Source organism: Rhodococcus sp. MS13 (genome assembly GCF_013277835.1).
Classification (GTDB): Bacteria; Actinomycetota; Actinomycetes; order Mycobacteriales; family Mycobacteriaceae; genus Rhodococcus_F; species Rhodococcus_F erythropolis.
This window is the reverse complement of record NZ_VBTL01000013.1, coordinates 342,004-503,827: the sequence shown is the minus strand read 5'-3', so window position 1 is coordinate 503,827 and position 161,824 is coordinate 342,004. Positions and strand designations below refer to the sequence as shown.

General features: G+C 63.2%; 145 protein-coding genes, 4 tRNA genes, 1 other RNA gene and 2 pseudogenes (1 of these 152 cut by a window edge). 53 read left to right on the top strand and 99 right to left on the bottom strand.

All coding sequences use genetic code 11. From position 1 onward, the window contains the following. From FEZ59_RS28085 to leuC, 3 genes and pseudogenes are all read right to left on the bottom strand, one after another. Window positions 1-373 (bottom strand): annotated as a pseudogene (locus FEZ59_RS28085) (HU family DNA-binding protein); the annotation flags it as partial. A gap of 196 nt (window positions 374-569) precedes the next feature. Next, window positions 570-1,178 carry a 3-isopropylmalate dehydratase small subunit gene (gene leuD, locus FEZ59_RS28080; RefSeq protein WP_019747937.1) on the bottom strand — a complete coding sequence of 203 codons (609 nt, stop codon included), beginning with the start codon at window positions 1,176-1,178 and terminating at the stop codon, window positions 570-572. A 28-nt stretch (window positions 1,179-1,206) separates the two neighbouring features. Next, window positions 1,207-2,628 (bottom strand): 3-isopropylmalate dehydratase large subunit, encoded by a 1,422-nt coding sequence (gene leuC, locus FEZ59_RS28075; RefSeq protein ID WP_019747936.1) that lies wholly within the window; start codon window positions 2,626-2,628, stop codon window positions 1,207-1,209. Between the two features lie 178 nt (window positions 2,629-2,806). Between leuC and FEZ59_RS28070 the strand changes: the two genes are divergently transcribed. The 3 genes from FEZ59_RS28070 (at window position 2,807) to FEZ59_RS28060 (ending at window position 4,348) form a co-directional block, all read left to right on the top strand. Then, the gene (locus tag FEZ59_RS28070; RefSeq protein WP_007729342.1) at window positions 2,807-3,508 is read left to right on the top strand and encodes an IclR family transcriptional regulator; all 702 of its coding nucleotides are present in this window, start codon (window positions 2,807-2,809) and stop codon (window positions 3,506-3,508) included. Between the two features lie 55 nt (window positions 3,509-3,563). Further along, a complete protein-coding gene (locus tag FEZ59_RS28065; protein ID WP_021333071.1) occupies window positions 3,564-4,061 on the top strand; it encodes a PPOX class F420-dependent oxidoreductase in 498 nt (165 codons plus the stop codon). Window positions 4,062-4,150: 89 nt separating this feature from the next. Then, on the top strand, window positions 4,151-4,348 hold the full coding sequence (locus FEZ59_RS28060; RefSeq protein WP_007729345.1) for a DUF5302 domain-containing protein: 198 nt from the start codon (window positions 4,151-4,153) through the stop codon (window positions 4,346-4,348). A gap of 139 nt (window positions 4,349-4,487) precedes the next feature. Here the strand turns inward: FEZ59_RS28060 and FEZ59_RS28055 are convergent. From FEZ59_RS28055 to FEZ59_RS28010, 10 genes are all read right to left on the bottom strand, one after another. Further along, window positions 4,488-4,560, bottom strand: a tRNA-Glu gene (locus tag FEZ59_RS28055). 95 nt (window positions 4,561-4,655) lie between these two features. After that, window positions 4,656-4,727, bottom strand: a tRNA-Gln gene (locus tag FEZ59_RS28050). 156 nt (window positions 4,728-4,883) lie between these two features. Beyond that, window positions 4,884-6,359, bottom strand: coding sequence for a glutamate--tRNA ligase (gene gltX / locus FEZ59_RS28045; RefSeq protein ID WP_172933482.1), 1,476 nt, complete (start codon window positions 6,357-6,359; stop codon window positions 4,884-4,886). Window positions 6,360-6,432: 73 nt separating this feature from the next. Continuing rightward, the gene (locus FEZ59_RS28040; protein WP_020969312.1) at window positions 6,433-7,593 is read right to left on the bottom strand and encodes an alkane 1-monooxygenase; all 1,161 of its coding nucleotides are present in this window, start codon (window positions 7,591-7,593) and stop codon (window positions 6,433-6,435) included. Between the two features lie 390 nt (window positions 7,594-7,983). Further along, a complete protein-coding gene (locus FEZ59_RS28035; RefSeq protein WP_134998813.1) occupies window positions 7,984-8,757 on the bottom strand; it encodes a fumarylacetoacetate hydrolase family protein in 774 nt (257 codons plus the stop codon). An 84-nt stretch (window positions 8,758-8,841) separates the two neighbouring features. Then, a complete protein-coding gene (locus FEZ59_RS28030; RefSeq protein WP_020907259.1) occupies window positions 8,842-9,855 on the bottom strand; it encodes a 3-isopropylmalate dehydrogenase in 1,014 nt (337 codons plus the stop codon). A gap of 74 nt (window positions 9,856-9,929) precedes the next feature. After that, window positions 9,930-11,522: a phosphoglycerate dehydrogenase gene (gene serA, locus FEZ59_RS28025; protein WP_003944758.1), complete on the bottom strand. Its 1,593-nt coding sequence runs from the start codon at window positions 11,520-11,522 to the stop codon at window positions 9,930-9,932. 250 nt (window positions 11,523-11,772) lie between these two features. Continuing rightward, on the bottom strand, window positions 11,773-12,774 hold the full coding sequence (gene ilvC, locus FEZ59_RS28020; protein ID WP_029255107.1) for a ketol-acid reductoisomerase: 1,002 nt from the start codon (window positions 12,772-12,774) through the stop codon (window positions 11,773-11,775). Window positions 12,775-12,827: 53 nt separating this feature from the next. Continuing rightward, window positions 12,828-13,331, bottom strand: a complete 504-nt coding sequence (ilvN, locus tag FEZ59_RS28015; protein ID WP_003944718.1) for an acetolactate synthase small subunit — start codon at window positions 13,329-13,331, stop codon at window positions 12,828-12,830. Next, window positions 13,328-15,268 carry an acetolactate synthase large subunit gene (locus tag FEZ59_RS28010; protein WP_019747929.1) on the bottom strand — a complete coding sequence of 647 codons (1,941 nt, stop codon included), beginning with the start codon at window positions 15,266-15,268 and terminating at the stop codon, window positions 13,328-13,330. The genes ilvN and FEZ59_RS28010 overlap by 4 nt, the downstream gene beginning before the upstream one ends. Window positions 15,269-15,534: 266 nt before the next feature. Between FEZ59_RS28010 and FEZ59_RS28005 the strand changes: the two genes are divergently transcribed. From FEZ59_RS28005 to FEZ59_RS27995, 3 genes are all read left to right on the top strand, one after another. Further along, window positions 15,535-16,056 (top strand): PH domain-containing protein, encoded by a 522-nt coding sequence (locus FEZ59_RS28005; RefSeq protein ID WP_021333074.1) that lies wholly within the window; start codon window positions 15,535-15,537, stop codon window positions 16,054-16,056. Between the two features lie 72 nt (window positions 16,057-16,128). Further along, window positions 16,129-17,970 carry a dihydroxy-acid dehydratase gene (gene ilvD / locus FEZ59_RS28000; RefSeq protein ID WP_019747927.1) on the top strand — a complete coding sequence of 614 codons (1,842 nt, stop codon included), beginning with the start codon at window positions 16,129-16,131 and terminating at the stop codon, window positions 17,968-17,970. 806 nt (window positions 17,971-18,776) lie between these two features. Further along, window positions 18,777-20,312 carry an amino acid permease gene (locus FEZ59_RS27995; protein WP_019747924.1) on the top strand — a complete coding sequence of 512 codons (1,536 nt, stop codon included), beginning with the start codon at window positions 18,777-18,779 and terminating at the stop codon, window positions 20,310-20,312. A 68-nt stretch (window positions 20,313-20,380) separates the two neighbouring features. Here the strand turns inward: FEZ59_RS27995 and FEZ59_RS27990 are convergent, their stop codons facing one another. After that, entirely contained in the window at window positions 20,381-21,208 is an 828-nt protein-coding gene (locus FEZ59_RS27990) for a DoxX family protein (protein ID WP_019747923.1), read from the bottom strand. A 90-nt stretch (window positions 21,209-21,298) separates the two neighbouring features. On the opposite strand from FEZ59_RS27990, the gene FEZ59_RS27985 reads away from it, so the two are divergent. Together FEZ59_RS27985 and FEZ59_RS27980 are read left to right on the top strand one after the other, a co-directional pair. Further along, window positions 21,299-22,429 carry a PQQ-dependent sugar dehydrogenase gene (locus FEZ59_RS27985; protein ID WP_020907254.1) on the top strand — a complete coding sequence of 377 codons (1,131 nt, stop codon included), beginning with the start codon at window positions 21,299-21,301 and terminating at the stop codon, window positions 22,427-22,429. A 140-nt stretch (window positions 22,430-22,569) separates the two neighbouring features. Then, window positions 22,570-23,616 (top strand): NAD(P)-dependent alcohol dehydrogenase, encoded by a 1,047-nt coding sequence (locus FEZ59_RS27980; RefSeq protein WP_020969304.1) that lies wholly within the window; start codon window positions 22,570-22,572, stop codon window positions 23,614-23,616. Window positions 23,617-23,705: 89 nt separating this feature from the next. Here FEZ59_RS27980 and gatB read toward each other — a convergent pair whose 3' ends face one another. From gatB to FEZ59_RS27960, 4 genes are all read right to left on the bottom strand, one after another. After that, window positions 23,706-25,217, bottom strand: coding sequence for an Asp-tRNA(Asn)/Glu-tRNA(Gln) amidotransferase subunit GatB (gatB, locus tag FEZ59_RS27975; protein ID WP_019747920.1), 1,512 nt, complete (start codon window positions 25,215-25,217; stop codon window positions 23,706-23,708). Window positions 25,218-25,242: 25 nt separating this feature from the next. Then, window positions 25,243-26,274, bottom strand: a complete 1,032-nt coding sequence (locus FEZ59_RS27970) for an ATP-dependent 6-phosphofructokinase (RefSeq protein ID WP_019747919.1) — start codon at window positions 26,272-26,274, stop codon at window positions 25,243-25,245. Window positions 26,275-26,389: 115 nt separating this feature from the next. After that, window positions 26,390-27,052 carry a response regulator transcription factor gene (locus FEZ59_RS27965; RefSeq protein WP_007729374.1) on the bottom strand — a complete coding sequence of 221 codons (663 nt, stop codon included), beginning with the start codon at window positions 27,050-27,052 and terminating at the stop codon, window positions 26,390-26,392. A gap of 9 nt (window positions 27,053-27,061) precedes the next feature. Further along, window positions 27,062-28,336, bottom strand: coding sequence for a histidine kinase (locus tag FEZ59_RS27960; RefSeq protein WP_172933481.1), 1,275 nt, complete (start codon window positions 28,334-28,336; stop codon window positions 27,062-27,064). A gap of 164 nt (window positions 28,337-28,500) precedes the next feature. Between FEZ59_RS27960 and FEZ59_RS27955 the strand changes: the two genes are divergently transcribed. Beyond that, entirely contained in the window at window positions 28,501-29,175 is a 675-nt protein-coding gene (locus FEZ59_RS27955) for a hypothetical protein (protein ID WP_172933480.1), read from the top strand. Beyond that, window positions 29,172-30,572: an alpha/beta-hydrolase family protein gene (locus FEZ59_RS27950; RefSeq protein WP_172933479.1), complete on the top strand. Its 1,401-nt coding sequence runs from the start codon at window positions 29,172-29,174 to the stop codon at window positions 30,570-30,572. Before FEZ59_RS27955 ends, FEZ59_RS27950 begins: the two co-directional genes overlap by 4 nt. Before the next feature lie 57 nt (window positions 30,573-30,629). Here the strand turns inward: FEZ59_RS27950 and gatA are convergent, their stop codons facing one another. Continuing rightward, window positions 30,630-32,108 carry an Asp-tRNA(Asn)/Glu-tRNA(Gln) amidotransferase subunit GatA gene (gatA, locus tag FEZ59_RS27945; RefSeq protein ID WP_021333078.1) on the bottom strand — a complete coding sequence of 493 codons (1,479 nt, stop codon included), beginning with the start codon at window positions 32,106-32,108 and terminating at the stop codon, window positions 30,630-30,632. Then, complete coding sequence (gene gatC, locus FEZ59_RS27940; RefSeq protein WP_003944747.1) at window positions 32,105-32,404, bottom strand: Asp-tRNA(Asn)/Glu-tRNA(Gln) amidotransferase subunit GatC; 300 nt, start codon at window positions 32,402-32,404, stop codon at window positions 32,105-32,107. Before gatC ends, gatA begins: the two co-directional genes overlap by 4 nt. A gap of 278 nt (window positions 32,405-32,682) precedes the next feature. On the opposite strand from gatC, the gene FEZ59_RS27935 reads away from it, so the two are divergent. Beyond that, entirely contained in the window at window positions 32,683-33,333 is a 651-nt protein-coding gene (locus FEZ59_RS27935; protein ID WP_020969299.1) for a hypothetical protein, read from the top strand. Between the two features lie 13 nt (window positions 33,334-33,346). Here the strand turns inward: FEZ59_RS27935 and FEZ59_RS27930 are convergent, their stop codons facing one another. The 9 genes from FEZ59_RS27930 to FEZ59_RS27890 all read right to left on the bottom strand — a co-directional run bounded on the left by FEZ59_RS27930 (window position 33,347) and on the right by FEZ59_RS27890 (window position 43,136). Beyond that, a complete protein-coding gene (locus tag FEZ59_RS27930) occupies window positions 33,347-33,835 on the bottom strand; it encodes a GNAT family N-acetyltransferase (RefSeq protein WP_019747912.1) in 489 nt (162 codons plus the stop codon). Window positions 33,836-33,882: 47 nt separating this feature from the next. Next, entirely contained in the window at window positions 33,883-35,985 is a 2,103-nt protein-coding gene (gene ligA, locus FEZ59_RS27925; RefSeq protein WP_172933478.1) for an NAD-dependent DNA ligase LigA, read from the bottom strand. Between the two features lie 61 nt (window positions 35,986-36,046). After that, window positions 36,047-37,069: a methionine synthase gene (locus tag FEZ59_RS27920; protein WP_113682972.1), complete on the bottom strand. Its 1,023-nt coding sequence runs from the start codon at window positions 37,067-37,069 to the stop codon at window positions 36,047-36,049. Next, window positions 37,066-38,178, bottom strand: a complete 1,113-nt coding sequence (mnmA, locus tag FEZ59_RS27915; RefSeq protein ID WP_003944736.1) for a tRNA 2-thiouridine(34) synthase MnmA — start codon at window positions 38,176-38,178, stop codon at window positions 37,066-37,068. The genes FEZ59_RS27920 and mnmA overlap by 4 nt, the downstream gene beginning before the upstream one ends. Then, window positions 38,178-39,407, bottom strand: a complete 1,230-nt coding sequence (locus FEZ59_RS27910) for a cysteine desulfurase family protein (RefSeq protein ID WP_020969296.1) — start codon at window positions 39,405-39,407, stop codon at window positions 38,178-38,180. Before FEZ59_RS27910 ends, mnmA begins: the two co-directional genes overlap by 1 nt. Before the next feature lie 52 nt (window positions 39,408-39,459). Next, complete coding sequence (locus FEZ59_RS27905) at window positions 39,460-40,359, bottom strand: lysophospholipid acyltransferase family protein (protein WP_133728493.1); 900 nt, start codon at window positions 40,357-40,359, stop codon at window positions 39,460-39,462. Continuing rightward, on the bottom strand, window positions 40,359-41,195 hold the full coding sequence (locus FEZ59_RS27900) for a GNAT family N-acyltransferase (protein ID WP_133728492.1): 837 nt from the start codon (window positions 41,193-41,195) through the stop codon (window positions 40,359-40,361). The genes FEZ59_RS27905 and FEZ59_RS27900 overlap by 1 nt, the downstream gene beginning before the upstream one ends. Before the next feature lie 135 nt (window positions 41,196-41,330). Next, a complete protein-coding gene (locus FEZ59_RS27895) occupies window positions 41,331-42,287 on the bottom strand; it encodes an electron transfer flavoprotein subunit alpha/FixB family protein (RefSeq protein ID WP_003944698.1) in 957 nt (318 codons plus the stop codon). Between the two features lie 48 nt (window positions 42,288-42,335). Continuing rightward, window positions 42,336-43,136 (bottom strand): electron transfer flavoprotein subunit beta/FixA family protein, encoded by an 801-nt coding sequence (locus FEZ59_RS27890; protein WP_019747906.1) that lies wholly within the window; start codon window positions 43,134-43,136, stop codon window positions 42,336-42,338. A gap of 271 nt (window positions 43,137-43,407) precedes the next feature. Here FEZ59_RS27890 and FEZ59_RS27885 point away from each other — a divergent pair, with 271 nt between their 5' ends. The 3 genes from FEZ59_RS27885 to FEZ59_RS27875 are packed head-to-tail and all read left to right on the top strand — an operon-like array spanning window position 43,408 to window position 47,008. Then, the gene (locus FEZ59_RS27885; RefSeq protein ID WP_051119132.1) at window positions 43,408-44,202 is read left to right on the top strand and encodes a class I SAM-dependent methyltransferase; all 795 of its coding nucleotides are present in this window, start codon (window positions 43,408-43,410) and stop codon (window positions 44,200-44,202) included. A gap of 29 nt (window positions 44,203-44,231) precedes the next feature. After that, on the top strand, window positions 44,232-45,767 hold the full coding sequence (locus FEZ59_RS27880) for a glycoside hydrolase family 57 protein (RefSeq protein ID WP_113682975.1): 1,536 nt from the start codon (window positions 44,232-44,234) through the stop codon (window positions 45,765-45,767). Further along, window positions 45,764-47,008, top strand: coding sequence for a glycosyltransferase family 4 protein (locus FEZ59_RS27875; RefSeq protein WP_020907242.1), 1,245 nt, complete (start codon window positions 45,764-45,766; stop codon window positions 47,006-47,008). Before FEZ59_RS27880 ends, FEZ59_RS27875 begins: the two co-directional genes overlap by 4 nt. Before the next feature lie 10 nt (window positions 47,009-47,018). On the opposite strand, the gene FEZ59_RS27870 is transcribed toward FEZ59_RS27875, so the two are convergent. Both FEZ59_RS27870 and FEZ59_RS27865 read right to left on the bottom strand, forming a co-directional pair. Then, window positions 47,019-47,654, bottom strand: coding sequence for a maleylpyruvate isomerase family mycothiol-dependent enzyme (locus FEZ59_RS27870; protein WP_113682976.1), 636 nt, complete (start codon window positions 47,652-47,654; stop codon window positions 47,019-47,021). A 97-nt stretch (window positions 47,655-47,751) separates the two neighbouring features. Beyond that, window positions 47,752-48,507: an acyltransferase gene (locus tag FEZ59_RS27865; protein WP_113682977.1), complete on the bottom strand. Its 756-nt coding sequence runs from the start codon at window positions 48,505-48,507 to the stop codon at window positions 47,752-47,754. A 137-nt stretch (window positions 48,508-48,644) separates the two neighbouring features. Here FEZ59_RS27865 and FEZ59_RS27860 point away from each other — a divergent pair, with 137 nt between their 5' ends. After that, the gene (locus tag FEZ59_RS27860) at window positions 48,645-49,952 is read left to right on the top strand and encodes a PQQ-binding-like beta-propeller repeat protein (protein ID WP_007729417.1); all 1,308 of its coding nucleotides are present in this window, start codon (window positions 48,645-48,647) and stop codon (window positions 49,950-49,952) included. A gap of 1 nt (window position 49,953) precedes the next feature. Here FEZ59_RS27860 and FEZ59_RS27855 read toward each other — a convergent pair whose 3' ends face one another. The 5 genes from FEZ59_RS27855 to FEZ59_RS27835 are packed head-to-tail and all read right to left on the bottom strand — an operon-like array spanning window position 49,954 to window position 54,669. Further along, on the bottom strand, window positions 49,954-51,111 hold the full coding sequence (locus tag FEZ59_RS27855; protein WP_021333084.1) for a hypothetical protein: 1,158 nt from the start codon (window positions 51,109-51,111) through the stop codon (window positions 49,954-49,956). A gap of 1 nt (window position 51,112) precedes the next feature. Continuing rightward, the gene (locus FEZ59_RS27850) at window positions 51,113-52,129 is read right to left on the bottom strand and encodes a class I SAM-dependent methyltransferase (RefSeq protein ID WP_003944733.1); all 1,017 of its coding nucleotides are present in this window, start codon (window positions 52,127-52,129) and stop codon (window positions 51,113-51,115) included. A gap of 53 nt (window positions 52,130-52,182) precedes the next feature. Beyond that, window positions 52,183-52,962 carry an enoyl-CoA hydratase-related protein gene (locus FEZ59_RS27845; protein WP_003944701.1) on the bottom strand — a complete coding sequence of 260 codons (780 nt, stop codon included), beginning with the start codon at window positions 52,960-52,962 and terminating at the stop codon, window positions 52,183-52,185. 10 nt (window positions 52,963-52,972) lie between these two features. Next, entirely contained in the window at window positions 52,973-53,791 is an 819-nt protein-coding gene (locus FEZ59_RS27840) for an NUDIX domain-containing protein (protein WP_003944751.1), read from the bottom strand. Window positions 53,792-53,847: 56 nt separating this feature from the next. Then, window positions 53,848-54,669 carry an ABC transporter ATP-binding protein gene (locus FEZ59_RS27835; RefSeq protein WP_003944728.1) on the bottom strand — a complete coding sequence of 274 codons (822 nt, stop codon included), beginning with the start codon at window positions 54,667-54,669 and terminating at the stop codon, window positions 53,848-53,850. A 51-nt stretch (window positions 54,670-54,720) separates the two neighbouring features. On the opposite strand from FEZ59_RS27835, the pseudogene glgX reads away from it, so the two are divergent. Next, a pseudogene (glgX, locus tag FEZ59_RS27830) lies at window positions 54,721-56,763 on the top strand (glycogen debranching protein GlgX); the annotation flags it as partial. Here the strand turns inward: glgX and FEZ59_RS27825 are convergent. The 4 genes from FEZ59_RS27825 to ctaD all read right to left on the bottom strand — a co-directional run bounded on the left by FEZ59_RS27825 (window position 56,676) and on the right by ctaD (window position 61,399). Continuing rightward, window positions 56,676-57,470 (bottom strand): membrane protein, encoded by a 795-nt coding sequence (locus tag FEZ59_RS27825; protein ID WP_242459944.1) that lies wholly within the window; start codon window positions 57,468-57,470, stop codon window positions 56,676-56,678. The pseudogene glgX and the gene FEZ59_RS27825 sit on opposite strands and share 88 nt — an antisense overlap. Window positions 57,471-57,507: 37 nt before the next feature. Beyond that, on the bottom strand, window positions 57,508-58,275 hold the full coding sequence (locus tag FEZ59_RS27820; RefSeq protein ID WP_021333089.1) for a peptidyl-tRNA hydrolase: 768 nt from the start codon (window positions 58,273-58,275) through the stop codon (window positions 57,508-57,510). Continuing rightward, entirely contained in the window at window positions 58,272-59,492 is a 1,221-nt protein-coding gene (gene serB / locus FEZ59_RS27815; protein ID WP_020969288.1) for a phosphoserine phosphatase SerB, read from the bottom strand. The genes FEZ59_RS27820 and serB overlap by 4 nt, the downstream gene beginning before the upstream one ends. A 116-nt stretch (window positions 59,493-59,608) precedes the next feature. Next, complete coding sequence (gene ctaD / locus FEZ59_RS27810; protein ID WP_020907234.1) at window positions 59,609-61,399, bottom strand: cytochrome c oxidase subunit I; 1,791 nt, start codon at window positions 61,397-61,399, stop codon at window positions 59,609-59,611. A gap of 349 nt (window positions 61,400-61,748) precedes the next feature. Between ctaD and FEZ59_RS27805 the strand changes: the two genes are divergently transcribed. From FEZ59_RS27805 to FEZ59_RS27795, 3 genes are all read left to right on the top strand, one after another. Continuing rightward, window positions 61,749-62,744, top strand: coding sequence for an iron-siderophore ABC transporter substrate-binding protein (locus tag FEZ59_RS27805; protein WP_134998805.1), 996 nt, complete (start codon window positions 61,749-61,751; stop codon window positions 62,742-62,744). Window positions 62,745-62,793: 49 nt separating this feature from the next. Next, a complete protein-coding gene (locus tag FEZ59_RS27800; protein ID WP_020907233.1) occupies window positions 62,794-63,888 on the top strand; it encodes an iron-siderophore ABC transporter substrate-binding protein in 1,095 nt (364 codons plus the stop codon). 66 nt (window positions 63,889-63,954) lie between these two features. Further along, window positions 63,955-64,428, top strand: coding sequence for an NUDIX domain-containing protein (locus tag FEZ59_RS27795; RefSeq protein ID WP_134998803.1), 474 nt, complete (start codon window positions 63,955-63,957; stop codon window positions 64,426-64,428). Window positions 64,429-64,500: 72 nt separating this feature from the next. Here FEZ59_RS27795 and nrdF read toward each other — a convergent pair whose 3' ends face one another. The 4 genes from nrdF to nrdH form a co-directional block, all read right to left on the bottom strand. Next, a complete protein-coding gene (gene nrdF / locus FEZ59_RS27790; RefSeq protein ID WP_134998802.1) occupies window positions 64,501-65,502 on the bottom strand; it encodes a class 1b ribonucleoside-diphosphate reductase subunit beta in 1,002 nt (333 codons plus the stop codon). A 584-nt stretch (window positions 65,503-66,086) separates the two neighbouring features. Beyond that, window positions 66,087-68,168 (bottom strand): class 1b ribonucleoside-diphosphate reductase subunit alpha, encoded by a 2,082-nt coding sequence (gene nrdE / locus FEZ59_RS27785; RefSeq protein WP_228118113.1) that lies wholly within the window; start codon window positions 68,166-68,168, stop codon window positions 66,087-66,089. A gap of 59 nt (window positions 68,169-68,227) precedes the next feature. Beyond that, window positions 68,228-68,707, bottom strand: coding sequence for a class Ib ribonucleoside-diphosphate reductase assembly flavoprotein NrdI (gene nrdI, locus FEZ59_RS27780; protein ID WP_003944767.1), 480 nt, complete (start codon window positions 68,705-68,707; stop codon window positions 68,228-68,230). Between the two features lie 82 nt (window positions 68,708-68,789). Continuing rightward, window positions 68,790-69,020 carry a glutaredoxin-like protein NrdH gene (nrdH, locus tag FEZ59_RS27775; RefSeq protein WP_019747886.1) on the bottom strand — a complete coding sequence of 77 codons (231 nt, stop codon included), beginning with the start codon at window positions 69,018-69,020 and terminating at the stop codon, window positions 68,790-68,792. Window positions 69,021-69,311: 291 nt separating this feature from the next. On the opposite strand from nrdH, the gene FEZ59_RS27770 reads away from it, so the two are divergent. Further along, on the top strand, window positions 69,312-70,139 hold the full coding sequence (locus FEZ59_RS27770) for a siderophore-interacting protein (RefSeq protein ID WP_134998801.1): 828 nt from the start codon (window positions 69,312-69,314) through the stop codon (window positions 70,137-70,139). A gap of 72 nt (window positions 70,140-70,211) precedes the next feature. On the opposite strand, the gene FEZ59_RS27765 is transcribed toward FEZ59_RS27770, so the two are convergent. Further along, window positions 70,212-70,778 carry an NAD(P)H-dependent oxidoreductase gene (locus FEZ59_RS27765; RefSeq protein WP_019747884.1) on the bottom strand — a complete coding sequence of 189 codons (567 nt, stop codon included), beginning with the start codon at window positions 70,776-70,778 and terminating at the stop codon, window positions 70,212-70,214. A gap of 106 nt (window positions 70,779-70,884) precedes the next feature. On the opposite strand from FEZ59_RS27765, the gene FEZ59_RS27760 reads away from it, so the two are divergent. Further along, window positions 70,885-71,484, top strand: coding sequence for a TetR/AcrR family transcriptional regulator (locus FEZ59_RS27760; protein WP_019747883.1), 600 nt, complete (start codon window positions 70,885-70,887; stop codon window positions 71,482-71,484). A gap of 35 nt (window positions 71,485-71,519) precedes the next feature. Then, window positions 71,520-72,299, top strand: a complete 780-nt coding sequence (locus FEZ59_RS27755; protein WP_060938651.1) for an META domain-containing protein — start codon at window positions 71,520-71,522, stop codon at window positions 72,297-72,299. A 19-nt stretch (window positions 72,300-72,318) separates the two neighbouring features. Here FEZ59_RS27755 and FEZ59_RS27750 read toward each other — a convergent pair whose 3' ends face one another. Continuing rightward, window positions 72,319-72,873 carry a nucleosidase gene (locus FEZ59_RS27750; protein WP_019747881.1) on the bottom strand — a complete coding sequence of 185 codons (555 nt, stop codon included), beginning with the start codon at window positions 72,871-72,873 and terminating at the stop codon, window positions 72,319-72,321. 68 nt (window positions 72,874-72,941) lie between these two features. Here FEZ59_RS27750 and nadE point away from each other — a divergent pair, with 68 nt between their 5' ends. Continuing rightward, a complete protein-coding gene (gene nadE, locus FEZ59_RS27745; RefSeq protein WP_042951470.1) occupies window positions 72,942-73,766 on the top strand; it encodes an ammonia-dependent NAD(+) synthetase in 825 nt (274 codons plus the stop codon). Window positions 73,767-73,779: 13 nt separating this feature from the next. Here nadE and FEZ59_RS27740 read toward each other — a convergent pair whose 3' ends face one another. The 3 genes from FEZ59_RS27740 to moaA all read right to left on the bottom strand — a co-directional run bounded on the left by FEZ59_RS27740 (window position 73,780) and on the right by moaA (window position 76,158). Beyond that, window positions 73,780-74,535: a hypothetical protein gene (locus FEZ59_RS27740; protein ID WP_020969281.1), complete on the bottom strand. Its 756-nt coding sequence runs from the start codon at window positions 74,533-74,535 to the stop codon at window positions 73,780-73,782. A 314-nt stretch (window positions 74,536-74,849) separates the two neighbouring features. Next, window positions 74,850-75,107, bottom strand: coding sequence for a MoaD/ThiS family protein (locus tag FEZ59_RS27735; protein ID WP_003944706.1), 258 nt, complete (start codon window positions 75,105-75,107; stop codon window positions 74,850-74,852). Beyond that, on the bottom strand, window positions 75,100-76,158 hold the full coding sequence (gene moaA, locus FEZ59_RS27730) for a GTP 3',8-cyclase MoaA (protein WP_134998797.1): 1,059 nt from the start codon (window positions 76,156-76,158) through the stop codon (window positions 75,100-75,102). Before moaA ends, FEZ59_RS27735 begins: the two co-directional genes overlap by 8 nt. A gap of 111 nt (window positions 76,159-76,269) precedes the next feature. Between moaA and glp the strand changes: the two genes are divergently transcribed. The 4 genes from glp (at window position 76,270) to FEZ59_RS27710 (ending at window position 80,561) form a co-directional block, all read left to right on the top strand. Next, entirely contained in the window at window positions 76,270-77,472 is a 1,203-nt protein-coding gene (gene glp / locus FEZ59_RS27725) for a gephyrin-like molybdotransferase Glp (RefSeq protein ID WP_172933476.1), read from the top strand. Between the two features lie 28 nt (window positions 77,473-77,500). Then, window positions 77,501-78,487, top strand: a complete 987-nt coding sequence (moaCB, locus tag FEZ59_RS27720) for a bifunctional molybdenum cofactor biosynthesis protein MoaC/MoaB (protein WP_172933475.1) — start codon at window positions 77,501-77,503, stop codon at window positions 78,485-78,487. After that, entirely contained in the window at window positions 78,480-78,893 is a 414-nt protein-coding gene (locus tag FEZ59_RS27715; protein ID WP_003944730.1) for a molybdenum cofactor biosynthesis protein MoaE, read from the top strand. Before moaCB ends, FEZ59_RS27715 begins: the two co-directional genes overlap by 8 nt. Window positions 78,894-79,121: 228 nt before the next feature. Next, window positions 79,122-80,561 carry a DEAD/DEAH box helicase gene (locus tag FEZ59_RS27710; protein WP_019747875.1) on the top strand — a complete coding sequence of 480 codons (1,440 nt, stop codon included), beginning with the start codon at window positions 79,122-79,124 and terminating at the stop codon, window positions 80,559-80,561. Window positions 80,562-80,576: 15 nt separating this feature from the next. Here FEZ59_RS27710 and bluB read toward each other — a convergent pair whose 3' ends face one another. From bluB to FEZ59_RS27695, 3 genes are all read right to left on the bottom strand, one after another. Further along, window positions 80,577-81,206, bottom strand: a complete 630-nt coding sequence (gene bluB / locus FEZ59_RS27705; protein ID WP_019747874.1) for a 5,6-dimethylbenzimidazole synthase — start codon at window positions 81,204-81,206, stop codon at window positions 80,577-80,579. Beyond that, the gene (locus FEZ59_RS27700; protein WP_172933474.1) at window positions 81,203-82,255 is read right to left on the bottom strand and encodes a GTP-binding protein; all 1,053 of its coding nucleotides are present in this window, start codon (window positions 82,253-82,255) and stop codon (window positions 81,203-81,205) included. Before FEZ59_RS27700 ends, bluB begins: the two co-directional genes overlap by 4 nt. Window positions 82,256-82,336: 81 nt before the next feature. Further along, window positions 82,337-82,939, bottom strand: coding sequence for a lipocalin family protein (locus FEZ59_RS27695; protein ID WP_021334361.1), 603 nt, complete (start codon window positions 82,937-82,939; stop codon window positions 82,337-82,339). Window positions 82,940-83,117: 178 nt separating this feature from the next. Here FEZ59_RS27695 and FEZ59_RS27690 point away from each other — a divergent pair, with 178 nt between their 5' ends. Further along, on the top strand, window positions 83,118-85,652 hold the full coding sequence (locus FEZ59_RS27690) for an AMP-binding protein (RefSeq protein WP_172933473.1): 2,535 nt from the start codon (window positions 83,118-83,120) through the stop codon (window positions 85,650-85,652). Window positions 85,653-85,663: 11 nt separating this feature from the next. Here the strand turns inward: FEZ59_RS27690 and FEZ59_RS27685 are convergent, their stop codons facing one another. The 14 genes from FEZ59_RS27685 to FEZ59_RS27620 all read right to left on the bottom strand — a co-directional run bounded on the left by FEZ59_RS27685 (window position 85,664) and on the right by FEZ59_RS27620 (window position 98,338). Continuing rightward, window positions 85,664-86,779, bottom strand: coding sequence for an FAD-dependent oxidoreductase (locus tag FEZ59_RS27685; protein WP_080656765.1), 1,116 nt, complete (start codon window positions 86,777-86,779; stop codon window positions 85,664-85,666). Between the two features lie 225 nt (window positions 86,780-87,004). Further along, window positions 87,005-87,077, bottom strand: a tRNA-Ala gene (locus FEZ59_RS27680). A 145-nt stretch (window positions 87,078-87,222) separates the two neighbouring features. Then, a complete protein-coding gene (locus FEZ59_RS27675; RefSeq protein WP_172933472.1) occupies window positions 87,223-87,966 on the bottom strand; it encodes a thioredoxin domain-containing protein in 744 nt (247 codons plus the stop codon). 42 nt (window positions 87,967-88,008) lie between these two features. After that, the gene (locus FEZ59_RS27670) at window positions 88,009-88,497 is read right to left on the bottom strand and encodes a MauE/DoxX family redox-associated membrane protein (protein WP_019747868.1); all 489 of its coding nucleotides are present in this window, start codon (window positions 88,495-88,497) and stop codon (window positions 88,009-88,011) included. Window positions 88,498-88,522: 25 nt separating this feature from the next. Further along, window positions 88,523-89,776 (bottom strand): MFS transporter, encoded by a 1,254-nt coding sequence (locus FEZ59_RS27665; RefSeq protein ID WP_069145922.1) that lies wholly within the window; start codon window positions 89,774-89,776, stop codon window positions 88,523-88,525. 42 nt (window positions 89,777-89,818) lie between these two features. After that, the gene (gene pgm / locus FEZ59_RS27660; RefSeq protein WP_172933471.1) at window positions 89,819-91,456 is read right to left on the bottom strand and encodes a phosphoglucomutase (alpha-D-glucose-1,6-bisphosphate-dependent); all 1,638 of its coding nucleotides are present in this window, start codon (window positions 91,454-91,456) and stop codon (window positions 89,819-89,821) included. 97 nt (window positions 91,457-91,553) lie between these two features. Further along, complete coding sequence (gene crcB / locus FEZ59_RS27655; protein ID WP_019747865.1) at window positions 91,554-91,898, bottom strand: fluoride efflux transporter CrcB; 345 nt, start codon at window positions 91,896-91,898, stop codon at window positions 91,554-91,556. After that, complete coding sequence (locus tag FEZ59_RS27650; protein WP_172933470.1) at window positions 91,895-92,272, bottom strand: CrcB family protein; 378 nt, start codon at window positions 92,270-92,272, stop codon at window positions 91,895-91,897. Before FEZ59_RS27650 ends, crcB begins: the two co-directional genes overlap by 4 nt. A 23-nt stretch (window positions 92,273-92,295) precedes the next feature. Continuing rightward, window positions 92,296-93,099, bottom strand: a complete 804-nt coding sequence (locus FEZ59_RS27645) for a DUF1295 domain-containing protein (protein ID WP_042951461.1) — start codon at window positions 93,097-93,099, stop codon at window positions 92,296-92,298. After that, a complete protein-coding gene (locus FEZ59_RS27640; protein ID WP_172933469.1) occupies window positions 93,096-94,412 on the bottom strand; it encodes a cyclopropane-fatty-acyl-phospholipid synthase family protein in 1,317 nt (438 codons plus the stop codon). The genes FEZ59_RS27645 and FEZ59_RS27640 overlap by 4 nt, the downstream gene beginning before the upstream one ends. Next, window positions 94,409-95,698 (bottom strand): cyclopropane-fatty-acyl-phospholipid synthase family protein, encoded by a 1,290-nt coding sequence (locus FEZ59_RS27635; protein WP_172933468.1) that lies wholly within the window; start codon window positions 95,696-95,698, stop codon window positions 94,409-94,411. The genes FEZ59_RS27640 and FEZ59_RS27635 overlap by 4 nt, the downstream gene beginning before the upstream one ends. Next, window positions 95,695-96,438, bottom strand: a complete 744-nt coding sequence (locus FEZ59_RS27630; protein WP_047889485.1) for a DUF1365 domain-containing protein — start codon at window positions 96,436-96,438, stop codon at window positions 95,695-95,697. Before FEZ59_RS27630 ends, FEZ59_RS27635 begins: the two co-directional genes overlap by 4 nt. After that, entirely contained in the window at window positions 96,429-97,709 is a 1,281-nt protein-coding gene (locus FEZ59_RS27625; protein ID WP_047889484.1) for an FAD-dependent oxidoreductase, read from the bottom strand. The genes FEZ59_RS27630 and FEZ59_RS27625 overlap by 10 nt, the downstream gene beginning before the upstream one ends. Beyond that, on the bottom strand, window positions 97,706-98,338 hold the full coding sequence (locus FEZ59_RS27620; RefSeq protein ID WP_069145918.1) for an alpha/beta fold hydrolase: 633 nt from the start codon (window positions 98,336-98,338) through the stop codon (window positions 97,706-97,708). Before FEZ59_RS27620 ends, FEZ59_RS27625 begins: the two co-directional genes overlap by 4 nt. A gap of 53 nt (window positions 98,339-98,391) precedes the next feature. Between FEZ59_RS27620 and FEZ59_RS27615 the strand changes: the two genes are divergently transcribed. The 3 genes from FEZ59_RS27615 (at window position 98,392) to FEZ59_RS30475 (ending at window position 101,681) form a co-directional block, all read left to right on the top strand. Beyond that, window positions 98,392-99,207 carry a GNAT family N-acetyltransferase gene (locus tag FEZ59_RS27615; RefSeq protein ID WP_346343253.1) on the top strand — a complete coding sequence of 272 codons (816 nt, stop codon included), beginning with the start codon at window positions 98,392-98,394 and terminating at the stop codon, window positions 99,205-99,207. Window positions 99,208-99,315: 108 nt separating this feature from the next. Beyond that, complete coding sequence (locus FEZ59_RS27610) at window positions 99,316-100,599, top strand: HNH endonuclease signature motif containing protein (protein WP_172933467.1); 1,284 nt, start codon at window positions 99,316-99,318, stop codon at window positions 100,597-100,599. A gap of 101 nt (window positions 100,600-100,700) precedes the next feature. Further along, window positions 100,701-101,681, top strand: a complete 981-nt coding sequence (locus FEZ59_RS30475) for an alkaline phosphatase family protein (RefSeq protein WP_046378361.1) — start codon at window positions 100,701-100,703, stop codon at window positions 101,679-101,681. A gap of 89 nt (window positions 101,682-101,770) precedes the next feature. On the opposite strand, the gene ssrA is transcribed toward FEZ59_RS30475, so the two are convergent. The 3 genes from ssrA to FEZ59_RS27590 all read right to left on the bottom strand — a co-directional run bounded on the left by ssrA (window position 101,771) and on the right by FEZ59_RS27590 (window position 104,714). Further along, window positions 101,771-102,141, bottom strand: a transfer-messenger RNA (tmRNA) gene (gene ssrA / locus FEZ59_RS27600). 66 nt (window positions 102,142-102,207) lie between these two features. Continuing rightward, entirely contained in the window at window positions 102,208-103,746 is a 1,539-nt protein-coding gene (locus FEZ59_RS27595; protein WP_070386905.1) for an SDR family oxidoreductase, read from the bottom strand. 20 nt (window positions 103,747-103,766) lie between these two features. Next, the gene (locus tag FEZ59_RS27590; RefSeq protein WP_172933466.1) at window positions 103,767-104,714 is read right to left on the bottom strand and encodes an NAD(P)/FAD-dependent oxidoreductase; all 948 of its coding nucleotides are present in this window, start codon (window positions 104,712-104,714) and stop codon (window positions 103,767-103,769) included. Window positions 104,715-104,779: 65 nt separating this feature from the next. Between FEZ59_RS27590 and FEZ59_RS27585 the strand changes: the two genes are divergently transcribed. Beyond that, complete coding sequence (locus tag FEZ59_RS27585; protein ID WP_007731290.1) at window positions 104,780-105,364, top strand: XRE family transcriptional regulator; 585 nt, start codon at window positions 104,780-104,782, stop codon at window positions 105,362-105,364. A gap of 37 nt (window positions 105,365-105,401) precedes the next feature. Here the strand turns inward: FEZ59_RS27585 and FEZ59_RS27580 are convergent, their stop codons facing one another. The 7 genes from FEZ59_RS27580 to prfB form a co-directional block, all read right to left on the bottom strand. Further along, entirely contained in the window at window positions 105,402-106,259 is an 858-nt protein-coding gene (locus FEZ59_RS27580; RefSeq protein WP_075832889.1) for a DMT family transporter, read from the bottom strand. A gap of 8 nt (window positions 106,260-106,267) precedes the next feature. After that, complete coding sequence (gene smpB / locus FEZ59_RS27575) at window positions 106,268-106,741, bottom strand: SsrA-binding protein SmpB (RefSeq protein WP_003942330.1); 474 nt, start codon at window positions 106,739-106,741, stop codon at window positions 106,268-106,270. A gap of 76 nt (window positions 106,742-106,817) precedes the next feature. Further along, window positions 106,818-107,723, bottom strand: coding sequence for a permease-like cell division protein FtsX (ftsX, locus tag FEZ59_RS27570; protein ID WP_003942367.1), 906 nt, complete (start codon window positions 107,721-107,723; stop codon window positions 106,818-106,820). Window positions 107,724-107,804: 81 nt separating this feature from the next. After that, window positions 107,805-108,494: a cell division ATP-binding protein FtsE gene (gene ftsE / locus FEZ59_RS27565; protein ID WP_003942294.1), complete on the bottom strand. Its 690-nt coding sequence runs from the start codon at window positions 108,492-108,494 to the stop codon at window positions 107,805-107,807. A gap of 62 nt (window positions 108,495-108,556) precedes the next feature. Beyond that, window positions 108,557-109,039, bottom strand: coding sequence for a hypothetical protein (locus tag FEZ59_RS27560; RefSeq protein ID WP_046378360.1), 483 nt, complete (start codon window positions 109,037-109,039; stop codon window positions 108,557-108,559). Further along, window positions 109,036-109,920, bottom strand: coding sequence for a mechanosensitive ion channel family protein (locus tag FEZ59_RS27555; RefSeq protein ID WP_019747849.1), 885 nt, complete (start codon window positions 109,918-109,920; stop codon window positions 109,036-109,038). Before FEZ59_RS27555 ends, FEZ59_RS27560 begins: the two co-directional genes overlap by 4 nt. A 22-nt stretch (window positions 109,921-109,942) precedes the next feature. Beyond that, window positions 109,943-111,049 (bottom strand): peptide chain release factor 2, encoded by a 1,107-nt coding sequence (gene prfB, locus FEZ59_RS27550; RefSeq protein WP_003942364.1) that lies wholly within the window; start codon window positions 111,047-111,049, stop codon window positions 109,943-109,945. 133 nt (window positions 111,050-111,182) lie between these two features. On the opposite strand from prfB, the gene FEZ59_RS27545 reads away from it, so the two are divergent. The 3 genes from FEZ59_RS27545 to FEZ59_RS27535 all read left to right on the top strand — a co-directional run bounded on the left by FEZ59_RS27545 (window position 111,183) and on the right by FEZ59_RS27535 (window position 114,137). Further along, the gene (locus tag FEZ59_RS27545; RefSeq protein ID WP_097387522.1) at window positions 111,183-111,677 is read left to right on the top strand and encodes a carbonic anhydrase; all 495 of its coding nucleotides are present in this window, start codon (window positions 111,183-111,185) and stop codon (window positions 111,675-111,677) included. Between the two features lie 19 nt (window positions 111,678-111,696). Further along, window positions 111,697-112,479: a histidinol-phosphatase gene (gene hisN, locus FEZ59_RS27540; RefSeq protein ID WP_020969256.1), complete on the top strand. Its 783-nt coding sequence runs from the start codon at window positions 111,697-111,699 to the stop codon at window positions 112,477-112,479. 137 nt (window positions 112,480-112,616) lie between these two features. Next, a complete protein-coding gene (locus FEZ59_RS27535; RefSeq protein ID WP_172933465.1) occupies window positions 112,617-114,137 on the top strand; it encodes a multicopper oxidase domain-containing protein in 1,521 nt (506 codons plus the stop codon). On the opposite strand, the gene FEZ59_RS27530 is transcribed toward FEZ59_RS27535, so the two are convergent. Both FEZ59_RS27530 and FEZ59_RS27525 read right to left on the bottom strand, forming a co-directional pair. After that, a complete protein-coding gene (locus FEZ59_RS27530) occupies window positions 114,131-114,769 on the bottom strand; it encodes a response regulator transcription factor (protein ID WP_020969254.1) in 639 nt (212 codons plus the stop codon). The genes FEZ59_RS27535 and FEZ59_RS27530 overlap by 7 nt on opposite strands. Further along, on the bottom strand, window positions 114,766-115,872 hold the full coding sequence (locus FEZ59_RS27525) for a histidine kinase (RefSeq protein WP_020969253.1): 1,107 nt from the start codon (window positions 115,870-115,872) through the stop codon (window positions 114,766-114,768). Before FEZ59_RS27525 ends, FEZ59_RS27530 begins: the two co-directional genes overlap by 4 nt. 142 nt (window positions 115,873-116,014) lie before the next feature. On the opposite strand from FEZ59_RS27525, the gene FEZ59_RS27520 reads away from it, so the two are divergent. The 3 genes from FEZ59_RS27520 to FEZ59_RS27510 all read left to right on the top strand — a co-directional run bounded on the left by FEZ59_RS27520 (window position 116,015) and on the right by FEZ59_RS27510 (window position 120,504). Further along, window positions 116,015-117,463: an acyl-CoA dehydrogenase family protein gene (locus FEZ59_RS27520; RefSeq protein WP_029255064.1), complete on the top strand. Its 1,449-nt coding sequence runs from the start codon at window positions 116,015-116,017 to the stop codon at window positions 117,461-117,463. A 27-nt stretch (window positions 117,464-117,490) separates the two neighbouring features. Next, the gene (locus FEZ59_RS27515; protein WP_003942363.1) at window positions 117,491-118,696 is read left to right on the top strand and encodes an acyl-CoA dehydrogenase family protein; all 1,206 of its coding nucleotides are present in this window, start codon (window positions 117,491-117,493) and stop codon (window positions 118,694-118,696) included. A gap of 173 nt (window positions 118,697-118,869) precedes the next feature. Further along, the gene (locus FEZ59_RS27510) at window positions 118,870-120,504 is read left to right on the top strand and encodes an acyl-CoA synthetase (RefSeq protein ID WP_003942348.1); all 1,635 of its coding nucleotides are present in this window, start codon (window positions 118,870-118,872) and stop codon (window positions 120,502-120,504) included. A gap of 6 nt (window positions 120,505-120,510) precedes the next feature. Here FEZ59_RS27510 and FEZ59_RS27505 read toward each other — a convergent pair whose 3' ends face one another. Genes FEZ59_RS27505 through FEZ59_RS27495 form a run of 3 tightly spaced genes read right to left on the bottom strand, consistent with a single transcriptional unit; the run spans window position 120,511 to window position 124,063 of the window. Next, on the bottom strand, window positions 120,511-121,839 hold the full coding sequence (locus FEZ59_RS27505; RefSeq protein ID WP_172933464.1) for an amidohydrolase family protein: 1,329 nt from the start codon (window positions 121,837-121,839) through the stop codon (window positions 120,511-120,513). Window positions 121,840-121,879: 40 nt separating this feature from the next. Further along, window positions 121,880-122,857, bottom strand: a complete 978-nt coding sequence (locus FEZ59_RS27500) for a 2-oxoglutarate and iron-dependent oxygenase domain-containing protein (protein WP_020907141.1) — start codon at window positions 122,855-122,857, stop codon at window positions 121,880-121,882. A 15-nt stretch (window positions 122,858-122,872) separates the two neighbouring features. Next, a complete protein-coding gene (locus tag FEZ59_RS27495) occupies window positions 122,873-124,063 on the bottom strand; it encodes a nitrate ABC transporter substrate-binding protein (RefSeq protein WP_264614218.1) in 1,191 nt (396 codons plus the stop codon). Between the two features lie 250 nt (window positions 124,064-124,313). Here FEZ59_RS27495 and FEZ59_RS27490 point away from each other — a divergent pair, with 250 nt between their 5' ends. The 4 genes from FEZ59_RS27490 to FEZ59_RS27475 are packed head-to-tail and all read left to right on the top strand — an operon-like array spanning window position 124,314 to window position 127,754. Beyond that, on the top strand, window positions 124,314-125,096 hold the full coding sequence (locus FEZ59_RS27490; protein ID WP_019747838.1) for an ABC transporter ATP-binding protein: 783 nt from the start codon (window positions 124,314-124,316) through the stop codon (window positions 125,094-125,096). Continuing rightward, window positions 125,093-125,998: an ABC transporter permease gene (locus FEZ59_RS27485; protein ID WP_172933463.1), complete on the top strand. Its 906-nt coding sequence runs from the start codon at window positions 125,093-125,095 to the stop codon at window positions 125,996-125,998. Before FEZ59_RS27490 ends, FEZ59_RS27485 begins: the two co-directional genes overlap by 4 nt. Then, the gene (locus FEZ59_RS27480) at window positions 125,995-127,062 is read left to right on the top strand and encodes an isopenicillin N synthase family oxygenase (RefSeq protein WP_172933462.1); all 1,068 of its coding nucleotides are present in this window, start codon (window positions 125,995-125,997) and stop codon (window positions 127,060-127,062) included. The genes FEZ59_RS27485 and FEZ59_RS27480 overlap by 4 nt, the downstream gene beginning before the upstream one ends. A 47-nt stretch (window positions 127,063-127,109) precedes the next feature. Further along, window positions 127,110-127,754 (top strand): GntR family transcriptional regulator, encoded by a 645-nt coding sequence (locus tag FEZ59_RS27475; protein WP_020907137.1) that lies wholly within the window; start codon window positions 127,110-127,112, stop codon window positions 127,752-127,754. Between the two features lie 4 nt (window positions 127,755-127,758). On the opposite strand, the gene FEZ59_RS27470 is transcribed toward FEZ59_RS27475, so the two are convergent. Then, complete coding sequence (locus FEZ59_RS27470) at window positions 127,759-128,535, bottom strand: lipase (protein WP_172933461.1); 777 nt, start codon at window positions 128,533-128,535, stop codon at window positions 127,759-127,761. Window positions 128,536-128,606: 71 nt separating this feature from the next. Next, window positions 128,607-128,680, bottom strand: a tRNA-Met gene (locus FEZ59_RS27465). Between the two features lie 449 nt (window positions 128,681-129,129). Between FEZ59_RS27465 and FEZ59_RS27460 the strand changes: the two genes are divergently transcribed. Further along, window positions 129,130-129,684 (top strand): transglycosylase family protein, encoded by a 555-nt coding sequence (locus FEZ59_RS27460; protein ID WP_019747833.1) that lies wholly within the window; start codon window positions 129,130-129,132, stop codon window positions 129,682-129,684. 89 nt (window positions 129,685-129,773) lie between these two features. On the opposite strand, the gene FEZ59_RS27455 is transcribed toward FEZ59_RS27460, so the two are convergent. Next, window positions 129,774-132,695, bottom strand: a complete 2,922-nt coding sequence (locus FEZ59_RS27455; protein WP_020969246.1) for a UPF0182 family protein — start codon at window positions 132,693-132,695, stop codon at window positions 129,774-129,776. 183 nt (window positions 132,696-132,878) lie between these two features. On the opposite strand from FEZ59_RS27455, the gene FEZ59_RS27450 reads away from it, so the two are divergent. Beyond that, a complete protein-coding gene (locus tag FEZ59_RS27450; protein WP_007731266.1) occupies window positions 132,879-133,466 on the top strand; it encodes a PPA1309 family protein in 588 nt (195 codons plus the stop codon). A 41-nt stretch (window positions 133,467-133,507) separates the two neighbouring features. On the opposite strand, the gene FEZ59_RS27445 is transcribed toward FEZ59_RS27450, so the two are convergent. After that, a complete protein-coding gene (locus FEZ59_RS27445) occupies window positions 133,508-134,530 on the bottom strand; it encodes a PDZ domain-containing protein (RefSeq protein ID WP_020907134.1) in 1,023 nt (340 codons plus the stop codon). 123 nt (window positions 134,531-134,653) lie between these two features. Here FEZ59_RS27445 and FEZ59_RS27440 point away from each other — a divergent pair, with 123 nt between their 5' ends. The 3 genes from FEZ59_RS27440 to FEZ59_RS27430 all read left to right on the top strand — a co-directional run bounded on the left by FEZ59_RS27440 (window position 134,654) and on the right by FEZ59_RS27430 (window position 138,415). Continuing rightward, a complete protein-coding gene (locus FEZ59_RS27440) occupies window positions 134,654-136,054 on the top strand; it encodes a zinc-dependent metalloprotease (protein WP_019747829.1) in 1,401 nt (466 codons plus the stop codon). A 101-nt stretch (window positions 136,055-136,155) separates the two neighbouring features. Then, entirely contained in the window at window positions 136,156-137,067 is a 912-nt protein-coding gene (locus FEZ59_RS27435; RefSeq protein ID WP_172933460.1) for a hypothetical protein, read from the top strand. Window positions 137,068-137,071: 4 nt separating this feature from the next. After that, window positions 137,072-138,415, top strand: coding sequence for an AarF/UbiB family protein (locus FEZ59_RS27430; RefSeq protein WP_020969242.1), 1,344 nt, complete (start codon window positions 137,072-137,074; stop codon window positions 138,413-138,415). A 47-nt stretch (window positions 138,416-138,462) separates the two neighbouring features. On the opposite strand, the gene FEZ59_RS27425 is transcribed toward FEZ59_RS27430, so the two are convergent. Beyond that, the gene (locus FEZ59_RS27425) at window positions 138,463-138,786 is read right to left on the bottom strand and encodes a WhiB family transcriptional regulator (RefSeq protein ID WP_003942321.1); all 324 of its coding nucleotides are present in this window, start codon (window positions 138,784-138,786) and stop codon (window positions 138,463-138,465) included. 512 nt (window positions 138,787-139,298) lie between these two features. Continuing rightward, window positions 139,299-141,437, bottom strand: a complete 2,139-nt coding sequence (locus tag FEZ59_RS27420) for an ATP-dependent DNA helicase UvrD2 (protein ID WP_029537946.1) — start codon at window positions 141,435-141,437, stop codon at window positions 139,299-139,301. A gap of 103 nt (window positions 141,438-141,540) precedes the next feature. Here FEZ59_RS27420 and FEZ59_RS27415 point away from each other — a divergent pair, with 103 nt between their 5' ends. Further along, a complete protein-coding gene (locus tag FEZ59_RS27415) occupies window positions 141,541-141,798 on the top strand; it encodes a mycoredoxin (protein WP_003942350.1) in 258 nt (85 codons plus the stop codon). A 30-nt stretch (window positions 141,799-141,828) separates the two neighbouring features. On the opposite strand, the gene nudC is transcribed toward FEZ59_RS27415, so the two are convergent. Both nudC and FEZ59_RS27405 read right to left on the bottom strand, forming a co-directional pair. Next, complete coding sequence (gene nudC, locus FEZ59_RS27410; protein ID WP_007731249.1) at window positions 141,829-142,728, bottom strand: NAD(+) diphosphatase; 900 nt, start codon at window positions 142,726-142,728, stop codon at window positions 141,829-141,831. Window positions 142,729-142,766: 38 nt separating this feature from the next. After that, complete coding sequence (locus tag FEZ59_RS27405; protein WP_003942296.1) at window positions 142,767-143,834, bottom strand: potassium channel family protein; 1,068 nt, start codon at window positions 143,832-143,834, stop codon at window positions 142,767-142,769. Between the two features lie 156 nt (window positions 143,835-143,990). Between FEZ59_RS27405 and FEZ59_RS27400 the strand changes: the two genes are divergently transcribed. Continuing rightward, window positions 143,991-144,392 carry a membrane protein gene (locus FEZ59_RS27400; RefSeq protein WP_019747824.1) on the top strand — a complete coding sequence of 134 codons (402 nt, stop codon included), beginning with the start codon at window positions 143,991-143,993 and terminating at the stop codon, window positions 144,390-144,392. Here the strand turns inward: FEZ59_RS27400 and FEZ59_RS27395 are convergent. After that, window positions 144,389-147,781 carry a UvrD-helicase domain-containing protein gene (locus FEZ59_RS27395; protein WP_172933459.1) on the bottom strand — a complete coding sequence of 1,131 codons (3,393 nt, stop codon included), beginning with the start codon at window positions 147,779-147,781 and terminating at the stop codon, window positions 144,389-144,391. The two genes, FEZ59_RS27400 and FEZ59_RS27395, sit on opposite strands and share 4 nt — an antisense overlap. Next, the gene (locus FEZ59_RS27390; protein WP_020969239.1) at window positions 147,782-151,144 is read right to left on the bottom strand and encodes an ATP-dependent DNA helicase; all 3,363 of its coding nucleotides are present in this window, start codon (window positions 151,142-151,144) and stop codon (window positions 147,782-147,784) included. A gap of 55 nt (window positions 151,145-151,199) precedes the next feature. On the opposite strand from FEZ59_RS27390, the gene FEZ59_RS27385 reads away from it, so the two are divergent. The 3 genes from FEZ59_RS27385 to FEZ59_RS27375 are packed head-to-tail and all read left to right on the top strand — an operon-like array spanning window position 151,200 to window position 154,093. Next, window positions 151,200-151,985 (top strand): alpha/beta hydrolase, encoded by a 786-nt coding sequence (locus FEZ59_RS27385; protein ID WP_085989608.1) that lies wholly within the window; start codon window positions 151,200-151,202, stop codon window positions 151,983-151,985. A 10-nt stretch (window positions 151,986-151,995) separates the two neighbouring features. Next, the gene (locus FEZ59_RS27380) at window positions 151,996-152,292 is read left to right on the top strand and encodes an MGMT family protein (protein WP_019747820.1); all 297 of its coding nucleotides are present in this window, start codon (window positions 151,996-151,998) and stop codon (window positions 152,290-152,292) included. Window positions 152,293-152,341: 49 nt separating this feature from the next. Next, entirely contained in the window at window positions 152,342-154,093 is a 1,752-nt protein-coding gene (locus tag FEZ59_RS27375; RefSeq protein WP_134998778.1) for an NTP transferase domain-containing protein, read from the top strand. 5 nt (window positions 154,094-154,098) lie between these two features. On the opposite strand, the gene FEZ59_RS27370 is transcribed toward FEZ59_RS27375, so the two are convergent. Further along, window positions 154,099-154,452, bottom strand: coding sequence for a hypothetical protein (locus FEZ59_RS27370; RefSeq protein ID WP_020907125.1), 354 nt, complete (start codon window positions 154,450-154,452; stop codon window positions 154,099-154,101). Further along, window positions 154,449-155,027 (bottom strand): hypothetical protein, encoded by a 579-nt coding sequence (locus FEZ59_RS27365; protein WP_134998777.1) that lies wholly within the window; start codon window positions 155,025-155,027, stop codon window positions 154,449-154,451. Before FEZ59_RS27365 ends, FEZ59_RS27370 begins: the two co-directional genes overlap by 4 nt. 89 nt (window positions 155,028-155,116) lie before the next feature. On the opposite strand from FEZ59_RS27365, the gene FEZ59_RS27360 reads away from it, so the two are divergent. Then, the gene (locus FEZ59_RS27360) at window positions 155,117-155,884 is read left to right on the top strand and encodes a hypothetical protein (RefSeq protein ID WP_003942311.1); all 768 of its coding nucleotides are present in this window, start codon (window positions 155,117-155,119) and stop codon (window positions 155,882-155,884) included. A gap of 35 nt (window positions 155,885-155,919) precedes the next feature. Here FEZ59_RS27360 and FEZ59_RS27355 read toward each other — a convergent pair whose 3' ends face one another. From FEZ59_RS27355 to FEZ59_RS27330, 6 genes are all read right to left on the bottom strand, one after another. Continuing rightward, on the bottom strand, window positions 155,920-156,567 hold the full coding sequence (locus FEZ59_RS27355) for a maleylpyruvate isomerase family mycothiol-dependent enzyme (RefSeq protein ID WP_020907123.1): 648 nt from the start codon (window positions 156,565-156,567) through the stop codon (window positions 155,920-155,922). Then, complete coding sequence (locus FEZ59_RS27350) at window positions 156,512-157,261, bottom strand: sirohydrochlorin chelatase (protein WP_021343733.1); 750 nt, start codon at window positions 157,259-157,261, stop codon at window positions 156,512-156,514. Before FEZ59_RS27350 ends, FEZ59_RS27355 begins: the two co-directional genes overlap by 56 nt. Next, window positions 157,248-158,408, bottom strand: a complete 1,161-nt coding sequence (locus FEZ59_RS27345; RefSeq protein WP_019747814.1) for a uroporphyrinogen-III synthase — start codon at window positions 158,406-158,408, stop codon at window positions 157,248-157,250. Before FEZ59_RS27345 ends, FEZ59_RS27350 begins: the two co-directional genes overlap by 14 nt. Further along, window positions 158,405-158,818, bottom strand: coding sequence for a nitrite reductase small subunit NirD (gene nirD, locus FEZ59_RS27340; RefSeq protein WP_019747813.1), 414 nt, complete (start codon window positions 158,816-158,818; stop codon window positions 158,405-158,407). The genes FEZ59_RS27345 and nirD overlap by 4 nt, the downstream gene beginning before the upstream one ends. 90 nt (window positions 158,819-158,908) lie before the next feature. After that, window positions 158,909-161,410 (bottom strand): nitrite reductase large subunit NirB, encoded by a 2,502-nt coding sequence (nirB, locus tag FEZ59_RS27335; RefSeq protein WP_134998776.1) that lies wholly within the window; start codon window positions 161,408-161,410, stop codon window positions 158,909-158,911. A gap of 49 nt (window positions 161,411-161,459) precedes the next feature. Continuing rightward, window positions 161,460-161,824, bottom strand: partial view of a nitrate/nitrite transporter gene (locus tag FEZ59_RS27330; protein ID WP_085989607.1) — the final stretch only. It continues 1,036 nt past the right edge of the window; the window shows 365 of its 1,401 coding nt (coding positions 1,037-1,401); its start codon lies off the right edge, out of view — the gene reads right to left on this strand; it ends in the stop codon at window positions 161,460-161,462.

The window sequence follows — 161,824 nt, the reverse complement described above, 5'->3', positions numbered from 1 at the left end:
CGGTCTTGGCCGGAGCCTTCTTTGCCGGAGCCTTCTTGGCTGCGGTCTTCTTGGCAGCAGCCTTCTTGGCTGCAGCCTTCGTGGCCGGTGCTGCTACGCCACGCTTGACTGCCGGGCCGGTGGCCGGAAGCTTCTGTCCACCAGCGATAACAGCCTTGAACTGCGCACCCGGACGGAAAGCCGGAACCGACGTCGGCTTGACCTTGACGGTCTCGCCCGTACGCGGGTTGCGTGCAACACGTGCTGCACGACGACGCTGCTCGAAGACTCCGAAGCCGGTGATGGTCACGCTCTCGCCACGGTGGACGGCGCGGACGATGGTGTCCACGACGTGCTCCACTGCGTCGGTCGCTGTGCGCCTGTCCGAACCCAGCTTTTCAGTCAGAACATCGATGAGCTCTGCCTTGTTCATTGAAATTCCTCCGCTAATTGTGGTCCACCGTCGGACCGACTGAGAACCACGGTAAACCTGATAACGGCAAGAGTCTATGTGCCACGCCAATTCTCATTCAACGTGACTGCGAAATGGTGACCTATTTCTCTTCCCGCGCGGAGTTGCGGATTTCGGTTCAGCCCTGCGAAATTCGGGCTGGAAGGGTAGTCGGTTTCCATGAAGGCCTTGACTTTTCGAACTCGGAAATCGCCTCTACCTGCCGCAATGTCAGTCCGATGTCGTCGAGACCCTCCAGCAGACGCCACCGTGTGTAGTCGTCAATATTGAACGGCACCACCGTAGTTCCGGCGCTCACGGTCCGATTCTCGAGATCTACTGTCAATTCCAGTCCGGGCTGCTCTTCGAGCAACTTCCAGAGCAATTCGACGTCGCTCTGCTCGACTTGTGCCGCTACGAGACCGGCTTTTCCGGCGTTCCCGCGGAAGATGTCGGCGAACCGGGAAGCGATGACGACCCGAAATCCGAAGTCGGAGAGAGCCCACACGGCATGCTCACGCGAAGAGCCCGTGCCGAAATCGGGACCGGCTACGAGGACACTTCCCTTGTCGTACGGAGCCAGATTGAGAATGAAGTTGGGGTCGGTGCGCCAGCCTGCAAACAGCCCGTCCTCGAATCCCGTGCGCGTCACCCGTTTCAGGTACACGGCAGGGATGATCTGATCGGTATCGACATTCGAGCGTCGCAGCGGGACGCCGATACCCTTGTGCGTGGTAAAGGATTCCATCGAAATTCTCCTCGAGATGGTAAGTGGGTCAGACCAGATCGGCCGGTGCCGAGAGCGTTCCGCGGACCGCAGTGGCAGCCGCGACGAGCGGGGAAACCAGATGGGTCCGACCGCCTTTACCCTGTCGGCCTTCGAAATTCCGGTTGGACGTCGATGCCGAACGCTCGCCGGGAGCAAGCTGGTCAGGGTTCATTCCCAAGCACATCGAGCAACCGGCCTGGCGCCATTCGGCCCCTGCCGCCGTGAAGATTTCACCGAGACCTTCACTTTCGGCTTGAGCACGCACCCGCATCGAGCCGGGAACGATGAGCATCCGAACGCCCTCTGCCACATGGCGACCCTCGAGCACCTCGGCCACCGCGCGCAGATCTTCGATGCGTCCGTTGGTGCACGAACCAACGAAGACGGTGTCGACAGCAACATCCCGAAGCGCCATGCCGGCGTCGAGACCCATGTAGGTGAGCGCCTTCTCGGCAGCCTGACGCTCGCTCTCGTCGACGATCAGTTCCGGATCGGGCACTCGGTCACCGAGCGGTGCACCCTGTCCCGGATTGGTTCCCCACGTGACAAAGGGCGTCAATGCGCTTGCGTCGATGTGGACCTCGTTGTCGAATTCGGCGCCCTCGTCGGTCTTGAGCAACTCCCACGCGGCGACGGCTTCGTCCCACTCTGCGCCCGACGGTGCATGCGGACGGCCCTTGATGAACTCGTAAGTGGTCTCGTCCGGTGCGATCATGCCAGCACGGGCTCCGGCCTCGATCGACATGTTGCAGATGGTCATACGAGCTTCCATCGACAGTTTGCGAATGGCCTCGCCGCGGTACTCCAGGACGTAGCCCTGGCCGCCGCCGGTGCCGATCTTGGCGATGACTGCCAGGATCAAGTCCTTGCTCGTGACGCCAGGAGGCAGCTCGCCGTCGACCGTGATCGCCATGGTCTTGAAGGGGCGCAACGACAATGTCTGCGTCGCCATCACGTGCTCGACCTCGCTGGTGCCGATTCCCATTGCGAGCGCACCGAATGCGCCGTGCGTCGACGTATGACTGTCGCCGCACACCACGGTGGTTCCCGGCTGAGTCAGGCCGAGCTGCGGTCCGACCACATGCACGATGCCCTGATCGAGATCGCCCATGCGGTGCAAGCGAACTCCGAATTCTTCGCAATTTCGGCGCAAGGTGTCGACCTGAGTCTTGGACACGGGATCGGCGATCGGCTTGTCGATGTCGATCGTCGGAACGTTGTGGTCCTCGGTGGCGATCGTCAGGTCGGGACGGCGCAACGGGCGTCCGGCCAAGCGAAGTCCGTCGAATGCCTGCGGGCTCGTCACTTCGTGAACGAGGTGGAGATCGATGTAGATGAGGTCGGGATCCTGCCCCTCCCCTTTCACGACAACGTGGTCGTCCCACACCTTCTCGGCGAGAGTGCGTGCTTTCTGTGCCATGTCTTCCACCTCTGTACGTAGCCTCGCGTCGGCGGACTACGGGCTGGCCCGCCGCGCGTGAAGTAGGTCCCCAGCCCTCGCAGCAGATGCAGGCTGCCCCTAGGAAATGCACTAGCCCTTCTGTAAATGCGCTAGTCCACCAGGAAATGCGCTATCATCCCACTATGCGAGAAACTGGTATCGACCTATGAGACAGCATAGCGGCATCGGCGTCCTGGACAAAGCAATGGGCGTTCTTCATGCAGTAGCTGAGGAACCGTGCAGCCTCACCGAACTCTGTGCACGAACCGGTTTGCCGCGCGCGACCGCCCATAGACTCGCCGTCGGTCTCGAAGTCCATCGACTCCTCACACGCGACTCGGATGGTCAGTGGTGCCCAGGGCCCGGACTCGCCGAACTCGCTGCCACCGCTAATGATCCACTCATTGCTGCGGCCGGACTCATCCTCCCCCGCCTTCGCGAAATCACCGGCGAAAGCGTCCAGCTGTACCGCCGGGAAGGCACCCAACGCATCTGCGTTGCGTCGATGGAACCGCCCACGGGCCTTCGCGACACAGTTCTCGTCGGGGCCAGGCTGCCGATGAATGCCGGTTCCGGCGCCAAGGTCCTTCTCGCATGGGCAGATCCACAAACCCAACGGACCGTTCTCGCCGATGCGTCGTTCGGCGAACGAGTGCTCCTCGAGGTTCGCCGGCGCGGCTGGGCACAGAGTGCAGCCGAACGTGAGCCGGGTGTCGCCAGCGTCGCGGCTCCTGTCCGAGACTCGGCAGGCGCTGTCATTGCCGCGATTTCGGTCTCCGGCCCCATCGATCGGATGGGTAGACGACCGGGAGCCCGCTGGGCGGCGGACCTTCTCGCAGCTGCCGAAGCGCTCCACAAGCGTCTGTAATTCGTGACACAGTAAGGCCTTCAGATCCTCGAGCACGTAGGAGTACGACGCGACCATGGCAGGAAAGCAGCGTAGTCAGATCACGATGACCGAGGCCGAAATTTCGAGCTTCGTCGAAAAGAGCCGTACGGCAACGATGGCGACGTTGAGCGCCGACGGAATGCCTCACCTGATCGCGATGTGGTTCGCGATAGTCGACGGCGAAATCTGGTTCGAAACCAAAGCCAAGTCGCAGAAGGCGGTCAATCTTCGCCGGGACACCCGTATGTCCGTCCTGATCGAAGACGGTCTGACGTACGACACGCTGCGAGGAGTCTCGATGGAGGGCACCGGAGTGATCGTCGAGGATCCGGAAGCTCTCTTTGCCGTGGGAATCAGTGTCTGGGAGCGATACACGGGCCCGTACACAGAGGATCTCCGCCCGGCCGTCGACGCGATGCTCCACAAGCGCGTCGCGGTACGGTTCGTTCCCGATCGAACTCGTTCGTGGGATCACCGCAAGCTCGGGATGCCGGCGATGCCTCTTTCCGGTTCTACTGCACCATCGCCGTAGACCCCGAGATTCGTGAAGCGAAATTCACGAGCTTTCGAATTCGGGCCGGCGTAGTTTCACCAACAGGCCCAACAACAAGGAGTGAGCATATGAGCGATCTCGACAGCAACACCCCGTCGGAACCCGAATCCCAATCGGAGGAAACCAAACGAAAGTTCCGTGAAGCCCTCGAACGGAAGAATCATCAGAACGCCAAATCGACCGACCATCGCGACGGACAGTCCAAGGTCCACAACACGCATGGCCCGGCCGATCACAAGCGAGAGTTCCGCCGTAAGAGCGGATAGCCGATCGCGGACAACAGAGTGAGATGACGATCACCCCCAGTCGAATTCGACTGGGGGTGATCGTTTTTCGCATCGCCGGAGACATTTCCGGCACATACGACAAGACCCTCCGATCAATGATCGGAGGGTCTTTCCTTTGTAGCCCCGACGGGATTCGAACCCGCGCTACCGCCTTGAGAGGGCGGCGTCCTAGGCCGCTAGACGACGGGGCCAGGACACGCTTTTAAACGTGGTATTCAGTCTTGCTCTTGGATGCTCAGCAAGCTTAGCTTGTCTGAGTCCGGCCACAAAATCGACCGGATTTCCGCTGGGGTACCAGGACTCGAACCTAGAATGGCGGTACCAGAAACCGCTGTGTTGCCAATTACACCATACCCCAAGGTCTTGCTCACCAGCCTTGCCCGATCCGCTTCGCTGTTGTGCTCGGCGGCTCGTCTCCGGCCGAAAAGAAGATTACCAGTACCCCTGCCCCAAATACCAAATCGTATGGTCACGGGAGGTTTTTGCTTCATTTTCGGCCGGAAGACCGTCCGATCTAGGCGGTTACCGCTGCCCTACCGGCGCGCAACCGAGCAATCGAGACCTCACGACCGAGCAATTCCATCGACTCGTACAGCGGAGGGCTGATGTGAGAGCCGGTGATCGCGACCCGAACCGGAGCGAAGGCCTTACGCGGTTTGAGCTCCAGATCCTCGATGAGGGCCTTCTTGAGTGCTTCCTCGATACTGGCCGCAGTCCACTCCGAGGTTGCCTCGAGTGCCGCAAGAGACGCGTCCAGAACCGGACCAGCGTCTTCCTTCAGGTTCTTTGCCGCCGCGGCCGGATCGAGAGCAAACGACGCCTCGTCGACGAACAGGAACTTCAGCAGATCCCACGCGTCGGACAGGACGACGATGCGAGTCTGCACGAGGTCCGCCGCAACAGTGAACGTGGCTTCATCGACGTCGGCGCTGATGTGGCCGTGCTCCACCAGGAACGACTTCAGGCGGGCCGCGAAGTCGGCCGGCTGGAGCAAGCGAATGTGCTCGGCATTGATCGCGTCGGCCTTTTTCTGGTCGAAGCGGGCAGGGTTGGAGTTGACCTTCGAAACGTCGAAGGCCGCAACCATCTCTTCGAGTGAGAAGACATCGTGATCGTCGGCAATGCTCCACCCGAGCAGAGCCAAGTAGTTCAGCAGTCCCTCGGGAATGAAGCCCCGATCGCGGTGAATGAAGAGGTTGGACTCGGGATCGCGCTTGGAAAGCTTCTTGTTGCCCTGACCCATCACGAAAGGCAGGTGCCCGAACGACGGTGTGAAATCGGCGACACCGATGCGGATCAAAGCCTCGTACAACGCGAGCTGACGCGGGGTCGAGGACAGCAGGTCCTCACCTCGCAGTACGTGAGTGATCTTCATCAACGCGTCGTCGACGGGGTTGACCAGCGTGTACAGCGGAATACCGTTCCCGCGAGTCAACGCGAAGTCCGGAACGGTGCCTGCCTTGAACGTGGTCTCGCCGCGAACCAGGTCGTTCCACGTCAGGTCGTGGTCGGGCATCCGGAGGCGGACGACCGGCTTGCGACCCTCGGCGACGTAGGCAGCGCGCTGCTCGTCGCTGAGGTCGCGATCGAAGTTGTCGTATCCGAGCTTCGGGTCGCGTCCGGCCGCCTTGTGTCGCGCTTCGACCTCTTCATTGGTCGAGTAGGACTCGTAGGCCTCGCCCGCGGCCAGCAACTTGGCAACGACGTCGAGATGCAGGTCGCGACGCTCGGACTGGCGATACGGTGCGTGCGGCCCACCGACCTCCGGGCCCTCGTCCCAATTGAGCCCCAACCAGCGGAGGGCGTCGAGGATGGCCTGGTAGGACTCTTCACTGTCGCGCTGCGCATCGGTGTCTTCGATACGGAACACGAACGTGCCGCCGTGGTGTCGTGCGAATGCCCAGTTGAACAAGGCGGTGCGCACCAAACCTACGTGCGGGGTTCCGGTGGGTGACGGACAGAAACGGACGCGTACTTCGCTGTTGGTCATGGCTCACTTGGCTCGGCGATGATGGATGGTCGTACTACAGGTTAGTCCCGCAGCGCTTCCTCCACCCCGCCGATCACTTACCCGGCAAGACGTTGATACGTGTCATGTCACCGTCGTAGTAGGCGAGTAGTCGCTTGTCCATGACCTTTCGCCACAGCGGCGGCACCCACGCGCACACGATCATGACCGCGTAACCCGCTGGAAGTTGCGGCGCTTCGGCCGCACTGCGCAGGCTCTGGTACCGCAGACGCGGATTCGCGTGATGGTCACTGTGACGCTGAAGTTGATAGAGGAACAGATTGCTGACGACGTGGTCGCTGTTCCAGCTGTCCTCGGGCGAGCAGCGAACGTACGAGCCGTCAGGCCGCTTCGCACGTAGCAAGCCGTAGTGCTCGAGATAGTTGGCGGTCTCGAGGAACGTGAATCCGGCAATCGCCTGAACGGCCAGCCACGGTGCGATTTCCCACCCGAACACCGCGATCAGGCTGCCGAACAGGACAACACTCATCGCCCACGCGTTCAGGATGTTGTTCCGATAGCTCCACGTCCGTCTGCCTTGACGCTGCAGGCGAGCGCTTTCGATCCGCCATCCCGAGCGCAGGCCGCCGATGACACTGCGCGGCAAGAAGAACCAGAAGTTTTCCTTGTATCGCGAACTGGCCGGATCCTCCGGCGTCGCGACACGGACGTGGTGACCATGGTTGTGCTCGACGTAGAAATGGCCGTAGAAGGACTGCGCCAGAGCTACTTTCGCGAGCCACTTCTCGAGCTTCTCGCTCTTGTGCCCCAATTCATGCGCCGCGTTGATCCCCACACCGGCAACCACGCCGGCAGTCATCGCGAGCGCGAACTTCTCCCCCGCCGCCATCGGCGCGTTCACCCAGCACCAGGCGACGAACACGAGACCGACGTATTGGAGGGGCAGGAACAGATACGTGCACCAGCGGTAGAAACGATCCTCTTGCAATTCAGGGATCGCTTCGTCCGGTGGGCTGTTACCGTCCTCGCCCGCCAGTAGATCGATCAGGGGAATGACGATCACGATGAGCCAGGCCCCGATGGCCCAGAAGAGCCCGAGACTGAATTTGTCGACCAGGAACCACGCAGCGAACGGACTGAGGGGCACCAGCAAACCCAGTGGCCACAGGTAGCGCTTCTTGTCTCGCCACACCGGCCGCTGACCGTTCTGCGCTTGCCCTGCCGCTGTCCGGGAGCCTTCCGCGAAGGTCGTCATGTATCACCACGTTTCTGCGCAATCCACTCGATTGCCCCATCGGCTTCTATCCAGTTATCGGCCACCCTACTGCTCCGCGTTACATTTTAGGGAATTTGGTCTGTTACGAGCCGCGGCAGCAAACCGCGGGGCGAACCCTCCCAACCTCACCAAATCAGACATAACGCCAGGAGGATCATGGGTGAAGCTTCGCCTGGCTCATGAAACCCGCAGGTCAGTCCCAGGGCCTGATTACCTCGAACCGGAAGGTAATCCCAATCGACCATCCGGCGTTAGTTACCATCTTGCAACTTTTTTTTGACAGACACCTCTCGACTCACACCACGACGGAGGCCCCATCCGGTGGGGATGGGGCCTCCGTAGTCACATGACGGAACGAACCGGGTCAGATCAATTCTTGGCGGTCACCGGGTTCGTGAGCGTGCCGATCCCCGAGACCGTGACCGACACGGAATCTCCTTCGACGATCGGGCCGACTCCGGCGGGGGTTCCGGTGAGGATGACGTCGCCGGGCAGGAGGGTCATCACCGCCGAGATCCACTCGATGATCTTCGGAATGTCGTGAAGCAGGAAGGCGGTGCTGCTGTCCTGCTTGACCTGACCGTTCACCTCGGTCTTGATGTCGACGTCGGACGCATCGAGGCTGGTTTCGATCCACGGACCGAGCGGGCAGAAGGTGTCGTGGCCCTTCGCGCGCGTCCATTGCCCGTCGTGACGCTGATGATCTCGCGCCGATACGTCGTTGGCGATCGTGTAGCCCAGGACCACGCTCAACGCCTTCGCCGCGGGTACGTCTTTGCAAGGCTGACCGATGACCACCGCGAGTTCACCCTCGAAATGCACCTCGTTGGACGTCGGAGGCAAGACGATCGGGGCGCCCGGGCCGACGATGGACGTATTGGGCTTGAGGAAGATCACGGGATCCGCGGGAGCTTCTCCGCCCATCTCCGCGATGTGATCTGCATAATTCTTGCCGATACAGATCACCTTGCTGGCGAGAATCGGAGCCAGCAGACGAACATCGGCGAGCGGCCAACTTCGGCCGGTAAAGGTGGGGTTCCCGAACGGGTGCTCCGCAATTTCCTTGGCGACGAGGGCATCCTCTTCACCTTCGATACTGACGAACGCAACACCATCGGGACTGGCAATTCGACCAAGACGCATACTGGCCAGTCTATCGGGGTGCCGGAAACGACTGACGCGCGCAAGCCGAAAGGCTTACGCGCGTCAGTCTCGTGAAAGAAATCCTTACAGCGCTGCAGTGATCCGGTCGCCGATCTCCGTCGTGGAGATGGGGCCTTCACCGCGGGTAGCCAGGTCGGCAGCGACCACAGCCTCGACGCGAGCGGCGTCGTCCTCGCGTCCGAGATGGCGAAGAAGTAGTGCGGCCGAGAGGATCGCGGCGGTGGGATCTGCGATTCCCTTGCCGGCGATGTCCGGAGCACTGCCGTGCACGGGCTCGAACATCGACGGGTTGGTACCAGACGCGTCGATGTTTCCACTTGCGGCCAAACCGATTCCACCGGTCACCGCACCGGCCAGGTCGGTGATGATGTCACCGAAGAGGTTGTCCGTCACTATGACGTCGAACCGCGACGGGTCGGTCACCATGTAGATGGTGGCAGCGTCGATGTGGCAGTACGCGGTCTCGACGTCCGGGTACTCGGCCCCGACGGTCTCGATCGCACGCGTCCAGATTGCTCCCGCATTGGAGAGCACGTTGGTCTTGTGGATCAGTGTGAGGTGCTTGGACCGTGTCTGCGCCAACGCGAATGCATAACGAACAACACGCTCGGCGCCGAACCAGGTGTTGATCGACACCTCGGTCGCGATCTCGTGATCAGTGCCGACGCGAATGGCGCCACCGTTTCCGGTGTACGGGCCCTCGGTGCCTTCACGAACCACGACGAAGTCGATCTCCGGCTGGGCCGCCAACGGCGACAGCGCACCCGGGTACAGCTGTGCGGGGCGAAGATTCACGTGATGATCGAGCTGGAAACGCATGTTCAGCAGCAGACCACGCTCGAGGATGCCGGGTGCGACGATCCGCGGGTCACCGATGGCGCCCAACAGGATTGCGTCGTGCTGACGGATCTGGTCCAGCTCGTCCGCCGGGAGCAACTCGCCGGTGGCGTTGTAGCGACGGGCACCGAGATCGTATTCGGTGGTTTCCAGATCCGGAACCAACTTGCCGAGCACCTTGAGTGCTTCGGCTGTGACCTCGACACCGATTCCGTCGCCCGGAATGACCGCAAGCTTCATGGAGTCCTCATCTCAGTAGAACTGTGCGCCTTTATCAACCGCGGGCGGTTAATAAAGGCGCACAGCAAAAACAATCAGGAAAGGTCGACCTGGGCGACGCGAGCGTCGAGCTGCGAGACGATTGCCTCGACCTCGGCGTCTCCGACGACGCGATCGACGCGCAAGATGACCGTTGCGCCTTCGCCTTCGGCATCCTGGCTCAGTGCTGCGGCGAGGATGTCCACGCCCGCGTTACCGAGAACGGTGCCGAGGACACCGAGAACGCCCGGGCGATCGCTGTAGTGAACGACGATGTTGTGACCCTCGGCGCGCAGGTCGAAGCTGCGTCCGTTGATGTTGACGATCTTCTCGACCTGCTGCAGACCGGTGAGTGCGCCCGTGACCGACGTGACCGTGCCGTCCGCGGCAACTGCGCGAACCTCGACCGCGCTGCGGTGAGCAAGAGCCTCGGAGTGCTTCTCGACCGATACGGTCACGCCGCGCTGCTCGGCCAGTGCCGGAGCGTTCACGAATGTGACGGCCTCGTCGCTGCTGGCGGAGAACACGCCGCGCAGTGCAGCCAGGCCGAGGATGTCGACGGTTTCGGCAGACAGCTCGCCGGTGGCGACAACCTGCACGGTCTGCACGGCTTCGGGCGACAACGTCGCAGCGAGGAGACCGAGCTTGCGGACCAGCTCGAGCCACGGAGCAACTTCTTCTCCGACGGGGCCGCCGGAGACGTTGACAGCCTCGGGAACGAATTCGCCCGCCAGAGCGAGGAGAACACTCTTCGCCACGTCGATGCCTGCCCGGTCCTGAGCCTCGGACGTCGATGCTCCGAGGTGCGGGGTGACGACGACGTTGTCGAGCTCGAAGAGCTTGGAATCGGTGCACGGCTCGGTGCTGAACACGTCGAGACCGGCGCCGCGGACCTTGCCGGAGACCAGTGCGTCGTAGAGCGCGTCTTCGTCGATCAGACCACCGCGGGCGGCGTTGACGATGATGACGCCGTCCTTGGCCTTGGCGAGACGCTCGGCGTTGATCAGGCCGGCCGTTTCCTTGGTCTTGGGCAGGTGCACGGAGATGAAGTCGGCGCGCTCGACGAGCTCGTCGATGGTGACCAGTTCGATGCCGAGCTGCGCGGCGCGAGCTGCGGGCAAGTAGGGGTCGTACGCGATGATGGTGGTTTCGAACGCGGCGAGACGCTGCGCGAACAGCTGGCCGATGCGGCCGAGTCCGACAACGCCGACGGTCTTGCCGAGGATCTCGACGCCGTTGAACTTGCTTCGCTTCCAGGTGTTCTCACGCAGGGTCTTGTCTGCTGCGGGAATCTGGCGAGCGGTCGACATGAGCAGAGCAACTGCGTGCTCGGCTGCCGAGTGGATGTTGGAGGTCGGTGCATTGACGACCATCACGCCGCGCTCGGTGGCTGCGGGGATCTCGACGTTGTCCAGGCCGACACCGGCGCGGCCGATGATCTTCAGCTTGGTGCCTGCGGCCAGAACCTCGGCGTCGACGGTGGTGGCGGAACGGACGAGAATCGCGTCGGCCTCGGGTACCGCGGCGAGCAGCGCCGGGCGGTCGGGTCCGTCGACCCAACGCACCTCCACACCGTCACCGAGCGCCTCGACTGTGGACGGCGCGAGCTTGTCGGCGATCAGAACAACGGGACGGCCAGGCTGGCTCACGTGCAAACTCCCTGATTAGGTGGGTGTGAAGGTGGTTTAACCACCGATAGTTTAGTGCGCGCTCACTTCGAATCCACAACGCGGTAGGCGATACCACATAGTGGACACTTTCGCGGGCGAATTCTCGATGGAATATGAATCCGGACTCAGCCGGCCCGGAAAACGACTCCGGCCCAATGCCGCGCTGGTTCAACGTAATTGAACCGGCGCGACATCAGGCCAGTGGAGACGTGGAGCGTGAAACTGCGAATTACGCGGTTTCGGTGATCGGACGATCGACCCAGCTCATCAGGTCGCGCAGCTTCTTGCCGGTGACCTCGATGGGGTGCTCGGCGTTGGCCTTGCGCAGGCCTTCGAGCTCGGTGTTGCCGTTCTCGACGTTGGCAACCAGACGACGGGTGAACTCGCCGGACTGGATGTCGGCCAGGATCGCCTTCATGCGCTCCTTGGTGTCGGCGTCGATGACGCGCGGACCGGAGAGGTATCCACCGAACTCAGCGGTGTCGGACACCGAGTAGTTCATGCGGGCGATGCCACCCTCGTACATGAGGTCGACGATGAGCTTGAGCTCGTGCAGAACCTCGAAGTACGCCATCTCGGGTGCGTAGCCGGCCTCGACCATGACCTCGAAACCGGTCTTGACCAGTTCCTCGGTGCCGCCGCAGAGCACAGCCTGCTCGCCGAAGAGGTCCGTCTCGGTCTCTTCCTTGAACGTGGTCTTGATGACGCCTGCGCGGGTTCCGCCGATGCCCTTGGCGTAGGACAGAGCGAGAGCCTGGCCTTCACCCTTGGGATCCTGGTCGATGGCGATGAGCGCGGGAACGCCCTTGCCGTCGACGAACTGACGACGCACCAGGTGGCCCGGCCCCTTGGGGGCAACCATGCCGACGGTGACGAACTCCGGAGCCTTGATCAGGTCGAAGTGAATGTTCAGGCCGTGACCGAAGAACAGCGCGTCGCCGTCCTTGAGGTTCGGCTCGATGTCGCCCTTGAAAATGCTGGCCTGAGCGGTGTCAGGTGCGAGCACCATGATGACGTCGGCCCACTCGGAAACCTCGGCAGGCGTACCGACTGTCAGGCCCTGCTCCTGCGCCTTTTCGCGGGACTTGGAGCCCTCCTTGAGGCCGATGCGCACATCGACGCCCGAGTCACGCAGGCTCAGCGAATGGGCGTGGCCCTGGCTTCCGTAGCCGATCACAGCAACCTTGCGGCCCTGAATGATCGACAGATCGGCATCGTCGTCGTAGAACATCTCGACTGCCACAGTTCTCAACCTCTCCTTGGATTTTTACGTGTCTAAAAGTACTAGCGGGTGGCCGTGATCGACTTCGGCCCTCGACCGACTGCCACGACCCCGGACTGAACGATCTCCCGGATACCGTACGGATCAAGCATCCGCAGCAGTGCATCCAGCTTGGACCGAGTACCGGTCGCCTCGATGGTGACGGACTCCGGGGAGACGTCGATCACCTTGGCGCGGAACAGGTTCACCGTTTCGATGACCTGCGTGCGCACGCTTGCATCTGCGCGCACCTTGATGAGCACGAGCTCGCGAGCGACGGATGCTTCACCGTCCTGCTCGACGATCTTGATGACGTTGATCAGCTTGTTGAGCTGCTTCGTCACCTGCTCGAGAGGGAACTCGTCGACCGTGACGACGATGGTCATACGTGAGATCTCGGGGATCTCGGTTCCGCCCACCGCAAGGGATTCGATGTTGAATCCGCGGCGGGAGAAAAGTGCGGAGACGCGGGCCAGCACGCCTGGCTTGTCCTCGACGAGAACACTGAGGGTGTGACTGGTGCTCACTTCTGATCCTCCCCTGTGCCCGCGGCGGGTCCGGCTTGCTCGCGTGACATGGCTTCGTGGATGACGGCGGGCTCGGCAACTGCCTCGTCGTCGTCGAACAGCGGCCGGATGCCCCGGGCCGCCATGATTTCGTCGTTGCTCGTTCCGGCAGCGACCATCGGCCACACCTGTGCGTCAGCGGTGACGATGAAGTCGATCACGACAGGCTTGTCGTTGATGGACTGCGCCTCACGGATCGCAGCTTCGACATCTTCTTCGCGCTCGACACGAATTCCGTGGCAGCCCAATGCTTCTGCGAGCTTGACGAAGTCCGGGATGCGGATGGCGCCGTGCGTTCCGAGGTTGGTGTTGGAGTAGCGCTCTTCGTAGAAGAGTGTCTGCCACTGACGCACCATGCCGAGGTTGCCGTTGTTGATGAGGGCAACCTTGATCGGGATACCTTCGAGTGCGCAGGTTGCGAGTTCCTGATTGGTCATCTGGAAGCAGCCGTCGCCGTCGATCGCCCACACCTCGGTGTCGGGCATGCCCATCTTGGCACCCATGGCTGCGGGAACCGCGTACCCCATGGTGCCGAGCCCGCCCGAGTTGAGCCACGTGCGCGGCTTCTCGTAACCGACGAACTGCGCGGCCCACATCTGGTGCTGGCCGACGCCGGCGCAGTAGATGGCATCCGGTCCGGCGAGCTTGCCGACGGTCTGGATGACGTACTCCGGGCTCAGCTGACCGTCGGTGGGACGGTCGTAGCTCAGCGGGTAGGTACGACGGATGTCGTTCAGGTACGCCCACCATTCCGAGAGTTCGAACGTGGTGCCCGTGGCCATGTCGGCACGGATAGCCTCGATGAGTTCGGTGATGACCTCTTTGCAGTCGCCCACGATCGGGACGTCGGCGTAACGGTTCTTGCCGATCTCGGCCGGATCGATGTCGGCGTGGATGACCTTGGCGTCGGGCGCGAAGGAATTCAGCTGACCGGTGACGCGGTCGTCGAAACGCGCGCCGAGGGTGATCAGAAGATCGCTGCGCTGCAGAGCGGCGACTGCGGCAACGGTGCCGTGCATTCCCGGCATACCGCAGTTGAGGTCGTGGCTGTCCGGGAACGCGCCGCGGGCCATCAGCGTGGTGACGACGGGGATACCGGTCAGCTCTGCCAATTCGAGCAGCTCCGGCGAGGAGTCCGACTTGATGACGCCGCCACCGACGTACAGAACCGGCGACTTGGCGTCGGCGATCAGACGTGCAGCTTCACGAACCTGCTTGCCGTGCGGCTTGGTGACCGGGCGGTAGCCCGGCAGACGCATCTCCGGCGGCCACGAGAACGTGGTCTGCGACTGCAGGATGTCCTTGGGGATATCGACCAGGACGGCGCCGGGGCGACCGCTGGCCGCGAGGTAGAAGGCTTCGGCCATGATGCGCGGGATGTCGATCGCGTCGGTGATCAGGAAGTTGTGCTTGGTGACCGGCATCGTGATGCCTGAGATGTCGGCTTCCTGGAAGCCGTCGGTACCGATCAGCGAGCGCGCCACCTGTCCGGTGATCGCGACGATCGGAACGGAGTCCATCTGCGCGTCGGCCAGTGGCGTGACCAGGTTGGTCGCACCGGGACCCGAGGTAGCCATGCAGACGCCGACCTTGCCGGTCGCCTGGGCGTAACCGGTGGCAGCGTGGCCTGCACCCTGCTCGTGGCGCACGAGCACGTGGCGGACCTTGACCGAATCGAAGAGTGGGTCGTAAACCGGGAGCACGGCACCGCCGGGAATGCCGAATACCGTGTCGACCTCGAGCTCTTCGAGGGCTCGAACCACAGACTGCGCGCCGGTTACCCGCTCAGGCGGGAGCTGGCGACGGTTGGCCGTCTGGGTTGCGGCAGCCGCGGTTGTCGGGCTCGGTGTCCCTGACTTGCGCGGCGTGGGTTGAGGCCGTGCTGTTGGTGCGCTCACTGGGAAATCCTCTGATTCTGGCTCCGGGCAACAAAAAACCCCCGTCAGCATCTGCTGAGCGAGGGTGGCGCGTCGTTATCTGGTGAGTTGAAAAATCGACTCAGGCGACGACGCGCCGGCCGATTACGAGCAACTCATTCTGTTTCACGCACTCGACAGTAGAGGCGCTAGTCGCGAACGGCAAACTTGGTGAGTCGACCGTCCCAGAATCTGAGATACATCGGCTGCAATGCGAAGATGTAGAGGTGTCAACTTCGCAGCAGCCCGTGCCACCGGCTCAATCATCCCACACGCCGAAACCACTTCGGCACGTCATCCGCATTTCGCAGCTCGCTTACATGGCGTGCGCGTTCCTCCTGTTCGCGGTCAGCTTCCCGATCTTCGGGTGGCCCGTCGCCTTCAGCTGGTTGCTGATCCTTCCGATCATCGCCGTGTATCTCGTCGCGCGACTGCGCACCACCGTCAGCCCTGACGGCCTCGAGGTCCGCTCGACGTTCTCCAAGCGCACCCTCGCCTGGGACGATGTCAAGGGTTTCCGCTTCCCGAAGCGCAGCTGGGCGCGCGCGGAACTCACCGACGGAACCGAGGTGACCCTGCCTGCGGTCAGCTTCGTCAGGCTTCCCGAGATCGCGATCGCCAGCGGCGGCCGCATCACTGATCCCTATGCATCGGCGGCAGAAGCCTTCGCCGCCAAGGAAGCCGAAGAGGAAGAAGCAGCTGCAGAAGCAGAAGCAGAATCCGAGGTCGCCGAGAACTCACAGGACCAGCCCGAAGAGAAGCGCCCGTAGCACGCGAGTAGCGTTGAAAGGCCCTCGCTTCTATTTGAGTGGACCAGCAACGATCACATAAGGAACACGCCCATGCCCCCGTTGAGGTCACGCACCACCACCATCGGACGTAATGCTGCCGGAGCCCGATCCCTGTGGCGCGCCACAGGAATGACGGATTCCGACTTCGGAAAGCCGATCGTCGCCGTAGCGAACTCGTACACCCAGTTCGTACCCGGCCACGTGCATCTCAAGAACGTGGGCGAGATCGTTGCCGAGGCCATCAGTGCGGCCGGCGGCGTCGCTCGTGAGTTCCACACCATCGCAGTCGACGACGGCATCGCAATGGGCCACGGCGGCATGCTCTACTCGCTCCCGAGCCGCGAGATCATCGCCGATTCGGTCGAGTACATGGCAAACGCCCACACGGCCGACGCACTGGTGTGTATCTCCAACTGCGACAAGATCACTCCCGGCATGCTCAACGCCGCGATGCGTCTGAACATCCCGACCGTGTTCGTCTCCGGCGGTCCGATGGAAGCAGGCAAGGCAGTGGTCGTCGGCGGCGTGGCCCAAGCCCCCACCGATCTCATCACGGCGATCTCGGCCTCTGCCAACGATGCCGTGTCCGACGAAGGCCTCGACGAGGTCGAGCGCAGCGCGTGCCCGACGTGCGGCTCGTGCTCGGGCATGTTCACCGCCAACTCCATGAACTGCCTGACCGAAGCCCTCGGCCTCGCATTGCCGGGCAACGGCTCCACGCTGGCAACTCACAAGGCTCGTCACGCACTCTTCTCTCGTGCGGGCACCACCGTGGTCGAGGCTGCCCTCAAGTACTACCGCGACGGCGACGAGTCGGTGCTGCCGCGCAACATCGCGACCCCGGCAGCGTTCCGCAACGCGATGGCTCTCGACGTCGCCATGGGCGGTTCCACCAACACCGTCCTGCACACGCTGGCTGCGGCTCAGGAAGGCGAGGTCGACTTCGACCTCGACACCATCGACGCGATCAGCCGCAAGGTGCCGTGCCTGTCCAAGGTCTCCCCCAACTCGGACTACCACATGGAGGACGTCCACCGCGCCGGCGGAATCCCCGCGCTGCTCGGTGAGCTTCGCCGCGGCGGACTCCTCGAAACCGACGTGTCCACCGTGCACACCAAGAGCTTCGACCAGTGGCTCGACGACTGGGACATCCGCTCCGGCAAGGCAACCGACGAGGCAATCGAGCTTTTCCACGCGGCTCCCGGCGGCGTGCGCACCATCGAACCGTTCTCCACGGACAACCGTTGGTCTGCTCTCGACACCGATGCGGCCGGCGGCTGCATCCGCGACGTCGAGAACGCCTACACCGTCGAAGGCGGCTTGGTTGTCCTGCGCGGCAACATCGCACTCGACGGCGCAATCCTCAAGACTGCCGGCATCGACGAGGAACTGTTCTCCTTCCAGGGCCCGGCGCTGGTCGTCGAATCTCAGGAAGAAGCCGTCTCGGTCATCTTGCAGAAGAAGATCAAGGCCGGCGACGTTCTCGTCGTGCGTTACGAAGGCCCCAAGGGTGGCCCCGGTATGCAGGAAATGCTGCACCCCACTGCCTTCCTCAAGGGCGCAGGCCTCGGCAAGGAATGCGCACTGATCACCGACGGTCGTTTCTCGGGCGGAACCTCCGGACTGTCCATCGGTCACATCTCCCCCGAGGCTGCCGCAGGCGGAGTCATCGGACTCGTCCAGAACGGCGATCAGGTCCGCATCGACGTCGCCTCGCGCACGCTCGAGATCCTGGTCGACGACGACGTCCTCGCCGAGCGACGCGCGAAGATGGAGGCCTCCGAGCGCCCGTGGCAGCCGGTGGATCGTCAGCGCACCGTGACGACAGCCCTACGCGCCTACGCCGCTCTGGCAACGTCCGCCGACAAGGGAGCGGTTCGCTACGTTCCGTAAGTTCTGCCACGAACGGACAAAAGATCCCCGGCCGCTTTTCGGCCGGGGATCTTTTCTGTCAGCGTGCGAGATGAATCGGGATCAGATTCGCGCCAGTTCCTCCGGAAAATCTTCCTCCGGTGTTGTACGAGCATGCACCACAAACCAATCCGATCATCCCGTCGGTTTGGTACGCATCGTCGGCAGCACCTTCGACAACCACGCCGACACGTAGGACATGCGCATGGCGACCTGAGCCGGCGCAGCGTCCAGGGACTTCTTTCACACGAGAACGGATGAAAGGTCAGCGCCCATACGGAATTCCGCGACATCGCACATCCGGTCGAGTTCGGAAGCGTCGAGAGACGTCGGAGTACCACCACCGAACGCCACTGCGTCGTAGTGGGTTCAGTGGCCTGTCAGCCGTCTTGCGCGGATACACATATACATAATTCTGGTACGGACGTACCGCAACTGTGAGACTCATCGACCACAAGACCGACCGAAAGGTACCGAATAGTCGGCCGACACGCGGAACACGAACGGAACGATATGAGCTATCAGACATTTCAGACTGAATCGCGCGTCCGGCTCGTGAGCGAATTCACTTGGACGTAGGGTTCCAGACACCAGCTGATCAATTCAGATACATGAGGGGGGATGACTTCCAGTCAGGTGATCATTTCGGTCAGTTCGAGCGAGCTGACTTGCACACGGCGCTCACCAGTGGTTCCCTCATCAGGTCGCTGAGACGCACATCACAACGACGACAGTCAGCCACCGCCCGCCACCCACAAGGTCGACGGGAAACAACCAAGGAGCAATACATGCCCGGAGTCGGCATATGGCGCACCAAATCCGTCGAGCAATCGATCGCGGACACCGACGAGCCTGAGACAAAGCTCAAGAAGGAACTGACCGCGAAGGACCTCACGGTATTCGGAGTCGCCGTCGTCATCGGCGCAGGCATCTTCACGCTGACTGCTCGAACCGCAGGCAATGTCGCAGGACCCTCGATTTCACTGGCATTCGTTCTCGCTGCGATCGCCTGTGGCCTTGCCGCGCTGTGTTACGCGGAGTTCGCCTCCACCGTTCCAGTCGCAGGCAGCGCATACACGTTCTCCTACGCGACGTTCGGTGAGTTCGCAGCCTGGATCATCGGCTGGGACCTCATCCTCGAGTTTGCTCTCGCCTCCGCCGTCGTCGGCAAGGGTTGGTCGCTGTACCTCGGCAACGTCATCGGGGCGAGCGGCAGCACCACCGCCCACATCGGGTCGATCAGCTTCGACTGGGGCGCACTGCTCATCATCGGCGCGATCACCCTGATTCTCGCGATCGGCACCAAGGTTTCCTCGCGAGTCTCCGCGATCATTACCGCGATCAAGATCGCAGTAGTCCTGCTCGTCATCGTCGTGGGCGCGTTCTACATCAAGAAGGAGAACTACTCTCCCTTCATCCCGCCGTCCGAAGGATCCGAGAGCTCTGCAAGCGGAATCCATCAGACCTTGTTCTCCTGGCTGACCGGTGCAGGCGGAAGTAGCTACGGCGCCTACGGATTGCTCGCCGCAGCCAGCCTCGTGTTCTTTGCCTTCATCGGCTTCGATGTCGTCGCCACCACGGCCGAGGAAACCAAGAACCCGCAGAAGTCGTTGCCACGCGGAATCTTCGGCTCGCTCGCCATCGTCACCGTTCTCTATGTTGCCGTCACACTCGTCCTGACCGGCATGGTCAAGTACACCGAACTCAAGGACGGCAGTCCTCTGGTCGGCGATTCCAGCGCCACCCTCGCAACCGCATTCGAGGCCAACGGAATCGGTTGGGCACAAACCGCCATCAACTTCGGTGGCCTGGCCGGCCTCACGACAGTTGTCATGGTCATGATGCTCGGCCAGACCCGCGTCCTCTTCGCAATGTCCCGTGACGGCCTCATGCCGCGCAGCCTGGCCAAGACCAACGCCAAGGGCATCCCGATGCGCATCACGTTGATCGTCGGTGGCATCGTCGCCGTCCTGGCAGCCTTCTTCCCGATGGGCACGCTCGAAGAGATGGTCAACATCGGAACGCTGTTCGCATTCGTCCTGGTTTGTGTCGGTGTCATCGTCCTACGCCGCACCCGCCCCGACCTGCCGCGCGGATTCCGCGTCCCACTGGTGCCCTTCGTGCCGATCGTCGCCGTGCTCGCCTGCGGTTGGCTGATGCTCAACCTCTCGGTCGAGACCTGGATCCGGTTCCTCGTCTGGATGGCCATCGGTGTGCTCGTGTACTTCGCCTACGGTCACCGCAAGTCGGTCCTCGGTCGCAAGCTCAAGGACGGAACAGCCATCCCGTCCGCGAACGCCGACCCGGTACTCGTCAAGGACTGATCCTTCACAGACGAACCGCCGCTCTCCGATTCGGAGAGCGGCGGTTCGTTTGTTCGACGACGCGAGTTTCAGATGAGCGGATTGGCACCGTTCAGGAAGATCCAAGTGCAGACGCCGGCAGCGATGCCGAGGATCAAGACCACGAGCGATCCGACGAACGGGCGGGTTGCCCAGCCACGACGACCGTCGAGCGAAATACGGCCAGGACCCGTCAAAATGATGACGCCCGCACAGATTCCGAGCAGCATCTCGTACTCGGTACCGGCCGGGGCGAAGTACTCCAGTCCAGGTGCGCTCGCCTGACGCAGCGCCCACGCATTGATCATCACGGCCAGAACCGATGCTGCCGCAACGGGAGTCAGCAACCCCAGGATCAGGAGGGCGCCACCTGCGACCTCACCGACGGCGCCGAGGATCGCCATCCACTTCGCCTGCTGGAACCCGGCATCCGCCAGCATCGTCTCGAAACCGCCCAGACCCGGCCCGTTCCAGATACCGGTCAACTTCTGCAGACCGTGCACCAGTGCCGTTCCGCCGACGGCCAAACGCAGTGCAAGCAAACCGAGGTCGAGAGTGCCTCGGCCCCGCGGAGTCTCGGTGGTCCCTGCCACGGCTTCGGCGGTGGGGACGGCGGTGATCGGAGCGTCGTACGCCGTCTCTCGCTCGAGAGCCACTGTCGGCTGATCCGCGCCCGGCGCTCGGTATGTCGGTATCTGTTCGGTCAGCGAGTTGGCGTTCGTGGAACCGAAATCGAGATCGTCGTCGGTCCGCGGCAACGGATTCTTGGCGCTCACCGTCGGAAATTGTTCGGTGGGCGAGTCATACGGACTGGACACGTTGCCCGTCGGCTTGTCCGCATCCGACAACTCGCTGGGATCTTTTCGCTCGTCAGTCACGTAGGTGAGCCTATGACCGATTCACGAACTCGACGGGGAACCTTGGTCCGGCGTGGCGGCATCTGCCGTGGGTTACGTAACGTCTTGGGCATGACTACGGGTAGGCATGCAGCGCTGGGCGCACTGGCTCTGGTGCTCGGGACATCGTTGCTCGCAGGTTGCGCGGACTTCGACGAATCGACTGCCTCGCCGTTCACACCCGAACCGACCAACCAGGCAAGCGCCGAAGTGCAGCCGGAGAACCCGCCGCCGTCGACCACGCCGCCGGCGCCGCGGACCGGCCCCCTCGGGCCGTGTCAGGACGCCGACACCGCCGTGATCGCAACCTGTCTCGACACCACCGGCGGCCTCGTCACACTCCCGGACGGAAACTCCGGACTGGTGGCCGAACGGCGAACCGGCCGAATCATGCAGGTAGCCCCCAACACGACACCGGTCGAGGTGGCCAAGATCGACGTCGACGGCAGCGGCGACGGCGGACTGCTCGACATCGCCCTCTCCCCCACATTTGTCGAAGACAACCTGATCTATGCCTACGTCACCACCGGAACCGACAACCGGGTGGTCCGCATTGCTCCCGGTGACACCGCCAAGGAGGTCCTCGGCGGAATCCCGCGCGGTGCAAGCGGCAACGGCGGATCACTCGAGTTCGCGGCCCCGGACCAGCTCATGGTCCTGACCGGCGATACCGGCAACCCTGCGGTTGCTCAGGATCCCGGCTCGTTGGCGGGGAAACTGTTGCGAGTCCGATCGTTGACGCCAAACGCTTCGCCGCCTCGCCCGGAAGTTGTTCTGTCCGGAATCGGTAACGGCGGCGGCGTGTGTGTCGATCCCGGCATCGCGACCTGGGTCACCGACCGAACCACTCTCGAAGATCGCCTCCAACGCGTCGGCTCCGACGGCACAGTGACGTCGCCCGCTTGGACCTGGCCCGACCGGCCCGGCGTCGGGGGGTGCATTGCGGCGCAGGGAGTGGTAGCTGTCGCGTTGGGGGCCGGCAAAGCGATCTCCGCATTGGCCGCTGACCCCGGAACGGGAGCGATCACCACCGCGCCGTCGGCAGTGGCGAAAGACACGTACGGCCAACTGGGCGGTTTGGCGCTCGGATCCGACGGCTTGATGTGGGCGAGCACGATCAACAAGACCGCGGGCGAGCCGGGGCCGAACGACGACAAGGTGGTCAAGATCCCGATGCCGAGTGGCAGCGGCGGGATCGACTGAACCGCGATCGCCGAAGCGCCATGTCTGTTCGGTCACGGATCCCGTGACCGAACATGCACAGATGCGTACTCTTTTATTAGCGGGGCTAAACACCCCGCACTTGCCAGGAGCGGTTGGCCAACCACGACAAAGGAGTCGGTATGAAGGCAATCCAGTACACGAGAATCGGCGCGGAACCCGAACTCACGGAGATTCCCAAACCCGAGCCCGGTCCAGGTGAAGTGCTCCTGGAAGTCACCGCTGCTGGCGTCTGCCACTCGGACGACTTCATCATGAGCCTGCCCGAAGAGCAGTACACCTACGGCCTTCCGCTCACGCTCGGCCACGAAGGCGCAGGCAAGGTCGCCGCCGTCGGCGAGGGTGTCGAAGGTCTCGACATCGGAACCAATGTCGTCGTCTACGGGCCTTGGGGTTGCGGCAACTGTTGGCACTGCTCACAAGGACTCGAGAACTATTGCTCTCGCGCCCAAGAACTCGGAATCAATCCTCCCGGTCTCGGTGCACCCGGCGCGTTGGCCGAGTTCATGATCGTCGATTCTCCTCGCCACCTTGTCCCGATCGGTGACCTCGACCCGGTCAAGACGGTGCCGCTGACCGACGCCGGTCTGACGCCGTATCACGCGATCAAGCGTTCTCTGCCGAAACTTCGCGGAGGCTCGTACGCGGTTGTCATTGGTACCGGCGGTCTCGGCCACGTCGCTATTCAGCTCCTCCGCCACCTCTCGGCGGCAACGGTCATCGCTTTGGACGTGAGCGCGGACAAGCTCGAACTGGCAACCAAGGTAGGCGCTCACGAAGTGGTTCTGTCCGACAAGGACGCGGCCGAGAACGTCCGCAAGATCACTGGAAGTCAAGGCGCCGCATTGGTTCTCGACTTCGTCGGCTACCAGCCCACCATCGACACCGCGATGGCTGTCGCCGGCGTCGGATCAGACGTCACGATCGTCGGGATCGGGGACGGCCAGGCCCACGCCAAAGTCGGGTTCTTCCAAAGTCCTTACGAGGCTTCGGTGACAGTTCCGTATTGGGGTGCCCGCAACGAGTTGATCGAATTGATCGACCTCGCCCACGCCGGCATCTTCGACATCGCGGTGGAGACCTTCAGTCTCGACAACGGTGCCGAAGCGTATCGACGACTGGCTGCCGGAACGCTCAGCGGCCGTGCGGTTGTGGTCCCTGGTCTGTAGACCGACAGCGGTAGAACGACAGCGGAAAAACACTGATGCCCGGCCGAATTCGATTCGGCCGGGCATCAGTGTCAGAAATTCAGTGTGCGCTAGCTGCACGCCTCGATGACAAGTTCCTTCACACGAGCCGCGTCTGCCTGTCCTCGGGTGGCCTTCATGACGTCGCCGACGATCTTTCCGGCGGCCTGGACCTTGCCGCTGCGGATCTTGTCCGCGATGTCGGGGTTGGCCGCGAGTGCTTCGTCGACGGCTGCCTTGAGCTTGGTTTCGTCACGTTCGACGACCAGCTCCGGGTGGGCCGCGACAACCTGCTCCGGGTCACCCTCGCCGTCGAGGACGTGATCGACGACCTGGCGAGCGACCTTGTTGTTGAGCTTGCCGCTGTCGATGAGAGCTACGACCTGCGCAACCTGCGCCGGGGTGATCGGCAGAGCGCCGAGTTCGACGCCGCGGGTGTTGGCCTGCTGCGACAGGTAGGACAGCCACCAGGAGCGCGCTGCCTCGGGCGAAGCACCGGCCTCGGTGGTCGCAATCACCAGATCGATGGCGCCGGCGTTGACGAGGTCACGCATGACCTCGTCGGAGATTCCCCAGTCCTTCTGGATCCGCGCGCGGCGAATCCAGGGAAGCTCCGGCAAGGTGCCGCGCAGTTCTTCGACCCACTCGGCGCTCGGAGCAACAGGCTCGAGATCCGGTTCCGGGAAGTAGCGGTAGTCCTCGGCCGTTTCCTTGCGGCGTCCGGCGGCCGTGGTGCCGTCGGCTTCCTGGAAGTGGCGGGTCTCCTGGATGACCTCGCCGCCGGCGTCGAGAACTGCTGCCTGACGGCGCATTTCGTAGCGAACTGCGACCTCGACGCTCTTGAGGGAGTTGACGTTCTTGGTCTCGGTACGCGTTCCGAGTTCCTTGGCGCCGATCGGCATCAGCGAGATGTTGGCGTCGCAGCGCATCGATCCCTGATCCATCCGCACGTCCGAGACGTCGAGAGACTTGAGCAGATCACGAAGCGCCGTCACGTAGGCGCGGGCAACCTCGGGAGCGCGCTCACCGGCACCGTGGATGGTCTTGGTGACGATCTCCACCAGCGGCACACCCGCACGGTTGTAGTCGAGCAGTGAGTGGCTCGCACCGTGGATACGGCCCGTAGCGCCACCGACGTGGAGGGACTTACCGGTGTCCTCCTCCATGTGTGCGCGCTCGATGTCGACACGCCACGTCGTCCCGTCGTCGAGGATCACGTCGAGGTAGCCCTCGGTTGCGATCGGCTCGTCGTACTGGGAAATCTGGTAGTTCTTCGGCTGATCCGGGTAGAAGTAGTTCTTGCGTGCGAATCGGCCCCAAGGCGTGATGGAGCAGTTGAGCGCAAGGCCGATCCGGATCGCGGACTCGACAGCGGCTGCGTTCACCACCGGCAACGAACCGGGCATGCCCAGACAGACCGGGCACACCTGGGTATTGGGTTCGGCACCGAACTCGGTGGGGCACGGGCAGAACATCTTGGTCGCGGTGCCGAGTTCTACGTGCACCTCCATACCCATCACAGGCTCGTACTTGGTCAGTACTTCGTCGTAATCGAGGATGTCGGGCGCATCGACAGCAGTCATGGTGATCAGTTTATGCGTCTGCGGCTCAGCCGAAGAATGCGGCTGCCTCCTCGTAGCGCTCCTTGGGCACCGTCTTGAGTTTGCGGGTCGCCTCGGCGAGCGGAACGAGGTCGATGGACGTTCCGTGCAACGCGACCATCTGACCGAAATCTCCGCGGTGAGCTGCGTCGGTGGCATGAACGCCGAAGCGAGTGGCGAGGATGCGGTCGTGCGGCGTCGGGGTGCCACCGCGCTGAATGTGCCCGAGGACGGTGGTGCGAACTTCCTTGCCGATCCGGCGCTCGATCTCGTTTCCGAGCTGCTGCGCGACACCGGTGAAGATCTTGTGGCCGAACTCGTCTATGCCACCTTCGCGCAGAGTCATCGACGCGGGATCGGGCATCGCACCTTCAGCCACGACGCAGATGAAGTGGGAGTCGCCGCGCTGGAAGCGCTTCTTGACCATCGCGCACACCTCGTCGACGTCGAACGGCTGTTCCGGAACCAGAGTCAGGTGTGCCCCCGACGCCAGTCCGGCCTGCAGCGCGATCCAGCCCGCATGCCGGCCCATCACCTCGACGAGCATGACGCGCTGATGCGATTCAGCCGTGGTGTGGAGTCTGTCGATGGCGTCGGTGGCGACAGCCAAGGCGGTGTCGAAACCGAAAGTCACGTCAGTGCAATCGATGTCGTTGTCGATCGTCTTGGGCACACCGATCACGGGTACGCCGCTCTCGGAAAGCCAACTGGCCGCGGTGAGTGTGCCTTCGCCGCCGATCGGGATCAGGACGTCGATCCCGTTGTCGTCGAGGGTCTGCTTGATCTGATCGAGGCCCGCACGGAGTTTGTCGGGGTTCACGCGAGCGGTGCCGAGGATCGTGCCGCCGCGGGTGAGGATGCGGTTGATGCGGTCATCGGAGTCGAGCGGGACCTTGCGGTCCTCGAGCAATCCCCGCCAGCCGTCCCGGAATCCGACCACGGTACTGCCGTAACGACCGGCCGACGTACGTACGACGGCGCGGATGACCGCGTTCAAGCCCGGGCAGTCGCCGCCGCCCGTGAGGATTCCGATTCGCATAGTGCAGCACCTCTCGTGACCGGATTGTGGATCTTGGTGTCCATCTTCCCCCAGTCACCGTATTGCCGCAGGATAGCGGCGTTGCCGAGCCGCAACGCCGCGCCGCACTGGGCCACTAACCCGGCGTGACGAGCCCGCTTTCGTACGCCAACACGACTGCCTGGGCGCGATCGCGCAGATCGAGCTTGGACAGCACCTTCCCGACATGGGTCTTGACGGTCTGCTCGGCGACGAACAGCCGCTCGGCGATCTCGACGTTGGACAATCCGCGGGCGATCAGTTCGAGGACCTCGCGCTCACGCGGGGTCAGCGCATCGAGCGCTGCGGGCCGTGCGCGCGGTGCGGCCCGCCGGCTGGTCACATCGGCAATCAGGCGACGCGTCACCGTCGGCGCCAGCAAGGCCTGCCCTTCGGCGACGACGCGCACCGCCCGAATCAGTTCCTCAGCCGGTGCGTCCTTGAGCATGAACCCGCTCGCTCCGACGCTCAATGCCTCGTAGACGTAATCGTCGATGTCGAAAGTGGTGAGCATGAGGACTCGCACCGGCGGTTCCCATCCGGCGGACAGAATCTGGCGGGCAGCGTCGAGTCCGTTCATCTCGGGCATACGAACATCCATCAACACCACGTCCGGACGCAGTCGCGCGACCTCGGCGACGGCGATCTTGCCGTCCGGCGCATCGCCGATCACGCTGATGTCTGGCTGGGCGGAGAGTAGGGCTCCGAACCCTTGTCGAACCATCGCCTGGTCGTCTGCGATGAATACTGTGATGGGCACTCGGACAGCCTAGGCGGGCATCGACGGCAACTCGGCCCGGACCTCGAACCCTCCGTCCTCGCGCCGGTTTGCCAACAGCATGCCGCCCACCGCCGAAGCCCGCTCACGCATTCCGCGTATTCCATTGCCACCAGTGGTTTCCGACGCCGAGTGCTGATTGCCACCCAATGGCGAAGGCCCGTTGTTCACGAGCGCGCTCACCGATTGCGGGCCGAACGCCACGGCGACCTCGATGGGTCCGCCTGGTGAATGCCTGGCCGCATTGGTAATCGACTCCTGAATGATCCGGTAGAGCGCAAGGCCCGTGGATTCCGAGACCGACGCTCGATCTCCGTCGACTCGCCACGACACCGGAAGTCCCGCACGGGTACTGCCGAGCAGCAGTTCGTCCAACTGATCGACGCCCGGTTGCGGGGCCGTCACCACGGAGTCACCGTCGCTGCGCAGCACTCCGAGGAGACCACGAATCTCGTTGAGCGCTGCTCGCCCTGTCTCACTTATCGATTCGAATTCGGTCCGGATCTCGGGAGTGACCGCATCGAGTCGGTACGGCGCACTCTGCGCTTGCACGACCACCATCGACATGTGGTGGGCCACGATGTCGTGCAAGTCCCGGGCGATCCGCGCCTTCTCCTCGAGGATCGTGCGCCGTGTGCGTTCGAGTTCACTGACTTCCTCCTGCTTGGCCAACTGACGGCGCGAGAGAACCAACCAGCGGATCAGCAGGCAGAAGACCACCAGGGCGCTCAATCCGACAGCCCAACCGGCTCCGTCGCTTCCCGGAGCGTTGCCGAAAAAAAGCAGCACCGTGGCGATCCAGGCGACACCGACAACCTGAATGGGTGCTCGCAGACTCACCGCGGCCAGCAACGACATCAGCACGATGATGTGGACGACCTGCCACGGGTAGTCGTAACCAGTTGTGTTGTCGAACACCAACGGGATGATCAGTGCCGACACCGCCGACACCGCCCACCCCAACGGAGCGTTGATCCGGATCAGGACAAACGGAAAGGCGGCCAACGCGGCGACGAAGGGCATGATCGGCGGCGAAACATGATGCGTCAGTTGCAGTGTCGGCCAGGCAATCGAATAGAGGATCAGAGTGATCACTACGATGACGATGTTCCAGAACTGACCGCGGGCCACGAAACTGGTTGCCCGGCGCACCTTCTCCGAATGTACGACCGCCCCGTCGAGGCCGGACAGCACCGACCCGGCAGTGGTGTATGTCGGCGCGGGCACATCCGGTGCGCCTCTGTTCTTCCTTCGGACCTTGATCACCCGTCAAGCCTATGAAGGCGAACCCGGAAAGTCCTCATACTGCAGAGTGAGATCCCCCTACCTCCGAGGTATCACAGGGGAGGGAATTCTCACCCGATCGCACGTCGGAGAACCCCTCTCCAGAGCGATGACCGCCAGGATTGTCCGTTCATAGCGTGAACGGCATGCGGATCACACGAGTGAAAGACCTCTCTCGAAGCGCCGGCACCTGGGCTGCCCTGGCGCTTGCGGCAACGGCAGCGATCACCGTCACTGCCGGAGCGAGCGGAGCCGAGCCGCCGCGCACCGAGAATTCGAACGCATCCAGGGCGATCGCCACTGTGACTACCGCGGATGCCTCTGATGCTGCGACCACCATCCCGTCGGATTTCGCCGCATTTGCCGGCTACACGCCTACCGTCGTCGACGGATACCTCGCCAATCCCCACGGCGACTGCTCGTCACCGATTCCGCTTCCCGACGAATTCGACTCGGCATGCAAAGCACACGATCTCGGATACGACCTACTCCGCTACGCGCATTCGCACGGAACGGAACTGGGGCCGTGGGCCCGCCAGGTCCTCGACGGTCAACTCGACGAGCGAATGCACGCGGCCTGTGAAGACCGCACGTCCTTTCTCTCACGTGGGTATTGCTTCGCGATGGCCGATGTGGCAGTCACTGCTGTGAACGGAAACTCTTGGCGCCAAAGCTATCTGACACCGGTCGCGGAATCGGGGTTCGGTTACGGCACGGCCGGAGTTCTGGCAGTTTCCACCCTCGGCTTCACCCTGATGCGATCGCGGCGCCTCGATCCGTCGAACGAGTTCTCCTTCTCCCCGAAAGCGATTGCAGCATGAGCGTTCTGAATGCGTCACGGACCCCCGTCCTCGCCCGAGTCGGGGCGCTCGCACTCCCCCGGGTGTCCACGAGCGTCGCCGTGGCAGCGATGTCCGCCGTCTCACTTGCCCCTGGACTGCTGCCGAGATCAGCCGCACTCCAAGGGGTATTCAGCGGTCTGCTCGTCGCGGTCGGGCTACTGGCGATGTGGGCGTTCTCCGCGGTAGCCCGTCGGCTCGTCCCCGACCGGGTCAAGGCCCGATTCGACGAACGTCATTGGCGCATCACCGCGTTCGGGTTGTCGACGGCCGCCACCTCAGTTGCGATGTTCGCCGCCGCCGGTTGGCAGAACTCGCTGCGAGCAGCGATGGGCGCACCGCCTGCCGGGCTGATCCACTGGGTGGAGGCGGGGTGCATTGCCTCGCTGACCGCCCTTGCACTCTGGGGCCTCGGGGTCGGACTTTCGAAGGCGCTGCGGTGGATGGGTTTCGCGCGGAGCGTGGGCGCACTGGTCATGGGAGTCCTCGGAGTGCAGTTGGTCGTCGGTCCCGCCGTCTGGAACGGTCTCGCCGATTCGTTCGACAAGTCCAACGCGTACATCGACACCGCTCTGACACAGCCGCTTTCGGCCTCCGCGACAGGCAACTCCGAATCGCTCATCTCGTGGACCTCGATGGGCGCGGAGGGACGCAAGTTCGTTGCTGCAGGCGAAGACTCGGTGCGCGTCTACGCCGGTGCGGATTCCGCACCCGATGCCGCATCGCGTGCCGCTCTCGCCGTGAGTGAGCTCGATCGCGTCGGCGGCTTCGCCCGCAACAGCGTCGTGGTGGCCGTTCCGACCGGCTCGGGCTGGATCGACACCCACGCAGTCGACGGTATCGAGCAACGGTTCGGCGGAGACGTCGCGATAGTCGGGCAGCAATACTCCGACGCACCCAGTTGGGCGACATTCCTGTTCAGCCGCGACGACGCCGAAGAATCAGCCACCGCCCTGTTCACGGCTGTCGGTAGCCACATTGCCGCGATGCCGGCCGAGGATCGACCGGACCTGTTCCTCTACGGACAGAGCCTCGGCGCCGTCGGCGGCAGCGCCGCACTGACCGAGGCTCTGTCCGAGGGCAGTCCCATCGTCCCGTGCGACGTGTTGTGGGCCGGTCCCCCGGCCGGCGCCACACGAACGGACGGCGCAACCGTCCTCGCGAACACGTCCGACCCGGTGGTGTGGTGGTCCCCCGCCCTCGCGACGCAGAAGCCGGATCTGAGCCGTGCCGTGCAGGACGGCCCGATCCCGCAGTGGATCCCAGGCGTCACGTTCTTGCAGACCACCGTCGACATGCTCGGTTCGCTCGGTGTACCCGCCGGTCACGGCCACCGCTACGGAACCGATCAGGGAACAGCTTTGGGGACTTGCTCCTGAAACTGCTGTGCGCCTTTATTAACCGCGGGGGGTTAATAAAGGCGCACAGCAAACAGGTCAGACTGCAGTTGCAATCGGGCCGCGAGCAGCTTCGTAGGCGGCACCGACACGGTAGAGGCGCTCGTCAGCCATGGCGGGCGCCATGATCTGCAAGCCCACCGGCAGGTTGTCGTCCGCGGACAGACCCGATGGCACCGACATCGCGCAGTGTCCGGCCAGGTTGGTCGGCAGCGTGCACAGGTCGGAGAGGTACATGGCCAACGGATCGCCGACCTTCTCCCCCAACTTCCACGGCGTGAACGGGCTGGTCGGCGAGACCAGTACGTCTACCTTCTCGTAGGCCTTGTCGAAATCGCGTGCGATGAGGGTACGAACCTTGAGCGCCGAACCGTAGTAGGCGTCGTAGTAGCCCGAGGACAGTGCGTAGGTACCGATCATGATGCGGCGCTTGACCTCCGGGCCGAAACCGGCGGCGCGGGTTGCCGCCATGACCTGGTCGGCACTCATGTTGCCTTCGTCGACGCGCAGTCCGTAGCGCATGGCGTCGAAGCGGGCCAGGTTGGACGAGACCTCACTGGGCAGCACCAGGTAGTACGACGCGAGCGCGTGCTCGAAGCTCGGGCACGAAACCTCGACAACTTCGGCGCCCAAAGCCTTGAGTTGCTCGACAGCAGCGTCGAAGGAAGCGATGACGCCGGGCTGGTAGCTGTCGGAGTGAAGTTCCTTGACCACACCGACCTTGACGCCGCGCAGGTCCCCGGCTGCACCCTCACGTGCCGCAGCGACCACCGGACGCACGGGGGCGTCGATGGACGTGGAGTCACGCGGATCGTGCCCGGCGATGACCTCGTGCAGCAGAGCGGTGTCGAGCACGGTGCGACCACAGGGGCCACCCTGATCGAGCGAGGAGGCGCACGCGACGAGCCCGAAGCGCGAGACAGTTCCGTACGTCGGCTTGGTTCCGACCGTCGCGGTGACCGCAGCGGGCTGACGGATCGACCCACCGGTGTCGGTGCCGATGGCCAACGGGGCCTGACGCGACGCGAGCGCTGCAGCGCTACCGCCACCGGATCCGCCGGGGATGCGGGTGACATCCCACGGGTTACGCGTCGGACCGAATGCGGAGTTCTCCGTGGAGGAGCCCATCGCAAATTCGTCGAGGTTCGTCTTGCCGAGGATCGGGATGCCCGCAGCGCGAAGCTTGCTCGTCAGGGTCGCGTCGTACGGCGCAACCCAGCCTTCGAGAATCTTCGACGCACAGGTGGTCGGCATGTCCGTCGTGGTGAAGATGTCCTTCAACGCAATCGGAACTCCGGCGAGTGCCGAAGCGGGTTCGTTTCCGCCTGCGAGCGAGTTGTCCACTGCTGCGGCGGCTTCGAGAGCCTTTTCACCGGCAACGTGCAGGAAGGCGTGGTACTCGGTGTCGACGGCAGCGATGCGGTCGAGATGCGCCTGCGTGACCTCTACCGAGGACACCTCACGCGAGTGGATCTTGCCGGCCAGCTCAGCGGCGTCCAGCGTGGTCAGATCGGTCATTCGCCCTCTCCAAGGATCTGCGGAACCGCAAAGCGATCCTGTTCGACTGCGGGTGCTCCGGACAATGCCTGCTCGGGGGTCAACCCGGGCACGATCACGTCGGGGCGCGTCACGTTGGTGACGGCATTGGGGTTCGCCATGGGCGGGACGTCGTCGGCCGCAACCTCGGTGACCACCTTGACGTGGTTGAGAATCGAATCCAACTGACCGGCGAACTCGTCGAGTTCGGCATCGGACAGGGCGAGTCTGGACAGCCGCGCGAGGTGCGCGACCTCGTCACGGGAGATGGCAGGCACCGCGGGGCCCCTTTCGGAAGAGGACGTGAACATTGCCGCTCCAGCCTAGTTCCTCGCCGCGACAGACCTGTAAGCACGCCTGCTGTGTCGACCGGTACGCACGCCTACTGTGTCCACCGCCACGTCGAATCCACCTCGTGTTTCGCTCGTGTGACAAGCATGTGCACCCGGTGTGACCCCGCCGCGGCGCCCACCAACGCGTGCTGAGCAAGTGCAAAGATGGGTGTGGCCCGGGTCGACGTGATCCGGGCGAGAACCGATCAGCGAAAGGCACGCACGTGTCGTACCTGCTTCGCGTCCAACTGCCCGACCGACCCGGCAGCCTCGGCGCGCTCGCCGTAGCTCTCGGATCCGTGGGCGCAGACATCCTCTCCCTCGACGTCGTGGAGCGAGGCGACGGTTTTGCCATCGACGACCTCGTGGTCGACGTCGAACCGGGCGCACTGCCCGACACCTTGATCACCGCTGCCGAGCATCTGCCCGACGTGCTGGTCGATTCGATCCGCCCCTACGCCGGGATTCTCGACACCCATCGTGAGCTCGAACTCATCGATTCCGTTGCGACAGCCCGAAACGATCGACTACAGGTCCTCGTCGACGGCGCGCCGCGTGTACTGCGAGTCGGCTGGTGCGTCGTCGCGGACATCGGCAAGCACGGTGCGTACCGCGTCGTCGGTAGCGCCGGCGCGCCGGAAACCCATGCCACCGACATTCCGTGGATGCCACTGGACAAGCCCACCGCCCTCGACGGCGAGGCCGACTGGGTTCCGGACGTCTGGCGAGAGATGAACACCAGCCTCGCTGCCGCACCGCTCGGCTCCGGCAATCGCGTCCTCATGCTCGGTCGTCCCGGAGGACCCGAATTTCGCCCTTCGGAGATAGCCCGCCTCGGCTATCTCGCCGGAATCGTCGCGACAGTGCTGGGCTGACCAGGCCGGGTAATCAGGCCAGACCGCGAACCATGACCGTCAGCTCCATACCGCGAATCGGCTCCCACGCGCGCTCGGGATCGGGGACGAACCCGTTGCGGTCGTAGATGCGACGAGCATCGACCATCTCGGGCTGCGTCGAGATGACCACCGAGTGATCGCCTCGGTCGTAGGCTTCGGCGATCACTGCGCGAACCAATGCGGTTCCGGCGCCCGATCCCCGAGCCTGCGGCGAGACCGCGAGCATGCGGAACTCGAGTTCGCCCTTCTGCGCAACATCCGCGAAGGGCGTGCCGGGTTCGGCGATCGTCAAAGAACCCACGACCTCTTCGCCGAGAACGGCAACCAGCACCCGCCCCTGCTCCACCCGAGTTGCGGTGTCTCGCAGGCGCTCCGCGTACGGCGATCCGCCGGCGACAAATCCGCCACCCACGTACGACTGCACAGTCAGTTCCCCGACGGTCTCGAACTCAGCCGGTAGAACTTCACGAATCTCGATCATGGCGTCACTATCGCACCCAGCACACCAATCTCAGAAATCGGACAAAGTCACTCTGATTCGTCCAAATCGGTGGGAGCGACCGCATCCGGGCCATCTTCGAGCAACCGCCGGAAGCCGTCTTCGTCGAGCACCGGCACACCCAATTCGACTGCCTTGTCATGCTTGGAACCGGGCGCTTCACCGACGACGACAAACGCAGTCTTCTTCGAGACCGACCCAGCCGCCTTACCGCCGCGCACCAGAATCGCTTCCTTCGCCTGATCTCGCGAGTACGTCTCGAGCGAACCGGTGACGACGATCGAGAGACCCTCGAGATTGCGCGGAATCGAGTCGTCTCGCTCGTCCTCCATGCGCACCCCGGCCGAAGCCCACTTGTCGACGATCTGCTGATGCCAGTCGACGGAGAACCACTCCACGACAGCGGCGGCGATTGTGGATCCGACACCGTCGACTGCAGCCAACTCGTCGACCGACGCTTCCCGAATACGTTGCAGCGAACCGAATTCGCCGGCCAACGCCCTCGCAGCAGTGGGGCCGACGTGCCGAATCGACAGTGCCACAAGCACTCTCCACAACGGCTTGTCCTTGGCCGAATCCAGGTTGGCCAGCAAGCGTTTTCCGTTGGCAGACAGTGCTCCCGCATTGGTGCGGAAGATGGGAACCTCGATCAGTTTCTCGGCATCGAGTGAAAAGAGATCGCCCTCGTCACCGATGACCTTCGCCTCCAGCAGCCCGGCCGCGGCCTCGTAACCGAGCACCTCGATGTCGAATGCTCCGCGCCCCGAGACGTGGAACACGCGCTCGCGCAACTGCGCCGGGCAGTACTGCTGATTAGGGCATCGCACGTCGATGTCGCCCTCTTTCGCGGGTGCCAACAACGTGCCGCACTCGGGGCAATGCGTCGGCATCACGAACTCGCGCTCGGTACCGTCGCGCACGTCTGCCACGGGTCCGAGGACCTCGGGAATCACATCTCCGGCCTTACGCAACACCACGGTGTCGCCGATCAGCACACCCTTGCGTTTGACCTCGGATCCGTTGTGCAGCGTGGCCAAGGACACAGTGGAACCCGCTACCGTGACGGGTTCCATGTACGCGAACGGCGTCACGCGACCCGTACGGCCGACACTGACCCGGATGTCGAGGAGCTTGGTCGTGACCTCTTCCGGCGGGTACTTGTACGCGATCGCCCACCGCGGTGCGCGAGACGTGGTGCCCAGACGTCGATGCAACGACATCTCGTCGACCTTGACCACCAACCCGTCGATCTCGTGCTCGACGTCGTGGCGATGTTCTCCCCAGTACTTCATCTTCTCGACCACGGCGTCGGCGCCGACCACCCGCGAGGTGTGCGTGGACACCGGCAGCCCCCAGGCGGCGAGGGCCACGTAGGCGTCGTACTGCGAAGCCGGCTCGAACCCTTCCATGCGCCCGAACCCGTGGCAGATCATGCCGAGGCGACGACGCGCGGTGACGGCAGGATTCTTCTGACGCAGGGAGCCCGCCGCAGAGTTGCGCGGATTGGCGAACGGCGCCTTACCCTCCTCCACGAGGGAGGCATTGAGTGCCGCGAAGTCCTCGAGGCGGAAGAACACCTCTCCTCGCACCTCGAGCAAGGTTGGAATCGGGTATTCGTCCGTGGCGGTGAGCCGCTCCGGGATGTCGTTGATCGTCAGGGCATTGAGAGTGACCAGCTCGCCCGTACGACCGTCACCGCGGGTTGCGGCACGCACGAGTTTGCCGTTCTCGTAGACGAGATTGAGCGCGACACCGTCGATTTTCACTTCGCAGAGATAGTGCAGTTCCGGCCCGGTTTCCTGCTCTACCTTGGCGATCCATCCGCGGAGTTCGGACTCGTCGAAGACGTTGTCGAGGCTGAGCATCCGCTCGAGGTGATCGACGGACGTGAAGTCTGTCGCGAACCCGCCGCCGACGAGTTGCGTCGGAGAGTCGGGAGTTCGCAGATCCGGGTACTGCTCTTCGAGAGCATTGAGCTGCCCGAGCAATGTGTCGAATGCACCGTCCGAAATGACGGGCGCGTCACGAACGTAGTAGCGGAACTGATGCTGGCGTACCTCTTCGGCCAGCTCCATCCACTGCTCGCGCGCCTCGTTGGGCGCTGGCTGCATTGCATCCGCGGTTTCAGTCACAGCTAGAAGATTATCGGTTCACACCGACACACCACACGACTCCACGTCAGAACGCAACACATCAGAACGCCGACGGATCGTCCACCAATGCCTTGCCGACGTCTGTGCACAGCCGAAGGGCGGCTCGACTCCACTCGAGGCTCGCACTCGCAAGACCACAGCTTGGGGTTACCGCGACCTGGTTCTGCAGGAGTTCACGCGAGAAGCCGAGACGATCGATCAGGGTGACGGCCGGCATCGCGCACTCTTTCCACGTCACCGGCTTTTCCGGCGGGGCGGAAGGAACCAGACCGAGCGCCAATTCCTTGCCGGCGTCGAACAACTGGCCGATGCCGTCCAGATCACGTGAGCCGATGAGCGACATGTCGAAGCTCACGCCGAACGCCTGGCTTCGCCTCAGCAGATCCCACGGCATGTCGGCGCCGCAACTGTGGACGATTGTGGGCAGTCCGCAACCGCTGATCGTCGAGTCGAGAACGGCGAGCGCCTCGGGTTCCGGCAGAGCCGGAACGCTCTCCATCTTGGTGCGCCCGGGTAGTGAACCGGCCAGCACTGCCGCGAGCTGCGGCTCGTCCAATTGGATCACCACTCGGGCACCGGTACGACGAGTGACCTCGGCGGCGTGGCGCGCGAGCCCCTCACCAAGTGATTCGGCGATGTCCCGGAGTGCCCCACGGTCGACGAGAACTCGCGAACCGTTTGCAACCTCGATCTCGGCGCCGAGTGTCAGCGGGCCGGCAGCTTGGAGCTTGATCACGTGGTCTCCGCCGACCAGACGGGCCGATTCCCAGGCTTCCTCGAGTGCGTCGAGATCCTGATTCAGGAAGTCCTCGGCTCGCTTTGCGACGTTGCCCCGCCGAGGCACGACGCGATAGGCGCGGGTTGAGGCATCGAGGTTGATGTCGACCAGAATGGCGCCTGCTCGGCCGACCATGTCAGCGCCGAGACCGCGGCTCGGCAACTCCACCAGGTGTGGGAAACCGCCTAGTTCGCCAAGGATGGTTGCGGCGCTTTCGCGGGCGTCCGTGCCCGGCCAGGATCCGATTCCGGTGACGAGGCCACCGATGGAAACCTGCTGTGTCACAGTGTGTTCGGCTCGGATTCGGTGCCGGAGATGGTGCCACTGCCGAGAACCTGGTCGCCCAGTTCGCTGTCGGGGCGATACAGCACGACGGCCTGGCCCTTCGCGACGCCGGTCAGTGGTTCGCGCAACGAAATGGAGATGCCGCCGCCCGAAGTACCGTCGTCGACGGCCTCGGCGACGGCCTGCGCCAGTCCGCCGTGCGCACGGACCTGCACCATGCACTCGACGGGGCCTTCCGGCGCCTGGCCCGAGGTCCAGATCGCGCGCTGGGCCGAGATGGCCCAGACGTCGAGATTCTTGGCCGAACCGACTCGCACCGTTCCGGTTTCGGGCTCGATCGCGGTCACGTACCGCGGACGGCCGTCACCTGCGGGACCTTCGACGCCGAGGCCCTTGCGCTGTCCGATCGTGAAGCCGTGTACGCCGTCGTGTGCAGCGAGGACCTCACCCGAATCGGCGTCGACGACGCTTCCGGGACGAACGCCGATGCGTGCACCCAGGAATGCTCGGGTATCGCCGGTCGGGATGAAGCAGATGTCATGGCTGTCAGGCTTGTTCGCCACAGCCAGACCGCGCTCGGCGGCTTCCTCGCGGATCTGTTCTTTCGGTGTGTCACCGATCGGGAACATCGCTCGCGAAAGCTGATCGGCCGTCAGCACACCGAGGACATACGACTGGTCCTTGTCCGCGTCGACCGCCCGGCGCAGGACGCCGTCTTCGAGGCGCGCGTAGTGACCGGTCGCCACGGCATCGAAGCCGAGAGCGACCGCACGGTCGGCCAGTGCGGTGAACTTGATCTTCTCGTTGCACCGCAGGCACGGATTGGGGGTCTCACCCGCTGCGTACGACGCCACGAAGTCGTCGATCACGTCTTCCTTGAAGCGATCGGCGAAATCCCAGACGTAGAAGGGTATTCCGAGGACGTCGGCAGCGCGCCTGGCGTCGCCGGCATCTTCCTTCGAACAGCATCCACGCGAACCCGTCCGCAATGCACCCGGCGCCGTGGACAGCGCAAGATGAACGCCGACGACGTCATGTCCGGCGGCAACAGCGCGGGCGGCGGCGACAGCGGAGTCGACACCTCCGCTCATGGCTGCGAGTACTCGCATCAGCGATCCCCTCCACGCGAACCGGCACCGGCAAGACCGGCGGCCCGAGCGCGCTCTACTACTTGTGGAAGCGCAGCAATCAGCGCGTCCACATCGGTGACACTCGACGTATGTCCGAGCGAAAATCTCAGTGAGCCACGCGCGACGGGCGATTCGACGCCCATCGCGATCAAGACATGGCTGGCTCTGGCCACACCGGCGGTGCACGCCGAACCAGTGGAACATTCGATACCGGCGGCGTCGAGCAGCATCAGCAACGAATCGCCCTCGCAGCCGGGGAAGGTGAAGTGCGCGTTACCGGGAAGCCGATCGGATCCGGTCGGGCCGTTGAGCACCGACTCGGGAAGAATCTCCAGGACTCCGTCGATCAAACGGTCACGCAACTGCGCCAATTCCCTTGTGCTGGAATCGAAGTTCTCGACGTTTGCGCGCAGCGCCGCAGCCATCCCGACAACGCCCGCAGTATCCGGAGTGCCCGAACGCAGATCACGTTCGTGTCCGCCGCCGTGAAGGAGCGGCACACACGGAACCTGGCGTCCGAGCAGCAGTGCGCCGACGCCGTGCGGACCACCGAACTTGTGCGCCGCGATGCTCAGCGCGGACAACTTGCTCGCCGCGAAATCGACAGGCAATTGCGCAACGGCCTGGACCGCGTCGCTGTGCATCGGAATCTCGAACTCAGCCGAAATCTCCGCCAACTCCACGATCGGCATGATGGAGCCGACCTCGTTGTTGGCCCACATCACCGTAACGAGTGCTACCTCGTCGGCGTGGACGGAAAGCTCGTCGCGCAGGGTCCGCGGGTCGACGACACCGTTCTCGTCGACCGGCAACCACGTCACGCGCGCACCCTCGTGCTGCTCGAGCCACTCGACGGCGTCGAGCACCGCATGATGCTCGACGGAGCTCGCCAGGATGCGAGTGCGTCGCGGATCAGCGTCACGGCGAGCCCAGTAGATGCCCTTGACCGCGAGATTGTCGCTCTCGGTTCCGCCGGAGGTGAAGATGACCTCCGACGGCCGCGCACCCAGGCTGGCGGCGATCGATTCGCGCGATTCCTCGACGCGGCGCCGGGCCGCACGGCCGGAACCGTGCAGCGAGGACGCGTTGCCCACGGTTTTGAAGGTATCGGTCATCGCCTCGATAGCGGCTGCCGACATCGGAGTCGTGGCGGCATGATCGAGGTACACCGGAAATCCGGCGTGGGCACTGGGTGCAGGCAGAGTCATGGCTTGACAAGGATAGCCCAGCACGAGAGTTCGCCCAGCCTCGCTCAGCAGGCTAAGCGGTCATTGCCGGGGAGGTATCGATTTGTCCCACGGCTTGTGTCACGAGTTCCGGTGCGGGGTCGAAGATGTCGTGAGCTGCCAAATCGATGGTTTCGACGCCACGTACGGCTCTCTCGCATCGCTGCGCGAGGTCGACTCGACACTCCCCTGCCTCCTCGAGCGGAGCCAGCCTGACCTTCACCTCGACGTTCTTCTGACGCAGGATCCGACGGATGGACTGACCGATAGTTTCGGTGCCGACAAAGCACGGTCCGGTGCACAGGGAACCGTCGGCGTTCTCGTAGCGGATCGCCATCGGCTGAACCGGGCATTCGGCGTTGACGGCAGCTTGGAACATCGCCGGGCGAAAACCTCCGTACGCCCGCCCGCACCAGGTCGTTCCCTCGGGAAACACCATTACGCGGACACCACGCTGAAGTCGTTCGCGAACGACGTCGACGGTTCCGGGAAGTTCACGCAGTCGGGCGCGATCGATGGGCACTACGCGCATCCGGCGCGCGAGACCACCGAGCACTGCCCAGTCGAGCAGGTCGGCACGGGCGACGAAGTTGGCCGGGGCAACGGCACTCGCGACGAGGACGTCGGTCCACGACACGTGACCGGCGACAACCATCACGCCCGCCGGTTCGGCGCGCCCCAACCGCTGATCGTCGACCGTGAGCTTCATTCCCAGACAACGCAGCAACGCGCGCGAGTATCCGCGTTGCATCTCCGTACGCCAGGTGCGCGGGAGCAGCCAGCCGGCCGAGAGCACCGGCGCAGTCACCAGTGCGGCGCCGACCATGACCCCGCGGGCCATCACGGTGATACTCGACACACCGGGTGCGTCCGTAGGTAGGCACCCGTCGCCGCAGGGGCTCGTCGGCACCCAGTACGGCACCGTCGCGGTCATCAGCCGATCCCCGATTCGTGTGCGGCGGCCGCCGATCGCAGCCGTTCCAGATAGCGCTTGTTGGCGGAGTGAAGGCCTTGCAGCGCAACAAAATCGGCTACACCGAACTCGGGATCGTGAGCAGGTTCCCCGCAGATCATCGCGCCCATCCGCAAGTAGCCACGTAGCAACGGCGGCATCGTCACGCGTTCCGGTGCGGCAATCTCGTCGAGCGTCAGACCGCCGAGGACCACCGGGTTTCGTGGCGTCACCCGCCGCGACCCCGGACTGGCGTGTTTGTTCATCACGAAGTCACGGACGCCGCGGACATCGGCGCCGGCAATTGAATCGGGGCTCGGGAGGATGGGCACGGAGACGCAGCCCATCACCCACTCGTATCCGGTCAGTTCGAGGTAGTGCAGAATGCCCGACCACATCAGGCTGAGGACGGATCCGGTGCGGTGCGCGGGATCGACGCACGCGCGACCCATTTCGACGATCCTGTTCGCCACCGGATCGAGCGCGGAGATGTCGAATTCGGTTGCGGTGTAATACCCACCCGCCGCCGCAGCGGAATCCGGCGGCAGCATTCGGTAGCAGCCGACGTACTCCTCGGTGATGTTGTCGCGAACGAGTAGATGATCACAGAATTCGTCGAAGCCGTCGGCGTCGAGTTCGAAGACCCCGGCCGAGGCCGGGAGGGAGAAGCCTGGCTCGGAGGCGAACACTCGGTATCGAAGGCGCTGCGCTGCGACACGATGCTCGCGGTCGGAGGAGACGATCAGGGAATATCTCGGCTGGGCGACCTCACGGCCGAGATTGTCACTCGCGGAGCGAAGGACTGACGTAGTTGTCATGCGCAAGGTTTATCGAGCGCGAACGGCGTCTCGGTATCGACGAAGTGACATGCCGATGCAGGCCGGGTGAATAAAGCACTGTGCGCCTTTATCAACCGCGGGGGGTTGATAAAGGCGCACAGCAGTTTGTGCTTTTTAGCCCTTGTGGGACTTCACAGCTTCGGTGAGCTGCGGTGCGACGTTGAACAGGTCGCCCACGATGCCGAAGTCGGCGATCTCGAAGATGGGTGCCTCTTCGTCCTTGTTGACCGCGACGATGGTCTTGGACGTCTGCATGCCGGCGCGGTGCTGGATGGCACCGGAAATGCCGAGCGCGATGTACAGCTGCGGGGAGACCGTCTTACCGGTCTGACCGACCTGGAACTGTCCGGGGTAGTAACCCGAGTCCACAGCGGCACGCGAAGCACCGACTGCAGCACCGAGGGAATCGGCCAGCTCTTCGACGACGGAGAACTTGTCCGCGCTGCCGACGCCACGTCCACCGGAGACGACAACCGACGCCTCGGTGAGCTCGGGGCGGTCGCCGCCGACAATGGGCTCACGCGAGGTGACCTTGACGGCACTCTCGTCCTGAGCCGGAACCTCGACGGTGATCTGCTCGCCTGCGCCGGCCTGCGGAGCAGCCTCGACTGCACCCGGACGAACCGAGTAGACGGGAACGTCGCCGTTGGCCTTGGCTTCGACGGTGAACGCGCCACCGAAGATGGAGTGGACGCCGGTGCCGTCAGCCTTGATCTCGATGACGTCGGTCAGCAGTCCGGAGCCCAGACGTGCGGCCAGACGACCGGCAACCTCTTTGCCCTCGGTGCCGGCTGCGGTGATGACTGCTGCCGGGCTGGTGGACTCGACCAGAGCGGCGAGAACGTCGACCTTGGGGGTGACGAGGTAGCCGTCGATGTCGTCGGACTCGGCGACGTAGATCTTCTCGGCTCCGGCTGCTGCCAGAGCGTCGGCGAGCTTTGCTGCGGTGCCCGCGGGGCCGGCGACAACTGCCGACGGCTCACCGAGTGCGCGTGCAGCGGTGATGAGTTCGGTGCTGACCTTCTTCAGCGCACCCTCTGCGTGCTCTACGAGCACAAGTACTTCTGCCATGACTTAACTCTCCCTGAGTTCTTCTGCTGGATGTCTAGAAGGGCGCGATCAGATGACCTTGTTGCTGACGAGGTAAGCGGCAATCTTGGTGCCACCGTCTCCCTCGTCGGCGATGCGCTCACCAGCGGTACGGGGGGGCTTCGGGGTGGAGGACGTCACGGTGGTGCCGGCGTTGGCAACTCCGACGGTCTCCGGGTCGACTCCGAGGTCGGCCAGCGTGTAAACGAGAACTTCCTTCTTCTTCGCGGCCATGATGCCCTTGAAGGACGGGAAGCGCGGCTCGTTGATCTTCTCGGTGACCGAGACGATCGCGGGCAGCGAAGCCTCGAGGCCGAAGACGCCCTCGTCGGTCTCGCGCTCACCGGTGATCTTGCCGTCGGCGACGACGACCTTGCGCAGCTGCGTGAGCTGCGGGATGCCCAGGTACTCGGCGATGATGGCCGGAACAGCGCCGACGCGGCCGTCGGTGGCCTCGTTGCCGGCGATGATCAGGTCGGCAGGCTCGTCGTTCTCGAAGGTGATCTGTCCGAGAGCAGCAGCGAGCGTCCATGCGGTCTGGATCGCGTCGGAGCCGTGCAGTGCCGGGTCGTTGATGTGGACGGCCTTGTCGGCGCCCATCGACAGAGCCTTGCGGATAGCGTCGGTGGCGCGGTCGGGACCTGCGGACAGCACCGTTACCTCACCGCCCTGAGCTTCCTTGATGAGGAGTGCTTCTTCGACGGAGCGCTCGTTGATCTCGTCGAGGACTGCGTCGGCGGCTTCACGGTCAAGCGTGTAGTCGCCGTCGGTCAGCTTGCGCTCGGACCATGTGTCGGGGACCTGCTTGATCAAAACAACGATATTCGTCATGGGTCTTCGTCGACCTCCTGTGTGTAATTCACCTGATAAATCGTCTGTGGTGCTCGCGCAGTCCGAGCGTCCGAAAAGAGAGTCCGACAGGTCTCCCCACGGGCGAATTTCTCGGTTCACGTCGGCTGTGCGTTAGATTACCCCACGTTAAGTTACCGGTGGGTAACTTAACGTGGAACCTCGTCCACCATAACGGCACGAACAGGAATTGACAGCAGTGATCTGGACCACGGCGAACACGTTCTACTCGGATGGCACTAATCTCGCACGGGTGAGTGAAACGAGTGTCAGCAACCACGAGGACGCACCCCTACCCTTGACGGGCGAACGAACCGTGCCAGGAATCCCCGAGGAGAACTACTGGTTCCGACGCCACGAAGTGGTGTACCGCGCACTTCTTGAGCGCTGCACGGACCGCCGAGTCCTCGAGGCCGGATCCGGAGAAGGCTACGGCGCCAACATGATTGCGGACGTCGCAACGAAGGTTACCGGCCTCGACTACGACATCTCCGCGGTCGAACACGTCCGCGCGCGCTACCCCCGCGTCGAGATGCTCCACGGCAACCTCGCCGAGCTTCCACTGGCCGACAACTCGGTTGACGTCGTCGTCAATTTCCAGGTTATCGAGCACCTGTGGGATCAGGGGCAGTTCCTGCGCGAGTGCTTCCGAGTTCTCGCTCCCGGCGGTGAACTTCTGATCAGTACCCCCAACCGGATCACGTTCTCCCCCGGCCGCGACACGCCGCTCAACCCTTTCCACACTCGTGAGCTCAACGCCGCCGAAATGACCGAATTGCTCGAAGACGCCGGATTCCGCGTTCAGTTGATGACCGGCGTCCACCACGGTTCACGCCTGAAGGAACTCGACGCCAAGCACGGCGGATCGTTCATCAACGCGCAGATCGACCGCGCGTTGGCCGGTGAGCCCTGGCCCGAAGATCTCACCCGCGACGTCGAGGGCATCACCGTCGACGACTTCAGCATCAGCGAACCCGACATCGACGACAGCCTCGACCTCGTCGCTATCGCCGTGAAAGAAACTGCCGTGAAGGAATCCGGCGAGTGAGTAACGCAACACCCGTCACCGAACCGGGGATGTTCGCCCTGGTTCTGCACTCCCATCTGCCGTGGCTCGCCAACCACGGCAGATGGCCCGTCGGCGAGGAATGGATCTACCAGTCCTGGGCTGCGTCGTACATTCCGCTCGCCGCCGCGCTACGACGCCTGGCCGACGAGGGCCGATCGCACCTGCTGACGCTGGGAATCACGCCGGTGCTCGCGGCCCAGTTGGACGATCCCCACTGCCTCGCCGGTATGCATCACTGGCTCGGCAACTGGCAGATCCGTGCACACGAGGCCGCCGGCATGCCGGACGCAGCGCACCGCGAACTCGGAGCGCGCGAACACCGAGCGTCCGCAGCGGCTCTCGAAGATTTCGAGACTCATTGGCAGCACGGCGCCTCACCCGTGTTCCGCGACCTCATCGACCGCGAGGCCTTCGAGCTTCTCGGCGGGCCGCTGGCCCACCCGTTCCAACCGCTGCTCGACCCTCGCTTGCGTGCGTTCTCCCTCCGCGAAGGCCTCGCCGACGCGCATGCCCGGTGGAACCACACTCCGACCGGGATCTGGGGGCCCGAGTGCGGGTACACCCCGGGCATGGAGCGCGGGTACGCCGAAGCGGGCGTCACCCACTTCATGGTCGACGGTCCCGCCTTGCGCGGCGACACGTCCCTCGGTCGCCCGGTTCGAGAATCCGACGTGGTTGCCTTCGGCCGCGACCTGCAGGTCAGCTACCGCGTCTGGTCCCCGAAATCCGGATATCCGGGTCACGCTGCTTACCGCGACTTCCACACCTACGACCACGAGACGGGCCTCAAGCCGTCGCGGGTCACCGGACGGACCGTCGACTCCGCCGACAAGTTGCCGTACGACCCCGAACTCGCCGCCGCCGCCGTCGACAAGCATGTCGCCGACTTCGTCGAAACCGTTCGGGCGCGTCTGCGCAGTGAATCCACCCGCATCGGCCGCGACGCCCTCGTGGTCGCAGCATTCGACACCGAACTGTTCGGGCACTGGTGGCACGAAGGCCCGCAGTGGCTCGAGAAGCTCCTGCGCGCGCTTCCGGAAGCCGGAATTCGCGTCGGCACCCTCGCCGACGCCAAGGCATCGGGATACGTGGGCGAACCCGTTCAGCTCGAGGATTCGTCCTGGGGATCGGGCAAGGACTGGCGCGTATGGGCCGGCGATCAGGTGTCCGACCTCGTGCAACTGAACTCCGAGGTGGTCGATACCGCCCTCACCACCGTGGACAAGTCTCGCGGCCGCGACAACGCACCCGGCCGACCGGAACTGCGAAACCGGGTCAACGATCAGGTCCTTCGCGAGACACTGATGACAGTTTCGAGCGATTGGGCATTCATGGTGAGCAAGGATTCGGCCGCGGGGTACGCCCGCGAACGCGCACACAAGCACGCCCACGCGACCAGGGAAATCTCCGAAGCGCTCGTTTCCGGCCGCGATGCCGTGGCCGAGCGGCTGGCCGAAGGCTGGAATCACGCCGACGGATTGTTCCCGGGGCTGGATGCTCGCCGTCTGCCTGACACAGAACTGGTGAACGGGAGCGCGTCGTGAAGATTCTCATCGTCTCGTGGGAGTACCCACCGGTCGTTGTCGGCGGCCTCGGCCGACACGTCCACCATCTCGCCACCGAGCTTGCGGCTGCAGGCCACGAGGTCGTGGTTCTCTCGCGCCGCCCCTCCGGCACCGATGCGTCGACGCACCCGACGGTCACGCACATCTCCGAAGGCGTCCTTGTCGTCGCAGTGGCCGAGGACCCGGCACACTTCGTCTTCGGCGAGGACATGCTCGCGTGGACCCTCGCGATGGGTCACGCGATGGTCCGTGCCGGGATGGCGCTGCACAAGCCAGGAGTGGGCGAGGGCTGGCAACCGGACGTCGTGCACGCACACGACTGGCTGGTCGCACATCCTGCGATCGCCTTGGCTGAATTCTATGACGTCCCACTGGTTTCCACGCTTCACGCCACCGAGGCGGGTCGCCACAGCGGTTGGATCTCCGGACGCATCAACCGCCAGGTCCACTCGGTCGAGTGGTGGCTGGCAAACGAATCCGACTCTCTCATAACCTGTTCGGCGTCCATGCAGGAAGAAGTGACCGAACTCTACGGTCCGACGCTGCCGCCGATCACTGTCATCCGCAACGGAATCGACGTGACCACGTGGAACTTTCGCGAACGTGGACCGCGGTCAGGGCCGCCGAAACTCCTCTTCGTCGGCCGCCTGGAATACGAGAAGGGTGTGCAGGACGCTATCGCGGCACTCCCCCGAATTCGTCGTAGCCACCCCGGCACGACCCTCGCGATCGCGGGCGAAGGCACCCAGTTCACCTGGCTCTACCAACAGGCGCGCACACATCGCGTGGCGCGGGCAGTGGACTTTCTCGGCAACCTCGATCACACGGAACTGCTCAGCTGGCTGCACGGAGCGGACGCCATCGTCCTGCCGTCGCGCTACGAGCCGTTCGGGATCATCGCCCTCGAAGCGGCGGCAGCCGGCACTCCGCTGATCACGTCCACCGCAGGCGGACTGGGCGAAGCGGTAGTCGACGGGGTGACCGGGATGTCGTTCCAACCGGGTGACATCGCCGGGCTCACCTCGGCGGTCCGCGAAGTTCTCGACGATCCCGCCGGGGCGCAGGAACGGGCAGTGGCCGCCCGGGCACGCCTGACGTCGGACTTCGACTGGCATCAGGTCGCCGAGGAGACTGCTCACGTCTACGCGGGCGCAAAGCGTCGGGTACGGCAGCCGTTGGCGCGGCCGCAGATTCCCGAGCGGCCGCTCCCTGGTCGCTGAAGCGCTGACCTCAGCGGGTCGGGAGGGGCGCGGTGAAGCGAGAACTCGCATCCCCGAGCAGATGGCCTGGTGGCAACATCCGGCCACACAACACCAGCAACAAGTCCTGCGCCGCTCCGTGAACCTCGGCGCCGGCGCCGTACGTCCAGTCTCGGTCGTCGGCGCGCAACCGAGCGCCGTCGAGGTCAGTGCCGAAATACTTCACGGTTTTGGGCGAGAGTCCGCTGAGCACACGAGTGAGCCGGTCTTCGGGCACCACGTAGTCGTCGCCGAGTGCCACGCGAATGTCCTGACCGTGAATCACGTCGTGTGAGAGTGCGCCCTCGAAGCCACCGCCCGGCGGCTTCCACGGGTGTGCGACGTTGTCGCGAAGCGAGGCAAGCAGTTGTTGCTCACCGACTTCCGACGCGTCGGCGAGCGCTCGCCGATTCGACATCTTGTTGAAGTTTCCGCGTGACTTGACCATTTCCACGACGAATCGCGGCGCCGAGTATCGGTAGGGCATGGTGATGTGCGCGATCACTTCGCGGACCCGCCACCCGTCGCACAGGGTCGGCGCGTTCCACTGCTCCGCGCTCAGGCCTTCGAGAAACCCCGCCAGTTCGCGGCGCTGCGCCACGACCCATTCGGGTGTCTGTTCGCTCATGTCGGCACTCCTTTCACCGGCGCAGACTTTCGGCGCCGATACCGATACAGACCGGTGGCGGCGTCGAAAGTAATCGCTGGTTCTGCCAAAAAGTGAGCTACGACGCGTCGGCAGCGTCCGCAGCAGCCTTCTTGCGTGCGATGTCCTCGAGCGCCGCGATGTACTTCGCACGATCGGCAGCGCCGGCTTCCCAATCGGACTTGCGGTTCTTGACCGCCTTCGCAGGCGAGCCGACCGCGATGCTGAAATCCGGGATGTCTCCCTTGACGACGGCGTGCGCACCGAGCACACAACCGCGTCCGACGCGGGTATTTCGCAGCACGGTGACCTTCGCTGCCACCCAGGTGTCCGGGCCGATACGGACGGGGCCCTTGACGATGCCCTGGTCCTTGATCGGTGTGTTGATGTCGTCCATGCGGTGGTCGAAGTCGCAGATGTAGCACCAGTCGGCTACGAGCGTCGACGCACCGATTTCGATGTCGAGGTAGGTGTTGACGACGTTGTCCTTGCCGAAGACGACCTTGTCGCCGATGCGCAGCGAACCTTCGTGGCAACGGATCGCGTTGCCGTCGCCGATGTGTACCCAGCGCCCGATCTCGAGGCGGGACAGGTCGGGGGTCGAATGGATTTCGACGTTCTTGCCGAGGAACACCATGCCACGCAGGATCACGTGCGGGTTGGCCATCTTGAACTTGGCGAGACGGTAGTACCGCACCAGATACCAGGGTGTGTACGCCTTGTTCGCCAGAACCCATTTGAGGGAATCGACCGTCAAGAACTTGGCCTGATCGCTGTCGCCTCGGCGTGATCCCCGCCATCGAGTGCGCAACGGTGCGCCCCACATGCTCGTCATGAGTGTTCAGCCTACGTGGGGCCGACTCACCGACCCTCGGGGTGTGCCCCGTCACGTTGCCCCGGTCGGGATAGTCTCTGGTCCGGGCTTGTGCAGTTACCGAGGGCTCTTGATCAAGTGAAGGCAGGGAGATTGTGATGCGGCGGGTCCTACGGTCGTCCGTGATGGTGTCGACGGCGATCGCTGCGGCCCTGATCGCCGGTTGCGGCAGCGACGACGGACGGGTGGACCGGTACGCGTCGGCGGGTTGGCCGGCCATGCATGCCGACGCCCGCAACAGCGACACGAGCCCGGTCACCGGATCACGCGATGTCGAGTTCGCATGGTCACGCCCTCTCGGCGGTCCGGTTGCCGCGTACGCCTCGGTGGCCGCGAACGGCCAGAGCTTCGTCACCGCCCGCACCGAGAACGGCTGCAATCTCTTCTCGTTCCAGATGGATACGGGTCGCAAGAAGTGGTGCGCTCGACTCAACGACGGAGTCGTCGCCTCGACGCCCATCGTCGACACGGCCACCAATGTCTACGTCGGCGAGAGCGGCGCGATGATGTCCTTCACCGAGACGGGTCAATTGCGTTGGCGCACGCTCGTTGTGGGCACTCCTCTCTCGTCGCAGTTCACCGGCGACGGAAACCTGTTGTTCATCACCCAATTGGGTCAGATCAACGTGCTCGACCCGCAGACCGGTGCCAAAGTGGTTCCGTCGTTCGACCTGATCCCGCCGCCGTCGATCGACCAAGGCGCAAATGCAGAACTCATTCCCGACAACAAGGGTTTGAACGAGTGCTTCCTCGGCACGTCCGGCTGCCCGGTGGCCAATACCCCGGCAGTGGACCTGGGCACCGGCAAGTTCTACTTCACCTTCTACGGACCCAGTTCTCAGGCAGCCGATCTGGTCGCCATGAAGTACACGGGCGGCGACAATCCGTCCATCACCCGCGAGTGGTCCACCGACGCGCTTCCCGGTGGAACGGCGTCGAGCCCGGACCTGTCGAAGGACGGCAAGACCGTCTACGCCACCGACAACAACGGATCTCTCTGGGCAGTGAACGCCGAAACCGGTGACACCAGGTGGAGTTACGACATCGGCTTCAACTCGGCCGGTAGTGCCTCGACGTCCGACGACGGTTTGATCATTCCCGCCGGCGGCGACAAGGGCCACCTCCTTGCCGTGCGCGACGAGGGAGATCACGCCGAACTGGCCTGGGAACGTAAAGACCTTCTGCAACTGGGTGTTCCGGCGCAGACCGCCGGCAACACCGGATACACCGTCGTCCGTGAGGGTGAGAACGGACTGAGCCTGATCACCTTCGACACCGAAACCGGTGAGACGGTGGATCAGGACACGTTGCCGGGAGCAGTCGGCTTCACCGTCGGCACCTCGATCGGCCCCAAGGGCGAAGTGTTGACGCCCAGCGCAATCGGTGAGCTGTTCGTCTTCAAGTGAGCTAGCGGGACGCCTCACAGATGAAGGCCGACGCCGATCGTCCGATCCGCACGATCACGACGCTCAGTGCACGCGAGCCCTTGAGCTTGAGCCGTGGACGCAGCACTGCCGGGTCCACGTCGACTCCTCGCACCAAAATTTCGGCCACACCGCAGTCCCGCTTGGACAGTGTCTGTTTGAGCAGTTTCTCCGAGTACTTGATCTGCTCGAGGATCCGGAATCCGCGAACTCCCTCAGGGACGCTGTCACCGGTCAGATAAGCGATGCGTGGATCGAGCTGCCAGAGGCCGTGTCTGGCCGCGTAGTGGCGCACGAGGCCTGCGCGCACTACCGCTCCGTCCGGGTCGATGATCCACTCCCCCGGAGCTTGCTCCGGAATCACGTCGTCCTCGGCGTCGGTGATCGCCCACCCGCTCCCGTCGGAGCGAAGCACCGAAGCTCGACGCGTGACGCCGGACTCGGCCAGTCCCGTCGACCACAGGCATGCTTCCTTGACGCCGCCGTCGAGCGAGACGACCTCGACTTCCCCGTCCCAGCCCAGATTGTCGAAATCGAGTCCGGGAGCACACTTCACCGCGAGATCACGGCCGGAGTACGCCTCGATGAGGTCCGGTAGAGGTGGCATCAACGCTGCCGGATCGTGAGTGCGGCGACCGCCCGATCGCCGGGCGGGGTCCGCCAGTACGACGGTGTCGCGTGTCGTCGGGCGGAGCGCGTCGGCCCGCAACAACGCTGCGCTCGGCACATTGCGCTGTGCCATCGCCAGGCGAACGGAATCGATGTCGCTGCCGATCACGCGATGCGCAACTCCGGTCAAGGCATGCAGTTCGGCGCCGATTGAGCACGTCACGTCGTGGACGTCGCGCCCGATCAGACGCTGCGCGCGGTGCGCCGCCACAACACCGGGAGTGGCCTGCTGCATCGCGTCGTCCGTGAACAACCACTGATCACTGCCGGGCAGTTTCGTAACGGCCTTGCGTCGAAGCAGGACGGTGTCCACGAGCGCAGGCATGTGATCACCGAAACGCGTACGCGCCCGGCCGATGTCGGCCAGACGCGTACGCGTGGACAGTTCGAGCTGATCCACCTCGGCCAAGGCAGCTACGCCGGAATCACTTCCGAGATAGTCGACGTCGCCGAGGGTGAAGTCATAACCCAATTCAGTTGCCGGGCTTCACGCCGGTGATCATGACGTTGTAGAAGAATCCGCGAGGAACGACGTGGCGGAGCACCTTCTCGTCGACCCAGCTGAGCGTCTTCCAACCACCGAAAGCGAAACGTCCCCAGCCCCAACCGAGCTTCTCCGGCGGAACAGCTGCTTCGAAGGTACGGACCGGCCATCCGAGAAGCGCCGCGGCGAATTCCTCGGTGGCAGCGTGGACCTGATCGGCTCCCGCGGACTTCGCCATGTTCTCGAGGTCGGTGGGGTCGAACGTGTGGATGTCGACGACTGCTTCGAGCGCTGCTGCGCGAGAGGACTCGTCGAGCTCTTCCTGCGGGCGACGCCAATCTGCCAGGAACGGCAGCTTGGTCACGCGTGTGGTTGCTTCCCACGTCGCGCGGCCAAGCCAGCGGGCGTAGAAGTTACCGACAGTCGTGGGCTCACCGGCGAAGACGAAACGGCCGCCGGGCTTGAGGACACGAAGGACCTCGCGCAGCGACTTCTCGACGTCGGGAATGTGGTGCAGCACGGCGTGGCCGACGACCAGGTCGAAGGTGTTGTCCTCGTACGGAATGGTCTCGGCATCGGCAACACGGCCGTCGACCGGAAGGCCGAGGCTTTCTGCATTGCGCAGTGCGACCTTGACCATGCCGGGCGAGAGGTCGGTGACCGAACCGGTCTTGGCGACTCCACCCTGCATCAGGTTCAGGAGGAAGAATCCGGTGCCGCAACCCAGTTCGAGGGCGCGCTCGTACGGGAGCGGCTGATCGCCCGCGACGGCGTCGAAACGACCACGTGCGTAGTCGATGCAGCGCTCGTCGTACGAGATGGACCACTTGTCGTCGTAGGTTTCGGCTTCCCAGTCGTGGTAGAGCACCTGGGCGAGCTTGGTGTCCTTACGAGCGGCCTCGACCTCTTCGGCCGTGGCGTGCGGCCGCGGCGCGGGGTCGACTACCGAGGTGTCGGTAGCGGCGGGCGGCGTGACGGTTGCGTCGTCATTCGGGCTGGCTGTCATGGCGGCTATCCTACTCGCTGGTAAGAGATGAACAAGTTCTAGTTTAGGGGAGCCTACTCGCCCGTGAACTCGGCCTTGCCCGGACCGTTGGCGATGAACGACTCCATGCCGATCGCCTGATCCTTGGTCGCGAACAATCCGGCGAACAGATGCTGCTCGATCTTGAGCCCGGATTCCAGGTCGGTGTTCAGACCCTCGTCGATGGCTGCCTTGGCAGCAGCCAACGCACGTGACGCTCCCCCGACGAACTGCGAGGCCCACGTGCGAGCGGCGGTGTACACGTCGTCGGGAGCGACGACCTCGTCGACCAAACCGATGGCCAACGCCTCGTCAGCCCCGACGAAACGGCCGGTGAAGACCAGATCCTTGGCCTTGGCCGGTCCGATCAGACGAGCCAGGCGCTGCGTTCCGCCGCCACCGGGAATGATTCCGAGCAGAATCTCCGGAACTCCGAGCTTGGCGTTGTCTCCAACGATCCGGCGATCGGCCGAGAGTGCAACTTCGAGTCCGCCACCGAGTGCGTATCCGGTGATCGCGGCAACGGTCGGCTTCGGGATGGACGCCACGGCGCCGAGCCCGGCCTGCATGCCACCGATGGCGTCACGGATCTGGCCGTAATCCATCTCGGCCATTTCCTTGACGTCGGCACCTGCTGCGAAGACTTTCTCGCCGCCGTAGACGATGACGGCCTTGACTGCCTTGTCGACGGTCGCAGCGTGTGCGGCAGCAGCCAACTCGTCCTGGACCTGACGGTTCAGAGCGTTCATGGGCGGGCGCGCCAGACGGATGGTGCCGATGCCTTCGGAAACCTCGAGAGTCACAAATTCAGCCATGATCGAGAGGTTACTTTGCCGCCTTGACCGACCACGGATGCGGCCCGGCGACGTAGTAACCGTCCTGATTCGGGAACTCGACGCGCAGAGTCTCCTCGTCGGTGATCAACGTAGGCAGGATGACGGGAATCTCCGGCTCGGCTGCGAGTATCTCCGCCACCGAACTGAACTTGGCCAATTCGGTCAGCTGACTCCACGTCGGCGGCAACAGGATGCTGCCACCCTCCCGCCAATGCGCCAGCGCGTCCTGCGGGCTCTGCCAACGCACCTCGGCGGCCTCGGAGGTGACCCCGTCCGCGATCTGTCCGGTCGGTGACGCTGCGACGAAGAAGCGCGTGTCGTAGCGGCGGGTCTCGCCCACCGGCGTGATCCAGTTCGCCCACGGCCGCAGCAGATCCGTTCGCAGGACCAGGTTCTCCTTCTTCAGGAAATCGCTGAACGACAGCTCGTGCTTTTCGAGAGCTACTCGGTCCTGTGCGTAGCCGGCCGTGTCCGCGACGACGGTGTCCGCGGTCGGTCCGGCGAGTAGGACGCCGCACTCCTCGAACGTTTCCCGCACCGCAGCCAAGACGAGAGCCTTCGCCCGAGCCACGTCCGTGCTGAACCGCTCGGCCCACCACTCGACAGACGGTCCGGCCCACTCGACCTCTGCCGTCGCATCGGACTTGTCGACGCCGCCGCCGGGGAAGACTGTCATGCCCCCGGCAAACGCCATCCCCTGTACTCGTTGAAGCAGGAAGATCTCGATCCCGGATTCGGCATCGCGCACCAAGATGACGGTCGACGCATCCTTGGGCTCGGGGACAGCGTTTGCATTCTCGTTAGCCATGCTTCGCGAACCTACGCGATCTGTGATCTGGAACGCATTTCAGGTCCCACTGAAGCTCACGCGCGATGAGCTCCGGACGGCCTCGCGCGGCGCGCGAAGTATCGGCCGTCCGCCTTGTCGAGGCTGATGGACTGGCTGAATGCCGCGCTCAGATTTTCGGCGGTGATGACGTCGTCCAGAAGGCCCTGAGAGACGACCTCACCTTCCTTGAGAAGGAGTGCGTGAGTGAATCCCGGCGGGATCTCCTCGACGTGATGGGTGATCAGAACGGTAGCCGGGGCGTCCGGATCGGCAGCCAGTTCGGCGAGTCTGGCCACAAGTTCCTCACGTCCACCGAGATCGAGCCCGGCGGCGGGCTCGTCCAGGAGAAGAAGTTCGGGATCGGTCATCAAGGCTCGCGCAATGAGGACGCGCTTGCGCTCGCCTTCGGAAAGCGTCCCGTACGTGCGATCCGCCAGGTGCTCGGCGCCGAGGCTTTCGAGCATCTCCACAGCGCGCGAGGTGTCCATGGATTCGTACTCCTCGCGCCACCGACCGAGAACGGCGTAGCCCGCCGACACGACTAGGTCGCTGACCTTCTCGTCGCCGGGCACGCGGTTCGCCAACGACGACGAGGACAAACCGATTCGCGGGCGCAACTCGTTGACGTCGACCTTGCCGAGAACTTCGCCAAGGAGGTGGGCAGAACCACTGGTCGGGAAAGTCTCACCGGCCGCGATGCGCAGCAGCGAGGTCTTGCCGGCACCGTTGGGTCCGAGCACCACCCATCGCTCGTCCAGCTCCACTTTCCAGGTGACGGGCCCCACCAGAGTGGACCCTCCCCGACGGATGAGTACGTTGTCGAAATCGATGAGCAGATCTGGATCAGGTAGCGGCACCCGAACATCTTCCCGCACATTCTCCGGCCGTTCACGGCAGGATCATCTTGCGTGTCGCCTCTCATCGAAACTCGCACCCCGACGCCCGGGTCTCCGTTCCCACTCGGCGCCAACATCGTGGACTCCGGAACCCAGTTCGCGGTCCACGCACCAGCTGCGTCGAGCGTCCAGATCTGCCTGATCGACCAGGACGGAAACGAAGATCGCGTCGAACTCCGGCAACACACGTACGGAATCTGGCACGGGATCATCGCCGGGATCGGTGCGGGGCAGCGATACGGAATTCGGGCAAGCGGCCCGTGGAATCCGCGCGCCGGACTGAGACTGAACCCACACAAGCTGCTCATCGATCCGTGGGCGTGCCGCATCGAGGGGGAACTCGGTGACCACCGTGCCCTCCTGTCGTACGCCGACGATCCTTTCGGCGACCCGTCTACCCTCGACTCGCTCGGCCACGTGCCGCTGTCCGTGGTGACTCCCGGCCTCGTGCCCGCCGGAGCCCGCCTCGAGACGCCGTGGGAGGAAAGCGTGATCTACGAACTGCATGTGGGCGCGTACACCGCCAGTCATCCAGGAGTACCCGCCGCCCACCGCGGAACGTACCTCGGCCTGACGGCACCGGCCGTGATCGATCACCTCGTCTCACTCGGCGTCACCGCCGTGGAACTGCTTCCCGTACAGGCGTTTCTGACCGAACAGAGCGTCCGCGAGCGAGGGATGCGCAACCACTGGGGATACTCGACGGCGTCGTACTTCGCCCCGCATCCCGGATACGCGGCAACTCCGGGCGGCGAAGTCACCGAGTTCCGGATCATGGTCGACGCACTACACGCGGCAGGCATCGAGGTCATCCTCGACGTCGTCTACAACCACACCTGCGAGCAGAGTGTCGATGGAATCAGCGTCAGCTGGCGAGGTTTGGACGGCCCCGGCTACTACCTTCTCGACGGCGACGGCCGCGACATCGACCTGACCGGGTGCGGCAACACGGTCGACGCCTGCTCCCCCATCGCCGTCCGCATGATCACCGACAGCCTCCGCTACTGGGCCACCGAAATGGGTGTCGACGGCTTCCGATTCGATCTCGCGAGCGCGTTGGGTAGACCGCGCGGCGGCGGCTTCGACCAGCGGGCGTCCATCCTGTCGGCCATCTCCTCCGATCCCGTACTGACCCGGTGCAAGCTCATCGCCGAACCGTGGGATGCCACTGCCGACGGTTACCAGGTCGGAAACTTCGGACTCCAATGGTCGGAATGGAACGACAAGTACCGCAGCACCATTCGCCAGTTCTGGAACGGCGGCTCCAGCGTCCGGAAGGTCGCGTCGCGCCTCGCCGGTTCCGAGGACATCTTTGCCGGCAGCGGCCGTCGCCCATGGGCGTCGATCAACTTCGTCACAGCGCACGACGGGTTCACCGCCGCCGATCTGGTCGCGTACAACCACAAGCACAACGAAGCCAACGGTGAAGACAATCGTGACGGCGCCGATCACAACGATTCGTTCAACCACGGAATCGAAGGCCCCAGCACCGATCCCGAGATTCAGGACGCCAGGGCACGTCATGTACGGGCGCTACTGGCCACGCTCGTGCTGTCGACAGGCACACCGATGCTCACCGCCGGAGACGAGTTCGGCCACAGTCTCGGCGGAAACAACAACGCGTATTGTGTTCCCACACTTGCCTCCCCAGCCGATTCGTGGGCCCTGGACTGGACGGCGGCCGATCAGTCATTGGTGCAGTTCGTCTCCCGAGCGTTCGGATTACGCCGAGCGGCACCGGCGTTGCGTCAGCCCGAATTCTTCGAAGGCAGAAGAAGACTGGAGCACCCGGACCTCGTCTGGTTCGACGCTGCCGGCGTCGAGTTCGACGACACCGCATGGTACGACGAGAGTCACCGAACGCTGCAGGCCTGGATCGACGGAGCCGACGTTCGGTCTCACACTCGGACCGGGCGCCCACTCGGTGACGACAGTTGGCTCCTGATCCTGCATTCCGGTGGACCGGTTCAGGTCACCGTCGGCACTCCGGAATGGTTCGACGGCACATTGACTGCATCGTTCGATTCGGCGTCACCGACCGGAGAACCTGCCTCCACGGCCGAAGTTCCCGTCGGCACGGAGATCTCATTGACCGGACCCACGGTCTTGGCCTTACGTTCCGTGACACGTCCGCCGGTAACCGCTGCTGTCATGGAATCCGGCAGCACCTTGATCAGTAATTGAATGGTCGGCCCGATCCCGAAGGCGTACAACACTGTTCCGACGCCAACCGTTCCACCGAGGAGCCATCCGGTAGCGAGGACCGCGATTTCGATGCTGGTACGCACGAGCCTGACCGACAAGCCGGTGCGCGCCACCAGTCCTGTCATCAACCCGTCGCGGGGACCCGGCCCCATGCCTGCCCCGATGTAGAGAACGCTGGCCAGTCCGTTGAGGAGGATTCCCGCGACCATGATCGCGGCGCGAACTGGCATGGAATCAAAGACCGGCAAGAAGGCCAGTGAAGTATCCACCGAGATTGCAATGACCACGACATTGGCGACCGTGCCGAACCCTGGCCGCTGACGGATCGGAATCCAGAGCAGCAGTACCACCGCACCGGTAATCGCAGTGATCACGCCGAAACTCAGCGAAACATGCTCGGCCACGCCCTGATGGAACACATCCCAGGGGTCCAGTCCGAGGCCGGCTGTGATCATCATGGCCATCGAGAAGCCGTACAACCACAGACCAACGAACAGCGAGGCGAATCTCCGTATCAACACTCGACTATCTTGAAGGCCACTGGACTGTTCATCCATAGCCAAGTTGTCGATACTGGACTGGTCGGTTAGGTCTCTACGGAACCGCGATGACTGTCATGGAGCCTGGTGCCACTTCCGTGAACCCTGCGTCGCGAACCGCGACAGCCTCCGACCGCTTCAATCGATCTACTGCCTCGGCCCACTGTTTCGAACTTGCGTCGCGTACCGAGCAACGAAAGTCGTTCTGCGCCCATGCCCAGCACTGTTTCTCGGACATGGCCGCTGCCAACAACATCGAGGCATGCCCTACCTGTGCCGACGCCTTGCCTACCGTCATCTCGAGCTCCGAGTCGATCCACAGCACCGGAAGACCGGGCTCGGGCTGGCCAGGCTCGTCGTGCTCCAGGTCGGTGCCACCGATCTGCAACTTCTTGATTCGCGGGTCCAGTTCTCCGACCGGCCCGGGAACCAGAGCCCGCGCCTGGGCACCATCCACGTCGACGGTGATTCCCGGTACCTCTTGCGCGGCGAGCCACTGGGCTCCACGCGCTCGGCGAGACACTTTCCGGATCCGGGCACCCACCCACGCCGAATAGTCCTCGTGCCACGGGCCGGGCTCCCCGTCTTCGGTGAACCCGACGCGTTCGTCCAGGCACAGCGCCACTGCCGCCGTTGCGGCAGCCTCGAGCAGTGCAGTGCGCTTCGGCGGGTCTGCCTTCGGGATGTGGAGAATGATCGGCATCGCCAACACCAGTGCCGGATCCGCGGGATCGTCTCGCCCACCGTACCCAGCGGCCAACACCGCGTGGCGCTCGCGCCAGCGAGAATCGGGATCGGAACTGACTGCTGGATCGGAACTCATGGAATCGGTACGCGTCGTACGCCACCGTCGACGGCGTCCGCAGCCTCGACCTCGTCGCGGGTCACACCGAGAATGAACAGCACAGCATCGAGGAAGGGATGCGACAAAGCCGCGTCCGCGACCTCCCGCAACGCGGGCTTGGCGTTGAACGCCACACCCAGTCCCGCGGCGTTGAGCATGTCGATGTCGTTGGCACCGTCACCGACGGCGACAGTCTGTTCCATCGGCACACCGACCTGATCGGCGAACTTGCGCAGCGCAACGGCCTTCGCGGCGCGGTCGACGATTTCACCGATCACACGTCCGGTCAGCTTGCCGTCGACGATCTCGAGGGTGTTGGCGTGCACGAAGTCCAGTTCGAGTTCGTGTGCGAGGCCTTCGATGACCTGGCGGAAACCGCCGGACACCACGCCGCAGTGGAATCCGAGGCGGCGCAGGGTGCGAATCGTGGTGCGCGCCCCCGGCGTCAGTTCGATGCTCTCTGCCACCTCGTCGATGACGGACGCGTCGAGACCGGCGAGTGTCGCCACACGCTGGTGCAGTGATTCGGTGAAGTCGATCTCGCCGCGCATCGCAGCTTCGGTGACGGCGCGGACCTCGTCCTCGACGCCGGCCTTCGCGGCGAGCATCTCGATGACCTCGCCCTGTACGAGCGTCGAGTCCACGTCGAACACGATCAGACGCTTGGCCCGGCGAGCCAGTCCTGCGCGCTCGACTGCGATGTCGACGTTTTCGAGAGCGGCGACCTCGGCGAGTCCGGTACGCAGCTTCGCGTCGCCGTCGACAGTATCGGCTGCGCTGACGCTGAGTTCGAGGCCGGTGACCGGATAGTCGGCGACACCACGGATGGAGTCGATGTTGGCGCCCTGCTTCGCGAGTTCGCGTGCTACCGAGCGCATTGCGCGGGCATTGACGGGGCTGCCGAGAACAACGACCGCGTGAGTGGACACTGCAGGTCGACCTGGATCGGCACCGATTTCGATGTCGACGTTCATTCCGACCGTCGCCATCGCCTGTTCGAGCTCTTCCTGAAGGGCTTCGGGATCGTTCGGGCAGGCCACCATGACGCCGAGTGTCAGTCGACCTCGAATCACCACCTGCTCCACGTCGAGCAGACGCACATCGTGCCGCGACAGCGCCGCGAACAGTACCGAGGTGACGCCAGGGCGGTCCGGCCCGGTCACAGTCACCAGAACAGTGGTGTCAGAGGCACCCACCGAAAACTCCGATCGTTTCTTCGTTCGCGTCTTGATCGTCACTATTGTGCCAAGCGAAAGGCCCCACCCGTTACTCGGGCGGGGCCTTCGCTGATTACTTCAGTGTGTTACTTCGCTCAGGAGCGGCTGTCGGTGCCGGGGTCGCCTTCGTCCCCGACTGTGAGCGGCTCGTGACGAGCATCTTCGAGCACGGTGCTGGCGTTCTTCCCACCGTGACCGGGGCCGACGTGCGCTTCTGCGCGCATTCGCTCCACCATGTGCGGGTAGTGCAGCTCGAAGGCCGGACGCTCGCTGCGGATGCGCGGCAACTCGGTGAAGTTGTGACGCGGCGGCGGGCAGGTTGTCGCCCACTCGAGCGAGTTTCCGTAGCCCCACGGATCGTCGACGGTGACCACTTCGCCGTAGCGGTAACTCTTGAAGACGTTCCAGATGAACGGGAGCGTCGAGGCACCGAGTACGAACGCGAAGATCGTGGACACCGAGTTCAGCACCGTGAACCCGTCCGAGGGCAGGTAGTCGGCGTAACGACGCGGCATACCTTCGGCACCGAGCCAGTGCTGGACGAGGAACGTGCCGTGGAAGCCGACGAACGTGGTCCAGAAGTGCCACTTGCCGAGGCGCTCGTCCATCATGCGGCCGGTCATCTTCGGGAACCAGAAGTAGATACCGGCGTACGTGGCGAACACGACCGTACCGAAGACCACGTAGTGGAAGTGGGCGACGACGAAGTAGCTGTCCGTGACGTGGAAGTCGAGCGGCGGGCTCGCGAGGATGACGCCCGACAGACCACCGAAGAGGAAGGTGATCAGGAAGCCGATCGAGAACAGCATCGGCGATTCGAAGGTCAATTGCCCCTTCCACATCGTGCCGATCCAGTTGAAGATCTTCACACCTGTCGGCACGGCGATCAGGAACGTCATGAACGAGAAGTAGGGCAGGAGAACAGCGCCGGTCGCGTACATGTGGTGAGCCCACACTGCGATCGACAGAGCGGCGATGGCCAACGTTGCGTACACCAGGCCGCTGTAGCCGAAGATCGGCTTACGGCTGAAGACCGGGAAGATCTCCGAGACGATGCCGAAGAACGGCAGCGCGATGATGTACACCTCGGGGTGACCGAAGAACCAGAACAGGTGCTGCCACAGCAGCACACCGCCCGTTGCCGGGTCGAAGATGTGTCCACCGAGATGGCGGTCGACGAACAGGCCCATGAATGCAGCGGTCAGCAGCGGGAACGCCAGCAGGATCAGGATGCTGGTGATGAAGATGTTCCAGGTGAAGATCGGCATGCGGAACATGGTCATACCGGGTGCGCGCAGGCAAATCACGGTGGTGACCATGTTGACGCCACCGAGGATGGTGCCGAGGCCGGCGACAGCCAGACCCAAGACCCACAGGTCGGCGCCGACGCCGGGGCTGTGCAGCGCGCTGGTCAGCGGCGTGTATGCCGTCCAACCGAAGTCTGCTGCGCCACCGGGCGTGACGAATCCGGCCGTCGTGATGATCGCGCCGAACAGGTACAGCCAGTAGCTGAACGCGTTCAGACGCGGGAACGCGACGTCGGGTGCACCGATCTGGAGCGGAAGAATGTAGTTCGCGAAGCCGAAGACGATCGGGGTCGCGTACAGCAGCAGCATGATCGTGCCGTGCATGGTGAACAGCTGGTTGAACTGTTCGTTGGAAAGGAACTGCATGCCGGGTACAGCAAGTTCGGCACGCATCATCAGTGCCATGAGGCCACCGATGAGGAAGAAGGCGATGGAAGTCGCCAAGTACATGATTCCGAGCACCTTGGGATCGGTGGTCGTGATCATCTTGAAAATGAATGAGCCCTTGGGTCCCTGCCGCGGCGGGTAAGGCCTGGCCGGCGCTATCGTGGGGACTGGCTGGGGCGCTACGGCAGTCACTGATCCTCCTGAATGTGCCTTTGGTCGCTCCGCAGACTCCGTCAAAGAGCCCTTGGTTGCGCCCGCAGGGTCCGTCGCCCGGGCTGCGGACAACGGCTTCTGGCTTGCGCTCATCGAATCGTAGACCGTGACTCCGAGGCACCGCGACCCGGTCCTACTCTGCGTCGTACTCGAGCATCCGTTTTTGGGGGCACCAAACGAACGACCTGCGGTTTATGTTCCCTCGGGAGTCCGAACCCACATCCGAATCGGCGTGTCGTACCCGTCGAAGAATTCGGCCGGTGTCCGTTTTCGGCCATCTCCTCCACTGATAAGGTCACCCTCGCCTAACTCACCTCAGGAGTATTCAGTGAAATTCTTTCCCCGCCGCGCCGCGCTGGTAGCCGTCGCAGCCTCGATCGCCTTGGTCGTTCCAGCCTGCTCGAGTAACGACGAGCCCGCTGCAACCACCACCTCGACCGAGTCGGGCGCATTCCCCCGCACGATCGAACACTTCCGTGGAAGCACCGAAATCCCGGCAGCACCCCAGCGGATCGTCGCGCTCGACAACAGCTTCACCGACGCCGTCCTTCTCCTCGAATCCCCGCTCGTCGGCTACGTCGACTACCGCGAGCCCGGTCTTCCCGACTACCTCGGATCCTCGCGGGAGGAATTCGCCGCGGACGCCGTCTCGGTCGGCACGGTCAGCAGTGCAAGCCTCGAGAAGATCGCCGCACTGCAGCCAGACCTCATCATCTCCGCCGAGGTCCGCGACGGGAAGAACTACGAACAACTGTCCGCGATCGCACCCACCGTCTTCACTCAGACGACCGGCCCGACGTGGAAGGACAACATCCGCCTGGTCGGTCAAGCGCTGGGCAAGGAGTCACTGGCCGAGGCGAAGATCACCGAGTACGAAACCCGCGCAGCCATCGTCGGCAAGGAAATCAACGAGAAGGCGAACAACCCGGTCATCTCGGTAGTCCGATTCGCCGGTGAACCGACGGCACGCCTCTACCGCACCACCTCGTTCAGCGGCATCGTCCTCCAGGACGCCGGATTGAAGCGCCCGGACAACCAGGGACCTGACCCCGCCGATGCCGGAAACATCATGATGAAGATCAGCCCCGAGCTGATCAACGAAGCCGACGCGGACGTCATCTTCATCAGCACCTGGCAGGACGCCGAGGGCAAGAGCGCCGAAGCTGCGAAGCCGTTCCTCGAGAGCCCGCTGTGGCAGACCCTTCGAGGACGCAAGGTCGACGTGGACGATTCACGTTGGATGTCGCCGGTCAGCATCCAGGGCGCCCACATGATCCTCGACGACCTCTCGGACACGTTCGAGGTGGACAAGCAGAACAGCTGAGTCGAACAGCTAACCTGAACGGCGCCCGCTCACACAGGAAGCCGTCGACTTGTCTGTTCTCTCACGCACGTCTGTTCTCTCACGCACGACCGCCCGCACGTCCATTCGTCGTGTCTCGATCCTGGGGATCGCCGCCACGATGCTCGTCCTCGGTGGTTGCTCGTCCGACTCGTCGGACGATCCCGCGAGCACCATCGTCCGGACCACTACGTCGATCGCCGGTGCCGGCGTGATGGGTATCGAACGCGACACCGCCACCGCGTGCCCGACGCCGACGCAAGCCGACCCGGGAGCGGGCCCCGGGGTGAAGCGTCGAGTCGTACACACTGCGGGTGAAACCGAGGTTCCTTCCGATCCCCAACGGATCGTGGTCCTCGACAGCGTCTCGATGGACGCCGTGTGCGCCCTCGGTCTGTGGGAGCGGGTAGTGGGCGCCGCGACCGGTGTCGACTCGCCTCAACCGTCGTACCTCGGTTTCGGCATCTCGGAGATTCCGAGCGTCGGCCCCGTGAGCGCACCCGACGTCAACGCCGTGAAGGCCGCCGCGCCGGACTTGATCCTCGGGTCCAGTCCGGCGTCCGACGGTTTGTACGGGCAACTCGACGCCATTGCCCCCACCGTGTTCGCCGGCGCGGATCCCGTGTACTGGAAAGCGCAGTTCGCCCTCGCCGGCCAGGCACTTGGCCGTTCGTCCGCGGCTGCGACGGAGCTGGACCGCTACCAGCAGGACGTCGTGCAGCTCGGCGACGCATTGAATGCATCACAGACGCAGGCATCAGTGGTTCGGTTCGGTTCGAAGGACCTGCAGATCGAGGGTCCCGCATCCTTCGCCGGACAGATCCTCAGCGACGTCGGCGTCCGGCGCCCACCGGCGCAGCGATTGACCGATGCGACCACAGCACCGATTCCGGCCGACGATCTCAGCGCCGCCGAAGGTGACTTGATCTACGTACTCTTCGACGGGCCGAACGGTCGTACCTACGGCACCGAGATCATGAAGAGCGACCAGTGGCAGGACCTCGCCGCCGCCACCGACCGGCGTGTGTTCGTCGCTGAAGACGAAATCTGGAACGGAAACGGGATGACTGCCGCCCGTGCCGTATTGGCGGACTTGAAGGGAACCTTGAACGGATATGCGAGCTGACCGGAACGAACCACTACTCCCACATTCGAGGCGGCTCGCCACAACTGTGACGGTCGGGTTCTGATCATGCCGATCCCGGAATTCATTGTCGCTTTGCGCGAGAAGGTCGGTCATGCGCCGCTCTGGCTGTCCGGCGTGAGCGTCGTGATCCGCGACGACGACGGCCGGGTCCTGCTCACCCGCCGCGCCGACAACGGTCAGTGGGCCGTCGTGTCCGGCGTTCTCGAGCCCGGAGAGGAACCGTCGGCGGCGGCGGTGCGGGAGGCGAAGGAAGAAACCGGCGTCGACGCCGAATTGATTCGGATCACGAGTGTCGATGTCACAGAACCCATTACGTACCCCAATGGTGACGTGACCCAGTACCTCGACGTCTGCTTCCTGGCCAGGTGGACCGGCGGAGATGCACACGTGGCGGACGACGAAAACCTCGAGGTCGCGTGGTTCGCGCCGAGCGAATTGCCGTCGGACATGACGGAAACCTCGCGTCTGCGCCTCGTAAAAGCATTGCTGGACAAGCCGGAAGCGTGGTTTCTGCGCTGACCCACTCCCCCATCGACGACCGAAGCCCGATTCCCGCGTGTGCAGGAGTCGGGCTTCGGTATATAGGTCGCTCTAGAAATCCCAGTCGTCGTCTTCGGTGTTGACTGCCTTGCCGATGACGTAGGAGCTTCCCGAGCCGGAGAAGAAGTCGTGATTCTCGTCCGCATTCGGTGAAAGTGCCGACAGGATAGCCGGATTGACGTCCGTCTCGTCCTTCGGGAAGAGGCCTTCGTAGCCGAGATTGTTGAGCGCCTTGTTGGCGTTGTAGCGCAGGAACTTCTTGACATCCTCGGTCAGGCCGACGCCGTCGTAGAGGTCCTGCGTGTAGTCGACCTCGTTCTCGTAGAGCTCGAAGAGCAGCTCGAACGTGTAGTTCTTGAGCTCTTCACGCTCGGCCTCGGTGAGCTGTTCGAGGCCCTTCTGGTACTTGTAGCCGATGTAGTACCCGTGCACGGCCTCGTCGCGGATGATGAGGCGGATGAGGTCTGCGGTGTTGGTGAGCTTGGCTCGCGAGGACCAGTACATCGGCAGGTAGAAGCCGGAGTAGAAGAGGAAGCTCTCGAGGAGCGTCGATGCGACCTTGCGCTTGAGCGGCGACTCGCCGTTGTAGTAGTCGAGAACGATCTGCGCCTTGCGCTGCAGGTTGGGGTTCTCCTCCGACCAGCGGAACGCGTCGTCGATGTCCGGGGTGGAGCACAGCGTCGAGAAGATCGAGCTGTAACTCTTCGCGTGCACCGATTCCATGAAGGCGATGTTGGTGTACACCGCTTCTTCGTGGGGAGTGATCGCGTCCGGGATGAGGCTGACGGCGCCGACCGTTCCCTGGATGGTGTCGAGCAGCGTCAGGCCCGTGAAGACGCGCATGGTGAGCTGCTGCTCCTGCGCGGTCAGCGTTCCCCAGGACGGGATGTCGTTGGAGACCGGCACCTTTTCGGGCAGCCAGAAGTTGCTGACGAGGCGATCCCACACCTCGGCGTCCTTCTCGTCCTGGACGCGATTCCAGTTGATGGCGGAAACGCGACTGACCAGCTTAGTGTGGCTGGCACCGGCTGGGGTGTGAGGTGAGGAAGTCATTCCATCCCTTGCCTTATTGGATCGTGGATCTGAAATTAGTGGTCTTCAGTCGAGTATCGATCTGAATCTTCGCGGATGCGCATCGTTTGCACACCGTAAGACGAGAAACTCGAACGAGAATGGGGTGAGGCAGGTTTTGCCTCACCCCATTCTCACTCAGAACATAGTTGGAGCGTACCGCTTCACGGACTCGTACTAAATTCGTCCTAGCACTAACCGCGTGGCGCGGTGGCCGACATCGCCGAAGCCTTGCGCGACGTCTCGATTTCCACCTACTTCCGACGTTTAACCGTTTCGGTCACGGTTGTATTCGGCGATTTTTTCGCTGCCGACGCCGGCAAGAACCGACCGGTCTTCGCGCTTCGTACTCGCTTTGCCATGTTCGTTCACCTCCTCAGGGTCCAACTGCACCCCGCAGAGCCTTGTGTGGGCACAAGGACAAACTCGTATAGGCTAAGAGCTTCCCGATCCTAGGGAGCCCCGCCTCGCGGGGTTGAAGAGCTCGGCTTGTTAGCGCAAGCCGGGCTCTTTCTCGTTCCAGTAGGCGCGTGCCCGCGCCCACTGGTACGAAACTCAGAGTTGATCTACAGCATGCAGGAAACGCAGCCCTCGACCTCGGTGCCTTCGAGTGCCATCTGACGCAGACGGATGTAGTACAGCGTCTTGATGCCCTTACGCCACGCGTAGATCTGCGCCTTGTTGATGTCGCGTGTGGTGGCGGTGTCCTTGAAGAACAGCGTCAGCGACAGGCCCTGGTCGACGTGTTGCGTTGCGGCAGCATAGGTGTCGACGATCTTCTCGTACCCGATTTCGTAGGCATCCTGGTAGTACTCCAGGTTGTCGTTGGTCAGGTAGGGCGCCGGGTAGTAGACGCGACCGATCTTGCCTTCCTTGCGGATCTCGATCTTCGACGCCACCGGGTGGATAGAGCTGGTGGAGTAGTTGATGTACGAGATCGAGCCGGTCGGCGGGACGGCCTGAAGGTTCTGGTTGTAGATACCGTGCTTCTGAACCGAAGCCTTCAGCTCACGCCAGTCGTCCTGGGTGGGGATGTGCAGCTTCGCATCGGCGAAGAGTCCGCGAACCTTGTCGGTTGCAGGCTCCCAGACCTGGTCGGTGTACTTGTCGAAGAATTCACCCGAGGCGTACTTCGACTCCGGGAAACCCTTGAAGTACGAGCCGCGCTCGATGGCGATCTTGTTCGACGCACGCAGTGCGTGGAACAGCACGGTGTAGAAGTAGATGTTCGTGAAGTCGATGCCTTCTTCGCTGCCGTAGAAGATCCGCTCACGAGCGAGGTATCCGTGCAGGTTCATCTGACCGAGGCCGATGGCGTGAGAGTCGTTGTTGCCCTGCTCGATCGACGGCACCGAGTAGATGTGTGTCTGGTCGGACACTGCCGTCAATCCGCGGATCGACACTTCGATGGTCTTCGCGAAGTCGGGCGAGTCCATGGTCTTCGCGATGTTCAGCGAACCCAGGTTGCAGGAGATGTCCTTGCCGACCTTCGAGTAGGACAGGTCGTCGTTGAACAGCGAAGGCGTCGAAACCTGCAGGATCTCCGAGCACAGGTTCGAGTGAGTGATCTTGCCTTCGATCGGGTTTGCCCGGTTCACCGTGTCCTCGAACATGATGTAGGGGTAGCCCGATTCGAACTGCAATTCGGCGACGGTCTGGAAGAACTCGCGAGCCTTGATCTTGGACTTGCGAATTCGCTTGTCGTCGACCATCTCGTAGTACTTCTCGGAGACGTTGATGTCGGAGAACGGAACTCCGTAGATGCGCTCGACGTCGTACGGCGAGAACAGGTACATGTCCTCGTTCTTCTTCGCCAGTTCGAAAGTGATGTCCGGGATCACGACGCCGAGAGAGAGCGTCTTGATGCGGATCTTCTCGTCGGCGTTCTCACGCTTGGTGTCGAGGAAGCGGTAGATGTCGGGGTGGTGCGCATGCAGGTACACGGCGCCGGCGCCCTGACGCGCGCCCAACTGGTTGGCGTAGGAGAACGAGTCCTCGAGAAGCTTCATGATCGGGATGACACCCGAACTCTGGTTCTCGATCTTCTTGATCGGTGCGCCGTGCTCACGAACATTGGTGAGCAGCAAGGCAACTCCGCCACCACGCTTGGACAGCTGCAGTGCCGAGTTGATGGAGCGACCGATGGACTCCATGTTGTCTTCGATACGAAGCAGGAAGCAGGACACGGGCTCGCCGCGCTGCTTCTTGCCCGAGTTCAGGAACGTCGGGGTGGCGGGCTGGAAGCGTCCGGCGATGATCTCGTCGACGAGTTCGACGGCCAGGTCTTCGTTGCCTGCGGCCAGGGTGAGCGCAACCATGCAGACACGATCTTCGAAACGCTCGAGGTAGCGCTTACCGTCGAAGGTCTTGAGCGTGTAGGAGGTGTAGTACTTGAATGCACCCAGGAACGTCGGGAAGCGGAACTTCTTGGCGTACGCGTGATCGATCAGGAACTTCACGAAAGTACGTGAGTACTGATCGAGAACCTCGGGCTCGTAATAGTTTTCCTCGACGAGGTAGTCCAGCTTCTCGTCGAGGTTGTGGAAGAACACGGTGTTCTGGTTGACGTGCTGCAAGAAGTACTGACGGGCTGCAGCGACATCCATCTCGAACTGGATCTCACCGTTGGCGCCGTACAGGTTGAGCATGGCATTGAGTGCGTGGTAGTCGAGACCGTTGGTGGAATCGCCGCCGCGTGCATCACGCTCTACGCTTCCTGCCGCGATCGTGTCAGTGATGGTTGGCGCCACTGCCCGTGCTCCTTCTCTGTTTCGAGATGATTCCAGAACTCCCCCAAGCCTTCTCGTACTCGGTCGACATCTTCGGCAGTGCCCATGAGTTCGAACCGGTACAGAAAAGGAACGTGGCATTTCTGGGAAATGATGTTTCCTGCATAGCAAAAGGACTCACCGAAATTGGTGTTTCCTGCCGCGATCACTGCTCTGATCAACGACCTGTTGTGTGGATTGTTCAAAAAACGAATGACCGGCTTCGGCACATAACTGGTGTCGCGCCCTGTCACGGTGACCCCGCCACCATAGGTGGGCAGAATCAGCACATAGGGCTCGTCTACACGAAATGAGCCGTCACGGTCATGGATAGGTATACGTGTCGCAGGCAGGCCGAGACGTTGAACGAATCGGTGGGTGTTCTCCGACACGCTGGAAAAATAGACCAGCGAAGTCATCGGTTGTCACCATTTTCTTGTACGGTGCCCGGAACTACTCAGATGTGTCGGCGGAGGTGTCCACCGCCGACACTGCGGCGCTTCAAGCAGCGACGGTCAGGGTCTTGATGCGATCGGGACGGAAACCCGACCAGTGATCTTCACCGGCAACCACGATGGGCGCCTGGAGGTACCCGAGAGCCATGACGTAGTCGCGGGCTTCGGCATCCTCGGTGATGTCGATGATGTTGTATTCGAGACCGGCCTTGTCGAGGGCGCGGTAGGTGGCATTGCACTGAACGCAAGCGGGCTTGGTGTAGACGGTGATGCTCATGAGAGTCCCTCTTTCGCTTAGCCAACAAAGGCCGATGTAGTGATGTTCAGCACCGATTCGACCGATTGCCGGAGTCTCGCTCGAGGCGTTCCGCGTTGTGGTCTCTCAGTGCTCAAGACACTACACCTAGTGGCCGACAGAAACACATAACGCGAGATGTTGTGAGTCACATCGTTGAAATTCCCAGGTAGCCCCAGTTCAGCCCACACATCTTCCGGCGCGTCGGCGTGTCGCCCGTCACATTTCGGTCGCAGGCCTGACAGCATCTGAAAACCACTACTCGGACCTACCATGAGCGTCGTGGAAACACCCCCGAAGGACGAAGCTCCGCGCCACCAGGCAACCGTGACGAGAACGCAGCAGGTGACACCTAAGATGCGCAGAATCACCTTCGGCGGTGCGGGCCTGAGCGACTTCGAGACGAGCGGGAGCCCCGACGAACGGGTGCTCGTCAGATTCCCCGTCGACCCCCCTCACGCCCGTAGTTACACGGTCCGGCACTGGCAGCCCTCGAAGAACGAACTGGAGATCGACTTCGTTCTCCACGGCCACGGCGGAGCTGCGCTCTGGGCCGAGAATGCGCAACCGGGCGAGACCGTACATCTTTCGACTGCGAGCGGGTGGTTCAAGCCGCCGACAGAGTGCGACTGGCTGCTACTCGTCGCCGATCACGCCGCACTGCCAGCGATCGGGCGGATCTTGGAAGAAGCACCCGACGGTCTACCGATCCACGTCATTGCACAGGTGCCCGCGCCGAGCGAACAGCAGACGTTCACGACGCGCGCCGACGCTCACTACCGATGGATCGACGAAGCAGACTCACTGCTCGCCGAATTGGCCGCCATTCCCCTGCCTCCCGGCGAGGGCTACATCTGGTGCGCAGTCGAGGCCGCGACCGCCAGACGCATCCGCACCCATCTGCGTCGAACATGGGAAATCCCGGCACCCCGCATGCACGTGATGGGTTACTGGCGGGAGGACAAGGAGAACTGGGAGCGTCGGTACGCCGTCGTCGCCGACCGTATCGACGCCGCGATGGGCGAAGCGATGATGGCCGGCAAGGATTTCGAAGCGGTTCGCGACGCCGTCGACGACGCGATGGAACGCGAAGGGCTCTAGCGCACAGATGGGCGTGACTCGCATACGAGTGAGGGCCATACCTTCCGGCATGGCCCTCACTCGTGAAACGGATTACGCGTTGACGAGCTGCTTGCTGGCGTCGACGAGGTCGGAGACGACCTTGGAGACCTGAGCGAGCACCTCTGCGTTCTCGCGCGGGTGCAGCTCACCGAACAGTGCGCCGGTTCCACCGATGCTCAGTGCGGTGTCCTCGACGACCTTGCCGCCGGCGATGCGGACCGCCTTGGTGGTGTCTTCGTGTGCCCACTTGGCGCCGTTGCCGCTGGGCGACGCGCTGATGACTGCGACAGCCTTGTCCTTGACTGCACCGACACCGTACGGACGCGAGATCCAGTCGATGGCGTTCTTCAGAACTGCGGGGATGGTGCCGTTGTATTCGGGGGTTACGAGCAGGAACGCGTCAGCGTCGCTCGCAGCGGCGCGCAGTGCGTCGACAGCGGGAATGGAAGCACCCTCGACGTCGATGTCTTCGTTGTAGAAGGGGACGTCGGCGAGGCCTTCGAAGACCGTCAGCGTTGCACCCTCGGGTGCGGCGGACACAGCCGTCTCGGCAAGCTGGCGATTGACGGATCCGGCGCGCAGGCTGCCGACGAGAACGAGAACATTGGTCTGTGACATAACGAGATTCCTTCGAGAGTGGTGCGGTTGGTGGCTCCGGTTGAAAGTTATATCAACTAAACGGACCGCGGTCCACTTACATTCCCCGGACCTGTAACCTGATCCCGTGAGCGCAATCCCCCTCCCCCAGATCGGCGCCGTACCCGTCGAGCGCGGTGACGCAGCACGTAACCGCGTACTTCTGCTCGACGCCGCAGCCCTCCTCGTCGCCGAGCGAGGTGTCGACGCGGTCACGATGGATGCCGTCGCGTGCCGGGCCGGTGTGGGCAAGGGCACAGTTTTTCGGCGCTTCGGCAATCGATCGGGACTGATGCAGGCACTGCTCGATCACACCGAGCGAGAACTGCAGCAGGCATTCATGTTCGGCCCCCCACCGTTGGGTCCTGGCGCGCCGCCGATCGAGCGCCTCATCGCGTTCGGACGAGCCCGGATCGCCATGGTGGAAGTACAGGGCGAAGTCCTCCGAGCGGCGGAAAACGCTCCTGAATACCGCTTCGGCGGTCCGGCACGAGCACTCGGCATCGCTCACGTCATCGGACTTCTTCGAGGAGCCGGCGTCGAGGGCGACCTCGATCTGCTCGCTTCAGCGCTGTTGGCACCACTCGAAGCGTCGCTTGTCCTTCATCAGGTGCGCGATCTCGGGATGACCACCGAGCGCCTGGCCGCCGGCTGGGAAGACCTTGCCCGGCGCGTTACTCGATGTTGACTCCCCAGATCCGTCCCACCACTTAATGTGAGCCCATGCGCATCGCAGCTGCCGTCATCGGCCTCCTGACCATCGCCGCGGTAAGCGGTTGCTCCGCTTCGTCCGACTCCCCCGAGGACAAGACGGACCCCTCCGGCCGCGTCTTCATCTCGACCTCCGTCGACGGAACACAAATTCCCGGCGGTGGCCCGCTGACTCTCGATTTCAGCCAAGCGGATCGAGTGTCCGCGAGTGCCGGATGCAACACGGCAAACGGCTCGGTCGAGTTCACCGACGGCAAGCTGACCACCGGCACCATGGCGTCGACCATGATGGGCTGCCCTCCCGGCATCGCCGAATCCGACGCCTGGACAACAACATTGCTGACCTCCGCGCCGACGTGGAGCCTCGACGGCGACACCCTCACCCTGACATCGGACGACGCCACAGTGACTCTGCAGGACAAGAAGATCGTCACGCCGGATCGACCTCTGCAGGGCACGACGTGGACCGTCACGTCACTCATCGGTCCCGATGCGATCAGTACGAGCCTGGCTCTGGAGACGTCAGCTCCCGAACTCACGATTGCCGCAGACGGTTCGGTCAGCGGAACCACCGGATGCAATCGCATGACCGGAAGCGCCCAGGTATCCGACACCACAGTCACGTTCACGCCGATGGCAACCACGCGAATGGCCTGCCCCGAGGAGAACATGGACATCGAGCGTCAGATCCTGGCGGTACTCGACGGTGAAGTGAGCTACACCGTCGACGCCGACACACTGACCCTGCGCAAGCCCGACAACACCGGATTGATACTGACTGCGCAGGCTTGACCAGACGCTGCAGGCTCGATCAGACGTTGTCGAGCAGCCAGCGCCCCAATTCGCGGGCGCTGGCATCGATCATCGCGGGCCAGTCCAAGGCCGAGTCGTCCGCGTGATCGCTGACATGTTTGACGAGTCGGCAGGTAGCACCCGCAGCCTGCGCGGCGAATGCGATGGCAAACCCCTCCATGTCGACCAGATCGGCTCGCTGAGCGAGAGCGTCCCGGGTCGCAGTGTCGGCGATGAATGCGTCGCCGGTCGCCAACACCGAGTCGTCACCGCCGGCGAGCACCAAACGGTCCGCGACGTCGTGCCCCAGCGCTCGGATCGCGGTGCTGCTGATGTCGTGATTGATGACGACCCCGGGAACATAGAGGCCACCGTGGTGCGCGTGCAGCGCACCGGCGGTCCCGATGTTGACGACCAGCGGCAGATTCTCCCGCTCGTACCGCGCGAGAGCAGAGGCGACTGCTGTTGCAGCACTGACCTTTCCAATCCCCGTGATCAGCAGTTCGTATCCTTGCGGCACGTATGCCGCTTCCGACTTCGTCGCACTGACCACCAGAACGTTGTTCGCACTCATGTGCGCGACCGTACCGCCCCGGATACGGTGGCACTGCACGCGCCTGCTCACATCGCTAGAGTCCATTCATGGCCACACTGCGTGAAAGCATCATCGAAGAACTCGGCACAAAGCCGACAATCGACGCCGCAGCGGAGGTTCGCGCGCGAGTCCAGTTCCTGAAGGACTACGTGCGCTCGACCCCCGCCAAAGGGTTCGTTCTGGGAATCAGCGGCGGTCAGGACAGCACGCTCGCCGGAGCCCTCGCCCAACGCGCGGTCACTGAACTTCGTGAAGAAGGCCACGAGGCCGAGTTCGTCGCCGTTCGACTCCCCTATGGCGCGCAGGCCGACGAATCCGATGCTCAGATCGCACTCGGCTTCATCAAGCCGGACCGCTCTCTCACGGTCAACGTCAAGCCTGGCGCCGACGCCACAGCCCGTGAGGCCTCCGAGGCGTTGGGGAACGGCGAACTACGCGACTTCGTCCGCGGCAACATCAAGGCGCGCGAACGAATGGTCATTCAGTATGCAATTGCCGGTCAGCTCGGCTACTTGGTAATCGGTACCGACCACGCCGCAGAAGCGATTACCGGCTTCTTCACGAAATTCGGTGACGGCGGCGTCGACATCACGCCGCTCACCGGCCTGAGCAAACGTCAGGGCGCTGCGCTACTGCAGGAATTGGGCGCACCCGAGAGCACGTGGCGCAAGGTGCCGACCGCCGACCTCGAGGACGACCGACCCGCGCTGCCCGACGAAGTTGCCCTCGGCGTCACGTACTCACAGATAGACGACTACCTCGAAGGAAAGGACGTTTCCTCCGAGGTAGCCGAAAAGCTCGAGAAGATGTTCGCCAACACTCGTCACAAGCGCACGGTGCCGGTCACACCCCTGGATGACTGGTGGAAGTAACTCTTACCAGCGACTAGCTACCGAACAGGCTGCCGAAGACGTCGCCCAGCGAACCCGTTCCCGAAGCCGGATCCTTCTTCGCGAAGTTGGTGGTGCATCCGTTGAACTGCACCGCATCGACCAGCGTCGAGGTGGCAGCGGAGCCGGTCCCGACACTGACGCCGTAGTGGTCGACTACCGCTTTCGGGTTCGCGGCGACGATGTCAGCCAAAGGCACTGACACGCGGTCCTTGGCGCCGTCGATGTTCTGAGTGCTCCACCACACGCCCTTCTGGAGATCCGCGTGAACGCCGCCGTCAGCCGTCGGCGTCGCGTCCGGTCCCGGGACCCACACCAGGGTGGTGAATCCGTTCTCGAACTTTCCGCCGGTGGTTCCGGTGAGGCGGAGCTGGAACGCCGCAGTCGGCGTGGCGGCGCGCTCGGCAAAGCCGATCGCCTTGCTGACTGCGTCGGACAGCTTGATACCGCCGGCCGAATGGTAGGAAACCGAACGATCGCCGGTACCGTCGACGGCCAGCTTCAGTGAACCGTCCTTGTCGAGAACGTTGTCGGCCGAGTACGACGCGGTCTGATCCTTCTCGTCGGTGAACGGGATGCCCCACCCGTTCGGCGTCGCTTCGGTGGACAGCGTCGAGCACGAGGCTTCCGGCGCAGAAGAGCCGAGAGAACCGGTGGACGGAAGCGCAGTAGCAATTGCTGGAGCGGTGAGTGCAGCTGCCCCGAGGAGCGCTACGACGACGCCGACACGGCGCGTGGAATTAATCGACATTGAAATACCTTTCACATATCCCGACTGGAATTGCGCCAAAATTAACACATGTCGACAATTACCAACAGCGAAGGTATTTCTTTTGTCATCCAAACAGATGACAATTCACCTGGGCAATTAAAAGTGCATTTACTCCCCCAAAAGTAGGAGAAACTAAACAATACGACCAATGCTGGACAATTGACCAACAATGGAGAAAACGGAGATAGATGCCACTTGAGCTGGAGTGATCAAGATATAAATATTTAGACCGGGGAACCGAAATAGGACAAAACGTCGGCAGCCCACAGATAGCTACGCCGACGATCCTCGAACTATCCTCCCGCGAAAGGGGGAAGAATATCCACAGCGCTACCGGAGGCTCGAGAGACGTCGCGGGTCAACTCGTCACCGACGAGGAAAGCCGAGACCGACAGCACTCGCTCCATCTCCGGTCCGTATCGCCCGACCAAGACCGCCACCAACTCGGCAAGTGTGTTGTCGGGCGAAATGGCGACTACCTCGCTACGGCAACCGGATACATCCGCTGCAGCAGCAAAGTAACGAACCGAGATCGAATGCGGATCAGCCACCGATCGCTCCCATACTTCTTTCGGGCGGAACGAAGTCCGCGGCGTCGATGCCGTGCCCTGCCCATTTGTTCCACATCGCACCGCGCCACAAATCCGCAAGTTCGTCGTCACTTGCTCCGGCCCTGAGCGCGGCACGCAGATCAACTTCACGGTCACTGAACAAACATGACCGAATTGTCCCCTCTGCAGTCATTCGCGTCCGATCGCAATCACTGCAGAACGAGCGCGTCACCGAAGCGATGATCCCCACCGTCATTTCAGTTCCGTTGACACGCCATTCTTCAGCAGGAGCCGACGGGTCTTCGCGACCGATTGCGGCCAATTCGAAACGGTCACTCAATTCCGACAGCAATTCAGCCGCAGTCACCATGTTCTCGCGCGCCCAAGCATGGTCTGCATCGAGAGGCATTTGTTCGATGAACCGCAATTCGACTCCGGCGTCGAGGCACCACTGTAAAAGGTCCGCCGCGCCGTGGAGCGTTTCGCGCATGAGAACGGCATTTACCTTGAGCGGCGCCAGTCCAGCCACCGCGGCCGCTCGGATTCCCGCGAGAACCGAAGGCAACCTGTCTCGACGCGTCAATTCCGCGAAGTGCGCGCGATCAACCGAATCCAGGGAAACATTGACGCGGGTCAAACCAGCTGCAGCCAGCTTTGCGGCACGATGTTCGAGCCCAACGGCGTTGGTGGTCATGGCAAGTGGAATTCCTGGCACGCGCGCGGCGCACCCCGCGATGATCTTTTCGAGGTCACTACGCATCAGCGGTTCGCCGCCGGTGAACCTCACCTCGCGAATACCGACTCGTTCGACACCGATTCCGACTACTCGAACGATCTCGTCGGCACTCAGAAGGTCTTCCGCAGCGATGGCCGGCAAGCCTTCCTCCGGCATGCAATACGTGCAACGAAGTGAACACTTCTCGGTGATCGAGACTCGCAGATCTCTGGCAACACGCCCGAACCTGTCGACCAGGAGATCCGTCTCGGGACGACCGGCGAGGGAGGCAGCGTCAAACCGCACGGTGGGAATTCCCATCGAGACCACTGTCATCACTTCACCAACTTCCGTATTGCTCCAGTATGACCGAAAGCCGTACTCCGTGTGTCGGACGGACCACACCGCCTAGGATCAAAACATGTCGAGGTTGTCGAGGTTACTGTCATGAGCGCGCGTTCGGTCGAGGAACACGCTGCGCACATCTCCGGATTGCTCACCGGCCTGCACACCCTCTCTCCGTCGGCGGTTCCGACGGCAGAAGCGTTGGGGCGCATAACTTGCTCGGATATCGCATCGCCGGTGGACCTGCCCCTCTTCCGCAACTCACAGATGGACGGATATGCGGTCGATGCTGCTTCTGTGGCCTCGGTTCCGACCACACTGACGGTTCGAGGCGTGATCGCCGCTGGAAGCGGAAAACCACCGAAACACCTTCCAGGATCGGCATTTCGCATCATGACCGGTGCGCCGCTCCCCGAGGGTGCCGACGCCGTCGTTCCCGTCGAGGACACCACGGGCGTCACCGAGCACGTGGTCACCATCGAACGGGGCAGGTCTGTAGGCGAATTCGTTCGCGAACGTGGCAGTGACATCACTGCCGGAATGCTACTGGTCACGGCCGGAACACACTTGGAACCTCGCCATATCGCCGCGCTGAGTGCTGTGGGCCTGGCCTCGCTCGACACGTACACGAAGCCACGGGTCGCGATAATTACGACGGGCGCCGAACTGAAAAGTGCCGGAACAACTCTCGAACCCGGCGAGATCTACGATTCCAACGGACCAGCTTTGGCAACATTGGCCGAAGCCAACGGCGCCGATGTCGTATCCGTCGCCCGAAGCAGCGACGACCCGGCCGAATTCCGCGAATTACTCTCGTACGCAACCTCGGTCGCCGATCTGGTTTTCACCTCCGGTGGGGTGTCCATGGGCGATTTCGAGGTGGTGAAGGAAACTCTCACCCCTCTGGGTGCACACTTCGGCCACGTCGCAATGCAACCTGGTGGCCCGCAAGGCACTGCAGTGGTGAACGAAGTGCCGGTCCTGAGTTTCCCGGGCAACCCGGTCAGCACGATGGTCTCGTTCGAGGTCTTCGCCCGCAGCGAACTGCGCCGGGCCGCGGGTCTGCCCGAGATCCCGCGCGAACGGCTGCCACTGACTGCACCGCTGCACTCGATTGATGGCAAGCGCCAGTTCCTGCGCGCGCGTAGAACTGCGGACGGTATCGAACTCGTGGCCGGACCCGGCTCGCACCTCGTTGCAGCAATGGCGTGGGCCGACGTCCTGATCGACGTCCCCGCTGCCGTGACCGAACTCGGCGCGGGCGATCTCGTCGACGTCCTCCCGCTCTCGACTTCCTCGATTTGATTCACTCGATCTGATTCAAAGGACACTCATGACCGAATTGACACACGTCGACAGCGAAGGCCGAGCGCGCATGGTCGACGTCAGCGCCAAGGCCGAGACGACGCGCATCGCCGTCGCTGCCGGTGAACTCGTCACGACCGCCGAGGTAGTTCGCCTCGTCCGCGCCGACGGCATGCCCAAGGCCGATGTCCTCACCACCGCGCGCATTGCCGGAATCGCCGGTGCAAAAAGGACGTCCGAGCTGATCCCGTTGTGTCATCAGCTCGCGCTTTCGTCGGTCAAGGTGGAATTCGGGTTCACCGAAACCTCGATCACCGTCGAAGCGACGGCAAAGACTCGCGGACAGACCGGCGTCGAGATGGAAGCACTCACCGCCGTCGCGGTAGCCGGCCTGACCTTGCACGACATGGTCAAAGCGGTCGATCCCGGAGCCACCATGAACGGTGTTCGCCTGCTCACCAAAGACGGTGGTAAACACGGACATTGGACCCGCGACACTCAGAACGCACAGACATCTCCAGCGCACGCCTTCACCTCGCCACGGTCCGCAACCGTCCTCGTCGCTTCCACCGGCGGTGCCAACGGAACCAGACCCGACACCACCGGACCGACGATCGCAGCCTGGCTACGCGAGCGGGACTTCGAGGTGCGTGGACCGCTTGTGTACGCCGACGCAGACATCGCGGCAGGCATCGCTGACGCCAAGGAGGGCTCCCCGTCGCTTGTCATCAGCACCGGCGGCACCGGTGCTTCCCCCACGGATGCAACCCCGGAAGCTACCCGGGCAGTCTTGACCCGTGAGTTGCCCGGGGTCGCAGAAGCGATCCGAACCAAGGGCCTCGAGAAGACCCCACACGCGTCACTGAGCCGTGGTGTGGCAGGTCTCACAGGTACGACGGTCATCGTCAATCTTCCGGGTTCTCCCGGTGGAGTGAAGGACGGTCTCGCCGTCCTCGAACCCATCATCGATCACCTGCTCGCGCAGGTCGCAGGCGGAGGAGCACACGATGAGTGAGCTACTGGCTCGGATCTCCGAGCAACCGATTCACGCAGACACCGTCGACGCCGCCGTTGCCGGTCCGAAGAACGGCGCTGTTGTGGTGTTCACGGGAACGGTGCGCAATCACGATGGAGGTCAAGCAGTTTCAGCGTTGGAGTACCAGGCACACCCGGACGCGGAACGCTTTCTCGAGACGTGCTGCCAAGAGGTTGCAGCCTCGACCGGCCTGCCGGTTGCCGCGATCCATCGCGTCGGCCACCTCGAGATCGGTGACCTCGCACTGGTCGCCGCCGTCGCCGCCCCGCATCGAGCGGAGGCGTTCGCCGCGTGCGCCGAACTGGTGGAGCGCATCAAGCACGAGGTACCGATCTGGAAGCGGCAACACTTCGCAAACGGCGTCTCCGAATGGGTCGGGTTGTAGGTCGAACGCTCCGAGAAGGTAGAGTTGCGATCACTAGGTGCCTGAAATCGGGCATCCAGCGTCGTAGAACGCAAATTTTCTTGCTGAGTGCTCAATGCACCCGCTCTTCTTACGGCGAAGAAGCCTGCCGACCGGCAGCGCCGCCACCACTGTGCTTGATTGTTCGACCGGTTAATTCCCGTGTCGGCATCCGGGCACGAACACGTGCCCGAAAGGCTCTGAACACACTTGTCTGACATCTCTACGCCCGCTACCACCTTCGCAGCCCTCGGTGTGCGCGCACCGCTGGTGAAAGCTCTCGAAGACGGCGGAATCACTTCTCCGTTCCCGATCCAGATCGACACCCTCCCCGACACTCTTTCGGGGCGCGACGTACTGGGCCGCGGAAAGACCGGAAGCGGCAAGACCCTCGCGTTCTCCATCCCCATGGTCTCCCGCCTCGCCGGCGAACTGTCCGGAGGAAAGCGTCGTCCGGGTCGACCGCTCGGCCTGGTGCTCGCACCGACGCGTGAGCTCGCCACCCAGATCACCGCAACCCTCGAACCGTTGGCCGCCGCATACGACTTGCGCGTGACCACCATCTTCGGTGGCGTCTCGCAGCACCGCCAGGTTCAGGCTCTCAAGGCCGGAGTCGACATCGTCGTCGCCTGCCCCGGTCGCCTCGAAGACCTCATGAAGCAGAAATTCGTCAGCCTCGACGCCGTCGAGATCACCGTGCTCGACGAGGCCGACCACATGGCCGACCTCGGCTTCCTGCCCGTCGTCACCCGCATCCTCTCGTCCACCCCGCAGGACGGGCAGCGCCTTCTGTTCTCGGCAACGCTGGACAACGGCGTCGACAAGCTCGTCAAGCGTTTCCTCAAGAACGAGGTCATGCATTCGGTCGACGAGGCCAACTCCCCCGTCGCAGCGATGACGCACCACGTGTTCGACGTCGACGGCGTCGAAGCCAAGAAGGCTCTGGTCGAGAAGCTCGCTTCCGGTACCGGTCGTCGCATCCTGTTCATGCGCACCAAGCACCAGGCACGCAAGTTGGCTCGCCAGCTCACCGAGTCGGGCATCCCGTCAGTGGACCTGCACGGCAACCTCTCTCAGGCTGCTCGCGACCGTAACCTGGCGGCATTCTCCGCCGGTGAAGCGCGCGTCCTCGTCGCCACCGACGTCGCAGCGCGCGGCGTCCACGTCGACGACGTCGAGTTGGTCGTCCACGTCGATCCGCCGGCCGAGCACAAGGCGTACCTGCACCGCAGTGGTCGCACCGCTCGAGCAGGCAGCGCCGGCGACGTGGTCACCGTGGTTCTGCCCGAGCAGCGTAAGGATCTCGCGATCCTCATGCGTAAGGCAGCCATCAAGGTGACCCCGGTTCGTTCGACTGCCAACTCCGAGCACGTCGTCAAGTTGGTCGGCGACATCGCACCGCACGTCACGCCGGCTCCGAAGGCTCCGGCCCAGCCGAACGGTGGACGCGGACAGCGTCCCGCCGGCCAGGGTGGACGCGGCGGCGCAGCACGTTCGGGTCAGGCGCGCTCCGGACAGGGCGGTCAGTCACGCGGTGCTCGCACCGGCGGAGTTGCTCGTCAGGAACATGCAGGCGGCGGCGCTCGCCGTCCCCGCACCGGCGGCGGCGCTCGCACCGCAGGCTCCACCGGGGGCCGTCCCGCGCGCTAGGCCACCCGGTACAACTCAATAGGTTTCGTAGTGGACAGCGTCGGCCAATGGCCGGCGCTGTCGCCATCCGAAGCGCTCGAGATCCGGAACCTGTTGAAACTCAGTCACCTTCCCGACGCACAGCCACGCAATGGGGCGTACGGGCGACGGAATGCCCATGAGTTCGGTGAGGTACTTCTCGTCGTAGAACGAAACCCAGCCGATGCCGATCTCCTCGGCCACTGCGGCGAGCCACAAATTCTGAATTGCGAGTACCGCCGAGAACAGTCCGGTGTCGTCGACGGTATGACGGCCGAGGATGTTCGGGCCACCGCGTGACGGGTCGTAAGTGACGACGATGCCGGTACCGCTCTCGGCGATTCCCTCGATCTTGATAGGGTCGAACGTCGATCGGCGATCCTCGGGCAAAGACTGCGCGAACTTCAGCCGGGCATCGGCGACATGTGCCGCGAAGGTATTGAGCGTCTCCGGATTACGAACGACGACAAAATCCCACGGTTGCGTGTTTCCCACGCTCGGCGCGCGATGGGCGGCGTCGAGAATGCGCATCAGAGTTTCGTCGGGGATGACCTCTCCCGAGAACTCGGCGCGAACGTCTCGCCGTCGCCGAATCGCTTCGTACACGGATACATCTGATTCACTCACGCCCCGACGGTATAGCGGTGCAATCCCAGCATGGCGTCGGGGTGCGGTTCGACCGTTTCCTCGCGCACGCAGGCGCGGAGTGCGCTGCCGACCACTCCCGAATCCATCCCGGTACCGATCACAACCAGTTGCGTGGTTCGAGGTTCGCCCGACTTCCACCGCAGCGGCGTGATCCGAACATGATCACCCACCGATTGGATCTCGAATTTTCCTGTGTAACCCGGAATCTCGAAGTTCACGAATCCTTTGATGCGGTACACCCCAGGCGGTTGATTCTCGAGGAAATGCGTCAGAGCCCTGGCATCGAGTGGCATCTCCGACGTGAAATCAACCGATTCGTAGCGGTGGTGCAGGTGATCGTGGTGACACGAGCCGTCCTCGTGATCGTCGTCGTGCCCCTCGCGCAGGAGCTCGTCGAGGCTCAGTTGATCGCCCGGAGCGGGAGGGGTCACCTCACCGGAATCGAACAGCAGAGCAGGGTCTATCCGTGAATGCGCCGTCTCCACTATCGGCGCTCGCGGATTCAACTCGCGAATTCCGGCCGTGAATCTCTCGCGCTCGGAGACCGGAACGCTGTCGATCTTGTTGACTACCACCAGGTCTGCCAGGCGGACATGTTGATCGAGCTCGGGATGTTCGCGGCGAACGGTGGAGAAATTGGCTCCGTCGACCAGGACCACCAGGCCGCCGTAGACGACAGACGGGTTCCCACTTCCGAGGACGAGTCGAATCATGTTCCGCGGCTCAGCAAGCCCGCTCGCCTCGATGACGATGACGTCGATCCCGGATTGCCGGTGCGCCAACTTGTTCAGCATCTCGTCCATGTCCGAGACGTCGACAGCGCAGCACAAACAGCCGTTACTGAGAGACACCATCGAATCGACCTGACCGGCGACCATCATCGAGTCGATGTTGACGGAGCCGAAGTCGTTGACGATCACGCCGATGCGTACACCGTCGTTGTTGCGCAGAAGATGGTTGAGCAGCGTCGTCTTTCCCGAGCCGAGAAAGCCTGCGACGACTATTACGGGAATCTGCTTCTTCGCCACCACGCAACCTTCCGAAACCACACGTACCGATCAGTGATCGTAGTGGAGTGTGGCTCCGGAAGGTTCACGCTGACAGCAGACTCACACCGTGCAGAGCGGACGGATGTCCGACGTGCCCTCGGTGGTTGGTGACGTCAAGATCGTGCACGCGTTGTATCCACGGGATTCGGCGACCCGACGGATCTCACTCCAGCCGGCCGCGTCGACAATCGGGGACCGTGAGAGCACGAACCCGGAAAGCCTGAGTGGATCGCCCACCAGTGCCCACGAATAGTCGTCGGCGATATACGTGACGATGTAGTTGGGCGGACCGTCCAAACTCTCCTGCGAGGGCACCCCGGGGAAGCTCACATGCAACTGGGCACCCGTTGCTGGATCGGTAACTCGGGCATTCCCGACGATCTCGTTGGCTTGGCCGGTCCACGTCGTACACGTGTTCTTCACGCTCACGTTCGACGAATCGACGATCCCGTAACTCGCCCGGGTGTCCTTCGCGCACGCGAGGTTGAAGGGCTGAGGAATCGCCGCCACCTGGTTCCATTCCCCTACGTAGCGCGCGGCGTCCAGGTTCGCCACCGGCTGCAGAGGTTCCCAGAGTGGGCTCGCCTGCGCGGTTCCCGAAAACAGCGTCGCTGCGGCGCACACTCCCGCAATCGCAATCGCACTTCGCCCCGACCACTTCATGTCATTGCTCCTCGTCTGTACAACGCTCGATCGGCATTGGTTCCTCAAGGTATTCGGAGCTGACGGACTGGAGGATGGGGAGGTATGTAAAACTACTTTCGGTTTGTTATGGACCTACTTCACAAACCTTATGTAGTCTTTGCTCAAAGATAGCTGAAAGTCGGACGGAGCTACTGTGATGAAGGTTGTCGACTTAGGTCTCGAGCGCACTCGCTATGCAGTCATCGACGAGACGATCGAGTCGAGGTGGCGCCGAGTCACCTCGATGCAGCATGACAGCGTTGCCGTCGTGACTCCGCGCGACCGGATCACTTTCGCCGAACTCGAACTCCGGACCGATGCATTGGTCCGCGAACTTCGCCTGCGTGGGTCACACGGGGCTCGCCCGGTTGCGGTTGATCTCGAACCAACCGCCGAGTCGGTGCCCGCCATCCTCGCTACTCTGATTTCCGGTCGGCCCTTGGTCATGATCGACCCACAACTCCCCGAGGCCCGGCGAGCGCACATCATGAGCGCCTCGGGCGCCGTCGCGCTGCAGTCGATCCTCGACGAATCGGCCGCAACCGGCTTCCGTTTCGACAACGCGCTGGAACCATCGAGTTCCGACCCTGCCATGATCGCGTTCACATCAGGGACCAGTGGAGCGCCCAAGGGAGTCGTGTTGAGCCACTCCATGTGCCTGAACAAAGCCGACGAACTCGCCGCAGCAATCGACCTGCGCCCCGACGATCACATCGGAAACCTCTTGCCCGTCAGTTTCGGAGCCGGAATCACGGCCCTGATCATGGGACTGATGAACGGCGTCACGGTCTTCTGCTGGGATCCACGCATAGACGGAGTTTCGGGAATCGACGACTGGCTGATCGAGAATTCGATCACGACCGCGCACTGCGCGCCGTCATTCCTGCGGGCGTGGTCAGGCCTCGAATCCGATGAAACACCGGATAATTCGCTCGGATTGCTGCGGGTCGTCGTGACGTACGGGGAAGCAGTTCACGGCGAGGACTACGCGCGCCATCGCAGTCACGGCTTCGCTCGCGTCACGTACGTCAACTGGCTGGCCACCACCGAGACCGGTGTCGTCGCGTACAACGCGTTCCCACCACATTCCGAACTACCCGTCGGAGTGGTTCCGGCCGGACGTGCTCGCGACGGCAAGGACGTACAGATCGTCGATGTGAACGGCGTGCCTCTCCCCGACGGAGAGATCGGCGAGATACAGGTTGTCTCGAGCGATCTTGCCGATGGATACCACGGTGACCCGGATCGCACTGCGGCACGATTCACGCGCCTCGGCGACGGAGTGAGCATCTACCGGACCGGTGACCGGGGCCGTATCGACGAACGCGGCGAGCTACAACTGCGGGGACGCGTCGACGACGCCGTCAAGATTCGGGGCTATTTGGTAGAGCCGATGGAAGTCGAGGCGCATATTCGTCGAATTCCCGGCGTCGCCGATGTTTGCGTGGCTGTCGTCCTCGAGAACGATCGACCGGAGATTGTCGCCTACGTGGTCCTGACCAAAGCCGTGATGGCACGGTCGGGCGCCGAAATGCGCCGCGAATTGGCCAAATTTCTACCGGCCTGGATGCTCCCCCGACATTTTGTTCTGATGCCAGCGTTGCCGCGCAACGAAAGAGGAAAGGTCGATCGCCCGACGCTGCCGACTGTCGCGGTGCGGTCCACTCCACCGACTCTCGCCGGGCCCGCCGAATTGTGGTTGTCCTCGATCTGGGAGTCGATTCTCGGTATCGACTCCATCGACCGTGATGACGACTTCTTCGAACTCGGTGGCGATTCGCTTGCTTCAACCGAAGTGGTGGCAAAGATTCACGACATGTTCCGGATCCGGATCACGGCGGCGGAGTTCGCGGCCGCCAGCACCGTCAAAGACCTTGCAGCGCTGGTGGATCGGTGCAGAATCGATCCCGATGATCGTGTCTGTCACAACACGATGGTTCCGCTGAAGCTCGAAGGGTCCGGGCGACCGCTGTTCATCATGAACGGAGCGGGGTGCCCATCGACGACGCTGTCCACCTTGTCGAAAGCGCTTCACACCGATCGGCCGGTTTACGCACTTCAGCCACATGGCTTCGAATCTCGCGGACTACCCGACCGGTCAGTGAAAGCAAGCGCCCGCCGTTTCATATTCGAAATCAAGAAGATTCAGCCCACCGGGCCATACCTCCTCGCCGGTTACTCGTACGGCGGCTACGTGGCGCTGGAGATGGCGTCACAGCTGTCCGAGTCCGGTGACACTGTCGAGCACGTCACCGTTCTCGACACCAGAATCTCCACCGAGACTGCCGCACGACTGGCCGGTCGAGCGGGCATCAGCTTGGATCCGTCGATCGTCGATCTCGCACCACAACCATCCACCAATATTCGATGGAAGCCGACCAGGCGCACCGTCGCGGCGATGTGGATCCGCACGCTCTTCGCCGGCATTCTGCAGTACCCACCGGCCACCCAGTGGACGGTGTTCCTCTACATCGGCGGCCAGGCGCTCCGGAAGCATCGGATGCGAACGTGCGCCGCGCCTGTCACGGTGATCCGTGGAGCCACCAACAACCGTGGACGTGAGATCTGGTCACTCATCGCCACAGGCTCCCTCGATTTCGACGACGTCGACGCGTGTCACGAAGACGTCGTCCGTCAACCGTACGTCCGCAAGACTGCGGCGATCATCGACCGAATCTGCGATCGAGCGTGACCAACTGCGGCTCACGTCCAGCTGTAGAAGAGAGAGCGGCGCGGAGTGACAGCCCATTCGGTCGTCGACGAACAGACCCTTTCCTTGACGAATCCACCCGCCCTGCCCGCAATGACCACTCCCGTTGACTCGTCGACACGAGTGGTCCGCTGGAACACACCTCGCCGCCTCCCGAGACTGATGCACCGGCCTGCGAACTTCGGAGCCACCGGGCGCGGCGCGGAACCTTCGAGTCGATGCAGGATCGTTTCGGCCGCATGGACTCCCAAGGGGATCGCGGCCTGACAACTCATCCTCAGTGAAAGATCACCGACTGCGACCGCATCACCCGCACCAAAGATGTTGGGGTGGGACGAGCATTCCAGTCGATCGTCGACCTTCAGACGACCGAGATCGTCGACCGGGAGGCCACTTCGGCGCGCCAGCTCGGGGACACCGAATTCTGTCGCGAGAATCGTGCAATCGGCCTCAACCCGTACACCTCCCGCTAGCTCGCAGGACGAACCGTCGATCCGAGTCACCCGGGATTCGGTGACAATATCAACCCCAAGGTCGGTCAATGTTCTGAGAATTGCCGATCGAGCACGATCTGACAGATCCGGGGCCAAGATTCCTCCGGTCACCAAAGTGATTCGGCTGCTTCGCTGCTCAGCCAATTCTGCGGCAGTCTCGATCCCGGTGAGACCGCCGCCGACAACGCAGACCGCAGCCTTCTCATCGAGAGTCGCCAGCCTGGACGAGAGGCGATCCGCGTCCTCGAATTCGGCGACGCCGAACCCGTGCTCGTCCGCCCCGGCGATCGTGCTGGGTAACTGCCTACTTCCGACTGCGTAGACCAAGTAGTCGTAGTCGAGCACGCTTCCGTCGTCGAGGGTGAGCCTGCCGCGCGCCGCCTCGATCGTCGTCACCTCTCCGAAGACTCGGTGTGCCGCACGCGGTAGCGCCCTGTCGAACGAGACCGTCGCGTCGTAGCCAGCCGCGATCATCTGATGGAGCCTGATTCTTTGCACGAAGTGTGGGCGCGGATTCACGACGCTCACCGTGATGTCCGACCGAGTTCGCAGCAGTCGCTTCGCTGCCATGACGCCCGCATATCCTGCCCCGATTATCGCCACGTGTGCACTCATGGTTCTCCGTTCCGCCGACGGTCCCCATGCCGAGAATGCACGGGATGATCAGGCCTCATCGCGGACGTTATTGAACATTGACGCCCTGGCGTTATGGCGGTCGACACATCTAGGCAGAACTGTGCTGCATGCAATAGAGACTCGAAAAACACAGGGTCGACAACACAACACTGGCTCGAAAACAACAAATGCTCTGCACCGGTTGGTGCAGAGCATTTGTTCGGGTGGAGCTAAGGGGACTCGAACCCCTGACCCCCACACTGCCAGTGTGGTGCGCTACCAGCTGCGCCATAGCCCCGTATTCAATTCACTCTAACAGTCGAACTCGCAGCGGCTTTTCTGCTTTCCGCTTGCTGGAAGAAAGTTACACCACTTGACTCCTGGGCAACAAATCGCCTGGTCAGAGCGAAGCGGCCGCTCCTCGTCCGAGCGGCCGCTTCAACTCAGGAGGAGAGCTTGGAAACCCAGTCGCTACTGCCCGTGTCAACGATCTTGCCGTTCGCCACTACCGTGGGCGTCCCGTTCGACCCGACATCCTTGAGCGCCTGGCTGGCGGCTGCAGCATTGGCCGCGGCTGCTTCGACGTTGGTACCGGAAGAGATGCAGGTTGCCACGTCCTCGGATGCGCCCGCATCACGAGCGATCTGGGCGAGGTCGTCGTTGGTGTGATCGCTGCTGCCGCCCTCGGCAGGCTGCGTGTCGGTCGCGAAAAGCTTGTTGTGGAATGCGGAGTACGCGATCGCGTCACCACCCTGAGCGACGCAGAGCAGAGCGGCGCCGGCCCGTGTGGAGTAGTCACCGCTGCCCGACGCCGGGTTGAGGAAGTTCAGCATGTGGTACCGCACGGCGACTTCACCGTTGTCGACGGCGGCCGCGAGAGCCTGGCCACTGAGGTGCTCGAGAGCAGCGCAGGCCGGGCACAGCGGATCCTCGAAGAGATCAATGGTCGTCGCGGCGGAGGGCTTGCCGAGCAGCACCACTCCGTTGTCCTGCACCGTGACGGCAACTTCGGAACTCTGCACGGAGCCGTAGCCGTCGTTCTGGGGCTTGTTCTTGCTGTTCGTCCACAAGACACCGCCGATGACGAGGGCCGCGATCACGAGCACCGCGAGGCCACCGATGATGTAGGTGGAGCGGCTCGAGACCGGTTCCGGCGAGTATTTGTTCTTGCTGCTCTTGGTGCTCACGCTGATGCAGTCCTTCGTGCGTCGAAACGATTTACCGATTGCTTACCTTGCCACTGAAGACTGAGTATCCACTGAGAACGCCGCGCGTGATCCGGGCCCCAATGCGAGCGGCGAACGCGGGAACACGAGCAGCCAGACGGCAAGTGCCAAGAAGCCCAGGTCCCGGAGAATCTCCTTCAGATAGTCCCAAGCGCCGACGTCGGCTGCACCTCCGCCGCCGAAACATCCGCAGTCGATGGACAATCCCCTGGCCCACACCGAAATGATCACCGCAATGAGAACCGTGAGGATGACCACCGAGACCGCAGCGGATACGCGCACCGCCAGCCCGACGAGGATCAGCAGGCCCAGCACTATTTCGACCAGGGGAAGAGCCGTCGCCACCGGACCTACCAGCGACTCGGGCAACAGTTGATAGGCGCGCACCGCGATCTTCGTCTGCACGGGATCAAAAAACTTGAGTCCCCCGGAAATCAGCCAAACGGCCGCCAAACCCAATCGGGCCACAAGACTCACGATGCGAATTGCCACCCGATCGAGAGTACAGAATGCCCGGTCAGTCCAGGTTTGTCCGCGCAGGAGTATCCGTTAGCACCGTCACACCAGTCAGATCTTCGACGACGGATTCGACGGGCTTCGTTCGCGACGGAACGAACAACCAACCCGTCGCCGACACGACTACTACGGCTCCCATCACCGCGAAGGCCGCCGAGTACGACACATGCTGGGCGATCAGCCCGGCACAAATCGGCGCCACTACCCCACCGATGTCGGACATCATCTGGAATACCGCCAGAACGGGTCCGCCTCGGGCCGTCGATCCGACAACATCGGCAACCGCGGCCTGCTGGGCCGGACTCATGAGCCCGGAGCCGACACCAGTCACTGCGGCGATGGCGAAGAACACCACAAGGTTGTCGGTGAATCCCATTGCGATGGTTCCCAGACCGCAGATGAGCAGACCGCTCACGACAAAGGGCTTGCGTCCGAAGCGGTCCGAGAGTCGTCCGGACACGATCAATACCAACGCGTTTCCGACGGCAAAGATCGTGAGAGCGTAGGCCGCTATCGACGGGTCTCGGTCGAGGAACTCCACGACGAACAGAGGGACCATGGCAACGCGAACTCCGAAGATCACCCCGCCGAAGGCGAGGTTCGATCCGAGCGCTGCCCGGTACACCGGCGACTGGAGCCCTTCTGTGAGAGTCATCGACTTCACGTCGACAGCCTTGTCCGGTGACGCCAGGTGAGATCCACGCAGGCTCACGAAGACAACGAGCGCGGCGATCACCAGCGCAACTGCGTAGATGATGAACGGCATCCGCAGACCGAACTGCAACAGCGCACCGCCGACCAGCGGGCCGCCGATCGATCCCATGAGAAAGCTTGTCGCGTACAGCCCCGAGACGCGGCCGCGACTGTCCGGCGGTGACATGCGAATGATCAGCCCGAGGGCCGACACGGTGAACATCGTCGACCCGATACCGCCCAACGACCGGAACAGCAGAAGCTGCCAGTACTCCCCGGCGAAAGCGCACGCACCGGTCGAGACCGCGACGATCAAAAGGCCGACGATGTAGACCGGACGCTCACCGAGTTTCTGTACCAAAGAGCCGCTCATCGGCGCGAACACCAATCGCATAAAAGCGAAAGACGAGATCACGATCGTGGCGGCGGTGACCGATACGTCGAAGCTGCGCGCGAACTGCGGTAGAGCCGGAGCGACCAACCCGAATCCGAGGGCGATGACGAAGCTGGCGGCGACCAGTACCCAAATTTCCTGTGGCAGCTTGGCTGCACGAGTTTTCATGTCGCCCGGAATTCTAGCCGGGCGACACGAGCGGTCCGCGAGCTAGTTCGCCTTCAAGACGCCGGACACCAAGTCCTTGGCCGCTGCCTGAACCTGAGCCAGATGATCGGCGCCCTTCATCGACTCGGCATAAATCTTGTACACGTCCTCCGTGCCGGACGGCCTCGCTGCAAACCACGCGTTCTCTGTCGTCACCTTGAGACCACCGATCGCCGCGCCGTTTCCGGGCGCCGCGGTCAGTGTCGCCGTGATCGGTTCACCCGCCAGTTCGGTCGCACTCACCTGATCGGGAGACAGTTTCGCCAAGACTGCCTTCTGTGCGCGTGTCGCGGGCGCATCGATCCGCGCGTACGCCGGGCTCCCGAACTTCTCGGCCAACGCGTCGTAATGCGCTGACGGAGACTTTCCCGTCACCGCGGTGATTTCCGACGCGAGCAACGCAAGGATGATGCCGTCCTTGTCCGTCGTCCAGACGGAACCGTCGTGGCGGAGGAAGGATGCACCGGCGCTTTCCTCGCCGCCGAATCCCACCGACCCGTCGAGCAGACCGGGAACGAACCACTTGAAACCGACTGGAACCTCGAGCAATTCGCGGCCCACACTGCTGACCACGCGGTCGATCATCGAGGAACTCACGAGTGTCTTGCCCACCTTGGTGTCTGCGCGCCACCCTGGCCGGTTCGCGAAGAGATACTCGATGGCAACGGCGAGATAGTGATTCGGGTTCATCAACCCGCCGTCGGGTGTGACGATGCCATGGCGGTCGGAGTCTGCATCGTTTCCGGTCGCGATGTCGTAGCGATCCCGAATTCCGATCAGCGACGCCATCGCGTCGGGCGACGAGCAGTCCATGCGGATCTTGCCGTCAGTGTCGAGCGTCATGAATCGCCAGGTCGGATCGACGAGAGGATTCACCACTTCGAGGTCGAGTCGGTGAGTTTCGGCAATCGCGCCCCAGTAGTCGACGCTTGCCCCGCCGAGGGGATCTGCACCGATCCTGATTCCGGCATCGCGGATTGCATCGAGGTTGAGGACAGAGGGGAGGTCTTCGACGTAGTACCGGAGGAAGTCGTAGCGTTCGACGCGGTCCAGCGCCTGCGCCGCCGTGACACGCCGTACCCCGGAAAGCCCCTTGCGCAGTATCTCGTTCGCTCGATCGGCGATAACCGACGTCGCATCCGTATCCGCGGGTCCGCCGTGTGGCGGGTTGTATTTGAAGCCGCCGTCACGTGGCGGATTGTGTGAAGGCGTCACGACGATGCCGTCGGCTTTTGCCTCCGGTCCGGTCGAGTTGTACCGCAAGATCGCGTGGCTGACCGCCGGGGTGGGCGTGTAGGCATCGCGTGAATCGACGAGGACGACGACATCGTTGGCCACCAGGACCTCCAAGGCCGACAGCCAGGCAGGCTCCGAGAGCGCATGTGTATCGCGGCCGATGAACAGTGGTCCGTCGATGCCCTGCGAAGCGCGATACTCGACGATCGCCTGGGTTGTCGCCAGGATGTGAGCTTCGTTGAACGCCGCGTCGAGACTGGAACCGCGATGTCCTGAAGTGCCGAAAAGTACCTGCTGCATCGGGTTCTCGGGATCCGGGGTGCGCGTGTAATACGCGGTGACCAGATGAGGAACGTCGATCAGATCCTCTGGCAGAGCCACTTGTCCTGCTCGTTCATGCGCCACGAATCCCCCTCGGCCCGGTGGTCGACCACTGTGTCGACGCGACTGTGGACAATTGTCTACCCTGGCCGCGTGGCGTGCACGCTCGACGCCGGATCGGTCAATCCGTGATCTGGATTCCCAACCACGCAGCAGACAGTCCGACGATCAAACTGACGACGATGTAGATCAGCGAGAGGGCCGTCTGGCGCCTCTCGACCATCCCGACATTCTCGTTCGCAAAGGTCGAGTAGGTGGACAAGCCACCGCAGAATCCGGTCGCCAGAAGTGCGGCCATCTCGGTGGAAAGAGCTGCCCCGGTGAACAATCCAAGGAGGAAGCAGCCGATCACGTTGGCGGCGAACGTCGCAGCCGGGAATCCCTTGTACGCGGGCACATACCGCGCCAACAGGTACCGGCCACTCGCACCAGCGCCGCCGCCGAGTGCCACCAGGAGAACTGTCATGCCGACGCTCCGTCCCGCGCGCGGATCCAGCGTTCACCGAGCCCTTTGCCCAGTGCAGCGGCGAGGATCGCGGGAATCAGTGTCCCGAGTACGTAGAGAGTCGATCGCCACGGACTCTCCGTCACAGCGTGAACCGCGAAGGACGAGAAAGTGGTGAAGCCACCACAGAACCCGGTGCCGAGAAAGAGGTACCCAACCTTGTTGTGGACGAGGAGGGCCGCGAGAACACCGAGAACGAACGAGCCGACGACGTTGATGACCAGTGTCGTCCAGATGTGGGGAAAGAGCTCCCCCAGCCCGTATCGACTCAGTGCCCCCAATGCTCCGCCGACGGCAACCGCTCCCACCGCACCCGGCAGCTTCAGATCACCCATGCTCTCGCCTCACCCGAAAGAGCCTACGTCCCGGATCGGGCTTTCGGCGGGCGCGGAATGAAGTAACTTGTCCGCTGCTGATACTCGCGATAACCCGGACGCTGTTCCATATGTCGCTCGAGCAACCGCGCACCGGTGGCGAAGACCAGGAAGTACGTCATGGCGATCGGCGAGAGGACAGTCAACACTCCCGGCCACACGGACGCCGAGACGAGGAAGATCCCCCACCAGACGCATGCGTCGCCGAAATAGTTGGGATGCCGCGTCCACGCCCACAAGCCTTGATCCATGATGTGGCCACGGCTACCCGGATCGGATTTGAATTCCTCCATCTGCCGGTCGCCGACCGTCTCGAACGTGACGCCGACGATCCACAGCACGATACCGAGCACAACAAGAAGCCCGAAGCTACCGTTCGATACTGCTGCGACCTGGATCGGCAGGGAGACGAACCACAACGAAATCCCCTGCGTGAGATAAATCTTGCGGATCGCATACAGCGTTCGATTACCCGTCGCTCGTCCGAGCATTTCTTCGTACCGCGGATCTTCACCCTTGCCGCGGGATCTGATCGCCATGTGCGTCGCCAACCGCAGACCCCAGATCGCCACCAGCGCAAGCATCAACAACCGGCGCCAGAGGTCGCCGGTTCCCACTATCGCGGACACGAGCGCGATCAGAACGAAGCCGGCGCCCCACGACACGTCGACAACATTGTGCCGCCCGATCCGTACACCGATGGTGGCTGTCACTGCCATTCCGACGGCGATCGCCAACAGGCTCGTGAGCGTGACCACTCCGAATGCGCCCCAGTCGAATCCGTTCATCGCCGCGACACCCACTGCGGCCGGACCGATTCCATATCCGATCGACCATCACCGTGCGGCCGGACCGACAGAATCTGATCGACGCCCATCCTGCCGTCCCGAAATGCCATTCCTCCGCCGACGAGGTAGAGACGCCACACCCGAGCGACTTCGACACCCACGAGATCCACGACGCGATCCCAGTTCGATTCGAAGGTCTCGATCCACGCGTCGACGGTCCGCACGTAGTGCTCACGCAGGGCGTGCACGTCCCGGACTTCGAGTCCACCTTCCTCGATCATCGCAACAGTGCGACCGACCGGCCGCATGTACATGTCCGGCGCGATGAACGACTCGATGAACGGACCTCCCCCGGGGTGCGCACCGGTGCGTGACATCTGCTGAATCAGCACACGGCCACCGGCAATAACGTTGTCGTGGAGCGCTTTCACGTATGTCGGATAGTTGCCCTCACCGACGTGCTCACCCATCTCGATCGACGCGACCGCATCGAAGGGACCGTCTGGAATCTCTCGATAATCTTGGAGCCGGATCTCGACCCAGTCTTCCAAACCGAGTGCGCGGATCTTCGCGTCGACAAAAGCCTTCTGCTCCGCCGAGATCGTGATGCCGACAACCCGAGCGCCGTACTCACGCGCTGCATGCAGGCTCAGCGAGCCCCAACCACAGCCGACATCGAGAAACCGCAGGCCTCGCGCCCGATCGAGACCGACCTTGCGGCACACCAGATCCAGCTTGTCTGTCTGTGAGTCTTCGAGCGTGTATTCCGGCGCGTCGGAAGTCCAATAGCCCGAGGAGTACGCCATGTTCTCATCGAGGATCAGTTGGTAGAAATCGTTCGACAAATCGTAGTGGTGCCCGATCGCCTCGCGGTCGCGGGCGAGACTGTGCAAGCGGCCCTTCACCTGAGCCTGCGACGACGGTGGAGCCAAAGGTCTCCCGAAAATACCGAAGGATCGCGCAGCCTTGACCGCGGCCAGGACGAGAGACGGGGTCGGGGTAATCGACCCGAGCCCCCGCTGGGCAGAGACCTTCCACACGTGTGTGAGCGCATCACCGAGATCGCCTTCGACGTCGAGTTCACCGAGAACATATGCCTGCGCCGCTCCCAACTCGCCGGGATTCCAGAGCAAGCGTCGCAGCACATTCGGGCTGTAGAGCGTCACTTTCGGAGCATCTTCCGGACCTGCTGTGCTGCCGTCCCAGGCAGTCAATCTCACCGGAAGTTCGCCGCCGACAAGTGGACTGAGGATGTCCGAGAGACGGCCCGCAACGCCGGCACCTTGTGCCGTCCGATCCATCGTGGCGGTCATCGCTGGTTCCTCCGATCGAGAACAATTTGCTGGACGTCGAGATACCCCGAGCGAAACCCCGCCTCGGAGTAGCAGAGATAGAAATGCCACATGCGCGCGAACACTGCGTCGAACCCGAGCGCGGACGCTTCGTCGGCGCGAGCACTGAAACGCTCGTCCCACAGCCGCAACGTCTGCGCGTAGTGATCGCCCATCGACATCCGCTCACGCACCCGAAGGGTTGTCATGCGTTCGGTGACGTCCTCTATCGCCCGCACCGACGGGAGAAATCCGCCGGGGAAGATGTACTTGTGCACCCAGGTGTAGGTGTTGCGGGTCGCGAGCATCCGATCGTGCGGCATCGTGATGGCTTGGATCGCCGCGCGCCCACCCGGCGCCAGCAGGGCGTCGATCGTCTGGAAGTAGCTTCCCCAGTACTGGTGGCCGACAGCCTCGATCATCTCGACCGACACGACGGCGTCGTACTCCCCCTGTACTTGCCGATAGTCGAGAAGGTCGACCTGAACGCGATCTGCCAGTCCCGCAGCGCTTATCCGCTTCGCCGCCAATTCCTGCTGTTCGACCGACAGTGTCACTGAGCGCACCGTTGCTCCGCGCTCGGCTGCTCGGATCGCCAATTCTCCCCAGCCTGTGCCGATTTCGAGCACTCGCGAACCGGGACCGACACCCGCACCGTCCAGCAGGCGATCGATCTTCCGATGCTGAGCCGCTGCGAACGCGTCCCACGACGGGGTAGCTCCCACCGACAGATCCTCGAAGAGAGCACTGGAATACGTCATGGTGTCGTCGAGGAACAGTTCGAACATCTCGTTCGAGAGGTCGTAGTGCCGGGAGATGTTCGAGCGCGTGTTCTGCGTCGAATTCCGCTCACTGCGAGGCTGCTTCGGAATGTAGAGGCCTCGTAGCCGCTGCAGGAAGTCGGGAATCAGCGTCGCCACCCGGGAGGCGAAGACTTCCAGGACCGCGGTGAGGTCGGAGGCTTCCCAATCGCCCGCCATGTACGACTCGCCGAATCCGATCAACCCACTGTCGCCCACACGAGCAGCGAAGTCGTCTGGACGGTGGATGACCATCAACGGCGAATCCGGACTACCTCCACCGGAGAACTCACCGTTGGGCATCTGAACGCGCAGCGGCAAGCGCGCGACCGCCTTGTGGAACAGAGCGCGGGCAACCGGCGACGCAACCCTCACTTTGAAACCGCTGGGCACCGTGGCAACGCCCGGCCACCGCTCGGATTCGATCGGGTGAGCGGAAGGTTCGGTGCCGAGAGTGGTCGTGGTCATTGCACTGCCTCCTGCGGGTGATGTTGCGGTCGGGGAACGATAGGTAAGCGCCTGGCCCACAGCCGGATTCCTTGAAATCTGATCTGCGCGGCGACTCGCAGCGGAGCCAGCGGGATGGAGAGCGCACTGCGGACGATCTCGCGCGTCGTCGCCGGCACACAACGACCGGACACCGTGGCTACGAATGGCGCCTTGCCGTCACGGGCCAGAACTATCGAGAGCGCGAGCGCGGTGTCGGGTAGCGGTAATCGCATCCGGTACTCGCCGTCCAGATCGTTGAATGGAGACACGTAGAACTCTTTGGACGTGCGAGCCCCGCCGCGTTCGTCGGTTTCGAGCAGGTAGCAATGCCGCTCGCCGTAGGTGTTGTGAACCTCGGCAACGACGCACCGCTGACTGCCGTCGTCGTTCAGACACCAGAACACACTCAGTGGGTTGAACACATGCCCGAGAACACGTGCGTTCGCAAGCATGAGGATGCGGCCGCCGGCGAACTCCAATCCGTTAGTTGCCAGAAAAGACTCGACGTTGGCACGAATCGATCGGGTGGGGTCGCCGAGGTGATCTCCGGCGTCGAACTTCGCCAAGGGTCGCAAAGCCTTCGGGAGCTCGGGCAGATCGTCGACGTCGACGAGCCAGCTGTAGCTTCGGTACTCGAACTCGTTGTGCAACGGCTCCGTTCGTACGTGCCGGATGCTCGTATGAACGATGGACGGCGTGATGGGTGCAGTCACGGCCACCGACCTCCGACGCGTTCGGCGGCACGCAGGCCAGACAGTGCACCGTCCTCGTGGAAGCCCCATCCGTGGTACGCACCGGCAAACGCGAGCACGTCCGAGTCCAACTCGGGAAGCCGCGCTTGAGCGGCGACGGAGGTGGGTGTGTACTGCGGATGCTCGTAGGTCATCTGATCGATCACCGAGTCCGGGGACACCATTTCGTCTCCCCCCAACGTCACCAGGTAGCGCCGACCGGTCTCCGGCAGCCGCTGCAACCTCGTCATGTCGTAGCTGACCAGAACGTGATCTGGCTTCGCGTTGCATTCAGGGATGTAGTAGTTCCACGACGCGCGCGCATTGGTGTTGCCGGGCAGCACATTTTCGTCCGTGTGAAGTTGGGTGTGGTTGACGGAGTACGGCATTGCGCCGAGGACCTGGGATTCGGCAGGCGTCGGATCCGCCAAAATCTTCAGTGCTTGCTGCGGATGCGTTGCGACCACAACTGCGTCGAAGGTCTGGATCTGGTCGTCGCCGTCACGAATGTCGACGCGATCGTCGAACCGTTGGACGGCGCGAACTGGCGTGTTCAGGCGGATATCCCCGATACTTTTGGCGACGAGACGAACGTATTCGCCCGATCCACCGGTGACTGTTCGCCAGGTCGGCGATCCAGTGACGCTCAGCATTCCGTGGTGATCGAGGAACGAGAACAGGTACCGCGCGGGATATTTCAGCGCCGAGCCGGGATCACACGACCAGACTGCCGACACGAGCGGAGTCATGAAGTGAGCGGTGAAGTAGTCGGAGAACCGGCCGCTGCGCAGAAACACTCCCAGTGTCTGGTCGGGTGCCGACGGATCCGTGTTGTCGAGCAGGGCGCGGGCACGGCGATGGAAGCGCTTGACCTCCATCAACATGGACAGAAAGCTGCCGTTGACAAGGAGCCCCGGCGTCGGGAGAACGCCGCGCAACCCTTGGCCTCCCGAGTACTCGAGACCGCAACCCCCACACCTGACCGACATACTCATGTCGGATTCCTGCGTAGGCACATCGAGTTCTGCGAACAATCGCAACAATGTCGGATAGGTGCGATCGTTGTGAACGATGAACCCCGTGTCGATGGCGAGGCTTCGCCCTTCCGGGTCGGTGACCGAATGGGTGTCCGCGTGCCCGCCGAGCCGTGAATCCGCTTCGTAGAGGGTGACGTCACTGTCCTTACTGAGCACCCACGCCGCTGTCAGACCTGCGACACCACTACCGACGACGGCCACCTTGCGCTTGTCGGAACTCATCGTCGTTCTCCCATCTTTGTCGCGGCTACCCCGCGACTCATTCGTGCGATTGCATCCGCGACGAGGCGATGCCAGGTCGCCGCCCGACGGAGCATGAAGTGGCCTGCGCCGTCGATGCCGATCCATTCAGCGCTCTTACCCGACTTCTGCAGTTCGTCAACTTTCCGACGAGACGCTGCCGGGTCGGTCCACGAGTCGGCCGTGCCGTGGAGCACAACCAGTGGTGTGTCCGAACGCAGATTCACCGACGTTCCATCGGGCCACCACGGCGCCAGCGCAACCACACCGACCACCGCCGGATCGCCACACAGTTCGGCGGCGACCCGTCCGCCCATCGAGTGGCCCAGCAAAATCACCCGAGCTTGTGCATTACGTTTCGTTATCGCGTCGAGTGCGGCTCGAGCGTCGGCGACCGGACTGCGCTCGGCACCGTTCCAACCACGAACCCGATAGCGGGCCTGCACCGCTTTCACACCGGAGCGGCGAAGCTGAGCGGTGAACGGGCGCATCCGAAGGTTGGACAGGTGCCAGGCGCGAGCCGGGCGATGGCTCGAGACCTTTCCTCCAGGCAGCACGAGCACCACCAGGTGCTGGTCACCGTCCTGCTGTTGCCGTCGGTTGGGCGTCATGCATGGCATTCGGAGCCGAAAACCATTTGGATGGGGTTCGTAGAATTTCTTTTGTGAATCGTGAAGCACCCGTCGGTGACGTCCTCGACGCCATGGACGCCAACTTGGTTTCCCATTCCTGCCACCTGCATGAACACTTGCCGACTGCATCGGTCACGGTCACTGCGGACGTTGTCGTCGCAGACAGCGGCCTCGCCGACGACACTTTCAACATCATCGCTGGTGCTCGCTTCGCCGTACCTGCCGACGGGCCCGAAGATCGGCGACTGATCGACATCCTCGCCTCGATTCGGGCAACCGGACGTCCGTTCTCCTGGTGGACCGGACCCCGCGATAATCCCTCTGACCTCGGGGCTCGCCTGTCCGCCCTCGGCCGCGTGCGCTCCGAGGAAGAACGAGCGATGACGGCGGACCTTGACGTCGTCCCTCATCCGACGCCTGTCCCAGAACTCTCCGTTCATCGGGTGACTACTCGTACCCAGCTCACCGACTACGCCGCCGTGATGGCCGCCAACTGGTCGCCGCCCTCAGCCGCAGTAATTGGATTCTTCGAAGACACCGCTGATGCCGCCCTCGATGAGCGTTCGCGGAGTTCGTTTGTCGTGGGGTACGCGAACTCCCAGCCTGTCGCCGGAGCCGAGGTCCACTTTGCCGCCGGCGTCGCCGGCCTGTATGGCGTCGTCACACTCGAAACGGCTCGCCGACGCGGATTCGGCTCGGCGGTCACCCTTGCCGCACTCGACATCGCCCGCGAGCGAGGTGCCCGAACAGCAGTACTTCAGGCGTCCAGCGACGGCGCACAGCTCTATCGAAACCTCGGCTTCGACGATGTCGGCACCTACGCCGAGTACTCGATCGGCAGCAGTTAGACGTCCCCGCGGGGACGCTTTCACCCCGTATCCGTGAAGGTGTCGGCACCCACATCTACCATCGAACGTACATTCGAAATGATGTCGGACGCGAGCCGGGGGGCAGCCATGAACGCAGCTTTAACCGAGAACGCAGCACTGATCGATGAAGATACGCAGGGTTCCAACCGAGACGACGTGGATCAGCTCGGCTCGGAAATCTGCGCCCTCGCCGGCCAGATCGCCGCGGCCACGGCTCGATTCCTTACCCTCCTGTCGAAATTCGACGAAGACCGCGGATGGACCGGTCCGGGACTTCACTCGTGCGCCCACTGGTTGTCGTGGAAGTGCGGAATGAGCCTGCACACCGGCCGTGAATACGTTCGCGTCGCCAAAGCGCTCCGACCTTTGCCCGAGATGCGGAAGGCCTTCGAGCAAGGCCGCCTGTCCTACTCGAAGGTTCGCGCCCTCACCCGGGTCACCACGCCCTCCAACGAAAAGCAGATGGTTCGGTTCGGATGTGAGGCGCCCGCAGCCGAGATCGATCGTCTCGCCGCAGGTCTGCGTAAAGCAACCGACAACGAATCCGGCAAAACCAAAGCGGTCGAACATCTTCAGGTCCGCTGGCATTGGGACCCGGATACGGGCGAATTTGTCATCAAAGGACGCCTGCCTGCGCAGGACGGCGCCCGAATCCTCGCAGCGTTAGCTGTGACGGAACGTGAACGCACCCGAATCGCCGCCATCCGCCCCGTCGACGAGAAGGCCGCAAAGAACCCGGTCGGAAATATCGGGCCAGGTCTCGTCGCGATGGCAGAGCTCGCCACCGCCGCAGTCACGGACCGCACGCCCAAGGCCGCCGCGAACGAAGTTGTGTTCTTCCACGAAGCGAACACCGTCCGAGTGCCGAGCGGACCCGCATTGCCTCAAAATGCCGCTGAGGAAGTGCTCTGCAACGCCAAGCTTCGCCTGGGAACGACCAAGGAAGGATGCGTTCTGAATCTAGGTCGGCGGACTCGCGTCGTCAGCGCTAAACAAATGTTGGCATTGAACTACCGCGACGGATGCTGCCGCACACCAGGATGCGGACGGACCCGCTTCCTGCACGCACATCACGTGAAATTCTGGGGACGCGGCGGCAATACGGACTTGGACAATTTGATCATGCTTTGCGGTACCTGCCACCGCGCGCTGCACGACGGCAAGTTCACGATCTCTGCACTCGGCGAGCAGAAGTTCGAGTTTCATTACGCCAATGGAGACGTCATCGACCCAGCACCGCCAACAGAGGGGTTCGCCGATGACCTATTGCGCGGAGACGTACCCGACGACGCGATCGTACCGGCGTGGAGCGGAGAGCCCCTCCACCTCGATCACGCGGTCAGCGTCATCCTTGACGGCTGGGCCGCGTGAGCAAACATTGGTCTAGTCCAATCTGAATCCGTCGTGAACAATCAGACAACCCTCGCATTCAGGTAGTGCAATTGGTCTAGTCCTATCGCAATATCTTTAGCGTGACCAAGAAAATCGCACGCACCTCAGCCGCTATCACACTCCTCCTCGCCGGCGCTGTTGCTGCCGGAACTGCAACTGCTGCAGCAATTCCCGGATCGTCCGACCTCAATCCGTCGGCCGCCGAGAAGACAGTTGTCATCGGCCTTGACGGCACCATGCTCAGCCACATCAAGACCGCCGATGCTCCCCGTCTCCAGAAGCTGATCGCCGAAGGAACCAGCGGAGAATCTTCAATCCTCGGCCACACCACCATCTCCGGACCGTCGTGGTCGACCATCCTGACCGGCGTCTGGGACACCAAGCACGGTGTCAAGGACAACACGTACGCAGGCGCCCGCTTCGACCTCTACCCGAGCGTGTTCACACGGTTGGAAACAGCACAGCCCTCTCTGCTCACCGAGTCGATCTCCACCTGGGGCGGCATCGACAACATCGCATCCAGCGGCACGCCGAAAGCCGACGTTGTCGTCACCACTGCCGATGCAGGTTCCGGAGCGGCCACCGATGCTGCGACCGCTGACGCCGTCGCCCGCGACATCACCGACAAGGGACCTGACCTGATCTTCACCCAACTCGATCAGGTGGACGGCGCGGGGCACAGCGGCGGCACCAACGGCGCTGCGTACGAAGAGTCCATTGCCTCGGTCGACGCTCAGGTGGGCAAGATTGTCGATGCAGTTGATCAACGCGCCGCGAAGACCGGTGAGAAGTGGACGGTTCTGGTCACTGCGGATCACGGCCACAAGCCTGCTGGAGGGCACGGTGGCCAGACGCCGGCGGAAGCAACGACATTCGTCATTGCACGCGGTGCGGGATACGCGGCCGGCAAGACCACCGACGCGTACACGATCGCCGACATCACGCCGACCATCCTCCAAAGCCTGGGCGTTGCATTGCCTGCCGATCTGGACGGAAAGCCGCTGGCCAAGGAAGCTCCCGGCTTCGTCGGCTCGGTCGACCTGGGATTCTTCGGCTCCTGATCGCAAGAAGACCCGGGCGCTCAGCAGAGTGCCGCAGCAAGACCGCAAAAAGGTCGGGCCGGAGAGCGTGTGCTCTCCGGCCCGACCTGTTGTGGAGCTGCCGGGAATTGAACCCGGGTCCTACGTTGAATCGCTAGGGCTTCTCCGTGTGCAGTTCGCTAAGTCTCTACTTGGATCTCCCAGTCTCGCGAACAAGCCAGGATGACGATCCCAGTCACTGTTTGATGTCCCATTCGACTCCGTGACCGAGCCGAACAGTAAAGCCCTCTAGCTGATGCCAGGAACCGGGTCGAGGGCAACCCCGGGCTGACAGACACGCTTCGCTACTTAGGCAGCGAGAGCGTAGTCGCGCTGATTGGAATCGGCGCTTATAGGTTTGCAGCGACGCTTACGGTGGTCTCTTGCCTGCACCGACACGCTTCCCCTAACTCAACACACGCAGTCGAAACCGTTCAGCCCCGTGTGTGCCCCGCGTCTTTCGTGGGGCTATTCACTATAACGCGCCGAAGTTCGGAAGTCATACCAATTAATCGGCGGCACTTTCCGTGTCCTTCGCCGCAGCTGATTCCCTGATAGCTGCGGTCTCACGCTCTGCAGCACCGGTGATGTTGGTGATCATCCCCTGGAAGACAACTCCGTGGAAAGGCAGGATCGAGTACCAGTACGCCCGGCCGGCGAGCCCGCGAGGGAAGAAGACCGCACGCTGATCGAGATGCGAACCCACCGGCCGTCCATCCGCACCCGCCGGACCTTCCGACACTCGCAACTCCAACCATGCTCCGCCCGGAACCTTCATCTCGGCGCGCAATCGGAGCAACTTGCCTCGATCGATTTCTTCGACCCGCCAGAAGTCCAGGGCTTCACCGGTGTTGAGCCGACGTGGATCCCGCCTACCCCGGCGCAGTCCGACCCCGCCGACCGCGCGGTCCATCCACCCCCGGATGGCCCACGCCAAAGGGAATGAATACCAACCATTCTCGCCGCCGATCGACTCGACGACCGACCAGAGGGTTTTCGGATCCGCAGCACAGTCACGTTCGCGGTGGTCTACGTAAACTGCCTCCCCTGCCCAGTCCGGGTCGGACGGAAGAGGATCGGACGGCGCTCCCGCGATCGTCGCACCGGACCACGCCGTTTCCACCTCACCGGTCTCGATCTTGCGAAGCGCCAAACGCACAGCTTCCCGGTACGGCGTGAGGCCACCGGCCGGAGGCGGGATGAAGTCGTCGATGTCGTGGTCGTGCATCACCGCGTCGTTCTGCAGTGATTCGATCAGTGGCATCGCCAAGCCCCGTGGGATCGGCGTGACCAATCCCACCCAGTGACCTGCCAGACGCGGGGTGAGGACGGGCAAGACGAGGATGCGTCGGCGTACCAATCCTGCGACGTCGGCGTAGGTGTTCATCATCTCGCCGTACTGCATGACATCTGGCCCACCGATGTCGAAGGCGCGGTTGACCTCCGGCGTTGTCGCCGCGGCTGCGATCAAATAGTGAAGTACGTCACGCACCGCGATCGGCTGAATGTTGTTGTGCACCCACTTGGGTGTGGTCATCACCGGAAGTCGATTGGTCAAGTGGCGCACCATTTCGAAGGACGCCGAACCCGATCCGATCACCACCCCAGCTTGAAATACAACTGTCGGAACCTCGGAGTCGAGGAGGATCCGACCGACTTCGAGCCGAGACTGCAAGTGAGTCGACAACTCTCGGTCGGACGGATGAAGCCCGCCCAGGTACACGATCCGGCGCACCCCCGCATCGCGGGCAGCGGCGGCGACGTTCTCCGCGCTTCGCTTGTCGATATCCGAGAACGACCCTCCACCGCCCATGGCGTGAACGAGGTAGTAGACCACGTCGATATCGTCGAAAACACCTGAGAGGGAGGCACTGTCGGTCAGATCCCCACGCTTGATCTCCACGGAATCATGCCAGGGAACATCGCGTAGTTTCTCCGGGCTGCGCACCACCACTCGAACGCGATGGCCCTCTTCGACCAGACGAGGGGCAAGACGTCCGCCGATGTATCCGGTCGCACCCGTGATCAACACTCTCACTGCGTCCATCACCCCACGCTACGCACAATTCAACTGCGAAGCGCGAGTGCAACCTCGAGGTCGTCGTTGGTCAACATCATGTTGATCCCCGCTCCAGCCTTCGCCCCGGCGGCTGCGGCCATGATGACCTGGGCACCCGGGTCGACGACGTTGCCCGCAGCGAACACACCGGGCACGCTCGTCGCCCCCATCATGTCGACTGTGACGAAATCGCCCATCATCGTCTCAGCGCGCTGCGCGCCGAACGCGCGCAAGATCGCATCGTTGGGGTCCATCGTGAGAGCGCCACCGACAAAGACCGCCGAACGCGCGACCACAGTGCCGTCGGCCAACCGCACGCCCACCAACCGATCATCCTCGACGACGGGACCAGCGATCTCACCCTCGACGATCGAAATATCGCGAGCTGCAAGCTTTTCCCGATCTTCGGAACTCAGTTCGGTGATTCGATGGAGGAAGAGAACTACGTCGTCGGACCACTGGCGAACCATGAGGGCCTGGTGCATCGCAAATTCCGCGCTCTTGGCGATCACGCCAAGCGGCTGATCGCGCACGCTGTACCCGTGGCAGTACGGGCAGTGCAACACGTCGCGGCCCCAACGCTCGCCGAAGACTTCGAGTTCGTCCGGCAGGCGGTCCGTCAGACCCGTTGCAACGAGGACCTTGCGCACCTGAATCTTGCTGCCGTCAGCCAGTTCTACCGAGAACTTCTCGCCGTCCCGTGTCACGGAGACAACGGTGCCGTCATGGAACTCGCCGCCGAATTTGCGGACCTCGCCTCGGCCGATGGTCAACAATTCGGCGGGGTTCATGCCGTCGCGGGAGAGGAATCCGTTCATGTGATCGGCGGCCGCGTTCCGTGGTGATCCGTTGTCGAAGACGATCACGGACCTGCGTGCCTGACCAAGGATAAGTGCGGCGTTCAGCCCCGCCGCGCCGGCTCCGATTACTGCTACGTCGAATGAGTTCTGCGTCATGAATCCAGAATGACAAGAGATCGCGTTCTTGACAAACACTGTTGCCACTTTGGCAAAATAGATCCATGACCGAAACATCGTTCGAAGCCGTTCTAGCCGGCATCGGCCCTCGCCTACGTGCGTTGCGCCAGCAGTCCGACATGACCCTTGCCGACCTGTCGGAGACCACCGACATCAGCGTCAGCACACTCTCGAGACTCGAATCCGGTACTCGGCGAGCCAACTTGGAGTTGCTGCTGCCGATCGCCAAGGCACACGGCGTCCCGTTGGACGACCTGGTGAACAGCAAGATCAAGGACCCCCGCGTTCGAGAAGAACCGCGAACGGTCGGATGCATGACGGTCATTCCGCTGACCAGTCAGCCCGGCAACCTCCAGGCCTACAAGATGATCATCTCGCCCACCGACGACGATCGCGAACCGGGATCCCACGAGGGCTACGAGTGGGTCTACGTTCTGTCCGGGCGCATCCGACTCCAACTCGGCGACCGGGATTTCATCATGGGGGCAGGTGAGGCCGCCGAGTTCGACACCCACATTCCGCACCGCATCAGCGCTGCCGACGGCCGACCTGCGGAGGCGATCAGTCTCTTCGGGAAACAGGGCGAGCGTGTTCACCTACGCGCAGCGCCGGCCGACAGACGCGGCTGAAACACTAGGACTGAAAACGCTGGAACTCGAAAAGAATCTAGGCGCCCGCGACGGCAATCATGCCGACTGCCGCCAGCGCCAACAGCATTCCCGCTTGTTGCACGCGGCTTACCCGCTCGCCCAGCATCACCATGGCGAGCAGAACCGTCGCAGCCGGATACAGCGAACCGATCACGCTGACCAGTGAGAGCATTCCGCCTTGGAAGGCGTAGATCATCGTCCCGTTCGCGACGACGTCGAGGACGCTGACGTACACCGCGAGTTTGAGTGGCTCGCCTCGTGGGAGAACGAAGTGACCGGCCGCCAGCGCGACCAACCACACCACGACGGTCGCGGCGCCGCGAGATACGGCCAACGCCCACAGTCCGCTGCCCTCGCCGATCTGGTGAAGTGCGATGAACGAGAGAGCAAATGCGCCGCCGCTTCCGACGGTCAGAAGCGCCACTTGCCTGGTGAAGCGGAGAGTGATTCCGCCGGCGACCTCACCCGCGGTGTCGTCAGGCGACTCGCGGCTGACCAGGACGACGGCGACCAGCGCGACGGCAATACCCAGGTACGCGATCAACCCCGGCCGCTCACCGAATGCGAATCCGACGAGGACCGGAATACCCGCCACCAGAACAGCTGTCAGCGGCGAGACCACCGACATGGGGCCAGTTGCCAGCGCGAGATAGAACCACCACACCGCCAGACCACTCGTGACGCCCGCGATCGCGCCCCAGATCAAACCGTTCAGCGTCAGCGTCCCGGAAACGAAAGGTGCTGCGATCAGAACGATGACGAGCGAGAGCGGATACGAGACGATCACCACACGCAGTGCGGCAACTCGTCGTGATGCAACTCCCCCGACGAAGTCGCTGACTCCGTAGGCAACTGCCGCCACGAGGGCAAGCAGGATGGAGGTCAGCGCATGCCCTTGATACGACGACCGAGCTCGCGGGTCACCTCGCGCTCGGCGGTCCGCTTGGCCATGTCCTGGCGCTTGTCGTAGTCCTGCTTACCCTTTGCCAGCGCGAGTTCGACCTTGACCTTGCCGTCGTTGAAGTACATCGACAGCGGAACCAGTGTCTGGTTTCCCTCGCGGGTCTTGCCGACGAGGTGCTCGATCTCACGCTTGTGCAGCAGGAGCTTTCGGGTGCGGCGCGGAGAGTGGTTGTTCCACGTGCCTTGCGTGTACTCCGGAATGTGCAACGAGCGCAACCACACTTCGCCGTTGTCCACGGTGGCGAACGCATCGACGAGCGACGCCTTGCCTTCACGCAGACTCTTGACCTCGGTCCCGACGAGCGCGATACCGGCCTCGTAGGTGTCGATGATCGTGTAGTTGTGGCGTGCTTTGCGATTGGTCGCAATGACCTTGCGGCCCTTTTCCTTCACTGTCCGGGCCTCTCAGTCCGCTGTCTTGCTGTCGAATGGTTCTTGCTGTTCCAGCATAGAAGCTCGTGCAAACCGATTATTCGCGGACGTACAGACGCAGTGTCACGTACGCCGTCACCGCGGCCATTCCGACGCCGGCAAGCACGAGGATCGGCGAGACGAACAGCACGTCACTGTTGGAGATCCGCGCCACGATATTGGCTTCGTAGACATCGGACAGGACCCCGTCGATGAAGACGTTCTTCGCCGTGAACAGTCCGGCAATGGCGAGCACCGCACCGATCAAAGCCGCCACGACGGCTTCGAGGAGGAACGGAAGCTGGGTGTACCACCGCGTCGCGCCGACCAACCGCATGATGTTGACCTCGGTACGACGCGTGAACGCGGCGATCTGGACCATGTTGGCGATCAGCAGGATGGCCGCGATCGCCTGGACGATCGCGATCGCGAACGCTGCGTTGCGCACTCCACCGAGCACGCTGAACAGTCGGTCCACCAACTCGCGCTGATTGAGCACACTCTCGACGCCGGGCCTCGAACCGAAGGTGTCGTTGATGACGCCGAACCGCTCCGGGTCACTGAGCTTGACCTTGAACGACGCCGGGAAGCTGTCCGGGCTCACCAGCGCTGCCAGCTCGGGCTGGTCCTTGAACACGCGCTCGGTGGCGTCCTTCACGGCGTCTTCGCGGTTGAGGTACTGAACCGCGACGACGGACGGAGTCTGCTCGAGTTCCTTGCGCAACGAACTGCAGATCTCCTGCTCGCAACCGGGATCAGCCGAAGAGATGTCGTCGGTCAGGAAGATCTGCACCTCGACTCGTTCGAGGAAGATCTGCTGGGTCTTGCCTGCCATCTGCACGACCAGCAGACCTCCGCCGAAGAGACCGAGGGAGATTGCCGTCGTCAAGATCATGGCGATGGTCATCGTGATGTTGCGGCGTAGGCCGGTCAGGACTTCGCTGAAAATAAAGCTGGCGCGCATCGGGGAATCCGATTCCTTTTCGAGAGGCCGGTTGTTTCACGACAACCGGTGGGCGTACGGGACGTGTGGTCGTAGTCGGCGCTACCTGCCGACGCCGTACACACCCCGCGCTTCGTCTCTGGTCACCTTGCCGAGATCGAGTTCGATGACGCGTCGACGCATGGAGTCGACGATGTGGTGATCGTGGGTCGCCATGACGACGGTGGTGCCTGTGCGGTTGATCCGCTCGAGCAGCAGCATGATGTCCTGGCTCGTTTCGGGGTCCAGGTTGCCGGTGGGCTCGTCGGCGAGCAACACGAGCGGGCGGTTCACGAATGCGCGGGCGATGGCGACGCGCTGCTGCTCACCGCCGGAGAGTTCGGTGGGCAGTCGATCGGCTTTGCCGGCCAGACCGACCATGTCGAGAACCTCGGGCACAGTGCGCGCGATGACGTTGCGGGGCTTGCCGATGACTTCCAACGCAAAGGCGACGTTCTCGGACACCGTCTTCTGCTGAAGCAAGCGGAAGTCCTGGAAAACACAGCCCATGCTCTGGCGAAGCTTCGGCACGCGGCGGGCCGCCAACTTGTTGACGTGGAAATCCGCGACCTCGATGTCACCGGACGTGGGCGACTCCATCTTGAGCAGCAACCGCATGAACGTCGACTTGCCAGAGCCGGAGGGGCCGATGAGGAAGACGAACTCCCCCTTCTCCACCTCCACGCTGACTTTGTCGAGCGCCGGCCTGGTGGAGGCCTTGTAGGACTTCGACACATTCTTCATGCTGATCACAACTAGCCAGTCTAGCCGTTATCTAACGGTGACCTTGGCGCCACGCGCGAGCACCCTCGTCCTTATCCGGTACCGGTGGTCGCAGGTGACTGTGGCACCGACGTCGGTGCCTGCATTGCCGCGCCAGGTTGCGGGACGGTCGTCGTCGCAGGAGTCGTCGGCACTGTGGTCGCAGACTGTTCGGCGTTTCCCGGAGCAGGCGCTGGACCAGAAGTCGGCGTCGGAGAACCGGAGCTGCCCGTACTCGATTCCGAGGACGGAGCCTCGGAGGTGGTCGTCTGCTCGGTCGAGGACGGCACGGGGGTCGTCGTCGACGGTTTGACCGATGGAGCGATGTACGGCTCGGTGACTGACGTGTCGACGCTGGGCGGCGGAGTTGCTGCCGTTTCTTCCGGATTGAGGTACGTGTGCAGCAGATACGTGAGGATCCAGGCGACCACGAGAATGAACGTCGAGGTGCGCATCCGGCCACCGAAGATCCGTGACGGAAGCCAGTCCAGGTGAATCAGGCGGTCGAGTCCGCGGCGCGGTTCCTGATCGGTCATTCGCTCGCCTCCTCGGTCCGTGCGGTGTGCAGATCCGGTGACACCGTGATCCCCTGACGTCGCAGTGCCGCGGCGACGCGGACACGAAGTGCTCGCCCGACCTGGAATTGTTTGCCAGGCAGCGTGCGCGCAACCATCCGCACATTGACCTGATCGACCTCGAGGCTTTCGACGCCCATGACCGTTGGCTCGTCGAGCAGCAGTTTCTTGAGTCCACGGTCAGCCATCGCGTCGACTCCGACCTGACGAAGTACCTCGTTGACCCGGGTGAGGTCGGCAGTCGCCGGAACCGGAACGTCGATGACGGCGCGTGCCCAGTCCTTGGACAGGTTGGTCGCTTTCACGATCTGGCCGTTGGGAACGGTGATGACCTCGCCGTCGGAGTTTCTCATCCGCGTCACGCGCAGGGTCACGTCCTCGATGACACCTTCGGCGTCGTCGGAGGAGCCGGTGATCGCAAGCCGGACGGTGTCACCGAAGCCGTACTGGCGTTCGGTGATGATGAAGAAACCGGCAAGAATGTCCTGCACGACGCGCTGTGCACCGAAACCGAGCGCCGCACCGAGAACAGTTGCCGGCGCCACGAGACTGCCGATCGGCAAGTTCAGTTGGTCGAGAACCTTCAGCGTCGCGATCACGTAGATGAACGTGATGACCACCCAGGTGATGACCTGCGCGACCGAGTGGCGATGCTTGGTCGCCTCGGAGCGAACCAGCGCATCGCCCAACTGATAGTTGGAGTCGATCTGGTCGGTGACCTTGTTGCCGCCCCAACTGACCAACCGGGCGAGAATCATCGCGCCGAGCACGGTCATGAGGACGGACAAACCGGTGGTTTGAAGCCAATCGAGCAGGTTCTGCCCAGGTCGAAGTAAAGTCATCGTGCCTTTCGGTATCCGAACGCTATGCGGACTGGTTCTCGCTCATGCGCCAGCGGATGCCGGCCTCGAGGAACCCGTCGATGTCGCCGTCGAGCACTGCCGACGGGTTGTTGACCTCGTACTCGGTACGCAGGTCCTTGACCATCTGGTACGGATGCAGAACGTAGGAACGCATCTGGTTGCCCCACGAGCTGCCGCTGTCGCCCTTGAGCGCATCCATCTCGGCGCGCTCTTCCTGACGCTTGACCGCGAGCAGCTTGGCCTGCAGGACGCGCATCGCCGACACCTTGTTCTGGAGCTGCGACTTCTCGTTCTGACAGGTGACGACGATTCCCGTCGGGATGTGTGTGAGTCGAACGGCGGAGTCAGTGGTGTTCACGGACTGACCACCCGGACCGGACGAGCGGTAGACGTCGACGCGGATGTCGTTCTCGTTGATCTCGATGTGGTCGGTCGTCTCGACGACCGGCAGGACCTCGACCTCGGCGAACGACGTCTGGCGACGCCCCTGGTTGTCGAACGGGCTGATTCGGACGAGCCGGTGGGTGCCCATCTCGACGGACAGCGTTCCGTAGGTGTACGGGCCCTTGATCGCGAACGTCGCGCTCTTGAGTCCGGCTTCTTCGGCGTACGACGTGTCGTAGACCTCGACGCCGTAGTCGTGCTTCTCCGCCCAGCGGATGTACATACGCATGAGCATCTCGGCCCAGTCTGCGGCGTCGATTCCGCCGGCGCCGGAGCGGATGTTGATGAGTGCGTCGCGCTCGTCGTACTCGCCCGACAGCATGGTCTTGACTTCCATCGCCGCGATGTCGTCACGCAGGCTCGCCCGCTCGGCGTCGGCATCGGCCACCGCGTCGGGGCCTTCGTCTTCTGCCAGTTCGTAGAGGATCGGCATCTCGTCGAGCCGCTCGCGCAGTGCGACGATGCGGCGAAGCTCCGCCTGGGCGTGGGATAGCTGGCTGGTGACCTGCTGGGCGTGTTCCTGGTCGTTCCACAGACCGGGGTCGGCCGCCTGGTGCTCGAGCTCGTCGATGCGTCGGCGCAGCTCCTCGACGTCCACAACCGATTCGCAGGTGCGAAGGGTGGTGTCGAGGGCGTTCAGGTCTGCAATTACGTCGGGATGCACGGTTCTCAAGGCTACCGGGTGCCGACCTGGGCTCTGCTGTGCGTCACCCTGTCTGCTCCCCCGTGCGTCACCTATTGGGATCACCGCGACTGGAAGCCTTGCCAACCAGGGTCCGAGGGAACCTACTGGAGTGATGACTGTCACCGACGAATACCTGCAGAACAACGCCGCCTACGCCGAGCAGTTCACCGGTCCGCTCCCCCTCCCACCCAGCAAGCACGTTGCCGTTCTCGCCTGCATGGACGCCCGCATCGACGTCTATCGGGTGCTGGGGATCCAGGAAGGTGAATCGCACGTCATCCGCAATGCGGGTGGAGTCGTCACCGACGACGAGATCCGATCCCTCGCCATCAGCCAGCGTCTGCTGGGAACTACCGAGATCATCCTCATCCACCACACCGACTGCGGAATGCTGACGTTCACCGACGACGACTTCAAGCGATCCATCCAGGACGAGATCGGCATCAAACCCAACTGGGCTGCCGAATCGTTCCCCGACATCGACGAGGACGTCCGTCAGTCGTTGAAGCGCATCGAGAACAGTCCGTTCGTCACCGCGACGACCTCCCTACGCGGATTCGTCTTCGACGTCGCCACCGGAAAGCTGAACGAAGTCTTCCCCGTTTGAGCCGGTAGGTTGTGTATCCGTGACCGATCGCGCATCCGACCTCGCACTCGCCCTCCGTATCGCCGACGAGGCTGACGCGATCACTCGCGCCCGCTTCGGTGCGCTCGATCTTCGAGTCGACGACAAGCCGGACCTCACCCCTGTCTCCGACGCCGACCTCGCTGTCGAGCGTGCAGTGCGCGCGACACTCGGTGAGCACCGACCGGAGGATTCCGTACTGGGCGAAGAATTCGGCGGCGACGCAGTCTTCGAGGGCAGGCAGTGGGTGGTCGACCCCATCGACGGGACCAAGAACTTCGTCCGCAACGTACCGGTGTGGGCCACGCTGATCAGCTTGCTCGAGGACGGCGTCCCCGTTATCGGCGTCGTGAGCGCACCCGCCCTGAATCGGCGATGGTGGGCTGCAACAGGTTTGGGCGCACATACGTCTTTCGGAGACGGTGACGCTCGGGCGATCCAGGTATCCGCCGTCGATCGCAGCGAATCGGCGAGCCTGAGCTTCTCGAGCCTCTCGGGGTGGAAGGACCGCGGAATTCGCGATCAGTTCGTCGAACTCACCGACCACGTATGGCGCGTGCGCGGTTACGGGGACTTCTTCTCCTACTGCCTCGTGGCCGAAGGCGCCGTCGACATTGCTGCCGAACCCGAGGTTTCCCTGTGGGATCTGGCAGCGCTCGACGTATTGGTCCGTGAGGCCGGCGGCGCGTTCACCGATCTGGACGGCGGCGCAGGTCCGCACGGCGGCAGCGCGGTCGCCACCAACGGACTGCTGCACGAAGACGTTCTAGCCCGCCTGCGGTAACCACCCGGTTACCAGAACATCCCACCCGCCGCAAGGGTCCGAGGGAGGAGTTCCGACAGGCCCGTCGGCAGGATTCGGCACGACATCTCGGCCCGTTGACTGGAAGTAGTTGATCACGCACTACTTCCAGGAGAACGATGAACCGGATTTCCAGGCGCACGATTCTGTTCGGTCTGGCCGCAGCGCCCCTCGGGCTCGCGGTGGGCTGCGGCGCCGACCCGGCAGCGAAGAGCGCCACGTTGGCGGAGGCCGGAACTTCGCGTCCGCTACCGATTCCGCCGCTTGCCGAATCCACCGTCGACGACGCAGGTGTTCGCCACTTCACACTTCGTGCCGGTGCCGGGACCACCGAGATCGTCGCGGGAAAACTCACCGACACTTGGGGTTTCAACGGATCCATTCTGGGGCCCACCGTCCGCGCCGAACGCGGAGAATCTGTCGCATTCACGATCGACAACACACTGGCAGAGCCCACGACCGTCCATTGGCACGGCATGCATCTGCCCGCCAGATACGACGGTGGCCCGCACCAGACCATCCAAGCCGGCGGACGCTGGGAACCGGCGTGGACGATCGGTCAGCCGGCGTCGACGCTCTGGTATCACCCACACCCGCACGGATCCACCGAACGGCACGTGCAGCGCGGTCTTGCCGGACTGTTCCTGATCGACGATGCCGACACCCGGGCGTTGGACATCCCCAAAACCTATGGTGTCGACGATGTTCCGCTGATAATCCAGGATCGTCGATTCCTCGCCGACGGCAGCTTCGACGAATCAGATCCGACCGACATCGGCCTGCTCGGCGACACGATCGTCACCAACGGCATCTCCGACGCCTACCTCGACGTCACCACCGGGGTCGTCCGGTTGCGCATCCTGAACGGCTCTTCCGGCCGTCTCTACAACCTGGGGTTCCCCGACGACCGCACGTTCGATCTGATTGCCACCGACGGCGGACTGCTCGAATCACCGATTGCGATCAAGCGGATTCAGCTCAGCCCCGGTGAACGAGCCGAGATCGTGGTTCGCGTCGACCCCGGTGCGACGACCACACTGGTGTCGTTCCCGATCGAGGACGGCGGTGGCGTGAGTTCCTCCGACGCCGAGAACTTCGGCATGAACGACCGCTTCGACATCATCGAGCTGCGGGGGGTTGCCAGCCGCGCGTCACGGTCGACTCTCCCGGCGCAGTTGGCCGCACTGCCGCGTCTCGATCCGTCGAAGGCAAGCGTTTCCCGAACCTTCGATCTGCAGTGGTACATGATCAACGGGCAACGAATGGACATGAACCGCATCGACTTCGAGGCGGAGGTCGGCGCGACCGAGGTGTGGACGATCACCAACAAGGACAACTGGCCACACAATTTCCATGTCCACGACGTACAGTTCCAGATCCTCGACGTCGACGGTCGCACTCCCCCGCCGCACTTGCGCGGACTCAAGGACACCGTCTACACACCGCCGGGCAGCAGGGTTCGCGTCGCACTGCAGTGGTCCGAGTACACCGATCCCACGTTCCCGTACATGTTCCACTGCCACCTGCTGATGCACGAGGATCAAGGGATGATGGGCCAATTCCTCGTCCTCGAACCGGGACAGAAGGCGGCTCCGATGCAGATGGACATGCCGATGCCTGGTTCACACTCCGGTCACTGAAAGTTCTGCCAGTGGTACACAGCGAGGCGAACCCGATTGTCGCAACCGGTCTTCGACATCAGGTTCGCCACGTGTGTCTTCACCGTGGTCACACCCAGATGCAGCGTGTCCGCGATCTCCTGATTGCTTTTCCCTTCTGCCACCAGTGCGAGGACCTGCGATTCGCGATCGGTCAGCGGAACCTTGTCTGTCACCGCAGTGTCTGCGATACCACCAATCACCGCTCGATCCACAACGCGGCGGAGAAGTTCCGGAGTGAACACCATCTCGCCCTCGGCGACCCGCCGAATGGCGCCGAGCAGCTCGGCGGGTTCGGTGTCCTTGACGAAGAACCCCGAAGCCCCCGCGGCGAGTGCGGGATACAGATGATCGTCGTCGTCGAAGGTGGTCAACACGAGAATGCGCGCTCGACGACCGGCCTTGACGATCTGCTGCGTGGCACCGATCCCGTCCAGCCCGGGCATTCTCAAGTCCATCAGAATCACGTCGGGATCCAATTCGGCAGCGAGTGCCACCGCCTCGACGCCGTTCGACGCCTCACCGGCCACGGTCATGTCCTCGGCTGCCGCGCACAGCATCCGCAAACCGGCGCGCACCAGTCGCTGGTCGTCGACGATCAGCACGCTGATCACGAGACACCGCCCGAGACAACCAGTGGAATACTCACGTGCACTTCCCATTTCCCGTCACTGTTCGTGCCGGCGGTCATCTCGCCGCCGACCAACTCCGCGCGCTCCTGCATTCCCACCAGGCCATGACCTGCATTCCGGGGCGATCCTTCGACGTCGTTGACAACCCTGACATGCACCCGGTTGTCATCGCGACCGACCGAGACCGATACCAGCCCCTTCTTGTCGCCATGCTTCATGACGTTGGTCAGTGATTCCTGAATCACCCGCAACAACGTCAGCCTCCCGATTGCATCGAGATCGGCTGCGCCTGACTCGACATTCTCCTGGGTATCGAAGACCGACTGCACCTCGAAACCCGCCGCACGCACACGATCTATCGCCGCCCCGATTTCCGCGTCTACGGCATCCGGCTCGACCAGAGCGACCTCACCGAGCGAAGGATCACGAAGTGCGACCAGAAGCCGACGGATATCGGCCAACGCATCCGACGCCGTCGCACGCACATCCGCGAGGACCTCACGCACGGCCTCGTCCTGGGGCGCCAAGACATGTTGAGCCACGCCGATTCTCAGGACGATCGATGCCATGTGGTGTGCAACCAGGTCGTGCAGTTCGCGGGCGAGCGCACTGCGCTCCGCAGCGCGGGTCTGCGCAAGATTGTTCGCGGCCAATTCACGCTGCGAGCGCAGATACAGTCCGAGCAGCAGTGGCAACCCCACGTACGCAAGCACTTTCACAGCCGTGGTGACAGAGAAGAATGCTTCGTGAGATTCGAACCAGATCCCCGCGAGCACCGAACCGCACCATCCTGCTGCCGATACGGCAACCATTTCTCTGCGCTCGGCCCGCATCGTGACGTCGACGACGGCGACAGCCCCGAGATACGGAACAAGTTCGGACAGCCCCCAGGCGTCGGCGACGAACATCGGAACCGCGAGCGCCGAGATGGCCAGGGACGCGAAGACCGGCCATCGACGGCCGGCGACGAAGGCGAGCGCCGACAGCATCGACAGCATCCAGTAGGTGACGGGAACTCGATACTCCCCCGGATACGTGCTGGCGATCAACAGGCACGGGACCACCACCAACGGCGCGTAGCGCATATATCGCTGTATCCGATCTGGCACCTCTGTCCGGCTCACCCCTCGAGCCTATGACGCGCATCATTTCGCGGTTTCTCGACAACAGACCTTACTGATGAGTAAGATAAAAATCGTCCAACGCCCCAACACCGAGAAACAGCTGGTGATCATGACCAAGCAAGACAGTGTTGCCCCCGACAAGAGCGCTCAGCGCAGCGAATCGGGCGCGCAGCGCGGCGGCGCCAAGGGTGCGCCCCGCGACACGTCCGCCGTCGGCCTGAACCCGATCAAACGCGACGCCATGGGCGCAGCCATGCGTGTGCTTACCAAGATCACCGGTTCGGAACTGGCCGAGAAGTTCAATCTGCGTCAGACCATCGATCGCGTGACCTACGAGGGCACCAAGACGGGCTTCAAAACCCTGGGTGCCGCCACTCGAGGATTCCAGAAGGTCTCGGGCAACGGTGCACCCAAGCGCCTGCCCGACAACCCGAGCAAGAACGCCGACTACTTCGATCTCACCCCGGACGACGACCAGAAGATGATCGTCGAGACGGTGCGTGAGTTCGCGGCCGAAATCCTGCGTCCCGCGGCCTACGACGCCGACGGCGCAGCTCAGGCCCCCGCCGATCTCTCCAAGCGCGCGGCCGAGCTCGGTATCACGCTGATCAACGTTCCCGAAGAACTCGACGGAGCAGCCGCCGATCGCGGCGCAGTCACCAATTCTCTTGTTGCCGAGGCACTTGCGCACGGAGACATGGGACTTGCACTTCCGATCCTCGCACCGAGCGGTGTTGCAGTTGCACTGACGCAGTGGGGCACCGACGCGCAGCAGAAGACCTACCTTCCGGCCTTCACCGGCGAGCAGGTCCCCGGCGCAGCAGTGGTGGTCAACGAACCACGCGCACTGTTCGATCCGTTTGCCCTGCAGACCAAGGCAGTGCGCTCCCCCAGCGGCTACAAGCTCAACGGCGTCAAGAGCTTGGTGCCCGCCGCGGCTACGTCCGAACTCTTCGTCATCGCCGCGGAACTCGACGGCAAGCCGTCCTTCTTCATCGTCGAATCCGACACCAAGGGACTCGTCGTCGAAGCAGATCCCAGCATGGGTCTGCGCGCCGCCGGCCTGGGTCGCCTGATCCTCACCGACGTCGCTGTGTCGGAGTCCGCACTGCTCGGCGACGGTGACGCCGAGCAGCGTAAGGCCGAATACGCCGACGCGATTCGCCTGGCTCGCCTCGGTTGGGCGTCCATGGCCGTCGGCACCAGCCAGGCAGTTCTCGACTACGTGATTCCGTACGTCAACGAGCGCGAAGCGTTCGGCGAGCCGATCAGCCACCGCCAGGCGGTTGCCTTCATGGTCGCCAACATCGGCATCGAACTCGACGGACTGCGTCTGGTCACGCTTCGCGGCGCTTCACGCGCCGAGCAGGGCTTGTCCTTCGCTCGCGAATCCGCTCTGGCCCGGAAGCTGGCTTCCGAGAAGGGCATGCAGATCGGCCTCGACGGTGTGCAACTCCTCGGTGGACACGGGTTCACCAAGGAACACCCGGTCGAGCGCTGGTACCGCGACCTCCGTGCCATCGGCGTTGCCGAGGGCATCGTCCTCATCTGACGCCGCTGAACTTCCAGGAGAACCACGATGATCAACCTCGAACTTCCCAAGAAGCTCAAAGCATCAGCGAACCAGGCACATCAGGTCGCGGCGCAGATCTTCCGACCCATTTCACGTAAGTACGATCTCGCTGAGCACGAGTATCCCGTCGAGCTCGACACCATGGCCGCCATGGTCGAAGGCCTCTCCGATTCCGGTGGAGACATCGGCGGTGCCAGCGGCGGACGGTCCGACGCGAGCGCCAAGGGTGGCAACGCCAACGGCGGCAACATGTCTGCGCTCCTCAACTCGCTCGAAACATCTTGGGGCGACGTCGGACTCATGCTCTCGATCCCCTACCAGGGGCTCGGCAACGCCGCGATCGCCGCAGTGTCCACCGACGAACAGCTCGAACGTTTCGGCAAGGTGTGGGCCTCGATGGCCATCACCGAACCGAGCTTCGGTTCCGACTCCGCCGCAGTGACCACCACCGCCGTTCTCGACGGCGACGAGTGGGTTCTCAACGGCGAGAAGATCTTCGTCACCGCCGGTGAGCGTTCGACGCACATCGTCGTGTGGGCGTCGGTCGACAAGTCGAAGGGCCGAGCGGCCATCAAGTCGTTCGTCGTTCCGCGTGACGCACCGGGCCTGAGCGTTGCTCGCCTCGAGCACAAGCTGGGCATCAAGGCATCCGACACCGCAGTACTCCTGCTCCAGGATTGCCGCATTCCCGCGGACAACATTCTCGGCAGCCCGGAGGTCAACGTCGAGCAGGGCTTTGCCGGCGTCATGCAGACGTTCGACAACACCCGGCCCCTCGTTGCAGCCATGGCCGTCGGCGTCGGACGCGCGGCTCTCGAAGAACTGCGCGGCATCCTGACCGAAGCCGGTGTCGAGATCTCCTACGACACACCGGTCTACAACCAGCATGCAGCTGCAGCCGAGTTCATCCGTTTGGAAGCCGACTGGGAGGCCGCGTACCTGCTGTCTCTGCGCGCGGCGTGGATGGCGGACAACAAGAAGCCGAACTCGCTCGAAGCGTCCATGTCCAAGGCGAAGGCCGGCCGCACCGGCACCGACGTGACGCTCAAGGCAGTCGAGTTGGCCGGAACCTACGGCTACTCGCAGCGCCCGTTGCTCGAGAAGTGGGGCCGCGACTCGAAGATTCTCGACATCTTCGAGGGCACCCAGCAAATCCAGCAGCTGATCGTCGCACGCCGCCTGCTCGGAAAGTCGTCCGCCGAACTGAAGTGACGGTCGAATTGAAGTGACGGTCGCACAGACCCGATCCCGAAACACTCCGCCCCGCCACCTTTCGAGGTGGCGGGGCGGACTGCTCGGTCGCCATCGTGAAACTTCACCACCGAAACCTGATTGCCCATTAGTGTGTAATCAGTCCTACAACGACGCTCGGAAGAGGTTCACGTATGCCCGGATTGGTCACCAAGGTCACTGACACCATCGGCGCGGCGGGGGTCATGTTCCGAGCCGGACTCGTCCCGTTCCCTCGCCTCGATCGCGGGCTCAAATCCATTGCAGCCGTGGACAAGTACGGACCCTTTGCCGGGCCGGTCCATGCACACGCCGAGAACGGCTACGACGCGGTGGCGATCATCGACGAGCGCGGACCCATCACCTATGCCGAGCTAGAGCGTCAGAGCAACGCGTTGGTCCGGGCGTGGCAGGCCGACGGCATCACGTCCGACTCCGTCATGGGTGCGATGTGCCGTAACCATCGAGGCTTGGTCCTGACCATGCTGGCGGCAGCGAAGAACGGAACAAAGCTCGTTCTCATGAACACGGGCTTCGCACGGCCCCAACTCGTGGACGTCGCCGCGCGTGAGAAGGTGGTCGCCTTCGTCTACGACGACGAGTTCGCTGACATCGCCGATGCCTTGCCGGACGACGTCGTCGTCTATCGTTCCTGGCCAGAGGGCACGGCCGCGGACGGTTCCACGGCAGCTACTCTCGACGAGGCCATCGCCGGACGCACCACGTCGTCGGTGCCGGCACCCGAGAAGAACGGTGGCTTCGTCCTCCTCACCAGCGGCACAACGGGAACTCCCAAGGGTGCGCCGCGTGGCCACACCTCCCCTCTCGCGTCGGCGCAGTTCCTCGACCGCGTGCCGTTGCGCCGCGGACAGACCATGATGATGGCGGCCCCCGCCTTCCACGGAACCGGCGTCTCGCAGTTCGCTCTCGCGTTGGCGCTCGGCCAGACCGTCGTCATGCATCGAAAGTTCGACCCGGAGAACACGATCAAACTTGTCGCACAATACAAGTGCGACAGTCTGGTCGTGGTCCCGACGATGCTCACTCGCATCATCGACCTCGGTCCCGACGTGCTGTCCAAGTACGACACGTCGAACCTGAAGATCATCTTCTCGGCAGGTTCGTCACTCTCACCCGACCTGTGCAAACGAGTCACGGCCTCGTTCGGCTACGTCCTCTACAACCTGTACGGATCCACCGAGGTCGCGGTGGCAACAGTCGCGACTCCCGAGGATCTGACCATTGCGCCGGGAACCGCGGGCCGCGCGCCGGTGACCTGTCACGTCGAACTGTTCGACGAGAACAACAAGAAGATCACCACCCCACACACGATCGGCAGAATCTTCGTCGCCAGCGGGCTGAGCTTCGAGGGATACACCGACGGGCGTGACAAGGAACGTATCGACGGACTTCTCTCGACCGGCGACGTCGGACACTTCGACGCCAACGGCCTCCTCTTCGTCGACGGCCGCGACGACGACATGATCGTCTCCGGTGGCGAGAACGTCTACCCGCTCGAAGTCGAGAACCTGCTCGCCGATCGAGAGGACGTCTTGGAAGCGGCAGTCATCGGAGTCGAGGACGCCGACTTCGGGCACCGCCTGCGAGCGTTTGTCGTCGTCGCCCACGGCGCCGACCAGAACTCCGACGAGCTGAAGGATCACGTCCGGTCGAATCTCGCGCGCTACAAGGTTCCCCGCGAGATCGTCTTCATCGACGAACTTCCCCGCAACGCCACCGGAAAGCTGTTGCGCCGCGTCCTGATCGAGATGGAGATCAGCGAAGACTGAGCACAGTCACAAAGCGCTGAGCGTCCGGATCAAATCCGCCTCGTCGACGCGAGTGGAGTGCCCCTCGCGGAGCACGACCTCGCCCGCAACCAACACCGTGTCCACGATCTGACGACTGCCCGTCGTGAGAATGGACGCGCCCGGATCTCGCACCGGGAGGCAACCGAAGTCGCGTTCGAACCGAATCATGGTGAGGTCGGCGGGATCGCCCACGGAGATCCCGCCAGACCTGGCCGGCAGACCGAGTGCTGCGTTCGCACCGCCGGATGCGATGTCGATCATGGCTTCGAAGCCGAACAGGTCGGCGCGGCCACGCGCGGCTCGCTGCACGTAGGCGCCGGTGCGCAGAGTCTCGAGCATGTCCTGAGTATCGTTGCTGGCTGCGCCGTCCACACCCAACCCCACCGCGATCCCCGCGTCGAGGAAACTCGGGACGGGCGCGATTCCGCTACCGAGGCGCATGTTGCTGACGGGGTTGTACGACACTCCGACGCCGCGCTCCGCCAGCACCTTCTGACCACGGTCGTCGAGTTCGACGCAGTGGACCGCCAGCACCCGGTCCCACAAGAACCCATGGGAATCCAGGTAGTCGACCGCGTTCATGCCCGCGTGTTCGGTACACATCGTGTTGTCGGTCTGCGTCTCGAGCAGGTGAATCGAGACCGTCAGGTCGCGAGCCCGCGCGAACTCACGCACTTCCGACATCCCGTCCGGGGTCAGCGAACGCGGGTTCGGTACCGCGACTGCCACGTCAATGCGGGAACCGGCGACGTCGCGCATCATCTGATCCGTATGTGCGAGAACATCTCCGAGTGGTTGCATGAGCCGCGGATCGAAGCCCCACTTCCTCGTCTTGTCCGCCCGGTCTGCGGTTCCGCGTCCCAGCACCGCACGAATCCCGGTGTCGTGCAACGCCCGGATCACAGCGTCGTGAACCTCGCTGGACGGGTGCGGCCACATGTGTTCGACCAGGGTCGTCGTACCGCTGCGCAATGCCTCCAGCGAGGCTGCGACAGTGGCCGTGTATGCGCGCTCCGGCGTGATCTGAACCGACTCTTCTGCGACCGCGAGTAGCCATTCGAGAAGCGGTGTCCCTTCGGCGATCCCACGCATCAGTGACTGCTGAAGGTGCGTATGGGTGTTGACGAACCCAGGGATCAGATACGCCCCCGATCCGTCCACACTTCCAGGTGTGGCGGTGCCGGTCGACTTCTCGATCGATTCGACCACCCCATTCGAGACGACGACGTCGCGGCCGGTCAGCCATTGCCCGCCGCTGTACAACGTCACGTCCCGGATGATCGCGTCGGTCATGTTCTTGGGCGCGGTAGTCATCGCCAGTTCTCCTGAAAGTGTGTGACGGAACGGATACGGATCAACGCGCGAAGTTCGCGCGTACTCGCTGGTCGATGTAGTCCTCGGCAGTGATCGGCGGGTATTTGCCCGCCGGCCCCTCGATGGTCACGTCGCGGTTCGCCTGAGCGAAGAACGCGAGGCTGTAGCGGGCTCCCCGATAGTCGGTGACTCCGGGACTCTTGACCCGGTGGAAGTTCGACGGCAGGACATCATCACTCCATCTCATCAGCATGTCGCCGATGTTGCAGGTGATCGCTTCCTCGGCCGGCACCACCGACGTCCATTCCTGGGTGTCCATCTCCTTGCCCGGGCACAGTTGCAACCCGCCCTGACCGTCACGCTGGAAAAGCAATGTCAGGCAATCGAAATCGGTGTGCGCTCCGGCACGCCACATCCCTTCGACATCTGCGTCGGCGGCAAGGGGGAAGTAGTGGAGTAGTCGCAGTGTGCTCTGGTAGGTGGCCACCGACGGGTCATGTGCCCTGGTGAAGAAGTCTCGTTCGAATCCCAGCTTCTCGGCGAAGCACGACAACAGGTCCATCGCAATGCCCCAGCACTTGGCTTCGAAGTCCAGGATCGTTTCGCGGAATCCACCCAATTCGTCTGCAGTGGGCCACAGATCACCCATATGCGGGCGGGTCACCTGGTAGGACTCTTTCTGATCAGGTGTTCCGATGGACGGACGCACCTGCGTCATGCTCTCCCAGCCGGAGTTGAAACCCTTCTTGAGCGGGTACTGCGCTTTCACCTCGGTGGGCAGTGCAAAGAATCGCTCGGCCGCCGCGAAAGCCTCGCGGACCTGGTCCAGATCGATTCCGTGATTGACGATTTGGAAGAATCCGATGTCGGTCGCTGCCGACCACAACTCCTCGGCGATCTCGCTGCGCCGGTTCTCGAAATCCGAGAGATCGATTCTTCGGACCTCGCGGTCGGTGGTCTCCGTGCCCAGGCCACCCATGCGGGTCTCGCGGTTGAGTTCTGTCATGTCGTACGTCATTTGCTGTGAGCTCCTTCAGCGGATTCCGATGGACCGATCGGTGAACTTGTCGGTGTAGATCTCTTCTGCAGTCAATGACTGCGGTATCGACGCACCCCCGGCGTTCAGGATGGGCTTCAGTTCTTCGACGGTGTGAGCGACTCGCGTCATGTCGAACGTGCCGACGGATCCGTCTGCCTCGTTCGCGATCAGGCCTTTCTCCTTCAGGAGCTGGGCACTGAACGCTGCTTCGCCCTCGGTGTAGGGAGAGAACGACACGTCCTGCGAGACGACGTCGACAATGGCAGCATTCGCCGCATCCGGCGCAGTGATGTAGTCCGCGGTGGCCTGCTGAATGATCGGAACCAGCTTGCTCAAACACGGCGAGAGTGTCTCGACCTTGTCGGCACGAACGGAAACATTGGACGCGTAGATGTCGAAACCCGAATCTTTCAGCAGGTCATAGGAAACCGGCTTGTCCCACGCCGGCGTCTCCTTCTCGTACGTGTACGGTTCCGAATTCGCGAATCCTTGCTGAGCGATGGTCGGGTCACCGACAAATCGCGAGGGAGCTCCGTCGTAGCTCGTGTCGAGCTGAGACTGCTCCAGTAGTCCTTTCGCCACGAGCCACTGCGGAAAGAGTTGTTCCTTGGAAACGACGACACTCGCGTCGGACTTGCCGATATCGGCAACACTCGTCCAGTCCGGATGAGACTCATTGTCCCACATGAGGATTGCCGGGCTGTATTTGAGCAATGGCGTGACGGCCACAACGGGCTGACTTGCCGCTGCCGCGATCACCTGATCCCCGTGCACCAAGCCGAGAGTGATGGAATCGTCGACGTACATCTGGGAGCTGACGGATTGGAACCCGATTGCCGGTCCCCCGGCCCGCAAGGTCAGGTCGACTCCGGTGTCCTTCCCTCCGGCGACAAGAGTCCCACTGACGGACTTGTCGTCGGTGTCGACCGAATAGCCGGGACCGAGCATCTCGAAGAGCGCTCCCATATCCGACTGTGGCTGCCATTGGAGTTGAACCACAACGTTTTCCGGACAGAGACCCGCAAGGTTCTGCGCCTCGGCAGCTGGTTCGAGAGATTCCGCTTTCGCCGTCTCAGCCTCACTGGAGCTGCACGCAGTCAATCCGATGGCTGCACACATGGCCAGTGCCGCGCCCGCCGCTCCCACACTTCTGCGATTGGAATGCACCTTGCGATTTGAATACACAGCGTCTCCTTCGTGAAAACAATTGGGATGTGGGCGAACCAAGAAGGGTGATCCGATGAGCACACTCTGCAGCACGTGGATTACATGCAATCGCCTCGTTGTTTCCATCAGGTAACGCGCGCCAGTATTCTCGCTTCACCTGCAATGTCACCTCACATTTACATTCAGAAATCTAGGCGACATACATGCAATTCAAGATAGTTCCTACATATTGAAGAACTTTTGCATGCATTACCGACCGGAGGCTCAGATGGAACTCGCGAACACGATGCAGGATGCCGACGCTCGCAAGCTCACCGCGCCGATGCAGATGGTCTTTTCCGATGTCGTCAAGAAGTTCGATACCGGCACTGTCGCGCTGGACGGCATCGATCTGGACGTGGAGCGAGGAGACTTCGTCGCCGTGGTCGGACCCTCAGGCTGTGGCAAGTCGACTTTGTTGCGCATGGCGGCCGGCCTCGAGCGACCGACCAGTGGTGCGGTTGCCCTCGACACCGAATCAGTTGGCTTCATCTTCCAGGAGCCGACTCTCCTCCCCTGGCGAACCGTGCAGGCCAACGTCGAATTATCGGCTGAACTCGGTGGCGGCGACAAAGCAGCGCGAAAGTTGCGCGCCGACGAGGCAATCCGCGCAGTCGGCCTTGCGGACTTTGCGAAACAACTGCCCAATGCGTTGTCAGGCGGAATGAAGATGCGTGTCTCGTTGGCGCGTGCGCTCACCCTCGCACCCGCTGTGATGCTGCTCGACGAACCTTTTGGTGCGCTCGACGAGATGACACGACTGGAGATGCAGGTAGAACTCCAAAGGCTCTACACCGACAAAGGGTTCACCTCGATGTTCATCACGCACTCGGTATCCGAGGCCGTGTACCTCGCAAACAAGGTGGTCGTCATGACCGCCAGGCCTGGACGAATACATTCGGTCGTGGACATCGATTTCCCGTACCCGCGTAGCCCGGAACTGCGCTACGACGCCCGATACACCGAACACGTCGCCGAGATCTCGGCCAGCCTCCATGGGAGCTCACGATGACCGAAGTCCTTGCAGTACAACAGGGCACCACCGTACGCAATACCGCCGTTCGTACTGATTCTGCGACCACGGCGCAAGCACAGGCACAGTCCGGACGGCCCTCTCGAATGAGAGCGCTCGGCACCTTCCTGCTCTATCCGCTGCTCTCACTTGCCGGCGCGGTCGCAGCGTGGTCGGTCGTCAGCTACCTCGTTCTCTCCCCGGAACGTCGATTTCTCCTTCCGCCGCCGAGTCAAGTACTGACGAAGTCGCTACTCGACTGGAAACACCTCTCTCCCATGCTCGAAGCCCTCGCAGTGACGGCACAGGTTGCGCTGGTCGGCTTCGTCGTCGCGGTGGCAGTCGGCGTCGGAACCGGCGTGCTGATGAGCCAGGCCAAGTGGATCGAGCGGATCGTCTATCCATATGCCGTTGTGCTGCAGGTCATTCCCATCCTCGCCATCGTCCCCCTCATCGGACTCTGGTTCGGCTACGGCATGACCGCGCGCACCCTGGTGTGCGTTCTCATCGCGGCCTTCCCGATCATCACCAACACACACTTCGGGTTGCAATCGGTCGATCGCGGACTGCACGAACTCTTCACCCTCGGCCGCGCCTCGCGTTGGGATCGACTGGTGAAACTCGAACTGCGAGCGGCAATGCCGGCCATTCTCACCGGCATCCGCACCGCCTCCGGCCTTGTTGTCGTCGGTGCCATCATCGGCGACATGTTCTTCGCCAAAGGACAACCCGGGATCGGGACCCTGCTCGACGTCTACCGAAGCCGCCTTCAGTCCGAGGATCTGATCGCCGCGATCGTGATCGCGTCGGTGTTCGGCGTCCTCGTCTTCTCTGCCTTTGGATTCCTCTCACGTGTGCTCGTCGGTAAGTGGCACACGTCCGGCCGCAAGGACTTTAAATGACCCACGAAATTCCCGCCTTCGAAATCCCTACGATCGATATCAGCCCGTACCTCCGCGGCGAGGCGGCTGCAAACGCCACCAACAGCACTGCCTGTGCGGAAGTGGCAGCTCAACTCGATCGCGCGTGCCGGGAGGTCGGATTCATACAGATTGTCGGACACAGCATTCCACGATCGGCGACCGACGGACTGGCCGACGCTCTCGACGAGTTCTTTGCTCTCCCACTGACGGTGAAGAACAACTATCGCCGTCCCTCGTCCGAGAACCGTGGCTACTCGCCACCGAAGTCGGAATCACTCAGTATGAGCCTGGGCGTCGCCGCTGCGAACCAGATGAACGATTTCTACGAAGCAATAGTCGTGGGCACAGAGGTGAGCGACTATCCGGGCGTCGACCTACCCGAGTCCAGCTACGCCGCCAACACTTGGCCCGAGGCCGCGCCCGGATTCCGACCGGCAATCGAAGAGTATTTCCGTCATGCCCAGGGCTTGGCACGAATCCTGATGTGCGCCTTTACCGACGCCCTCGGATTGCAGCCCGAGTACTTCGATTCGATGCTCGACCATTCGATCGACGCGATGAAGATGAACAACTACGCACTGCCTGAGGGCGAGATCCGCATCTCCGGCGACATGACGGGAATGGGCGCTCACACCGACTTCGGAATCTTGACCATCCTGTGGGCAGATCAAGTTCCGGGCCTTCAAGTTCTGAGTACCGATGGCATATGGCACGACGTCCAACCTGCCGACGGCGCACTCTTGATCAACCTCGGCGACGCGATGGCACGATGGACGAACGACCGATGGCGCTCGACAGTGCACCGAGTCGACCCACCTATCGTCGATGGTCAGATCATCCGACGTCGCTCTGCCGCATTCTTTTTCGACGGAAACTACGACGCCGTCATCGAAGCACTGCCAGGGACTCTCGAACCGGGCGAGGTGGGATACCCGCCGATCACGATCGCCGAGAACATCGCGGCCAAAGTGGCCGGACTGAAAGGCGCGACGGCGCCCGACGTCGACAGTCGCAGCGCTGACCGGGTGCGCGCCGCCGGATAGCGCTCCCGGGTACCGTCGATATCGTGCAGGATCGAAGTGAGGACAAGATGACCACCACCGAACGAGCTTTGCTCACCGAGTCCGTGCACGAGACGCTTCGAGAACTGATCTTTTCGGGAGAGCTGGCGCCGGGGACACCACTGAGTGTTCCCGCGCTGGCGAGCAAGCTCAATGTCAGTCGAACGCCGGTCCGCGAGGCCGTGCAGCAGTTGATCTACGAGGGCATCGCGGTCCACACCCGAAATGCGGGTGCAAAAGTCGATTCGCTGGACGCAGAGTCTCTGCGCGCGGTCTTCGAGGTGCGTGAGGTACTCGACGGTCTCGCGGCTTTCAACGCGACGGCCAATGCCACGCATGAAACCGTGTCACAGCTGAACAAGATGGTGCAGGTGCAACGCGAACTTCTCGAGAGCCCGCCGGATCAGCGTCGCGATTCGACGCTGGACCTCGAGTTCCACACCTTGATTCGTGAGACTGCATGCAATCACCCGCTCAGTGAAGCCCTACATCGTCTCGACGGACAGTCACATCTCTACCGTTCGGACATGTGGAGCCTCGAGCTCAATCGACGGATCGCCGTCACCGAGCACGCTCGTATAGTCGCGGCCATCGAATCGGGTGACGCCTTGGGGGCCAGAACTGCCGCGAGCGCACACGTAGCCGGGCTACTCGTCCGAACAACCCGGACCTGAAGCTTTACCGAAATGACGGGAACAACGTGTCAGGCCAGGTGATGTCGCCGTCGTTCTCGTCCACGAACGTACCGACACAGTCGCGCCCCAAAGCGCTGATCGCTCCCGAGATGACCTCTGGATGCTCGAGCTCGGTGAGATGGTCTGCTCCGGTTCCGGCCCCGGGAACGCCATCGACGTACACCCGGCACTGGCCCCCGTCCAACCGACCGTCCGCCCACTCGCCCGAACTCTGCACCACCGAATAGTAGGCAGATCCAGGAGTGTCCTCACCGGCATTGAGCTTGGCGAGAACTTCGGAGAACATGCAGGTGTCGTAACCGTCGGCAGGGCCTTGTACGCAGCCACCGGGGCTACCGTACTGCGGAGCACCGATGGCGACGAATGAATCCACTACTTCGGAGCCACCGAGGAACTTCGCGTAGTACCGGGAGCTCAGTCCACCCGCACTGTGTGCGATCACCCCGACGGAGTCAGCGCCGGCAGCGTAGGAGCGAATCGAATCGGCAATCAGCTCGGCGTCGGCCGCAATCATCTTGCCGGGTGCGTCGACGAAGTGTGTCTCGTAGCCCGCAGCGCTCAGTGCCTCGTCGAGGGCGCGGTAGGTCGCCTGGTGCGTTTCTCCCGAGTTGTAGAGCTGCTGCCCTGGAACGATGAAGACCACGCGCTTCGCATCGGTGATCCGCCCACCGGCGGCAGCGCTTCCTGCCGAGAACGCCAGAGCGGTGGCCACCAGCGAAGTAGTCACCGCCATCGCCAAAAGAATCTTCGAGAGTCGCACGTCGCCACCCTACGACGGCTGCGCACAAAAAGGACCGCCGCACTGGAATCCAGTGCGGCGGTCCTTTCTAGTAGCGGGGACAGGATTTGAACCTGCGACCTCTGGGTTATGAGCCCAGCGAGCTACCGAGCTGCTCCACCCCGCGATGCATTGACAAAGTTACACGAGCAGATGAACGGAACGCAAATCGCCTGCGCTGGAGCGAAATACACGCCTGAAAGTCGAAGAATCGGGTGACTGGGTTCACAAAATGCCCGTGAGCATCAACACATAACAAGCATGTAACGAACGCACCTCGAAACGGCATCGGAAAGGCTCTACCAGCATAAACGCCGAAAATCCTGGATGGGAGAAGACCAGGTGGTCCGGAAAATCGCGAATCGACCCTCGTTCAGCGCTCCCGTACGGTCGGTCCCGGCCCGAATCAACCGGGCGAACGCCGACCCGCCGCTGCTCCACTCTGCCCCGCGGGATCGGAACCCCCGAAACCTTCGAGGGGCAGAGACACGGAGAGACAAGCGCCCGGGAAGTCAGCATCATCGCCGACCCGCAGGCCCGCCGATGTCAGCAAGCGCGGAGAGGATTTACCCCGACATGACGTACACCAGCATCAGCAAGCGTGCATTCGGCACATTGGCAGTAGCCGGCGCACTTGTCGCAGTGCCCCTCACCATGAGCACCGGCACCGCTTCCGCAGCCACCCACAACTGGGACGGCGTCGCACAGTGCGAGAGCGGTGGCGACTGGAACATCAACACCGGAAACGGCTACTACGGCGGCCTGCAGTTCTCGCAGAGCACCTGGACCGCCAACGGTGGCACCGGCTCGCCCGCCAACGCTTCCAAGGAAGAGCAGATCCGCGTCGCCGAGAACACCCTGCAGAGCCAGGGCCCCGGCGCATGGCCAGTCTGCGGCCAGCGTCTGACCGTCGCAAGCGAGCCGGCAGTCGAAGAGGCTCCCGCCGCAGCACCGGCTCCCGTCGCCGAGGCACCCGCAGTTGCTCCCGCCGTCGAAATCCCGGCCGAGCTCAAGCCCGCCGCACAGCAGGCTTACGACACCGCTCGTGACCTCGCCGGCCAGTACGGATTCGCCGCACAGTTCCAGCAGCTCTCCGATGCCAACGCACCGATCGTTGCAGCACTGCGCTGATTCAGCTCATACAGCTTCACCTGAGCACACAAGAAGGCCCACCATCCGATCGGATGGTGGGCCTTCTGCTGTTCATGAACTGACGCCGCTTACCTCGGCAGCGCCTGGTACGCGTCGACAGCCTTCTGCAGGCGGTCAAGCGCAGCACCGTAGCTGGTGAAGTCACCGCTCTGTTGCGCCGACTTCAATGCCGCCATTGCCGAATTGACCTCGGCCAGCGCCTTCGTGACGTCATCCGAAGAAGCCGGCGGGGCCGGTGCCGTCGGCGTTGTCGGCGTTTCCGGTTGCGCTCCGGTATCCGGATCGGGTGCCGGCTGGGTGACAGTCGCTGCCGAACCTGCGCCCGGCCAAATCTGACTGATCGCCTCGGAGACGGTCGGTGCATAGCCGATCCGAATGCCGTTGGTGTCGCTGAAGCTCACCAGTACACGCGCCAACTGAGGGAACGCGTTCTGCGAGTTTCGCTGCGAGTACAAAGGCTCGACATAGAGGATTCCACCCTCGGCAATCGGCAGAGTCAGCAAGTTTCCGTACTGAATCTTGTTCGACTGCTTGAGCAGTGACACTTCCGAAGCAACACGCGAATCCGACGTCATCGCAGACTGAGCCTGCTGTGGACCCTGAGTCTGCGTATCGGTCGGCAACTGCAGCACCGTGAACTTGCCGTAGTTCTCCTTGTCGTTCGCCACCGAGATGTAGGCCGACAGCAACTCACGACTGAACCCGACCATCGGACTGGTCAGACGGAAATCCGCCTTCGCGGTGTCCTTGTCGCCCACCAGCACGTAGTACGGCGGCTGGTTGGCCGACGTGTCGATCGTCGGATCACTCGGAACCGACCAGAACGCGTTGTTGGTGAAGAACTCACTCGGATCGTCGACGTGGTACTTCGCCAGCATCTCTCGCTGAACCTTGAACATGTCTTCCGGGTAGCGGAAGTGCGCCTGCAGGTCGTCCGAGATTTCGCTCTTCGGCTTCACCGTGTTCGGGAAGACCCCCATCCACGCCTTCAGAACCGGATCCTGCTCGTCGACCTGGTACAGCGTGACCGTGCCGTCGTAGGCGTCGACCGTGGCCTTCACGGAGTTGCGGATGTAGGAGAACTCCTGGCGCGGAATGAGGCGCCCGGTCGTCTGGTCGATACTGTCCTCGACCAACCCGTCGAGCGAACTGCGCTGCGCGTACGGGTAGTCCTGGGCGGTGGTGTAACCGTCGATGATCCACTGCATCTTGCCGTCGACCACTGCCGGGTAGGCAGCGCCGTCGGTCGTCAGCCAAGGCGCGACCTCCTCGACCCTTTCCTTCGGATCACGCTTGAAGATGATCTTGGAGTTCGAGCCGATTGCACTCGAGAACAAGATGTTGCGCTCGGTGTACTTCGCCGCGAAGGCAAGACGGTTGAACCAGTTGCCGATCGAGACACCACCCGAACCGGTGTAGGTGTACTTCGAGGTGTCGGTGTCGTACTCACGAGGTCCCTCGCCGTCGACGGAACCGACGATCGAGTAATCGGCGTCCGACTGGCTGATCACCTCGCCGTAGTACGACCGAGGATTGTCTACCTTGAGGTTCTCGTTCTCGGGCGTGGTCGTCAGGTCGCTGACCGAGTAGATCGGGTAACCACCGGTGTTGTTCTGACTGTCGCCCTGCACGGCCGTGACTTCGTTTGCCTGGGCCGCGACGAAGCCGTTGCCATGCGTGTAGACCGTGTGCTTGTTGATCCAGTCCGTCTGGTTGCCGGAAAGATTGTTCGGCGACAGCTCACGCGCTGCGACAACGAAGTCGCGCAGCTGGCCGTCCTGTTCGTAGCGGTCGACGTTGAGCGTCTGCGGGAACCCGTAGAAGTTCTTGAGCTGACGCTGAGCGGTGAACGTCGGCGACAGGATCGTCGGATCCAACAGTCGGGTGTTCGCGATCGTGGTCCGGTCGGCCGGAACGTCCTGGGGCTGCTTGGTGCCAACTCCCGGATAGTCGACGTAGTCGACGTTTTCTTCCGTGATCCCGTACGCCTGACGGGTCGCTTCGATGTTTCGTTCGATGTACGTGCTCTCCTTCTGCGCCGCATTGGGCTTGACGGAGAACTGCTCGACGATCATCGGGTAGACCGCACCGACGAGCACCGACGAAAGAACCAAGAGAGCGACGGCCATGGCCGGTATCCGAAGATCCCGAGTGAAGATCGAGGCGAAGAACGCCAAGGCGCAGATGACCGCGATGGACAACAGAATGAGCTTCGCCGGCAGAACCGCATTGATGTCGGTGAAGCCCGGACCGGTGAACGTCGGTTCCTTACGACTACTCGACATCAACGAGTACCGATCGAACCAGTACGCCACCGCCTTGAGGAGCACGAAGGTGCCGGCGATGACAGCCAGTTGAACACGTGCGGCAGTCGTGAATGTCCCAGCGCGCCCGGCCAACTTGATCCCACCGAAAACGTAGTGGGTGACCAGGTTTGCCACGAAGGCGAGCAGAATCGAGACGAACAACCAATTCAGAACGAAGCGGTAGAACGGCAGATCGAACGTGTAGAAGCCGACGTCCAAGTTGAACTGAGGATCGGTGATGCCGAACGGCTGACCGTTGAGGAACAACTGGATCGTGACCCAGTTGGCCTGCGCGATGAGACCGGAGAGAATGCCGATCGCGACCGGAATGATCACGCCGAACAGACGAAGTCGCGACATGACGGTCGTGCGGTAGCGCGCGATCGGATCGTTGGGTCCGGAGACCGGAACGAACACCGGACGTGCGCGGTACGCGAGAAGCATCGCGAGCCACACGATGGCTCCGACGACAATTCCGACCACGAGGAAGAGCACGAATCGCGTCAGCAGAACCTTGGTGAAGACACCGCGGTAGCCGACTTCTCCGAACCACAACCAGTCCGTGTACATGCCGATCAGTCGCGGCCCCACGAGCAGCAAGGCCGCCACTACGACAGCCACCACCAACAAGATTCGACTGCGTCTGGACAGAGAGGGTAAACCTGCGGGGGGCCGCATGCCCACGTGCCACGCTCCAAGATTTGGCGACGCCGTGGCGTCGCAACCGATTGCATCGATCACTGCGGCCACGCCCGAGTGGACTTGGCCGTTTCCGACCACTCTACGTAACAACGGTCACGGGTTGACAACACGGAGAGCAGGGAGCCGGACAGAAGGTGGGAGGATGAACGTGTGAGTGAAGAGAATATGAGCAGATCACCGAGTGCCCTCGCCCGGTGCGTTCATGAAGTTGTCGACCACATCGACGCCGAAGGCTGGGATCAACCGCCGAAGCTGTACGCGTTGGTGCCTACCGAAATGCTCGCCGCGGCCGAACCCGGACTGCTCGACCAACTCGCCGAGGGCGCCGAATACACACCGATCGAACAGGAATCGCTTCCCGAGGACATCATCGGCGGTTCACGGGCACTCGACGAGTTCCTGGCAACGACGCATTGGCCCGAGTCGGTGCAGGGTTGCATCCTGGTTCAGGAGATCGTCGTCCTGCCGCCCGAGGCGGAATCGGATCTCGATCACGCCACGGCGCCGGTATTGACCGATCAGCATGCTGCGGACGAGGTCGCGCGACTGACGGCCAACGCGCATCCCGATCGACGCGAGGCTCGACTGTTCGTCGGCGTGCTCCGTGACGGTCCTTCGCTGTCGCTTCTGCAGATGCGTCCCGACGAGGATGCGGATCCGTACGGTGACCTGGAACTGCTTACCTACGACGGTCTTGCACCTCACCTGGTTCACGCGTTGTACGCGACGCTCGACGAGGTCGAAGAAGACTGAAAGAAGAAGACTGACCGAGTCTGTCTTCGGCAAGGCAGGTTTCAGCAGCGGGGTGCGTCGCCGCCCGTGTTGAGGCTTTCGAGTGAGTCCACTGCGCCGGGCAGGTTGTCGACCTTGACGAGTCGAAGCCCGTCCGGCGCATTCTGTTTCGCCTCGTCACAGTTCTGGGCCGGCACGAGGAAGGTCTCAGCACCGGCTTCGGAGGCGGCGATCAACTTGTACCTGATACCGCCGATCGGACCGACCTCGCCGTCGGAGTCGATGGTGCCCGTTCCGGCCACGAACTTTCCGCCGTTGAGCTCCCCTGGAGTCAGCTTGTCCACCAACGCCAGTGTGAACATCAGTCCGGCAGAAGGACCGCCGATGTCGGCAAGGTTGAACTGCACGGTGAAGGGAACGTCCGGGACCTCGTTGGGCGTGACGCCGAGGTAACCCGATTCGGGCTTGTTGGGCCGCGCCCCAACGGTGACCGGTACAACGGTCTCCACACCCTCGCGAAGGACGGTGACGTCGATCGCGGTGCCTGGCGCGATCGCACCGACCGTGTCCTGAACGCCGGTGATGGTGGTTACCGGAGTGTCGCCGATCTTGACCAGGACATCGCCCTCTTGCAGGGCACCCGCGGCAGGGCCGTCCGGGGTCACCTTCGAAACAGTGAGTGCCACCGGCTTACCGAGAAAGTGGAGTGCAGCCAACTCGGCACTGTCCTCGGACTGCTGGAAGTCGGCGGTGTTGGCCTGCTGAATCTCTTCCTTCGACTTCTCGGGCGGATAGATCTCCGAGCGTGGGACGAGTCCGTTGCTGCCACTCGCCCACAGTCCGAACGCTTCGAAAATGTTGAGGCCGTCGCGAACCGACACCGTTGTCATGTTGAGGTTGCCGTCGGTGGGATCGACCTCGGTCCCCTGGATGTCGACGACGGGCTTACCGTCGACGTCGCCGAGGGTGTTGAAGGTGGGGCCAGGACCGAGTGCGACATAAGGAACAGTGACCATTGTTCCGACGACTCCCAACACGACGATGGGTGCGAGTGCGGCCAAGAGCGTCACTATCCGTCGATTCACCTGATCCAGAGTAAAGCGCGAAGGCGCCGGAGCACCGATCGCACCGCCTGAGCGCCGTGCGTGTTCGCCGTCAGCGTGACTCGGAGGGCGACTCCGACCGCTCGAGCCTTGTACCGTTGAGGTATGAGCAATATGCCGTTCGGCTTCTCCAACTCCGACGACGATCCCGATCGCGACAAGAACGCGGCGGGTGGCAATCCGTTCGGGGGTGGTGACACGCCGTTCGGGTTCGGCGCGGGCGGTGAGGGATTCGATCCGGCTCAGCTCGGCCAGATGCTCACCCAGTTCGGTCAGATGCTGAGCGGGATGGGCTCGTCGATGGGCCAGGGCGGTACTTCCGGTCCGGTGAACTACGACATCGCCAAGAAGCTGGCACGCCAACAGATCGGATCGGTTACACCGATCACCGAGGGCAATGTCAAGGCGATCGCCGACGCCGCACATCTGGCCGAGATGTGGCTGGACGCCGCAACGACGCTTCCTGCCGGAGCGAGCCGCACTCTCGCCTGGACTCCGAACGACTGGCTCGACAACACGATCGACACGTGGAAGCGGCTCTGTGATCCGGTGGCCGAGAAGGTGGCGGGCATGTGGGTCCAGGGACTTCCCGCCGAAGCACAGCAGATGGCGGGCCCGATGCTGGGCATGCTCGGCCAGATGGGTGGACTCGCGTTCGGCTCGCAATTGGGCCAGGCACTCGGCCAACTGTCCACCGAGGTGCTCTCCTCCACCGACATCGGCTTGCCCCTCGGACCAGAGGGCACCGCGGCCCTTCTCCCCGCTGCGGTTCAGGCGTTCAGTGAGGGTCTCGAACAGCCGCATCAGGAAGTTCTGGTGTTCCTCGCCGCGCGGGAAGCAGCTCATCAGCGCCTTTACAGTCACGTTCCGTGGCTGCGACAGCGCGTTCTCGCCACAGTCGAGGAATACGCCCGCGGGATCACGATGGACTTCTCGGCGATGGAAGAATTTGCCAAGGACCTCGACCCGTCCGCTCTCACCGATCCCAGCAAGCTCGAAGCATTGATGCAGCAGGGCACGTTCGAGCCGCAGAACACCCCGGAGCAGAAAGCCGCTCTCGAACGGCTCGAGACTCTGCTCGCGCTGGTCGAGGGTTGGGTGGAGACGGTCGTCACCGCCGCACTCGGCGAGCGACTGCCTGGTGTTGCCGCGATGAGCGAGACGTTGCGGCGTCGCCGTGCCACCGGCGGCCCCGCCGAACAGACCTTTGCGACGCTGGTCGGACTGGAACTTCGTCCTCGCAAGGTCCGTGAAGCGGCCGGGTTGTGGCAGAAGCTCACCGCGGAAGCCGGTATGGACGTTCGTGACGGCGTCTGGTCACATCCCGACCTCATGCCCGATTCGAGCGATCTCGACGCACCGGACGGATTTGTCGCCCGGGTCCTCGGCGGCGGCGAAGCCGGCAATTTCGACGACCCGATCGCCCAGCTCGAAGCCGTCGAGGCAAAAGAGCGTGCGGCCGAGGCAGCGATGGACAAGACCCGCGAGGACGACGAAGAGAAATAATTCCTTCTCGACACATTTTCGCAGTTCAGCCATGCTGACGTCCTGTGGATAACTGTCACTGACGCGGACTCGCCGACGGCCCGCCGTGCCAGCATCGAACGATGACCGGTGACACGCAAGACGACACCACACAGAACAGCACGTCACAGCGATCCGCGGGACCCCGATGGGACCCGCGGATCGCTGTTCTGTCGCGCCCGGACGGTCGGCTGCAGCTGGGATGGACACCCGGACGTGCCGTCCTGCTGACGCTGCCTTTCGGGGTCGATGCGCGCGCGGTGAAGTCGATCCTCCGCAAAATGGACGGCTCCAGATCCCGCGCGACCATCCTGTGGGAAGCATCGACGCGCGGGATTTCGACGTCGGTGACGGAGAAGTTGCTCGAGCAACTCACCGATTCCGGATTCGTCCACACTGCCGCCAGGAGGACCGTGTCCGTCCGGATCCACGGTGTCGGTCCACTCTCGGACGCCGTCGAGCGCGCCCTGGTCACCGGCGGGGTAAGCACGCGTCGCTCGCGCGGGTATCGCAACACCGACGTCGTGCGCACGTGGAACGAACAACTGGTGGTCCTGGCCGACGACGTTGTCACTGATCCTCGCCTGGTCAGCGATCTCGTTCGCTGCGGACTCCCCCACCTTTCCGTCCGCATCCGCGACGGCAACGGTGTGATCGGTCCTCTTGTCGTGCCGGGCCAGTCGAGTTGCCTGCGATGCGCCGACATCATCCGATCCGAACTCGACCCTCATTGGCTTCATCTGTCCGCGCAGCTACTCGGCAGCGCCGGCCACGCGGAATCGGCGATGATCCATGCAAGTGTCGCGCTGGCCCTGGCCGAGATCGACTCCGCATTATCCGAGACAGCGGCGACGTATGCGGCGAGTCTGTCGTCGACGCTCGAGATCGCGCTCCGTCCGTATCGGATCACAACCAGGCGCTGGCCTCGGCAAATATCTTGCAGTTGCCAATACCTGGCACCTGTTTCGGGCAAAGGACGCCCCAGTCAGACATGATGGTGTGGTGTCCGAGATCCCACGCAAGAGTTCTGCCCGTACTGCCAAACTCGCGAGCATCCCCCTGGGGATGGCCGGTCGCGCCGCCATGGGCTTCGGACGCAAGCTCGCCGGCGGCGACAAAGGCGAGATCGACGCGCAGTTGAGCGCGAAGGCCGCCGAGCAACTGTTCGCGGTGCTGGGCGAACTCAAGGGCGGCGCGATGAAGCTGGGCCAAGCGCTCAGCGTCATGGAGGCGGCGATTCCGGAGGAATTCGCGGAGCCGTACCGCGAGTCGCTGAACAAGCTCCAAGCCGCCGCCCCACCGCTGCCGACCAAGCAAGTACACAAGATGCTCGATCAGCAACTCGGAACCAAATGGCGCGACCGATTCCAGTCGTTCGACGACGAACCGACCGCGTCGGCAAGCATCGGGCAGGTTCACCGTGCGGTCTGGGCGGACGGCCGCGACGTAGCCGTGAAAGTTCAGTACCCCGGCGCCGACGAAGCTCTACGCGCCGACCTCAAGACCTTGGGCAGATTTGCCGGTCTCTTCGGTTCGGTCATGCCCGGTGTCGATGTGCGCCCCGTGATCGAGGAGTTCACCGCGCGCACCGAAGAAGAACTCGACTATCGGATCGAGGCGAACAATCAGCGAGCTTTTGCAAAAGAATTCGACGGAGATCCCCAATTCGTGATCCCGCACGTCGTGGCGAGCGCGCCGAAAGTGGTCGTGACCGAATGGATGACGGCAACCCCGTTGACCAGAATCATCGAAAGTGGAACGCCGGAGCAGCGCAATGCTGCCGGTGCACTACTCGCCGAATTCCACTTCGCGTCTCCGGCCCGTGTCGGCTTGCTCCACTGCGACCCGCACCCCGGCAATTTCATGCTTCTCGCGGACGGCCGACTCGGCGTCATCGACTTCGGTGCGGCTGCGCCGTTCCCGAACGGACTGCCACGGGTTCTCGGCACGATGGTGCGCTTGGCTGTCGAGGAACAATTCGACGAATTGACGGAGTTGTTGCGCGCCAACGGTTTCGTGATTCCCGGACGCACGGTGACCGACAAGGAGATCGCGGATTACCTGCGACCCTTCACCGACCCGATCCAGACCGAGTCATTTCATTTCACTCGGTCGTGGCTGCAAAAGGCCGCCGGAACCGCCACTGACTTCAACAGTGCGCAGTTCCGAACGGCCCGTGCACTCAACCTTCCGGCCGAGTATTTGATGATCTTCCGAGTTCTTCTCGGTTCGGTCGGCATATGCGCCCAGTTGGACGCATATGCCCCGTACATGGAAATCCTGACTCGTTGGTTGCCAGGGTTCGCGGAGCCGGTTCTGGATGACACCGGCTCCGCCGAATAAGGCGCCGGCGCCGCCGACTAAGACACCGACTCCGCCGAATAGGGCTCTCACGCGCACACGAGTTGCTTGCGTGGGCGCCCCCTCGGTCTCTTGCGCGCTATGACGGCCCCCTGATCGAGGATCTCGCCTCCCCACACCCCCCACGGCTCGGCGCGGTCGAGAGCCGCACTGAGACAACGGGAACGGATGGGGCACTGCGCGCACAGTGCCTTCGCCTGCTCGAGTTCGGCCGGAGCTTCGGCGAACCAGAGATCGGGGTTGGATGCCCGGCACGGCAGGTCGCGGCGGGTGGACGCGACCTCGATGAACGTGACTGCAGCCGAAGTGACGTCGGTGGAAGTTACTGCAGTGGTGGAGTTTTCGGATTCCACGCGGATTGTCTGGGCAGACAACTCGGTCTCCTAGTGCTCGGATGCGAAACTGTGTCGCACGATATGGGTTCGATGGGTGCGAACCTGAGCCGAGTCGGAAACCGGATAAAGAGGGGTATCCAACACAAAGGCCACGGTCCGCAGGGGCTGCGGGTCCGTGGCCGTAAGTGAACGGATGTGTCCTACCGAGAAATACCTCGATGGCTTAAGAACACGGACTCGACAGCTGCTTTCTTTGCTGCTGCTTGAGGGCGCAGGCGGAACGCATGCTGCGCCCATCCCGCTGCACGCGGCAGCATGGGGGCGGCAACAGCGAACTTTGCGCTTGCGCACGCTTCATACGAGATCAAGTTCGTCATTTATTTGCCACCTCCATTTCGTGTCGGTCCGGATAGTTTCTGCGCACAGGTTGCCCCGTAACACTGAAAACCAGAGTAGAGAATTCGTCGAATCTGCACAACCTATTTTTGACCTGCGGTTATGTAACTCACCGTTGTCGATTCGGACGCATTTCAGATATCGAGTGTTGCCGCACGCAGTTCGCCGCGAATGACAGCTAGTACGTCTTCCCCGAAGTTGTCGAGTTTCTTCGGCCCGATTCCAGGGATCGAAACCAGCCCACGATTGTCTTGTGGTCGTTGTTCGGCAATAGCCATCAGTGTGTTGTCACTGAAGACGACATAGGCCGGAACTTTGAGTTCTCGGGACTTGTCCAGACGCCAGGCCTTGAGGTGCTCGAGCAATTCCAGGTCGACATTGGACGGGCATTTTTCGCAGCGCCCGAGCATTGTCGCCGACGTCCCGATCAACGGTTTGCCGCAGACGCGGCAGCGCGGACGCTTCTTGTTCCCCGACGACGGCGCGGCAACGCGCGAAGCCGGTGAGTCCTCGGGGATGAGCCCGTTGAGGAACCTCGACCGGCGACGGGACTTGCGTCCACCCTCATTGCGAGCCAATGCCCAAGACAGCTGCAGATGCTCGCGGGCGCGGGTAACCCCCACGTACAGAAGCCGACGCTCCTCCTCCACCGCGACGTCGTCGGCGCCCGAATTGGCGTCGCCGAGAACGTGTTGGATCGGCAGGGTGCCGTCGTTGAGGCCGACCAGGAACACCGCATCCCATTCGAGCCCCTTGGCCGCGTGAAGCGAAGCCAGCGTCACGCCCTGCACGGTCGGTGGGTGCCGCGCCTCGGCTCGGGCTGTGAGCTCTTGTAGAAGCCCGGTGAGCGACAGTTCGGGTTCGTGGACGAGCTGTTCTTCGGTCAGCGCCACGAGAGCCGAGAGCGACGCCCAGCGCTCGCGGGCTTGCGTGCCCGAAGGTTCTTCATTGGTCAGACCGAGTGGCGCGAGTACAGCGCGAACCAGTGAAACCAGCGCTTCGCCGTTGTCTGCGCCTTCGGGGAGGTCGTCCCGTCCGGCGGCCTGACGCAGTGCCGCCACTGCCTGACGGACCTCGGTGCGGGTGAAGAAGCCCTCTCCACCACGCACCTGGAACGGAATGCCGAGCTTGGTGAGTGCCTGCTCGTGCGCCTCCGACTGAGCATTGATCCGATACAGAACAGCGATCTCGGCCGCTGGAGTGCCTGCCGCGATCAGCCGTTTGATCGCCCGCGCAACGCCGAGCGCTTCGGCAGGCTCGTCGTCGAACTCCATGAACTCCGGCTCAGGCCCCGGAGCGCGTTGCCCGATCAACTGAAGACGCGTCCCGGCGATCCGTCCGCGCGCTGCACCGATCACGCGGTTCGCCAACGACACGACCTCAGGGGTGGAGCGGTAGTCCCGTTCGAGCCGGACGACGGTCGCTTCGGGGAATTTCCGCGAGAAGTCCAACAGATAGTTCGGGGTGGCGCCGGTGAAGGAGTAGATGGTCTGATTCGCATCGCCCACCACGGTCAGGTCGTCGCGGTCGCCGAGCCAGGCGTCGAGCACACGCTGTTGCAGCGGGGTGACGTCCTGATACTCGTCGACCACGAAGCAGCGGTACCGCTCGCGGAACTCGTCGGCAACCGTCGAATGCTCTTCGAGCGCAGCCGCGGTGTGAAGTAGGAGATCGTCGAAATCGAGGAGCATGCCGTCCTGGCCACGTGCCTTCAGCTCTTCGTATGCCGCGTAGACCTGCGCAACCTTGGTGGCATCGACCGGCGCCTCGCGACGAATCTTGGCTATCGCGCGTGGGTAGTCCTCGGGCGCGATCAGTGAGGCCTTGGACCACTCGATTTCGCTGGCGAGGTCGCGCACGCTTTCCGTACTGGTGGACAACCCGACACGAGCGGCGGCACTGCTGACAACCGCGAACTTTCGATCGAGCAGACGCCACGGCGTGTCACCGATCACCTGCGGCCAGAAGTACTTGAGTTGACGAAGAGCGGCGGCGTGGAAGGTGCGAGCCTGTACCTGCGGCCCACTCCCACCAACCCCCAGCTCACGAAGCCGTCCACGCATTTCGCCGGCCGCTCGCGCTGTGAATGTCACGGCAAGCACCTGGCCGGCGGAGACATGACCGTCGGCAACCAGATGCGCGATCCGGCGGGTAATGGTGCGGGTTTTGCCTGTTCCAGCGCCCGCGAGGACACATACCGGGCCGCGTGGCGCGAGCACGGCGGCCGATTGTTCTGGATCCAGTCCGGTGTCCGCAGGCATGGGGACCATCATGGCAGGACGTTCCGACTCGCCATTCGCCGCGCCCGACGGTATGTGGGCAAGAGAACACGGGCCGATACGGAACAACGCTCTCGGTCGTGGTGTTATATCGGCCGTGACTTCTACCGAAAATGCGCCTGCCCTGACCATCTACTCGACCACGTGGTGTGGCTACTGCCGCCGCCTCAAGACGCAGCTCAACGCGTCGGGGATCGAGTACACCGAGATCGACATCGAGAACGATCCGGCAGCAGCCGATTTCGTCGGCAGCGTCAACGGTGGAAATCACGTCGTTCCGACCGTGAAGTACGGCGACGGCAGCGTCGCGACCAACCCGTCGCTCAACCAGGTCAAGCAGGCCCTGGGTCTGTAGAGCCTTTCAGGCTGTTGTCTGACCCAGCTCCTATTTGACCCAGCTCTCGAGCATTCCGCGAGCGATGGAGATCGAGCCGGGCAGCAGCAGTGGCGCGTCCGCTTCCGAACCCCAGTCGCCGAGTTCGAGAGCGGCACGCACCTCGTCCTTCGTGAACCAGGTGCCCTCGGCGATCTCGCCGTCCGCGAACAGAAGCGGAGCGGCGGGGTCGCCGATTGCGGCGAAGCCCAACATCACCGAGCGCGGGAACGGCCAAGGCTGGCTCCCGAGGTATCGAACGCTGTGCACGTCGATGCCGACTTCTTCCTTGATCTCGCGGACAACGCACGTTTCAAGTGACTCCCCGGCCTCGACGAATCCCGCGAGAATCGAGAAACGTCGCTGCGGCCAGGTCGGCTGACGAGCGAGTAGAACTCGATCGCCGCCGTCGTGCACCAGGCAGATGACCGCCGGATCCGTTCGGGGAAACTCCTCGTGGCCGGTGGACGTGGAAATGCGTGACCAGCCGGACATGGTGGGTTCACTCGGTGCGCCGTCGATAGCGCTGAATCCGGCACTGTCGTGCCAGTTGAGAATCGCGACGGCACCGGTCAACAAACCGGCGTCCGCGTCGTCGAGTGTTCCGCCGAGCATGCGCAATTCGGACAACGTGCCCGCCAGCAGCGACACCCGCACCGCCCAGACGTGGCGATTCTCCCGAATTCCCAGGAACACTGCACCGCGCACCGGTTCCGGACCCAGTTCGGTTGCCTCGGCGAAGACCAACTGACCTTCCGGTGAGACCTTGACCTGACCCCGTGAATTCACACGGAGGAGCAGCGCGTCCGCCCAACCCGTGGTCAGTGCGGCGGCATCCGACCGCAATTCCTCGGCGCGGCCGACGCTCGAGCGTGAGAGCAGCGGTGTTTCGGTCAGCTGGAAGTCGTTCACGCTCACGACATTACTGCGCGCACGAAGCTCGGCAGCACTCAGTTCGTGACGCGGCGAATGTAGAGCAGGCGATCGTTCTCCTCGACGGCGTCCACCTCGGGCGAACCGACGCGAACCAGACGGCCGTCGCGAACTACCCCGAGCACGATGTCGGAGAGATGACGCGGAGAGCCGCCGACCTCGTCACGTTCGACTGCGCGCTCGGCGATCGCGAATCCGGCTTCCGGGGTGAGAAGGTCTTCGATCATCTCCACGACAGTCGGCGTTGTGGTGGCGATGCCGAGGAGTCGACCTGCCGTCTCCGAGGACACGACCACCGAGTCTGCGCCGGACTGACGCAGAAGATGCGCGTTGTCGGCTTCACGGATGGCTGCGGCGATCTTGGCTTTCGGCGCGATTTCGCGGGCTGTGAGCGTCACGAGCACTGCGGTGTCGTCACGATTCGTGGCCACGATGATCGACGACGCATTCTGCGCACCTGCCAACCGAAGTACGTCCGATTTCGTCGCCGAACCGAACACCGTCACCAGGCCCTTGCTCGCCGCGGAGTCGAGGACTGTCTGATCGGTATCGACGACCACGATCTCCGACGCCGGTACACCGTCACCGAGCATTGCTTCGATCGCCGTCCGCCCCTTGGTCCCGTATCCGACGACGACGGTGTGATTACGCACGTGCTGCCTCCAACGCTGAATTTTGAACGCCTGACGCGAACTCTCGGTCAGAGCTGAAAGTGTGGTTCCGACCAACACGATCAAGAAGAAGATTCGAAGTGGCGTGATCAACAGGACGTTGACCAGGCGCGCCGACGGAGTGAACGGAGTGATATCGCCGTAGCCGGTGGTCGAGAGCGAAACCGTCGCATAGTAGATGCAGTCGAGCAGCGACAGCTCGTTGTCCTGTGCGTCTCGGTATCCGGCGCGATCGATGTAGACGATCAACACGGCGGCACCGAGGGCACCCAACGCGATGAGAACTCGCTTGTAGATGGCCCGCGCCGGACTTGTCTGTAGCTGGGGAATGCGCAGCACCCCGACAAGGGCGAAGTCAGGCTGATCGGTCAATGCTTCCGACCTGGTCAAACGCGCCCGGAGCTTACCGGCCATACATCGACTCTCTCACTCGAACTTACGAAATACCTACACGGACATCGGCAGGCAGCGTAACCCTCGAAGATCGACTTCGGAACTCGGGCGCCGAATAGCGCGCGGGTCGTGGCGCCGGTAGTGGCAAGAAGGTCCACCGTGAGGCAGGCTGGGCAAATGCCTTTCACCGGTTCGACGTCCACTCCCAGCCAAGCGGCCGCTCTTCGTTTGTCGGCCCTCCTTCTCGGCGCCGGCACCATGCATTTTGCAGCGCCCTCGTTCTTCGACAGCACCGTTCCCCGCCAGCTTCCCGGACAGGCCCGCACCTACACCCAGGTGTCCGGCGTCGCGGAACTGGCGATCGGCGCTGCCTTGGCCGTGCCGAAGACCCGCAAGCTCGGCGCGGGCCTTGCCGCCGCGCTCTTTGTTGCCGTGTTCCCCGCCAACATCCAGATGGCGATCGACTGGTGCCGAAGCCCGAAGACGTCCACACCGCAGAAGATCGGTTCGATCGCACGTCTCCCACTGCAGGTTCCGCTGGTGACCGAAGCACTCAAGGCTCGTCGAAACGCAAGCTAATCTTGCGCGCCTGCCGTTCGGATGAGGCGAGCGAGAGCCTCACCGTCCGGCAGGTTCTCGGGAGCGATGGTGCGACCCGATCGAACGTAGTGAAACGCCGCCCGCACCTTGTCGGCCGGAAACTGTTCGTTGCGCCCCGCCGAACGAGCTCTGGCTGACATCAATTCGGCCCAGGCCACCCGATACGCGGCCAACTGCATCACAACAGCGTCCTCGTTGGCGGCCGACGGTTCGGCACCGGTCTTCCAGTCGATCACCGTCCATCCGCCGTCGGGATCGGCGAACACAGCGTCGATCCGACCGCGCAAAACCGTTCCGGCAATGGATGTTTCGAAAGGAACTTCCACTTCGATCGGGCTGCGATTGGCCCACGGGGACCGCAAGAACGCATCCTGAAGTTTCACCAGGTCGGTCTCGGGACCCGCGCCGGTATCCGCGGCGCCGGGTAGCTCGTCGAGATCCAACAGCCGAGTCGCACCGAACCTTCGCTCGATCCAGGCGTGAAAAGCGGTTCCGCGACGAGCCAACGGGTTGGGCGGATACGGCAACGGACGACGTAGGCGAGCCGCCAGTTCGTCCGGATCTGCCTTGAGGTCGACGAGCTGAGTCACCGAAAGCTGCGCCGGGAGAATCACTTCGGCACGCGCGTTTGCGCGGGCCTCGCGCTCGGCCAGGAGCACGTCGACGTCCGAGGCCCAGTTCTCCGGATCGTCCTCCGGTTCTTCCGCCTCTTCGCTGTCTTGCGGCAGCGAAGCGAGTGCGGACAGGACGCTCGCGGCTCCGGCCTCGACGGCGCCGCGCCGCGCACCCAGCGGATCCGGCGGCCACTGCGCCGTACGGGGCGTGGCGGCCAACGGGTTCTCGGTATCGGGTTCCGGGGCCGGCGCCCATTCCTCCACGACGCCGATCGCACCGCGTGAGTCTTCCTCATCGGCATCGTTGTCGGCCGTGACCATCTGATGCAGCTCGTCCAGGAACTCCGAAGGCCCCTTCGGTTCCGAACCGGATTCCGCCCAGTGATGCGCCGAGATGAACAGCGCCCGTTCGGTTCTGGTCAGCGCGACGTAGAACAACCGCCGGTCCTCGTCCAGTCGACGGTTGGACAAGGCCTTCTTGTGCGCCGTTATCGCGTTCTCGAGGTCCTTGCGGTTGTAGAGCTCCTCGAGGTCGAGCACCGGAACTCCGTCGGCCGAATCCGCGTCGACCGCCCGGTCACCACGCAACGACGGTGGCAGTTCGGCGAGCGCCCCGAGCCATGATCCGGACGCGGTGGACGAGGGGAACACCCCGTCGCTGACATGCGGGATCGCCACTACTTCCCATTCGAGCCCCTTCGCCGAGTGCACGGTCAGGATCTGAACCCGATCCGGCGCCACCTCCACTTCGCCTGGTGTTAGGCCCTTTTCGATCTGTTCGGCTGCCGCGAAGAAAGCCAGCATCCCGGTCAGATTGGCAGTTGGACGCGTCGCGTAGTTGGCGACGACGTCGGCGAATGCGTCGAGATGCTCGCGGCCCGCGGTCCCGACGACACCGACTCGGGTCCGCGCGCCCGCCTCGATTCCGATCCCGAGCACCCGCTCGACCTCCGCCACCAATTCGGTGAGCGGCTGGCCGATACGTTCGCGCAACGACGCCAACTCTGCCGCTATCGCGTTGATGCGTGTGTACCCGAGAGCCGAATAGCGTTCTGCCGGGCCTGGATCGGAGATCGAGTCGACCAATCCTGCTTGCTCGGCGTTCTCCCCGGGCAGAGCATCGTGGACCGCCGAGGTGAGCGCCTCGGCGTCGGTGACCGCACCCGCCGTTCCGTATCCCGCGGAGATGGCAAGTTCGCGGGAGCGTTGAGAGAGTGCGGCCAGGTCCTTCGCGCCGATCTGCCATCGCGCGCCGGTGAGCAGCCGAACGGCAGCGCTTCCTGCAAGCGGATCGGCGACCACCCGGAGCATGGCGATCACGTCAGCCACCTCGGGTGTGTGCAGGAGCCCACCGAGCCCGACAACTTCGACCGGCAGACCTTTGGACCGCAAGGCCTCGGCCAGCGGAGCGGCATCGGCGTTCCGGCGGATCAACACCGCTGCCGTGGGCGTCGGGCGGTCTTCGGCACGTGCCGCCTCGTATTCTCCGGCGATCTTCTCCGCCACCCACTGACGTTCCTGTTCGACGTCTCCCAGAAGCGCCAGTCGAACGTCTCCGGCGACGGCTCCCGGCCGTGCACGCAGGGTACTGACGGCCACGCCGCGTCGACGCAACGGTGCCGACGACAGGTTTGCCAGCTCGAGAGCCTCCGGCGGGTTACGCCAACTGGTGAGCAGTTCGAGCGTCGGAGCCGGTTTTCCGTTGGCAAGCGGGAAGTCGGTTGCAAACCGGGGCAGGTTGGCCGCCGACGCGCCGCGCCAACCGTAGATCGACTGCATCGGATCGCCGACGGCCGTCAGTGCCAAACGGCCGTCGGCTCCCCCACCGAACAACGAGGACAACAACACTCGCTGAGCGTGACCGGTGTCCTGGTACTCGTCGAGAAGAACCACCCGAAAGCGCTCACGCTCGGTCTGCCCGACCTCGGGATGCTCGGCGGCGACCCGGGCAGACAGCGACATCTGGCTGCCGAAATCCAATGCGCCTTCACGCCGCAGCGTCTCACCCAGCCGGGCGACGAGAGGCAACAGTTCGATGCGTTTATGTTGCACATCAAGGTAATTCAACAGCTCCTTGCTCGGTCCACCCCGCTGTTTCGGGCCGGCGGGCAGAGTGTGAATCAGCTTGTCCAGCTCGGTGTGTGCCTCGAGCAACTGCTCGGGATCGACCAGGTGCTCCGCCAACTGACCGGCAAGGGCCAGAACGGTTTCGGTAATGGAACCCGGATTCTTGTCGGTGTCCAGATCGCTGTCCCAGCCGCTCACGACGCGGTGCGCAACCTGCCACAGTTCGGTCTCGGACAACAGCGTCGCCGAGGGTTCGATGGGCAACAGCAGTCCGTGTTCGGAGAGCAACCGTCCCGCGTAAGCATGGTAGGTACTGACTTCGGGTTCGCCGGCCAGAATCCGGGAACGCACTCCGCCGGTCGGGTCGAGTGCCCGCAGAACGTCCGAACCCGCCAGCCGCGCCAACCGCTTGCGGATTCGCGACGTGAGTTGTTGCGCCGCTTTGCGCGTGAAGGTCAGGCCGAGAACCGCCTCGGGATCGACGAAGCCGTTGGCAACCAGCCACACGACGCGAGCAGCCATCGTCTCGGTCTTTCCGGCACCGGCGCCGGCGACCACCAATGTCGGACCGAGCGGTGCGGCGATCACTGCTGCCTGCTCGGGCGTCGGAGGGTGCTGACCGAGCGCGACCGCCAGGTCGACAGGGTCGATCTTCGGTCGGCGTGCCTTCTGCGTCGCGGCAGCCACTTAGTTACTCACCTGTCGTCCCTCGTCGTGTGCCGGGCAACTCGAACGCACCGGGCAATGTCTACATCCATCGTTGACCCTGGCCAGGTACTGCGGTCCTTGGGTCGCTGCCGCAGCGTTGTGAATGACGTCTCGCCACATCTCGACGGCTTCGGCTGTCAGCGGCGGCTGAACTCGCTGCGCCGCACCGTCCTTCTTGTTGGACTTGGCCACGAATACCAGGCGTGCACCGCCGGGTTGTGTGGCCGGTTCGCCGGCAATCGCACCTTCGGCCGCTGCGACCTGGTACGCCGCCAACTGCGCATGAGATTGCGCGGCCTCGTTGCTGACGGGGTTTCGCGCAGTCTTGACGTCGACAACCACTGGACGACCTTCGGTGTCGCGCTCGAGCCGGTCGATCCGGCCACGTAGCTTGACCGCAGGCGCTCCTTCTTCGCGCGGTTCGAGGACCCCCTCGACCGCGACCTCGACGCCGACTTCGGTCAGCTCACCGCGAGTTGCGTTCATCCAGGCCGTGAACGTCGCCAGCATCTCCCGAGTTCGATTGAGTTCACGGCGCGAGTACCACTGCGATCCCAGATCGATGGATTCCCAGGCATTTTCGAGTGCCTTCTCGACCTGATCCGGTGGAATCCGGCCGGCCAGTGCCTGCACCAAGGTATGGACCAGCGTACCGGCGATCGCATGAGTGTTGTCTCCGTCGCTGCCACCGTGGCGCTCGAACACCCATCGGAGAGGACATGTTTCGAGAAGCTCGATGGTGGACGGGGACAGTGAAACCGGTCCGTCCTCGGGTTGCCACATGGGAGCAGCGGTACTCGGCTCGGCTGTGCCGTACCACTGATCCGGATGCGCGCCTCGTACTCCGGCCGCAGCCAGACGGGCCAACTGGCGAGCAGCCCGAGAATGCTTCTCGGGGTCGAAATGCGCGATGTCGGGATCACACACCACGCTGCGAAGCTGTGCGACCAGTGCAGGCAGCGACAGAACCCGGGTATCCCCGGTCTCGGGTGCAACGACGTCGAGATCGGAGGACGGGTCGTCCGAGTACGCGTCACCACGGATCAATTCGTCCACGAACCGCGAAGGCACCAAGTCGGTGTCCCCCGAAGCCGATTCGACTGCGGTGATCAGCAGACGGCGACGAGCACGGCTACAGGCGACCAGGAACAACCTGCGTTCTTCGGCCAGAAGCGGCGCGGTTCGCGAGAGTCGTTCGGCAGCCGAGTCACTGCCGTCGGAGACTCCGTTGACCAGGTCGATAAGAGCTTCGGTACGCAGTAGTGAGCCGCGTGCCCGCAAACTCGGCCAGAGCCCCTCCTGCACACCCGCCACCGCCACAACCGCCCATTCGCGCCCCGCCGCGGCGTGAGCGCTGACCACGGTGACGGCGTCGGGAGCGATGACCGATCGGCTCCGCGAGTCGGTCGGTATCTCCTGGCTGGTCAAGTAGTCGACAAAACCGGAGAGTTGCGAACGCGGCAGCCGGTCGACGTAGTTGGCAGCCGCGTCGAAGAGTGCGACTACGGCATCGAGGTCTCGATCGGCTTGTGAGCCGATCGGTCCGCCGCGCGCCGACGCGGCCGCCCACCGTCGTTCCAGCCCCGTCGCCTGCCAGGCCGCCCACAGAACTTCTTCGACCCCGAGACCACGCTCGAGAGGCACTCGGGCCTTGCGAAGGACCGACAGCACGCGATTGAGGGCCGCAGCTTCGACGTCTGTCAGCTTGCCCATCAGGCGCTTGGACTGCGCACGATCCTCGTCGATCAGAATGAGCCGCAACAACTCCGAGGAGTCCCGATCACTTCCCGATGCCAACTCGACTCGGCGCAGGCCACGACGCAACCGGCGCAGGGTGACCGGTTCGGCGCCGCCGATGGGACCGGCCATCAGGGCAAGCGCGTCGTCGCCGGTGAACTGATCGCCGCCGAGCGCCCGAAGGACCAGCAGCAGGCCGGACACTCCGTGTTGCCGCGCGAGCGGCAATTCGGTGGCAGCGGTCGTGACGGGCACCCCCGCCGCGAGCAGGGCTCGCCGGAGAGGGGCGAGAGTGCGCGGGACCGACCGCACGATGACGGCCATGTCGGACCACGCAATCCCGTCCAGCAGATGCGCCCGGCGCAAGGTATCTGCGACGACTGCCGCCTCTTTGGCCGTCGTACCGAGAACCCGCACCGACGCCCGTCCCGGATTCTCATCGGTGAGATCGGATGGAACCGCGATGCGATGAGCAAGGTTGCCGGGCAGCCGCGCAGCGATCTTGGCCGCGATCGACGCGACGTCGGCGTTGTTGCGATACGTGACGGGCAGAACGATCTGGCGCTCGTCTCCGCGCTCGGCCAGTCCGAGCAGGAACGCCGAATCCGCACCGCGGAATCCGAAGACGGACTGATCGGGATCACCGGCGATGACCGTGCCCGCAGTTCCGGTTCCGATCAACCGAACCAGTTGCGCCGCCTGCGGATCCAGATGTTGTGCGTCGTCGACAAGGAGGTGCCGGATCCGAGCGCGCTCGGAGCGAAGCAATTCGGGATCGGTGGCGAACGCGGTCAAGGCCGCACCGATCAACTCGGCCGCGTCGAGCGCCGGCGCCGTCGCCTCCGGAGCCTCGACACCGACACTGCCGCGCAGCAGCACGCCTTGCTCGTAGGCCTCGGCGAACCGCCCGGCCGCCACCCACTCCGGACGGCCACGCTTCTTGCCGAGCTTGACCAGATCTTCGGGGCCGAGCCCGCGCTCGTTGGCTCGCAGCATCAGATCTCGAAGTTCGACGGCAAATCCGTTCAAACCCAATGCGGGTCGCAGGCGCTCCGGCCACCGGAGGGCGCCGTCTTCGATGTCGCCGCGCAACATCTCTCGGAGCACCGAGTCCTGCTCGGCGCCGGTGATCAGGCGTGGCGGCGCATTGCCGTGTGCTGCGGCTTGAAGCCGGAGAACGGCAAAGGCGTAAGAGTGAACGGTGCGTACCAGCGGCTCACGGGTTGCCTGCGGTCCGCGTTCCTGTTGGTACCCGAGCAACCCAGCGGTGATCTGCTCGCGGACCTGCGTCGCGGCTCGGCGTGACTGGGTGAGCACCAGGACCGATTCAGGATCTTCGCCACCCGAGATCTTCTGCACTGCCAGATCCACGAGAAGGGACGTCTTGCCGGTTCCGGGACTGCCGAGTACCTGCCAGGGATTCCAAGCCGCTGCCGAACCGAATGAAACAGGGCCGAACGCGAGCTGGAACGGATCCTCGGACGGCGGCGCGAAGAGCCGCGTCGTCCCTTCATCCCACGTTCGGGGTATCGGAGACGGCGCAGTTCGGTGCACCAACCGCGCCCGCGGAATGGTGACCTTGCTGCGTGTTGCCGTCTCACTCACCCAGGCATTCCACCAGAGCGCACCGACAACTCACACATCGCCTGCATCCGGCATGATTGACCTCGTGTCTGCACTCCATACGTATCTCTACGGACCCGTCGGGGCGCCGGAGATCCTTTCGCTGCACGGTCTGACCGGTCACGGCCGCCGTTGGCAGTCGATGGCCGAGAACCAACTGCCCCAAGCGCGCTGGATCTCGCCCGATCTGCGCGGTCACGGGCGCTCGACCTGGGCTCCCCCGTGGAACATCGAATCCCACGTCGAGAGCCTGCTCGAGACACTGGACGAACATGCAAACGGACCGGTGGTGATCGTCGCGCATTCGTTCGGCGGAATGCTGGCGCTTCACCTCGCGGCCACCGCGCCGGAACGCGTTCGTGGGCTCGTTCTGCTCGATCCAGCGATCGGCTTGGATCCGACTTTCATGCAGGAAGTGGCCGAACTCACAATCGGCTCACCGGATTACACCGATGCGGCCGAGGCGTACTCCGAGAAGATTCACGGCTCGTGGGGTGAGGTTCCCACCCAGGACCTCGACGTCGAGATGGCCGAGCACCTGATTCAACTGGGCAACGGGCGCGTCAACTGGCGCCTGTCCACGCCCGCAATCGTGACCGGGTGGGGCGAACTCGCTCGCCCGATCGTGCTGCCACCGCCTTCGATGCCGACCGTGCTGGTTCAAGCAATGAAAGTCCAGCCTCCGTACGTCACCGACGAGTTCCGGGCAGCGCTCACCGAGCACCTCGGCGAAAATCTGACCAGCGTCGAATTCGACTGTGACCACATGGTCCCGCACGTGCGGGCCGACGAAGTCGCCGCCCTCGTTCGCAGCGTGCTCTGAAGGAACCGACATGGCAGCCACCACCGAAGAGCAGATCGAAGAGGTACGGCGACTCATCGCGTCGATTCCGGCCGGTTTCGTGGCGACGTACGGCGATATCGCTGATGCTGCAGGACTTTCCAGTGCTCGCACGGTCGGTTGGATCATGCGGACGGACTCTGCCGACCTGCCGTGGCATCGGGTTCTCGGCGCCTCCGGCAAACCGTCGGCGCACCTGGCTCATCGTCAGATCGCCAAGCTCGAACTCGAAGGGGTACCGATCAAGGAGGGTCGGATCGACCTGAAGAAGGCACGGTTTCACTTCTGATCCCGTGTCACCGGTCGTCCTCACCCCGGCGATGGGGCAGCATGGAGGCATGACCACCACGCCGCCGACCGCCGCCGTCATTCTGGCGGGTGGTCGCGGGACCAGAATGGGTGGTGTCGACAAACCTGGCCTTCTCGTACACGGTCGCAGGCTCCTCGACATCGCGCTTTCAGCAACGTCGCATCTCGACGCCGTCGTCGTGGTCGGCCCGCATCGACCTGAACTTGATCCTGGAATCACCCAAACTCAGGAATCTCCGGCCGGAACCGGCCCTGTCGAGGCGATCTGGGCCGGGTTGTCTGCGACCCGGTTACCCGATAACGCCGTGGTGGTGGTGCTGGCGTCCGACCTGCCGCACATCGAGGCCGAATCAGTCGACGCCTTGATGGCTGCCACGTCGACGGACAATCCGGTGACGTGTGCCGTGGACGAGAACAACCGAACCCAATTCCTGTTCTCCGCATGGACATTTCGCGAACTCCGGCAACGCCTGTCCACATTGCGGGAGAGTTCGGGGCTGGAGAACCAACCTATGAAAGCGATTGTCACCAAGCCGTTCTCGACGCTGAGTGTCGCTGGTACGACCGACTGCGACACACCGGAAGACATCGATCGCGCGCGAAGCCATCCGCGGCTGACGGTCGATCAAGCCCGCGCCGCCGTCAGGAACTCGCTGACAGCATTGCCGCCGCACCGTGCCGATCTCGCCGACAGCCTCGGAGCAACGCTCGCGCAGCCTCTGGTCGCCCTGGGTGATCTTCCCAGGTCAGACGTTTCGGCGATGGACGGGTACGCGGTCTCCGGCGAGGGCCCCTGGCGAATCCGCACCGAGATCCGCATCGCGGGCGCCGACGGGCAACTCGAACTCGGCGAAGGTGAAGCGATTCGCATTGCCACGGGAGCACACCTGCCCCTCGGCGCCACCTCGGTAATTCGTGACGAGTATCTGTCCGTCGACGAGCCATCTCGGATGGTACGGAGACTGCCGGATGCGCCGCACCGCAACGACGCTCGACCACGAGGGGAAGATTGGACCACCGGATTCACGATCGCCCCGACAGGTACCGCGGTGACTCCGGCGGTGATCTCCGCAGCTGCCAGCGGTGAAGTGTTCGACGCCCTCGTCCGTGGTCCGGTACGGGCACGCCTGATAGTCACCGGCGACGAGATCCGGCGGACCGGTCCACTGCGTGAAGGTCAGACTCGCGACTCCGTCGGCGGGATTCTCCCCTACCTACTGGAAAGCAACGGCGTACGGTGCGTGGCGAATTCGCACCTGCGAGACACTGCGGACAGTTTCGAGCGGGTGCTCGCAGACGGAGTCGACCAGGAAGCCGATCTACTCGTCGTCATCGGTGCGACGGGAGGCGGCGCTGCCGACGAAATGCGCAGTGCGCTCGATCGACTCGGCGCTCGCACGATTGTCGGGCGAGTCGCCTCGCGCCCCGGCGGATCTCAGATAACGGCCGTCCTGCCCAGTGGTCTGGTGGTTCTCGGCCTCCCCGGCAATCCGTATGCCGCCGTGACCACCCTGTTGACGATGCTGCCCACCGTCGTGGCCGCCTTGACCGGAAGCGACACGCCGCCGCCACTACTCGGCATCATCGAGAACGCCGCTGCGGTGAGTTCCGATGCGGTACGCCTGTTGCCGGTGACACAATCCGAAGACGGTCGCTGGCGCGCCGATCCGTCTGTACGTACCGCGCACCTTGCGGGGTTGATCGAACGCTCGGCGTTTGCACTCATACCGGCACACTCCGACGACGGCGCCGTCGCCGAATTGGTCGTCCTCCCACGCTGACGGGGTCAGCGGTTTCGGCGCCCGCGCCGGCCGACGTCCGCCAGCACGATCACGCCGACCACGATCGCGAGCACCAGCGAATACACGCCCCACAGCACCAAGAACGGCAGCAGCCAGCCGGCATCAACGGTCTGACCGCGCGGTCCGACGCAGTACAGCGTGAAATTGGTGGACGTACCGTCGCCGTCGGTAAAGGAATCCGAGACGACCATCGCGCTCGATGTCGGTTCTTCACAGAAGATCGGCGCCAAGTGCGCGACCTGGCCGGGCCAGATCACCGAAGACAGCAGTGCGGCAAAGATTCCCACGACCACGATCACCGCTACCGAGATCAGTAACGGAGCGATTCGGCGGCTCACAGCGGCTGCACCAGAAAGGGAGTTCCGTCAGGCTCGAAGACCACAAGTACTCGCGAGCGTGGGGATTCCACCATCACGGAGGCGTGTATCGACTCGGTGCGACTGACCGAGATCCCGGAGACTTCGCCGTCGTCGACTCCGCTGCTCGCCAGCGCGTCGTCGACCAACTTCTCGACATTCGCCAATGCCGGCACTTGATCCAGCGTGAACGATCGCGCATCGAGATCGTCGGTGACACTGACTTGCACGGGGATGGGCTCGCTGAGAATGACGCCGTCGAAAGAGAATCTGTCGAGCTGTGACGGCTTCCCGGGGTCACGAACGGTGACGCCGAGCGTCTCGATCGGGCTGATGTCGATGCTGGTCACCGATATCGCGTCGACGCCGTATCTATGTGCGAGGCTGTCGAACCCGCCTCGCACCAACTCCGACGTCATCCCACCGCCACGTTCGCGCATCTGGTTGTCGAAATCCGTCCGATCGACGGCACCGATGCATCCGCTCAGACCCGTGGCCGTCAAGGCGATGGCTACCGTCCACAGCGCCGGCCGCACCTGCGAGGACGCCAATTTCATGAGCGGAGCGTACCGCGAGTGTCCGGTTCCATCTCGGTGACCTGCGCGTCGGACGAATTCCTGTCGGCGACTCGTGGGATCATCGCGCCATGAATCGTGTCGACGAAGGATTCGAACCGCCGGACGCATTGGTCGAGTGGTGCCGCTCCCGCACCTTTCCACTGCACGTCCTCGACGACGAAGCGACCGTCGACCTGGATTGGTGGAACGCGCACCTGAAGGACGCCGGCCACACCATCAGCCTGCGCGGGCGTGATCTCGACGGCAAAGTGATCACCGAAGGCCGAGCCATCGTTCAACGCAACGACCTTCGCCCGTCGAGCGACCTCGTTGTCGCCCAGCACGACGGCCTCGGGCTGCTCTTTCTCTGCGCGGCCTGGCAGGGCTCGCACGAAAGCAGACGGTTCACGCGGCGGTTCCCCAACGTCTTCAATCCGCATCACCGCGAAGACGAGGATCCGCTGACCCAGATCACAGCCATTCTCGATCACTGTTCGAAAAACAAGTCGATGCCGGTCGTGCGGCGCGACACCTGGTCCGGGTGGCCACTCACGCCCGGCGTGGGGGTATCACTCATGGCCGCTTTCATGTGGGCGGTGGGCGTACAGGACGAAGGCCGACGCGCTCAGATGATCGATCAGTACGGCGTCTCGACACTCATCCACGAGGGCTGGCTCGAGGATCCTTCCGTCACGGGCTTCACGACGCGTCGCTACCGCCGGTACTGCGAACTGCTCGACAGTTGGGCCTATGCCGCCGGCACCCAACCCGAGATCGTCGAGATGTGGTTGGTGAAACGGTGGAGTGCGCGGTTGGCCCAAGCACGCAACGACGTCAGCGCCCCCACCCTGTTCTAACTCTCAGAAAGGCTGCATCTCAGAAAGGCCGTGTCTCAGAAAGGCCAGGCCGGGAGGGTAGGCAGCCCCACCCTCGTCGGCCTCCCGACCAACCAGGCCAAGGTCTCCGCATCCGACAGCGAAGGAACACGTACACCCGGGACCGCTGTCTCCAGTGCGCCCAACTGACGGGCGAGAGTGAATTCCACGAACTCGGCAGGCCAGTCGTGGCAGGTGTAGCCGATGTCGAGGTCCATCAGGTGAATCTCGATCTCGTTCCAGCGCAGGATCGGCAGATCGAATGCCGTCACAGGTTTGCGCCACGGCACCGGCGTGTCCAGTCGATCTGCCTGGATCTCGCACAACGCGTCGACCAGTCTCGTTCCCGAGAAGCGGTAGTCGAGAGCCAACAACTCAGCCGGGCGATCTGCACCTTCCTCGATTGCAGCATTGCGCGCGTCCGGTCCCCCGGGATACATCTCCCCCGATTCGCCGCCCTGCACTCCGGCAACAAATCTGCCCAGCGCGTCGGCGTTGCGCGACATGTGCGTCACGACGTGTCCCCGGCTCCACCCGGGGAGCCCGGAGGGCTCCCGCGCCTGCTCTTCGGTCAGTCCGCCGATGAGAGCCTGTGCCTTGACGTCGGATTCACGAACTGCGGCGACCAGGTCGGCATACGTCGGCGTTACGGAGTGAGACGTCATGCAGCGATACTAGTTCCCTTCGCGCACTCTCATACCGATTCACGACAAGGTCCACCACTCCCGGATCGACGCCGAGCGGTTCGGTCACACCATCGGCTCCTGCAGCGTGCAATCTTTCGTGAAACAGTCCGTGTGCGAGGAGGTACGAGGCAACGAACACTCGCTTCGCGCCGCGAACGCGTGCTGCTGCAACGACATCGGCTACCTTCGGTTCCCCGGTCGCGATGTATCCGATGTCCACCCGGACCCCCGCCGCTTCGGCGAGCATCAGCGCAGCACGCTCGACGTCTCGCAGCGCCCGCGCATCGGAGGACCCGGCAGCAGCAAGCACTATCGCGTCGCCCGGATTCCACCCCGCTTCGGTCAAGCGTCGGAGCAGCACGCGCGCAAGCGCCGGATCGGGTCCGAGTGCGGGCGTCACAGTCACAGCCGAGTGCTCACTGATCGCCACTTCGCGTCGAACATCGGTGTGAACGTGGTAGCCGGACGCCAGGAAGGCCGGTACGAGAATCGCTCGCCCCGGAGTGTCCCGGAGGACTTCAGAAGGTGACGGACCGAGCACGTCGACAAAGGCAACGCGCGTGCGTCCGACACGCGTGCCGACGGCTTCGGCAAGGGCGGCAACCATTTCCACGCCACGTGGGCTACGCGTGCCGTGAGCTACCAGTACGAGTACATCGTCATCGCGTTGCATAGTCACCTGGATTCTGTACGTAGTCGCCGGGGTCGAGGGCAAGTCGATAGCCCCGCTTGACCACGGTCTGAACGGCTTTGGGCGCACCGAGGCACGCGCGCAATCGGGCGACGGCGGTCTCGACGGCATGGGTGTCGCCGCCGCCTCCGGGAAGAGATGCCAGAAGTTCGTCGCGGGAGACGACTCGACCGGGGCTGGCACCGAGAGTGCGGATCAACGACATCGCAGCCGGCGGCAATTGCTTCACTTCACCGTCCACGACGACGCAACCGCCGCGGATGCTGATTTCGTGTTCACCGGCTTGAATCTTGTTGGCTCGCTGCGGGAGTTCGTCGACGATGTGTCGCGCGAGCGCCCCGAGACGCGCCCGCGCCGGGGCTGTGGTCGGTACATTCAAGGCTTCGAGCGGCGCCGAGGTGACCGGGCCGACGCACATTGCCGCCACCGGACCCCGCATCGCGTCGAGTATGTCGCCGAGATCCCCGGTCTTGTCGGCGCGCATCAACATCGACGCAACGGCCGGTGCACTGGTGAAGCTGACGGCGTCGATTCCGGCTGAAGCGATGGCGTCGATCATCCGGTCGAGCAGCGTCGGGTCCTCCGGCGGTTCCCATCGATAGACAGGGACCGCGATGACCTCGGCGCCCGCGTCGCGCAGCACCTGACAGAAATCGGGAATCGGCTCCCATTCGGTAGTGGCGCCGTGCAGTTGAACGGCGATTCGTTTACCCGAGACACCTTCTGCAAGAAGATGTTCGAGCACTTCGGCGGAAGACTCGGATGCCGGAGACCATTCTTCACGAAGGTCGGCCGCACGGATTGCCCCTTTGGCCTTGGGTCCGCGCGCGAGCAGACGAGCCGAGCCCAACGCGGATCCGAGATTTTCCGCCTCACCCCACCCGTCGGCTGCTTCCAGCCAACCCCGGAATCCAATCCCGGTGGTGGCGACAACCACCTCGGGAGGATCCGAGATGATCTGCTGTGTCACCCTTTCGAGCTCGCGGTCGTCGGCGAGAGGGATGATCCGAATCGCCGGAGCGTGAACGACGTCCGCTCCCCGACGAGTCAGCAACGTCGCGAATTCCTCGGCGCGGCGTGAAGCGGTGATACCTACCGTGAATCCAGCCAGCGGCATGTCGTCACTCACGAGACTGCATCGGCGACAGTCGAGCGAACGCCTTGCATCTGAAGGCTGTGTACCTGAACGACGCCGGCCCACACGCGAACTCCGTATACCGGCAGCGCGACCGCGGAGTCGTCCAGCGCTCGGCCGTCGACCAGCGAGAACGCCTGCTTGAGCAGCGGCGAGACCACGATCGGTTCACCGTCCCGGTCGCCGACGAGTCCGCGTGACATCACCGCGGCGCGGCCGTACGGATCGAAGTTGCTGACAGCCCGCAGTGTGCCGTCCTCTAGCAGGAACAGCGCCACCTGCTCGCCGCCGCGAAGAAGCACGGCGACCCCGCGTCCAGGGATCAGATGGCTCAGCGGGCAGGCCGACGTCCATTCGAGTCGATCCGAATCCAGCTTGGCGATCTGCGCATCGATGACACTCATCGAAGTCCTCCTGTCGATCCGGCGACAACGTCGCGCGGGTTCTTGTCTACGTTTCTACGGACCCCGTGTTTCCCACGGGTTACGCGACTATTACCGGCGCGTAGGGATGCTCGGCATACCCATCAGGACTGGAACCTTGCGCACTCCGGTCTCGTCGAACACAACCGTCGGGTCGGCTTCTTCCGGTGCGTTGACGAACGAGACGAACCTCGACAGCTTCTCCGGATCACCCAGCACACCAGCCCATTCGTCCTGGTAGCCCTCGACGTGTTTGGCCATCAGAGCCTCGAGTTCTTCGCCGATTCCCAGGCTGTCTTCACAAATAACGGCCTTGAGGTGATCGAGTCCGCCTTCGAGTGATTCGACCCACGGCGCCGTGCGCTGGAGGCGATCGGCGGTGCGGATGTAGAACATGAGGTAGCGGTCGATGTACTTGACCAAGGTTGCGTCGTCGAGGCCTCCGGCAAGCAGTTGAGCGTGTTTGGGCGACTGTCCGCCGTTGCCGCCCACATACAGATTCCAACCGTTCTCCGTCGCGATGACGCCGACGTCCTTGCCACGCGCTTCGGCGCATTCACGAGCACATCCCGAGACGCCGAACTTGATCTTGTGCGGCGAACGCAGGCCGCGGTAGCGGTTCTCGAGGTCGACGGCCATTCCTACCGAGTCCTGAACGCCGTAGCGGCACCAGCTCGAACCGACGCAGCTCTTGACCGTCCGCAGGGACTTGCCGTACGCCTGACCCGATTCCATCCCGGCGTCGACGAGACGCTTCCAGATCGCGGGCAACTGTTCGACACGAGCCCCGAACAAGTCGATGCGCTGACCGCCGGTCACCTTCGTGTACAAGCCGAAGTCACGCGCCACCTCACCGATGACGATGAGCTGCTCACCCGTGACCTCGCCGCCAGGCATACGAGGTACCACGGAGTACGTACCGTTCTTCTGGATGTTCGCGAGGAAGTGATCGTTGGTGTCCTGCAACGAAGCCTGCTGGCGGTGCAGGATGTGATCGGAGTCCGTCGATGCCAGAATCGAAGCGACTACGGGCTTGCAGATGTCGCAACCGGCGCCCTTGCCGTACTTGGCGATCAGCGCCGAGAAGGTTCTGGTCTGCGTCGACTGCACGATCTGGAACAACTCGGCCCGCGATTGCGCAAAATGCTCGCACAGTGCCTTCGACATCACGACGCCGGAATCGGCCAGCAGCTGCTTCACAGTGGGAAGGCAACCGCCACAGGTGGTTCCGGCGCTGGTGCACGCCTTCACCGAAGCAATGTCGCATGCGCCGGCCGCGATTGCGCCGCAGATGGCTCCCTTGGTCACCGCGTTGCACGAGCACACCTCGGCATCGTCGGGCAGCGAGCCTGCACCCGGCTTCTCCCCCGCAGGCGAGATCAATGTCGCCGGGTCACCGGGTAGTTCGCGACCGACCAGCGGGCGCAGTGACGCGTAGGCCGACGCGTCACCGACAAGAATGCCGCCGAGCAGGATCTTCGCGTCATCGGAGACCACGAGCTTCGCGTACGTCCCCTTGGACGCGTCGCTGAGGACAACTTCGAGAGCTCCCGGTGAGGTCGCCATCGCGTCACCGAAACTGGCGACGTCGACGCCCATGAGCTTGAGCTTGGTGGACATGTCGGCGCCCGGGAAATCCGCGGCGCCGCCGAGCAGACGATCGGCCACGATCTCGGCCGTCGTGTAGCCGGGAGCAACCAGACCGTAGCAACGGCCTTCCACCGCAGCACATTCTCCGACGGCATAGATGTTCTCGTCCGAAGTCACGCAGCCGAGGTCGGTCAGGATGCCGCCGCGCTCCCCCACTGCGATGCCGGCGTCGCGGGCCAGCTGATCACGCGGACGAACTCCGGCGGAGAAGACGAGCAGCGACGCGTCGATGGTGGAGCCGTCGGATAGTTCGACCACAATTCCGTTGTCGGCCTGCGAGATTCCCGCCGTCCCGACTCCGGTGTGAACGGTGAGACCGAGTTCGGTGACGAGGCGAGCGAGTAGTGCGCCGCCGCCCTCGTCGACCTGCATCGGCATCAATCGCGCATTGTGTTCGACGACGTGTGCCGTCATTCCCATGAGCGAGAGAGCATTTGCGGCCTCGAGTCCGAGAAGACCGCCGCCCACCACGATGCCGACAGCGCCAGGACCCGCCTTCTCGGCGGCGGCCCGGATACCGTCGAGGTCGTCGAGGGTGCGGTAGACAAAACATCCGTCGCCGTCGTGCCCCGGTACGGGAGGCACGAACGGATACGAACCGGTCGCCATCACCAGAGCGTCGTAGGAGATCGTCTCGCCGGTTGTCGTCGTGACCGTGCGTGCATCTTTGTCGATCGAGAGCGCGCCTTCCCCCACTCGGAGATCGACCAGGCTGTCGCCGACGTAATCGTTACCGGCCAGTGCCAATTCCTTGGGGTCCCACGCTCCGACGTACGAGGACAGCCCGACTCGGTCGTACGCTGCGTACTGCTCGTCGCAGAGTACGGTCACCGACCAGTTGTTCGCTTCGTCGCGCGAACGCAGTGCCTCGACGAATCGGTGTCCGACCATTCCGTGTCCGATGACAACAACCGACTTGCTCATGACGCCTACTTCCTGAGGTACGAGATAGTTCTGAGATTCCGCGGACCGCTCACGCCGTGACTGCGACTTTCGCCTCGTCGACGTCTGTGGTCAGCGTCGACGGCTTGCGCAGGAAGACGAACCAGGTGACTGCGATGCAGGCGATGTAGAAGGCCAGGAACACCCAGAAGGCCATGGTCGCCGACTTCGCGGGGCTGCTGTACGACGCGCGCAGCACCAGGTTGATGCCGACGCCGCCCAAACCGCCTACCGCACCGGCAAATCCGATGAGAGCACCGGAGATACTGCGCGACCACGTTGCCTTCTCGCTTCGATCCATGTGGTCGAAGCTCTGAGCCTTCGCCTCGAAGATCGCCGGGATCATCTTGTAAACGGATCCGTTTCCGATGCCGGAGAGCAGGAACAGGGCGATGA

What these genes read in the sequence shown, in the direction of transcription:
- FEZ59_RS27375 (WP_134998778.1), top strand. Translation starts at nt 152,342, where the DNA reads ATGACCACCACGCCGCCGACCGCCGCCGTCATTCTGGCGGGTGGTCGC.
- ilvD (WP_019747927.1), top strand. Translation starts at nt 16,129, where the DNA reads ATGCCCCCGTTGAGGTCACGCACCACCACCATCGGACGTAATGCTGCC.
- FEZ59_RS27485 (WP_172933463.1), top strand. Translation starts at nt 125,093, where the DNA reads ATGACCGAAGTCCTTGCAGTACAACAGGGCACCACCGTACGCAATACC.
- FEZ59_RS27475 (WP_020907137.1), top strand. Translation starts at nt 127,110, where the DNA reads ATGACCACCACCGAACGAGCTTTGCTCACCGAGTCCGTGCACGAGACG.
- FEZ59_RS27555 (WP_019747849.1), bottom strand. Translation starts at nt 109,920, where the DNA reads ATGACTTTACTTCGACCTGGGCAGAACCTGCTCGATTGGCTTCAAACC.
- FEZ59_RS28035 (WP_134998813.1), bottom strand. Translation starts at nt 8,757, where the DNA reads ATGCGTCTTGGTCGAATTGCCAGTCCCGATGGTGTTGCGTTCGTCAGT.
- FEZ59_RS27905 (WP_133728493.1), bottom strand. Translation starts at nt 40,359, where the DNA reads ATGACCGCGACGGTGCCGTACTGGGTGCCGACGAGCCCCTGCGGCGAC.
- FEZ59_RS27850 (WP_003944733.1), bottom strand. Translation starts at nt 52,129, where the DNA reads ATGACAGCCAGCCCGAATGACGACGCAACCGTCACGCCGCCCGCCGCT.
- FEZ59_RS27755 (WP_060938651.1), top strand. Translation starts at nt 71,520, where the DNA reads ATGCGCATCGCAGCTGCCGTCATCGGCCTCCTGACCATCGCCGCGGTA.
- FEZ59_RS27620 (WP_069145918.1), bottom strand. Translation starts at nt 98,338, where the DNA reads ATGACGCCCAACCGACGGCAACAGCAGGACGGTGACCAGCACCTGGTG.
- FEZ59_RS27640 (WP_172933469.1), bottom strand. Translation starts at nt 94,412, where the DNA reads ATGACCGCCACGATGGATCGGACGGCACAAGGTGCCGGCGTTGCGGGC.
- gatA (WP_021333078.1), bottom strand. Translation starts at nt 32,108, where the DNA reads ATGACCGATCTGACCACGCTGGACGCCGCTGAGCTGGCCGGCAAGATC.
- FEZ59_RS27955 (WP_172933480.1), top strand. Translation starts at nt 28,501, where the DNA reads ATGCGGATCACACGAGTGAAAGACCTCTCTCGAAGCGCCGGCACCTGG.
- nadE (WP_042951470.1), top strand. Translation starts at nt 72,942, where the DNA reads ATGGCCACACTGCGTGAAAGCATCATCGAAGAACTCGGCACAAAGCCG.
- FEZ59_RS27970 (WP_019747919.1), bottom strand. Translation starts at nt 26,274, where the DNA reads ATGCGAATCGGAATCCTCACGGGCGGCGGCGACTGCCCGGGCTTGAAC.
- FEZ59_RS27505 (WP_172933464.1), bottom strand. Translation starts at nt 121,839, where the DNA reads ATGACTACCGCGCCCAAGAACATGACCGACGCGATCATCCGGGACGTG.
- FEZ59_RS27635 (WP_172933468.1), bottom strand. Translation starts at nt 95,698, where the DNA reads ATGACCACGACCACTCTCGGCACCGAACCTTCCGCTCACCCGATCGAA.
- FEZ59_RS27365 (WP_134998777.1), bottom strand. Translation starts at nt 155,027, where the DNA reads ATGAAATTGGCGTCCTCGCAGGTGCGGCCGGCGCTGTGGACGGTAGCC.
- nrdH (WP_019747886.1), bottom strand. Translation starts at nt 69,020, where the DNA reads ATGAGCATCACCGTCTACACCAAGCCCGCTTGCGTTCAGTGCAATGCC.
- crcB (WP_019747865.1), bottom strand. Translation starts at nt 91,898, where the DNA reads ATGACAGTTCTCCTGGTGGCACTCGGCGGCGGCGCTGGTGCGAGTGGC.
- FEZ59_RS27510 (WP_003942348.1), top strand. Translation starts at nt 118,870, where the DNA reads ATGCCCGGATTGGTCACCAAGGTCACTGACACCATCGGCGCGGCGGGG.
- FEZ59_RS28070 (WP_007729342.1), top strand. Translation starts at nt 2,807, where the DNA reads ATGAGACAGCATAGCGGCATCGGCGTCCTGGACAAAGCAATGGGCGTT.
- FEZ59_RS27900 (WP_133728492.1), bottom strand. Translation starts at nt 41,195, where the DNA reads ATGACAACTACGTCAGTCCTTCGCTCCGCGAGTGACAATCTCGGCCGT.
- moaA (WP_134998797.1), bottom strand. Translation starts at nt 76,158, where the DNA reads ATGACAGTGGTCTCGATGGGAATTCCCACCGTGCGGTTTGACGCTGCC.
- ilvC (WP_029255107.1), bottom strand. Translation starts at nt 12,774, where the DNA reads ATGTTCTACGACGACGATGCCGATCTGTCGATCATTCAGGGCCGCAAG.
- FEZ59_RS27950 (WP_172933479.1), top strand. Translation starts at nt 29,172, where the DNA reads ATGAGCGTTCTGAATGCGTCACGGACCCCCGTCCTCGCCCGAGTCGGG.
- nrdF (WP_134998802.1), bottom strand. Translation starts at nt 65,502, where the DNA reads ATGACTTCCTCACCTCACACCCCAGCCGGTGCCAGCCACACTAAGCTG.
- FEZ59_RS27930 (WP_019747912.1), bottom strand. Translation starts at nt 33,835, where the DNA reads ATGATCGAGATTCGTGAAGTTCTACCGGCTGAGTTCGAGACCGTCGGG.
- FEZ59_RS27980 (WP_020969304.1), top strand. Translation starts at nt 22,570, where the DNA reads ATGAAGGCAATCCAGTACACGAGAATCGGCGCGGAACCCGAACTCACG.
- FEZ59_RS27545 (WP_097387522.1), top strand. Translation starts at nt 111,183, where the DNA reads ATGACTGTCACCGACGAATACCTGCAGAACAACGCCGCCTACGCCGAG.
- FEZ59_RS27440 (WP_019747829.1), top strand. Translation starts at nt 134,654, where the DNA reads ATGAGCAATATGCCGTTCGGCTTCTCCAACTCCGACGACGATCCCGAT.
- FEZ59_RS27500 (WP_020907141.1), bottom strand. Translation starts at nt 122,857, where the DNA reads ATGACGTACGACATGACAGAACTCAACCGCGAGACCCGCATGGGTGGC.
- FEZ59_RS28060 (WP_007729345.1), top strand. Translation starts at nt 4,151, where the DNA reads ATGAGCGATCTCGACAGCAACACCCCGTCGGAACCCGAATCCCAATCG.
- FEZ59_RS27525 (WP_020969253.1), bottom strand. Translation starts at nt 115,872, where the DNA reads ATGCGCTACGCGCCGTTGGTGGTGGTCCCGTGCCTGTTGATCGCCAGC.
- FEZ59_RS27995 (WP_019747924.1), top strand. Translation starts at nt 18,777, where the DNA reads ATGCCCGGAGTCGGCATATGGCGCACCAAATCCGTCGAGCAATCGATC.
- FEZ59_RS27650 (WP_172933470.1), bottom strand. Translation starts at nt 92,272, where the DNA reads ATGGGTGATCTGAAGCTGCCGGGTGCGGTGGGAGCGGTTGCCGTCGGC.
- FEZ59_RS27585 (WP_007731290.1), top strand. Translation starts at nt 104,780, where the DNA reads ATGACCGAAACATCGTTCGAAGCCGTTCTAGCCGGCATCGGCCCTCGC.
- nirB (WP_134998776.1), bottom strand. Translation starts at nt 161,410, where the DNA reads ATGAGCAAGTCGGTTGTTGTCATCGGACACGGAATGGTCGGACACCGA.
- FEZ59_RS27695 (WP_021334361.1), bottom strand. Translation starts at nt 82,939, where the DNA reads ATGAAGTGGTCGGGGCGAAGTGCGATTGCGATTGCGGGAGTGTGCGCC.
- FEZ59_RS27350 (WP_021343733.1), bottom strand. Translation starts at nt 157,261, where the DNA reads ATGCAACGCGATGACGATGTACTCGTACTGGTAGCTCACGGCACGCGT.
- FEZ59_RS27355 (WP_020907123.1), bottom strand. Translation starts at nt 156,567, where the DNA reads ATGACGTCTCACTCCGTAACGCCGACGTATGCCGACCTGGTCGCCGCA.
- FEZ59_RS27765 (WP_019747884.1), bottom strand. Translation starts at nt 70,778, where the DNA reads ATGTCACAGACCAATGTTCTCGTTCTCGTCGGCAGCCTGCGCGCCGGA.
- FEZ59_RS27560 (WP_046378360.1), bottom strand. Translation starts at nt 109,039, where the DNA reads ATGACCGATCAGGAACCGCGCCGCGGACTCGACCGCCTGATTCACCTG.
- FEZ59_RS27825 (WP_242459944.1), bottom strand. Translation starts at nt 57,470, where the DNA reads ATGGATGAACAGTCCAGTGGCCTTCAAGATAGTCGAGTGTTGATACGG.
- gatB (WP_019747920.1), bottom strand. Translation starts at nt 25,217, where the DNA reads ATGACTGCTGTCGATGCGCCCGACATCCTCGATTACGACGAAGTACTG.
- FEZ59_RS27645 (WP_042951461.1), bottom strand. Translation starts at nt 93,099, where the DNA reads ATGAACGGATTCGACTGGGGCGCATTCGGAGTGGTCACGCTCACGAGC.
- FEZ59_RS27690 (WP_172933473.1), top strand. Translation starts at nt 83,118, where the DNA reads ATGAAGGTTGTCGACTTAGGTCTCGAGCGCACTCGCTATGCAGTCATC.
- FEZ59_RS27865 (WP_113682977.1), bottom strand. Translation starts at nt 48,507, where the DNA reads ATGACGAGCATGTGGGGCGCACCGTTGCGCACTCGATGGCGGGGATCA.
- FEZ59_RS27820 (WP_021333089.1), bottom strand. Translation starts at nt 58,275, where the DNA reads ATGAGTTCCGATCCAGCAGTCAGTTCCGATCCCGATTCTCGCTGGCGC.
- FEZ59_RS27880 (WP_113682975.1), top strand. Translation starts at nt 44,232, where the DNA reads ATGTTCGCCCTGGTTCTGCACTCCCATCTGCCGTGGCTCGCCAACCAC.
- FEZ59_RS27405 (WP_003942296.1), bottom strand. Translation starts at nt 143,834, where the DNA reads ATGGCCGGTAAGCTCCGGGCGCGTTTGACCAGGTCGGAAGCATTGACC.
- FEZ59_RS27845 (WP_003944701.1), bottom strand. Translation starts at nt 52,962, where the DNA reads ATGGCTGAATTTGTGACTCTCGAGGTTTCCGAAGGCATCGGCACCATC.
- FEZ59_RS28030 (WP_020907259.1), bottom strand. Translation starts at nt 9,855, where the DNA reads ATGAAGCTTGCGGTCATTCCGGGCGACGGAATCGGTGTCGAGGTCACA.
- FEZ59_RS27665 (WP_069145922.1), bottom strand. Translation starts at nt 89,776, where the DNA reads ATGAAAACTCGTGCAGCCAAGCTGCCACAGGAAATTTGGGTACTGGTC.
- leuD (WP_019747937.1), bottom strand. Translation starts at nt 1,178, where the DNA reads ATGGAATCCTTTACCACGCACAAGGGTATCGGCGTCCCGCTGCGACGC.
- FEZ59_RS27380 (WP_019747820.1), top strand. Translation starts at nt 151,996, where the DNA reads ATGGCAGCCACCACCGAAGAGCAGATCGAAGAGGTACGGCGACTCATC.
- FEZ59_RS27450 (WP_007731266.1), top strand. Translation starts at nt 132,879, where the DNA reads ATGAGCAGATCACCGAGTGCCCTCGCCCGGTGCGTTCATGAAGTTGTC.
- FEZ59_RS27985 (WP_020907254.1), top strand. Translation starts at nt 21,299, where the DNA reads ATGACTACGGGTAGGCATGCAGCGCTGGGCGCACTGGCTCTGGTGCTC.
- FEZ59_RS27535 (WP_172933465.1), top strand. Translation starts at nt 112,617, where the DNA reads ATGAACCGGATTTCCAGGCGCACGATTCTGTTCGGTCTGGCCGCAGCG.
- ftsX (WP_003942367.1), bottom strand. Translation starts at nt 107,723, where the DNA reads ATGCGCGCCAGCTTTATTTTCAGCGAAGTCCTGACCGGCCTACGCCGC.
- nirD (WP_019747813.1), bottom strand. Translation starts at nt 158,818, where the DNA reads ATGAGTGTCATCGATGCGCAGATCGCCAAGCTGGATTCGGATCGACTC.
- FEZ59_RS27480 (WP_172933462.1), top strand. Translation starts at nt 125,995, where the DNA reads ATGACCCACGAAATTCCCGCCTTCGAAATCCCTACGATCGATATCAGC.
- FEZ59_RS27860 (WP_007729417.1), top strand. Translation starts at nt 48,645, where the DNA reads ATGCGGCGGGTCCTACGGTCGTCCGTGATGGTGTCGACGGCGATCGCT.
- FEZ59_RS27360 (WP_003942311.1), top strand. Translation starts at nt 155,117, where the DNA reads ATGAATCGTGTCGACGAAGGATTCGAACCGCCGGACGCATTGGTCGAG.
- FEZ59_RS27840 (WP_003944751.1), bottom strand. Translation starts at nt 53,791, where the DNA reads ATGGCTAACGAGAATGCAAACGCTGTCCCCGAGCCCAAGGATGCGTCG.
- FEZ59_RS27740 (WP_020969281.1), bottom strand. Translation starts at nt 74,535, where the DNA reads ATGTCGATTAATTCCACGCGCCGTGTCGGCGTCGTCGTAGCGCTCCTC.
- FEZ59_RS27870 (WP_113682976.1), bottom strand. Translation starts at nt 47,654, where the DNA reads ATGAGCGAACAGACACCCGAATGGGTCGTGGCGCAGCGCCGCGAACTG.
- FEZ59_RS27890 (WP_019747906.1), bottom strand. Translation starts at nt 43,136, where the DNA reads ATGACGAATATCGTTGTTTTGATCAAGCAGGTCCCCGACACATGGTCC.
- FEZ59_RS27595 (WP_070386905.1), bottom strand. Translation starts at nt 103,746, where the DNA reads ATGGACGCAGTGAGAGTGTTGATCACGGGTGCGACCGGATACATCGGC.
- FEZ59_RS27610 (WP_172933467.1), top strand. Translation starts at nt 99,316, where the DNA reads ATGAACGCAGCTTTAACCGAGAACGCAGCACTGATCGATGAAGATACG.
- FEZ59_RS27750 (WP_019747881.1), bottom strand. Translation starts at nt 72,873, where the DNA reads ATGAGTGCGAACAACGTTCTGGTGGTCAGTGCGACGAAGTCGGAAGCG.
- FEZ59_RS27910 (WP_020969296.1), bottom strand. Translation starts at nt 39,407, where the DNA reads ATGACTCTGCCTGCACCCAGTGCCCACGCCGGATTTCCGGTGTACCTC.
- moaCB (WP_172933475.1), top strand. Translation starts at nt 77,501, where the DNA reads ATGACCGAATTGACACACGTCGACAGCGAAGGCCGAGCGCGCATGGTC.
- FEZ59_RS27590 (WP_172933466.1), bottom strand. Translation starts at nt 104,714, where the DNA reads ATGACGCAGAACTCATTCGACGTAGCAGTAATCGGAGCCGGCGCGGCG.
- glp (WP_172933476.1), top strand. Translation starts at nt 76,270, where the DNA reads ATGAGCGCGCGTTCGGTCGAGGAACACGCTGCGCACATCTCCGGATTG.
- FEZ59_RS27770 (WP_134998801.1), top strand. Translation starts at nt 69,312, where the DNA reads ATGAGCGTCGTGGAAACACCCCCGAAGGACGAAGCTCCGCGCCACCAG.
- FEZ59_RS27400 (WP_019747824.1), top strand. Translation starts at nt 143,991, where the DNA reads ATGCCTTTCACCGGTTCGACGTCCACTCCCAGCCAAGCGGCCGCTCTT.
- FEZ59_RS27895 (WP_003944698.1), bottom strand. Translation starts at nt 42,287, where the DNA reads ATGGCAGAAGTACTTGTGCTCGTAGAGCACGCAGAGGGTGCGCTGAAG.
- FEZ59_RS28065 (WP_021333071.1), top strand. Translation starts at nt 3,564, where the DNA reads ATGGCAGGAAAGCAGCGTAGTCAGATCACGATGACCGAGGCCGAAATT.
- nrdI (WP_003944767.1), bottom strand. Translation starts at nt 68,707, where the DNA reads ATGACTTCGCTGGTCTATTTTTCCAGCGTGTCGGAGAACACCCACCGA.
- gltX (WP_172933482.1), bottom strand. Translation starts at nt 6,359, where the DNA reads ATGACCAACAGCGAAGTACGCGTCCGTTTCTGTCCGTCACCCACCGGA.
- nrdE (WP_228118113.1), bottom strand. Translation starts at nt 68,168, where the DNA reads ATGCTCAACCTGTACGGCGCCAACGGTGAGATCCAGTTCGAGATGGAT.
- mnmA (WP_003944736.1), bottom strand. Translation starts at nt 38,178, where the DNA reads ATGCGAGTACTCGCAGCCATGAGCGGAGGTGTCGACTCCGCTGTCGCC.
- FEZ59_RS27460 (WP_019747833.1), top strand. Translation starts at nt 129,130, where the DNA reads ATGACGTACACCAGCATCAGCAAGCGTGCATTCGGCACATTGGCAGTA.
- FEZ59_RS27435 (WP_172933460.1), top strand. Translation starts at nt 136,156, where the DNA reads ATGACCGGTGACACGCAAGACGACACCACACAGAACAGCACGTCACAG.
- FEZ59_RS27515 (WP_003942363.1), top strand. Translation starts at nt 117,491, where the DNA reads ATGATCAACCTCGAACTTCCCAAGAAGCTCAAAGCATCAGCGAACCAG.
- FEZ59_RS28040 (WP_020969312.1), bottom strand. Translation starts at nt 7,593, where the DNA reads ATGACGACCTTCGCGGAAGGCTCCCGGACAGCGGCAGGGCAAGCGCAG.
- FEZ59_RS27685 (WP_080656765.1), bottom strand. Translation starts at nt 86,779, where the DNA reads ATGAGTGCACACGTGGCGATAATCGGGGCAGGATATGCGGGCGTCATG.
- FEZ59_RS27795 (WP_134998803.1), top strand. Translation starts at nt 63,955, where the DNA reads ATGCCGATCCCGGAATTCATTGTCGCTTTGCGCGAGAAGGTCGGTCAT.
- FEZ59_RS27715 (WP_003944730.1), top strand. Translation starts at nt 78,480, where the DNA reads ATGAGTGAGCTACTGGCTCGGATCTCCGAGCAACCGATTCACGCAGAC.
- FEZ59_RS27625 (WP_047889484.1), bottom strand. Translation starts at nt 97,709, where the DNA reads ATGAGTTCCGACAAGCGCAAGGTGGCCGTCGTCGGTAGTGGTGTCGCA.
- FEZ59_RS27490 (WP_019747838.1), top strand. Translation starts at nt 124,314, where the DNA reads ATGGAACTCGCGAACACGATGCAGGATGCCGACGCTCGCAAGCTCACC.
- FEZ59_RS27420 (WP_029537946.1), bottom strand. Translation starts at nt 141,437, where the DNA reads ATGATGGTCCCCATGCCTGCGGACACCGGACTGGATCCAGAACAATCG.